This is a genomic window from Paracholeplasma vituli (assembly GCF_025446935.1).
Taxonomy (GTDB): Bacteria; Bacillota_I; Bacilli_A; order Acholeplasmatales; family UBA5453; genus Paracholeplasma; species Paracholeplasma vituli.
In genome coordinates this window covers 1-172,793 of record NZ_JAOEGN010000003.1, presented here as the reverse complement: position 1 = coordinate 172,793, position 172,793 = coordinate 1, and the positions used below count along the sequence as shown (strand labels likewise).

169 protein-coding genes, 7 tRNA genes, 1 pseudogene, 1 riboswitch and 1 other annotated feature are annotated in these 172,793 nt (G+C 35.8%); of the genes and pseudogenes, 27 read left to right on the top strand and 150 right to left on the bottom strand.

The genetic code is table 11. The annotated features are described in order from the left end of the window. From N7603_RS09065 to rimP, 17 genes are all read right to left on the bottom strand, one after another. A partial coding sequence (locus tag N7603_RS09065; protein WP_373425341.1) for a helix-turn-helix domain-containing protein occupies positions 1 to 178 on the bottom strand: 178 nt, incomplete at its 3' end. 142 nt (positions 179 to 320) lie between these two features. Beyond that, positions 321 to 881: a LemA family protein gene (locus tag N7603_RS02790; protein WP_262095810.1), complete on the bottom strand. Its 561-nt coding sequence runs from the start codon at positions 879 to 881 to the stop codon at positions 321 to 323. Between the two features lie 12 nt (positions 882 to 893). Then, positions 894 to 1,730, bottom strand: coding sequence for a DUF3137 domain-containing protein (locus N7603_RS02785; RefSeq protein WP_262095809.1), 837 nt, complete (start codon positions 1,728 to 1,730; stop codon positions 894 to 896). An 18-nt stretch (positions 1,731 to 1,748) separates the two neighbouring features. Beyond that, on the bottom strand, positions 1,749 to 2,900 hold the full coding sequence (metK, locus tag N7603_RS02780; RefSeq protein WP_262095808.1) for a methionine adenosyltransferase: 1,152 nt from the start codon (positions 2,898 to 2,900) through the stop codon (positions 1,749 to 1,751). A gap of 53 nt (positions 2,901 to 2,953) precedes the next feature. Then, a riboswitch (SAM riboswitch) is annotated at positions 2,954 to 3,050 on the bottom strand. Positions 3,051 to 3,113: 63 nt separating this feature from the next. Next, on the bottom strand, positions 3,114 to 4,391 hold the full coding sequence (locus N7603_RS02775; protein ID WP_262095807.1) for an HD-GYP domain-containing protein: 1,278 nt from the start codon (positions 4,389 to 4,391) through the stop codon (positions 3,114 to 3,116). Between the two features lie 18 nt (positions 4,392 to 4,409). Then, the gene (locus tag N7603_RS02770; protein ID WP_262095806.1) at positions 4,410 to 4,961 is read right to left on the bottom strand and encodes a phosphatidylglycerophosphatase A family protein; all 552 of its coding nucleotides are present in this window, start codon (positions 4,959 to 4,961) and stop codon (positions 4,410 to 4,412) included. Continuing rightward, a complete protein-coding gene (gene fmt, locus N7603_RS02765) occupies positions 4,939 to 5,874 on the bottom strand; it encodes a methionyl-tRNA formyltransferase (RefSeq protein ID WP_262095805.1) in 936 nt (311 codons plus the stop codon). The genes N7603_RS02770 and fmt overlap by 23 nt, the downstream gene beginning before the upstream one ends. Positions 5,875 to 5,883: 9 nt before the next feature. After that, positions 5,884 to 8,157 carry a replication restart helicase PriA gene (priA, locus tag N7603_RS02760; RefSeq protein ID WP_262095804.1) on the bottom strand — a complete coding sequence of 758 codons (2,274 nt, stop codon included), beginning with the start codon at positions 8,155 to 8,157 and terminating at the stop codon, positions 5,884 to 5,886. Positions 8,158 to 8,237: 80 nt separating this feature from the next. Beyond that, positions 8,238 to 9,179: an SPFH domain-containing protein gene (locus N7603_RS02755; RefSeq protein ID WP_262095803.1), complete on the bottom strand. Its 942-nt coding sequence runs from the start codon at positions 9,177 to 9,179 to the stop codon at positions 8,238 to 8,240. A gap of 24 nt (positions 9,180 to 9,203) precedes the next feature. After that, the gene (locus N7603_RS02750) at positions 9,204 to 9,659 is read right to left on the bottom strand and encodes an NfeD family protein (protein ID WP_262095802.1); all 456 of its coding nucleotides are present in this window, start codon (positions 9,657 to 9,659) and stop codon (positions 9,204 to 9,206) included. After that, positions 9,659 to 10,042: a hypothetical protein gene (locus N7603_RS02745; protein ID WP_262095801.1), complete on the bottom strand. Its 384-nt coding sequence runs from the start codon at positions 10,040 to 10,042 to the stop codon at positions 9,659 to 9,661. Before N7603_RS02745 ends, N7603_RS02750 begins: the two co-directional genes overlap by 1 nt. Positions 10,043 to 10,160: 118 nt before the next feature. After that, positions 10,161 to 10,505 (bottom strand): 30S ribosome-binding factor RbfA, encoded by a 345-nt coding sequence (rbfA, locus tag N7603_RS02740; RefSeq protein ID WP_262095800.1) that lies wholly within the window; start codon positions 10,503 to 10,505, stop codon positions 10,161 to 10,163. Between the two features lie 2 nt (positions 10,506 to 10,507). Continuing rightward, the gene (gene infB, locus N7603_RS02735; RefSeq protein WP_262095799.1) at positions 10,508 to 12,334 is read right to left on the bottom strand and encodes a translation initiation factor IF-2; all 1,827 of its coding nucleotides are present in this window, start codon (positions 12,332 to 12,334) and stop codon (positions 10,508 to 10,510) included. Between the two features lie 14 nt (positions 12,335 to 12,348). Then, a complete protein-coding gene (locus tag N7603_RS02730; RefSeq protein ID WP_262095798.1) occupies positions 12,349 to 12,627 on the bottom strand; it encodes a L7Ae/L30e/S12e/Gadd45 family ribosomal protein in 279 nt (92 codons plus the stop codon). Beyond that, the gene (rnpM, locus tag N7603_RS02725) at positions 12,620 to 12,889 is read right to left on the bottom strand and encodes an RNase P modulator RnpM (protein ID WP_305071962.1); all 270 of its coding nucleotides are present in this window, start codon (positions 12,887 to 12,889) and stop codon (positions 12,620 to 12,622) included. Before rnpM ends, N7603_RS02730 begins: the two co-directional genes overlap by 8 nt. An 11-nt stretch (positions 12,890 to 12,900) precedes the next feature. Beyond that, complete coding sequence (nusA, locus tag N7603_RS02720) at positions 12,901 to 13,977, bottom strand: transcription termination factor NusA (RefSeq protein ID WP_262095797.1); 1,077 nt, start codon at positions 13,975 to 13,977, stop codon at positions 12,901 to 12,903. 16 nt (positions 13,978 to 13,993) lie between these two features. After that, positions 13,994 to 14,434: a ribosome maturation factor RimP gene (gene rimP, locus N7603_RS02715; RefSeq protein ID WP_262095796.1), complete on the bottom strand. Its 441-nt coding sequence runs from the start codon at positions 14,432 to 14,434 to the stop codon at positions 13,994 to 13,996. Between the two features lie 193 nt (positions 14,435 to 14,627). Here rimP and N7603_RS02710 point away from each other — a divergent pair, with 193 nt between their 5' ends. Genes N7603_RS02710 through N7603_RS02695 form a run of 4 tightly spaced genes read left to right on the top strand, consistent with a single transcriptional unit; the run spans position 14,628 to position 17,390 of the window. Beyond that, entirely contained in the window at positions 14,628 to 15,551 is a 924-nt protein-coding gene (locus N7603_RS02710; protein ID WP_262095795.1) for a metal ABC transporter substrate-binding protein, read from the top strand. A gap of 1 nt (position 15,552) precedes the next feature. Continuing rightward, positions 15,553 to 16,212 (top strand): metal ABC transporter ATP-binding protein, encoded by a 660-nt coding sequence (locus N7603_RS02705; protein WP_262095794.1) that lies wholly within the window; start codon positions 15,553 to 15,555, stop codon positions 16,210 to 16,212. Then, positions 16,205 to 17,014: a metal ABC transporter permease gene (locus N7603_RS02700; protein WP_262095793.1), complete on the top strand. Its 810-nt coding sequence runs from the start codon at positions 16,205 to 16,207 to the stop codon at positions 17,012 to 17,014. The genes N7603_RS02705 and N7603_RS02700 overlap by 8 nt, the downstream gene beginning before the upstream one ends. 10 nt (positions 17,015 to 17,024) lie before the next feature. After that, on the top strand, positions 17,025 to 17,390 hold the full coding sequence (locus tag N7603_RS02695; RefSeq protein ID WP_262095792.1) for a Fur family transcriptional regulator: 366 nt from the start codon (positions 17,025 to 17,027) through the stop codon (positions 17,388 to 17,390). A 559-nt stretch (positions 17,391 to 17,949) separates the two neighbouring features. Here N7603_RS02695 and N7603_RS09030 read toward each other — a convergent pair. The 15 genes and pseudogenes from N7603_RS09030 to N7603_RS02620 form a co-directional block, all read right to left on the bottom strand. Then, positions 17,950 to 18,312, bottom strand: a complete 363-nt coding sequence (locus tag N7603_RS09030; protein WP_262095791.1) for an RHS repeat domain-containing protein — start codon at positions 18,310 to 18,312, stop codon at positions 17,950 to 17,952. 57 nt (positions 18,313 to 18,369) lie between these two features. Continuing rightward, positions 18,370 to 19,260: pseudogene (locus N7603_RS02685) on the bottom strand (IS3 family transposase); the annotation flags it as partial. A 123-nt stretch (positions 19,261 to 19,383) separates the two neighbouring features. Then, positions 19,384 to 19,533, bottom strand: a complete 150-nt coding sequence (locus N7603_RS02680) for a hypothetical protein (protein WP_262095790.1) — start codon at positions 19,531 to 19,533, stop codon at positions 19,384 to 19,386. A gap of 397 nt (positions 19,534 to 19,930) precedes the next feature. Beyond that, positions 19,931 to 20,533, bottom strand: coding sequence for an ankyrin repeat domain-containing protein (locus N7603_RS02675; RefSeq protein WP_262095789.1), 603 nt, complete (start codon positions 20,531 to 20,533; stop codon positions 19,931 to 19,933). 12 nt (positions 20,534 to 20,545) lie between these two features. After that, the gene (locus N7603_RS02670) at positions 20,546 to 20,770 is read right to left on the bottom strand and encodes a hypothetical protein (protein ID WP_262095788.1); all 225 of its coding nucleotides are present in this window, start codon (positions 20,768 to 20,770) and stop codon (positions 20,546 to 20,548) included. Positions 20,771 to 20,867: 97 nt separating this feature from the next. Further along, complete coding sequence (locus N7603_RS02665) at positions 20,868 to 21,314, bottom strand: RDD family protein (protein WP_262095787.1); 447 nt, start codon at positions 21,312 to 21,314, stop codon at positions 20,868 to 20,870. A 2-nt stretch (positions 21,315 to 21,316) separates the two neighbouring features. Beyond that, complete coding sequence (locus N7603_RS02660; RefSeq protein ID WP_262095786.1) at positions 21,317 to 21,853, bottom strand: RHS repeat-associated core domain-containing protein; 537 nt, start codon at positions 21,851 to 21,853, stop codon at positions 21,317 to 21,319. Positions 21,854 to 21,923: 70 nt separating this feature from the next. Continuing rightward, complete coding sequence (locus N7603_RS02655) at positions 21,924 to 22,514, bottom strand: hypothetical protein (protein WP_262095785.1); 591 nt, start codon at positions 22,512 to 22,514, stop codon at positions 21,924 to 21,926. Between the two features lies 1 nt (position 22,515). After that, positions 22,516 to 23,337, bottom strand: coding sequence for an RHS repeat-associated core domain-containing protein (locus tag N7603_RS02650; RefSeq protein ID WP_262095784.1), 822 nt, complete (start codon positions 23,335 to 23,337; stop codon positions 22,516 to 22,518). Between the two features lie 81 nt (positions 23,338 to 23,418). After that, complete coding sequence (locus N7603_RS02645) at positions 23,419 to 24,063, bottom strand: hypothetical protein (protein WP_262095783.1); 645 nt, start codon at positions 24,061 to 24,063, stop codon at positions 23,419 to 23,421. A gap of 16 nt (positions 24,064 to 24,079) precedes the next feature. After that, the gene (locus tag N7603_RS02640) at positions 24,080 to 30,358 is read right to left on the bottom strand and encodes an RHS repeat-associated core domain-containing protein (protein ID WP_262095782.1); all 6,279 of its coding nucleotides are present in this window, start codon (positions 30,356 to 30,358) and stop codon (positions 24,080 to 24,082) included. A 392-nt stretch (positions 30,359 to 30,750) separates the two neighbouring features. Beyond that, positions 30,751 to 31,179, bottom strand: a complete 429-nt coding sequence (locus N7603_RS02635; RefSeq protein WP_262095781.1) for a MarR family winged helix-turn-helix transcriptional regulator — start codon at positions 31,177 to 31,179, stop codon at positions 30,751 to 30,753. Beyond that, positions 31,166 to 33,031 carry an ABC transporter ATP-binding protein gene (locus tag N7603_RS02630; protein ID WP_262095780.1) on the bottom strand — a complete coding sequence of 622 codons (1,866 nt, stop codon included), beginning with the start codon at positions 33,029 to 33,031 and terminating at the stop codon, positions 31,166 to 31,168. The genes N7603_RS02635 and N7603_RS02630 overlap by 14 nt, the downstream gene beginning before the upstream one ends. Next, entirely contained in the window at positions 33,018 to 34,796 is a 1,779-nt protein-coding gene (locus N7603_RS02625) for an ABC transporter ATP-binding protein (RefSeq protein ID WP_262095779.1), read from the bottom strand. The genes N7603_RS02630 and N7603_RS02625 overlap by 14 nt, the downstream gene beginning before the upstream one ends. Positions 34,797 to 34,905: 109 nt before the next feature. Beyond that, on the bottom strand, positions 34,906 to 35,304 hold the full coding sequence (locus tag N7603_RS02620) for a hypothetical protein (protein WP_262095778.1): 399 nt from the start codon (positions 35,302 to 35,304) through the stop codon (positions 34,906 to 34,908). A gap of 92 nt (positions 35,305 to 35,396) precedes the next feature. Here N7603_RS02620 and coaD point away from each other — a divergent pair, with 92 nt between their 5' ends. Further along, positions 35,397 to 35,885 (top strand): pantetheine-phosphate adenylyltransferase, encoded by a 489-nt coding sequence (gene coaD / locus N7603_RS02615; RefSeq protein WP_262095777.1) that lies wholly within the window; start codon positions 35,397 to 35,399, stop codon positions 35,883 to 35,885. Here coaD and N7603_RS02610 read toward each other — a convergent pair. Then, positions 35,877 to 36,656: an HAD-IIB family hydrolase gene (locus tag N7603_RS02610; RefSeq protein ID WP_262095776.1), complete on the bottom strand. Its 780-nt coding sequence runs from the start codon at positions 36,654 to 36,656 to the stop codon at positions 35,877 to 35,879. The two genes, coaD and N7603_RS02610, sit on opposite strands and share 9 nt — an antisense overlap. Before the next feature lie 111 nt (positions 36,657 to 36,767). Between N7603_RS02610 and N7603_RS02605 the strand changes: the two genes are divergently transcribed. Then, positions 36,768 to 38,471 (top strand): ribonuclease J, encoded by a 1,704-nt coding sequence (locus N7603_RS02605; RefSeq protein ID WP_262095775.1) that lies wholly within the window; start codon positions 36,768 to 36,770, stop codon positions 38,469 to 38,471. Positions 38,472 to 38,491: 20 nt separating this feature from the next. Here N7603_RS02605 and N7603_RS02600 read toward each other — a convergent pair whose 3' ends face one another. From N7603_RS02600 to gmk, 5 genes are read right to left on the bottom strand one after another with little or no spacing between them, the layout of a single operon-like run. Beyond that, positions 38,492 to 39,196, bottom strand: coding sequence for a class I SAM-dependent methyltransferase (locus N7603_RS02600; RefSeq protein WP_262095774.1), 705 nt, complete (start codon positions 39,194 to 39,196; stop codon positions 38,492 to 38,494). A 2-nt stretch (positions 39,197 to 39,198) separates the two neighbouring features. Next, the gene (locus N7603_RS02595) at positions 39,199 to 40,038 is read right to left on the bottom strand and encodes a 3'-5' exonuclease family protein (protein ID WP_262095773.1); all 840 of its coding nucleotides are present in this window, start codon (positions 40,036 to 40,038) and stop codon (positions 39,199 to 39,201) included. Next, positions 40,035 to 41,810 carry an excinuclease ABC subunit UvrC gene (gene uvrC / locus N7603_RS02590; RefSeq protein WP_262095772.1) on the bottom strand — a complete coding sequence of 592 codons (1,776 nt, stop codon included), beginning with the start codon at positions 41,808 to 41,810 and terminating at the stop codon, positions 40,035 to 40,037. The genes N7603_RS02595 and uvrC overlap by 4 nt, the downstream gene beginning before the upstream one ends. A gap of 47 nt (positions 41,811 to 41,857) precedes the next feature. Next, a complete protein-coding gene (rpoZ, locus tag N7603_RS02585) occupies positions 41,858 to 42,091 on the bottom strand; it encodes a DNA-directed RNA polymerase subunit omega (RefSeq protein ID WP_262095771.1) in 234 nt (77 codons plus the stop codon). A gap of 3 nt (positions 42,092 to 42,094) precedes the next feature. Beyond that, complete coding sequence (gene gmk / locus N7603_RS02580; RefSeq protein ID WP_262095770.1) at positions 42,095 to 42,715, bottom strand: guanylate kinase; 621 nt, start codon at positions 42,713 to 42,715, stop codon at positions 42,095 to 42,097. 154 nt (positions 42,716 to 42,869) lie between these two features. Here gmk and N7603_RS02575 point away from each other — a divergent pair, with 154 nt between their 5' ends. After that, positions 42,870 to 44,411: an Rqc2 family fibronectin-binding protein gene (locus tag N7603_RS02575; RefSeq protein ID WP_262095769.1), complete on the top strand. Its 1,542-nt coding sequence runs from the start codon at positions 42,870 to 42,872 to the stop codon at positions 44,409 to 44,411. Here the strand turns inward: N7603_RS02575 and N7603_RS02570 are convergent. Continuing rightward, complete coding sequence (locus N7603_RS02570) at positions 44,408 to 45,691, bottom strand: potassium transporter TrkG (protein WP_262095768.1); 1,284 nt, start codon at positions 45,689 to 45,691, stop codon at positions 44,408 to 44,410. The two genes, N7603_RS02575 and N7603_RS02570, sit on opposite strands and share 4 nt — an antisense overlap. A 240-nt stretch (positions 45,692 to 45,931) precedes the next feature. Between N7603_RS02570 and N7603_RS02565 the strand changes: the two genes are divergently transcribed. Continuing rightward, complete coding sequence (locus N7603_RS02565) at positions 45,932 to 46,531, top strand: superoxide dismutase (protein ID WP_262095766.1); 600 nt, start codon at positions 45,932 to 45,934, stop codon at positions 46,529 to 46,531. Between the two features lie 85 nt (positions 46,532 to 46,616). Further along, a complete protein-coding gene (locus tag N7603_RS02560; RefSeq protein WP_262095764.1) occupies positions 46,617 to 47,273 on the top strand; it encodes a DUF975 family protein in 657 nt (218 codons plus the stop codon). A gap of 43 nt (positions 47,274 to 47,316) precedes the next feature. Here N7603_RS02560 and hpf read toward each other — a convergent pair whose 3' ends face one another. The 3 genes from hpf to fusA all read right to left on the bottom strand — a co-directional run bounded on the left by hpf (position 47,317) and on the right by fusA (position 50,404). Beyond that, positions 47,317 to 47,862: a ribosome hibernation-promoting factor, HPF/YfiA family gene (gene hpf, locus N7603_RS02555; protein WP_262095763.1), complete on the bottom strand. Its 546-nt coding sequence runs from the start codon at positions 47,860 to 47,862 to the stop codon at positions 47,317 to 47,319. Positions 47,863 to 47,887: 25 nt separating this feature from the next. Further along, positions 47,888 to 48,259: a hypothetical protein gene (locus N7603_RS02550; protein WP_262095762.1), complete on the bottom strand. Its 372-nt coding sequence runs from the start codon at positions 48,257 to 48,259 to the stop codon at positions 47,888 to 47,890. 84 nt (positions 48,260 to 48,343) lie between these two features. Then, positions 48,344 to 50,404: an elongation factor G gene (fusA, locus tag N7603_RS02545; protein ID WP_262095760.1), complete on the bottom strand. Its 2,061-nt coding sequence runs from the start codon at positions 50,402 to 50,404 to the stop codon at positions 48,344 to 48,346. Between the two features lie 118 nt (positions 50,405 to 50,522). Between fusA and yidD the strand changes: the two genes are divergently transcribed. From yidD to N7603_RS02525, 4 genes are all read left to right on the top strand, one after another. Further along, positions 50,523 to 50,771, top strand: coding sequence for a membrane protein insertion efficiency factor YidD (yidD, locus tag N7603_RS02540; RefSeq protein ID WP_262095759.1), 249 nt, complete (start codon positions 50,523 to 50,525; stop codon positions 50,769 to 50,771). Positions 50,772 to 50,853: 82 nt separating this feature from the next. Continuing rightward, positions 50,854 to 51,105 carry a FeoA family protein gene (locus tag N7603_RS02535; RefSeq protein WP_262095758.1) on the top strand — a complete coding sequence of 84 codons (252 nt, stop codon included), beginning with the start codon at positions 50,854 to 50,856 and terminating at the stop codon, positions 51,103 to 51,105. Further along, complete coding sequence (gene feoB / locus N7603_RS02530; protein WP_262095757.1) at positions 51,102 to 53,081, top strand: ferrous iron transport protein B; 1,980 nt, start codon at positions 51,102 to 51,104, stop codon at positions 53,079 to 53,081. Before N7603_RS02535 ends, feoB begins: the two co-directional genes overlap by 4 nt. Then, on the top strand, positions 53,078 to 53,257 hold the full coding sequence (locus N7603_RS02525; protein WP_262095756.1) for a hypothetical protein: 180 nt from the start codon (positions 53,078 to 53,080) through the stop codon (positions 53,255 to 53,257). The genes feoB and N7603_RS02525 overlap by 4 nt, the downstream gene beginning before the upstream one ends. Before the next feature lie 78 nt (positions 53,258 to 53,335). Here the strand turns inward: N7603_RS02525 and N7603_RS02520 are convergent, their stop codons facing one another. The 15 genes from N7603_RS02520 to N7603_RS02450 form a co-directional block, all read right to left on the bottom strand. Beyond that, entirely contained in the window at positions 53,336 to 55,999 is a 2,664-nt protein-coding gene (locus N7603_RS02520) for a calcium-translocating P-type ATPase, PMCA-type (protein WP_262095755.1), read from the bottom strand. Positions 56,000 to 56,208: 209 nt separating this feature from the next. Further along, on the bottom strand, positions 56,209 to 57,486 hold the full coding sequence (locus N7603_RS02515) for a cation:proton antiporter (RefSeq protein ID WP_262095754.1): 1,278 nt from the start codon (positions 57,484 to 57,486) through the stop codon (positions 56,209 to 56,211). A 26-nt stretch (positions 57,487 to 57,512) separates the two neighbouring features. Beyond that, positions 57,513 to 58,937: a proline--tRNA ligase gene (gene proS, locus N7603_RS02510; RefSeq protein WP_262095813.1), complete on the bottom strand. Its 1,425-nt coding sequence runs from the start codon at positions 58,935 to 58,937 to the stop codon at positions 57,513 to 57,515. After that, on the bottom strand, positions 58,937 to 59,782 hold the full coding sequence (locus N7603_RS02505) for a S1-like domain-containing RNA-binding protein (protein ID WP_262095753.1): 846 nt from the start codon (positions 59,780 to 59,782) through the stop codon (positions 58,937 to 58,939). Before N7603_RS02505 ends, proS begins: the two co-directional genes overlap by 1 nt. 30 nt (positions 59,783 to 59,812) lie before the next feature. Beyond that, positions 59,813 to 60,949, bottom strand: a complete 1,137-nt coding sequence (locus N7603_RS02500) for an MFS transporter (protein ID WP_262095752.1) — start codon at positions 60,947 to 60,949, stop codon at positions 59,813 to 59,815. Positions 60,950 to 61,023: 74 nt separating this feature from the next. Further along, the gene (locus tag N7603_RS02495) at positions 61,024 to 61,752 is read right to left on the bottom strand and encodes a Fic family protein (RefSeq protein WP_262095751.1); all 729 of its coding nucleotides are present in this window, start codon (positions 61,750 to 61,752) and stop codon (positions 61,024 to 61,026) included. A 110-nt stretch (positions 61,753 to 61,862) separates the two neighbouring features. Next, positions 61,863 to 62,603, bottom strand: a complete 741-nt coding sequence (locus tag N7603_RS02490) for an amino acid ABC transporter ATP-binding protein (protein WP_305071958.1) — start codon at positions 62,601 to 62,603, stop codon at positions 61,863 to 61,865. Then, positions 62,600 to 62,914, bottom strand: coding sequence for an ABC transporter permease subunit (locus N7603_RS02485; RefSeq protein WP_262095750.1), 315 nt, complete (start codon positions 62,912 to 62,914; stop codon positions 62,600 to 62,602). The genes N7603_RS02490 and N7603_RS02485 overlap by 4 nt, the downstream gene beginning before the upstream one ends. Then, positions 62,893 to 63,354 carry an ABC transporter permease subunit gene (locus N7603_RS02480; RefSeq protein WP_262095749.1) on the bottom strand — a complete coding sequence of 154 codons (462 nt, stop codon included), beginning with the start codon at positions 63,352 to 63,354 and terminating at the stop codon, positions 62,893 to 62,895. Before N7603_RS02480 ends, N7603_RS02485 begins: the two co-directional genes overlap by 22 nt. Further along, positions 63,354 to 64,178 (bottom strand): transporter substrate-binding domain-containing protein, encoded by an 825-nt coding sequence (locus N7603_RS02475; RefSeq protein ID WP_262095748.1) that lies wholly within the window; start codon positions 64,176 to 64,178, stop codon positions 63,354 to 63,356. Before N7603_RS02475 ends, N7603_RS02480 begins: the two co-directional genes overlap by 1 nt. 378 nt (positions 64,179 to 64,556) lie before the next feature. Beyond that, a complete protein-coding gene (locus N7603_RS02470; RefSeq protein WP_262095747.1) occupies positions 64,557 to 64,754 on the bottom strand; it encodes a cold shock domain-containing protein in 198 nt (65 codons plus the stop codon). A gap of 95 nt (positions 64,755 to 64,849) precedes the next feature. Further along, positions 64,850 to 66,238 carry a glycoside-pentoside-hexuronide (GPH):cation symporter gene (locus N7603_RS02465; protein ID WP_262095745.1) on the bottom strand — a complete coding sequence of 463 codons (1,389 nt, stop codon included), beginning with the start codon at positions 66,236 to 66,238 and terminating at the stop codon, positions 64,850 to 64,852. Continuing rightward, positions 66,231 to 67,841, bottom strand: coding sequence for an alpha-glucosidase (locus N7603_RS02460; protein ID WP_262095744.1), 1,611 nt, complete (start codon positions 67,839 to 67,841; stop codon positions 66,231 to 66,233). Before N7603_RS02460 ends, N7603_RS02465 begins: the two co-directional genes overlap by 8 nt. A gap of 93 nt (positions 67,842 to 67,934) precedes the next feature. After that, complete coding sequence (locus tag N7603_RS02455; protein WP_262095743.1) at positions 67,935 to 69,716, bottom strand: ABC transporter ATP-binding protein; 1,782 nt, start codon at positions 69,714 to 69,716, stop codon at positions 67,935 to 67,937. Then, the gene (locus N7603_RS02450; protein ID WP_262095742.1) at positions 69,713 to 71,440 is read right to left on the bottom strand and encodes an ABC transporter ATP-binding protein; all 1,728 of its coding nucleotides are present in this window, start codon (positions 71,438 to 71,440) and stop codon (positions 69,713 to 69,715) included. The genes N7603_RS02455 and N7603_RS02450 overlap by 4 nt, the downstream gene beginning before the upstream one ends. A gap of 84 nt (positions 71,441 to 71,524) precedes the next feature. Between N7603_RS02450 and N7603_RS02445 the strand changes: the two genes are divergently transcribed. After that, positions 71,525 to 71,598 (top strand) — tRNA-Thr (locus tag N7603_RS02445). Between the two features lie 95 nt (positions 71,599 to 71,693). Here the strand turns inward: N7603_RS02445 and N7603_RS02440 are convergent. The 4 genes from N7603_RS02440 to N7603_RS02425 all read right to left on the bottom strand — a co-directional run bounded on the left by N7603_RS02440 (position 71,694) and on the right by N7603_RS02425 (position 74,926). Then, complete coding sequence (locus N7603_RS02440) at positions 71,694 to 72,053, bottom strand: hypothetical protein (protein ID WP_262095741.1); 360 nt, start codon at positions 72,051 to 72,053, stop codon at positions 71,694 to 71,696. Positions 72,054 to 72,208: 155 nt separating this feature from the next. Further along, complete coding sequence (speB, locus tag N7603_RS02435) at positions 72,209 to 73,069, bottom strand: agmatinase (protein ID WP_262095740.1); 861 nt, start codon at positions 73,067 to 73,069, stop codon at positions 72,209 to 72,211. Beyond that, positions 73,059 to 74,552, bottom strand: a complete 1,494-nt coding sequence (locus N7603_RS02430; RefSeq protein ID WP_262095739.1) for an aminotransferase class I/II-fold pyridoxal phosphate-dependent enzyme — start codon at positions 74,550 to 74,552, stop codon at positions 73,059 to 73,061. The genes speB and N7603_RS02430 overlap by 11 nt, the downstream gene beginning before the upstream one ends. 65 nt (positions 74,553 to 74,617) lie before the next feature. Beyond that, complete coding sequence (locus N7603_RS02425) at positions 74,618 to 74,926, bottom strand: hypothetical protein (protein ID WP_262095738.1); 309 nt, start codon at positions 74,924 to 74,926, stop codon at positions 74,618 to 74,620. Between the two features lie 84 nt (positions 74,927 to 75,010). Here N7603_RS02425 and N7603_RS02420 point away from each other — a divergent pair, with 84 nt between their 5' ends. The 5 genes from N7603_RS02420 to N7603_RS02400 all read left to right on the top strand — a co-directional run bounded on the left by N7603_RS02420 (position 75,011) and on the right by N7603_RS02400 (position 76,599). Continuing rightward, positions 75,011 to 76,183 carry a hypothetical protein gene (locus tag N7603_RS02420; protein WP_262095737.1) on the top strand — a complete coding sequence of 391 codons (1,173 nt, stop codon included), beginning with the start codon at positions 75,011 to 75,013 and terminating at the stop codon, positions 76,181 to 76,183. 16 nt (positions 76,184 to 76,199) lie between these two features. Then, a tRNA-Asp gene (locus tag N7603_RS02415) sits at positions 76,200 to 76,275 on the top strand. Positions 76,276 to 76,297: 22 nt separating this feature from the next. Then, a tRNA-Arg gene (locus N7603_RS02410) sits at positions 76,298 to 76,374 on the top strand. Between the two features lie 11 nt (positions 76,375 to 76,385). Then, positions 76,386 to 76,462 (top strand) — tRNA-Pro (locus N7603_RS02405). A 62-nt stretch (positions 76,463 to 76,524) separates the two neighbouring features. Then, positions 76,525 to 76,599 (top strand) — tRNA-Gly (locus N7603_RS02400). A gap of 91 nt (positions 76,600 to 76,690) precedes the next feature. Here N7603_RS02400 and N7603_RS02395 read toward each other — a convergent pair. From N7603_RS02395 to fakA, 5 genes are all read right to left on the bottom strand, one after another. Next, a complete protein-coding gene (locus N7603_RS02395; protein WP_262095736.1) occupies positions 76,691 to 77,380 on the bottom strand; it encodes a hypothetical protein in 690 nt (229 codons plus the stop codon). Between the two features lie 52 nt (positions 77,381 to 77,432). After that, positions 77,433 to 78,359 carry an aromatic acid exporter family protein gene (locus N7603_RS02390; RefSeq protein WP_262095735.1) on the bottom strand — a complete coding sequence of 309 codons (927 nt, stop codon included), beginning with the start codon at positions 78,357 to 78,359 and terminating at the stop codon, positions 77,433 to 77,435. 77 nt (positions 78,360 to 78,436) lie between these two features. Continuing rightward, complete coding sequence (locus tag N7603_RS02385; RefSeq protein WP_262095734.1) at positions 78,437 to 78,976, bottom strand: DUF402 domain-containing protein; 540 nt, start codon at positions 78,974 to 78,976, stop codon at positions 78,437 to 78,439. Between the two features lie 325 nt (positions 78,977 to 79,301). Further along, positions 79,302 to 79,387, bottom strand: a tRNA-Leu gene (locus tag N7603_RS02380). Positions 79,388 to 79,426: 39 nt separating this feature from the next. Continuing rightward, on the bottom strand, positions 79,427 to 81,115 hold the full coding sequence (gene fakA / locus N7603_RS02375) for a DAK2 domain-containing protein (protein WP_262095733.1): 1,689 nt from the start codon (positions 81,113 to 81,115) through the stop codon (positions 79,427 to 79,429). A gap of 344 nt (positions 81,116 to 81,459) precedes the next feature. Here fakA and rpmB point away from each other — a divergent pair, with 344 nt between their 5' ends. Then, entirely contained in the window at positions 81,460 to 81,648 is a 189-nt protein-coding gene (gene rpmB, locus N7603_RS02370; RefSeq protein ID WP_262095732.1) for a 50S ribosomal protein L28, read from the top strand. A gap of 34 nt (positions 81,649 to 81,682) precedes the next feature. Here rpmB and N7603_RS02365 read toward each other — a convergent pair whose 3' ends face one another. The 10 genes from N7603_RS02365 to N7603_RS02320 form a co-directional block, all read right to left on the bottom strand. After that, entirely contained in the window at positions 81,683 to 82,285 is a 603-nt protein-coding gene (locus N7603_RS02365) for a thiamine diphosphokinase (RefSeq protein ID WP_262095731.1), read from the bottom strand. Beyond that, positions 82,282 to 82,911: a ribulose-phosphate 3-epimerase gene (rpe, locus tag N7603_RS02360; protein WP_262095730.1), complete on the bottom strand. Its 630-nt coding sequence runs from the start codon at positions 82,909 to 82,911 to the stop codon at positions 82,282 to 82,284. The genes N7603_RS02365 and rpe overlap by 4 nt, the downstream gene beginning before the upstream one ends. Beyond that, a complete protein-coding gene (gene rsgA / locus N7603_RS02355) occupies positions 82,912 to 83,859 on the bottom strand; it encodes a ribosome small subunit-dependent GTPase A (RefSeq protein ID WP_262095729.1) in 948 nt (315 codons plus the stop codon). A gap of 12 nt (positions 83,860 to 83,871) precedes the next feature. Beyond that, on the bottom strand, positions 83,872 to 84,891 hold the full coding sequence (rlmN, locus tag N7603_RS02350) for a dual-specificity RNA methyltransferase RlmN (protein WP_262095728.1): 1,020 nt from the start codon (positions 84,889 to 84,891) through the stop codon (positions 83,872 to 83,874). A gap of 105 nt (positions 84,892 to 84,996) precedes the next feature. Further along, positions 84,997 to 85,857 carry a hypothetical protein gene (locus N7603_RS02345; RefSeq protein ID WP_262095727.1) on the bottom strand — a complete coding sequence of 287 codons (861 nt, stop codon included), beginning with the start codon at positions 85,855 to 85,857 and terminating at the stop codon, positions 84,997 to 84,999. A gap of 106 nt (positions 85,858 to 85,963) precedes the next feature. Further along, complete coding sequence (gene pheT / locus N7603_RS02340) at positions 85,964 to 88,309, bottom strand: phenylalanine--tRNA ligase subunit beta (RefSeq protein WP_262095726.1); 2,346 nt, start codon at positions 88,307 to 88,309, stop codon at positions 85,964 to 85,966. 1 nt (position 88,310) lies between these two features. Next, positions 88,311 to 89,306: a phenylalanine--tRNA ligase subunit alpha gene (pheS, locus tag N7603_RS02335; RefSeq protein ID WP_262095725.1), complete on the bottom strand. Its 996-nt coding sequence runs from the start codon at positions 89,304 to 89,306 to the stop codon at positions 88,311 to 88,313. 41 nt (positions 89,307 to 89,347) lie between these two features. After that, positions 89,348 to 89,535, bottom strand: a binding site (T-box leader). 4 nt (positions 89,536 to 89,539) lie between these two features. After that, entirely contained in the window at positions 89,540 to 90,304 is a 765-nt protein-coding gene (locus N7603_RS02330) for a Bax inhibitor-1/YccA family protein (RefSeq protein WP_262095724.1), read from the bottom strand. A 40-nt stretch (positions 90,305 to 90,344) separates the two neighbouring features. After that, a complete protein-coding gene (locus N7603_RS02325) occupies positions 90,345 to 94,793 on the bottom strand; it encodes a PolC-type DNA polymerase III (protein WP_262095723.1) in 4,449 nt (1,482 codons plus the stop codon). 8 nt (positions 94,794 to 94,801) lie between these two features. Beyond that, the gene (locus N7603_RS02320) at positions 94,802 to 95,587 is read right to left on the bottom strand and encodes a DUF1189 family protein (protein WP_262095722.1); all 786 of its coding nucleotides are present in this window, start codon (positions 95,585 to 95,587) and stop codon (positions 94,802 to 94,804) included. 66 nt (positions 95,588 to 95,653) lie between these two features. Here N7603_RS02320 and mnmL point away from each other — a divergent pair, with 66 nt between their 5' ends. Then, the gene (gene mnmL / locus N7603_RS02315) at positions 95,654 to 96,589 is read left to right on the top strand and encodes a tRNA modification radical SAM protein MnmL/YtqA (protein ID WP_262095721.1); all 936 of its coding nucleotides are present in this window, start codon (positions 95,654 to 95,656) and stop codon (positions 96,587 to 96,589) included. Further along, positions 96,579 to 97,121, top strand: coding sequence for a tRNA 5-(aminomethyl)-2-thiouridylate-methyltransferase MnmM (gene mnmM / locus N7603_RS02310; protein ID WP_262095720.1), 543 nt, complete (start codon positions 96,579 to 96,581; stop codon positions 97,119 to 97,121). The genes mnmL and mnmM overlap by 11 nt, the downstream gene beginning before the upstream one ends. A 74-nt stretch (positions 97,122 to 97,195) precedes the next feature. Here the strand turns inward: mnmM and leuS are convergent, their stop codons facing one another. From leuS to N7603_RS02270, 8 genes are all read right to left on the bottom strand, one after another. Then, positions 97,196 to 99,607 (bottom strand): leucine--tRNA ligase, encoded by a 2,412-nt coding sequence (leuS, locus tag N7603_RS02305; protein WP_262095719.1) that lies wholly within the window; start codon positions 99,605 to 99,607, stop codon positions 97,196 to 97,198. An 88-nt stretch (positions 99,608 to 99,695) separates the two neighbouring features. Beyond that, on the bottom strand, positions 99,696 to 100,913 hold the full coding sequence (locus tag N7603_RS02300; protein WP_262095718.1) for a cation:proton antiporter: 1,218 nt from the start codon (positions 100,911 to 100,913) through the stop codon (positions 99,696 to 99,698). Between the two features lie 14 nt (positions 100,914 to 100,927). Continuing rightward, on the bottom strand, positions 100,928 to 101,272 hold the full coding sequence (locus N7603_RS02295) for a P-II family nitrogen regulator (RefSeq protein ID WP_262095717.1): 345 nt from the start codon (positions 101,270 to 101,272) through the stop codon (positions 100,928 to 100,930). Between the two features lie 77 nt (positions 101,273 to 101,349). Further along, positions 101,350 to 101,580: an acyl carrier protein gene (gene acpP / locus N7603_RS02290; protein WP_305071957.1), complete on the bottom strand. Its 231-nt coding sequence runs from the start codon at positions 101,578 to 101,580 to the stop codon at positions 101,350 to 101,352. A gap of 577 nt (positions 101,581 to 102,157) precedes the next feature. Further along, entirely contained in the window at positions 102,158 to 102,385 is a 228-nt protein-coding gene (locus N7603_RS02285) for a heavy-metal-associated domain-containing protein (RefSeq protein WP_262095716.1), read from the bottom strand. Next, positions 102,382 to 103,071: a dienelactone hydrolase family protein gene (locus N7603_RS02280; protein WP_262095715.1), complete on the bottom strand. Its 690-nt coding sequence runs from the start codon at positions 103,069 to 103,071 to the stop codon at positions 102,382 to 102,384. Before N7603_RS02280 ends, N7603_RS02285 begins: the two co-directional genes overlap by 4 nt. Then, a complete protein-coding gene (locus N7603_RS02275; protein ID WP_262095714.1) occupies positions 103,068 to 105,410 on the bottom strand; it encodes a beta-glucosidase in 2,343 nt (780 codons plus the stop codon). Before N7603_RS02275 ends, N7603_RS02280 begins: the two co-directional genes overlap by 4 nt. Positions 105,411 to 105,412: 2 nt before the next feature. After that, entirely contained in the window at positions 105,413 to 106,012 is a 600-nt protein-coding gene (locus N7603_RS02270; protein ID WP_262095713.1) for a TetR/AcrR family transcriptional regulator, read from the bottom strand. A gap of 128 nt (positions 106,013 to 106,140) precedes the next feature. Here N7603_RS02270 and N7603_RS02265 point away from each other — a divergent pair, with 128 nt between their 5' ends. Beyond that, positions 106,141 to 108,180: an efflux RND transporter permease subunit gene (locus N7603_RS02265; protein ID WP_262095712.1), complete on the top strand. Its 2,040-nt coding sequence runs from the start codon at positions 106,141 to 106,143 to the stop codon at positions 108,178 to 108,180. 188 nt (positions 108,181 to 108,368) lie between these two features. Here the strand turns inward: N7603_RS02265 and atpC are convergent, their stop codons facing one another. The 11 genes from atpC to N7603_RS02210 form a co-directional block, all read right to left on the bottom strand. Beyond that, positions 108,369 to 108,761, bottom strand: a complete 393-nt coding sequence (atpC, locus tag N7603_RS02260) for an ATP synthase F1 subunit epsilon (RefSeq protein WP_262095711.1) — start codon at positions 108,759 to 108,761, stop codon at positions 108,369 to 108,371. A gap of 8 nt (positions 108,762 to 108,769) precedes the next feature. After that, entirely contained in the window at positions 108,770 to 110,176 is a 1,407-nt protein-coding gene (gene atpD / locus N7603_RS02255; RefSeq protein ID WP_262095710.1) for a F0F1 ATP synthase subunit beta, read from the bottom strand. Between the two features lie 12 nt (positions 110,177 to 110,188). Continuing rightward, a complete protein-coding gene (gene atpG / locus N7603_RS02250; RefSeq protein ID WP_262095709.1) occupies positions 110,189 to 111,049 on the bottom strand; it encodes an ATP synthase F1 subunit gamma in 861 nt (286 codons plus the stop codon). Positions 111,050 to 111,058: 9 nt separating this feature from the next. Further along, positions 111,059 to 112,567 (bottom strand): F0F1 ATP synthase subunit alpha, encoded by a 1,509-nt coding sequence (atpA, locus tag N7603_RS02245; RefSeq protein ID WP_262095708.1) that lies wholly within the window; start codon positions 112,565 to 112,567, stop codon positions 111,059 to 111,061. A 13-nt stretch (positions 112,568 to 112,580) separates the two neighbouring features. After that, on the bottom strand, positions 112,581 to 113,096 hold the full coding sequence (gene atpH, locus N7603_RS02240; RefSeq protein ID WP_262095707.1) for an ATP synthase F1 subunit delta: 516 nt from the start codon (positions 113,094 to 113,096) through the stop codon (positions 112,581 to 112,583). Next, entirely contained in the window at positions 113,093 to 113,626 is a 534-nt protein-coding gene (gene atpF / locus N7603_RS02235; protein WP_262095706.1) for a F0F1 ATP synthase subunit B, read from the bottom strand. The genes atpH and atpF overlap by 4 nt, the downstream gene beginning before the upstream one ends. Positions 113,627 to 113,651: 25 nt before the next feature. Continuing rightward, positions 113,652 to 113,894 (bottom strand): ATP synthase F0 subunit C, encoded by a 243-nt coding sequence (atpE, locus tag N7603_RS02230; protein WP_262095705.1) that lies wholly within the window; start codon positions 113,892 to 113,894, stop codon positions 113,652 to 113,654. Positions 113,895 to 113,917: 23 nt separating this feature from the next. Continuing rightward, a complete protein-coding gene (locus N7603_RS02225) occupies positions 113,918 to 114,592 on the bottom strand; it encodes a F0F1 ATP synthase subunit A (RefSeq protein WP_262095704.1) in 675 nt (224 codons plus the stop codon). Beyond that, positions 114,585 to 114,959: an ATP synthase subunit I gene (locus N7603_RS02220; RefSeq protein WP_262095703.1), complete on the bottom strand. Its 375-nt coding sequence runs from the start codon at positions 114,957 to 114,959 to the stop codon at positions 114,585 to 114,587. Before N7603_RS02220 ends, N7603_RS02225 begins: the two co-directional genes overlap by 8 nt. A gap of 3 nt (positions 114,960 to 114,962) precedes the next feature. Then, positions 114,963 to 115,196 (bottom strand): AtpZ/AtpI family protein, encoded by a 234-nt coding sequence (locus tag N7603_RS02215; RefSeq protein ID WP_262095702.1) that lies wholly within the window; start codon positions 115,194 to 115,196, stop codon positions 114,963 to 114,965. A gap of 101 nt (positions 115,197 to 115,297) precedes the next feature. Then, the gene (locus N7603_RS02210) at positions 115,298 to 117,628 is read right to left on the bottom strand and encodes a U32 family peptidase (protein WP_262095701.1); all 2,331 of its coding nucleotides are present in this window, start codon (positions 117,626 to 117,628) and stop codon (positions 115,298 to 115,300) included. Between the two features lie 162 nt (positions 117,629 to 117,790). Between N7603_RS02210 and N7603_RS02205 the strand changes: the two genes are divergently transcribed. Next, a complete protein-coding gene (locus tag N7603_RS02205) occupies positions 117,791 to 118,522 on the top strand; it encodes a glycerophosphodiester phosphodiesterase family protein (protein ID WP_262095700.1) in 732 nt (243 codons plus the stop codon). Beyond that, complete coding sequence (locus N7603_RS02200; RefSeq protein WP_262095699.1) at positions 118,519 to 119,055, top strand: hypothetical protein; 537 nt, start codon at positions 118,519 to 118,521, stop codon at positions 119,053 to 119,055. The genes N7603_RS02205 and N7603_RS02200 overlap by 4 nt, the downstream gene beginning before the upstream one ends. Before the next feature lie 28 nt (positions 119,056 to 119,083). Here N7603_RS02200 and N7603_RS02195 read toward each other — a convergent pair whose 3' ends face one another. Further along, complete coding sequence (locus N7603_RS02195; RefSeq protein WP_262095698.1) at positions 119,084 to 120,628, bottom strand: MFS transporter; 1,545 nt, start codon at positions 120,626 to 120,628, stop codon at positions 119,084 to 119,086. Positions 120,629 to 120,731: 103 nt separating this feature from the next. On the opposite strand from N7603_RS02195, the gene N7603_RS02190 reads away from it, so the two are divergent. Then, complete coding sequence (locus tag N7603_RS02190; protein WP_262095697.1) at positions 120,732 to 121,910, top strand: class I SAM-dependent rRNA methyltransferase; 1,179 nt, start codon at positions 120,732 to 120,734, stop codon at positions 121,908 to 121,910. Between the two features lie 46 nt (positions 121,911 to 121,956). Here N7603_RS02190 and N7603_RS02185 read toward each other — a convergent pair. After that, positions 121,957 to 122,031 (bottom strand) — tRNA-Gln (locus N7603_RS02185). 77 nt (positions 122,032 to 122,108) lie between these two features. After that, positions 122,109 to 123,920: a beta-propeller domain-containing protein gene (locus N7603_RS02180; RefSeq protein WP_262095696.1), complete on the bottom strand. Its 1,812-nt coding sequence runs from the start codon at positions 123,918 to 123,920 to the stop codon at positions 122,109 to 122,111. Positions 123,921 to 124,090: 170 nt separating this feature from the next. Between N7603_RS02180 and N7603_RS02175 the strand changes: the two genes are divergently transcribed. Beyond that, positions 124,091 to 125,170: a patatin-like phospholipase family protein gene (locus tag N7603_RS02175; RefSeq protein ID WP_262095695.1), complete on the top strand. Its 1,080-nt coding sequence runs from the start codon at positions 124,091 to 124,093 to the stop codon at positions 125,168 to 125,170. On the opposite strand, the gene N7603_RS02170 is transcribed toward N7603_RS02175, so the two are convergent. The 52 genes from N7603_RS02170 to dcm all read right to left on the bottom strand — a co-directional run. Continuing rightward, complete coding sequence (locus N7603_RS02170) at positions 125,167 to 125,628, bottom strand: flavodoxin family protein (RefSeq protein WP_262095694.1); 462 nt, start codon at positions 125,626 to 125,628, stop codon at positions 125,167 to 125,169. The two genes, N7603_RS02175 and N7603_RS02170, sit on opposite strands and share 4 nt — an antisense overlap. A 109-nt stretch (positions 125,629 to 125,737) precedes the next feature. Then, positions 125,738 to 126,613 carry a DUF1295 domain-containing protein gene (locus tag N7603_RS02165; protein WP_262095693.1) on the bottom strand — a complete coding sequence of 292 codons (876 nt, stop codon included), beginning with the start codon at positions 126,611 to 126,613 and terminating at the stop codon, positions 125,738 to 125,740. Between the two features lie 86 nt (positions 126,614 to 126,699). Then, on the bottom strand, positions 126,700 to 126,861 hold the full coding sequence (locus N7603_RS02160) for a hypothetical protein (RefSeq protein ID WP_262095692.1): 162 nt from the start codon (positions 126,859 to 126,861) through the stop codon (positions 126,700 to 126,702). Positions 126,862 to 127,806: 945 nt separating this feature from the next. Beyond that, complete coding sequence (locus tag N7603_RS02155; RefSeq protein ID WP_262095691.1) at positions 127,807 to 128,094, bottom strand: hypothetical protein; 288 nt, start codon at positions 128,092 to 128,094, stop codon at positions 127,807 to 127,809. Between the two features lie 129 nt (positions 128,095 to 128,223). Beyond that, complete coding sequence (locus N7603_RS02150) at positions 128,224 to 128,775, bottom strand: TMEM43 family protein (RefSeq protein ID WP_262095690.1); 552 nt, start codon at positions 128,773 to 128,775, stop codon at positions 128,224 to 128,226. A gap of 579 nt (positions 128,776 to 129,354) precedes the next feature. Next, positions 129,355 to 129,528 (bottom strand): hypothetical protein, encoded by a 174-nt coding sequence (locus N7603_RS02145; protein ID WP_262095689.1) that lies wholly within the window; start codon positions 129,526 to 129,528, stop codon positions 129,355 to 129,357. A 21-nt stretch (positions 129,529 to 129,549) separates the two neighbouring features. Next, the gene (locus N7603_RS02140) at positions 129,550 to 129,933 is read right to left on the bottom strand and encodes a hypothetical protein (RefSeq protein WP_262095688.1); all 384 of its coding nucleotides are present in this window, start codon (positions 129,931 to 129,933) and stop codon (positions 129,550 to 129,552) included. A 168-nt stretch (positions 129,934 to 130,101) separates the two neighbouring features. After that, entirely contained in the window at positions 130,102 to 130,572 is a 471-nt protein-coding gene (locus tag N7603_RS02135; protein WP_262095687.1) for a hypothetical protein, read from the bottom strand. A 4-nt stretch (positions 130,573 to 130,576) separates the two neighbouring features. Further along, the gene (locus N7603_RS02130) at positions 130,577 to 131,614 is read right to left on the bottom strand and encodes an HlyD family secretion protein (protein WP_262095686.1); all 1,038 of its coding nucleotides are present in this window, start codon (positions 131,612 to 131,614) and stop codon (positions 130,577 to 130,579) included. Continuing rightward, positions 131,604 to 133,784, bottom strand: coding sequence for a peptidase domain-containing ABC transporter (locus N7603_RS02125; protein ID WP_262095685.1), 2,181 nt, complete (start codon positions 133,782 to 133,784; stop codon positions 131,604 to 131,606). Before N7603_RS02125 ends, N7603_RS02130 begins: the two co-directional genes overlap by 11 nt. Positions 133,785 to 133,945: 161 nt before the next feature. Then, the gene (locus tag N7603_RS02120) at positions 133,946 to 134,323 is read right to left on the bottom strand and encodes a hypothetical protein (RefSeq protein ID WP_262095684.1); all 378 of its coding nucleotides are present in this window, start codon (positions 134,321 to 134,323) and stop codon (positions 133,946 to 133,948) included. Next, positions 134,316 to 134,633, bottom strand: a complete 318-nt coding sequence (locus tag N7603_RS02115; RefSeq protein WP_262095683.1) for a hypothetical protein — start codon at positions 134,631 to 134,633, stop codon at positions 134,316 to 134,318. The genes N7603_RS02120 and N7603_RS02115 overlap by 8 nt, the downstream gene beginning before the upstream one ends. Then, a complete protein-coding gene (locus N7603_RS02110) occupies positions 134,620 to 135,225 on the bottom strand; it encodes a nucleotidyltransferase domain-containing protein (RefSeq protein WP_262095682.1) in 606 nt (201 codons plus the stop codon). The genes N7603_RS02115 and N7603_RS02110 overlap by 14 nt, the downstream gene beginning before the upstream one ends. Continuing rightward, a complete protein-coding gene (locus N7603_RS02105) occupies positions 135,226 to 136,020 on the bottom strand; it encodes a hypothetical protein (RefSeq protein ID WP_262095681.1) in 795 nt (264 codons plus the stop codon). Position 136,021: 1 nt separating this feature from the next. Beyond that, positions 136,022 to 137,551, bottom strand: coding sequence for a hypothetical protein (locus N7603_RS02100; RefSeq protein WP_262095680.1), 1,530 nt, complete (start codon positions 137,549 to 137,551; stop codon positions 136,022 to 136,024). Further along, positions 137,538 to 138,338: a phage distal tail protein domain-containing protein gene (locus tag N7603_RS02095; RefSeq protein WP_262095679.1), complete on the bottom strand. Its 801-nt coding sequence runs from the start codon at positions 138,336 to 138,338 to the stop codon at positions 137,538 to 137,540. Before N7603_RS02095 ends, N7603_RS02100 begins: the two co-directional genes overlap by 14 nt. After that, positions 138,338 to 140,728 (bottom strand): hypothetical protein, encoded by a 2,391-nt coding sequence (locus N7603_RS02090; RefSeq protein ID WP_262095678.1) that lies wholly within the window; start codon positions 140,726 to 140,728, stop codon positions 138,338 to 138,340. The genes N7603_RS02095 and N7603_RS02090 overlap by 1 nt, the downstream gene beginning before the upstream one ends. Positions 140,729 to 140,931: 203 nt before the next feature. Beyond that, positions 140,932 to 141,279 carry a hypothetical protein gene (locus N7603_RS02085; protein ID WP_262095677.1) on the bottom strand — a complete coding sequence of 116 codons (348 nt, stop codon included), beginning with the start codon at positions 141,277 to 141,279 and terminating at the stop codon, positions 140,932 to 140,934. Position 141,280: 1 nt separating this feature from the next. Then, positions 141,281 to 141,850, bottom strand: a complete 570-nt coding sequence (locus N7603_RS02080) for a major tail protein (RefSeq protein ID WP_262095675.1) — start codon at positions 141,848 to 141,850, stop codon at positions 141,281 to 141,283. Between the two features lie 2 nt (positions 141,851 to 141,852). Then, positions 141,853 to 142,203, bottom strand: coding sequence for a hypothetical protein (locus N7603_RS02075; RefSeq protein ID WP_262095674.1), 351 nt, complete (start codon positions 142,201 to 142,203; stop codon positions 141,853 to 141,855). Next, positions 142,187 to 142,534, bottom strand: a complete 348-nt coding sequence (locus tag N7603_RS02070; RefSeq protein ID WP_262095673.1) for an HK97 gp10 family phage protein — start codon at positions 142,532 to 142,534, stop codon at positions 142,187 to 142,189. Before N7603_RS02070 ends, N7603_RS02075 begins: the two co-directional genes overlap by 17 nt. Before the next feature lie 13 nt (positions 142,535 to 142,547). Beyond that, complete coding sequence (locus tag N7603_RS02065; protein WP_262095672.1) at positions 142,548 to 142,853, bottom strand: hypothetical protein; 306 nt, start codon at positions 142,851 to 142,853, stop codon at positions 142,548 to 142,550. A gap of 1 nt (position 142,854) precedes the next feature. After that, positions 142,855 to 143,136 (bottom strand): phage head-tail connector protein, encoded by a 282-nt coding sequence (locus N7603_RS02060; protein WP_262095671.1) that lies wholly within the window; start codon positions 143,134 to 143,136, stop codon positions 142,855 to 142,857. 5 nt (positions 143,137 to 143,141) lie between these two features. Next, complete coding sequence (locus N7603_RS02055) at positions 143,142 to 144,287, bottom strand: phage major capsid protein (protein WP_262095670.1); 1,146 nt, start codon at positions 144,285 to 144,287, stop codon at positions 143,142 to 143,144. Position 144,288: 1 nt separating this feature from the next. Beyond that, positions 144,289 to 144,891, bottom strand: coding sequence for an HK97 family phage prohead protease (locus tag N7603_RS02050; RefSeq protein WP_262095669.1), 603 nt, complete (start codon positions 144,889 to 144,891; stop codon positions 144,289 to 144,291). Then, positions 144,872 to 146,086: a phage portal protein gene (locus N7603_RS02045; RefSeq protein WP_262095668.1), complete on the bottom strand. Its 1,215-nt coding sequence runs from the start codon at positions 146,084 to 146,086 to the stop codon at positions 144,872 to 144,874. Before N7603_RS02045 ends, N7603_RS02050 begins: the two co-directional genes overlap by 20 nt. Next, the gene (locus N7603_RS02040; RefSeq protein ID WP_262095667.1) at positions 146,083 to 147,732 is read right to left on the bottom strand and encodes a terminase large subunit; all 1,650 of its coding nucleotides are present in this window, start codon (positions 147,730 to 147,732) and stop codon (positions 146,083 to 146,085) included. Before N7603_RS02040 ends, N7603_RS02045 begins: the two co-directional genes overlap by 4 nt. Continuing rightward, entirely contained in the window at positions 147,729 to 148,067 is a 339-nt protein-coding gene (locus tag N7603_RS02035; RefSeq protein WP_262095666.1) for a hypothetical protein, read from the bottom strand. Before N7603_RS02035 ends, N7603_RS02040 begins: the two co-directional genes overlap by 4 nt. Next, positions 148,060 to 148,371, bottom strand: coding sequence for a DUF3846 domain-containing protein (locus N7603_RS02030; protein ID WP_262095665.1), 312 nt, complete (start codon positions 148,369 to 148,371; stop codon positions 148,060 to 148,062). Before N7603_RS02030 ends, N7603_RS02035 begins: the two co-directional genes overlap by 8 nt. A gap of 119 nt (positions 148,372 to 148,490) precedes the next feature. Beyond that, a complete protein-coding gene (locus N7603_RS02025) occupies positions 148,491 to 148,742 on the bottom strand; it encodes a hypothetical protein (protein WP_262095664.1) in 252 nt (83 codons plus the stop codon). Between the two features lie 448 nt (positions 148,743 to 149,190). Further along, positions 149,191 to 150,291 (bottom strand): hypothetical protein, encoded by a 1,101-nt coding sequence (locus tag N7603_RS02020; protein ID WP_262095663.1) that lies wholly within the window; start codon positions 150,289 to 150,291, stop codon positions 149,191 to 149,193. Further along, on the bottom strand, positions 150,288 to 151,724 hold the full coding sequence (locus N7603_RS02015) for a DUF5677 domain-containing protein (RefSeq protein ID WP_262095662.1): 1,437 nt from the start codon (positions 151,722 to 151,724) through the stop codon (positions 150,288 to 150,290). The genes N7603_RS02020 and N7603_RS02015 overlap by 4 nt, the downstream gene beginning before the upstream one ends. A 43-nt stretch (positions 151,725 to 151,767) precedes the next feature. Continuing rightward, on the bottom strand, positions 151,768 to 152,040 hold the full coding sequence (locus tag N7603_RS02010; protein ID WP_262095661.1) for an HNH endonuclease signature motif containing protein: 273 nt from the start codon (positions 152,038 to 152,040) through the stop codon (positions 151,768 to 151,770). Continuing rightward, the gene (gene metK / locus N7603_RS02005; RefSeq protein WP_262095660.1) at positions 152,030 to 153,145 is read right to left on the bottom strand and encodes a methionine adenosyltransferase; all 1,116 of its coding nucleotides are present in this window, start codon (positions 153,143 to 153,145) and stop codon (positions 152,030 to 152,032) included. Before metK (N7603_RS02005) ends, N7603_RS02010 begins: the two co-directional genes overlap by 11 nt. 3 nt (positions 153,146 to 153,148) lie before the next feature. Then, positions 153,149 to 154,477: a DNA modification methylase gene (locus tag N7603_RS02000; protein WP_262095659.1), complete on the bottom strand. Its 1,329-nt coding sequence runs from the start codon at positions 154,475 to 154,477 to the stop codon at positions 153,149 to 153,151. Then, on the bottom strand, positions 154,449 to 154,955 hold the full coding sequence (locus N7603_RS01995; RefSeq protein ID WP_262095658.1) for a hypothetical protein: 507 nt from the start codon (positions 154,953 to 154,955) through the stop codon (positions 154,449 to 154,451). The genes N7603_RS02000 and N7603_RS01995 overlap by 29 nt, the downstream gene beginning before the upstream one ends. Positions 154,956 to 155,187: 232 nt before the next feature. After that, on the bottom strand, positions 155,188 to 155,676 hold the full coding sequence (locus tag N7603_RS01990) for a hypothetical protein (protein ID WP_262095657.1): 489 nt from the start codon (positions 155,674 to 155,676) through the stop codon (positions 155,188 to 155,190). Between the two features lie 185 nt (positions 155,677 to 155,861). Further along, on the bottom strand, positions 155,862 to 156,857 hold the full coding sequence (locus N7603_RS01985) for a DUF4365 domain-containing protein (protein ID WP_262095656.1): 996 nt from the start codon (positions 156,855 to 156,857) through the stop codon (positions 155,862 to 155,864). A gap of 33 nt (positions 156,858 to 156,890) precedes the next feature. Continuing rightward, complete coding sequence (locus N7603_RS01980; RefSeq protein ID WP_262095655.1) at positions 156,891 to 158,579, bottom strand: hypothetical protein; 1,689 nt, start codon at positions 158,577 to 158,579, stop codon at positions 156,891 to 156,893. Between the two features lie 23 nt (positions 158,580 to 158,602). Beyond that, positions 158,603 to 159,358: an Abi family protein gene (locus N7603_RS01975; protein ID WP_262095654.1), complete on the bottom strand. Its 756-nt coding sequence runs from the start codon at positions 159,356 to 159,358 to the stop codon at positions 158,603 to 158,605. Positions 159,359 to 159,362: 4 nt separating this feature from the next. After that, entirely contained in the window at positions 159,363 to 159,992 is a 630-nt protein-coding gene (locus tag N7603_RS01970) for a hypothetical protein (protein WP_262095652.1), read from the bottom strand. Between the two features lie 135 nt (positions 159,993 to 160,127). Then, positions 160,128 to 160,991 carry a competence protein CoiA family protein gene (locus N7603_RS01965; protein ID WP_262095651.1) on the bottom strand — a complete coding sequence of 288 codons (864 nt, stop codon included), beginning with the start codon at positions 160,989 to 160,991 and terminating at the stop codon, positions 160,128 to 160,130. A 223-nt stretch (positions 160,992 to 161,214) separates the two neighbouring features. Beyond that, positions 161,215 to 162,624, bottom strand: coding sequence for a hypothetical protein (locus tag N7603_RS01960; protein ID WP_262095649.1), 1,410 nt, complete (start codon positions 162,622 to 162,624; stop codon positions 161,215 to 161,217). Positions 162,625 to 162,643: 19 nt separating this feature from the next. Then, complete coding sequence (locus N7603_RS01955; RefSeq protein WP_262095648.1) at positions 162,644 to 164,416, bottom strand: DUF2326 domain-containing protein; 1,773 nt, start codon at positions 164,414 to 164,416, stop codon at positions 162,644 to 162,646. Then, entirely contained in the window at positions 164,401 to 164,622 is a 222-nt protein-coding gene (locus tag N7603_RS01950; protein WP_262095646.1) for a hypothetical protein, read from the bottom strand. Before N7603_RS01950 ends, N7603_RS01955 begins: the two co-directional genes overlap by 16 nt. Beyond that, positions 164,612 to 165,568, bottom strand: coding sequence for an SMEK domain-containing protein (locus tag N7603_RS01945; RefSeq protein WP_262095644.1), 957 nt, complete (start codon positions 165,566 to 165,568; stop codon positions 164,612 to 164,614). The genes N7603_RS01950 and N7603_RS01945 overlap by 11 nt, the downstream gene beginning before the upstream one ends. A 129-nt stretch (positions 165,569 to 165,697) precedes the next feature. Next, positions 165,698 to 166,105, bottom strand: coding sequence for a hypothetical protein (locus tag N7603_RS01940; protein ID WP_262095643.1), 408 nt, complete (start codon positions 166,103 to 166,105; stop codon positions 165,698 to 165,700). A 15-nt stretch (positions 166,106 to 166,120) separates the two neighbouring features. After that, positions 166,121 to 167,323 (bottom strand): hypothetical protein, encoded by a 1,203-nt coding sequence (locus N7603_RS01935; RefSeq protein WP_262095642.1) that lies wholly within the window; start codon positions 167,321 to 167,323, stop codon positions 166,121 to 166,123. A gap of 3 nt (positions 167,324 to 167,326) precedes the next feature. Further along, positions 167,327 to 169,855, bottom strand: coding sequence for a DNA cytosine methyltransferase (locus tag N7603_RS01930; protein WP_262095641.1), 2,529 nt, complete (start codon positions 169,853 to 169,855; stop codon positions 167,327 to 167,329). A gap of 275 nt (positions 169,856 to 170,130) precedes the next feature. Continuing rightward, entirely contained in the window at positions 170,131 to 170,631 is a 501-nt protein-coding gene (locus tag N7603_RS01925) for a hypothetical protein (RefSeq protein ID WP_262095640.1), read from the bottom strand. Positions 170,632 to 170,790: 159 nt separating this feature from the next. Continuing rightward, a complete protein-coding gene (locus N7603_RS01920) occupies positions 170,791 to 171,867 on the bottom strand; it encodes a phage replisome organizer N-terminal domain-containing protein (protein ID WP_262095639.1) in 1,077 nt (358 codons plus the stop codon). A 35-nt stretch (positions 171,868 to 171,902) separates the two neighbouring features. Next, a partial coding sequence (gene dcm / locus N7603_RS01915; protein WP_262095638.1) for a DNA (cytosine-5-)-methyltransferase occupies positions 171,903 to 172,793 on the bottom strand: 891 nt, incomplete at its 5' end.

Below are 172,793 nucleotides of genomic sequence, written 5' to 3'. Positions count from 1 at the left end.
GATAAGTATCTTTATATTGAGCTGGACGGTTATATAAGTGGGTTTTATTCAATTCATAGTGTTTCTGTTTGTCTTCTAACATCTTATTCCATAGAAATCTATTATGTCCAAGGGTCATATGAATCAAAGTCTTTTGAGATTCAGTGGGATAGATCCTAAACTTAAAGGCTTTATTCATTCGGTTCACCTTGGCTTTCAGTAGAGTGCAGAAACGGGTATGAATACACCTTTATTATAACATTATTTATAATGATTTGTAAATATAAGAAAATCAATTCATCCCACTACCTATGGAGGTAGGGGACTTCTTGATTGTGTTGTTAAAACTTGAATTCAACGTCTTGACGTTTCGAAGCTTCAGCTTCAAAGAAGTCGCGTTTTGTGAAACCTTTCCAGTTCGCAATCATCGAACTAGGGAATACTACAATTTTTTGGTTATAATACGAAACGTTCGCGTTATAAACACGTCTTGCTGCTTGAAGATTTTCTTCAACTTCAGCACTTGCGTTTTGCAGTTTAGCAAAGTTTTCACTAGCTCTAAGTTGTGGATATTGTTCTACTACCACATTTAAACGCGCCATGGTTTCGGATAATTGGTTAGCGAAAGCTTGTTTTTCACCGATTGGGGCACCGTGTGCAGGTTGACGCATTGCGATAACTGCCTCAAGGGTTTTGCGTTCATGGTCAGCGTAACCTTTGGTTGCGGAAACCATTTTGGTAAGTAAATCAAAACGTTTTGTTAAAGCGACATCGATGCCGGATTCAGCTTCGTCAACTTTAACAATCAATCTGTTGAATGTGTTGATCGTACCAATGACCCACAAAGCAACAATAAGCAATAAACCCAATACTACAAATAAAACGATAAGTCCTGTGTCCATATTTGAATCCTCCTATTGTTTTTTAAATTTATCGCTATCCATTTTGAATTCATTGATGATAATTGCCGGCATATCAATGTCGTTTAATATATGACCAATGTTATCAGTGGTTAGCGGTGTTTTCAATTTTAATTCGAATGAATCCGATGAATCATAGATGGCGACATCTAAATGATTACCATAATACATCATTTGGAAGTGCCCACGGTGAATCGATTCCATCTCTAGAATCTTTTCAATCAATACCGGTGTAAGTTGATAATATACATATTGTTGATCCGATGCGAAGACTTTGAATTTCTTGTTGAATTGTACCGATTCGGTTTCGTACTTCTTCAATCCTCTAGCAGCAGCACCGACAAAACGGCCTTCTTTGACTTGAAGAATTTGATCAAAATCACGCTCATAATCAAAGGTATACCAACGCCCTTTGAAAATAGTTTGATACGAATACGTTACATTCCCCTTGGAGTCTCTGTGCTCAACACGTTCTTCCATATGAATATCAGAACAAGCAAATTTAACACCTTTATAGGTCCCTTTCATCAAGTCTTCCCCATGAAAACGGTCAGGTTTTTGATAAAAGTTTAAACTATTAATGTGTGCTAATGAAATGGAGTCTTTTGGATTATAATAGCCATCTTCGTATTGTGCTTGTATTAAACTTTTAATAATTTTCTCTTTGGTGATTTTTCGGTACGAACTTGCGATTTGTGCCGCTTTAGCAAAGAAATAGAACCCAACAAGAATAATGAGAAACAAAAATCCCTTTTTTAAATTAGATTTGTACTCATTGTACATTTCTAAACGTTGTTGCTCATAACTCGCTAAAATATCTTTATATTCCATATAATCACCTACTTTATTTTATAATAATTGCTTAAAGAAATCAACCTTATCTAAGCGTTCCCAAGGCAATTCAATATCGGAACGCCCCATATGGCCGTAGTTAGCAGTTTGCTGGTAAATTGGACGCTTTAAATCTAAGGTTTTAATGATGCCTTTTGGGGTTACATCAAAATGTTTACGAATGACCTCAACAATTAATTCATCAGCAACTTTTGCAGTATTAAATGTGTCAATTCTAATCGAGACTGGTTTCGCTACCCCAATCGCATAAGCAAGTTGAACTTCACATTTGGAAGCAACACCACTTGCAACAACATTCTTCGCAATATAACGGGCCATGTAAGAAGCACTTCTATCTACTTTTGATGGGTCTTTACCTGAGAATGCCCCACCCCCATGACGAGCATAGCCACCATAGGTATCAACAATAATCTTACGTCCAGTTAATCCCGAGTCACCTTTTGGTCCGCCTACAACAAACTTACCTGTAGGGTTAATTAAGAATTTGGTATTTTCATCAATCAAATCCTTTGGCAATACCGCATCGATGACTTCTTTACGGATACCTTGACGTACGATTTCAATATCGATATCGGCATGTTGTGAAGATACGACTACGGTATCGATGCGTGAAGGTCTATCGTATTCATCGTATTCAATGGTGACTTGAGACTTACCATCAGGTCTTAAGAAATCTAAAATATTTTCATGTCTAACGGTATCTAAACGTCTGACTAATCTATGTGCAAGTTCAATCGGTAAAGGCATATAATTTTCGGTTTCATCACAAGCAAATCCAAACATTAAACCTTGATCGCCTGCGCCTTGTTCGTGGCCTTCATACTCATCTACACCCATCGCAATGTCAGGTGATTGACTATTAATAGATACTAAAACTGCAAGGTTTTCAGCGTCAAATCCGTACTTTCCTCGGTCATATCCGATATCTGTAACGGTGTTTCTAACGATACTTTGAATATCAACATAGGTTTTTGTTGTAATTTCTCCCATAACTAGGACTAACCCAGTCGTTACGGCAGTTTCACAGGCAACACGCGCATTTGGGTCGTCTGTTAAGATAGCATCTAAGATCGCATCGGATAAACGGTCACAGATTTTATCTGGATGACCACTGGTTACTGATTCAGATGTAAAAAGTTTTCGTTCCATTTCATTTCCTCCTAAAAAATAAAAAACCCTTTCCCAACGAAAAGAGTTTCAATCTCTCATTGTTGGGTTATCCCCCTCGTCATTAGCACCTTGCTTTAGCAGGTTGCTGCTACATCGCAGGCGACTAGCCTCCGTAGCTCTTAATAAGAAGTATTCAGTTTAATAAGCATACTTATTATATCATGTGCTGTTTTTTTTGCAACAAAAATAGTATCAATATTCGTTATAAATTTTCTCAAAATCCGTTTTGAATTTCAAGAACCTTTCCACAAGAGCCCCTTCAAAATAAACGTAGAAATTTTTTTCAAATAATTGAATGACTGCTGAATTTGGATATGGTCTCTTATAAGACTTCAAACTGCGCATCGTCACATATAAATCAGCCAATAAAATCACCTGTGATTCGACTTGGGGTTGAATCAATAACATCTCTTTGACAAACTTTTCATTTGCAACCCCTTCAATATGGGCTCTAGCGATGTCCTCAGCTTTTTGAGCAAGCTGAATGCGTTTAGCAATCAAAGTCCCTAATGAGGTTTTTTTCTTGAGGTCTTCATAGTCTTCAGATTCAATACCATGTTGGACCAAATCCTCAATTTCATGAGCCCGCATGTGTATGATTGCGTAAGCTTCGATGTGCTCGATTTGTTTAGTAGATAAGCCATAATAAGCCCCTAATCGACTGCTCATTTTAGAGACTAAATCGATGTGTTGACGATCCATGAAAGCACGTTTCGATGATAAAACCACGGCGTACAAATCGGTAACGATTGTCGTGAAATCTGTTTGAACTTCACGGCGTTTGATCAACTCTTTTTTACGTTCTTCTTGCATATAAGAACCCATCGATACAATTGCGTAGATAACTACCATGAAGACCGTGAACAATACGATTCTTAAGTAAAAATCTTGAGCTTCTTCAGTGGGTATAAATTGCTTCAAGAACTCACCTACCGACAACCCTTGATACAGTTCAGTTAACTGATAAGTCCAAACAAAGTGAATGAACGTAATCCCTGCAATCATCCCTTGGAATGTCCACATAATAAGGCGTTTACTTTGGTATAAAGAGATCACAACAACCGAATAGTAAATGAGGATATAAGCGGCGGTTTCAAAGTTACCATATAAACGTGCATAGATTAAGATGGCGGAGATGAACATATAAATTGCTTCGACATACATCGCGACTTCTTGTTTGGTCTTGTCGTGTCGCTCACCAAATATTAAACGGTTAATGACATTATTTAAAAAGAACGTAAAAGGGAAGGATAACGCAGAAAAGAGCCAGTCAGATGGCTCGTTGTTGACCGCTGCAATAAAGAATAAAATCATCGAGTATATAATGTTAGATAAAAAGATAATGTTCTTAATGACGATATTACGACGGTGTAAAACCATCACATCATCGGTGATATCGATGTTTTCTTCAAAGCCAAACAAGCGGCTAAAAAAGTGTTTGGTAAGATACTTAAATTTATCCTTTTTCACGCTTGTCCCCCTAATAAATTAATCAAATAATGAGATTTGTTTGTGTGGTTCTTCGTGAGCTAAATCTTCGTTGATTACTTGAGCAACACGTGTGGATGCAGCTGCAGCAATCGCACCGACGATGTCATCTAAGAATGTATGAACAATACCTTCTTTTTTGCCATCTTCATTAAGTTTGCGAACAATCCCGTGTTTGTTGACGTCGATGTCACCAAAGTTGGTCATTCCAATGACGCCATATAGTCTAGCCACATCAAGGCCTAAAACTTCATCGACACCAAATAAACCTAGGTCAGATTCGATAATATCTTGGATCGGGGAAGAAAGCATCTTCTTTTCAGCTAATTTATCGATTTCAACCGATAGTAACACATGATGGAAAATGTCTCTTAAAGACAATACTTTTAACACCGATTCTCGGCAAGTTTCAAATTTGATATTATCGGTATATTTACCTTGTTGTTTAAATGCTATCATCGCAATATCATCGACTTCTACACCACGGCTCTTGAGGGCTTCAACACATAAACGTGTCATTTCCTCACGACTAAATAAAACTTTTTTCTTCATTATTGACAATGTCTCCTTTAACGAATAGTTTTTGTCCATTCAGAAAATCTCTGGCTTCCATGATTTTCTTGTTCTCAGGTTGAATCTTGATGAGTTCGACAACACTGTCTAACGCTTGGATATAAAAGCGCTTCTTATCACTCAAAATTTCACCAGGGACTCCAGTACTAATTATATCACTTTTTGCGATTTCATACACCTTTATCCGTGTATTATGTATGAAAATTGAACCGCCTGGTTGTGATAGTAGAGACCTTAAGTGACTATCAATTTGTTCAAAGGTTTGATTGAAATTCAAGACTTCATCTTCTGGCTTTAAATTATATGCAAATGTGACTTGCGTTTCATCCTGTGGAATTGACGGGCAATTACCAGCCACGATATCTTGAATGTGTGTGTCTAATAACTCTTTCGCAACCACAGAAAGCTTCGCCATTAAGGTATCTGTAGTATCTGTTTTTTCTATCGGAATAGCCTTAGTAGCGATGATATTACCGGAGTCCATCTTAGGGGCCATATACATCAACGTTACCCCTGTTTCAGACTCTCCATTTCGAATGGCATATTGAACGGGAGCTCCACCACGATATTTAGGCAGTATTGACCCATGTAGGTTTACAGAAATACCCGCATCTAAAACTGCCTTTGGAATCATTTGTCCATAGGCTGCTGTTACGATTAAATCGGGTTTGATGTCTATAATCGGCTGATAGTCTAATTTCATCTTAATCGGTTGAAATAGCGTTAATCCATTTTCAATTGCGTACTGTTTAACAGGCGAGAATTCAACTTTACCAGCTCGTCCTACTTTCTTATCGGGTTGTGTCACCACTAGGCTAACACCATATTTTTGATGTAACATTTTGAGGGTTTCTACTGCATATGCAGGGGTCCCCATAAATACAATTTTCATATTATACTCCTATACAATATCGTCATATCGATAAAATCTAACCGATAGATTTTCTTTATCGTAATACTGTTTTATAGATTGAATCCAATGCTTTAAATCTTGACGCTTTCCTGTCTTAATCATCAATTTAAACGTTTTGATATCAGATTCGGATGGCCCTACTACCTCGTATTGTGAATACCTTGAAATGATTTGTTGTTTCAGTTTGGTTGCAGCTCTTTCTGCTTGATCTAAAGAGTTGCCTTTAAATACAATACTTAATAACTGATAATACGGTGGATAGTGTGCTATTTGGCGACGGTTCAATTCTTGTTCATAAAAGCCAATTTCATCTTCTAAACTCTTTAAGACAAAATGATCTGTTTGATAGGTTTGGACAATCGAAACCCCTGCTTGTTTACGACCAGCACGCCCCATGGTTTGTTTAATTAACTGGTAACAACGTTCATTTGCTAAATAAGACGGTGCTTTTAACATTGAATCTATCAATAAAATTCCAACAACTGGTATATCAAAATCATGGCCTTTAGAAATCATTTGTGTGCCAATCAAAATGTCAATTTTTTTAGCCTTAAATGCATTAATCGTAGCTTGATAGACACCTTTTTTCGATGTAGTTTCTGAATCTAGCCGGGCAATTTTAGCTAGAGGAAAGGTTCTTTTCATTTGAACTTCGACTTGTTCAATCCCCATACCTACTGGTCTAACTTTATCGCTACCACAAGCCATACATTTAGGTTCATACTTCATTTGATACCCACAATGCGGACATTTTAAACGGCGCTTATTTTCAAAGTAGGTTAAGGTTGTATCACAGCGTTCACACGTTGGGACATGCCCGCAACTTCGACATAAAACGTACGGTGCAAACCCATTTCGATTGGCTAAAATGAGAGCTTGTTTATTATCTTTTAAAGAACGGTTAATCGCATCATATAGAGGTTTAGACAACATTGATAAATTCCCGTTTTCAAGTTCTTTTTTCATATCGACGATTTGGAGTTGATCTTTTGTTTGATAGACTTTTTCATTCAGTTCAATGAGTCTTAGTTTACCTAGTGTTGCGTCATAATAAAGTTGAACTGGTGGGGTTGCTGAGGCATAAACGAGTGGGATATTGTTATAACGAGCCCGTTCTTGTAACATATCTAAACCGTGAATGGTTTTTGCATAATCGATATAACTCGGATCTTGTGCCTCGTCAGCAATGATAATACCTAAAGATTTAAATGGTGTAAAAATACCCGACGGGGTTGTAATCAAGACATCGACATAACCTGTTTGTGCTGCACGGTAACTATCCAGACGAGACTGGAGTGTGTCTTCTGGGTCAATCACTGCGACGCTTAAAAAAGGATTTAAATACAATCTCAATTGCTCAATTAAAGCGGTATCAAGCGTAATAATCATAGCTTGTTTTCGCTTCTTGGATAGTTCCATACAGAGTTGTAAAAAGACTTCTGTTTTACCTGAAGCAGATACGCCTTTTAATAAGAATCGTTCATATTTGAGAAGGGACTCTTTTATAGCGAGAACAGCTTCTTTTTGTTCACGAGTTAGGGCTTTTGAGTCCTCTGCGTAAGTTGGTTTAAAAACAACCATTTTCTCTTGTTTTTGAATTGAAATACTGCCCATTTTAACCAATGTCTGAACCATTTGTTTTGAGTACCCTGAATCGAGGATATCTTCGATGCGTTTAGGCTCATTCAAGTAAAGCCATAGCGCTTGTTGTTTTTGGGTTTGAGGTACTTTTGTGGTTTTTAAATAATAATTTTCAGTTTGAATACTTCGTTTTTGATCAATGGCTTCATCGATTTCTATACTGCCTGAAGAGACTGCTTTCTGAAAAGCGCTTGAATACTTACGCCAAGTCTTTTTAAACACCACTACGTCATCTATCAGTAATGATTTAAGCGGTTCTTTCAAACCATCGCGTTTCATCACGCGAATCACTTTTTGATATTCAACCGAAAGTGCATCGGGGATAACCTTATGGTATGCAAGGACAGAGGGTATCATCGCTTCTTCTTCTAAATAATTAATCAAATGAAAGAGTTCTTTATCGACTATAGGTTCCATATCAAAAGGTTCGATGATGGCTTTGGTTGCTGCTAAAGATTCAGATTTAATTTTCGTAATTAGCCCGACACGGGTCATGTTGCCAAATGGCACAACCACGCGCATCCCCAATTTTAAAAAACCTTCCAAATCGGATGGGATTATATAATCGTATGAGGATTGAATCTCTTTTGTTTTTAAATCGACCATAACTTCTGCAAACATGGCATTCACCTAATCCAAATTATACCACATATCTAGCAATAGACAGAAAAAAAACGGGAGGTTTGGTCCCGTTTCTACTGTTATTTTGTCGACTTGTTGTCGTCTTTGAAGAACTCTTTCGCTGTAACTGCTAAACCTGCTAGGCCTTGAAGTTCAGAAGGAATAATCAACTTAGTTGCTTGTCCTTTAGATACTTCTACCAATGCATCATAAGCTTTTAAGGTTAGTACGGATTGGTCTGCGCCAGCCTTCTTAATCATTTCGATCCCTTTAGCGGTTGCTTCTTGGACTTTTAAGATAGCATTAGCTTCACCTTCTGCTCGTAGGATAGCAGATTCTTTTTGTGCTTGAGCTTCAAGAATTTGTGATTCTTTGAACCCTTCAGCTTTTAAGATAGCAGATTGTCTTTCACCCTCAGCAATTAAGATGGATTGACGTTTTTCACGTTCTGCACGCATTTGTTTTTCCATCGCTTCGCGGATGTCTTTTGGTGGGATGATGTTCTTTAATTCGACACGAATTACTTTAATACCCCACGGGTCTGTTGCTTCATCTAAAATGATACGCATTTTACTATTAATGAGTTCACGGCTAGTCAAAGCTTCATCAAGATCAAGTGCCCCAATGATGTTACGAAGTGTGGTCGCAGTTAAGGTTTCAAGTGCACGATTAGGATTATCTACCCCATAAGTAAATGCTTTTGGATCTGTAATTTGGTAGTAAACAACAGTGTCAATTTGCATTGTAACGTTATCTTTGGTAATAACCGGTTGCGGTGCATAATCATTCACGATTTCCTTTAATACTACAACTTTAGAGACACGGTCGATAAACGGTACTAACCAGTGTAAACCGGTATTCCATGTCGTATAATAGCGACCCAATCTTTCGATGACCAATGCTTGTGTTTGTCTTACGATACGAATACTCGATAAAGCGATAATCAAAGCGAATACTAATAGTAAAAGCAAAATAACTAAAGCGATAGTGCCTGGTTGTAATGCAGCTAATACAATAAACATTTATAAATCACCCTTTCTTATAAATTATAAATCTTCTTTTAGGACATCGACTAATAACTTGTTACCAACGATATCCAAAATCACTACGCGTGTACCCACGGAGATTGGGTCCTTTTTAGTGGTAAAGGCAGTCCACAATTGTGAGTCTACTTTGATTTCACCTTTACCATCAAATGGAATTTCTGTGACCACAACGCCATGCATTCCTATCATACGGTCGGCATTGGTTTTTACTACTTCTTTGTCCATAAAACGCTTAGTTAATGGTCTAGTTAAAATGAGTAGTACCAAGGATACTACGATAAAGATGGCTACTTGTCCAACAATCGGTACATTGAGTGCAGCTGCAATCAAGGCTGCGATTGCACCAAATGTAAACCAAATGGTAACCAAATCGGAGGTTTCAAACTCGACTAAAATTGTACCAATTAAGACGACTGCCCAAATGATAATCATTAAATAATCATTGATAAATACCATTAGCCTTTGACCTCCTCATCTAAATCGATAACCAATAATTTCTCTGTGGAATTCCACTTCGCACGATATTTGTAGTTTGTATCCTTAGTGAATGTAAAATGTGTCACAGTTGAGATATCACTAACTACTTTTTTACTACTAATTCGACCATAGCTCTTTTTAATTGCGACATCAAGTAAATGGTTCTTATTGACATCACCACGCATGGCTTCTTCTTTACTTAAATTTTTAATCACGACACGATGTTTTTCACGATCGATGCCAACGATGACTTTATATGCGTCTACGAAATAAGACGCAGCCACTTTATTGAGTGTAATGTTTGAATCATAAAAGGTGACAGTGCCTAAAGTGTCTTTTGGCATAATCCATTCTATTGCCATATAATTTCCTCCACACCCTTATTATACACCATAAAATGAATTTTCAATACAGTTTTTGAATTTTTTTGAATTTTATTATATTGACAGAAATTTGAAAAAAAAGACCCTATTTCAGGGTCTATTCAATCGATTTAAGAATTTTATCAATCTTATTACCGTAGGCTAAAGCTTCATCGTATTTGAAGATTAATTCTGGCATTTTTCGTAGATTATTGACTTTAGAAGCCAAATCTTTACGTACTTGCTTGTTAATCTTTTCTAGATTAGCTTGAGCGACTTTGATGATTTCAGGATCATCATTTAAAATTGTATAGAATACGGTGGCGTAAGAAAGATCTCTGGTAATTCTCACCTCAGTTAAATTGTAATAACTGATGGCTTCAGACTTATTTTCACGATTAATGATGACAGCCAATTCACGTAAAAATAAGGAATTTAATCGTTCGATGGAAATGCTTGACACAATTAACCACGCTCCACTTCTTTTTCAATTGAGGCTTCAATGATGTCGCCTTCTTTTAAGTCGTTATAGTTTTCAATCGAAATACCACATTCATAACCGGTTTTAACTTCTTTAACATCGTCTTTAAAACGCTTTAAGGAAGCCATTTTACCTTCGTAAATGACGATACCATCACGAATGATACGAACCAATGAGTTACGTTCGATGACACCATCGGTAACATAGCATCCGGCAACCGCACCAATCTTCGAAATCTTAAAGACGCTTCTGACTTCGGCTTGTCCTGTAACGACTTCTTCGTATTCAGGTGCGAGCATACCCGTAAGGGCTGCTTCAATATCTTCGATGGCTTTATAAATGATGTTATATAGTCTAACTTCAACGCCTTGATTCTTCGCAAATTCTCTGACAACCGTCGTTGGTCTTACGTTAAAACCAATGATGATGGCGTTCGATGCACTTGCAAGCGATACGTCACTTTCGGTGATGGCACCGACAGATGAACGAATCACGTTGACGTGTAGACCTTCGATGTCAAGTTTCTCTAAGGAACCCTTAAGAGCTTCAATGGAACCTTGAGTATCGCCTTTGATGATCAAGACCAATTCTTTTTGTTCAGCTTCAGCTTGTTCCATCATAGACTTTAAGGAAGCTTTCTTTTGTTTTTGTAAATCGCCTTCACGTTGTCTTGCAAGACGTTCTTCAGCAATTTGTCTAGCTTGTCTTTCATCGCTTAAAGCAACGAAGATGTCACCAGCTTCAGGCATATCGAATAGTCCAGTGATTTCTACTGGTTGTCCAGGAATGGCTTCATCAAAACGACGTTTAGTGTCGTCATTCATGGTTCTAATCTTACCGTATGTGTTCCCTGCAACGACGTTGTCGCCAACTTTTAGGGTACCATTGGTAACGATCACTGTTGTAACAATACCTCTACCTTTATCGAGTCTAGCTTCAATAACAGTACCACTTGCAAGGCGGTTTGGATTGGCTTTTAAATCTTCTAATTCAGATACCAATTGAATGACATCTAATAACGTATCGATACCTTTAGCTTTTAATGCTGAGACTTCGACGTAAGGGGTATTGCCACCCCATGCTTCTGGAATGAGTCCTAAATTGGATAATTCGGTCATGACTAATTCTGGATTTGCTTGTGGTTTATCCATTTTATTGACCGCAACAATAATCGGTACTTGTGCTGCTTTAGCATGCTCTAAGGCTTCAACAGTTTGTGGCATCACACCATCGTCTGCAGCAACCACTAAAATACAAATATCGGTTACCTTCGCTCCGCGAGCACGCATTTCAGTAAAAGCGGCGTGTCCTGGGGTATCGATAAAGGTGATTTTTTCACCATTTCGTTCGACTTGATAAGCCCCGATGTGTTGAGTAATCCCACCGGCTTCACCCGCTACCACACGTGAGTGTCTAATGGTATCGAGTAAGGTAGTTTTACCATGGTCAACGTGACCCATAATGGTCACAATCGGTGCACGTTTAATTAAATCTTCAGGTGCATCTTCAAATTTCATTTCATCAAAACGGGTAATGTCAGTTATGACTTCGTCTTGGATTTTAAAACCCATATCTTCAGAGATGAGCTCAATAGTATCGCGGTCAATTGACTGATTCACAGAGGTCATAACACCAAGCATCATGAGTTTTTTTATGATTTCGGCATTTGAAATACCTAATCCTTCAGCCACTTCTGATACTTTCATGTTTGGCTTGTAAATAATCGTTTTACCACGAATGACGTTAGCGTCTCTTCTTGGTATGTTGGACGTTCTAGATTCATTTTTCTTCGAATTAGGACGTTTGTTCATATCATCACTTCCTTCTATTTTTTAAACATATTGGCAAATCCTTGATCGGTGAGTGCTAAAGCTTTGATATTGGTTCTACCAACAGCTCTTGACAGTGTCTCCGTATCAAATAATTCAAGTACTTGTACTTCGTAAAATGAGGCTTTATCCAATACCCTTTTCTTGGTATTAGCTGATGCATCACTGGCGAGAAACACTAGTTTAGCCTCTTTATTACGAATCGCTTCGACTGTAAAATCCGTACCCGCTTTGATTTTACCTGCGGCCTTGGCCAAACCTAAACGACTAGGCATGGTCACCTACAAGCGATAACAATGTATCGTAAATCGCATCTGGTACAGTCACTTCTAATTTTTTATCTAAAGCTTTAGACTTACGGGCTTTTTCAATCACTTCTTTGGAAAGAATTAAATAAGCACCACGTCCATTGGCTTTGCCTTTAAGATCTACGGAGACTTCCCCTTCTTGGGTCGCTACTACGCGAATCAGGTCTTTTTTAGGTCTAACTTCTTTAGTCACTACACAAGTGCGCATGGGCACTTTTTTTTCTTTCATGAGAAACCTCCTTAGAAAATGATACCTTCAGCTTCAGCCATGGAAGCACTCTTAATATCGATTTTCCAGTTAATCGCTTGTACAGCTAATTTAACGTTTTGACCACCTTTACCGATGGCTAGAGATAATTTATCATCTTTAACAATCGCTAGGGTTGTACGCTTAATTGGGTTGATTTGAGTAACCGCTAAAACTTCAGCAGGTTGTAAAGAGTTCGCAATTAAGTCTCTTTCATTGGTGCTCCATAAGAATAAGTCAACTTTTTCGCCAGATAGCGCTCTGACGATTTCACGAATACGTGAGGATTCCTCCCCTATGCATGCACCGATAGCATCCACGTTCTTATCGTTAGACATAACCCCTACTTTAGTACGATCACCTGGGTCTCTCGCGATACCCATGATTTCAACTACACCAGACTTAACTTCAGGAATCAAGTTTTCAAATAATCTTGTAACTAAGCTCTTGTCAAGTCTTGTTACAAGTACTTTTGGACCCTTTGTCTTCATTTCAACACTTGCGATATAGACTTTAATGGATTCCCCAACATCGAATTTATCAGTAGGTAGGGCTTCTCTTTTTGGTAACAACGTTGTCAGTTCTTTACCTAAGTCTAAACGGTAGTACTCTTCATCTTCGCCGATGACTTTCGCAATTACCATTTCTTTTTCTTTTAACTTGAAAAATTGATAGACATTTTCTTTTTCAATGTTCTTCAAGTTTTGGTTTAAGACATTCTTTAAATTCACAACCGCAGTTTGTGAGAATTCTTTCGGGTTGATGAATTCTTCTAAGATGTCTCCGACTTTAATTCTTGCTTTGTGTTGACGTGCTTCACTTAACTTCATTTGTTTAAGTGTTGGGTCCGCTTCTAAATCATACCCTTCATCCGGTACGACTAAGTGTTGTTCAAACACCAAAATTTCATTCTTTTCCGGATTCACTTCAACTCGACAAGACGTGTGGCCTTTGCTCTTTTTGAACGCCACAATCATCCCTTTGATGAATGCATCCGTAATTAAGTCTACAGAGATCCCGCGTTCATCTGCTATGACTTCTAGTAATCTAAAAAACTCTTTGCTTACCATGTTCGTTTCATTCCTCCTAAAACTTAATCGCTAAACGAATTGATTTAACCGATTGATACGGAATCTCAATCTTTTTCAAGCGGCCTTTTAAATTGATTTGAAATAATAAGATTCCTTCTTTGAATTCGAGTAAGTAGCCATCACTATTGATTTCATTTGATTCGATGTGGACATACTTGCCAACCGCGGATAAAACCTCTGTTTCATTACGGAGTGGACGTTCTGCACCTGGTGAGGAAACTTCTAAATAATAGTTTGGATCGAATCCGACTGCATCTAGTGCTAAAGAGAGTTTTTGATTCACAACCCCTAAATGATCACTCGATAAATCATTTCCATCCACAATTACCTCTAAGATTTTTTCACCAAATTCATGTTTAACTTTTAGACTATACAAGACTAAGCTCTGTTGTTCTAATAGTTTTACAATGACTTCTTCCATCTGTTTTAAATCCATATTTGCTCACCTACTTTTGACTAATAAAATGAGTGGAACCTAATCCACTCACCTTTACGGCTCATATTATATCATAATATAGGGTCTCATATCAAACAAAACTTATCATTTATGTGAAAAATGCAAATGCAAACTATTTGCAACTAAAAAACTTTGTGCTATAATCGATTGTGTTGAAAAGGAGTTTTAAGAGATGAAAAAAGTTTTAATCGTTTTCCCCCTCTTGTTGACAACCCTCATTTTATCGGCTTGTCAAACAAAGACATATGACATTGTTGTGACCCTCTACCCACAATATGACATGGTAAGAACTATCGTAGGTGATCAAGATTTAACCTACACCATGATTTTACCACCAGGCGTGGAAGCTCACGATTTTGAACCGACCTCTCGTCAAGTCATTCAAATCAATCAAGCAAAATTATTCATATTCACATCACCCAAACTAGAAACATGGGCTTTAGATGTGGTTGATAGCGACGTTATAGTTGTGGATTTAGAAGCTGAAACAGAAGCTAAACACGACGCGGCTCATCCAGGTGAACACTTAGATGACCATGAACACGGACATGATGTTCATTATTGGGTTTCCCCCCACACACAAATTCACATGGTTGACGCGATTTTAGATCACATTATTGAAATTGATCCAGAGCATGCAACTTACTATACCGAGAATGCGAATACACTCAAAGAAGCACTTGGTGAATTACACATAGAAATAAACTCAATTGAAAATGCTTCTAGCAAACCGATTTTCTTTTTAGGCCACAACGTATTCTCTTCACTAAATGAAGAATACAGTTTAAATATTGTAAGTTTGACGGATTCCTTTAGCCCTGATGCTGACCCAACATCCGCTCAAATCGCACTAATGATTTCTGAAATCAAAACCAATCAAGCGAAGTATGTATATTTTGATCCATTCGAATCTGAAAGTATTGCAAAAACCATTCAATCAGACTTAAAATCTGCTTACAATTACGAAGTCACATTAGTCCCTCTTCATAGTATGCACAATATTTCAAAAGACCAATATAAATCCAATACGACTTTGTTGCAACTTTGGGAAGAGAACTTAACAAACATCAAACTGACTTTCGAAATGGGGCTTTAATATGATTATCCAAGCCGAACATGTATTTGTTGAATATGGCACATCGGTGGTTCTAAAAGATATCCAGTTTCAAGTAAATAAAGGCGATTATCTAAATATCATCGGTCCTAATGGATCTGGTAAAACCACCCTCATTAAAATTTTAACGAACTTACAAAAACCAACACAGGGCAAAATGACGATTGCCCCTGTGGTTTTTGGCTATTTACCACAACATCTCAACCAAAGTGCAAAACTCCCCGCTACTGTCTATGAAGTCTTAAAATTATCCAATGCAAAACGCCCTTCGAATGAAGCCATCGATACCCTTTTGAAAGAGATGGAAATGTTCGATTTAAAGTACCATCCGATGCAACGTCTTTCGGGTGGTGAACAACAGCGTGTGTACATCATCAGAGCTTTGTTGTCCAATCCAGATGTCCTTATTTTAGATGAACCTACTTCTGCTTTAGACCCAAATTTTAGACAATTTTTCTATAGCTATATTGAAAAATTGAACGATCAAGGTATGACCATAATCCACGTTACCCACGACCTAAGCGATGGTCTCCGTCATGGATCCAAAATCCTTGAACTCGACCAAGAGGTTAAGTTCTTTGGTACCTTTGAACAGTACCAATTATTAGGTCATAAAAAAGGAGGTCACCATCACCATGTTTGATTTTCTATTTTGGCCATTTATGATTCGTGCCCTCATCATTGGTTTGATATTGGCACTTTCAACAGGCTTTATATCCAGTTTCTTAGTTTCAAATAACCAATCCCTAATCGGGGATGGTTTAGCCCACATCAGTTTTACCGGTATCATCATCGGTGTATTATTGTCCGCTAACCCGATTTGGATTGCGATACCTGTAGTTATCCTGGCCGCGATTTTAATCAAATGGTTAATGCGTAACCATCTGGTTGAAGGCGATACTGCGATTGGTTTGGTCTCCTCCTTCTCGTTCGCGATTGGACTCATTTTAATTTCGACATCCAATGGGTTTAATCGTTCCGTGGAATCGATGTTGGTCGGGTCTATTTTCTCGACAACCTGGGTTGACATATGGATTGCATTAACTGTGTTGGTTATTACTGCAATATTCATTATTAGAGGTTATGCGAAATTGTTTTCTATCACGTTTGATGATAACTATGCGAAATTCTCAGGTATCCAAATCGCTTTCTACGATTATGCTTTAGCGATACTTACTGCTATCATCATCGTGATTGGTGTAAAGACCATTGGAACATTACTTATATCTGCATTCATCATCTTCCCTGCGGTATCTTCACAACTCATATCCAAGAGTTTCAAACAAATGGTGGTTCAAGGTTTAATCATCAATGCGTTAGTATCGCTTGTTGGAATCTTAATCGCGCACTTCATAGGAATTCCAGCTGGGTCCACGATCATCGTAGTTCATGGTATACTATTCCTATCGATATTTACTTATTCTAAATTGAAAGGTCGTGATTGATATGCTGAAAATGACAAAACAAAGGGAACAACTACTCGCTTTCTTAAAAAAACAAAAGACCCCATTATCGGCTGAAATGATTTATGCCAAACTTCCGATGGGTTCGATGAATCTATCGACGGTTTACCGTACACTAGATACCTTCCTACAGTATCATTTAGTTGAAAAGACGTTTTTAGATAATACCACTTACTATAAGATTTCATCTCCTGAACACAAACATTACATGGTTTGTTTAAAATGCCACAAAATGATTGAGATGGATTGTCACGTTCACGGGATTGCGGACGAAGACGCCTTAAAAAACCATTTTACAATTACCGGTCACGATCTCACAGTTTATGGTTATTGTCAAGCTTGTCAAGCCTCTTTATAAATCAAACCCCCTTTTTCGAGAATAAATTGGCCTAGATTAATCTATAAAATCTCATTTTATAGCTATTAAAGCTCTTATTACTTTGAAAATACAAAAAAGGACTTCATCCACGTTTTATTAAGAGATGAAAGTCCTTTTTATATTTAGTCTGACATAGATTGAAATTATGATGTGAATTATCCACAGTATAAAAGAGGTGGGGGCCTATCCGAACCCGTGTACCGACCAGTGAATTAATTGGCCCGTGGTTCCTACGGTTCTAAATCCTTCTATACCTAAAACATTAACTTGTACTTAATGAATTACATGAATCTTGTCCATCCAAAACTTGTTTCTTTTTTGGCGTAATTGGGACATCCTGGAGACAACTTAATGAGATTCAACTGTTCTACACTCAGTGAACTACCCACCACTTAATAGAAGTGGGGGCTTCCTATCCAAACCAGTGTACCCACCAGTGACTCAATAGGCATTGGTTTGACCAATTGATAATGGATTCCCACACACTATGGTCAAAATTAAACAGAAACCCATACTGAAGTGATTTTCGTTTTTTTGTCTAATACAAATAATTGAAATCTTTTTTGACTGTCGTGCTGCCTACACTGTATAGTGTATAGTCGTATTCACCAGTTGAATGATTGTAACTATAAGTAACCGCTCTAGACACCCCAGATATGTTGTAATAATAATGAGCAACATGACCACTCTGATCATATTGGTAAGTAATTCTGTTGCCATCTTTGTCCGTTATTTTTTCTAATCTACCAGCCAAATCATAGGCATAAAAATAGATGTTATTATTATGGATATCTTTGAAAATGGATAGATTACCAGATGTGTCATATTTATACTCATACCTGATTACCCCGTTAAAACTGATTGACTCCAGTAATCTTTCTTTAGTATATACAAAACCCACTGGTACTAAGTCAACAAAGTGGACAACTTAAATGTATTGTATTAGAAAAAGGGTACATTAATTTGATTGCTTGATGCTTTCATAATTCTTTTCATATTGATTTGGAGACATGTAATTTAATGAACCATGAATTCTAACTGTGTTGTAGAATGTCTCTATGTATTCAAAAACTAGACTATAGGGTTGGCTATAAGTTTTGATTTTAAATCGTTTTAACCACTCACGTTTAATGAGTGCGTGAAAGGATTCAATACACGCATTATCCCAGGGATCGCCTTTCTTTGAATAGCTACGTCTCATGTCCTCATCGACTAATTGTCGATACGCTTCTGAAACAAAATGAGACCCACGATCACTATGGATGATTAATGCCTTATCCAGTTCTCGTCTCGATTTAGCTTTCTTTACACAATCGATTACACAAGATACATTTAGATGGACTGTAAGTTCCCAAGCGATGATTTCCCTTGAAAACAAACCCATGATACTGGTTAAATACACAAAGCCTTCATAAGTCCAAATATAGGTGATATCCGTTACCCATAGGGTGTTTGGTTTGTCAGCCTTAAAATCTCGTTTAAGGATATTCTCTAGTTCGCTACTAAAGTCACTGTCAATGGTTGTTTTAACCCATTTACTCCGATAGATAGCCATGATGCCCATTTCACGCATATAGTTTCCTACGGTTTTAATGGCGATTGTAATTCCCCGTTCATTCAGCTTTTCAGTGATTTTAGGTGCACCATAGATTTGTTTAGCCTCATCATACTCTTTTTGAATCTCTTGTTTGACTTGGTGTTTCTCTGCTGCTTTAATGGAAGGCGTTCTTTTAATCCACTTATAATAACCTGACATAGATACGTGTAATAACTTCAGCACTCTGTTAACCGAAATACCAGGTTCTTGACTAACGAGTTCGTATATTATTTGGGTTCTTCGCCCAGAATTCTGATTGCTTTTTTTAGGATTCTTAACGCGTCTTCTTTAGCAGCTAGTTCTTTTTTAAGTCGAGCGTTTTCTTTTTCTAAGTTACTAGAGAAGTTACCACTGCCTCTGTGATGGATATCGCTATTATTTTCGTTGTACTTTTTTAAACCATTTGCAAAACGTTACCTCAGCGATATCGAGGTTTCTACAAACTGCTGTGTTGCCTAACTCTGGATGATCATTTCGGTACTTAATGGCGTCCATTTTAAACTGTTTTGTATACTGTTTTTTCATAGAAAGTTCGCTCCTTGTTATTGTTTTTTTCTATCATGAACCCTCTACTTTTAACTTGTCTACTTTCTATACTAGCATCACTTGTCGTGTTCGAATGCCTTGATCATTATATTTAAAGGCGATTGTCTTTGAGGAAGTAATATAATTTACTAATTGTCTGCCGTCCCACTCATAGTTCTTATTTGCATAAGATGTTCTTGAATCTATTAAAAATCAAATACTCAAACTCTTCTCCAAAGTTCAATATCGCTATCTCCATAATCACGTTCATTGAAATGCAGATTATTCTGTGTATATGGTTTTTTCTCGTTATTCACCTCGTAATAATATCTCTTATTAACAGGTAATATAATACATACTTCTAGATTTCTTGTTGGAGTGACATTTCCGTCTATGATTATTCAAATCTTAACAGTTCAATCAATTTTGGATTACCTGTTTCTAATGCGTAATCATATGCTGTCATACCATCTTCATTGACTAACGTTTTATCAGCATCGTACTCTAACAGGATATTTACCATCTCAATATTGAGTTCATCAATCGTAAATCTAGCTAAAAACATAAGTGCTGAGAAACCTGCTTTATTAACGACATTGACATCAAATAGATCATTTTCTAGCAAATAAACCATGACCAATTTATGCTTTTCAAAAGCTGATTTCAATAAAATATTCCCAGGACTCACGTAAATATAAGGATTACCATCAAGACTAATCATCCTTTGAAAAAAATCATAGCTTTCTTTCATCGAAACACCATAGTAAAAAATGGATTCAGCCAAAGCATTACCGATACCATGTTTTGTTATTGAATGGTGTACATCTGCACCCTGATCAACTAGGTAATTAGCAATTAAAAATCGATTCACTTCATAAGATTCCAATGCATCAATCAACGGTGTTCTTTTTGTTATAGAATTAATAAAAATGACATTCGCACCAGCTTCAACTAAGGCAACTACTGCGTTATAATTACCTACTGCTGCAGCTTCCTGCAAAGGATTTCGATTCTAATCATCTAAAATAAATATCGCTAACTTTTTAGGCGTAGAATCCATGTTTTTGGGGTTATCAATTAATTTATTCAAAGCTTCATCATCAAACCTTCTAATTGCTCTAATTAGGGCCCTTGGGTCCCCTTGATTATAATCATACTGTCTATATCCGGCGAAACCGAGATAAATAGAAAATGATATTATCACTACACATACAATTTTTTTAATTATTTTAGTCATATTGTCATACTCCTATAAATTCGCCCAGAGTTAATCTCAATATCAATCTAAGAAACACTTGTCTATTTAAGACATGAGATCAACTTTTTTCTTATTTTCATTGTGTCTTGTGTTGTTTATTAACAGCACTCTTTGTTTTAACATCATCCACTATTTTGGTTTCAGTCATCGCTTCAATCATGCTAACTATCGCAGCAAAGTCCTTATTAAGTAAAGGATGATAAGTAGCTTCATAGAATCGCCGCATAACCAGTGCTTTTAAAAGTTTCTTTTTTGTTTCTATATTGGTAACAATCTTAAGTTTATATATTCTTTTACCAATACTTTTATGAAATATAAAATCCTGGAGAAAATATTCAATCAGTGTAACAAACATAATTGGTATCATAATTATTTCCGTTTGCCATCTATTAATCTCAAAAATGATGCCTAATGAAATAAAAAGCACCAAAAGAAGAATAAAGGTCATTAGTGAATCAACATCTATACTTTTCTTATAACGTAACATAATATCCGAATTCTCAACTTTATCATCTTTCATCATGATTATTCACCTTTTTTCACTGCATTTCGTAAATCTCGAAGTAACCCGATAATGTCTATGTCAATTGATCCAGATGTTCCTCCACCATAGGTTCCACTCGTAAAACCGAAGGAAACTCCGCCCCCCCACGAATCGAAATCTAAAAAGTCGAAGTTGTTTAATGACAAGTAAAAAATTCCAAATGATAAAGATGATGAATCGCTACCGTCATAGTATTCTGTGTAACTAATTCCTATTTTTATAACTTGAAAGCCGACTTGATGGTAACCTTGACAAAAACCTAAGGCATTGCATGACCTACCATCTAACCCCAAATTAGCTAACACACCTATACCAAAGATTTCAATACCAAATACAGATGAAATTGGTGACGATCCACCCGATACAGTTACATTATCTTCCGAATGTTCATCTGCTGGTGCGACTGAAATTAGTCCTGCTGTGAGCATTGTTGCTGTTATCACGATTATTGCTAGCAAAAATGAATCTCCATTTGAATCTACATTCATAACCGGATTATTACCAGCATAAGCATACATATTGTGGGTTAGTAGATTGCCTGTTTCACCTAAAAGTAATACTAAACTTTGAATTGTTGTTATGATTATTTTAAAGTGTTTTTCTTTTAATCTTTAATTGTTTTACAACCACTGTAAATAATAATACTTTATTTCCACTAAACAAAAATGGATTTAGGTTAATCGTAATATCTTTACCGTTTTTCAAATAAATGTTTATGTATTCATTATATCCAAAAATATTCCTTTTAGGTAAAACATTATTAGACTTTCTTAAAACAAAGATATACTCACTTTTCTCAGTATCAATATCACTAAACTCAATATATTTCTTTGAAAACATATTGTAAATTACAAATGATGAAGCATTAACAGCTATTCTTTTTTTAGTTATAAAGAAAACAGCAAACGTTATAAATAGATTCAATATATTCATTACAATGAGTAAAACAAGGTTAGCAATACCTAAATTATGCCATGAATTAGCAATTACATCTGACATAAAGAATGTGGTATTAAATAGTAAGGAAATAAAAAGTGCTGTACCAAAAGTCCACCCTGAATAATATAATCCTATATCATTCATTTTTTTATGCATTATTACTTTTTTAATCGTTAATAAAAACACTGTTATTATATTTAAAATATATGTTACACGCAAAGTATACATAAATATTTCCATGCTAATACCATCCTAATTCATCAAATAGATAATTTATGCTCGATGTTCCTATTGTAGATACAATGTATCCAACAGATCCTTTTTTAATAGTACTTTTCACAAGTGTTCTTTTAGCTTCATACATAGCTATCTTTTTAGCAGACTGAGCTGTTGCTAATTTGGATGAAGAAGTTTTCCAAACTCCACTTAAATTTTTTGCATTAAATCCCGATGATGGAATAAATCTACCAGAAAATCCTAAACCAATAGAAAGCCACGCTTCAGCAGAACTAATTGATCGCCCTGTTATAGCACTTTCTACTAAAAGTTGTATACCATTTAGTAACCCACCACTAATTGCCGATCCGAACATCCCTAATCCGCTAACGGCGAGTGCTCCGCTAATACCACCAAATATTGCATCATTCATAACCAATCCGTAATCTATTGAGTTCCAATCCCAGTTATTAGCAGCTGCTTGTGTAATTATACTTGCCCCTGCACCTATAAACATCCCAGCTACAACACCTATAACTAATGCTGTAATCGCAAAATCACCGTTAGGATCTACATTCATAACCGGATTATTACCAGCATAAGCATACATATTGTGTGTTAATAGATTGCCTGTTTCACCTAAGAGACCATCACTACTAATAAATCTACCGATTACAGGATCATAATATCTAGATTGTAAGTAATAATACCCTGTTTCTACATCATATCGATAGCCTCGATATCGATATGGGTTCATATCTGCTATTGTTCCACCTGTTTGATCAATTATGTTACCCCAGGCATCATATCGATAGGTTGCGACAGTATTACCATTGATATCAACCAATATTAACTCGATGTATGAGTCTTTTTGCCTTACAAACTAATTGAAATTATTCATGATCTCCAAGTATTCTACTTTAATCTACTAATCTCCATTATTATCATATGTTAAATATATTTTTTCGTTTATTGAGACTCTATTTTTTTTAGCTGAAAAAAGACTGCGATTAGTATTAAACATATAACGTGACCTAGACCTAGTAATTTCCCTGCTTATAAAACCATAAATTGAGACACCATCTCGAACTACATAGCTTGAATCATCACATAATTGAAGTTTAATGTCCATATTATTAAACTTGTCAATGCGAAATTTGTTTGCGTATAATTGATATATTGGAGCTTTTTTGTCTATGGTTTTATACCGTAAATTTCTTATCACGTACGCTCTAATGAATGATTTAGGGAAAATAAAACCCTTTAAATCTAAGACGACTTTCTCACCATTTTCTTCACAAATCCATACTCCTTCTTTTACAATAAAACTAATACTCCAAAAATCAATAGAATCAACTACTAGTTTGTAAATATTTTTACTTATGAAATCTTTTTTATCATTTAAAGGATACTTTCTAACGTAACTATAAAATATTTTCCTAATTACAATTACTAATCCAAGAGCCACTATCACTGGAATGATAGCGTATTCAATATTTGTTAACAATAAAAAACCTATCATAAACATGCAAATAATTAGTATAAATATACATAAACCTAGAATAATAATCATTTCAATTCCTCACTTCTTAGGATATTAATCCAAATGTAAAATCAATTCCATAAGCAATATTTTGTTGCATACTATCATAACCAAGTCGTATATATAATTCTCGAGTAACATATCTAAATCCGTCTCTACCAATTTTTAAATCCCCAAAATTAGCTTTTCTAAGATTAGAATTGATTCTTATATTTTTGTTTGATGTTCCCAAAATACTGGAAATTTTTTTTGATGCTAAGCTACTTGTGATACATTTACTTAACCCATATGATAGTCCACTAGTAACCATTCCCATGCCGAAATGGAGTGAAGCTGATGACAAAGAGTTGATTTCTCCACTAAATAGTCCTGAAACTACGCTACCTAATCCTCCTGCAAGCATTGTTGTTCCCATACCTGCGCCAAGTCCACCAAGTGCACCACCTAAAGTCGCACCTAAATATTTCCAGCCATTTTCCTCAAAAGTATTTAAGTCTGACCACTCAAACCCGTCTTTAAGTTCGTACATTACATCTTGAATATACACAGCTGCGAACCCCAAAATTGCACCAATGATAAGAGCACTTATTGCAAAATCCCCATTTGGATCTACATTCATAACCGGATTATTGTTTGCATAAGCATACATATTGTGTGTTAATAGATTGCCTGTTTCACCTAAGAGACCATCACTACTAATAAATCTACCGATTACAGGATCATAATATCTAGATTGTAAGTAATAATACCCTGTTTCTACATCATATCGATAGCCTCGATATCGATATGGGTTCATATCTGCTATTGTTCCACCTGTTTGATCAATTATGTTACCCCAGGCATCATATCGATAGGTTGAAACAGTATTGCCATTGATATCAACCAATTCGATGACATCACCTTGCATATTCGTGATATAGAAGTATTCATTCCCATTATACTGCATACTGAGCAGTGTACCATCCACATCATAGGTATACGATAAGGTAATCCCATCACTTCTGCTTTCGACTAAAACTTTGTCACCATCTAAGCTGTAATCAATCGTAATCGTACCACTCGATGTTACTTGAACTTGTCGAGTTCGAATGCCTTGGTCATTATACTTAAAGGCGATTGTCTTTGAGGCAGTAATATAATTTACTAATTGTCTGCCGTCCCACTCATAGTTCTTATACGCAGTGGCTGTTCTAGAATCTATTAGACTTGTTACATTTCCACTGGCGTCATAACTGAATGTTTGATAGTAACTAAGTGAACCACTTACATAGTACTCAATCTTTGTTAATTGATCTTTCCAGGTGTTTTGATAGTACATCTTTTTTTCTGTTTGTGGTGTACCTGTTACATTGAGATAACTAAATGTCTTAATCGATGTTAGATTATTTTGTAAATCGTAGTTGTACACTACTGTTTTGGATACTCGACCGATGAGATAAATGTCTTCTCTAACTAACTGATTAAATCCATCGTAATAATACTGATAGTGTTCAATTGTCATTCCCGAAGCTTTCACGGAAATGGCTGTTATATTATGGTTCTTATCATACGTATATTGATGAACCTGTCGTGTTGTGCCATTTTTTTGATAAGTGATTTGATAAATCCGTGTGGTTGCGTTACCCATGGTTGGATCGACTTTAGAGTCATCGTATCCGATTATTTTTTTGAAGGTATTTGTTCCAATAATTAAATCTATACTGTTTAATCTTCTTAAAGAATCTGTATCATAATTGAAATCTTTTTTGACTGCCGTGTTGCCTACACTGTATAGTGTATAGTCGTATTCACCAGTTGAATGATTGTAACTATAAGTAACCGCTCTAGACACCCCAGATATGTTGTAATAATAATGTGCAACATGACCACTCTGATCATATTGGTAAGTAATTCTGTTGCCATCTTTGTCAGTTATTTTTTTTAATCTACCAGCCAAATCATAGGCATAAAAATAGATGTTGTTATTATGGATATCTTTGAAAATGGATAGATTACCAGATGTGTCATATTTGTACTCATACCTGATTACCCCGTTAAAACTGATTGACTCCAGTAATCTTTCTTTAGTATATACAAAACCCACAGTGTCTGAGTTTCCATAGATTTGTGTCTTTAATAAGCCTGTATGATATACACCTGTATCATCTAACCAATATTCATACGACATCACCGTGACATTTGCTATTTTGACACTTGTGATTTGGTTCAAAGCATCATATACGAACTCATATATATAGCCATTCCTACTAATTTTCCATATTCTGCCATAATCGTCATATTCATAGCTTCCAGTAAGTACCTCTGAGGAAGTACTGCTATCAATGGTTGTATTGACTAGATTGCCATATTCATCATACGTAAATCTTTGAATGTTACCTATTGCATCCTTCAGTTCTTTGATTTTGCCTATGGTTATATCTGTTCCAATATTTATCGTATTACCAAACTCATCCGTTTGCGAACTAATGTACTGTCCATCGCTTGTATAACCTGTGGATGTTTGAAACCATTTATCTTGTGAATAAAGTTGTATGCCTCTACCCACATATGTGTATTTTAATTGATTTGTTATAGTGTCATATTCAAAGGTAGTTTTAACATTATTCTTCGTGATTTGCTCGATTTGATAAGTATCTGTACTTTTAATTTCAACTACTTGTTCATTTTGAGTGATCTTTTCAACATTGTGCTCGTCATCATAATCGATTTTTATGTTTGTACCGTCAGGTTTTGCAATAGTTGTAAGGTCTCCTGTACTTACATCATACCCATATTTAGTACTTAAATCATCATGATAAAGTTGTATATTGTCAAAATAAGCTGTACCCTCTCCATTGTATCTAGCATAAATCTTGATGTTAACTGCGAACTGTGGCACAAAAAACGAATGCATCTGATATTGCCAATCGTCTATAGCTGGATTAAATGGCATAAAAATGTATGAAGTATACGGCTGACCTGGATCACCAAACTGTGACGGGACACAGTAGATTTCTACTACAAACCCAAAAAATCTACCATCAAATTGATCTACTCCATTATTATAGCCTTTATTAGGGACTGCTTGAGCTTTCGCCCATCCACCAACATTGTAGTTTTCACCTCTTGTATAAAGTCCATCGATAGTTTGATAGGCTTGATGAGTTGTCCCACCATCACCATCCATCTTGAGTGCTTTGCTTCCCAAAATATCATTCAATATTCCAGTTTCATTTATATTAACAACTGATGCGTTAGTCAATGTCCAATTTGATGAGCCTGATTCAAATGAATTATTCGAAATAGGATTATATCTCGTATCAACAAAGCCTTTGTTAATCTGAATATTATCAAAAAATGCATCTGAATAGTTGCTGTCATTTACTAATTTGATATTAACAGTTCTTGAGGTATTGATGGTAAAAATCAGTTCATATTGAACCCATTCATCCTTTTGGAATACTTTATTCAATATGCCTTTCGTTGTGACATTTTCAACATCGATATATGCACCTGGTACAGCGCCATTATTCTTAATCCAACCTTGAACTTTATATTCACCTTGAGTCAAATAAACTTGTTGATTGGCATAAACACTCGAGGCTAATCTAGAAATCTTTAAGGATTTATCTCCAAGTACGGACTCATTATAGGCGAAAACTATATTACCTGTCCCTTTATTTAATGTCCAACCATAATTACTCTCTTCAAAGCCATGATTTAGTAACGGATTTTGATGTTGTTTAATCAAATCCGAGCTTTCAATTAATTTATGATTGTTGACATAGTTTGGAACTAGATTAATCATATCATATCCATTGATTGGATTCCATAAGTTATCTATTTTTGTAAAGAGACCACTGTATCTGTAATATGTGCTATTCCCAAAATCATCCATTACATTGACTGTATGGCCATACTGATCAAATGAATAATAAATGCTATTCGCTTCGTGATCTGTATAAGTTGTCTTTGATGAATCATATACAATGCTTGTAAGACCTAAATTTAAGTCATCATCGGTTGTAGAAATTGAATTTACACGATTTTTTAAATCGTAACTGTATTGAACTTTAAAATTATCTTTTTCATTGAAAGCCTGTACCAATCGCTTATTATTATCGAATAAATAGTGGAGTCGGTTATTTGTATCTGTTGTCCATTCGGTGTTTGATCCATTTCCATATCTGTAATCATAATCGATATAGCATAGATTATTATAAGTATCGTAATTATAATTACGTTTCTCAACTTCTCGATAGCCATTCTCCTCTTTTTTTAGCTCAAGTTTTGTTTCACTAAGTAAAGTGCCTTCATACGTAAAATCAATCCTATTGTCAGCTTCATCTTTAATATAGTCAATTTTTAATGAACTTGAATCCATAAATGCAATTGTTAATGTGTGACTTGTTTTGGTATTTCTTAATGAGGATAGTCTACCTGAATTGTTGAAATTGTACTCGATGTCGGAAATGGTTTTTACTTTAATACTTTGATTCTGATCAAAATTTGTGATTCGTTCCAAAACCATTCTGGATCCATCTTCTGCTATCGCTTTGCAGCTTTTTACTTCTGAATAAATGATCGTACACACATTGTTCATGAAATATATCTTGTTACCATCTGGTTTGTGCAAATAATAGAGATTCAATGAAGCATCGTATTGGATTTCAACTGTAAAATTTGTTCGCCAACCATTACCATATCCAATATCAACATTTCTGTTATAATTATTATAAAAAAATGATAGTGTTAAGGGCATATATTCATTTTTGAGTTCGTACTCTTTTCTAACCCATGTTAAATTGCCAGTATAATCACTTATGTAGCCAGTACCGATCATGCCAGCATTTTGTGATGAATATGTCCAATAATCTTTTAAGCCCGATGGCTCTTCATAGCCTATTTTTACTAAAGGGCGATACGATGAATTAGTTGTTTCATTTTGATAGACGACATTCAGTGATCCATATTCATCGTCATGAGCTATTGTGAACCCATCAATCATTGATATACCTTCTGCTTGCCATTCCTTAACAGGTTTGGTGATATCAAATATGAATGGACTTCCATTTTTTACTGTGTGGTAATCGATAACTCGATCTTCATAACTTTGTTCAGAATGCCAACTATCCCAAGTCACATTGGTTGTATTAAAACTCTTTATGTTCTTGTATATATTTAGTTGTGCATTGGTTGTCGTTACATATGGCATAAATGATAAATGGGCATATGTAATTGTTTGATTCATGATTGATGCCGGTAGTGTAAAACTGATTAGCCCTTTATATTGATTCGTAAAATTTGTATTACTCAAATACATGTAAGGAGAACTGCTATAATTTGTTGTTGGATTTACTTGTGAAATATAAGTATCACGAATAGTCATACTTGTAGTCGTACTAACTAATGTTGGGTCGATTTTAACTGGATACACTGCACTACTCAACCAGTCTAAATTAGGCAAGATCGTGACTAGATAGTTACCTTTATTTGTTTCGATGATTTCTATTTCTACATCATTAGATACTTCATTGTTAGAATCAAACATAAACAAGTCTTCAAATTCAAAGACTCTTTCACCATTTAAATCCACAAAAAATATCCCATCTTCAAGTTCTATAAGATTTAAGTTCTTTAGTGAATACTCAAATGAAATACTGAAATTATCGATAAAATCATTGAGTATTATGTACTCTTTAATATCTGATCCTTTTAGTATATATTCTAAATCGACATAGGGTCTAATGTTAGAGTAATAAACGGATTGTTCAACATAATTTAGTTCATGCTTTGTGGTTTGTTTTTGACTATTCGTAGAATACGCTGCGCTTGTCTTATCTATATCAATAACACGCCAATCAATCGAATAGTTTTTAGTTTTCACTTGGATCGATTTATTTTCATTTATTGTCTTTGGAAAATTAACTCTAAACGCGTTTTGTTTGTTTTCAAGTTTTGTTCCATCATCGACAAAACTGTTATCTATATCATACCATGAGCCTTTATCATAGTAATGAACTTCATTTTCATATATTGCGACTTCATAGGTACCGTCTAATTTTCTAAAATGCTTTTCATTAGCTGTTCGTTTCGATTCGTCTTCTTCAACGATTGGAACTAAAGCCCTGTCAACATCACTGCTTTGGTAGTAATCTTTTTCGGAAATTTCAGATTTCGCAATGTCGCTAGTTATTACTTTATTAGTTGCATAAACATTTTTATTGGGAAATAAACTGAAAATCATACCGGTTAAAGCTAAAACAATAAAAAATCGTTGTGTCGTTTTGTAAAAACTGTAGATCGTCAAAATCTGCTTTTCACTTAGTTTCCTACGTAATCTCATAGTTTCCTCCTGTCATGAATTACATAATCCTACTTGTAAAACAACATGCATAATCTATTTTTAATATTATCATATCTAAAATTTTTAAACTAGATAATTTTTTGTAAATTTTAACTAGATTAATGTTTTATCCAGAAAGCCATTAAAAGTGACAATCTAAACTTGCATAAATAAAAAATGCTAAATTCAATAAAGGTTATAGTAAAGCTCAATGAAATCTATAAGAGAAATGTGTTACCTGTGATTCCCTATCAAAGACCTAAGGGTCCTAGAATCACAGTCGATGGTGAGGGTAAGAGATTCATTAAATGAAAAAATGACTCTTAGGGATGAAGGTTCATCTTCTAAAAGTCACTTTGTCTACAGTTTGGTCTTTCAAATCGAAGGTTTTATTATAAATTATCAGAAATCTTAGCTAAAATTTGTCTTAACATCAGTTTCTCATCCATAGATAGGACTGACAACATATGTCGCATTTCTTGTGCATTGTGCGCTTTCAAGTTCTTAGCTACTTCTTTACCACGTTCGGTTAATTTTAGCGGTGTTGACTTTTGGTCTTCCGCATCCTTAACCACGAATCCCCGTTCTAATAAGTCATTGATGGCGCGGGATGTATTGGCTTTGTCCACCGATAATTTCTCGGAAAGTTCTTTCGCTGATATCGATTTTTCACAGTCGTCCAAAGCCACTAAATAGTGGACATGGATGCGTGACAAATCGTATTTTTCTAATATAGGGTCTGCAAAACTATGCAGCTTTTTGAGAATTTTTCCCAGAATAACCGGCAGTTTAACGACTTCTTTATCACTATTCGGTTGCATACTGATTCATCCTGTCAAATTGTGATTGATACAACTTCGCGTAGAAACCATCTTTCGCTATTAGGGCATCGTGTGATCCACTTTCGATGATGTCACCTTCGTTCATAACAAGGATAATGTCCGCGTTCTTAATGGTCGAGAGACGGTGAGCGATGACAAAGGATGTTCTATTTTCCATTAAAGTATCCATAGCTTGTTGAATGAGCATTTCAGTACGAGTATCTACAGATGAAGTCGCTTCATCAAGAATCAACATTGGTGCGTTTGTTATCATCGCTCTAGCGATTGTTAACAATTGTTTTTGTCCAGATGAGATACCGGATTCTTCTGTCATAACGTAATCATAACCACCAGGTAGCGATTCAATAAAGTGGTCGATGTTTGCGAGTATGGCTGCTTGTTTTACTTCTTCTTTGGTTGCTTTTGGATTACCATAGCGTAAGTTATCGTAAATGGTTCCTGTAAATAACCAAGCATCTTGTAAAACCATACCGAATTGCTTGTGTACCGCTTCACGTTTTAAGTTGTGAATGGATTGTCCTTCAATGACGATATCCCCTGAGTTGATTTCATAAAATTTCATCAAAAGGTTCACTAAGGTTGTTTTGCCAGCACCTGTTGGCCCTACGATTGCTATCTTTTGTCCAGATTTAGCCGATAGGTTGAAATCTTTGATGATTAAACGGTCAGGGTTATAACCAAACTTAACATGTTTAAATTCAATATTTCCGGCCTTATTCACGACTTCATCCGCAAGATTAGCTTCATCCGCCATTTCTTTTTCTTCTAAGAACTCGAAAACGCGTTCAGCTGCAGCCGCTGCACTTTGAAGTTGGGTTAAGGATTGGGCAATTTGATCCATTGGATTGGTAAAACGACGGTTGTATTGAATCATAGATAGGATGTAACCAACTTCCAAACGTTTTGTCGCTGCGAGGAATCCTCCGAACACGGCAACAGAAATATAAGATAAATTCCCAATAAAACCCATGACAGGCATCATCAATCCCGATAAGAATTGTGACTTATAGGCACTAGATTCAAGGATTTCGTTATTTTCAATGAATTCCCCTTCTACATTTTGTTTCGCGTTGAAAACTTTAATGAGTTGGTGTCCTGAATACATTTCTTCGATATGGCCATTCAGCAATCCCAACGTTTTTTGTTGAGCTCTGAAATACTTACGAGCATTACCCATGATAATTTTGATGGCTAAAATGGATAGTGGTAATAACGCTAAGGTCACTAAAGTCAATTCCCAAGAAATGGTCAACATCATGATGAGAATCCCGACCATGGATGTGATTGATGTAATCATCGCAGTCACAGCTTGGTTGAGTGAGTTACTGATGGTATCGATATCGTTGGTAACTACCGATAAAACGTCCCCATAACTTCGGGTATCAAAATAAGCGAGTGGCATTCTATTGATTTTTTGTGAGACTTCATTTCGAAACGATTGATTGAGTCTTTGAGTGACTTTGGTGAGTAAAAATGATTGTGCAATATTGAAGACATAACTGGTCACATAAAGTCCAATGAGGATGAACCCTAAACGATTGATTAAATTAAAGTCAATATTGACATCAAATTGGTTGGGTCCAATGGCTGAGATGCCATCGCTCACGGCATTGATCATATCTCCAATGAGACGAGGTCCAAATATATTAAATATGGTGGATGCTGCTGCGAGGATCAAAGCAATCAAGATCGGTTTATGAAATGGTTTCAAATGGCGAATCAATTTCTTCATCGATTGTTTGAAGTTTTTCGGTTTTTGACCCATGAATCGGGACATATTACCCGGTCCATGCCCCATTTGATTGGTTTGTTTAGTCTTAGAGGCTTGCATTTTCGAGTTCCTCCTTTGAGAGTTGTGAATAGGCCATTTCTTGGTACACCTTGTTGTCTTTTAATAAGGCTTGGTGTGTGCCAATACCAACAGCTCTACCTTGGTCTAATACAATGATTTGATCGGCATTCATGATCGTACCGATGCGTTGTGCCACAATGAAATTAATTGAGTCTTTGGTTTGTTCTTTCAATGCAGTTCTCAATTTGCGATCAGTTTGATAATCGAGTGCTGAGAATGAATCATCAAAGATGTATATTTTCGGTTTCTTAATGATGGCTCTCGCGATACAAAGGCGTTGACGTTGACCCCCGGAGAAATTCTTACCCCCTTGAGCAACTTCAGCATTCAAGCCATTTTCTTTTTCCATTACAAAATCATACGCTTGGGCAATTTTGAGCGCTTCAATCATCTCTTCTTCGGTTGCGTCTGGTTTACCGATTCTTAAGTTCGATGTGATATCCCCTGAGAACAATAACCCTTTTTGAGGAATATAACCAATGTGGTCAAGTAAATCGGACTGTTTTACATCGCGAATATCGACACCATTGATTTCGATCGATCCATTGGAAACATCGTAGAATCTTGGAATTAGGTTAATGATCGTGGATTTACCACTACCGGTTGAACCGATGAACGCGACAGTTTGTCCAGCTTTTGCTGTGAAACTGATGTTCTCAAGAACGCATTCGTTAGCTCCAGGGTATTTGAAGCATACGTCATTGAATTTCAATTCGACGGCTTGTTGATCTGGAATTGATTTTGGATTAACTGGGTCTTTTACTTTTGGTGTTGTATTCAACACTTCATAAATACGGCGACCCGAAACTGCCCCTCTTGGGACCATGATGAATAACATAGTAAGTGTCATGAATGCGAATAGGATACGAATCCCATAGATGGAAAATTGTGATTGGATGGCAATCCCTTCTAGCGGGTTGCTACCTAAGGATTGGTTTTGGATTAAGACAGCTGCCATCCAAGTGACCGCTAACGATACCCCATTCATCACCAACATCATCCCAGGCATCAGCATTTGCATTAAGCGGTTCACAATTAAGTTGGTTCTGGTTAACTTATCGTTTACCTTTCTAAACTTACTGTGTTCATAACCTTCTGCATTGTGGGCACGCACTACACGTAAGCCTGTTAGATTCTCACGGGTGACTTGGTTTAAGTCATCGGTCATGGTTTGAACTTTAGAGAATAACGGTGTGACAAAGACAAAGATCGTTGAGATCATCAATACGATGACGAGGATTGCGATTGCAATCGGCATTGACAGTGTTAAATCAATATCGATGATTTTCATGATGGCTCTAACTGCCGTAATTGGCGCGGTAAATGCAAGTCGTAACAACATAATGACAACCATTTGAACTTGTGTGATGTCATTGGTTGAGCGGGTAATCAAAGAACTGGTTTGAAACTCATTGATTTCTTCTAATGAGAACCCTTGGATTTGGTCATATAGACGCTTTCTAAGGTGTTTTACAAAGTTCGCACCAATACGCGAAGATATGTAATACACTGAGATGGTTATTAAAATCGAAAGCAATGAAATGCCTAACATTTCAAGACCTTGTTCTAAAATAGCTGTGGTTTGTGATTGACCCGTGATATTGGCGAGTCCTACTAATGTGATGATTTCACGCATGTAATCAATCAAGGCTAAATCTACTTCGACTTGAATCAAAGTCAGTCCTAAAATGAGTAAGATGAGTGGATAATACCACCATTTAAAATATTTAAATAATTTGATCATACTAGTCTCCTTCTACTGAGTTGAGTCATCAACTGTGTTTATTATACGCCGTTTCAGTTGAGTGGTCAACTAAAATGTTTCAAAAAAAATCATGCCGTTTTTGGCATGATTATTTGTTTTGATTCATGATTTCAAATCCGATGTAAACCCCAAAGAGACCCGCTAAACTCGTGATTGCACTTGTGATGATTTCTGCGTACATTTGGAAATCTTCAATCGCCTGAATACCACTGAACACAATCGAGACAATGAGTGAAACTGCGATGGTATATAAAACAACTTTGATTTTATCCATCGATGATTTTTGAACCACATAAACAATTTCTTTAGGTGTCTTATAAAAAAAATATAAGAATACCCCTAAAATAATGAAGAACAGAGAAAGTTCAACAATGATAAACGGTAGGGTTCTTTCGATTAAAGTAACTAAGACACTGTCTAGTCCATAGAAAAAGAAAAATCCGAATACACCCAATTGAACAATAATACTTCTTTTATAAGCATGCATAGAAAACACCTCACGGCTATTTTATCACATCTACGCTTTTTTTAGAATCCAAAAATGAATTATGGTATACTAAAAGAAAAGAGAGTGATACCATGAGCAATGCAGTTTATGCCGGGTCGTTTGACCCCATTACCTTAGGGCATCTAGACATCATGTTGCGTGCCGCTAAACAATTTGAAACCCTATATGTTTTAGTTACCGTTAACTCTGAAAAAAATCCAATATTTACACCAGAAGAACGCGTTGAAATGATCAAGAAAGTGACGGCTCAAGTTCCTAATATTTACGTCACAAAGACCAACGATTTGGTCGTTCGCTTCGCAGAAAAAAATAAAGCAACCACACTGATACGTGGGTTGCGTAATGTTAAAGATTTTGAAAATGAAATGGCCTTGTACCATTTTAATCGTAACTTAAATCAAAATATTGAAACCGTGATTTTATTCCCTTCTTATAAACACACCTATGTATCGAGTTCGGCGATTAAAGAGCTTGTCGCTTATAACGCCGATATTTCAATGTATGTGCCTCAAGAAATATTACCTGAGATTATCGCAGGGATTAAACGGTCACTAAAGTAAATTCAGTTCTTTGCAGGCTTTGTATAACCCATCTTCATCAATTCGAGGTGCGATAAGAGTCGCGCCTTTTTTTAATGCTTCACTACGGGTATTACCCATCGCGACACCAATTGTGGCGGTTGAAATCATTTCAACGTCATTTTCGCCATCGCCAAACGCGATGACTTTTTCAATCCCAAGTAAAGGTTTAATATGGCTGATGGCGTCCCCTTTTGAAACCTCCGGGTGGACGATATCTGCGCCATCTTTATGCCAATTAAAAATACGTAAATGACTAAACTTACGTTTGAATTGATCAACTAATGTACGGTTATCTGAAAATAACCAAATTTGGTAAACAGGTTCTTCTAGATAGAATAACGGATTCACTTCAGGCATACTCATTGAGAAATCTCTTAAAGCTTCTCTAACAGTTTCGTTATCTATCGTAACTGCATGGCGGTCTTTACCAATAAAGCCAATTCCAGTTTTAAGGCTGTTAGCGTATTTTAATACCGCCTCACACGATTCTACTGATAGTGGTCTACCATAAACAAAATCCTGTTTTATATAGGAAACAGCGCCGTTTATAACAATCTTCACTTGGAACAAATCGCGAATCTCACGAATTGCTTCTAATTGTTCGAGGCTACGACCGGTTGCGAGGCCTAAAATATAGCGCTCATCTTGTGCGAGTGTTTCAATCAAATACTTAGTCGAGGGGTGGATACATTGACGTTCATTGTCAAATAGGGTTCCGTCGACATCAAAAAATAAAGCTATCTTCATCATAATCACCTCGATTATTTTACCACTATTTTGTGCATTAGACTATGAATTTAAGTTCATATCATGTAAAATAGATATAAACTACTGCGATATCCTGCAAAGGAGGATTTTAATATGAGTAAGAACACGCTGCTAAAAGACGGCGAAATTGGCATTTTTGCCTTAGGTGGCCTCGGAGAGGTCGGAAAAAACACCTATGTATATGAAATTGAAGACAAAATATTCATTGTGGATGCTGGGATTTTATTCCCTGACGATTCCTTATTAGGGATTGATTATGTCATTCCTGATTACCAATACTTGATTGACAATCAGGAACGCATTGTTGGTCTATTCATTACCCACGGACATGAAGACCACATTGGTGGTATTCCATATTTACTAAAACAAGTCAAGATACCCAAAGTTTATGCAGCAGGCATAGCAGTTGATTTTATTGAACATAAAATTTTGGAACATAAAGACGTTAAACCCCCAACAATCATTGAGTTTAAATCCCATCATACCTACACTTTTGGGAATGTTGAGATATCATTCATTCGATTAAACCACTCTATTCCGGATATGTTCGGATTTGTGTTTAGAACCAAGCAAGGTATTTTATTCCATACCGGAGACTTCAAGATAGACTATACTCCAGTCGGTCCTGCTGCTGAGTATGAAAAACTCGCAGCGATTGGTAACGAAGGCGTATTGTGTTTATTATCTGACTCAACCAACGCCGAAAGAGACGGGTTAACCCCTTCTGAGCGTACTGTTGGGAACGCCATCAATGAAATATTCTCTAAGCTCTCTGGTAGAATTATCATTGCTACTTTCGCATCTAACATGTACCGTATGCAACAAATCGTTGAAGCTTCCTATAAGAACAATCGTAAACTTGCTGTATTTGGTCGATCAATGGAACGTGCTATGGAAATTGGTCAACAAACTGGCTATATCAAAGCTCCTAAAGGTGTGATTGTTTCTGCTGAAGAAATCAATAATTTCAAAGCGAATGAAGTGACTATTTTGTGTACAGGTTCTCAAGGTGAGCCTCTTGCAGCGCTATCAAGAATAGCGAATGGTACCCACCGTCAAATTAAAACCCAACCTGGCGATACAGTTATCTTCTCAAGTTCTCCAATTCCGGGTAATCAAGAATCTGTAAATAAAACCATCGACCAACTCTACCGTCGTGAAGTATCGGTAATTATTAATGGACCGGTTGCGGATACCCACACCTCAGGGCATGGTAACCAACCCGATTTAAAATTGATGTTATCTTTAATTAGACCTAAATACTTCATACCGATGCACGGTGAACACCGTATGCTTAAACACCATAAAGAACTGGCTGTTCAATTAGGTGTTGAAGCCAATAATGTACTCATCATGGATAATGGGGATGTTGCAGCGCTTAATGCTGAAACGATTCGTCATGCTGGTAAAGTCCAAGCTGGTGATATTTATATCGATGGTACCGGGATTGGCGATATCGGCAGTGCTATCATTAAAGAACGTAAAGTCTTATCCGAAGATGGCTTACTATCGATTGTTCTCACCATTGATCCTGTAAACCGTAAACTATTGACAGAACCAACCGTCATTTCTCGTGGTTTCATTTATATGAAAGGCAACGAAGAAATTACTAACGGCATTGCCTTAAAGGCGAAAGAGGTTTTAACTGCTGAGTTCAATCGCAAACAGTTTACAGAAACCCTATTAAAACAAGCGCTTGTCGATCAAATTACCGATTATGTTAAAAACCTTACACAACGTAAACCGATGTTGATTCCAATCGTGATGTCATTAACACAAAAACCAGCAATTATCTAAAGAAAAAAGGGCTTAGCCCTTTATTTTTTTGCTGTAACGACATAAGTGATGTCTTGTTTCAAATCAAATGAATCATGTGAGAAACCACCCACTGTATGAATGTCTTTGTAGCCTGCTTCCGTTAAAAGGTCTAACAAGGTTTGATACTTCAACGGGAACAATAATGTTTCATCGATAAACACTCTAAGCCCATCGGTTAAACGTGTTTTGAAATGAATCTTACTGCCATCAAACTCATAATTACGATAGAATGAATATTCTTGATTGGTCACGGTGGATAACCCCGGTAACTTCTTTTCTAAAATGAGGTCGTAGTTGATGACTTGGATAATCACTGTGCCATGAGGTTTTAAGGCGTCATACATATTCTTTAATGCTTGTTTAATTTCAGTTTCATTATCTAAATGGACTAAAGAGTTTCCGATGCAAATGATCCCTTCATATGTAGATTGATCAGTTAAATCTAACATATTTTGGATACGGAAATTGACTTTAACATTTTCCTTTTCAGCTTTTTGCTTAGCATAGTGAATCATTTGTTCTGAAAGGTCAAATCCGGTGACTTGGTAGTTTAAATGGGCCAATGACACAGAGTATTCACCCGTTCCACACGCCACATCGAGGATGTGTCCTTGTTTAAAAGCGCGATCCATAAATTGAATCACTTTTGGATTGCGTGGGAAAATTTTATCGTAATACACAGCGAAATTGTTATAAAAATTCATGGTTAAGCCCCCTTCATTTCCTTCAGTAAAGCTTCATACACCAATAAGGTTACGTTCGCATCGTCTAAAGCATCGTGTGTTTGATGGTAAGTTTCCTTATAATAAATTTCATAGGCTTTGAATAAACCTAAATCATCCGATAAGTTATAGTAGGTTTTATGAATTTGTAAAAGATTGACAAATGCGCTCGGATGAATCAAGGGTTCAACCTCATTAATCACATAGGACGCTTTTAAAGCAAGCATGTCATTTTTACCCCAAACTATGATTTTAGGATCATACATTTCCATGATATCACGTAAGTGGTCATAAAAGATATGGTAATCGACAGCAAAATCGTAATAGGTTGGGTCCAGTTTCAAGAATTTTTCTGTACGTGGAGAAATCTTCTTGTACTTGGTTGGTTTGATGTACATCGATCCGGACTTGATGACTTCACCATGAGGGCTCCTGAGTAAATATCCTGCTTGAATGACCTCTGCTTCAAAAGGACCTTTATAATACGGTGGCATGGTCATTTCTAAATCTAAAAACAATAAATAACCAAATCCAGATAAGATATTTTTCATCTGTTGTCGGATGTTTGTTAAATCATATAACATTTTATTGACTCGATAACCCGGTCTTTCAATCGACGTGAAATACGCGACTTGCCAAGCATAGCGACGGTCAATAATCTTTCTTTTATTATAAAGTTCAAAATCAACGATGTAGCCTTGATCGAGGTAGTCAAAGAACTTTCTAGCTTGAGCTTTCGTCAAATAGTAAGCTTCTTCTTTATTGTCGATGATACAAGTAAAATAATGGTTTTCCTCGTTGATTTGATGAATAACTCGTTTCATTGAACATCCTTCTTTTCTAATTGTATTAAGTGAGAAATAATCCGTTCTCTCAATGTTTCATTGATACCGATGCGTTGATAGGTCTCAAGGTCGCCCTGTTTCATCGCGTCGATCGTCACAAACGTTTCTAAAAGTTTTGTTTTTCGCTTTTCACCAATTCCTATAATACCATCGAGTTGGCTACGAATCAATGCCTTGGCGCGTGTTTGTTTATGGAATGAGATGGCGAAACGGTGTACTTCATTACTTATTTTACCTAAATAGGTATACAGATAACTCGATTTATCTAAATTGTATACATTGTTTTGATAGACTACTGCTTCTAATTGGTGCCTGTCATTTTTCTTTAAACCAATCATGTCGATGGTTAATCCTAAATCATTGAGCACCGATTGAGCGGCGGAAACCTGGCCTTTCCCCCCATCGATGATGATGAGGTCTGGCAGTTTCGTATTCTCCATCAATGCTTTTTGATAACGGCGGTAAATGACTTCTCGAATCGCTCCATAATCGTCCATTTTCGCTGCTTGTTTAATATGGTATTTACGATAGTCTGTTTTCGAAGGTTTTCCATTTTTAAATACGACCATCGCAGAAACGCTAGAGTCTCCAAACAAATGGGCGTTATCGAAAATCTCAATATGTTCGATTGCAGATAAACCCAGTAAGGTTTTGAATGCATCCTCAGCTTCTTTGGTTTTCTCTGTTTCCAATCGATTTAAATAACGATAGTTTTCAAAATCGTATTTGGCATTTTTAAAAGCCATTTCAATCAGTTTTTTCTTATCGCCAATTTTAGGAATCGAGGCTTTCTTGCCAAACATCCACTCGAGGTCTTCTAAGGCGAATAAATCGGAAAATAAGAGCTCGTCCGGCCATTTAGATTTATCTTCATAAAGTTGTAGAATATACTCATTAACTGCATCCTGAATTTGACCTACATAACTGAAGATATCCGATTTTACGTCGATGATTTTTCCTGCGCGCATCTTCAATATTTGAACAGAAACGTCCTCATGGTCACCATGAAATGCAATAAAGTCACGGTCTTGAAAATCATTTAAACTAATCAGCTGTTTTTCAGTAGTGAACTCAATCGCATCGATCATTTCTTTGTATTCCAAAGCCCGCTCGAATTGAAGTTCATCAGAGGCTTTATACATTTCATTTTTAAGGTCATCGACAACTTTTTTGGTATCACCTTTTAAGAATGCGGTGATTTCCTGAATGATGGGTTTATAGTCAATCGGTTCTTTTTTGATACAAGGTGCGAGACATTGATTTAAGTGATAGTATAAACACGCTTTTTTAGGGAGCTTGTCACATTTTCTTAATGGGTATATCTTATTGAGTAGTTTAACCGTATCTCTCGCTTTATAGACGTTTGGGTAGGGGCCAAAACGTTTACCTAAATCTCTCGTTGATTCCCGTTCAACAATCAATCGAGGGTCCTTCTCATTGGTAATGGTGATAAATGGATAGGTCGCGTCATCAATCAATTTAATATTGTATTTTGGTAGATTTTCTTTGATGAGATGGAGTTCTAAGATTAGGGATTCACGTTCGGTATTGGTTTGAACATAATTAAAATCGACAATCTCGCTTACTAGCTTGGTTGTCTTGAGATTATGAGAACCGGTAAAATAGCTTCTGACGCGATTTTTCAGATTTTTGGCTTTACCGACATAGATGATTTCATTTTTTACATTAAGCATCATATAACACCCTGGTGAATCGGGTAGGGTTTTGAGCTTTTCTTTAATCAAATCCATGTTAAACACCTCTAGTTAATTTTAACATAAAAAAAGAAAAGTAGCCATTACTCGGCTACTTTGTCTACGAATTCAACTTGGATTTTGTCTTGTAGGATCTCTTCTAAAGCAATCCCAACCGGTTTTTTGCATAACGGTTTATCAATCGAAGAATGATCATTCGATTCTTGAATGGATTTCGCTCTTTTAGCTGAAATATAGGCTAATTTATACTTTGAATCCACCTTTTCTAGTAAAGCGTCGATGGATGGGTATCTCATCCCGTCTTTGTGTTCAATCATGTTTTAGTCCTCCCTGAGTAACTTCATGTATGTGTGGATGGTTCGTTCTGTTTTCGCATGTTCAGCACGAATGATGGCCATGATGCGATCAGCCGCGTTCTTAACATCGTCATTAACGACAATGTAATCGTATTTATGGGCAAGCGTAAATTCACGATCTGCTTTTTCCATACGTTTTTTAATCATTTCTGGGGTATCTGTTCCACGTTTGATTAAGCGGTCATAGAGCGCTTTTTTGCCTGGTGGAACGATGAAGATGAATACAGCATCTTTCGCCTTTTCACGGACTTGAAGTGCACCTTCAACTTCGATTTCTAGGACAACTTCCTTGCCTAAATCGAGTTGTTCTTCGACTTTATCCAGTGGTGTACCATAGTAGTTACCTACGAATTCGGCCCATTCTAGAAATTTGCCTTCACTGATTCGCTTTAAAAATTCTTCTTTCGTGACAAAGTAATAATCCACACCATCAACCTCACCAGGACGCGGTGCTCGCGTTGTCATCGAAACCGAATAAATCAGTTCATGATTTTTCATCTCAAATAGGGCTTTACGGACGGTACCTTTACCGACACCTGATGGACCGGAAATGACGATTAATAAACCACGATCGTTTAACTTCACAGTATCCCACCTTTCTAAATTAACCCTGACTTTTATAAATTATACCCCATTATTACATAATAGTAAAGCCATATAACGATAATTTGAAAGTATACGTTTACATTTTTAAAATGGAAAAAATGGAGAGTGTGATATACTAGATGAGGGTGATTGTATGCCATTAGATGGGTATTTTATTTACCATTTACAAAAAGAATTCGAAACAAACCTCAAAGGGGTTCGTATCAAAAAAATCCGTCAGACGTCGAAAGATACGTTTGTTTTTACATACTATAAACAAGGTGAAAAACACCTTGTATTTGAGTTAAACCCTAATAAGAGTCATGTCCGAATATCACAAACCCTACCTTATGGGGAAGTCACATCGAATTTACTCAATGCACTGAAAAGACACTTGGAAAATGCCGAAATTACGAACATAACCCAATATCAAATGGACCGTGTATTGATCTTTAATTTTCAAAAGTTTGACCAAATCTTTGGGTATGCTCACTATACTGTGATATACGAAACGATGGGTCGAACCACAAATTTGATAATACTTGAAAATAATATCGTAATCGAAGCTTATTATAAACAGTTTTCAGCAGATAAACGAAGCATTTTAAATAAAAGTGAATTTATCTTCTTTCCATCAGATAAAAAGGTATTTAGTGAAACAGATCTCACCGAACTTAGAACAATCGACGATCCTAAATACTTTATGAATACGTATATGGGGTTTGCTTTAGACACTGCGAAATTCTTTGTTGAAACCAAACTTAACCCTTTAACTCTCCCGATAGAACCTACACTTATACTAGGTGAGAAAAGACAATTTTTCTCCTTCAATCCAAATACAGGCCAGGAATCCAAAACCTATCCAACACTTTCTGCCTTACTTGAGGCATTTTATACATTTGAAACACCAAAGTATATGGATCTAGAAAAACTGATTGATAAAGAAATCAAAAGACTGGATTTGAAGCTCAATAACCTCTTTGGAGATTTGGAACAAAATCGTACTTTTGAAGCATCAAAACAGCTTGCTGACGACATCTATACTCACGCTACAGACCTACAAGCGAAGGTTAGTCACTTTAAAGAGATTCCATTAGACCCTCAAAAGACGCTTAATGAACATGCTCAAAGTCTTTATCAAAAGTATCAAAAAGCGAAAAAATCGATTCTACCAATAGAATCACAAATTACTCAAACGAAGGCTTATAAAACCTACTATCAAGATATCAAAGATCAACTGTCTATTTTAAGTTCAAACGATTTAGATGACATTAAAAAAGAACTGAGTGAAGTTGGATTAATTAAACTTAAAATCAATCCAAAAAAGAAACCGGCTAAACCTACACTTCTATTGGTTAAAGGTGAGGACTTTGAAATATATATCGGAAAGACTTCCGAACAAAACAACTACCTCACAAATACATTCGCTCAACCAAACGATTATTGGTTTCATGTTCAACAAGGACCTGGAGCTCACGTTGTTCTAAGAGGGGCTTTTCACGAACAATCTTTAAGATTATCTGCCATGTTAGCTGCCTACCATAGTCCACAAAGAAAATCCTCTTCAATTCCTGTCGACTATACAAAAGTCAGAAACCTAAAAAAAATTAAAGGCCTTCCGGGGTATAACGTTACGTATACCAACCAAAAGACCATATATATCGATATTGATGAGACCAAAATTCTATCGCTTTAGCCAACAAGCATATCCATTTCAACATAGGTGACAACATTGGTTGTCTCCTTTTTATTTTCGAGCATCGCAACTGCGGTTAAAATCCCAATACGACCGATAAACATATTTATGATGAGAATCATTTTTGAGAATGCACTAAAATGAGGAATCAATCCGAGTGATAACCCAACAGTTCCGAAAGCAGATGCAACCTCAAAACCTATTTCCATAATGGTCCATCGATTGGGTTCAATGATAGATATGAATAAGGTAGACATCATGACTAAGATTACAGCCAACGCAAAAACCATATAGGCTTTTCTTACGGCTTGTTCTTTCATGGCTTTACCTGCAAAGAATACTTGCTTACGGTGTCTACCAAATGATATCAGCCCAGCTGATAATAAGAAAAATGTTGTCATTCGGATACCACCACCAGATGAATTTGGTGCAGCTCCTATAAACATTAGCATTGAGAAGACTAAACGTGTCGCTTCTGTCCAATCGTTAATATTCGTATTGTAAAACCCAGCACTTCGTGCATTGTTGGTCATAAATAATACATTCATTAATATGGTTCCAACAGGTTGTCCTTTCATCGAGTTTTCATACTCCATCACAAAGTAAATTACGGCAGATAAAATCCAAAAAATGAAATGACTTATAATAAGCAGTTTAGAAATAAAAGACATCTTATACTGTTTACGATGAAGTTTGTTTTTTATAAATAAGACTAACTCAGCTAAAGGCCAAAACCCTACACCACCCAAAAAGATAATGATCATGGTCATAATTTGTGGTAAATAGTATCCTTCAAAAACCATAAAGCTTTGATTACCCGGTAAAAAATCAAACCCCGCATTCGCAAAACCAGCTGCGGCCAAGTAAACAGATTGAAATAATGATTCTAAAAATGACGCTTCAAAAGGTTGGACGACATAGATGTAAATTGTCATGACAGCAATATAGATAATTTGAATGATTCCTACTGCAATCATCGCATTCGTAATGAGTCGAATAATGCCTTTAACTGTAAATTGATTTTGTTCTGAAGCAATCAAATTTCGTTCTTTAAGTGATATCTTTTTTCCAATAATGACCCAATAAGATGCTACTAGCATCATGATGCCTACTGCACCTATTTCAAGAATAAAAATTGAAATGACACCGCCCAGCAAATTAAACGTATCACGTTGTGAAACTGGTGATAGTCCGGTTGAGGAAATCTGAGACACTGATATGAATATCGCATCTAAGAAAGATAACCGAACTCCAGGGTTTTGAGTGATTGGTAACCACAATAAAAATCCGCCTATAAGGATGGTTATAAGATATATAGTGAAAATTGATCTTGCGGGGGTCACGAAGAATACTTTTTTTATTTTTCTAGATAAATCCATATGACGCACCTTCTTAACAGTGCTAATTATAGCATATTGTCTATTTTTTTTAAACAAAGAGTGATTTCTAAATAAGCATTTGGTTTGTTTTAAATAAGTATATGGGGTACAATATAGGTGTTGAAGGAGGAATTTTACACTATGAAATTTGAATTACCTAAATTAGGCTATGCTTATGAAGCATTAGAGCCAGCAATTGATGCAAAAACAATGGAAATCCATTATTCTAAACACCACAATGCGTATGTTACAAACTTAAACGCAGCATTGGAAAAACACCCTGAATTTAATTTACCACTAGAGGCATTCTTAAAAGACCTTAACTTGGTACCAGAAGATATCCGTATGGCTGTTAGAAATAATGGTGGTGGACACTTTAACCATATGTTATTTTGGGAAATCTTAACGCCAGGTGGCGCTAAAGCACCTAAGGGCGCATTATTAGTAGCAATTAACGCAGCATTTGGTTCATTTGACGCGTTTAAAGAAGCTTTTGGTAACGCAGCTAAGACCCGTTTCGGTTCTGGTTGGGCTTGGTTGGTTAAAACCTCAAAAGGTTTAGTCGTTACTTCTACACCTAACCAAGATACACCACTTGCTGAAGGTACTCCAATCTTAGGCATTGACGTTTGGGAACATGCTTATTACCTAAACTATCAAAATCGCCGTCCTGATTATGTAGCGGCCTTCTTCTCAGTTATTAACTGGGATGTTGTAGAAGCAAAATTCAACAAAGCTTAATAGTTAACCTATTTAAAAAACACACTAAAATTTGGTGTGTTTTTTTTAGTTATGTATGTTACAATGATTTTAGGAGGATATCATCATGAACAGTAAAGTTTTAAGACGTCGTGCCTGGGACAAACTTTCAGGTAACTGGGGAACCCCAATCGCTGTCAGTTTGATTTATAGCATTATTATAGGTGCAATCAGCGCAATCGGACAAAGAGTACCCCTTGTATCATTAGCATCCATCGTCGTGGCTGGTCCACTCGCGGTTGGTCTAGCGGGCTATTATATCGATTTTGTAAGAAGCAAGAATCCAATGTTTGAAAGATTATTTGATGGCTTCAAGAATTCTTTCGCAAACAGTTTAGTACTTTCGTTACTACAAACATTATTCATTATTCTTTGGTCATTATTATTCATCATTCCAGGGATTATTAAGGCACTTGCTTATTCGATGTCAACCTATTTAATGGCTGAAAATCCACAAATGACCGCTACCGAAGCATTAGATGAGTCTCAACGTTTGATGAAAGGTTCTAAGATGGACTTATTCATTTTACACTTATCCTTTATCGGTTGGTATTTACTTGTAATTGTCACACTAGGTATTGCAGCAATCTGGGTTGGACCATATGTTCAAGCTGCTACTGCTGAGTTCTATATTAGCTTAGTTGGTAATAAAGAAGAAACTGTGGATGCAGAATTCACAGAAAAGAAAGACGAAGAAGACTCTTTCGATTCATTCTTAAAATAATCAAAAATAAAACAGTTCAATTTTGAACTGTTTTTTTATCGACTTATTTGGTTGCAATCACAGCGTAATCGCCATCTTCACGGATGTAAGCGACATTGACTTGATTAGTGGCTTCATTTAAGAATACGTAAAAATCATGACCGGACATTTCCATTTCAATTAATGCTTGGTCAACGGACATTGCAGCGAGTTTAACTTCCTTGTTTTTAACCAATTGGGAAGCCAAGATTTCTTTTTCGATGGATTCCGTTTCAAATTCTTCAGAGTAAACCTTCTTTAAGCCTTGTTTAATCAGATGATTTTTAAGTTTTTCTTTGTGTTTCTTGATTTGGGTGATGAGTTTATCGACAGACTTGTCGATAGCTGTGTACATATCCTGATCGGATACTTCAGCGCGAAGAATGATGCCTTTCGCTGGGATAGTGACTTCGACTTTATGGTGATCTTTATACACCTTCAGAACAACTCTTACTTCAAGAATCATGTCTGTGTCGAAAAAGGAGACGACTTTGCTTAACCTTTTTTGGCAATAATTTTTGATTGCCTCGGTAGGTTCAAAACCATTTTTTCCAATGATATCATATTTCATATATGAATCCTCCCTTACACCTATATTATACCATGAGTTTATGAGGGAATAAGGAAATGATAAAAATATCACATAAGTCCAATTGGTCTAGACATTCGTATAATGTCTTATCTAACGTTTCAATCCAAATCAAAATGTCACTTTGTTTTCGGTGATTTAAGTACAGCAATAACACCTTTAAACTTTCATCCAAGTAGGCTTCTTCTTTAATTGGCACTTCTTCTATAAACAATGTATATAAATATAGTTGATAATTTGAAATTGGAATGACTTCACGTTTTATGCGAACGGGATATCGCTTTTCACAACTTTTGCATCTTAATTGTAAGGGTTCTTCAAATAAAGTAGAAAGTGTTCTTCTTGGATAAAAGTGCTTACGACATTGATAGCATTTCATTTTCATCACCTATTTGATATCTACCAAATGAAATTAAGAAAAAAAGAAAAGAGGCATCATTTATTAAATGACACCTCTATACTATTAATGTTCTTTGTATTTTTGAATGATACCGTCAATTAAATGTTGTGGTACTTCTTCATAACGGATAAATTCACGTTGGAAGATACCAGAACCTTGAGTGATTGCCTTTAAGTCAATGATGTATTTTTGAACTTCGGACTCTGGTGCTTCTGCTTCAATGACTTGACCTTCATCAGATTGACTCATGCCCATGACACGGCCGCGACGCTTGTTCATATCGCCCATTACATCACCAACATATTGATCTTTAACCGTGATATACATCTTAAGAATCGGTTCAAGGATGGTCGGTTGAGCTGTCTTAACAGCTTCCTTAAAGGCAAGGTTCGCAGCAAGTTTGAATGAGATTTCATTTGAATCGACTGGATGGTAAGACCCATCAAAGAGTGTCGATTTCACAAAGATCACTGGGAATCCCGCAAGTGGACCATGTTCAAAGGTTTCAATTAGGCCTTTTTCAACTGCTGGGAAGTAGTTTTTAGGGACAGAACCCCCAAAGACTTCTTCGGTAAATTCAAATTCTTTATCGGATGGTTCAAAACGGATGAATACGTGTCCAAATTGACCTGCACCACCAGATTGTTTCTTATGTTTACCTTCACCCTCAACTTTACGCTTGATGGTTTCACGGTAGACAACCTTAGGTTCTTCGGTGGTGACTTCAACTTTAAATACGGTTCTCATTCTGTCGATAATAAAGTTGATATGGGTCATCCCTAAACCACCTAATAATTGTTGTGAGGTTTCTTTATTACGTACGATTTCAAAGGATGGGTCTTCAATATTTAAACGCGCTAGCGCGTAAGAAATCTTGTCTTCATCTGCTTTATTTTTAGGATTAATCGCGACATAAATGGTTGGTTTTAAGGTCTTAGTTGGTTCGTATACGATTGGGTTTTTTGGATCGGAAATGGTATAGCCTGTATGAATATTTTCAAGTTTAGATACCGCTACAATATCGCCCGCGTGAGCCAGTTCAATTGGGAATTGTTGTTTACCTTGAAGAGCAAACAACGCACCGATTTTTTCTTGTTTTCCGGTATTGCCAATTAGGATATCTTGACCGGTTTTTAGGGTACCTGAGTTAATTTTAATGATGTTGATTGCACCTACAAATGGGTCAATTGTGGTTTTAAAGACATAGCCTGAGAATGGTTCTTCATCTTTGGTGTGTCTGACTACTGCTTCTTCAGTTTTTGGATTAACACCTTCTAAAGCCCTAAGTTGATCCGGTTGTGGTAAAAATTTGGCTAGCATACCAAGCATTGTGCGTATACCGATGTTTTTCACTGCAGAACCAACGATAACTGGTGTTAATTCACCATGGTATATTCCATTCTTAAGACCTTCATTGATTTCTTCTTCAGTAAGTTCTTCACCACCAAAAAATTTTTCAAGAAGTTCATCACTGGTTTCAGCAACGGATTCCATAATCATGCTGCGTAATTGTTCGATTTTTGGTTTCTTTTCGTCCCAAATTGGTGCATCGTGTGAAGTCGTACCATCATAAATACGCGCTTTCATTTCGATGACGTTGACGAACCCTTCAAAGTTTTCGTTGCGTCCAATTGGCCAACAGAATGGTACAGCTTTTTTACCTAATTTAACACGGATACTTTCTAAAACATCTTCAAACTTGACGTTTTCTTTGTCCATTTTATTGACGAAAATAACCGCTGGAATATGCATGTTGCGGATTTCTTTCCATAGACGTTCAGTGCCTACTTCAACACCTTTAGATGCATCAACTACAAGGACAGCACCCTTAACTACAGAAAGCGATTGTTTGATTTCATTGTCTAATTCATCGTTACCCGGGACATCTAAGAAATTAAGTTTGATGCCATTGTACTCAATAGGGATGATACTTGTCGATAAACTGCCTTGTTTCACTTTTTCTTCATCCATAAAATCGGATACGGTGTTCTTAGCTTCTACGCTGCCACGTGAACTAATTGCGCCGCTTGAAAATAATAATGCTTCAGTAATGCTGGTCTTTCCTGATCCTAGATGGCCTAGGATGGCAATGTTCCTGATTTGGTTTGTATCATAAACCTTCATATCATTTTCCTCCTTGAAATCGGTTTCACTACTTGATTAAATTATAACATAATGCCTTAGATTTGCGCATCTCTTTTTTATTGTCGGAAATGTGATATAATTTCAGTGGGTGAAACCTATGGAAAAACGTTCTGTCAAACTCATCAAATGGTATCAAAAATCTGTCTCCCCTAATAAGCACTTTGTGTGTAGACATAAACCGTCTTGTTCAAATTATGCATTAGGGTGTTTTGAGCGTTTCAGTTTCCCAAAAGCCATGTTCTTAACCACTAAGCGTGTACTGACATGTAACCCACTATTTAAGCCTAAATACGACCCTGTTCCAGAGAAAAAAGTAAAAATCAAGAAAGATGCTTCTAATTTATAATTCTATTTAAAAATATTATAATTTCATTTGAATACACCCTCCATTTTGTTTATCATTATGAATGAAAATGAGGTGTTTTTTTATGCCTAAATGCGATGAACAAAAATTACGTTTAGATCAACTCAAACCAGGTCAAAAAGGTCGAGTACTGACGATTGATTCAGCTACTAAAGAAATTAAAAGACGACTGCTTGATATGGGTGTAACACCAGGGGTTATCGTCGAGATAAAAAGGATTGCGCCTTTAGGGGATCCATTTGACATTAAAATTCGCGATTACGATTTATGTATCCGTAAAGCTGACCTCGCTTTTATTGAGGTGCACCCTTTATGAGAATTGCGTTAATTGGTAATCAAAACAGTGGTAAAACCACACTCTTTAATGCTTTGACTGGAGCTAATCAAAAGATTGGCAACTGGCCTGGGGTGACGATTGAACAAAAAGTAGGTGTGATTGCTGAAGGGAAGCATGAACTCATCGATTTACCCGGGATATATTCATTGTCTCCTTACACCTTAGAAGAAGCCCTTTCTAGAGCATTTTTGATTCAAGAAAGACCTGACTTAATCATTAATATTATCGATGCGACCTCTATTGAGCGCAGTTTATATCTCACTACCCAATTAATGGAACTCGATATCGATTGTATTATTGTTTTAAATATGGCCGATATGTTAGAGAAAAAGGGCATTTCGATTCATGTGGAAGCCTTATCGAATTTACTGAACACAACGGTTGTTCAGATCTCAGCTTTGAAAAAATCAGGTTTAAAAGAATTGATTCATGTCATTCAATCAGGCGATTATATCAAACACGAAACTAAACCGATATTTAAACCGAACGTTGAGAAAATCATATCCCATTTAGAACATCAAATTCATCAACCACATGCGCGTTTTATCGCTATTAAGTTACTTGAACAGGATCCAATCATCGAATCTCAAGGACTTGATATTACAAAATGGATTAAGCCGTTAGAACAAAGTTATCAGCATGACATTGAAACAATTATTGCGATGGGAAGATATGATTTCATCGAAAATGTTAAAAAACAGAGTTTTGTTCGACTCCACCATGGGGACCCCATGACTGAACGATTAGACAAAATATTCTTAAATAAATATCTCGCTTTACCAATCTTTGCTCTGATCATGTTTGTAATCTATTATTTATCTGTGGGTGTTGTTGGCAGTTTAACCGTCGATTTTATTGATGGTAACATCTCCCTATTTAGCGGATTCATATTCGATTGGTTAACCTCTATTGGTGCATCGAATTGGTCAGCGTCGCTCGTTTCAGATGGGATGATTGCTGGGGTTGGAGCAGTCCTAAACTTTGTGCCTCAACTGATCCTTCTTTTCATTCTAATCAGTCTTTTAGAATCCACTGGATATATGACCAGAATTGCTTTCTTCCTAGACCGTTTGTTTAAGAAATTCGGATTATCTGGTAAATCCTTGATTCCATTCATTTTAGGATCGGGTTGTAGTATTCCCGGAATTATGGCTACACGCACAATAGAAGGTCAAGATGAAAGACGGATGTCCATCATGTTGACACCTTTCATTCCTTGTAGTGCAAAACTTCCGATAATTGCATTATTCGCTGGTTTTTTCTTCCCCGAACATTCTGGATTCATATCCTTCAGTTTATATATGCTATCGATTATGATCATATTGTTGTCAGCAATTATTATGAAAACCTTCTTCTTCAAAGGGACCCCATCTGCATTCATCTCGGAATTACCAAATTATAAGTTACCCGATTTAAGATATACAATAAGAGATGTTTATGACAAAGTATTTGAGTTCATTGAAAAAGCCGGTACCATCATTCTAATGTCCTCGATTATCATATGGTTTTTAACTTCCTTTTCATTTAGATTAGAATACGGTATTGATGTCAATCAATCGATTCTCTCTTATCTCGGTAGAGGATTCAGTTATCTATTCTATCCGATGTTAGGTGATTTATCTTGGGCGACATCTGTATCAGCGATTCAAGGGTTAGTAGCGAAGGAACAAGTCGTTTCTTCAATGGCTATAATCGGTGGATTATCCGCAGATATTACCGAAGGCAACATCATTTTGAACGCACCTATCTATGCATTCTTTACACCTGCATCAGCTTACGCTTTTATGGTATTTAATCTATTCTCTGCGCCTTGTTTTGGAGCGATTGGAGCCATGAAGAAGGAACTAGGTTCCACTAAAAAGATGTTCCAAGCGATACTCTTCCAAACAGGACTCGCTTATGTGCTAGCTATTCTTATTTACCAATCATTAACGTTTTTAGGAGGTTTAAGATGAATCTTATTGATACTCTAATTTTAATATTTGTTCTCGGTATCTTCCTTGGTATTGCCTATTATCGCTTTGTACAAAAGAAAACGGGTTTAGGCTGTAACTGTAGTTCTAAGAAAACCTGTACATTAAAAGTAGATTCGATTAAAGCGATCTTTGAAGACATTAACACAAAAGAATAAGGCTAAGCTTTTGCTTGGTCTTTTTTTACGAAAAAAGGGCAGTTCATTTCATTATGAACGCCCTTTTATACGATTGGATTATACTGTTTTGTTTCGTTTTGAAGCCACCCATTTAATCAATTCATTCACGATGAATGGGATTAGAGATAGGATGATGACAATATCCCAGTCAGCGAAGTTAAGTGGTGCGACTTGGAATGCATCGTTGAAGAATGGAATGTTGATGATCGCAATTTGAAGGATTACACCAATAACCAACGAACCTATTAAAGTTTTATTCTTGAATACACCCACTTGAAGCAATGTTTTGTGTGAACTTCTGAGTGAGAACGCATAGAATAGTTGTGAGAAGGCGAGTACAACAAAGGCCATTGTGGACGCGTGGATGAAAGCTGGTTCGCCGTGTGCAACTTGACCAATTTCTGTGAATGATATGCCTTTTTCGAATAAGCCAATGATGAATGCAAAAAGGGTTGCTAAACCAATTAAAATCCCACCAATTATCGCACGTTGACCAGCTCTTTCAGCAAAAAACGATTCTTTCTTATCACGTGGTTTTTGTTTCATAACATCTTCAATGGATTCATCTAGACCTAAACTAATCGCAGGTAGTGTGTCGGTGATGAGGTTAATCCAAAGGATTTGGGTCGCAAGTAATGGTACTGGCCAACCAAGTAAAACAGAGATGAAAATCGCAACGATTTCACCAAAGTTACAGCTTAATAAGAAGATAACTGCTTTTTTAATATTGTTATAAATGATACGCCCTTCTTCAATCGCATGAACGATGGTGGTAAAGTTATCATCGGTTAAAATCATGTCTGCAGCATTCTTCGATACATCTGTACCTGTAATACCCATCGCAACACCAATATCAGCGCTCTTTAAGGAAGGGGCATCGTTAACACCATCACCCGTCATCGATACAATGTAACCGAGTTTTTTAAGGGTTTTAACGATTTTAACTTTATGTTCAGGTGAAACGCGTGCAAAGACTTTATAGTTACGAATATTCTTTTCTAATTCTTCGTCACTCATTTGGTCTATTTCACTACCCGATACGGTTTGATCCATGGTTTGTGCAATGTTTAAAGTTTGAGCAATCGCGAGTGCTGTGTTGCGGTGGTCACCCGTAATCATGAGCACGTCGATGTGCGCTTGATGTGCTTGATTGATAGAGTCTTTAACTTCAAGACGTGGTGGGTCAATCATACCAATTAAACCAATAATCACTAAATCATTTTCCATCGTTTTAGCGGATAATGCTTCTTTGGTTGGTCTAAATGCTGCTGCTAAGACACGAAGAGCCTGTAGCGACATATCGTTAGCAGCGTTTTGTAGTTCAACAATATCTTGATTGGTAATCGGTCGAATTTGACCTTGATCATAAATGTGCGTAGTCACTTTTAGCAATGAATCTAAAGCACCTTTGGTATAGACTTCATAACCATCATCAACTTGGTTAAGCGTTGACATACGCTTACGATCTGAGTCGAATGGTTTTTCATCCACACGTGGGAATTGTCGGTCTAAATCGGATTTTTCGATATTATTTAGTTGCGCAAGTTGAACCAACGCAATTTCGGTTGGGTCGCCTGTTGTTAAGGTCGCATCATTACACAAGTTAAATGCTTCAATGAGTTTTTGTTCTTCTTCATGAATTACTAAGGACTCTACTGGTTGTAACCCGTTTTTAGTATATACATGAGTAACTGTCATCTTATTTTGAGTCAATGTCCCAGTTTTATCCGAACAGATGATATTCACAGAACCTAGCGTTTCAACTGCGGTTAGTTTCTTAACAATCGCATTTTTCTTAGACATTCTTGTGGTGCCTAGTGCAAGCACTATCGCAACAATCGCAGCTAATCCTTCAGGAATCGCTGCAACTGCTAGGGATATGGAGGTAACGAACATTTCAATCAGTTCTTTACCTTGTAAAATGCCTAAACCGAATATGATCGCACAGATGACTAAAGCGATAATCCCAAGCATTTTACCAAGTTCTTCTAAACGTTTTTGAAGAGGGGTCATTTCAGTGTCTTCTTCTTCTAGGATTTTCGCAATCTTACCCATTTCTGTGTGCATCCCAGTGGACACAACAACCGCTTCACCACGTCCGTAAGTAACCAGTGTGGATAAGAAAGCCATGTTGTGTTGATCTCCAATTGGAACTTGGGCTTCAGGTAATTGATCCTTCGCATTTTTCTCGGAAGGGACCGATTCCCCAGTTAAAGCGGATTCTTCAATTTGTAGATTTGAACTTTCAATCAATCTTAGGTCGGCAGGAATGAATCTACCTGCATCTAATAAAACAATATCGCCCGGTACTAATGTTTTTGAATCAACTTCAACAATCTCACCATCCCGTCTAACCAGTGTTTTTGGCGAGGTCATTTTTTGAAGAGCTTCAACGGCCTTCTCTGCTTTATATTCTTGGAATACACCAATGAACGCATTGATAAAGACAACAAGCATAATGATGATTGCATCCGTAAATTCGGTATGCCCTTCCCAGTAGCTTGCAACGATGGTTAAGATTGCTGCTGCAATCAACACATATATTAAAACGTCATTCAGTTGTTTGAAAAAGAGTTTAATCAAACTTTTTTTCTTCTTAGGGGTAAGTTGATTTAGCCCATGTTGTGTGAGTCTTTGTTCGACTTCATGGGTACTTAATCCCGTTTTAGGGTTGACACCTAAAGTCTCTACTACACTACTAATTGATTTTGAATACCACATATTTTTTATCCTTTCTATAAATAAAAGACCATACTTCTTCCGAAATATGGTCTTGCAATTCAAGATCGAAACCATGCCCGGGATTAACTCCGTATTGACGAACATGATGATAATTTACATTATTTGCTACTCCCCATGAGTATGATTCAATTATAAATACGTATTTATTGTAATACAAACATACGATTAAATCAATGAATTCTTTTATATTAATGTTGTGAAGGGTGATCGCTTGGAATTGCAACCGGTTCTCTCTTACCATGGAATTCACGCAATTCACCGGCAAAATTTAGACTTCTACGCATTAAAAGTGGAGCGAAGAATTCAAATATTAAGACGGCTGTTAGGATGACACTCTTGATTTTTGGATCATCTAAAGCAATGACCGCGATGGTCGCTAGACCAATTTCAATGCCCCCTTGAGTAAGTATGGAGGTTGGTAAATAGCGTTTTACAATGGTTTGAGATTTGGTTATTCGAGTTCCTATGAAACCTGCTAATAGTTTACCACCCGCATGGCCAACCGCATAAAGTACTGCAAAAGCGCCGTATTGAACTAACATTGAGATTGATAATTCAGCGCCTGCAATTACGAAGAATGCGATGAATAGTGGCGGAATGAACTCATCCACTGTAAGGGTTTGAAACTTGTAAGTTTCTTTATCAATACTGTTGGTGAAAATGAAGCCTAAAACAAAGGTTGTAATGACATAAGGTGCACCGAGTAGGATCGACCCAACCGTCGCGGATAGAACAAAGCTCACTGTAAACACTAAGTACATTTCGTGTTTCGCATGTCGTTGGAACTTCGTAAATAAATGGTGTTGTGCATAAATCATCACTAAGGATAACATCACACCAAGTAACATCGCGATACCGATATTTTTAAGCGGTTCTAAGATTTCGTTAAATGTAATGGCACTGTTATCTTTTAAATTAACCGCAATCACCAATGTAAATAGGAAAATGATGACACCGACGACATTATCAAACCCAACAACAGAATACAATGTATCTGTGACTGCACCTTTAGAACGATGCTTCTTCGTGATTTCAATCACAGGTGCTGCAGCGGTTGCGACTGAAATCGCAGCGATGATCAATGCGCGCCAAATGGGTTGATTGAAAAGCATGAACAGTCCAAATGTGAAACCCATAACAAATAGGATTTCAAGACCCAAGACAATTAAAACTTCTTTCAATCGAGCTTTAACTTTAGGCCACCAGAGCAGTGTCCCTAATTGGAAGGTAATAAAGCCTAGTGCGATATTTGTGACAACATCTAACTTTAACACTTGTTCGTGTGTGATTAGGCCCACACCAGACAATAACATCCCTGCCACAATATAACCTGTGACTTCAGGTAGGTTTAAGCGCTCTGCAATTTTACCAAACAAAAGTCCAGTAATGATCATCAGTGCTAAATAAAATAAAGTGATATAAGCCCCGTCTAAATTGAGTGTGACGTTGGCCAGTACATTTAACATGAATACGTTCCTCGAGATCTATATTATTAGTAGGCACGTGCAAACAAAATGGTTTGCGTTGCCTTTTTGCCAGTAACTGGGCAAATTTCAGTGATAAGTGGTTCGTTAAGTATAACACGTGCAGTTGCTTGAACATCGGCCTTGATGATGAGTTCGGCTTCTTCGCCTGCAACGCTCATCTTGATATAGCCGCCTTTTTCGATTTGAACTTTAAAATCATCATAGGATGTAGCAGTGAATGTATTGGCATTCACATGTGCCAAGGCTTTTTCATAAAGCTCATCGTGCATCGATTGTAAAACAGTTGGCATGGATTCAACAACGGATTCTAAAGCCACAGTTTGTTTACTGCGGTTGTGTCTAGTCGTTATTGTAATTTGTCCATTTGCTAAATCGCGTGGTCCAATTTCAATACGAACAGGGACACCTTTCATTTCATATTCAGCAAACTTCCAACCAGGTGTACGGTTTGAATCATCTAACTTAACACGGTAGCCGTTGGCTTTTAAGGCTGCGTATAAGTCGTTGGCAGCGGCCATAACTTCTGGCTTTTGGCTTTGAATTGGGATAATCACAATTTGTGTTGGTGCAACAAATGGTGGTAATACCAGTCCTTCATCGTCCCCGTGAACCATAATCACAGCGCCAATCAAACGGGTGGATACACCCCATGAAGTTTGGAATACATTCTTCACTTGATTATCGTTGTCTTGGTATTTAATATCAAAGGCTTTCGCGAAACCATCTCCAAAGTAATGGGAGGTTCCAGATTGTAAGGCTTTACCATCGTGCATCAACGCTTCGATGGCGTAGGTTTCAACAGCCCCAGCGAATTTTTCTTTTTCAGTTTTACGGCCGGTTACGAACGGGATTGCTAATAAATCCTTACCAAGTTTGTTATAAATATCAAGCATATCTAAGGTTTCTGCTCTTGCTTCTGTTTCGGTTCTATGAATGGTATGTCCTTCTTGCCAGAGGAATTCTTTTCCTCTTAAGAATGGGCGCGTGGTTTTTTCCCATCTAACAACCGAACACCATTGGTTATACTTCTTAGGTAAGTCACGGTAAGAAGATACAATCTTTGCATAATGTTGACAAAATAATACTTCTGAGGTTGGACGAATGATGAGTTTTTCCCCTTCATCACCACTTGATGTGGTCATGAATGCTGTTTCTGGGGCGAACCCTTGAACGTGGTCTTTTTCTTTTTGGAATAAAGATTCTGAGATGACCATTGGCATGTAGACATTTTCATGTCCAGTATCTTTAAATTTTTGGTCTAAATACTTTTGAATGTTTTCCCAAATTGCATAGCCATAAGGGCGATAGATAATGAAGCCTTTAGCATCACTGTAATCCATCAATTCTGCTTTTATACATAAATCGGTATACCACTGTGCGAAATCTTTGTCTCGCGCTGTGATGGTTTCAACTAATTTTTTATCCATGATTATTCACCTTTTACGAGTATCGTTTGGTCATCTTGAATGATGACCTTTCTTTCACTATAGAGTCTGCCTAGAGCTCGTTTGAACGCTTTTTTAGATAGCTTAAACGTCTCATAGATGGCATCTTTATCAGAATCCGATGTGAACGGCATTTTACCGCCATTTGCGACTAAATATTCATAGAGCATGTTCGCATCTTGATCCATCATTTTTTCTTTCACTTCAATGAGTGATCCGCTGTATCCACCTTCATGGATACGTGCAATTCTCACATTTGCCATTTCACCTAAACGGTAAACACGACGCATTTGTGTATGGTGAACAAAGACGAGATGTCCTTCTCTGGTCATCATATTTAAACCTTCTTTGCCTACATAGATGACATACGCATCAACATGTTGGTGTAAGTCTAATTTGGTTTCAGGAACTAACGAAATTTCTACTTTATTTAAAGGTTTGGCAACCAAACGATTTTTAAGCTTCAACATACAATATAGGGTGTCACCCTTTTCGGGCCACAGGTTGAAATCGTATGGTAGATAATCTTTTGATACAAGCATGTCCTTAGAAGTGTTGTTTGAGACAAACACCCCAAGTTCATGGTTTACTTCTTTGACGCTCACAAAATCCGCATGACTTACGGTAATTATAGGCGTTGATAATGTCGCTGCTAAGCGCGCTTTCGCATCATAATAAAGGAAAGCCTTGACGCTTTGGTTATCGACTAGGTTTTCGTGATTCGACTCATTAAAGTGTAAAAAGACGTCGTCCGTCCCATCGGTTAACATATACCCAATGTCCGTCTTACGCTTGACCTTTAATGTATTCACTTCTCCAATTTTAATCATGTTATCACATCCTTGTTTATTATATCATACTCAGGCTTCGTTTGGCTTCCGATAATCGATGAAGAACATTGCTGAAAGCGCAATCAGACCACAAAGAATATAGAAGGGGCGATAACCGAACCCATCCGTCATATAACCACCAAAGAGAGTTGTCATCGCTGTGAATAGACTTCTAAAACTTGAGAACACCAAAAGCCCTAATGTGATGTTTCTTGGAGCGACAATTTCTTCAATATACCGAATCGTAATGTAAAGCATTGTTCCCATCGTTAAACTACGAATCAAACTGATGGTTATGTATACAAACAACGGTAAATCAATCCCATAAATGATGAATCTTAAAGCATTCGTCAACACAATAATGACCAGTAACGTTCTGGTTTTGAATCGATAACCATTCGCTGATAGTAGCCATAAAACAAGCATTTCAAATATGATAAAGACGAACATGATGAGACCATATTCATCTGGGGAAACCCCTAACGATTTAAAGTAAATAATTAGGTAGTTGTCACCACCAAATAAAATGCCTAATGTAATAATATAGAAAATGGCAAATAGAATGAACTTCTTGTTTTTCATTAATAACCGTGGTTCACTTTTCACATTGAGTTCGGTATCTGCTGAGATATCTAATGGTAAAATCCATGAGAGCACAACCGCGAATAAAGCAAAGAATACGGCCGCAGTTATGAATGTTTCTTCATACCCCAACTGTGCAATCATCACACCACCAATAATGGTAGATATACCATAGGAGAATGAACCAAATAAACGGATGTTTCCATAGGGGTAATTCGCTTTCTTCCCAAACACCGATGTGTAACTATCTAATAGAACATAAACGGGTTGACCCACAATCGCTAATATAACCACAGCGAGTGCGATAAATTCCGTTTGTTTCATCTGAATTAAGATGATTACAGTGATTGCTTCAATAATCGTGAGAATTCGCATGATGTTGCGATTATCGTTAATATTTCGAGATAGACTACTCCAAATGGGATTCGCAAATAATGCCACTAACGGTAGAATCATTAAAATCCAACCTACTTGATCGTTTGATATCCCCATCGAGTTCAAATAAAGTGCAAAAAAGGGATAGAATAATGCATCCCCGATAAAGCGTACAAAATAGGTTAATTGATACTTGCGAACTTCTTTCACGATATCACCATACCCATTATATCAAAAGGAAAAAAAAAGTGAAAGTTCTTTTCACTTTTTTCTATAGAAAATGCTTACTTATTGAGTATTTGATTGACATCATTATAACGTTTCATCAAACGTTCAGTGACCAAATCAATCATTGGGGTCATGTCTTTTTGTTCTTTGAATACATCAAGTGCTTTAAAATAGGCTTGAATGTGTTCACGGCTAATCGAAATCGGTAAGTAGTCGTTTTTCATGAGTATAAAATTCATCATAAGGCGCGCTAAACGGCCGTTGCCATCCACGAATGGATGAATTTTAGAAATGGATAGGTGTACATAACAAGCCAGTTCAATCGCATCACCTTTAAATTCTTCTAAGTTCATGAAGAATTTTTTCATACGATCATACACTTTAACATGATCTGGTGGCTGGTGAGTCGAACCGATCAGTTGAATGTTGACTTGACGATACAAACCGCCAACCATAATATCTTCTAGGATGATTTGGTGCACATCTTTCAAGAACTCTTCTGTGAGTTCTTTCTTCTCATTAACTGCTTGTTTAATAAAATCAAACGCTCTAACATGGTTTAAAACTTCTTTTTGTTCACGTTCACTACGATCTAATAGACGTCTCGTCTTGATGAGTCTTTCAACTTCTTCATGCGTGATGTGATTATTCCCTTCAAAACCAATCGCTGCACAGGCATTTTCTAATTCGAATGCGGCTTCGATTTGTTGAAGTTCCTCTTTACTCGCTTCTTTAAGTGCAAGCAAGAGGTGTTTCTTCTCTGCTTCTAAAAGGCCTCTTTCCATATTATTTCACTCCCGTTTCTTATACTGTTATTATAACAATAAAAACGCTATCATTCAATGTAAAAAAACAAAAAGACACCAGATCAAAAAAGGATTGGTGTCTTCATTAACTAGATGTGCTGAATCACACGGTTTAAAAACTGTTTTGTACGTTCTTCTTTTGGATGGTTGAAGAAATCTTCTGGATTATTCTCTTCAAGTACAATCCCCTGATCCATAAATAGGATGCGGTCAGATACTTCCTTCGCAAACCCCATTTCATGCGTTACGATTACCATGGTCATCCCTTCGTCACGAAGTGTCTTAATGACAGAAAGGACCTCTCCGACCATTTCTGGATCGAGTGCGGATGTAGGTTCGTCGAATAACATCACTTTAGGTTCCATACAAAGTGCACGTGCAATCGCAACCCTTTGTTTTTGTCCCCCAGATAGTCTTCTGACGTCTTGTTTCATAAAGTCTTTTAATCCGACTTTGGTTAAATATTTGGTTGCTCTTTGTGTGGCTACTTCTTTAGTTAATCCAAGACGTAGCATCGGCGCCATAATGCAATTATCCAAAACATTCTTATTATTGAATAAGTTAAACTGTTGGAAGACCATCCCCATGTGTTCACGGTGTTTATTAATGTCTGTTTTTGGATCCATTAAATCGTTTCCTTCAAAATAAATGTGCCCACTGTCAGGTTCATTTAATAGGTTTAAACAACGAAGTAGGGTGGTCTTCCCAGAACCTGAAGACCCCACTAACGTGATCACTTCTCTCGAATGAACAGTGAGATTGATTTCATTTAGAATGACGCGATCATCAAAACGCTTGGTTAAATTTTCAACTTGAATGATAGGATTCATGCTTTCACCTCTGCGGTTTGGTCTAGTCTTTTGGCCAAGTAATCCACTAACTTAGATGAGATAAAGGTCAAAATGAGGTACAATACCGCTGCAATCATGAAGGATTCATAATAACGGTAGGTAGCCGAAGCGCCTTGTCTTACAGAATAGAATAAATCGACAACTGAGATGACCGAAAGCACAGCTGTGTCTTTTAGGTTAACAACGAATTCATTCCCTACACCCGGTAGAGCGTTCTTAATGGCTTGTGGCCAAATGACTTTACGCATGGCTTGACGATGGCTTAGACCTAACGTTCTAGCGGCCTCCATTTGTCCTGGGTCGACCGCTGTAATCCCCCTCTTAATACTTCTGAAATATAAGCCGTCGTATTGATGGTGACAATGATTAACCCTGCAGGAAGCGGACCCCACCAAGGAAATACCCCAGTGGTTGCTACACCATAGTAAATAATCATCGCTTGGACAATCATCGGTGTTCCTCTAAATACTGTTACATACATAATCGATAGTTGTTTAAAGATGACTTTAAATACTTTGATGTAGACTGGGTCACGTTTTTTATCAACTACAACTACTCTCGCTTGCGTCACGCCCATAGCGAGGATAAATCCGCCGAGGGTTCCCACGACGGATAGTAAAATCGTTACACCTAGACCATACAAAATAATCTTGTAATACGATTGAATGATGTAAATAATCGTACCAAAGAAATCACTTTGTGGTGGTAATGAAGCAAGTAAATCAAACATTATTCAGATTGTCTGCTTAGGGCCGCAAGCATCCACGCATCGCGTGTTTCGGTGGATAAACTTTCTAAAACGCCGTTAATTGCATCTAATAATGCTGCATCTCGTTTGCGTAATGCAACCGCTGTGGTGACATCTTCTTCAGATAATGTAAAACCGTTAGTACCTGAGAAATTCACATATGATAAATTCGAATTGGATTGAACGATTGACATCGCAACCGGTAATTCCGCGATGAATGCATCTGCAACACCACTCAATACCGAATTCGTCAAAGCATTGTAGGAATCGAGTGGGGTTTGATGCAAGGCACCTGTGATTTGTTCGATTAAATCATCTTGAAGTGTACCCAATTGAGCAACAACCTTCGCACCACTAAAATCAGATAATTGTGTCGCGTCCGCATAAGTTGAATTGCTTCTAACGACCATAACTTGTTGAGCACGGTAGTATTCAGTTGAGAAATTCACTGTTTGTTTACGTTCGGAAGTTGGGCTCATACCTGCAATGATTACATCAATTTGACCCGCTTGTAAGGCTGGAATTAAACCATCCCATTCGATCGCTTTGATTTCAAGCACCAAGCCTAGTTCATCTGCGATGTAGGATGCGATTACGACATCATAACCATCGACATAAGCGCCAGGTTGACCTGAAAGTGGCACGGTATAATCGTTGGCTGTTTGTGTAGTCCAGTTATAAGGTGCATAGGCAGCTTCTAATCCCACAACCAGTGTATTGCCTTCTTTAACTTCATAACTTGCATTGCTACAAGCTGTGAGTACGAGGCTGAAAATCAGAGTTAAAACTAAAAACATTCGCTTCATTGTTGAAGACCTCCTAGAATTTTTAACAAAAAAAGCGTCCCATAGGACGCCTTCAACACGAAATAAAAGTTAATTTTACATCGTTAGCGCCTCTACAGTGTATGCTGTAGGAGTGTTATAAGTGTTCCCTATAACCCCATGATCGACCTATGCCTAAGTCCTCATTCGGCGATGGTTACCTTTCGAGTGTGTCTTAGCATGCCTGCTCTACACTGTACTATGATACATCGCTACCTCTAAACTTTTTTTGTTTGAATATAGAATACTCGTAATACTATACAATGTCAACCGAAGAGATGAATAAAAACGTTTTCAAACCCTCTTTAAAAAGAAAAAGGACTGAAATTCAGTCCTTCTGCTTACCTTGTTATTTTAAAATTATAATTTAACAACCTTAGCAGCTTGTGGGCCGCGGTCGCCTTCTTTAACTTCAAATTCAACTTGGTCGCCTTCTGCTAATGCTTTGTAACCATCAGCTTGGATAGCGCTGAAGTGTACAAACACATCTTTGCCTTCTGATGTTGAAATAAAGCCGTAACCTTTTTCAGCATCGAACCATTTAACTTTGCCTGTCATGAAAACTTAACTCCTTACTTGAAAAATTCTGGGTGGTTATTCAACTCACCTAAAGACATTATACACTATGCAATAGTTTAATACAAGGGGTTCGTCTAACTAATTTCAATATCTTTATTTGAGGTTCTAATTTCTTCTTCGCGTAACTTTAAAGTATGAATAATCTCATCGTAAAAGTTTTTATCAATTTTAAACTTTTTATGATATACGATGTAACTCGCAGTGATGAGCAGAATTGGTAGGATAAGCATTGATAACTTTAGATACCAAACCTCAGTCAAACTCACATCTTCTGGTGAAGTTACCTCGGTGATACCGATTAAGACCAATGTTACTCCAATTACCAGCGAAGCCAGAGCTCCCGATAATTTATTCACAAACGGTTGAATTGCGAAACTCACAGATTCATTGCGTTTACCAAACTTGTATTGACCATAATCTACTGTATCCGCTAAAAGGACGAGAATAATCAGTTGTAACATCCCTTGGCCAAAAAACATCAGTATTCCAGCTGCCCCAATCCATAAAATCTGCATTGGTGAAACAAAGAATAGAATATAACCTAATAGAACAAGGACGATAGACGCTGTAAATAACTGTTTACGGGAATACCGTTTTGAAAACCACCGAAATACCACTAACGCAACCATTTGTGATGCGCCAAGAACGATACCAAATACACCATACATGCTTTCGTCTTTATAAGCATACTTGAAAAAGTGAAGCCCAAAATTTGTCGTGATCATATAGCCTGTCATGAATAATGACATTGCGACAGCGGCCCACATCAATTGATCATTTTTAAGGATAATGTTAAACATGTCTCTGATTTTGGTTTGCTCAACTGCGGTATAATGAACCTCAATCTTAGTCCATTTTAACGTAATTAACTGTCCTAAAACCATGATGATGGCACTCAGGATTGCGAATACTGTGAACGCACTTGAGTCCGATAATGCCCATGTATGCTTGAAAAACGATGTGATGGGTACCAAGCCACCGACAACGATAAATACACCCAAATTCGCGAACACTCTTGCCCATGAACCTATTTCTTCACGCTCTTTTTGATTTTGCGTGAGAGCTGGCAACATTGACCAATAGGCAATATCGTTCATCGTGAAAAAGAGTTCCCAGAGTAAATAGGAAAACGTAAAGACCAAAATAAACCCAAAATCACTTAGATTAAAATTGGTAAACATCAAAACTGACGTTAAGGCAGAGCCAATCATACCAATTAAAATCCAGGGTTTAAATTTACCAAAACGACTGCGTGTATTGTCGATAATGACGCCCATAAATGGGTCATTGAAGGCGTCAAAGACACGAATCGATACAATGATTACGGTCAGGATCAATACCATTTTCGCATTTAAATCTAACACATCCGTCAAATAAAACATCAAATACATCGAAATGAGCGTGTAACTCATGTCGCGGCCAATCGTACCCACACCAAAAGATAACCTATTGACTTTAGTCATGTGGAACCTCGATGATGAGGGCTTCATACGGTCTCAACCGTTTCATCTCTATGGGTGGATAATTCCTTAAAAGAATTTCACCATCTAAATTGTAACTATATTTCTTATATTTTGACGTCATATTGAGAATTATCAATACTTTCATATTCTGAGTTTCACGGGTATATACAAACAATCCTCGTCTTTGATAAACAGGTTTAAAGACACCTTCTACGAAAACATCATATTGGTTTCTAATTTTGATGAGTCGTTTATAATAACTCAAAATGGAGTTTCCATCCTCTGTTTGGGTTTCAACATTAATCTTCTTTTGATTATGATTGATTCTTAGCCATGGGGTTCCTGTTGAGAAACCGCCTTTAGCATCCCATTGCATCGGGCTTCTTGCGTTATCACGAGAGACATTTTTAATCATACGCCAGCGATAAAACCTCGGGAATAAAAGCTTTTTACTGAGCGCCCAAATATTTTTCGTTTCAACATCTTTATAATCATCGATAGATTTATAATCGACATTCATCATCCCAATTTCTTGACCTTGATAGATGAATGGAGACCCTTTAAGGGTGAGTAACAATGTCGAAAGCATCTTCGCACTTTCTTTGTGGTAGTGATTTGACCCATAGCGTGAAACGCTTCTTGGCTGATCGTGATTTTCTAAATAGATCGCATTCCATGGGATGGATTGTTGCCACTTCGTAAGGATTTTGCTAAATTTATTGGGTTTAAAACTGCGTTTAAACCATTTAACTAAAAACTGATCGGCATCCATATGTTCAAAACTAAAGAGCATATCAAGTTCTTTAGAATCGCCCTCGCCCAATAAATCATTTGCTAATTTGGTATCAACCATGACGGTTTCACCTACTAAAAAAGCCCCATAAGGTTCGATGATTTCTTTGCGGATGCGTCTTAAAATTTCATGGTTTTTTGGTGTAGAGTGGTAGTGTTCTAACCCTTTTAGAATCAATCTTGGTCTACCATCAACTAAGGTTTTTTTAGACATTACATTGACCACATCACATCTGAATCCTTTAATACCTTTGTCTAACCAAAATCGAATAATCTTTTTGAACTCTTCATACATATTCGGGTGATCCCAATTTAAGTCCGGTTGATTGGGTGCGAATAGATGTAAATAATAGGTGCCATCTGGATTTTGGCTCCATGCCTTACCACCAAAGAAACTCGTCCAGTTATTTGGTAATTTTTTGCCTCTACCTGGACGATGATAATAGTAATCACGATATGGGCTATCCGGATCTAACGAAGCTTTAAACCACGCATGTTCACTCGAGGTGTGATTCATCACCAAATCCATGATGAAATAAATACCGCGTTTTTTACCTTCTTTAATCAGTTTTTCCATATCTGCCATGGTTCCGTATTCGGGATTAATCGATAAATAATCGCTGATATCGTACCCATAATCGACATTTGGTGAAGCATACACAGGTGATAACCAAACGTAATTAACCCCTAGTGAGGCCAAATAGTCGAGTTTCTGAATAATACCAGGAATATCCCCAATCCCATCACCATTGGAATCGTTGAAACTTCGTGGATAAATTTGATAGAAAACACCTTTTTGGAATGCTTGCATAATATCCCACCTTTTCTTTCCATTATACATGAAAAAAAGATGATAGTAACTTTTTAGTGTCTACTAACATCTTAACATTTCAATTGGGTAACTTTATTCAAATTGTGAAATATATAATTTTTGATAAAAGCCTTGTTTTTGAATTAAATCATCGTGTTTACCTTGTTCAACAATATTACCATCTTTGATGACTAATATTAAATCAGCATTTTGAATAGTCGATAATCGATGCGCGATGACAAATGTGGTTTTGTTTTCCATGAGGTGTAACATCGCTTGTTGAATGTGGATTTCGGTTTGGGTATCCACGTTTGAGGTTGCTTCATCCAAAATCAACATCTTGGTCTTTGAAAGCATCGCTCTCGCAATGACCAAGAGTTGCTTTTGACCCTTAGAAATATTGAGACCTTCATCGGTCAGTTCAGTATCGTAACCATTGGGTAAGGCTTCTATAAAATGATGAATCTTCGCCCGTTTCGCTGCTTCAATGATTTCGTCGCGGGTTACATCGCCATTACCATACGCAATGTTATCGGCGATTGATCCGGTGAATAACCACGTATCTTGAAGAACCATCGAGAACGCTTTTCTGAGTGAGGTTCTTGTATACGTTTGAATGTTCTTACCATCCGCCAGGATTTCTCCCGAATCGACATCGTAAAAACGCATCAATAAATTAACAAGTGTAGTTTTACCAGCACCAGTTGGGCCAACAATCGCGACGACTTGCCCATGTTGTGCTTTGAAGCTTAAATTTTGAATGATTGGGTTTTTTTTATCGTATGAGAAATTCACTTGATTAAATACGATTTCACCCGATACATCCTCGTAGGCTTCTGCATCCTTTAAATCAGCAACCTCTTCTTTTAAATCAATCAATCCAAAGACACGTTCAGCCGCAGCTAGTGCACTTTGAATATCCGCTAGAATGCTACTCATTTGATTGATTGGACCAGAAAAACGACGGGAGTAAAGTGTGAAACTGGTAAGTTTACCTAAATCGATTTGCCCTCTAAAATAGAGTAACCCCCCAAATACCCCGACCAAGGTAACCGATAAGTTTGAGATAAAGTTGACAGTAGGACCTACCATTGTAGAATAGTAACCTGCTTTATAGGAAGCATCCGATGCTTCATCGTTAATCGCATCAAATCGGTTTAATACAGCTGATTCAGACACATAAGACTGAACAGTTTTTTGACCTGTAATCATTTCTTCTGCATAGCCATTGAGTTCGCCTAACTTCGCATTTCTCAAACGGTATTTCTTTTTGACAATACCGGATAAGGTTTTAGTAAATAGAAACGATAACGGAATGGTAATTAGGAATACTAAAGATAGGATAGGTGACATAATCAACATCATGATAAACGATATCACAACGGTAATTATCGATGTAAAAATCGATATTACATCGGTTGCTAATGAGGTATTGATCGTATCGATATCATAAGAAATCTTCGAAATAATATCCCCGGTTTGGTTATTATCGAAGAATGATACAGGGACTTTATTGAGTTTATCAAAGACATCGTTTCTCATTTTATAGACGACACTTTGACTGATTCGAACCATCGCGATGGAAAGTGTATAGTTCAAAATCGAACTTATTAAATAGAATACAACCATCAACGACGCATACAAGAATACTTGATCAAAATCAACGCCATTTTCCATCGCTGAGATGGTTCTACCAGTTAAAAATGGACCAATCAAGGATAACAAGTTCGCAACAATTGTGAGGAATATGGCCAATATGAGTCGCCATTTATAGAATGTTAAATAATCCCATAAACGCTTAATGACGTATTTTCGGTTCTTGGCTTTTTGTGACCCATCGTTTTTACCACGAGGTTGTTTGCCTGCATACATCATAAAGTTGCACCTCCCATTTGGTGTTTCGCCAGTAATTGGTAGGTATCTGAGGTTTTTAAGAGTTCTTCGTGTGTGCCTTTAGCAATAATTCTCCCCTCATCCATGACTAAGATGAGATCGGCTTCTTTTAGACTCGATATGCGTTGGGCAATTATTATTTTGGTTGTATGAGCCATGGTTTCATTGAGTTTCTTACGTAATTTCATATCAGTTTGATAATCGAGTGCTGACGAGGCATCGTCTGGTATCAGAATGTCTGGTTTGCCTGCAATTGCTCTTGCGATTAGGATGCGCTGTTTTTGACCACCCGATAAGTTCATCCCACGGGTTGCCATCATCGCTTCATAAGCGTCTTCACGTTCATATATGAATTCTGCTTGAGCAATTTTCGTCGCCATTTCAACGTCATACTTTTCAATTTGATTACGATTAAACTGAATATTTTGGTAGATAGATTCCGAAAAAATCAAGTCTTGTTGTAGAACAAGTCCAATTTTACTTCTTAAATCTTTGACTTTGAGGTCTTGAATCGGTGTACCATAATAACGGATTTGTCCTTCGGTCGTATCGTAAAAACGCATCAGTAAATTCACAAGTGTGGTTTTACCTGACCCAGTTGAGCCGATGATGCCAAGGGTTTGACCTTCATAAATTTCAAAACTGATGTCTTCGATGTTATACTTTTGTTTATTATAAGAAAACGACACGTGGTCAAAAGCAATATGCGGTTTCTCAGTATCTTTAACGATTTCTAAAGTCCCATCTTTAATATCGGTAGGTGCATTTAAAATCTCATCAATACGTGCACCGGAAGCTTGAGCTCTGGATAACATTACGAAAACACGTGTGATGGACATCATTGCGTTAAGAATAATTGTAAAATACGTAACAAACGCGGTGATATCACCTTTTTGAACATGGCCTTCATTGAGACGGAACGCGCCAAATACCAACACCAAAACCAACCCTAAGTTAACGATGGTATTCATCAGTGGATTGATGGTAGCCATCGTGATGTGTGCTTTAAGTTCGCCTTTAATAGCGTTTTTGTTATCTTCGTCAAAACGTGCTTTTTCGTGTTCGCTCATCGATAGTGCTTTAATGACACGAGCACCTGTGATGAACTCACGTACCGTTCTAACCAAACGGTCTACACGTGTTTGAATTTCTTTATATAATGGAATCCCTTTTTTAGAGATTGTATAAACGACTAATCCTATAAATGGTAGTGTCGCAATCATCACTAAAGTTAAAACAGGGTCAACTAAAAACGACATAAAAATCCCACCAATTAAAAGTACTGGAGCTCTTACGCCTAAGCGTTGGACCCCACCGGTGGAGTTATATAGATTATACGTATCGGTCGTCATTCTTGAAATCAAGGATGGTCTGGTAAACTGATCGATTTGAGCGGAGGACAAACTTTCGATTTTTTCAAAGACTTGGTGTCTTAAACCTCGGATTGCTTCAGCGGAGATTCTTTCAGCGGTTCTATTCGCATACACGTTCATTAACCACCCTGCAAGCGCGATTAACAACATGTAAATTCCCACTTCATAGATGGGCCAAACGTTGCCAATTAACGTGTTTGGGATGACGTCATCGATCATATACGCGATTAAAAATGGTAAAAAAAGGTCTGTCATGGACCCGAGCATTTTTAAGGTTAATGATACCGTCAGTGTGCGCCAAAACGGCTTTAGTAGTTCAATGATTTTTTTCATAAAAACACTTCCTGTAATTATATTATCACATTTGGGTTGTTTTTTTATTTTTAATTTTGTATAATAACTTTGCTGCTATGAATAGCCCTCATAGTTAAATGGTATAACGCAGCCATGGTAAGGCTGTATTGCAAGTTCGATTCTCGCTGAGGGCACCATTATGAACACATAAACTCCATCTAATGGAGTTTTTTTTCGTCAAAAAAGTCACTACTTGTTTTAAAAGTAGTGACAAGGAGAGCTGTCCCAATCATTATGACCCTGAAGCACAGCTAGATAAACCTAGTAGAAGAATCGCTGTCGTGAGGATAATGTAACTGATGGGACTGAATAGAATGCCAAAGATGGTCTTTAAAACATTGAGTTTGAAAATATATTTCTTCTTTTGGATAGCATAAAAGATGAGTAATGCTATACCTATTATTACGTGCGCGTAATGGTATTGTAAATAGATTACAGCCAGTGAAACGAGTGCTTCGGGTGCTGGGGTCGCCGTACGGGTGAATAAAATGCCTAATAAGAACAGTAATATGCTCAGTCCAATCATACCTAAGGATGTGTAAAAATAAATATTTTGTAGACGGGTAGTTTGTGTTTGAGGTTCACGAGTCATACGAATGCCCCCTTTATAGCACATTATATATTACTTTGAACTTCAATATACTTATTAAGCCTAAGAAAAAAGACAGATTTTAAAAATCTGGCTTTTTGCTAAATAATCAGATGATTTTTTAACAAAATTCGATATAATCTGTCTTTTTATTCGATTTATTTATGTAGGATTAAGACCATTTCTCGGAGTGTCTTCACAGCGACCGCTGTGGAAGCACCGGATGGGTCTAGGTAAGGGTTGAGTTCTACGAAGTCAGCACCAACGATGTTGTTAAGGCCTTCAAATAGGTCAAACGCTTTAAGTAAATCTTTGTATTGCATCCCACCTGGTTCTGGGGTACCTGTTCCAGGGAACACACCTGGGTCAAGAACATCTAAGTCAATCGTGATATAAACGGGTTTATCTTTTAATTTTTGAATGGTTTCAGCTAATCCTTCAAAATCAAACTTTCTTAGAAAAGTATTCCCACTGGCTGCCCAATCGAATTCGTGTTTATCTCCGGAACGAATACCAAATTGATAAATTCTACCAGGGCCAAGAACATCAAAACAACGTCTGAGTACGGTTGCGTGTGAGAGTTTTCTACCGAAGAACTCATCACGCAGGTCCGTGTGCGCGTCTAAATGAATCATATGTAAATCTGGATACTTTTCAGCAACCGCCTTTACCACTGGAAGGGTCACTAAATGTTCGCCGCCAACCATCATAGGTTTCTTGTTGTCCTTAAGGATTTGTTTTGTGGTGTCGTAAATGACCTCTAATGCATCTTCAACCGCACCAATTGGTAAGTCTAGATCACCAATATCACAGGTTGGGTAATCTTTTAAACTCATTTCGCGATACGGTGAATACCATTCAATCCCAAATGAATCTACGCGAATGGCGTTCCCCGCAAAACGTGTCCCTGGACGATAGGATGTTGTCGCATCCATTGGACATGAATAGATAACAACACTCGCGTCATCGTATTCGGATTTACAACTTTGAAATGATAAATCTACTTTCTTAAAGCTCATCTGAGTCCTCCCATTTATGCCAATTCTCTTTATCGATTACTTTTACATAACCGTTATTTAATTCACTAAATATGACTGAACCACTTTGTTGATAAAAATCCAAATCTTCTAAGAATTGAGTATTGATTACTTCACCTGGAATTAAGAGTGGAATGCCAGGTGGGTAAATCATAATGGATTCTGCTGATATCTCATTTTCAGAGTCAGCGAGTGGGACAATTTTGTGTGGTGCATGATACGCTTCACGTGGTCTAACATAGGTCTCAGGAAAATTGTAATGAAACTTAATCTTTGGTAAGGTTTGGTTCTGTTCATAGTTTTCATCTGAGATGGTTTTTAAAGCTTGATAGAGTCGATCTAAATCCGATTTGGTGGTTGCGATGGTGATAATGGCTAATACCAGATAAGTTTCAGCAAGTTCTAATTGAATATTGAAACGGTCTTTAAGCGTTCTATAAATATCAAATCCAGATATCCCCATTTCAGCTACTTTGATGACCAACTTGGTCGAATCAAAACCAAAGTCAAACCCACGTTTTAAAGCATAGGTTTCATCGATGATTTCAACACCTGGAATACTATTTAACTTAGGAACCATCTTTTCACGCATCTTAAGTACTTTCTTGATACCTGCTTCGCCTTCAAAATACATTTGCTTGCGTGCGACATCTAAGCTTGCAAGCAATACTGCAGAAGGTGAGGTGGATTGAATCATATTAAGAGTGGATTGAATCTTTGCGTTATCGATTCGATTTCCTTTGGTGAGTAATATCGAACTTTGTGTCAAGGATACCCCTGTTTTGTGCATCGAGGTTGCTGCAACATCCGCACCAGCTGCCATCGCACTTTGTGGCAACAAGTTTGAAAAATAAAACTGTGCACCGTGGGCTTCATCGCACATGACAATCATATCTTTAGTATGGGCATAGTCGACAATGTTTTTTAAATCGGAAACGACCCCAAAATAGGTCGGATTGATGACAAACACGGCTTTCGCATCCGGATTGTCATCGATGGCTTTTTTCATATTGGCTAAACTAACACCATTTGCGATACCAAGGTTATTATCGATATCTGGTCTAACAAACACAGGGATCGCTCCACTGAATATCAAGGCATTAATAACGCTCTTATGAACATTTCTAGGTAAAATGATTTTTTCCTTCGCAGAAACGGTTGCCATAATCATCGCGATGATTCCAGCGGTAGTTCCTGAAGTTAAGAAATAAGCTTTATCTGCAGAAAAGGCTTCGGCCGCTAAGGCTTGAGCTTCTTTAATGACACCTGTGGGTTTACTTAAAGTATCGAGTCCTCTTGGCGCATTCGCGTCGAGTTGATATAAACCTTTACCTGTAAAAGCGGATAGATCATTGGGAAGTCTGCCTAATTTATGTCCTGGAACATCAAAAGGCACGACATCCGATTCACCATAGTCTTTTAACTTGGTAAAGAAGGGTGTTTTTTCTTGATTCAAATTCTTCAATACATTCACATCCTTTCAGTTTATATAATAGCATAATGAATGCTTATTGGAGAAAAAAAAGCCTACTATGGCTTTAAAAAATATTCATACAACCAAAGAAAACTAAGTACAACCATCCCAAAACCAAGTAATGAGAGCGACCATTTTTCAAAAGTATCGATTTTTTTGTGTTTTGTATAGGTAATGACTGCAAAAACGAGTGCAGAAACCATCATCCCCACGATGATTATTACACCGATACCTGAGGCTGTACCCAACGAACGATTTAGTATTTCACGACATAAAACCGTTGATAATAGTAAAACCACAGATAATAATAAAGCCATGACTGAAAGGTTCAAATGGACCTTTTTTAACATTAAATTTGTTTTCATATCTTTCCCCTGCACTATGATAATAGCACATTTCCATGCTGATTCAATCTGTTTTTAGTGTTATAATAAAAGAAGGTGATGTTGATGAAGAAAAGGTACCGCTTCTTAATCCTATTTATATTTTTAATAGGTTTATTTTTTTTAATGGAATGGATTTTCCCAAATTACCTCACAAATTGGCTCAAGGGATTTATTCAAATTCCATTTTATGGACATGTGATTCTCTTTTTCGGAACGTTTTTCGGTGTTGTTCTACTTCATGAACTCGCCCATGCACTTGCCTTTGTTATACGTAGTGTTTCATTAAAGGTCATCATGGTATTGTGCTTTATTTTCTATAAATCAGACCGTTGGCATGTCGCTATAGATTTCAAACTACTCGCTTTGGGTGGTGGGATCGTAATGCCACACTTTAGTGAAATCAAGGTTCAATCAGATTTAGTTCAATATCAAAACTCAACCGCTTATAGTCTCATATTCGCACCTACATTTACGATTGTATTTTCATTGGTTCTATTTATTATAAATATAGTTTTCTTCCACCAAACAGCCTGGTTAACAGTTATGAACCTATATGTTTTGTTATTCAGTCTCATCTTCACCTATACTTCTACGCTTCAAGCGTCGGGTATGTACGGAGATTTCGTCGCCTATAAGAAAGTAAAAACGGATCCTGTGTTTGGGTTATCGGTGATTTCTCAATTTGTCGATGAAGTTTCAGATTATCATATTGGATTATTACAAGAAGCATTAAAAGGCCGTCCTTTATACGATTTTAACCTCGATGTACTTAATTTTTATGGGCTACTATTAGAAAAAGGGATTTACGATGATGAGGCACCGGATGTATTTTTATTAGAAAAAACAAAAGTGCTTGCCAGACAGCACCATACGATTAGACGCATTCTTAGAAATCATCAACTTTATGTATTAATTGAGCTTGTTATTGGCTATTTGTATCGTTGTAATGAGGATGATTTGGTAGAGCAAGTACTTGTATTATTTGAATTTGAATTAAATGACAGCAAACTCAAAACATCGACCAAAGATCACTATTCTAAACAGATACGTCACTTAATTGGTTTATCCGATGAAAGTGATTTTTTGAATACAGAGCACGATTTTAGTACAGGACTCATTGATGACATCTTATCCCATCTACCTGAGTATAGTTTGGAAGAAAAGAACCGTAACAAACCTATTGTACGTTTTGAAAAAAAGGAAACAATTCATCTTGATAACAAAGAACCGTTGTGATATAATTCTTCTTGCCGGTCCGGTGGTGTAGTGGTTAACATGCCAGTCTGTCACACTGGAGATCGCGGGTTCAATTCCCGTCCGGACCGCCACTATCCAACTATAAGGTTTTTTGCGTCGTTAGCTCAACTGGATAGAGCATCTGACTTCGGATCAGAGGGTTGAGGGTTCAAATCCTTTACGACGCGCCATTTAATTATATCGGGAAGTAGCTTAGCTTGGTAGAGCGCCTGGTTTGGGACCAGGAGGTCGCAGGTTCAAATCCTGTCTTCCCGACCATCATAAAAAATACTAAAAAAATAGTTGACAAGAACTATCAATCTTGTTATTATAGTAATGCTGTGGGCGTAATATAATGGTTAATATACGTGCTTGCCAAGCATGAGATGGGGGTTCGATTCCCCTCGCCCGCTCCAAAAAAAATAAATTTAGAACTCATTAGAGTTCTTTTTTTTCGCTTTGTATCGACCTTTATCAAAAAAAACCACTTTGAAGTGGTTTCGATCGTTAGTCAATTTTTCGATATGAGGACAAGTTCAGAAGATAGATAATCATCACAACTAAAACAATGATTTCAGAGATGGTACGGAAATGATATGAAAATGACATCGGTTTGTCTTCTACTATTGATACCATATAATTAATCGGTGTAACGATGTATTTCGTAATCAATAACATTGCTGTAATCTTACGAGACCCTAACAATAAGGCAAGGATTGCTAGGAATAAACTGTTCATCGCAGCAATCATGTTGTTGAACATCAAGACTTGGATTAGCGCAACACTTAGGAATAGCACATCGATGTTACGCAATTTAGGTTTGATGGTGTATCCATTTAATGTGAGTGAAATCAGCATCAGTAGGATGAAAAGTCCAATTAAGAAATGGATGATGGTTCTAACACTAAAAGCATTGGTTCCGTTTAAGAACTGTAGAATCATCTCAAACATATTTGCAATACTGTTGGGATAGAAAATCATCAAGAGTATCATCAAGGAGATAATACTGTATCCTTTAAATTGTGCATAGATTGCGATAATACCAAATAAGAACAGCGGTGAATACTCAATAAAAAAATCAATAACGCCTTGTTGTGTATCAAATGCGCTCACGAGCCCAGCTAAGATTAGTATAGTAACTATTACCACACCAACACTTTCGGTCATGATCGATTTTAAGTTTTTAATAAACTGCATAAAATCACCTCGTTAGATTTATTTTAAGGGATACCGTAAAAGATGTAAAGATTTATTGAATTAATTCAACTTCATGGAATCTAACTTTCGCTAATAAGAATGCTTCTAAATCAAATAAAATATGGAACAAAATAGCACGTTCTTCAAACTCTTGTCGATTGAGTGGCAAGGGTTTTTCTTTAAAGGTATCTCTGAGTTGATTTAATTGAATCATTAAAAGAGAGGCCATATTTGCTTTACCAATTCTTGGAGCGAAGGTTTGAATAAAATTCAGGATGTCTTGTTTATATTCGGTAACTGAAACGCGTTTAAGGTCTGTTTCAATCATTTGTAAGTAACTAACCTGTTCTTTACGCATCGTTACATAAGAGATGTTTAAATTGCGTTTAGGAAGTAGTTTGTTCATCGATTCATTACGGATTGTATGGGTCGCTTCATCAATCAATTTCAGGATGGGTCCAAAGTTTACTGAACCCCTAGATCCAATTTCGACAATCAAATCCCTTAATGCTTCATCAATTGCATGTATTTCGGCTTCGATGGCTGCGCTTTTATTGGGCATAAACAAGTTGAGGAGAATGGCGATAACAACACCTATCCATAATATGTATAATGCATTTATTCCTAACATCCAATCCGATTGTGCCAAAATATGTGACATCAATACGGAGGATACGACGATACCATCTTCGATTTTAAAGATAAACGCAAGTGGAATAAATATCAATAAAGACAGGATGAACACTGGTAATGTATACCCAAGTAATAACATCAGCCCTATCGTGATTGCTAGTCCTAGTGTGGAAGCGATGATACGCTTGACCCCAATACGAATCGATTGTTGCTTGGTTGGCTGAATCGAAAGAATCACAATGATCCCTGAAGTTACACTGTACGTAAGGTTCAATAAATCTGCAATCAAGATAGCTAAAAGAGCCCCTATTACCATTTTCGCAGCTTGGAAAATCCACGGTTTCATAAGAATCAACTCCTAACATCATTATATCTTATATTTATATAAATAAGCGGTTAGATACTAAAAGAAAGAATCCAGCATCATTTGCCGGATTCACGAAGTTCTTTGAATGTTTCGAATGAAGATTCAATAAATGCATCATCAAAAGGTTTAATGCGATTTTTGACCATGTGGATTAATACATCCATTTCTCTAGCTAAAATTTCTTTGATTTCATTCGGATATCGGAATTTCAACTGATGTTTTTGATACTCGTCTTCATCCAAAATTTTGAATGTACCGTCACGAGATACTCGTATATCCAAATCGTAGTCAATGTATTTTACGGCCTCACCATCGTAAAGATAAGGACTGGATAAATTGCAGTAATAATAAATCCCATCTGGTTTAATCATACCAATGACATTGAACCATTGATTTCTGAAAAAGTAACAAATGGCAGGTTCTTTAGTCATCCAATTTCTGCCATCAGACTCTATCGCACGTGTTTTAAAGTTTCCTAATACAAGACAGTCGTCTGTTTGATTAATCACGGTAGCACTACGCCAAATTCGATGTAAAGCTTTGTTATGCTTATAGCTGTGAATTTGGACAGTGTCACCAACCTTGAGTGGTTTCATAGAAACACCTCCCTAATTGCGAATATTATATCACGAGTTTTTAAATCATAGACAACTTTTATAAAGATAACCCCAAATATGCCCTTATGTATAAAGCTATGCTTACTTTTTGATAAATACTACTCAAATGATAAGACCCGAAAAACGTTAAGAAAACCTATAGTTTAAGGTCAAGTTATGTGACGATCAACCGTTTCCACACCATATTAGTTATTAGATTTAGGCTATATTTTTATGTATATTGTATAGTTTATAGTATCGCTTTAAATGCATTATATTAATTTTTATACAAAAAAACGGCTTTATTAAGCCGTTAATTAGTTAATGGTGCGGACAATGAGATTTGAACTCACACAGCCTTTAAGCCACATGCCCCTCAAACATGCGCGTCTACCGTTCCGCCATATCCGCAAATTAAAGGGTATAAGTAAATTATACCCATTTTAAACTTTATTCAACTGCAACGATATAAGCGTAGATATCTTGTTTACCGTTGATGACTTCGATTTCTAGATCTTCATTCAAGGATTGAATGTACTTCTTGATTTCTTTAACTTCATCTTCGTTGACATCTTTACCATAGAATAGAGTTACAATTTCTGAGGTTTCTTTAATGATTTGATCTAGTAAGCCTTGAAGTGCAGAAACACGGTCTGGAAGGGATACAACAATCTTGCCTTTAGTAATACCGATGAAATCACCTTTCGCAATCTTGACACCGTTCATTTCGGTATCTCTGACTGAATAAGTTAATTCCCCTGTAGTCATATTGCCTACAATTTCGGACATTGCTTCGACGTTATCATCGAGTTCTTGAGTGTTATCGAATACCATCAATGAAGCATACCCTTGACCAATACTCTTTGTTTTCAAAACACGGATGTTTTGATCTTCACAGAGTGCAAGTGTTTGTTCAGCTGATAGGATTACGTTAGAGTTATTAGGTAAAATGATAATATTTTCTGCATTTACAGCTTTAACTGCATTGATAAACTCCTCTGTAGGTGGGTTCATCGTTTGACCACCGTCGATGATATAATCAACGCCAAGTTCTTTAAATGCTTGTTTAATGCCCTCACCGAAACAAACTGCAATGATGCCATATTTTGATCTTTGTTCTTTTACAGGTTGGAAACTATTTTCTTGTTTATTTTCATGGTTATGGTCATGGTCATGTTCGTGAATACTTTCAACAACAGCACCATGTTGAAGTCTCATATTTTCGACTTTCATGGTTTGCAAATCACCATATTTTTGACCTAAAGTGATGGCTACACCTGGTTGATTGGTATGAACGTGAACTTTAACAAGTTCTTCATCTTGAACCAATACTAAGGAATCCCCCATTTGTAATAAAGTATTTCTTAGTACATCTTGATCAAAATCATTTTGATTATGCAGTTTGACAATAAATTCTGTGCAATAGCCGAATTCGATATTGAAATCTTCGATATTTTGACCTTTGAAGCCTTCTTCATGATGAACTTCGTTAGCCACTTCTTGTTGTAAGGTAAGTGTACGGCCTTGAGCAGCTAATAACATACCTTCAATAATCTTGATAAAACCAGCGCCTCCTGAATCGACAACGCCTGCTTGTTTCAATACAGGTAATAATTCTGGTGTACGATCTAAAGACGCTTTAGCGGACGTTAAATAACAGTTTAATACATCTTCAACAGACTTCAACGTCTTACGTTCTCTTAATACGTGTTCTGCAGCTTCTCTGACGACAGTTAAAATTGTACCTTCAACTGGGGTCATAACTGCGCGGTAAGCCATTTGGTAACCACCAACTAACGCTGTGATGAATTCATCAACAGTAGCTGATCCGTTCTTGATTTTAGCGATTTCAGAATAAACGCCACGGAAAAATTGGGACAAGATAACACCTGAGTTACCTCTCGCGCCCATTAGTAAACCGCGTGATAAAATTTTTGACACGTCTACGATAGATTTGGAATCTAGGTTCGAAACCTCTTTGATCCCTGCCATCATAGTCATTTGCATGTTCGTGCCTGTATCGCCATCCGGAACCGGAAATACGTTTAAGTGATTAATTTCTTGGTGATTGTTCTTTAGGTTAATTGCACCGTTGGTTACCATCTTTTTAAATAGTGAACCACTGATAGTGTTTGCCATTATAATCCTCCTGATAATTAAATGACTGGTTATTTAATTGTTCGATATATATATGGTCTCGTGTGAGATAGAGTCAATTTAATGTGTTATTTTTAGGCTTTTTCAGTATATCATGTTTACTTTGAATATGCAAGTATACAAGATACAACGCTATTATAACACATCTCACCAAAAAATAAACCCCCATCTTGTTTGACTAAATTCTTACTTTTCACTGGACAAAATAAAATAATCCTTTATAATAATATAAGTAGTCACAAATACGCACGAAAAAGGCTAAAACCAGTTGCTTTTTATTTTTGAGTATGGTATAGTTTTAATGCGCGAAGTAAAGGAGTGAAACTATGGCAAAATGTTATGTAACAGGTAAGGGTACGACTTTTGGTAATGCAAGAAGCCACGCCTTAAATGCGACTAGACGTACATGGAAAGTTAACCTACAAACCGTTCGAATCATTGATGAAGATGGAAATGTTAAAAAGGTTAAAGTTTCTGCACGTGCACTTAAAAAAGGTACACTTACAAGAGCTTAAAAAAATAAGGCCGAACGCCTTTTTTTTTATGTTTTTATGACTTGTCTTTAGATTGTATTAAAAGGATTAGTCCTTGATGAACTTCTAAGGATGCAATCCTGATAATTTCATTCGATAATCCCAGTGGATTAAAGCGATTTAAGGCATAATTGAATAGTGGATATTTAACATTTTTGAGTGTGATTAGACTGTCTTCAATTGGAAAAACAGACAAGTAATCATACTCTTTTTTTTCGATTGAATACAATCCAGGTTTCTTAATTGAAATGTGATTAAACCCATCTAAAATCGCTAAAGATGGGTATCTAAGTAACATCATCAGATTCGCGATAAAATGGTCCTTGCGAGCCCCTTCAGTACCCCCAATAAGAATCACTTCATTGGATTTATTAAAGGCGATTTCAAGGGCTTTGGCAGTATCAGAATCATCCTTAATCGGATTAAGCTTAATAACTTCACCTTTAAGTAATTCGGTGTTTTCCAAAGAGTCAAAGTCCCCAACTGCGAGCTGGTAATCAATCCCTTGTTTGGATAGAGCATCTACGGCACCATCCACAGCAATAATATAGTAATCTTCAACTGTTATGATTTTTCTAATATCTTCCGGTACTGTCGGACTGATTATCGCGATTTTCATCTTAAAGCCTCTATAGTTGCATTTCTGTCTTTAGAGTTAAATACATAAGAACCGACTACAGCGATATCAACCCCTGCTTCTTTAGCTAACTTGGCCGTTTGTCCATTGATTCCACCATCGATTTCAATGAGGTAATGATATTTATATGCTCTTCTAATTTCTACTAGTTTTCTTACCTTATCGAGTTGGTCTTCCATAAATTTTTGACCCCCGAATCCAGGTTCTACAGACATCACCAATACCAAATCTACTTGATCCAAAAATGGAAAAATTTCATCTAGTTTTGTTTTTGGCTTTAAGGTAATTCCAGCTTTAACACCAGAAGCTTTAATTCGATTAATCGATTCTTGAACTTTATTCGCTTCTACGTGAACCGTAATTATGGATGAGCCGATTTCAACAAATTGATCAATGAAGTCCAGTGGATTTTGAATCATCAAGTGGGTATCTAACGGAATTTTTGTAAGGTGTTTTATACCGCTTAGAACATGCGGACCAAAGGAGATATTTGGAACTAAATGACCATCCATCACATCTAAGTGTAGATAGTCTGATTTTGAGATGGTTTCAATTTCCGAACCTAGTTGATTGAAGTTCGCTGTTAAGATGGATGGGGCTATGAACATTTAGTATACCTCTTTCTTATTTTTGATTTCTTCATAATATTTAGTATAGTTTTCATACCTAGACTTTAGAATGTTTGGATTGTCTTTTACCGCACAACCAGGTTCATGAATGTGAACACACTTATTACCAAACTTGCAGTTTTGACTATAGGATTCAAATTCAATAAAGTAATTCTTCAGTAATGTCGCATCAAATAAATCCAGTTCTAGTTTTGAAAACCCTGGCGTATCTGCAATCATACCACCTGCATACGCATAAAGTTCTGTATGTCTTGTAGTGTGTTTACCACGGCCTAAAGCTTTCGATATCTCTTGGGTTTTTATTCCTAAATCTGGCATTAAAGCATTCAAAAACGTCGATTTTCCTGCTCCGGTTTGTCCAGCTAAAACAGATATCTTATCCTTAAAAATGTCTTCTAAGGTGTCAAATCCGATTTTCTGTTTTGAATTCACATAGTGGACTTTATAACCAATTTGACTGTAGTAAGCCAAGTCCTTTTGAATGGCTTTAAAACTATCAGGGTCAATCAAGTCAATCTTTGAAACAATAATAATCGGTTTAATATTGGCTTTTTCGATTAGGATTAGAAATTGATCTAATAAGTTAAAACTGAAGGTTGGATTGATGGCTGCATTTAGAATCAATACTTGATCCACATTCGCAACATCCGGTCGAGTGAGTTCATTTTTTCTCGGTTCAATTTTCCGTATTAAGTGGTTTACATCGGTATCGTCGTATAACACGATATCGCCAACCTTCGGACTCACTTGAATGGTTTTTACTTCAAGTTTCGTCTTTTTAGTGATGGATTTATTGAATGAGGACGATTCATCTAGCTTTTGATAACGCAAAATACCACTCGGCTTTGCTTGAATGGTTGTTTTGGTTTCAAGGTCTATAATCTCGTAGAGACCTCCGATTAGTTTAATGATTTGACCCTTTTTCAACGGTAACCTCCATTAGAGATTTTGACTTCTCAATTGGCCACAAGCCGCGTTGATGTCGTGACCTTGTTCTTTTCTAAGTGTTGCGTTCATGCCGCCTTTTTTCAAGACGTCATAAAAGGCTTCTTGATTCTCACGTTTTGAACGTTTGAATGGGGCTTCTGTAACTTCATTATATGGGATTAAGTTAACATACACATTAAGCCCTTTAAGGAGTTTAAGGAGTTCATAAGCATGTTCTTTCTTATCGTTTAGTTCGTCGATTAAAATGTATTCAATCGTGATTCTACGGTTGGTTTTCGTCATGTAGTAACGAATCGCATCAATTACCTGTTCAATTGGATAAGCCTTATTGATTGGCATCAATTGGTTTCTGACATCGTTGTTTGGTGCGTGTAAGGAAATTGCGAGGTTGATTTGAAGTTGCTCATCTGCGTATTCTTTAATCTTTGGAACAATCCCACAGGTAGATACCGTCATGTGACGTGCAACGATTTCTAACCCTTTAGGCGAGTTCGCGTTGGTAAGGAAGGTCATCAAGTGTTCATAGTTATCAAATGGTTCACCGATACCCATCACGACCACATAGCTAATACGTTTACCATAAGCGCGTTCAGATTCAATGATTTGGCTCATGATTTCACCGGCAGTAAGGTTACGTTTCTTCTTCAAAATGCCTGAGGCACAGAAACGGCAGCCCATGTTACATCCTACTTGTGAAGTCACACAAATCGAGTACCCATAATCATGGTTCATGACCACGGTTTCAATGAGGTTCCCATCTTGTAAACCATATAGATATTTCACTGTGCCATCGACACTTTTTGATTCGATGACTTTTTCCAGTGTCTTAATTTCAAAATTAGCTTCCAAAAGTTCAATAACATCTTGGCTAAGGTTGGTCATTTCTTTGAAAGTGACCACTTTTTTCTTATAAATCCAGTCGAATACTTGAGAAGCACGGAACTTTTTCTGTCCATTACTCTCCATAAACGACTCTAAGGCTTCGAGTCTTAAATCATAAATATTTGTCATTATATCACCAAAGATATTATACACTAAAAGGACCCATTTGATAAGTGAATGCGTTTTAAGAAAAAAAGGCTTTCGCCTTCTCTTATTATTCTATAAATGAATGATTTATATTTTAGAAGATAAATTAGTGATTTTTGGTCCATCCGTAATTAAAAAGTTTGAAGAGTGAATCGCGTAGGTGTTGGTGTTATCTCCTTCAATTTGCTCAGGGTTTGAGAAATAAAGTTCGCTATTCCCTTCAACTTTAACGCCGAGTAAACTTGTAATATTAATAAATATTTTGATTTTTGTGAATCGGTTTACTTCAGCCGGACGGTAGCAGTTGCTGGATTTGTGCATCACTAGATTCATAATGACATTGTTACGTTTGGTTCGTTCGTTGTATAAAATGAATGCACGGGCCTCTTTGGTTCTGTCTTCTCCGTAAAACTCGTATTTATCACCATCACGTTCAAAACGTAACTTATCAAATGTAATCGCTGAAACGATTTTACCTTCAACCACTCGAAATGGAATTCTTACAGTGATGAATTGGTAATTGTCTTTATTTTGGTAGACATCCTCGATTGAGATACCTTCTTCTAGCATATGAAACATTGAGCTTTTTTGTGTAATCATTTTATCAATATAACGTTCGGATTCTGGGTAGATAAGCATCCGATCAACAAAATCGATGATTGTATAGTTTGAGGATGCGAACTGTAGTTCTCGGAAAAGTTCTGCACGTTTATTCGTATCATCATTTATTTTAACGACGGTTTTATTGTGTATTAGGATTAATAAACTGAAGAGCATGCTGGATAAAAACGAGGCGAACGCCAAAAACAAGGCGACAACACGAATCCCAATGACATTGAACATTCGGTCCAATTCGTCCCCTAAAAACAACATGGTCAAACTGATTATAAATACCACTGTCCCTGTTATGACAATGATGGGTAAAATCCATTTATTCTCTTTCTTCATGATCGATGTATCCCTCTTTATAGCCTATGTAAACTCATTATATCATTAGAAAAATAAATTACAACAAAAAGCAAAAAAGATAAAAGAAAAGAAGGCCGTTGCCTTCTTAACCTCTAAGTTCTGCTTTAAATTCAAATTGGAGACGGTTGACAATACTCTTCATCAACTTATCAACATCCTGTGCTTCAAGTGTTTTTTCCTTGCTATTAAAGGTTAAACTGAACGCTAAGGACTGTTTGTTTTCACCGAGTTTATCATCACGATACACGTCGAATAGTTTTAAATCGACTAAGAATTTACGTGCTGTTTGTTCAATCAGTTTTGTGATCTTACCAACTTCTAGATTACGGTCTACAACAAATGCTAAATCTCTCGTGATATTTGGATATTTAGAAATGGTTTCAAATTTTGGTTGAGGTTCAATCTTCGCTAAGATGCGTTCTAAGTTTAGTTCAAACGTATAAGCATCCACTTCAAGGCTTGGATGAAGTTTACCGATATAGCCAATAGGCTCATTCTGAATCATTACTTTCGCACAAACCCCTGGGTGGAAACCTTCAATATCGGAGGCTTTTTCATACGTTGCAACCAGATCAAAATGCGCTAAAATTGCGTCCAATTGACCTTTTAAAACGAAGAATGAACTTTGAATGCCTTCTTTGGACCAGCCAATTTGTTGATAAGTACCCATTAATAACGCGGATAAATGAAGGGGTTCTTCATGAGAAAAGTAGACTTTACCCACTTCGAATACTTTCAAGTCATTGATTTGTCTGGAAGCGTGGTATCTTGCGTTTTCTAACAAGCCATTGATTAAAGAGTGTCTTAAGGATTTCTTATCTTCAGAAAGTGGGTGTAAAATGCTGATAACATCTTCACTTGGTTGGGTAAATAAATTGACTTCCTGAGTCTTTAGTAACGAGTAATTTATGACTTCATTGTAACCTAAATTTCTTAGGATACGACGGAACTTAAGTACTTGATTCTGACGTTTGGAATAGGCACCAAGTTGATTGGTCTTTGGTAACGTCATTGGGATATTGTTTAAGCCATAAATACGTGCAACTTCTTCAATTAAATCCGCTGGAATACGTATGTCATTACGATAGCTTGGAATTAAATACATATGTTCTGCTACAGGGATGATATTCAAGCGTTTGAGGATATCCCTTAAAGCTGCTTCATCGAGCTTGATACCTAAAGTTTTATTCACTTTTTCAACTTGAAGTTCGACTTTTACAGGTTTTGGATAAGGTAGACCAGTCATCGCGATTTCTTTCGTAACTTCAGCATGAGCGAGTTCAGTTAGCATCGAGGCTGCTTTATTAATTGCCATACGAACACGCGTTTCATCGATACCGCGTTCAAAGCGTAGTGAGGAATCACTTCTTAAATCGAGGCGTTTTGAGGTTTCACTAATTCGTTTTGGATCAAAGGATGCAGCTTCTAAAATAATCGATGTGGTTTGTTCATCGACCATGGTGTTTTCTAAGCCCATTACACCTGCTAACGCAACTGGATATAAACCGTTGGTGATGACGATATCTTTCGCCTTTAATTGACGTTTAACACCGTCTAAAGTTACAACTTCTTCGCCGTCTTTAGCGTTTCTAATGACGACTTTATCGGTTTCGAATTTTTGTCTATCAAATGCGTGTAGTGGTACACCGAGTTGTAACACCACATAGTTTGTGACGTCGACAACGTTGTTGATTGGGCGGATACCGGAAGCAATCAAATCACTTCTTAACCATTCAGGTGAGGATTTCACTTGAATGTGGTTTAAGGTTCTCGCGAAATAGCGGTTGCACCCTTCTGTATCATTTTGAACAACTACTGGATTAAGTGTATCGGATTCCAATGGGGTTTCTTCATGATAGGTTAATTTCTTATTGAGGACTGCCGATAAATCGTAAGCAAATCCAAGTACCGATAGTAAATCGCTACGGTTTGGTGTAAGTGATAATTCCATGGAATCTTGGTTAAGATTTAAAAGTTCAAGTGGATTAGCACCGACAGGCACAGCTTCTTTGAAGAAGAAAATGCCTTCTTTATAGGTGTCTTCAACATATTTATCTTCAATCCCAAGTTCGCGTAATGAACAGATCATCCCGTTTGATTCAACCCCACGAATTTTGCTGTGTTTGATTTCGAAATTGCCTGGTAATACTGCCCCTGGTGTCGCAACAATGACGTATTGTCCGGCTGCAACATTTGGTGCACCACAAACGATTTGTTCGACCAAGCCATTACCTAAATCCACAGTTGTAATGTGTAAGTGATCCGAGTTTGGATGGTCAATACAAGTTAAAACATGACCAGTCACTAAACCTGTCGCAACTACTAAGGGTTCATAGGACTCGATTTCAGTGATGTAGCCATTGGTTAATTCTTTTAAGTTAGATGGTACCTCATGGATGAGGGTTTTAAGCATATGCGTCGAGATTTTCATCTTAGCGGCCCCCTTTGAATTGTTTTAAGAAACGGATATCGTTGGTATAAAACTGTCTGATATCGTCGATTTTGTATTTAAGAATGCCTAAGCGTTCGACCCCAATACCGAAGGCGAATCCTTGGACTTTGTCAGGGTCATATCCACCCATTTTTAATACATTAGGATGAACCATACCTGCCCCTAGAACCTCAATCCAACGGCCATCCTCATGGTGGACATCGACTTCAACGGATGGTTCGGTGAATGGGAAATAAGATGGGCGTAAACGAATTTCACGGTCTTGTCCGAAGAATTTACGAATCACAGATAATAAAGTGCCTTTTAAGTCGGACATCGAAATATCTTCACCAATGACTAAGCCTTCAATTTGCATGAATTGGTGACTATGAGTTTGGTCATCATCATCACGACGGTACACTTTTCCTGGGCAAATAATCTTAATCGGTTCTCCTGCACTTTCAAGCATCGTACGCGCCTGTACGGGTGATGTGTGCGTTCTTAATAAACGATTAGGGTCAATGTAGAAGGAATCCTGCATCGCTCTAGCAGGGTGGTCTTTCGGTAAGTTGAGCATTTCAAAGTTATAGTGGTCACTTTCAACTTCAGGTCCTTCTTTTACTTCATAACCTAAACCGATAAAGAACGCTTCTAGTTCTTCAACAATTTGTTGTAATAGGTGAGAGGTTCCGATTTCTGTTTGTAGTCCTGGTAGGGTAACATCAATCGATTCAGCCGATAATTTCAATTGGATTTCCAATTGTTCGATTACGGAACGTTTTTCTTCAAACATCGCCTCTAACTGTTGTTTGATCTCATTAATTTGCTTACCTACTTTTGGTTTTTCATCGTTTGGTAAGTCTTTTAGGGTCATCATTAAACTGGCGATATCCCCTTTTTTACCCAAATATTGTGCCTTGAGATTGTTTAAGTCATTGTTGTTCTCAATGGTTTCTAATTGGGTTTTTGCTTGTAAAATCAAGTGTTGTAAGTCCATGATATTCCTCCTATAAAAAATAAAAGACGTCTTTAGATTGCTCTAAGGACGTCATAAACGCGGTACCACCTTAGTTCTAGAATGGATTCTAGCACTTAATATCTTTAACGCAGACCTACGGGTGTGATTAGCACCACAAGAAAGTTGAATTCGTGATTCACCCTGGAACATTTTCACCAACCATGTTCTCTCTAAACAGTTTAGAATCCTTACTGGTTCTTCCTATTGTTATTTTAATCTCTTCTTGATGCTATTATAGCAAGTAATCTTAAAACTTGGTAGTAGATATATACAATCGATACCATTAGTCCTAATGATACCATCCATTCGTATCGTTTATCAAGACCTTGATCGACGATATTCGTAGCGTTATCAAAATGTAAGGTAAGCATGAATGCGCCATACATGATGAATACAAGTGTTAAGAATAATACCAGTGGGCTATTGACATCGCCAAATAACATATAAGCCATTTGACCACCATCAAAGATGGATGCGATCGAAACAAACAAGACAACAGCTAACATGGAGAATCCAAAGGATAACATAAATCTTCTGAAGCCTCTAGTAACAGTAATTAGCTTGGTTGCATAAAGTGTCAACATACCAAAGAAGATTGCACCAGTGATTACAACCGCTAATAAGACGATATTAAAGTCTGCCGAACCAAACTGATCGGCATAAATAACACTCATCAAGACTAAACCTAAACCTTCAGATAATGCATAAATGATACTAAAGACTGGTGCGAGTCTCACAGATCTTGTCGCAACGATTACCGAAATGAATCCAGTGAATAAAGAAGTAATGAGTAACCCCATGTAAAGACCTGGGTTAGTATTCGCAAAACTGAGTCCGAATACCCCAAATCCGATGGCGATACCAAATAATAATATGGTTTTTAGGATGATACCACGTAGGCTCGCAGACTCACGTTCGATTGCGAGAGCATCCGGGTTTTTTCTTAAACTTGAAAATACAGGATTGTTTTGTTGCATAATAATTCCTCCATTCAATCGTATTATAAAACTTTCTATTCTAAAGTGCAAATAAACCTTGTTCAATCACATCATTTTCCTCATTTAAGTCGTCAAATGCGCCATAAGCTTCCATCTTTTCAAAGACAGTTTTATTGATCTTTGTGCGGCCTTTAACATCTTCTCGTGTGGTAAATGGTTTTTGATTTCGGTTTTCAACGATGTCATAGGCGACTTGAGTGCCTAATCCATCCACAGAAACAAATGGCATTCTTAAATGATTGTCTTCAATTTTGAATTCAACAGCTTCCGATTTAAAGATATCCACTTTCAGGAATTTCATGCCTCTTAAGGTCATTTCCAAAGCGATTTGTAATACAGTTAAGACCGATTCATCTTTGGCAGTGGTATTGAATAGCCCTTCAATTTCTTTAATTCGATTGCGGATGGCATTCGGACCTAAGACCATGGTTTCATAGTCGAACTGATCAGCCCTTTTTGAGAAATAGGCACTGTAGAATAAAATCGGCTTATAAACTTTAAACCATGCAATGCGCATCGCCATTAAAACATAAGCAGTTGCGTGGGCTTTCGGGAACATATATTTGATTTGAGAACAGCTCCAGATATACCATTTTGGTACCCCATTACGTCCCATCAATTCTTCGTAGACTTTCCATTTTTCTTTATCTTTAGAAGGTTTACCTTTACGTACGAACTCCATAATTTCAAAGGATTTCAAAGGGTCCATACCAAAGTTGATTAAGTCAACCATGATATCGTCACGACAACCAATGATTTGATCAAAGGTAATGCCTTGAAATTCTTCTTTTTTGTTTAGAATTAAGTCTTGGGCATTTTTAAGCCAAACGTCGGTTCCGTGAGAAAGACCTGAGATTTTCACCATACCAGCGAAGTTCGTTGGCTTGGTATCGGTCAACATTTGACGTACGAAGTTGGTACCTAGTTCAGGAATCCCAAAAGATGCGACTTCACTTTGAATGTCTTTAGGATCTAATCCGATGCAGCTGGTATTGTTAAAGAGTGCATAGACTTTAGGGTCATCAACTGGAATTTCATAGGCTTCTTTGAATGGGAACTCGGTCGGATTCGCCTTCACATAATCCATTAAGAAACGGATCATCGTAGGGTCATCGTGACCAAGAATATCTAGTTTTAAGAGGTTATCCTCAAAGGAGTGGTAATCGAAATGGGTGGTTTTCCAACCCGCTTGAATATCATCAGCGGGGTACTGAATTGGGGTGACATCAAATATTTCTTTTTCGGATGGCACAACAACAATCCCACCTGGGTGTTGTCCTGAAGAGCGTTTCACGCCTTCAATGTTTTTCGCTAAACGTTCGACTTGAGCGTTACGAATACCCGTAATTTGCTTGTCTTCAAGATACCCTTTTACATACCCAAAGGCGTTTCGTTCCGCGACAGTTTGGATGGTGCCGGCTCTAAACGTATGGGATTCTCCTAAAAGTTCACGGACATACTCATGTGCTTTCGATTGGTATTCCCCTGAGAAGTTTAAGTCGATATCTGGGACTTTATCACCATTAAACCCTAAGAAGGTTTCAAATGGGATATCGTGTCCGTCTTTGTGTAAAACATGTCCACAATGTGGGCAGTTTTGATTGGATAAGTCATACCCTGAAGCGACATTTTCTAAATGGACTTGGAAAGATTTCTCAAGGTCTGTTAGACCAAATTGTGCAATATCCTCCTCACTCATTTTAAACACGGTGAAGTCACCATTTGGACAGCGGTAATGGGGTTTTAGTGGATTAACTTCAGTGATGCCCATTAGGGTTGCAACCAATGAAGATCCTACCGATCCACGAGACCCAACAAGGTATCCGGCTTCATTAGAATTTTTAGTTAACAAGTAAGAAATATAGTAAATCGGTCCGAATTCGTTTTCAATGATATTCTTGAGTTCTCTTTCGATACGCTTTTCAACCATAGGATGAATCTTTTCACCGTAGAGTTCGTGAGCCTTATTGTAGACCAGACGGTAAATTTCTTCTTTGATTGAGGCGATACCAAGTTTATCGTTAAAGGCGTTATCTCTTAAAGAATATAAGCTCTTTGGAAAGGCTTGAATAGAATCAATTTTGTTGTTTAACTTATTGGTATTGGTTACAACGATTTCATAGGCAAGTTCATTACCTAAGAACTTGAAAGCCTCTAACATTTCATCGGTACTCATCAAATACTGTAACGGTGCGGTTTCATAACGCGCAAGGTCGTGTGTGCCACCACCTACCAGTTTCGTACGAATATAAATATCACGATAGATTGCACCAGTTTCATTTAGATAATGGACATCCCCAGTCGCGATGATGAGTTTATTCATCTCTTTCGCGATTCGGATGATTTTCTTAATGAGTGACTCAATGATAAAATCTGCATCCGCACCTAAATCTTCTCTTAAGTGACGGTAAGAAACGGGTGGTTGTACTTCAATGTAATCATAAAATGATACTGCCCTTCTGAGGTCCTCATCACTACGATTAAGCGCCATTTCAAAGACTTCACCATGACTACAACCAGACCCAACCAAAATCCCTTCACGGTGTTTTTCCAAGACCGATTTCAATAGTCTCGGACCTTCAAAGAAGTGATCTGTAAGGGTATCTGAGACAATCTTAAAGAGGTTTTTATAACCGACTTGGGTTTGTACTAGTAAGTTTAGGTGTGTTGTAAAACCACATTGCCATGCATTTGCGAGTTCAATATCTTTATTGATATCCGAGTGTTTTTGAATGCCTCGTTTATAAAAATCCGCTAGCATTAGTATAAAGATATTTGCGGTTGCAAGAGCGTCATCGACCGCACGGTGATGGGTTTCAAGTTTCACTTTAAAGAGTTTAGCAACTGCTTTTAAGTTGTAACGTTTGAGTTCATTTCGGTAGTAATAACGCGCAATGTTTAATGTATCGATGACTGGAAACTCTTCTTCAGGAATCGATAGTCTGGCCATATTCGCGTAAATATGCCCAATATCAAAAGATGCATTATGTGCAACCAAAATCGCACCTTTTATAAACTCTAAGAACTTCGGTAAGGCTTCATCAATTTTGGGTGCACCAACTAGATCCTCATCTGTGATGGTGGTTAAACTGGTTGTAAAGTAGGATAGTTTTTGTTCTGGATTGACGAAGGTTGAGAACTGTTCTGTGACCTGATGGTTTTGGACTTTCACTGCAGAAATTTCAATAATCTTATCTCGTTGGGAAGAAAGTCCTGTGGTTTCAAGGTCAAAGACAACGTAGGTTGCGGTTTTTAGATCGATATCTTGGTCACCCATCGCCATCTTAAACGCAGTTTCATCGATATAGTTTAATTCAACCCCATAAATTGGTTTGATGGGTTTACCTTTGGTTGCTTTCGCGATATCGGGGTAAGCATATAAACCATCATGGTCTGTAAACGCGATGGCTTTATGTCCCCATTTAATCGCTTGATCCACGTATTCAGAAACATCGGTAATACCGTCCATGTTTGACATTTTGGTGTGTAAATGGAATTCAATACGCTTTTCCTTCGCCGTATCTTTGCGTTCTTTTTTACTGGTCTTTTCTAAGAATTCAATCACATTCGCGATTAAAACAACGTCTTTCGCGAAGGTATCAAATGAGGCTCTACCGGATACTCTCACGATGTCGTGTTCCTTATACGATTCCGCGGTTGTGATGTCTTCTGGTTTGTTCAAAAACTGTTTAACAATGATGGCGTCATCTTGGTCAGCAATCGTCATTTGGAGTAAAGAGATATTTTTAAGTTGTCGGACTTCTGTTTTCAGTACAGAACCTTCCACTGAAAAGGCTGGTACACCTTGTGTATTTTGATAGGTATCCAAATCCAAATTGGTTTTTGGAATATCAGTAATTGGACTAATTTTGTCCGCTTTATAGACTTTTTTAAAATTCTTTAAGGCCTTTTTAGGTTCAACCTTTTCTTTTGGTGTTGAATCCTTTAATTTCTCAATCGCTTTTTGTTCGTCAAGTTTGATTTCTTCAATCACATTCGGTAGCGTTTTGGTAACTTCTAAACGTATCGTTGTATGAAAACCATACCGTTCAAACGCCTCTTCAAATAGTGGTAAATAACGGTTTAAATGGTTGCTATGGTCATCGACAAACACAACAAAACCATCGGCATAAACCACTTCAAAGTTTTTAAATACACTTAAAGAACCGCGTTCTTCAGATAGTGTTTGTAAGACCCACTGAAAATAGGACACAGCGTCATTTTGCCAGGTTTGTAATTCATAGTGTAATTTATAAGCGACTTTATGAACTTGATTTGGAATGGTGAAATAAAGTTGTAACTGACTTGTAAAGGTTTCTAATGATTTTGCATCCGGGGTTTCTTTAAAAGAGATGAAAAAACTCCATTTTTTCTCTTTAGGGTCGACCACTACATTATTCAGTTGTGCTTCTAATAATTTGGGGTCTTTAAACCCGGATTGTTTCAAAAATAAATCAAATTTGTTCATAATTAAGCCTACTCTTCATCATCTTTTTTACGAATGACCACTTTGGACATTCGTATTAATCCATTAAACGCCATCGCCATCATAACAAATGGTAAGATCATCCCGACTAGCATCAAGATACCTAAACCATACAATTCTGCGATTAAAGCGATTATAAAATAAACCGTACTGGCATAAGCTGCCATTATGAAACGGTAACGGTAGTTCAGTTTTTGTAGACGTACACCATAGGATAAAGCCATTATCCCTGCGATAGCGAGGTATAAGACAAAATTTGAAATGAATATACCTAATGAGAACCCTGTGGCGTAGAAACTACGGTAATTCGCATCTAACTTAACCAGTGCGGTTTTAAAAGTCTCGATATCCTTTGTTTCGGTTAGGTCAAAATCAAAGTTTTCCATACCGAGTTCTAGATAGGTAAGTGATTCAATTTGTGTACGATTCGCGTAAAATCCTAATCCAGTTTTTTCAAATACCAATTGGGTTTCAAAGGTATCGTAAGGCTCATTAAAGTGAATACGCATATCTTTATACGTAAAACCATCTGTAGTGACACAGGTCATCTCCCCATTAGTAATCGCACAATCCGGGGCTTTTTGAATAAAAAGACCAATCAATTCTTGTTCAACTTCTGGCGTAAAAGGGGATAAAACATACGACTTAATGATAATCGGTAAGGAGGCTATAAATGCCAAAAGAGCCATGTATAGAAATACATAACCCATTTTATCTTTTAGGAAAAATGCAATTTTACTCGGTTGAAATACCGATATTTGAATTCGTTTTAACATGGCATAACCTCTTCTTTTTATTATAACATAATAAGACACCTGTGTTAAAATACATTTGGTGATGACATGAATCTATTGACTGACGAAAAACATTATAACACACTCAACAACTATTACAGACACCAATATCCAAACAAGGTTTTTAAGATTGCACTGAATGGACACTTCACTTGCCCAAACATTGATGGTACAGTCGCACGGGGTGGTTGTACGTTTTGTACACCTTTAGGTTCTGGCGATTTTGCCGGTTCTAAGTATGATCCACTCCGTACTCAATTTGATAACATCAAAGAAATGATGCATCTTAAATGGCCAGATAAAGCCAATTATATCGTCTATTTTCAGGCGAATACCAATACCCATGGACCCATCGAAAAGTTAAGTGCACTCTTCGAGGAAGCGATTACGCTAGACCCTAATATCGTGATGATTTCGATTGCGACAAGACCCGATTCACTACCGCTTGAAGTGCTTGATTATTTAGCGGATTTAAATACTAGGATGCCTTTACAAGTCGAACTTGGACTTCAAACCATCCATGAAACAACTTCGAATTTAATCAACCGTGCGCACGACTTAAAGTGTTTCGATGATGCTGTTAGAGCTTTACGGGCACGTAACATCGAAGTGGTTGCACACATCATCAATGGATTACCCTATGAAACTAAAACAATGATGTTAGAAACTGTAAAACACCTGAATACACTAGACATACAAGGCATTAAAATCCATATGCTTCACGTGATGGAAAAAACCAAAATGGGCTTTGATTATAAGAAGAATCCATTTCCAATTTTAAGTCTTGAAGAGTATGTCAATATCACTGTTGATCAACTCCGAATGCTTAAACCTTCGATTATTGTTCACAGAGTGACCGGGGATGCTCCATTAAAACTATTGATTGAACCCAAATGGACCATTAAGAAATTCGTTGTTCAAAATGAGATTGATAAACGGATGCGTGCTTTAAATGCTTGGCAAGGTGATTTATATGAAGGATAATCATATCCAACAATTTGTGATCGATTACTTAAAGACACACGTAACAAAAAGTGATGTCGTCGTCGATGCGACTGTAGGTAATGGTCATGATACCTTGCTGCTTGCGTCACTAGCCAAACACGTCATCGGGTTTGACATCCAAGCCATTGCAATCGAAAGAACCCTCCAAAAAATAAAGAATTCCAGTATAGAAAACGTCACTTTATTTAATGATTCTTTCGAGAATATTTCTAAAATTGAAGCTTACAAGGGTGTAGTATTCAACCTTGGTTATTTACCAAATGGAGATAAATCGATTACAACTCAAGCGCTTGTTACACTTGATACTCTAAAAAGTATTACCCAACAAATGCAGAATGATGACTTCATATTGATTACGGCTTATCCAGGACATCCTGAGGGTACATTAGAAGCTGATTTAATTCTAAAATACGTTCAGACACTCCCAAGGTCATTCTTAAGTCTTATCTATCAAATTCAAAACCGAAAGAACGCACCATTCATAATCCTCATTGAAAAACAAAACGATTAAGCTCATTACCGCACTGGTAACGAGCTTTTTTAATGAAAAAATGTACAGCCATTTATAGACTGTACATTCATTATTTATTCTTTAATGACAACATTGACCAATTTACCTGGAACATAAATCACTTTAACGATTTGCTTACCTTCAGTAAATCTTACAACGTTCTCAGCTTTTAAAGCTAGTTTTTTGACAACTTCACCATCTTCGTCTGGTGACACCATGACACGATCGCGAAGTTTGCCATTCACTTGAACCACGACTTCAATTTCATTCAATACCAGTTTTGCCTCATCGTATGATGGCCATTCTTGATAGGTAATAATATCTTTTTTATTGAACACAGTTTGGAAGAGTTCCTCTGTGATGTGTGGTGCAATCGGATTCAATAGTTTTAAGAAGCCAATCGCTTGTTCTTTCGACAAGCGTTTTTGTTTGTAGACTTCATTCACAAAAATCATCATTTGAGAAATCGCGGTATTGAAAGCTTGTTTGTCATAATCTTCTGTGACTTTTTTCACAGTTTGATGGTAAATATAGTCCAGTTCAGATACGCTATCCTCAATTGGAAGATAATACATTCTCCAAACGCGGTCTAAGAATCGTTTAGACCCATCGATGGCTTCGGTATTCCATGGTTTATCCGCTTCAAGTGGGCCCATGAACATTTCATACAATCTTAAGGTATCGGCACCATAGGATTCGATTACTTCATCTGGATTAACGACATTACCTCTAGATTTACTCATCTTTTGGTTATCTGAACCTAAAATCATACCTTGGTTTAATAGTTTCATAAACGGTTCTTTAGATGAAACGAGTCCTAGGTCAAATAAGAATTTATGCCAAAATCTTGAATATAGTAAGTGACCAACAGCGTGTTCTGCCCCACCAATATAAATATCAACAGGTAACCACTTATCGAGTTCTTTTTTAGCTTCTTCGGTATTAAGTGGAATAAAGCCTACCAGTGTTTTTAGAACATAGCCAATATAATACCAACTAGACCCAGCAAGCTGAGGCATCGTATTTGTTTCACGTTTGTAGAGCTTTCCGTCTTTTTGAATATGAATCCATTCGTATAAGTTCGCAAGTGGCGATTCACCCGTTCCACTGGGTTTAATATTTAGCATTTTTGGAAGTTCAAGTGGTAATTCGGATTCATCTAGTGCAATAACATTGCCTTCTTCATCAAACAACACAGGGAATGGTTCACCCCAATAGCGTTGACGTGAGAATACCCAGTCTCTTAAGCGGTAGGTGACTTCTTTTTGTCCTAATCCTAAGGATTCAAGATAAGCAATGATGGCTTCTTTTGCAGATTCGTTGTTTAAGCCATTGATAATGCCTGAATTAATATGGACACCATCGCCTGTGAAACAGCCTTCTTCATCCGATTCAATGACTTTAACGATATCTAAACCATGTTTTAACGCGAAAGCATAGTCTCTTTCATCATGAGCAGGAACAGCCATAACCGCACCAGTGCCGTAGGAAGCAAGTACATAGTCAGCAATCCAAATTGGCACTTTTTGATTGTTGATTGGATTGATGGCGTAAGCGCCTGTGAAGACACCCGTCTTATCTTTATTTAAATCTCCTCTATCAAGGTCTGTTTTTTGTTTGGTTTGTTCAATATATGCTTTAACTGTAGAAAGTTCATCCTGAGTTGCGATTTCAAGTACAAGTGGGTTTTCTGGCGCTAATACGCAGTAAGTCGCTCCGTATAAGGTATCCGGACGTGTCGTGAAAACATCAAATGAAATGTCACTTTGGACGACTTTAAATGTAATCTTCGCACCAACAGATTTACCAATCCAGTTTCTTTGCATCTCTTTAATGTGTTCTGGCCAATCGAGTAGGTCTAAATCTTCAAGCAAGCGGTCAGCATACTTAGTGATCTTTAATACCCATTGTTTCATGGCTTTCTTGGTTACAGGATAATGACCACGTTCTGAAACCATGACACCATCTTTGATCTCAATCTCATCATTGGCAAGTACTGTACCTAAACCTTCACACCAGTTGACTTCGACGTCTCTTCTTTCAGCAAGCCCATGTTTAAACAGCTGGATGAAAATCCATTGTGTCCATTTATAGTAATCACTATCGGCGGTTGCGAATTCTCTATCCCAGTCGATACCAATGCCCGCTTCTAAAATTTGGCGTTTAAAGTTTTGGATATTTTTGTAAGTAAAATCTTTAGGATCATTACCTGTTTGTAGTGCATATTGTTCTGCTGGTAATCCAAACGCATCCCAACCCATTGGGTGTAAGACATTAAAGCCTTGCATGCGTTTAAAACGACTCATGATATCGGTCGCTGTATACGATTCAATGTGGCCCACATGAAGCCCATGTGCAGATGGGTAAGGAAACATGTTCATCACATAATAAGTCGGTTTAAGTTGGTCGTTTTCGGTTTTAAAGGTTTTATGATTAAACCAATAGTCTTGCCACTTTTTTTCAATGGCTCTAAAATTATATTCCATAACATCACTCTTTCATAGTTTCCATTATAAAACAAAACCTTGTTTTTTAAAACAAATACTAGAAAAAAAGCACGTGGTTTCGTGCTTTTTAATGGGACATTTTTTGATTTGCAAGTTCAGGTGAAATTTCGCCTGCTTTAGTGAGCGCTGTTTTGGTAATGAGTGGTCCAACAAGTTCATAAATAAAGGTTGCTGATAAAATTACAGCCGAGATTTTCGCAGAGTATTCTGGAACAATATTTGCAGCTACGATGGTCAAACCAATCGCTACCCCAGCTTGAGGTACTAAGCCCCATCCCAGATATTTTCGAACATTAGGTGAACCATTAGCGACTTTAGCGCCTAAGGAAGCTCCAAAGAGTTTACCAATGACACGTCCAACGATGTAGATAACCCCAATCCCACCAACAGTAAGTAATACATCAAACTTGAGTTCAGCACCAGATATAACGAAGAACATAATGAATATGGGTGGTGTGACACGATCTACTAAGAACATGATGGTGTCTAACACATCTTCTTTTGCAAGATTAGTAAACACAGCCCCCATCATCATACAAGCCAACAAAGTGGAAACTTCAAAATCGGGTAAGGCTAACTTGATGAGTTCCGGTGTGGCAGCCACTAAGAAAATGAATGCGATTAATAAGGATAAACGGTTCCCACGACCAGTGTACCATCTAAATCCGTAAGAGATGATAAGTCCCGCTAAGGCTCCAATCCCTAAACTTAGGATAATTTCTACAAACGGTTTGATAATCATCCAAGAGATATTAACATCCCCGGAAACATTACCTACTGCTTTTGCAATCGCAACAAATATCCCGAAGAATACAATCGCGGTTGCGTCATCAATGGCGACAACGCTAAGTAGATTTTCAGTGACTTCACCTTTAGCTTTGTATTGTTTAATAACCATAATGGTAGCGGCTGGTGCGGTCGCTGCGGCGATGGCTGATAGTACTAGCGAGAAACGCAGATCGTTACCAAATGCGATAAGTGTCAAGAATACGACTATAATCGCGAAAAACGATTCAAGTGTCGCGATGACAATCGGTAGTTTACCGACACGTTTGAAATAGGATAACTGAAACTCAGTACCAATTGTGAATGCGATAAATCCTAATGCGATTTGACTGATGGTGTGTAATTCCTCATAAGCTGTATCTGGAATGATATGCACAGAAGCCAATCCCAATACGGGTCCGATGATGAGACCCCCTAAAAGATACCCAGTGACATTGGGTAGTTTAAAGTATTTCGCCAATTTTCCAAATAACAAACCTGTTATGAGGATCACGGCCATGTAAAAGAGAATCATTATTGTTTATAACCTCTGATAAAATCGATTGGAACTGTAAATAAAAGCCCGGTGTTAGGTTCTTTGATATCCCCAACTACTTCCTGAATGATTCTTTCAATAATTCCAATACTTTCTTCTTTAACAACCATCATAACGGTTTTGTTATCTACTTGGTTATCTTTAAGTAGATGTCTCAACGATCCAAAAATCGTTGATAGTGTTTCATCGTTGGTCTTGCTTAACTGTGAGGCCATGCCAGATGAATTAAATACGGTAGCACCTGTGATATGTGCTTTGGCCAATTCTTTTAATAATCGGTCGAGTTTTTCAGTTTTATTTAAAATGAAAATGAGTAACTTCATATGTCTACTCCCCCTTACTTTTTTTATTATACGCCTATCTATTTAGAATGTGCAAAAAAAAATAAGGAACATTGTCCTTATTTGCCTTGCGACTCGATATATTTTACTAAGTCGCCAACAGTCTTTAAGTTTTGAGCTACTTCGTCTGAAATTGAGACATCAAATTCATCTTCCATATTCATAATTAACTCAACTGCGTCTAATGAATCCGCACCAAGATCTTCTTGTAAGCGAGCTTCTAGTGTAATTTTTGACTCTTCAACTTTTAATTCATTTAATATCATTTTTTTAACGCGTTCGAAAACCATAATGATATCCTCCTTTAGTGTAGTCACATGTTATTGTAATCCATCATCGTCCATTTGTCAATGATTGTGGACGTTTTTTATTTGAATATCAAATTAATTATTTCGGTAATGAAATAGAAAGCAAATAAAGTCATTATGCCATAAAGGCTTGATAATGCTATTATTTTGTCTTTCATAAAATATATCGCATATATTATTATGGTAAATACATTTAATATTGCACCTAATACAAACCATTAAGCATAGTCAGCTATACTCTTATCTTCAATGGGTTCTGCTATAAATCCACACCCTCGACAATAAGTATCGCCTTCTACATGCACATGTCCACAGTGTTTGCATCACATTAGAGGATACCAATTAGAAACGCATACGAAATAATAATCATAAAGCCAAAGAATATGAAACATAAGAATCTATGAGCCCATTTAAAGCTTGTTTAGCTGCTCGTTTATTATATGCTTTAAACATAAAATAAGCTATAAACCCCACATAAGGGAAAATAATGAAATGAAGAACTATTCGAAGTATTTCTTGTCATGGCTGACATGACATTCATTACCGCAGTTTGAATACATTAGAGTTCACACTCATCATAGGATGCGAGCTTTTCTGCTCGATATCCATACTGCTCGATGGTATCAATGACAGTTTCTTCATCAATGGATTCATAATAGATTTTTCCAATCATAGTAGATAGTTCTATATCTACTTTTATCGCGCCGAGTTCCTTAGAGATACGTTCGATTGTATTCAAACAGGACCCACAATGAAGCCCTGCTAATCTGACGACTAATACTTTCATACTTTCATCCTCACATATTGGATTATATCCTCAATCATTTCCTGAGTTAAGTCATGTCCACAAGGATATGACTTATAGATATATTGTTCTTTACGAAAAGATTCTATGAATGCTTTAGAGGGTTCTTTGCTCACAGTATCATCATAATCGCCTTGTAGAGCGAATGCAAAACGAGGCGTAAACTCTTCTTTTTTAAGTGTAAGACGATTCACTTGTTCTTCGATCAGAGTATACCTTTCTTTTAGGATTTTCTTCTTTTTCGTCTCATAATGTAATCCTAGATTGGGTGTACCTATGATGGGTATACAGAATTCTATAGGTAAATAGCGATTCAAAAGATAGGCTATATGTCCACCCATTGAAGTTCCAACAATTGAAACCTTATCTGTCCTATTTTGATAATTGGTTTTATATAAGTATACGATATCACTTAAAGTATGTTCAATTACAGTTAACATTTCAATCGTGGTTAATACAGGATCGTTCTCAAAATAGGGTACAGCTTTACGATCACCATGTTTATACGCATCCACCGAAACTACATCGTATCCTAAATCAAATATTTTATCTGCGAGTCCTAAGAAATTTGAAAATGTTTTATTACCAAAATGGCCGTGCATGATGAAAAACAGGCCTTTAGGTTGGTCATGAAGTTTTTCTACATAAGGGATTTTTAAGTCAGTCATATCATTTTTACCAAGCCTCTAAATGGGTGCTTATTCATCATATCGATTAATCCTAAGACACGTCTATGGGTGATTTTATCTCCTGAAAAAAGAGGGATTGCACGAAGAGGAAGTTCTTCAAATTGTTCCTTCATCATTTTCTTAGTCGCTTCATCGGTTTTGGTTTTTTGGATTTCTTTTAATCCAATCTTATAGATGAGTCCGCCTACGCGACTTTCTTTAACTTCACCGATGGTTGAGTTTAAATGGATCTTGTGATGCTCTGTATCCTCCTTTGGTGGGAGTTCACCATAAAGTTGTTCAAAGTCATGAATACTGATGTAGCGATCAAGCGTATGGTATACCGATTCTAAAGTCGGTTCAATCGTATCGCCTTCAATATGAATGGTTTCGATTTGATAGAATGTTCTGGAAGAATCCCCAACTTTGATTTCATAAGCACCTTGTTTGACTCTATATTCATCCACTTCAACATCAAAAAACTCAAAGTGTGAATAGGGTATTTCAATGGTAACCTGTTTGGTTTCATGTGCTTTAACGGATACTTTTTTGAAAGCAATCAATTCCTGAGAAGGTTTATGTACTTCAGTTCCTAAATCCGAACCGTATATTTGAATGGTTTCTTTACCATCTATATTGGATTTATTTGTAATGTTTAGACTGACTTTTAACATTTCATGTCGTTTAAGTGATTGAGTGGATAGTTTAACTTCTTTAACCTCAAAATCACTATAACTGAGTCCATAACCAAATGGGTAGGCGACCATAAGTCCTTTTTTATCAAAGTAACGATACCCAACATAAATTGACTCTGCATAGTAAACGGATTTCGTCCCACCTGGAAAGAATGGATAACTAGAAGTATCATCCAATCTTAACGGGTATGTTTCAGCGAGTTTACCACTTGGATTGACTTTACCATATAAAATATCATAAATGGCTGAAGCAGCTGCTTCACCACCTAAATATGCATTTAGGATAGCTTTGACAACCTCTTTATAAGGCATTAAGGTCACCGAACCGCCTTGTAAGACGACAACTACGTTAGAGTGAACTTCACTGACCGCCTCAATGAGTTTAAGCTGTTGCAGAGGTATATTTAGATGCGTTCGGTCGTAGCCTTCTGATTCATATAGTTCTGTAAGTCCTACTGATAGAATGACGACATCCTTATCTTTACATACATTCAAGGCTTCTTGTATATGGTTCAGGTTTTCTTTGGTATCTAAGGTATATCCATCTGCATATTCAAAGGGAATATTTTGTGATTGAAATATGTCATATAAAGTATCGACTTTGATCGGATTAACCTTAGATGAACCACTGCCTTGGATGCGTGGTTCTTTAGCAAATCGTCCGATTAATGCAATACTTTGAGTGGATTTTAATGGTAAAACCCCTTCATTTTTCATAAGTACCATGGACTCAGCTGCGATTTTACGTGCAAGTTCGTGGTGGTCTATGGTTTCTGATTTTACTTTTTGTTGTGAACCTTTTTCAAGCATCCATAGTACAGGTTTTACAGCAAAATCAATTTCAGATTCCGTGATTAAACCCTTTTTGTATGCTTGATATATGATATTGTTTTTCGACCCCGGCATCTCTAAACTGAGCCCAGCTTTGATGGAGGCAATTCGATTGTTCATCGCACCCCAGTCGGTGATAAAAGCACCTTTAAACCCAAATCGATTACGAGCAATCGCAGACATATACCATTTAGATTCAGCCACATAACTTCCATTTACTTTATTATAGGCGGTCATGATTGACCATGGTTTCGCTTGGATGGCAATTCCAAAGGCTTTCAAGTAAATCTCATACATGGCTCTCTTATCGATAATCGCGTCAATGGTCATTCGATGTTTTTCTTGATTATTCCCATAATAGTGTTTAAGACATGTTCCTATGTTTAGACTTTGAACCCCTTCAATATAGGCTTTACCTAGAGTACCTGCTAATAGTGGGTCTTCACTAAAATACTCAAAATTTCGTCCACACAGTGGGCTCCGCTTAATGTTGATACCAGGACCTAAAATCATGGAAACATCCTGTTGTATCGCTTCGTTTGCGAGAGCTTGACCCATTTCATATATGAGCTTTGGATCGAATGAACACGCTAAAAGTGATGCTGTTGGAAAACACGTTGCTTTAAAGCTCGCAGCAATGCCCATCGCGTCATTCGAAGCCTGTTTACGAAGCCCATGCGGACCGTCGGTCATCATGAACCGCTTTAACCCAAGTTTTTCATAATGTTTAATGTACCAAAGGCCATCTCCAGATAAGAGATTAATCTTTTCCTTGATGGTCAATTGGTTTAAATTTTTGTCTAAGTTTTCCATGGTTACACCTCAATTATTCTGAGTAATTCACGAATAAAATACTGTCTAAAAATTTCATTTTTAAACGTCTCCACTTGAATATTCATCGGTGAGCTATTCGAGGCGATGGAGATGAATAAAGGCATCGCGAAACTTGAGAATAAAATGACGTATTTCGCATAAATGACCATTGGATCGATTGTTTTCATTTCGACGTTTAATTTTTCATAAATCATTTGGGTAAATGGATTATTTGAGAAAAACGTTTCAATCAGTTTATTACCCGCACGGTCAGAGGAGTCTTGATTCAAAAACAAATACGAAATTAATCCAATATTCTCAAGCGAAAAGTTATACGTATAGGTAATCATCGATTCGAGGAGTTCGCTTTTGGATTTGTGTTCATTTTCGAATAACAAATTGCTAATCTCTTTTTTAAGTTCGAGGATAACCTCATCGAGAACTTGATCAATTAATTGTTCTTTCGATCCAAAGTAATAGTTGACCGAAGCAATGTTCATAAAACACTTATCGGCGATATCTTTAATCGTAACCGTTCGTTTTTCTGAGATTAAAACCCGCGTTTCTGTAATGATTTTTCGCTTAATTTCTTGATTTCGCATAGAGCCTCCAAATACGATTTGAAATGGTTTTTAAAACGTGATTTCATATCTCATTTATATCATATTAGCACTATAATTAAAATGTAAATTTAAAATGAATATTTGATTTTATTCAGAAAGGGGTTCATATGCGTTACATTTCATCTAAAAAGGGCCGTTTATTGACCCTGATTCTTTCGCTCGTTTTGACCATCATCTTTGGGATTCTGTCTTTTTCTGTGAAAACGAACTATGATATGAGTACGTATTTACCAGAGGATTCGAATACAAAACAAGGCTTAGAAATCCTAGAAACCACTTTTGGCAATCACGCATCAGTCGATATTGTTGTCAATGGGTTAAGCACTTCTGAGGTTATCGTATTTAAAAATGAAATTAAAGCCTTACCTTATATCTATTCGGTTATTTGGTTAGACGATTATGTTGATTTATCAATCACCCCAATCGATTTTGTCCCTGATAAAGTGCGATTACCATTTTATAACGATGGAAAATCCAAAATCACAGTTGAGTTCACACTTTCTAGTTACGATACACGCTTGAAAGGTGTGATTGAGGATATTAAAGACCTGGCTGAAACCAAACTCTATATGCGAGGTGAAATCTTAAATAATCTTGAAGCACATGAAGTCGCAGCTTCACAGTTATGGCTCATTATGGCAATCATCGTACCAATTTGTATCCTCATATTGGTATTTGTCTCAAGATCCTATATTGAATCCTTATTGATTTTAGTAACCCTTGGTATCGCGATTGTATTAAACTTAGGTACTAATGGTATTTTAGGAAAAGTCTCCTTCATCACCATGACGATGGGAATGGCATTACAACTCGCTATGTCCTTAGACTATAGTTTATTCTTAATTCATCGATACCATGAATATTCGAATTTACCTGTAATTGAACGTGTCACCATGGCACTTAAGAAGAGTTTCACCTCAATTACAGCTTCAAGTTTAACCACCATCTTCGGTTTCATTGCGCTTTGTTTTATGTCTTACCGTATTGGGATAGATATTGGATTGGTATTAGCCAAAGGGATTTTTTTATCTTACTTATCTACAATCATTTTACTACCAGTCCTTTTAGTTATTTCGAATAAATGTATTGATAAAACGACACACAAGAGTTTACTTCCTTCATTCAAAGGTATTTCACACGTTATTTATAAGTATCGAAAGGGATTATTGGTCTTATTCCTCATTATCAGTGGCCTCGGATTTTATTATCAAGGCAAAGCAGATTATTTATACCAAAACGCACCACAGTCTTCGAGTGAATTGAAGTCGGATCAAGATTTTATTGAAGCCAACTTTGGACCATTCAACCCGATTGTCGTGATTGTTAAAGGTGAAGATGTGGCTAAAGAAGTTGCACTCGTACAATCCTTAATGGCTGAGGATAACGTTCTTAGTGTCTCTGCTCTAGTCACCGCAGTCGATCCAAGTATCCCAAGAGACTTCATTCCTGTTGAAACAAAAGCGAACTTTATTCGAAGTGGTTACTCAAGGTTTATTATCAACACCGCTATAAGTTCTGAATCGGATGCTTTCTATGCACTGAACAAAGCGATTATAGAAAAGACTGAATTCCATTTTGATGAAGCCTATTTTATTGGAGTTATCCCTGCTACTTCCGATATTAAGTCGTTAATCTTGAGTGATACTGCCTTAGTTTTATGGATATCCATTGCGTTGGTTGCATTAGTCATTGGTGTAGCCTTTAAATCCATTCTAATTCCTTTGCTATTAGTTCTTGTCATCGAATCCTCAATTTGGGTTAATATGGCAATTAATGCTCTCAGTGGAACTGAGATCATCTATATTGGTTACTTAGTCATTCTATCGATTCAACTGGGAGCTACCATCGATTACGCTGTTTTATTGACTTCTAGGTACTTAGAAGAACGCAAAGTTAATTCACACAAAGAAGCCTATATTAATGCGCTTGAAAAGTCGATTCCATCCATCCTTATTTCTGCATTCATATTATCGGTTGCTGGGTTTATTGAGGCGATTGTTTCAGATATGGAAGCCATACAGGATATCGGAATCATGCTCGGTCGTGGTACAATAATTTCATTTCTATTCAGTATACTATTCGTATTAATACTTATCGATATCGAATATTATGTGGTATCCTTACTCAAAAAACGAAGTAAAAATTAAGTGCAAAAAAGACTCAATAAAATCTAGATTGTGATTGGCATTTTCTACCTATCAACTTTAGGTTGTGAAATCATATCTATCACTTTTAAGTTGCTTCGCAACCTTGATTTGATTGCTATACAAATCACAACCTAGATTTTATATAACTGCAAAAAAAGTCACTTCCATTGAAAGTGACTTTTCTATGATTATACTTTACTGGCTTTGGCTTTTTGAATATTTTCAGCCAATTCCTTCTCAGCTTTACCAAAATCGACCATCCGACGTTTATTTTCTTCCAAACGTTCCTTACGAACCGAAAGTAAATGTTCCATCGCAGAATCTTCGGTAAATCCAACATGTGCTTCTTGTGCGATGACATTGACGATATTATTCGAGAATTCAATTACACCGTTTAGGATTACAGTTACAAGAGTTTGATCTTCTTTGACCATTTTGACATAACCACTATCAATCGATGATATCAGTGGGGTATGGTTTTTCATAAGTGCAAACTGCCCGGTATTTTTTGAAGAGACGACAACATAATCTACCACTTCATCGTAGAGTTTTCCAGCTGGTGTAACGACAACGATTTGCATGAAATCACCTACAATCTTTTGGCTTTTTCAATGACGTCTTCGATGCCACCTACTAAACGGAAGGCTTCTTCTGGGAGATGGTCATATTTACCTTCAAGGATTTCTTTGAATCCTCTAACGGTATCTGAAACTTTGATATACGTACCTGCTTGTCCAGTAAACTGTTCAGCAACGTGTAAGTTTTGACTTAAAAATAAGCGTATTCTTCTTGCTCTATGTACTACTAATTTATCATCATCGGATAATTCATCCATACCAAGAATTGCGATGATATCTAAAAGTTCATTATAGCGTTGGATGGTTCTTTGAACTTCACGTGCAACGCGATAGTGTTCTTCACCAACAATTTCAACCGATAGCGCTCTTGAAGTAGACGCTAGTGGATCAACGGCCGGGTAAATACCTTCTTCTGCAATCTTTCTAGAAAGGTTTGTAGTTGCATCCAAGTGTGTAAACGTGGTCGCTGGTGCTGGGTCTGTATAGTCATCGGCTGGGACATAAACCGCTTGAATTGAGGTAATGGACCCTTCTTTTGTAGAGGTAATACGTTCCTGTAATTTACCCATTTCGGTTGCAAGCGTTGGTTGGTAACCGACCGCTGAAGGCATACGGCCTAAGAGCGCAGATACTTCCGAACCTGCTTGGGTAAAGCGGAAAATATTGTCAATGAATAACAAGACGTCCTGTTTTTCATGATCTCTAAAATATTCTGCCATGGTAAGACCGGTTAAACCGACTCTCATACGTGCACCAGGTGGCTCATTCATTTGACCAAAGACCATGGCTGTTTTTTGAATAACGCCACTTTCGGTCATTTCTCCGTAAAGGTCATTCCCTTCACGGGTACGTTCACCAACACCGGCGAACACAGAGATACCACCGTGTTCTTGAGCGATATTGTGAATCAATTCTTGAATTAATACGGTTTTTCCGACACCGGCACCACCGAATAGTCCAATTTTACCACCTTTGATGTAAGGTGCTAAAAGGTCTACTACTTTAATGCCTGTTTCGAGAATTTCTACTTTAGAAGAGAGTTCATCCAATTTTGGAGCCTGTCTATGAATTGGCAATTTAGGTGTATCCACAGGGACTTCCCCTTTATTGTCAATGGGTTCCCCTAATACGTTGAATATACGTCCAAGGGTCATTTTACCGACAGGTACAGTTATGGGTTGTTTTGTGTCTATCGCGACCATACCACGGACGACACCGTCTGTGGAGTCCATCGCAATGGTACGAACAACATTGTTGCCCAAATGTAAGGAAACTTCTAAGGTTAGATTGATTTCGACACCATGGTTTTGGTGCGCATCTTGTTTAATGACTAATGCATGGTTAATTTCCGGTAAGACGTTTTCAAATTCAACGTCGACTACTGGACCCATGACTTGAACAACTTTGCCTTGGTTCACCTTATGCCTCCTTTACTTAACCGCATTGGCGCCGCCAATGATATCGGTTAGTTCAATGGTAATTGCGGCTTGACGTGCACGGTTATAGTGTAACTCTAACTTTTTAATGACGTCTTTCGCATTATCGGTAGCTGATCGCATGGCGGTCATGCGCGACGCATGCTCACCAGCTTTTGCTTCAAGTATAAAACCATAAAGGGTATTTTCGACAACCATCGGTAACAGATGGTTAATGATTTCAACCTTATTCGGTTCATATTCGTAGCGGGTTTTCTGAGGTTCATCGGTTTCTTCTAATCGAACTGGTAAAAGGGTCTTTGATTCGGCATTTTGGTATAAAGTATTGATGAAATGGCTGTAGAATACAACAATTTCATCTACTTGTTTCGATAAGAATAAGTCGATAAATTTTTGTGTGATCTCTTTAAAATCGACGAATTGAATATCGTCTCTAACGTGTATTGGCTTATCATTGACCAGTTGGTATTGATTGCGTTTTGCGAATGAAAAAGCCTTTTGGCCAATCGCCGCAACCATTACGGTTGATGGGTCGACATTCGATTCTTTAAGATGGGATTGAAACTTACGGAAAAGGTTTGCGTTATAAGGTCCAGCTAATCCTCGGTCAGAACTGATTAAAATGTAACACACTTTTTTCACAGGTCGTTTTTCTAAAAACACATGTGATATATCATCGTCGGTTAATAAGCCTTGAATGATGTGGTTCAATCGTTTTACCATCGGACGATAAGAAACCATCGCACGTTCTGCTTTTTTGAGTTTAGATGCTGAAACCATATACATCGCATTTGTGATTTGAGCCGTTTTCTTAGTCGCAATGATACGCGACTTTATGTCTCTCATCGATGCCATATAAATGACCTATACGAATGTTAATTTAAAACGGTTTATTGCTTCTTTGAGTTTATTTATCTCAGGCAAAACAGCCGTTTCTTTAAGTTCGTGTAACAAATGATTCGCTTCTTTATCCGTATTAAAGAAACTATGTAAAGCTTTTTCAAAACGTCTCACATCAGATAACTTAATGCTATCTAAGTAGCCGTGTGTCAGTGCGAAGATGGATAACACTTGATACTCAACTGCCATTGTATCGTGTAAACCTTGTTTCAAGATTTCAACCGTGCGTTTACCTCGTTCGAGTCTTGCTTTAGTGGCATCATCGAGGTCGCTACCAAACTGTGTAAAGGCTTCAAGTTCTCTAAATGATGCTAAATCGAGACGTAATGTACCGGATACTTTTTTAATAGCTTTCGTTTGAGCAGCACCACCAACACGTGAGACGGATAAACCGGCATTGATCGCTGGTCTAACCCCGCTATGGAATAAGTCAGATTGTAAGAAAATTTGACCGTCGGTGATACTGATGACGTTGGTTGGAATATAAGCAGAGATATCGCCTGCTTGCGTTTCGATAATCGGTAAGGCAGTAATTGATCCGCCCCCTAATTCATCGTTTAGTTTCGCAGCTCTTTCCAATAAGCGTGAGTGTAGATAGAAGACGTCCCCAGGGAATGCTTCACGTCCTGGTGGTCTTCTTAATAATAGGGATAGTTCACGGTAAGCTGTCGCGTGTTTGGTTAAATCATCATACACAATAAGGACATCCTTACCCGCAAACATAAATTCTTCCGCCATAGTAACCCCTGCATATGGTGCTAAATATAGTAGTGGGGAAGGTTCGGATGCGGAAGCTGAAACGATGATAGAATAGTCCATCGCTCCGAATGATTTTAAGGTTTCGTAAACACCTGCAACGGTGGACTCTTTTTGACCAATTGCAACGTAAATACAAATTACATTTTTCCCTTTTTGATTTAGAATCGTGTCGATCGCTAGTGTTGTTTTACCTGTTTGACGGTCACCAATAATGAGTTCTCTTTGACCTCTTCCAATTGGTACTAAAGCGTCAAGTACTTTTATCCCTGTTTGTAGAGGTTGATGAACACCTTTACGAGCCATAACGCCGGTTGCTTTTCGTTCAATGGTTCTAAATTTGTCTGTTTGAATCTTTCCCATGCCATCGATGGGTTTTCCAAGTGGATTGACGACACGTCCAATGAGGGCTTCACCAACAGGTACTTCAAGAATGCGCCCAGTAGTAGATACTGTATCACCTTCTTTGATGCTGGTAGACTCATCTAGCAAGATGACACCCACATAGTCTTTTTCAAGGTTTAAAACTTGACCGAAAACACCATTTGGAAAAGCCAATAATTCCCCACTCATCGCGTGTTCGAGACCGTGGACTAATGCAATCCCATCCCCAACACTGATGACGGTTCCGACATGGTCGGTTTTAATTTCATTTTGATATTTTTTAATTTGCTCTATAATCAAAGAACTAATTTCGACTGGATTGATTTTACTCATATATTCACCTTCTCTATGCCTTTAAGGTTTCGCTTAAAGAAGCAATAAAATGATTGATGGTGTGATCTACAATATTACCTTCGTAGGCAATTTTGATACCACCAACAATGTTTGAATCGATGACATTTTCTAAAAGAGTCTGCCTGTTTAATTTGGTTTGCAAAGCGACTTTGATCCCTTCGAGCTCAGTTTTAGATAATGGTTTATTCGAATAGACTTTGGCCCGTAATATTTGATTTTGGCGGTCCAATAAATCTTGATACGCTGCTTGTATATTTGTAACCTCATCTAGGCGATGATTGTCAATTAATACAAACAAAAAGTTTGTCATTAAGGTATCTAATTTTAATCCTTGAATGACACGCTTTTTATCTTGGATGGCTACTTTAGGATGCGTTAGTAGTAATTTAACTTCCTCTTTGTAAAGTCCAATAAAACGTTCAAGTTCTAGTTTCATCGCAATTTGTTTTTGGGATTCTACCGACAGTGCGTAGAGTGCTTCTGCATATTGGTAGCCTAAACTCGTCATGATTGTTTAACCTCTTTAGTCGCTTCTTCAACCAGACTTGCATACTTTTTCTCATCCAATTCTTTTTGGATAATCTTTTCTGCCAAAACAGTTGCGACTGTAACGATTTCCTTTTTCATTTGATCTTGAGCTTTTAAAACCTCAAGTTCAATTTCTTTTTCTGCTTCTAATTTAAGTCTTTGCGCTTCGGCTTTAGCATGTGATAAAATCACAGTTTCTTCTTTTTGAGCTCTTAACTTAGCATCTTCAATGGTTTTCGTTACAGAGTTTCTTAGCGTTTTATACGCTTCCTCTGTATTCGCTTTTATTTCTGCTGCTTCAAGTTTCATTGCTTCCGCTTTAAATAGTTCTTCATCCATGTAAACCCTACGTTTCTCTAGAAAATCAGTAACATTCTTCCAGAAAAATTTACGAATCACCAAAAAAAGCAAGACGGTTCCGCCGAGCTGAATTAAGATATCCTCTAGTCCTGTTCCGAAAAGCAGCCCTAAAGACTCTTCAACAAATGCTTTTAGTGTATCAGCAAGCATGAACGCTTACCCCCTTTAATAAATGTTACGCAACGAAAATCAAGATGATTGCGATAACTAGACCATAAATACCTGTGGTTTCTGCTAGAGCGTCCCCAAGTAATAAAGTCGAACGAATTTCGTTAACAGCTTCTGGTTGTCTACCGACCGCTTCAACTGCTTTAGCTGCTGCATAGCCTTGACCAATCGCGGTCGCAAAACCGGTGAATACCGCTAAGCCTGCACCTAAATAAGCCATACCTGTTGCGAAAAATTGATTGAAATCCATCTGTTCTTCCTCCTTATAGATGATTAATCTTCCACTGCAATGCTTAAGAAAATGGAAAATAGGTTTAAAAATACATATGCCTGAATGGCACCAAAGAATATATCAAAGATGGGATGCACGATAAATGCTCCCGCCACGATACCAAAATAAGACGTGTAATGATAAATTAAGATTGCTAAAATCGATCCACTCATTAAGTTCCCAAATAGACGCATACCCATTGAGAATGGAGTTGAAAACTCTCCGATTAAATTGAGTGGGAAAAACAAAGGGTTTGGTGAAAATAAAGCTGCTACTCTAGCCTTCGGTTTTTTGACTACCAATACCGAGATTTGGATGGTGAAAAATACAATAATACTCATTGATAATGCGATATTTAGATTAGATAGGGGTGCCGTTAAACCAAATAAGCTACTGAAGTTTGCAAATAAAACATACATGAACATGGTTAGCATGATGGGTTGATAGAATTTATGATATTTTGGAAATACGTCCTTAACAAAACCATTAATCATATCTACTAACATTACCGCGAGGAACAAAAATCCTTTGGGTGTTGAACGGTAATCTTGTTTTTTGATTCGTAAACCTAATATTGTTGAGACAATGCCAATTACTACCATAACAATAATAGACGCTTTAATTGCACTAGAAAGACCCATATAAAAATCATAAAATGCTTTGAAGAACTCATTCATGTTTCTTCCCTCCAAAAGACAATCTGTAAATAGATTGGGTATAGAAGCAAATTTTAAATGTCATTAAGCCATAAAATGTGCCGTAAAGGTTTAAAGATTCGGAGTAATGAGACATCACTAAGACAATTCCATACAATAAAAACCGAATGATATACCCAGAGCTTCGGGTTTTTTTAATCCCATCCGCCTGAATCAGTTTTCGGTTTTGTTTAGCCAGATGGCTCATACCCCAAAGTGTTGTTGCACCACCTAGAACGATACTAATGGCTACCTCTCTACCAAAAATAAAGAACGCAACAACAGAACTTAGGCCGATTAATCCAATTGTATATTTAAAATTTTGATTGAAATCATGATTCAGTGACATGCGCTACCTCTTATTTTTCATGCGTTTATACAAAGTAGAAATACTTGAATAAATTCCGAATAATGTAAATAGGATCGTGAATAAGACTTTTGTATTGAGATAATTATCGAGGACTACCCCTAAAACAATCAATCCAAGGAGCACAAATACCAATTCATAGAAGAAAGAAATCACAATATTATACTCTTTTATAAACCCAGCAAGTGATTTTCTTTGTCTTTCTTTTTTAGGTTCCATTTGTACCACCTTAATACCTTATAAAATACTACCATTAACAGTATAACAAATTGATTTGCTTTAAACAAATCATTTCCGGACATATCACATAGATAACTATGTTAAGACCAAAAGTTTCCCATTCTAAATCGGGATAACTCGATGCGATAAGGTTTCTTTTCTAAAGCTAATTTAAAGGCGTATATGATGGACTTCATCTCTTTTTCAGTTTCGGTTGTGAAATCGAGTCTGAAGGTATGAATTCTTGCTTGTTTTAACGCATCCAATTGGTCAATTAATAATAGTGGTGTGGGGTCCATGACGCGCATGTTACAATGCCCATCATTCAGTAATGCATATTTCCCAATATGGTCTTGAAGGTAATACTGATCTTTAAAACACAAACGACAGTTTGGTTTATATCCAAATGTTTTCGCAACCGGACAATATTTTGAAATCATCAAATCCTTATGACCATAAACAACCATTTCTAGATTTGGATAACTGCCAAAGGTTTTAAAGTAACGGTCTGAAAAACCTAATACGTGTTTCGCATCCAGTTCAGAAGATAAACTGATGCGTTTGACGTTGTAGTTGGATATTAGTGCTGCAGTGTAGATATTGGTGATATTTATGAATTCATCCGTAATGATTTCAAATCGGTTTTGGTTTTGATAAATCCCACCAAGTTCTGAAACTAACGTTGGACCAATAATATCGAAGCCTTTGATGTCTTCAACAATGCGTTTGGTTACTGGACAAACTAACGCATTCGGATAAGCATTTGGATCGACTTTAACGATATCTTCATAATAGATTTCTTCTACCCCTAATCGATACGCTGTGTCTAATTGTGCGAGCGTATGAACTCTTACGGTTAAGCGCTGTTTATTGTCGTATTTAAAGCCATTTTGTAGACTATTCGGTACAATTAGGGCTTCTTTTGTTTCTAGGCGTTTTTGATTCAAAGCGATGACCGCTTCACGTCTAAGTTCGTTCATCTCTTTGATCGGGATGAAACATACATTATCGGTATAGACTGTTAAAGCTTCAAAATAATACGGTGTCCCACCAAGTTTCTTAAAAGCTTCTGCGATTTTATCCTCAGTTACAGGCTGATTCATAGCGTATTCAAGGTCTTTATCTAAGCTTAATGTGACTGTATGTTTGCCATCACTTAGACTGAATTGGAGGGGTTTACCCACAAAGGCTGATACCATTCCCGATAGAGGTACAATCTTAAATTCTTTCGATTGATACATCACGAGGTCTTTTTCTAGATCCGAGTCTAACGTTTTAAATAACAACGATTCTGGGTACACTTTTTCTTTCACTTCGAGGTAAATGGTTTCCCCTTTAAAGGCTTCTTTGATGACGGTGTTATTCTTTCGTTTCATGTAAGTGACTAGATTACCATAGTCATGTTCGCCGACAATTCTAAAACCGTCCCCATTTTTTAAGTCCTCGGTAAGTTGAACCAAAGCGAGTGGGGCTTGGTAAGCGATGACTTTTCCGATTTGTACCCCCATATGGTTCGGTCTAAAGTCGTTATTGAGATCTTTAGGGATTTCATTAAGCATATAGCCTTTGGTGTAATCACGGTTAAATACGCGTTTTAGTTTATCGATTTCAGTAGAATAATCGATGGGTTTATTTTCAAAATAGGCATCGATCGCTTTTCTATAAGCCATCGTGGTTTGCGTGACATATTCTTTCTTACGCATTCTACCTTCAATTTTAAACGAATCAATCCCCGCTTCGATGAGCTCATCGATGTGTTCTAAGGTCATTAAATCCTTTGCACTCATCAAATAGGATTCTTCACCAATAACGGTTTTATCTTTTACAAGTTTATACGGTAATCGGCAGTTATAAGCACATTCCCCGCGGTTCCCACTACGTTTATTTAAAATGGATGAAATGAGGCAGTTTCCACTAAAGGATACACAAAGCGCACCATGGATGAACACTTCAAGTTCGATATCGACTGTTTGTTTGATTTGACGAATGACATCAATACTGGTTTCTCTCGCCAAAATGACCCGTTTAACACCAAGGTCTTTTAAGAATTTAACGTGGTGAATATTGTGGGCATTCACTTGGGTTGAGGCGTGGATGGCTGTATTTGGGTAACGTTTCGCGAAAATCGAAATCATCCCAATATCTTGAACAATCAGTGCGTCTACATGCGCCTTCACAAGCTCATCGGTATATTTCAATAAATCTTCAACTTCATCATCAAAGGTTAAGGTATTCACAACGATAAAAACGGCGACATCACGCAAGTGTGCGTATTCAATCGCCTCAATTAAATCTTGTTGATTAAAGTTCTCGGCGAACGCTCTCGCACCAAAGCGGTGTCCTGCCATAAAAATCGCGTTCGCTCCAGCATTGATCGCCCCGATAAAGGCTTCTTTTGTTCCAGCTGGCGCTAATAATTCTGGTTTCTTCATACTAACCCTTCTATTCTACTAACAAGCCGTATTATATCACGTAGTGATGATTTATTCTATAGTGCTAGAATATTTTGTATTTATTCCATTTTTCACAGGTTCTAAGAGATTTTTTATGGACCATCACTTTGATTTTTGTTACAATCAATGTAGGTGATTTTTATGAAAAATATGACTTGGCTTAAAGAGACTTACATTACCCATCGAGGGTTACACGGGGTCTATCAATTGGTTGAAAACACAAAAGCCTCATTCCTAGCAGCGATATCACGTGGTTATGGGATTGAACTCGATACAAATATCTTAAAAGATGGTACGGTTGTTGTGTTCCATGATAAAAATTTAAAACGTTTATGCGGTGTAGATTTGGCTTTAAAAGACCTCACTATTGATGAGATTAAGTCTTACAAGATAATGGGTACAGACGAACAGATAACAACGCTTGAAGAGATTCTTAAACTTGTGAACGGAAAAGTGCCTCTTTTAATTGAAATTAAACCCTTTGGCAATAAAAAACGACACGCGAAAACGGTATCCGAGCTCTTAAAAAACTACCCCTATGAAGTAGCAATCCAATCCTATGACCCCAGCATCGTAAGATGGTTTAAGAAAAATGATCCACAACAAATTCGGGGTCAAATCAGCGAATATTTTAGAGATTCAACCATGAATAAACCAACCATTTGGGCTTTGAAGAAAATGATTTTTAATCGGTTTACACAACCTGATTTCATCAACTACCGTTTAGAAGACTTACCAAATCCGTATGTTCAAAAAGCGAAAAACAGGGGCGTATTGATTTTAGCTTACGCGGCGAGAAATCAAAAAGCATTAGATTATGCGAGAAAAGCTTTTGATAATGCAGTTTTTGAAAATTTTATCCCGAAAAAGTGATTATTTCAAAAATTGAAACGATTTTTAAATATAAAGCGGACAAAATCGTCCGTTTTTTCGTTTTATTAGGTGTAGTCATCCATTTGAGGTTATTTATGTCTTTAAAATATCGATACCTATTACTCTATTTGTGGGTTACTTTATTGGGGTATGTCTTAGTGCTCAACTTAATCTTATACTTATTTGACCAACAAAGTGCCTTTTTAGCTATTTATGAACGGTATGGTGATATCGAGTATTATCAAAAACACGTGTTTTTAAAGCAGAGTATGTATCTTGTGATCCTTTTACCTGTGTTTGTAATATCTCCACTGTTTGGTAAAATTGTACTTTCGTTTAAAAACGTGAACAAAACGATTAAAACGTTCTCGATTTATACGTTAACTAAATCCTTAGGCATCGTTCTATTCGCAAGTCTTTATGTACAATCCATTTTCTTTCCTGCTTTAGAACCCTCTAAAGTCATAACCTTAGTCATTTGTCCATTCTTCTTCATATTCATCCTATATCAGTTTTTAAAGGAAACAAAATAGCACTGGCCAGTTGACCAGTGCTATATTTTTAGTCCATATCGACATCAAAATTTTCTAAGATTGAGCGTTTTTCTGCTTTCGCATCCCCATGTTTAACAAAAAACATGGTAATAAAAGATAATAATACGAATGCAGCTGAGTAAGGGAATAAGACCTTACGTCCGAGTTCAGGCATATCCATTAAGAATCCGGATAGGATTGGTGTTAAAATTTGTGCAGCCATACTGAAGGTATAATAATATCCAGTGTATTTACCGACATCAGAACCCTTAGATAATTCTACAACCATAGGATATGAGTTGACGTTAATCGATGCCCAGGCGACCCCTGTTAATCCTAAGACCACATAGAGTAAGACCCCTGTGGATTCCGTAATAAAATAAACGGAGGTAAAGCATAGGGTTAAAAGTGCGACCCCGAATAGAATGGTTCTTCTTCTGCCCCATTTTGAAGACACAATACCGATTGGAATAAAACCAACTATCGCAGTTGCTTGTGCAATCAATAATGGTGTTGAATAACCCATATTTAAGACTTTAGGTGCGTAATCCGATAGTTTTGTAGTCACTGCGTTATAGCCCATAAACCAAAGGAATACGGAAGATAGAATTAAAATGAGAGACACAAGCTTTTCTTTCGATAAATGATTATGATTCTCAGTTTCTTCTTCATCAACGATGTTATTTTTCTTTTCAAAATCGATACGTTCTTGAACCAATTTGGGTTCATTGACTTTCCATAAGAAGATTGCTAGAACAACCACCATGATGATGGATACCGAAACAAACGCCATCGTGTAGTTTACAAACGAGTGTTTATCTAGTCCAAATACGGTGAGTAAAATAATCGCGGTGATCCCACCGAACGCACCCATTAAGTTGATCAGTGCGTTACCTTTACTACGGAGTTGCTTGGTAGTAACATCCGGCATCAGCGCGACGGCTGGTGAACGGAATGTAGACATCGCGACCAGTGTTAGAAATAACATCACAATAAAGACGATGAATACCGCTGGTGAGGTGCTCGTGACTTCCCAAGCTTGATTGGATAGATAACGGAAATAAGCGTCTTTCACATCGTTGTAGTCCCCTTGATTTAAGGTTTCTCCAAGTGTGTAATCGTTTAAAATGTTTGTAATACGAGTACCTTCTGAATCGGTACCCATGGAAAGCGCTAGAATGCGCCACTCTCCGACAGTTGAATCCTCTGTGTAGGTTTCGACGTTTTCATATTCTGCTTTGAGGTTGGTTTCGGTTTCTAACTTCTTGAGTTGCATCGCATCGAAGAACGAAAGTCCAACGAATAAGAACGCTGCGAGTAGTGTCCCTACAACCACATAAGGGGTTCTTTTGCCTTTCTTATGATTGGTCTTATCCGATAAACTGCCAAAGAATGGTAATAAGAATAGGGCGAGTACGTTATCCATCGCCATGACCATGCCACTCCAAGTTTGATTTAAACCAAACTTATCGATCAAGATTTTGGTGATGATTGCGTCATAGGTTTGCCAAAACAGCGAAATAATTAAAAATGCCAATCCGACGTATATCGTCTTTTTATAATCTAATTTCATAGACACCTCTTCATGTTTTATTTATATTTTAGCACGAATGACAGATTTTGTGTTTTACATTCATAATCGTGATATAATCTCCATGTAAAAAAGAGGTAAAACCATGAACGCATGTAAATTATATTTAAAAAAGGGTGAAGAACAACGACTACTTGAGGGTCATCCTTGGGTCTTCTCGAATGAGATTGACCACATAGTGGGTTTCATCAAATCCGGAGAAATCGCGTATGTGTACGCTATCGATGGTACTTTCATAGGAAAGGGCTATTTGAACACAAATTCAAAGATTTTTGTACGCATTCTCACCAAAGAAGATGTCGAAATCGATGAAGCTTTCTTTTACAATAAAATCCTAAAAGCCAAACAATCTAGAGAAGATATCGGTTATCAAAACAGTTACCGGGCTTTCTTTGGTGAATCTGACGGTATCCCAGGTTTAATTGTCGATAAATATGGTGACTATTTATCGATTCAAATTCTATCCTTAGGGATTGACCAACGTAAACCGATTTTCATTAAAATTCTTAAAGACATCTTTAATCCAAAAGGCATTTTAGAACGTTCAGACGTCTCCGTAAGAACCAAAGAAGGTCTTGAACTCTTTAAAGGTGTGATTGATGGCATAGTCCCAGAAAAGATTTTAATCAAAGAAAACGAACTCACGATGGCTGTTGATTTACTCAATGGTCAAAAAACAGGCTTCTTCTTAGATCAACAAGATAACCATAACGCCGTGAAACCCTATGTTAAAAATAAAACTGTATTAGACTGTTTTTCCAACATCGGTGGATTCGGTTTACACGCTGCGTATCATGGCGCGAAAGATGTCACATGTGTGGATATTTCGGCTTTATCTGTTAAAGACATCTTATACAATGCGAGCTTAAATGGATTATCTCAGGTGAAAGCTATTGAAAAGGATGTATTCGAACAACTTAGAGCCTACCAAAAAGATGGAGTTAAGTTCGATACCATCATTTTAGACCCACCTGCATTCGCGAAAAATAAAGAAGCGATTAAACGCGCTTATCAAGGCTATAAAGATATCAACCTACAAGCAATGAAGATCATTGAAGATGGTGGTTATTTATATACGTGTAGCTGTAGTCACTATATGACGATTGATTTGTTCTTACAGATGTTACAAGACGCTGCGAGGGATGCGAAAAAGAAAGTCCAAATGGTTGAGATGCGCATTCAATCTAAAGACCATCCAGCACTTTTGGGTTCTGATGAATCCTTATACTTAAAGTGTGTCGTATTAAGAGTACTTAACGCCTAAATGAAAACCTGCAGTCCGTTATGGATTGCAGGTTTATTATTTTATATGGCAGGGCTAGAAAGATTCGAACTTCCGAATGTCTGGGTCAGAGCCAGATGCCTTACCGCTTGGCGATAGCCCTATGCAAGATAGATTATACGCCTTTTTGACGAAAAAAAAAGATTGAGGCGATATTTTTTTATCGCCTCAAACCCTTACTTAAAATTGAATATCTGCAACTTGAACAAAATCGTTGTTAATGTCGTGTTTCGTAATCGCACCACTCGATATGACATAGAGATAATCCCCAACGTATACGGCTCTTTCAATCGAATACGGTGTATACCAATAATAATCGTTTGGATCCGCTTGATAGAAGGCTTGATGGGTAATAGTTTTCTCGATACTAACTGGGGTATCGCTCGTTAAATCGATACTGAAAATCATGTATTCATTGAGATTGTAATAACGATACTCATCGAAGTAAATTCGGAATACTGAGAACCCAAAGTAATCTCTTTCGAGATCAAACAAGATTGCCTTGTGGTTGTATAAGGCTTCTCCGTATTGCCAACCATTTTCGCTATTCATTAAAACCAGTGGCGTGCCCATTTCTGTTAGCGTTTCAGGGTTCGAAACATTGTATAGTGATAACTTAATACCGACCGTTCTCGCATCTACTGTTTCATAGCCAATACCCAAAACAGTGGTTGGGTTAATACGGTGTTGATAGAGTGAGAACCCTGGAATTTCAAGGGCTGCCTGTATCGTTGGTTTTGTTGGATTGGATAAATCGATTAGATAGAACGGGTCTATTTGTTCAAACGTAACGATGGTCGCTTCATCCTCAAAGAATCTTACTGAGAATACACGTTCTCTTGGTTTACCAATACCCTCATCTAAGAATCCAACACGGGTCAATACCGGTTTGTCTTCAACGATTTCTTTTTTAAAGACATAGAGTCGATTTTTTACAGTATCCCCCCAGCCTTGAGTTGTCACCATTCGCACATAACCATCGTATTCATCGATTGCGAATTGATTGATGACATAGCCTTCAAATGAACCCATACCACCAAACACAACGCCTTCGTCACTGAAATTGAACACGATTAATTTGCCTTCTTCTTGGTAACCCTCTTTTTCATCATAAGTATATTCAACATTACTGAAATAAATGCTTTGTTGTGAAACATAAATCGTCCCCCACGAATAAGAACCTAAGAAAATATCGTAGGTTAATTCAGGCGTTTCTTTAAGATCAATGGTCGTAATGTTATTAAAGACTTGAGCAGTTAAGTCTGAATGGTAATAAATTTCATCGTAACTTGGAATAACTTTTTCACCATCAATTTCGTAGACAGGTCTTGGGTCTAAGTCCTCGTTATTCAAGTTGATATAATTGTAAGTAATCAAATAGAGCTTATCTTCGATGAGTCTAGTTGAAAGTTGATAGCCTGGTACGATGTAATGGTTTTGTACGGTTAAGGTTTCAAGTTCGTAAACCCAAACTGAGGTCGCACCATTATAATACCAAGGATAAAATCCCATATCGTAGGCCACTTCACGGCCTTCGATATCAAATGAATAATATTGGTATGTAAAGCCAATGACCACTAAATACGAATCTGTAATGTAGATTTCATTATAGTAAGTATAACGACCTTTTTCATCGCTTAATGTCTCATCAAGTAGGGTGGTCATTTCACCTGAAATAGAGGTCACAACCAAGCGATTTCCAAAGATTTGATAGATTCGGTTTTCATCGACTTTAACTGTATCCCCTTCATCGACACCTTCGACTTGAACGTTGGTTTTAGAGGTTTTCGTCTGTGCGCCAGATTCAGGTGCACCTGAGACTGCATCTTCTACTGGACCATAAAAAACATTATTGTTGCCAGACTTCGCGAGACTTTTCAAATCCTCCAAGCTACCAACCGCATTTAATCCCATATTCTTTTCAACAGATTGGCAACCTATCATAACAAACGCAACCAAAAATAGAAGCGTTAAAAGTGTGATCTTTTTCATATTTGAGATACCCCCTAACCTCACCTTCACTATATCATATTTTATAAATATGTGGGGCTCTATCTGAAAGATTTTTACACAACTATGTTTTTTTTAGAGATTTCATCTCAATACTTGCATAAAAACGGTTTTATTAATACAATATCACTGTACGACTAAAGGATTATTCAATGAAAATAGGATTATGTTTGTCAGGGGCGCTCTCTAAGGGTGCTTACCAAGCTGGCTTTATGGAAGCTTTCATGGAGAAAATGGGTAGAGAATCAATTACTTGTTTATCCGGGGCTTCGATGGGTGCGTGTAATGCGTATGGCATCGCAGCGAATCAATTTAATCGCGTAAAATCCATTTGGCATGCCTTCGATTACCCAAATCTTTTTTCAATATGGAAAGGCATCGTGTTTAAAAACCATATTGATAAAACCTTTAATAAGCTGTTTGATGATAACGACCAAATTGATATTCCTATGTATGTATCATCTGTTTCAACATTTCCTAAACTCGATTTCCACTATGTGAAAATTGAAGGCCCATTTAAACAAGAAATCAGACAGCTCATGAAAGGTGCTGTTGGGTTTCCATTCTTAACCGGTCCTCAAACCATTTATAAAAAAAGACTCCACACCGATGGTGGAATCATTGATAATATTCCTGTTTACCCTTTAACGACACACGATGTTGATTTAATCATCGTGCTTCACTTTGATCCAAAATTTACCTTAGAAAAACGACTACAGCTTTCGGATAAGACCATTTTGGAAATTGACTTATCGGTTTGTAACGCCTACATGAAAAAGAGTTTTGACTTTAGACAACAAACCCTCTCAAAGATGTATGACAGTGGGTATGACTATGGGTTACAGCTTTCTGATATTTTACTAAACTGTACAACTCAAGAAAGCTTGAGAAAAACCGTTAATCAAATCATGACAGCCGAACAAGCGGAACGTTCAAAATATAAAGCGTTAGATACGATTCCATCAAAATTCAACCGCTTATTAACCAAATACAGACACAAATCTTCTGTAATCACAACCTTAGAAGACCAATATAAAGAAAATCCAAAACCGGTTTATCAAGGATACTGTCATGAATGTGATAAAAAAATGACCCCTAAGAAACACTTTAGGTGGATATTCTTCTTCTCCACGTGGTGGTTTGGTTTAGGGATCTTATATGCCATTTACTTTTGGTTATTTCAAAAACCTGGTTGTCCTTATTGTAAGAAAAAACATTTTGACTATATTTAATCTAAATCTGAGAATTGATACACGAGACACTGGATAGCCTTGTCTCGTTTTTTACTTGTCCAATTGACAATACCAGTTTTATCAACTTCAAGCTTGTCTTTAGACAGTTTCATAAATGTCTTTACGGATTGGGTCCCCCCCATCCAAGCGAATGGAAAATAGTGAGTAACATAAAAGGACGCACTTTGATGGCCTTTTTTGAGTGTTGTTAAAAAGAGCTGCATCACAATCGATAAATCCATCCCACGGGTAGGCGCTCCAAAAATCACATGATCAAACCCATCCATCTTCGGTATGGATTCCAGTTCAACGCCTTTAATTTGCTTGGGATTCTCATTTTTAGCTTTTAGTGAAAATAAGGCAACCTCATGGCCTTTTTTGACTAAAGCAGCTCCAATTTTATCGGCGACACTCATCGTATGACCTGTATAGGAATGGATGACTAAAGCGACTTTCATGTAATCACCACCAGTTACTTTCAGTATAATCCTATGAATCTAAATAAACAAGGTCTAGAAGCCATTTTGAGGTGAAAAAAGTCACAGGTTGTCCTGTAACTATAAGAGATTACTTTTTTGTAAAAGGGAAAATCATAGGGACACGTTTAGTATAAGCTTCCCAACCCGGATATTTCGCCATATGATTTTCTAATAATGGGGTCGAAATCTTGATTAATACCGTACTCATCACGAGTGGCGAAACGATTAGAGTTAAATAGTAAACCGGTTGAATCGAGTTTGTGAATAACAACGAGATCCCTGCAATATACAAGCCAATCCAAATCGCGATTTCACCAAAATAGTTTGGATGTCTTGTAATTGACCATAACCCTTTGTCCATGAGTGTTTTGGTTTTCTTCGCGATGTGTCTTCTAAGCTGTTCATCACCAACGACTTCAAAGAATAGCCCCACTAAAGCGATGAATAATCCTAGGTATACGAAGATAGATGCTAAATCAGAAAAGCTAAATGCGTTATATTTGATGATCGCAAAGTTCACAGACCCAACCATAAAGTTGATGACGCCTTGAACTAGGAAAACTCTAAAGAATGCGATTATAACTGCCTTATCACCCCATTCTTTACGCCACTGTACATAGCGAAAATCTTCAGGTTTACCAAAGTTTCGTTTTAACAGTCTTAGGGTTAATCTAAGTCCCCAAACTGTAATGAATCCAACGATCACATAGCTTAATAGAGTAGGATTACTTGTCGATAATAAGGTAGCCCAAGCCCCAATCACAAATCCAAAGCCCCAGCCGATATCGACAATGGAGTTATCTTTAATGATTTGTGCAACTACATAAAACACTGTGAAATAACCAAAGACGAAATATAGGGGTATGAGTAGTCCATCTTGGTTAAATCGTTGAAAACCGAATGTCGCAAGAGCGACCGCTATTAATACTAAAATAGGGTAAATTACAATGCGTTTGATGTCCATAGCTTCACCTCAATAATAGTATATCATTATTTCTAATTCGAATAATCAAATTGCTCTTATTTTTATGTCTGTAACACAATCTTACTTTATTTAACCTTAATGAACGTTAATCCAGCGTAATGAATTGACATGAGATGATCTTGATTTGTGACTTCTACGATTTCTTTTTTTCCTCTACCAAACCCATGAATGCGTGCTTTATGTGCATCGAGGATTTGGAGCATAAAGGATTGTTTTTCAGAAATCATAAATATTTTAAGGAAATAGTGGTTGTTTTTATATACCAAGTGTATTCGTATATTCTTCAGATTAGATTTCTCCAAAGCATATTCCCCTAAATAAGGTTTCCATGAATCCGGATTCGAGTCTTGTTCCTAGCGGTAACGCCTGTGTTTGATTTTTTTTGTTTGTTCTAGAATCAATCAATTATTAACAGAATATAATTTAGAAATTAAAATGAACTCATTAAAGAAAACGTTAAAAGATTTAAAGGAGCTAAACGGCAATTATGAAAGTTTTGATTATAAACGTTTATTCTCACAAGTAATAATTAATTCCAGAGAATCAATAACCTTTGTATTAAACCTAAGACCAAACATAAAAGTGAATAAATCATCAAAAACCATCTTAAAATGTCAAACAGCTCATTTAATAAGAAAAACAGAAATAAAAACAAACCATTCATTATTAGTATAGACTTAACGTGATAACAAAGCCAATTTAAAAAAGTTCAAATCCGGTCAAGAACAAATCTGTATTTTTACATAAAAAAACAAGCAATTTAAGTATTTTTACTTAGATTGCTTGTATTCTCTTAAAATCAAAAAGTTTATCTTGCAGTTCAACTATACTTCAACACCATTGAAACACAGTTCAAACAATGACAAACTTTGTACTGACAAAATGGAGTCTCTGTTAACCTTAAAGGGTTGTGTTTTTAGGGGCTCTTTAACCTTAACTGGTAAGAAATTGCCAATTCGAGAAAAATCAAGTAAGTAGTGGTATCTATGGGTAAATCATGGAAAATAGTTGACCTACTACAACTGGTAAGAAAATGACCTAAAGTGGAAAATACTGGAAAATTCGAGAAAGTAAATACCTGATTATTCCACTTAATTTAGAATTGAAAATGAAATGTTTTATTTAATTCCGGTTCACTAATGTAATCGAAATCGTCTAGTTTCTACAAAAAACTACTTATCTTCATAATGTTCTGATATTACTTCATCCTCATCATACTCATGTTTTTTGCTAGACTCATCATCAGATTTAGCAAACCATGTTTTGTCTTCAGTCCCATCTGAATTATGATCATGCAAACAAACATCTCTATCGTTAGATTCATTGTTGTGCTGTGATTTGTAGTAATCTGAGCCTTTTTCTATGTCATTTGTGCTACCATCAGATGTTGTATATGAACTAAGTTCAACAGGTCCTTCAGTAGTTTCAATCACCTTGCTCCAAGATTTTTTATCAAGCATTGTTTATCTCCTTTCATTTAATTTATCATCTCTCTATATATTCGTGAAAAATTAATGTTACCTTCATCTTTATAACTCCATTATTTAATATATGTTCATCATTAATGAAAGTATAGAAATATTGCTAACTCAAAAATCATTTGATCCAATCCTCTCTTTGTATTCTAAGATAAATTTATCCCACAAAGACTTTGCTTCTTTCTTATATATAATCCAATATGGGATAATAAAAACCACAAGTAAGGCGAATATATAAGTATTTGAAGAGCTAAGAACAAAGTTATGAAAAATATAGAGTGAGAAAGGAACAATAGCTGTTAGAATTACAGATACGCCTATTTTTAAGCCTATTTTTTTATTAGTTATAAAATCCTTATAAAAAATCCTTAGAATATAAAAACTAAGCAATATACTTATGAATATTAGTACAATTCCAAAGATTCTCATAACAGTACTATTAACAAATATGATTGACATAATTAATAATACATATGAAAAACCCAAACAAAAAGTATTAAAATGTAATTTTGAAATCATTGTTTTTGAAGCACTAAATAATTCGCTAAGATTTTCATCATCAGCAATATTAGCTAAATTATTCATAGTCATGTCTGGAATTTTATAATTATTTAAAAAAACTTCTTTAAACTTCTTGTTGTGAAATATGTAATTATCAATCATATGCGACACAAAAATCAGGCAAATCAACACACTAAATAATAGAACTTGTACAGTAGACATTAAAATATATTTTCCAGCAATATAACCTAATAATACAAGCAATACTTTGACGAGGAATGTTAAAGCATAATATTTTCTGATATCTGGTTGGAAAATTTTAAAATAGTTAGCAAAGATAAAGATAAAAAGATATGGTGAGACCAAAAAAAATCCATTAGTACTCTCTAGCCAAAATTAGATATAACAATAGACAAAATAACTATATCTAAATAAAAAAACATATTAATAATAAAATAAATTTTGCTTTTAGCCATATTGTGCTCCTCCAAAGGTATACCACACCAAACATATGTTTGGTGTGGATCCTACTTAATTATTGGACAGAAAATGAGAATGTTCCTGTTGGTATTCCCCAAAAGGTATTTGCTTGAATCATTATACCTTTTCGTGACCCTGCAGCATCAATTAAAGCATACCAACTTCATTTTAATAAATCAAAATAGGGGCTTTGTACTACTATTGGTGTAAAAGTCCCTTTTTTTCTCTTTCTGTGTTTGTTACACTAGCTACTCCGAAAAATCATATTTTCTTATTTTGAACATACGAGCTGATAACAACTGTCAAAACAGCAACAAATGCCATAACGAATACCAGCAAAATAACACTTATATTATCAAAAATGTTTTCAAGTAGTATACCAGTCAAAAGTGTAGTCAAAAATGTTGCAAGTGCAGTTTTCCAAATTGTTTTCATACAATTATCAATTATCCTTTCTTAAAGCGTTATGGGTATTGTCCAATTCGGTACCAAAAACCCGGATGCTAAAGTATACCTAACGGTCGCAGTGTTTTGTCCATTTCTAACAGCATCTTCAATTGCGTTTGCTATAGCAGCTCCAATTAATGTTAATGTAACTCCCGATATAGCCATGATAAGAATCGCACCTGGACCAGTTGTCGATGCAATTAGTCCCAATTTGACTGCTAGTACTCCAACTAAATATCCAACATAAACACCAATCCCTGCGCCGACAGCAGCACCTATTGTTTCTGCAGATATTCTGATTGATAAAGCGATTGTTCCTCCACCATTCACATCATACATCTCATCTTCTGTCATGAGTTCCCAAGAATTATCTAAAGTCATTGCGTATGTCATATATTTCACCTCCTATTCTATCACAGATTTTCTTCATTATTAACCTTTTTCTCCTATAGATATTTACCATTTAGATTGATTGTTGATGATCAGTCAACTGATAGGATACTTTAGATCCATAATCCCTCTACCGCCATAAACGTGTGATTTCGTTTCCCTTATAGTGTTTTAATTGACTTTGATATAGACTTCTAAGTCAACTTCGTTTTTCTTTTGTTCTTTCTTTTTAGTCTTCTTATCAATCTTCATTAATTGATGAACTGGACTGATAGGTTCTAGTTCATGCTTTTTAATGTAGTCATTCACTTCTTTGGTTGCTATAGAAGCGTTTTGTGGATGACCTTTATATTTAGAGACGACACAATTGGTTAATTCATAAACTGGTAGATATGAAAACTTGTTACTACCTATGGTTGGTTGATTCATCTCTATATAAAAATCCATCACTAACCTTTGTTTGCCTGTTTCAAAGTTTAGTCCCTTCGTAATCGTTAAGATCCGTATTGCTTTACCTTTTTTACTTTCAATATAGTGAATCATCTCACCAATGATGTCATCCATCTCATGGTTATAAATTACACCTTGATATTTTAAGATATGGGTAAGCCTAAGTTCTACACCTGTTTCAATAAATTTCATAAGGTTACCTAAAGATCCATAATTCTAGTTTTTCGATAGCCCAGAATAAGTACCTTTGTTCATCAGTAATCATTCTGCCTTGTACTTGCATACCGATTTTAATAGATTCATCTAATAATTGATTAGAAGTTAGTCTTGCTGTTACTAAATAGAAGGATTGTCCACTTTGTGAATCAAATCTGCTATCTGATTCTATATGAACCACTTCCGCTTCTGCATAACCATAAGTTCTAACCGATAATGCTGGTATTTCTACTCTGACCTTTTGTCCGATACTCATTTGCGTAATATCTTTGTTTAAGACATAAAACTGTACCGTTAATAATTCATCATTATCTATTTGGTGAACCCTTAATAACTCTTGACCACCTACTATACTACTGCCTACCATAACAGGGTAAACATAATGTAAGATACCGTCAAAGCTTGCATATACCTTATAGGCTTCTAATTGCTGACGAATTTTCTCTATTTCATTTTCATATTGTGAAATGGTTTGATTTTGTTGGCTGATGTTAGATGTGATGGATGCGCGTTTAGTTAGTTTATCCTGGACTTTCGTTTCTGATACGTCCAACACTTCTAAATAACTTTTCACTTCATAATATTTAGACACGTGCTTTAAGTTGTTTAAATCAAAGAGGTTTGTATCCGCTTCAACGGATTCTAAATAAAGTACTTCTAAGTTCAAGTTTTCTCTTAGTGTCACTAATGCATTTTCATAATTGACGATATCTCTTTCTAAGGCTCTACCATCAAACTCTATGATTAAATCACCTTCAACAACCATATCTCCTTCTTGAAAATGAACCGCTAAAATGGTTGTATTCATCAGTGGAATGACACTTTGTGTTTGGTTCGTTTTAACCGTACCACTTGCTTGAACCACGATTTCTTTGGTTCCTAGATAACTCCAAATGAGTGTAAGTGTTAATGTTACTAAGACAAAATAGAAAAACCACAACATAAACTTAGGTACTTTATGTTCAACAACTTCTCTTGCATCTGATAGTTCTTTAAACTCATATGTTTTACTTCGCATGTTTTTCTACCTCACTTTCCCCCACTTGAGAAACCCAAAGCTCATAGTATAATCCTTTTTGTTTAATGAGTTCTTGATGGCTACCAAATTCTTTTATTTCTCCTTGATCCATGAGTGCGATTTTATCTGCTTTCCTAATCGTTGATAACCGGTGTGCGATAATAATCTTTGTCATCTCTTTATATTGATTAAATAACACTTCAGTAATCGCTTCTTCTGTTTTAGCATCTAAATTCGATGTTGCTTCATCAAGGATTAACACAGATGGCTTTTTAAGGAGTGCTCTAGCTATAGAGAGTCTTTGCCTTTGACCACCACTTAAATTATGTCCACCTTCTATCAGTGCTGATTGATATTTCTTAGGGAGTGCTTGAATAAACTCATCAATCTTTAATAGTTCACAGACTTTCTTCATTTCACTAAAATTAATGTGGTCTTGTCCTAAAAATAAGTTTTCCTCAATTGAACCACTAAACAAAAAGACTTCTTGTGAGACGTAGCCCATATGATTTCTTAAGTTTTCTTTATGAATCATTTCTATATCCATCTCATCTAACTTAATTTCACCTTTTTCAATCTTGTATAAGTTAAGTAAGAGTTTAGCGAGTGTTGTTTTACCACTACCCGATTCACCAACAATCGCGATGGTCTCACCTGGTTTAATCGTCATGTTTAAATGGTTTAAAACAAGTCTTCTAGAACCATATCTAAAATCTACATCTTTTAAGCTGATATCCCCTTTTAAACTACTTGGTTTATATTTCTTTTCTTCATCCTGATCGTATTCTAATTCTAAATCGATGATTTCTGATAAACGTTCACTCGCTACAACGGCACTTTGGATTTGTTGTTGCAGACCAATTAAGTTTTTAAGTGGACTTAAGAAATAAGCTAAAAGTGCATTAAATGTTAAGAGTTGTCCCAAGCTGATTTCGTTTCGAATCACCATCAGTGCCCCAAACCATAAAATAAATAGTCCACCTAATGCTTCCACTACACCAATCATTGATCCTTGAACATTGCCTAAGATGCCACCTTTTTTACCAATCAGTACACCTTTAATATATCTACTTTCTGTTTCTAAGCTCGCACTATCTTCTGCGTTAAACGCTTTAATCGTTTCTACACCATGAATGCTTTCGATCAGTTGAGAACTAATCTTCGCGCCTTGTTCCATAGAAGCTCTTTGAATTTTCTTAAATGGCTTAATAAATGCATAAACTAATACGCCATAAAGTGCTGCGATAATGACCGTCATTAAAAACATCGTTGGATTAATGGAATATAAAATAATCCCTCCAAAGATGACCATCGTTGTATCCAGTAATATGGTGAGGGTTGCTCCACTCACTACATCTTTAATAACGCCCGCATCTTGAAACCTTGAAGTGATCTCACCAATTTGTCTTGTTGAAAAGAATCCTAAAGGTAGCTTAGTGACATGTTTGTAGTATCCCATCATAAGTGGTATATCAAGTCTGATTGATAAATACATCAATAAATGACTTCTAAATGCACTTAAGATAATATTGAGTAAATAAAGTCCCACAAAGGCTATTGAGACCACATGCAGTGTTTTCTCTAAGCCAAACGGTATGATTTCATCCATTAAAAATTTAAAGTAAAAAGATCCTAAAATACCAAAGATTGTTAAAACAATACTCATTAAGATCACATTAATCATTAAATGCTTTTGAGGGATGAGCATCTTGAAAAACCTTGTAAATGTGCCTTCTGTTTCATTTCTCTTCTCAAAGGATTGACTCGGTTTTAAGATAACTAGATATCCTGTCCACATCCCTGCAAACTCATTGAATGTGAGTTTTCTAATACCTTTAGCTGGATCTGCTATTATTACTTTCTTTTCATTAATCTTATGTATGACAACATAATGTTGGATGTTATCCTCTGTTAAGACATTTGCGATAGCTGGCAAAGGAAATGGAGTTAATAAATTTTCTCTTGTTCCTTTGATTGCTTTCGCGCTAAAACCTAATTGTTCTGCCGCTCTAACTAAACCAAAAACACTGGTTCCATAGGAATCAGTGCCAGCAATTTCTCTAATCTTGGATATTTGTAGTTTTAAATCATATGTTTTGCTGATGGTTGATAAACACGCAGCACCACAATCTTTGATATCGTGTTGTTTGACACAAATGTATTTATTCATAATGTTCCCCCATACCGAATGATACACTCTTCATTATGTTCATTTTATATGAGATTAGTCAATATAAACAGGGCGTATATGTCCTATTCGTGAGAAAATGTGAGAAAATTCTTAGTTTTTTAGAGTTATTTGACCTGATACTTTGTGATGATTAGCAAAGTTTACTTTTTTAAATTATAGATTGTAGATTCAATCTGTTTAGTAATCCATCCATTAATATCTCCATAATGTTCAAAGATGTGTTCTTTGGCAATATCTCCTAAATCATTTAGGATTTTCTCTTGTGCGTACCTCAACGCATAACTTTGTGCTTTGTCATCAAACTTATCTTTCTTCTTCAGATTTTCAACATATGTTTGAAAGACAAAAGACACATTAGTAGATACAATCTGATTTATTTCTTCAACAACCTTTTTGGTTTCGTCGTCTTTGATTCTTCCATTAATCCACTGATTCAGTTTTGCACCTAATAATGTAACTAAAGGTATTACAACGCTTGTGACAACTACTGCTATGACATTAACAACTATTTCATTCAACTTTCTTTCCTCCTGGTCTTTTTATGATTTGCTCATCAATACGTTTGTGAGCTGATGATACACTTTCTTCGACTCGTGCTAATCTTGTGAATACACCATCAAACTTTGACTCTGAGATATCGAGTCTTTTTTCTATTCTCTCAATACTTGATTTGATATATCCGAGATCAGATATCACTGTACCGCTTTCTCTGCCTATCTGTTTTGTTTCTGAATTTACGTTTCTTCTAAATGCAAGATACCCAAATGAAATGGAACTGATTGTTCCTAGTACAGATATGATTGTTAATGCTATTTCAGTCGGTAACATGTTTTCTAACCTCCTTGAGATACTTCAAAATATCTCTAAGTTCTTTCATATAATCCATTGAGTTTGATTGATAGTTTTCTTTAAATACCATCATTTTTTCTTTGACGCTCTCATCTTTAGTTATTTGAAACTGTCCAGTGTCAATGAATGTTTTAACTTGTTTTTCAATACGATACAAATGATACATATTTTTTTTAAGAGCATTCTCAGAAAGAAAGTGTTGATAGTATTCAATGACTGTATCAGTATAATCTGCTATCAAGTTGTTGAAATCCCTTGATCGATAATTCTCATAATCCGTGACAAAAGATTCATCTAAAACGATTGGTTGTTCTACTGATAATATGTCATCATTAAATAGTTTTAAATATGCTGATACCTCATGGTTAAACGTCATTTTTCGTGCATAATCTTCTTTACCAAAGACAAAGTACTCAATGCCTAGTTCTTCATTGGAAATATGCATTGATCCATTTAAGTCATCCAAAACAACAACAATATCAATATCTGAAGTTTCAGTTCTTGTGCCATATGCAGACGACCCTGCATAATAAGCTAATAGTATTTTATTATTTCGAAATTCATTTAACATCTACCTAAATACCTCCACTGAAGAGATTCTATGACTTGTGTTATTCGAATAGAGATACATTTGTGAACTGGTATATTCAATAGTTAAATAGTAATCTACACCTATATATCGATATGCCAAACTCTGAATTGATGCATTGATAAGATGTCTTCCAGAAAAAGTGAATGTAGCAATCTTGCCTAATCTCACGTGAATTAAACAATCAGTTGCTTGTCCAGGAAAGTCGGTTAAGTTATATTTCATAACCGTTGCCCACAAGTCAACTGGAGGAATAATCTTATTCGAAAACTTACCCAATGCCCAATCATAAACTTCTTGATTCTTCTCATTGACTAAATCAGACAAAGTCTTTATCATGGGTCTTGTTGCTGCAAAAGATGCATCAAGAGATAAACTTGTTGGGGTCTTAGAGTATTTTGCAATTGCAAACTGGTATCTACCGATTGAGTTTGATAAGTTGTTTTGAATGAGTGTCGGCCAACCGCTTGATATTTCTATCCGTGTCAGTTCAAGTGTGTTTTGGGCTAGATTAATATCTACTGCAATATAACCATTCCTGGTTGCGTCTAGTGTAATGCTTATCTGCGTATTAGGTTCCATGAAGATTCTTCTTCCATAAATCTGCAGATATCCTGAACCAAACGTTATGGTGTTATTACCAGCACTTACTGGAATCTCATTACCTAATCCTTTAATGATGCCAGCTGGTATTAAATCAAATAAATGATAGTTGATATCTGCATCATCTTTACTGGATACTGTTGCACCATCAAATGTAATTTTTCTAAGTGCCATACTATTTACCCTCCAATATTAATCTTAGTTTTTCTGTAAGTTTTATGCGTTGTTCACCAAGTGTAATCATGTAATCTTTTACTGTTCCCATCATTTCAATGCGAGATAATATCGTAGTCCAACACTTGTCACCGTGGATGAATAACACCTTGTCACCTAAATGCACATTCTGGAATGGCACAAAAACAGAATTATCCTGTGCAATACTAAATGCTATGTGATGCATGTATTCTTCCTTTAACATCTCTTGGCTAGCTATATCTAACAGAGTCATCTTGTCACTATCGATTGCTTGATAGGATATCTCTATCTTTGAAATGTACATTGCCCCAGATGTTGCTCTTAAACTGATTTCGATGTTCCCACTTGACTCATTGATTTTTCCAGTTGTATAGGTAGCATTTGACAATGAAGAGATGATTTTAAAGTTTGTGGAAAACTGACCCACTTGGATTTTATATTCATTCTGTATGGATGCAGTCGCTAGTGTAATTTTTACTTCTGTTACTTTAATACCTGTACCCAAACTTGATAATGCCATCTGTAGATAAAATGCCTGGGTATTTGGATTTGATGATGAACCAATCTGTACACCTCTTGCACTAACCGTACTATCGAATCCGATATGTGTTGCAGATGATTGGATCCAACTAACACCAGAAAGCAAAATTGTTCCTGAAGCAGTTTTTACTTGCCCGGAAGAGAACAAATGCGAGTACAATTCTCCACCGAGTTCATCATCTTTATATAGCCTTTTTTGTTCTATGACATCATATAGACGTCCTGGTGCGTTTCTTTCTGTTGTAATTGAACCATCATCAAGAAGATAGAACGATTGAACTGATGTATGACTTATATTTTCTATACTTGGCAAAAAAGTCATTTTATTGAGTCTTGGTGTAAGATTATCATTAATGATTAGCCCTCTTATCATAGGAAAATTTGATGACAAAACATGTTCCTTTTTAGCGTCTACTGTGACAATCTTAATATGCGTAATCATTCCGTTGACTATACCTAGTCTTACATGTAATCTAATTTTATACTGCTTGTAGATGTCTTTGTATATATTGCTAAACTTCACTAGATCATCACTTGATGTTTGAATGTTCCCTTCAATCAACACTTGATTTTCGAACTTCAAAAACGGTTTATTTTGATAAGAATCAATATTGTCACTATACTCAGCTCTAAGATATCTAATGAGCTCATATCCAATGTTTCCTGTGAATTTAGTTGCTCTTAGATCAAAATCAATTGAGGATAGATAATCCATTGAATTAATCTTAATTTGCCCTATATCTGTAGTTTCAATACTTGAGACTGAACCAATATAGAAAAATGACCTTTCATGGAGGATGACAATATCTCCAACGATTGCATTCGTACGGTTATTGTTTGTTACAAAATAACTATTTTGATTGATAACTACATCAAGAATTATTTGATAGTCGCTTGAGATATTAAGTTCTTCCTTAAATTCAAAGTGAAGTTTGTCAAATATCATTATCTTCATACTAGTTCGCCTCATACTCTTCGAATATGGTTAAGTAGCATTTAGTTTCTGATGTTACTCCACTCTCAAAATATATTTCAGATTCACCGATAGGTAGTTTTAAAAAGTTCGTACATGTAAAATCTTGTTGATCATAAATATTAACACCATTTCTTTTGATGTATGCATCATTGGAGACAGATGATATTTCGAATATACCATCGCTACTTAAAAGCAATCTCATCGTTTGTAGAATGACTCCGTATTGCTTGATTGTCATCACAGGATTACTAACATGTCCAACGATTTTGATGATCATTTCTGCTGGATTGTGACCATAGTTGAAATAACGAATCTTACCATTGCTTGATGCATCATAAGTATGGATATAAGAGTATGGATACACTTTTGCACCACTTGACTCATTGACATCAATCTCAATTTCTCGTTTCTTTAACCAACTCGAAAGTTTATCTAATCGGAGTATTGATTTTAAAACACCAAACTCAAGTTGTCCTTTTGTAAGTTCGACAATCTCAACGTAACAATACTTTTCATCAACAGCTCTGTAGTAAAGGTATAAGACTTTGCTTTTTTTAATGTATTCAACAAAACTCAAGTATCCTTGATATCCTTCAAAGAAGATTAAATCTAATGTCACTTGACTAATAGGTGATTGAGTTGTAAACATTTCTGATTTTGATCCATATTGAAAATATGTATTTTCTTTAATGATGCCTAATCCTTCGATGGATGAAATAATGACGTTTTTATTCAATTTAAAATCAATACCAATCTCATTTTTGAAATATAATTCTCTCATTAATAAGCACCTCCTAGTGCTTTGTTAATCGAGTTGATATCAAACGATGACGAAGTTGTGTTGACAGTCACATGGTTTGTTGTTGAATTATTAGTTGTGTTGCCATTATTCTTTTGAAATAGTTTTCCTGTAAATAAATCTCCAAAGAAACCACCAACACTTTTTAATGCACCACCGATACCATCAAATATTTTCATCACATTGTCTGCTATCCATGTAAAGGCATCAATAATCATCTCTAATACCCATAGGATTGGTTCTAACAATATGAAGATAACTTCAAGGATTGGTGCTAATATATTTGATAAAATGTTACCTACTAATGTAATTAGTGGTGCGAGTGCTTCAAAAATATAAGCGATGAAGTCAAGTTGGTTAATGAGTGGTGCGAGTAGCGTTTCAATCAGTGGTGCAAGTAAAACCATAATTGATGCAATAATATCAATGAAGACCATCAGAATTGAAAGTATAGGTTCAAGTACTGCAAAGATAATCTTTAAAACTGGTTCTAGAACTGCTACTAATACGTTGATTACGACTTCTAAGATAGCTACAACCGCTCCAATCACTGAAGCTAATACATTTAAAATTGCATTGAGTGGTGTCAATATGGAATTGATTAGACTAATAATGACACCAATTATTGCTCCAATTAATTGAATAACGATATTTAATATCTTCATGACTGGTTCTAAAACTGATTGGATGAGTTTTAACACTTGACCGATTAGTAAACCTATCAAATCTATGGCAATCTGTAGAATTGGTTTTAGTGCATCAAATATCTTAAGAACTTCTTTTATGAGACTAATTACGATTGGTAATATTTCTTCTATTAGACTCAACATATTTCCAATAAGCTTACTTAATATATCTACAAGAACTTCAAATACCACTTCAATGACTGGCATGATGCCTTCTATCAACTTTACCAATACATCAATCATTTGATGAATCGCACCAATCAACACGTCAATAACTGGTTGCAGTTTAGTAATGAGGGTCGAAACAAGAGCTCCGATGGGCTCTAGCAATTTTCCTAATGTTTCCATTAGTGATTTAAGCAATTCTCTAAACTTCTCGTTTTGTAACAAGATTATTGCTAATGTAGCAATGAGACCAATTAGAGCAATATTACCTATTGCGAAGCCTTGGAAGAACTTGAGTATTACACCACCAGACATTACACCTTGTAGTGTTTTAATCATAGGTATTAACTTAAGTACAATCGTTATTACAGGTCCAATCGCTGCTAATACTCCTAGAAGTATTCCAACCGTAGTTTTCATACCATTTGATAAGTTTGACCACCAGTTAACTAGGTTTCTTATTGCTGGTACCACTTTGCTTTGAATCAAATCCATCATCTTCTGCAGAACAGGAACAACTTCCATGGCGATACTAACACCAAGACTTGAAAAACTTTGTTTGAGATTATCAATTGAGTCAGTAAACTTACCAGCAACGTCTGCTTGTTCAGTTGTAACGATACCAAGTTCTCGTGCTTGATTTCTTAGAGTATTTATTTCTGAAGAGGTTGATTGAAGTATCTGAGCTAGTTCAGTTCCAAGTTTCTCACCAAATATTTCGTTTGCAAGTGCTGTACGTTCTGCTTGATCCTCAACTTTAGATAATGAGTCTCTAATGAGTTCAAATGCTTCATCCGTTGATTTGCCAATCAAATTATCTGAACTTAACCCCATCTTCATCAGTGTTGATGCATATTTGTCTCCGCCCTGGGATACTTCACCAAGAATAGAGTTTGTTCTCACTAATGCTTTTTGAAGATTATTAGAATCAACTGCTAGTATCTTAGCAACATAACCCCACTCTTGATATGCTTCTACAGATAGATAAACTTTTGATGCATTATCTGCTATCTCATCTGCTGTTTGCATAGATTTGACGGATAAAGCAGCCAGAGCAGTCGTTGCTGCAACAATTGGCAAAGTCAAATGCTTGGTAAATGATGAGCCAACTTTCTTTAAGTTCTCAGTATTCATTCCACCGATTTTTTTGATTTGCATTTCAGTTTCTCTTAACTCTTTATTGAGTTTATTGACATCTGATTCTGCATACTCGACGGATCGTTTAACTTGGTTAAACTGTTCTTGTGATATAGCACCGACTTGAAGTGCTTTTTTCGCTTCTTCTAGACGTGCGTTTTGAACTTCCAAACGCTTTTTAGTGTTTTCAAGAATACTATTAAGTTTGTCTTGTTTTTCTTTCCATTTTTCTAGATTGGTACTATCAAATTTTAAAGAGTTATTGATTGCTTTTAGATCTTTTTGTTCTTCCTTTAACTCTCCATTAATGTCCTTTAATTTTTGGTCAAGATCTGATGTATCTAAACCGAGTTTTATGTTTAATCCTTTAATGGTTTCTGCCATCGTCTTGACCACCTTTCATTAAAGTAGGAACTTGTTTATGTCAGTTTGTGTTGCTCGTCTATGACCGGATTCTCCATCCATAGCCTTAATGCGTAATTCAATCACTTCAAAGTAAGTTTCAATACTGAAAAACTCACTGTCACGAATTGGAATACCCAACTCGCCTAGATTTAAGATAATAGATGCAGTAATGGGAGAAGTATCTAGCGTTTCTCGATACTTCCCCCCACTACGTTTTTTGTTGTACTAAATACCTCAGCGATTACCTGGCTAAGTTTTGTAAGTTCTTCTTGGTTGGATAATATATCAAAGTCAAACTCATTTAAGAAGTCGTCATAACTTTTGCTCGTAAATGGTTTATGCAAGATATAGAATATTCTAAAAATAGTATCAATGACTTTCGATACATCATCATTTCCATTACCTAATTTATCAATACCTGAGATATCACTAAATAGTTCAGAACCAAATGTATTCTTATATGAAATAATCGAATATAAGGATGATTTTAAACGGTATTCTCTTCCTGAAATACTAACTTGTTTTTCCATTTTATGACCCCACAATCACTGGTAATTCAGGCTTACTCGTTAAAAAGGCTGGATAGTTCTCATCACTTTTGTGTGCAACAACATGTGTAATCAGATAATTGCCTACTTGAACTGGTTCAGCAACAATAGATAATGAAATACTATTTGCTTCTGCAGATTCACCTTTAGTTTTGGTTGCCTCGTTAATTGGTGTCACTGAACACTTAAAAAACCAAACACGACGTGCTTCTTGGTCTCCTTGAAACTCAAAACCAAGTGCGAATTTTTCCGTCTTTGCATTGTTGATTTCTACAAGATTTCCGTTTGCTAACTTGATATATCCTAAGATATTGGTTTTAAAATCGTTATCCAGTTCTGTCAACTTTAAAGTGATATTTCTACCAGCATTTTGAGTTAGCGTTGCAATTACAGAATCATCTGCATAAATGCGTTCACTACCACCAATGACCTCAGATGAGAACTCTTGAGCTCCGTATAATCTCACTGGATTTCCGTATGTTTCTACCTCGTTAGCAGATGTAATCTTAGAATAATAGACATTTGTAAGTCCAAAAGATACTTTGTTTCCCATGTTTAATAACCTCCCTTTGTTATAATTTGTACTTCATATACTCTATTTAAAGAGTAGTCATCGTTTTGATAACTGCTGATCATGCGATGGGGCAATTCTTTTTCATTTAATCTTGATTCAAGTCGATGCATTAAGGCTTCACTTCTTTTCTTGGTGACCAAAATAATGTGATATGTCACTTGATAGATAAGTACCTTATTATCAGCATTTACTGGTTTCTTACTAACGATATGCCAGACAATAAATGGCATTTTTTGATTTAAATCGTCGTTATCATGTAAATTGTCTAAGTAAAAGACATTTTGAGTCACTGGTTTTAAAGCTCGATAAATCGGATCATTTCGCAACGCCATTTTGGATTATCTCCTTTAAGTCTTCTAGCATCTTTGGAGTGAATTTATCATATCCTGGTATGAGAAAAGGTCTTGCTTTAACAAATTTGCCACTTGTATGCTTAAATCCAAGTTCAATTAAATGAACCAGTTTCCCTTTTGTCTTTGAAGATATATAGGTTGTATCTCCAATCTTGGTTTTGATAAATGAATCAGCAAGATGATTTGAACCAGAATCACTCCTTGGGCAATTAGCTTTTATGTACTCAAGTATTTGATCTGCGGTTTTATCTATGCGTGTATCCATCTCTCTCACAACGTCTTCACCATATTGCTTAATAAGTTTATTCACACTATCAAGCATTTTATCCACTAATGAAATCCTCAGCTGTTAACGTAGTATTTGATAAATAAAGTTCTATATATTGACCTAAATCATATGTTCTTTCAACTTTATAGAATGTAGCACCTACTTTTACAAACTTTTCTCCTCCATAGAGGAATGACACAACAAGAACTTTTCTGATAATGTTTAGTTTTGTCTGGACACTTGTTTCAAACTCATTTGTTGTTAAACTGCGTTCAACTCCAATGACTTCTTTAGATGACAAGACTATGTACTTCTCTTTTTTCTTATCAACTTTGATTAGACTAATAAGTATGTTAGACATTTCATTCACCCTTTGATATAGCCAACTGATTCAATATCGTATAAAAACTAGAGGGTAGTTCACGCACACTACCATCAGATTTAAACCCAAAGAATGTTTTGCAGTAAATTAAAATCAACGTTACTACTATCTCTGAGTTGTTTATGGTATCTTGACTAACTCCTGTTGAGGAGATGAGTTCTTTACATGAAAGTATATGAACTTCAATCTCCCCATCAGCGAATGTTTCTGATTCAGGAATTAGAAGACTCCTTTTCACTTTGTTCAGTAAAAAGTTGTCCATAAAAATTATTCTTCAGGGGTTGCTGTACTTGACCCTTTGACAACACGAACAAAACCTTGATACCCAACGACGTTACCACCAACGAACACAGATGCTTTGTAGCAAATAATCCCTTGCTTAAACTTATAATCGTTTGATTTGGAAATTTCGATTGGTGAGAAGACAGCGACTTCGTAGTTTTTTAGCGATCCGTATGCCATTGCATATGCACCTTCTGGTGTTTGACTGTTAGAAAGTGAACTACAGTTTGAATTGATGATATAAGGAATTCCATCAATCGTGTGATTCACATAATCAATCGAATGCACTTTTCTGCCTTCTTTTGTTCTCAATCCAGCAAATGCACGTAAATCATGCTTGTTGAGAATCAATACTGCACCACCCTCAACATCTTCATTTCCACCATAGGCAAATACAATATCATCAAGGGTATTTTCATTGATTTCTCCAATTGATAGATCTTCTGTATCACTAAGAGCAATTGCTTTATCGGAGAATAATCCAGTAAAGTTATTTGCTGTACCAGCACCTCTTAATATTTCCAATGAAAGCTTCTTCTTTAAACTGGTTTTAATATTTTTGATGACTTCTGCTTGGTAGTTAACGCTTGGAAGTTTTTCAAGTTCTTCAGTAATTTCTGTATATGCTGTTAGCTTACACTTTGTAATAGTCACATAACCGAAATCAGGTTCAGTTTCATGATAATCTTCGCTTTCATTAGTATATCCTGCTGTACCGGATTCTTTAACAAATGTTTTCTTGTAAGTCTCGCCACCATTTAAGTTGATAAGATTGATGTTATCTACTAGTGAACTAACCTCACTAAATGGATAAGCTGTTATTTTGTTATCAACATGCTGTGGTAATAGAATTTCATCTTGTGACACTTGGACGATGCGTTTTTCTCTTAAATCAACACCGCGTTTTTCAAGCACCTCTAGATTTAATTCGTTTTTCTTTTCAACAAGAACATTTGTTGGAACAAACTTTGCTGCTAAAAGCAATTTCTTGTCGATGACATTTCTTTCTGAGACAAGTTTATCGAGTTCTTGTTCAAGTGTTTCTAATACTGGAAGTTCAGCCGTTTCAGACTCTGCTTTAATTGCTGCAATACGAACTTCTATTTCCTTTTTTCTAGCGTTTAAATTCATGTTAATGAATATCTCCTTTGATTTTGATTTTTTTTCTTATGATCTCTTTTTGGTATTCATGCTTTAAGTTTTCCAACTCCCTAGTATTGTTATCCAACAACTCTAAGCTTCTCGCATAAACGCTCGTTCCCTCATAAGCAGGAACGTCTACAATAGACACATCATACAATCGATCAATCTTTTGAATGGTTCTTACTGGAACCATACCAGCTCTATCCCAGGACTGGTTCTTTACCGTAAATGCAAAGCTCATCTTATCCAAAAGTCCGCTTTTAACCATTTTATAGATATCTTGATTGGATTGTGTATCTAGTAGTTCAGCTCTAATTTTTAACCCCACTTCATCAACTTCAAGTTCAAGTGATTTGTTTCTAGTTCTTGCAATTACTAAGAAGTTGTCTTGATGATTGTACTTTAAGGGTACATCTTTCATATTTGTTTCAGTAAGTGCATCACTAGCTATGATTTCTTTAAATCCATGTGCTTCAGTTCCAATAAGTGTTTGCTCATTAAACTTGATAGCGTAACCTTCAATAATCATTTTTTCTTCACTGACTGCTTGGATTTCTGATATACGAGTTTCTTTATTTATCATCTTTGTCATCCTTTCCGACTTGGTATTGATCCGCATATTTTGCATTTACAAAGTTAAGACTTTGAATCCGTTTGTTACCTTCTTCAATAGGTGGGTATCCTAACACTCCGCGAGATTCATTTATTGAAAATATGCCTAATCCCATAAGTTTTTCAATTGCAGTAATCTTACTTGACCATGAAGCATAGTTTAACCGTTCACCATAAAACATGACTTGCTCACCCTCTGTAAGACTTTTATCTGTTAGTAGAGCTTTGCTGAATGCATTAGATAAAAATATGGAAATAGGTTCAAGAGTATTTTCATAGAATGCATTGTATTCATTCTCATCATATTTTGAGTTTAGAATTGACTCACTTACTCCAAAGTAGTTTAGTATCTTATTTTGTACAAACGTGAGTGTTTCTTTGTCAATAATCTTTGGATCAATTGAAAGCGGGATATAATCTGCTTTCATATCAACAGGGATTATGCTTGAGCCGTTCTTATCTCGATTCGTCTTAAGTGCTTCATCGAAGATATCTTTTTGCTTCTGCTTATCTTTTTCTGATAGCATTGCATTCATCTTTAGTAACCCTTTTACTTGAAAACTTGAACGTAATGCATTCTCTAATCCGGTTAACAGGTTTTCATTCATGTTGATACTTTTTAGTAACTGCTTATGATTTGATATTGCACCGTCACCACCGAAGAGTTCATGATTCTTGTATAGTCTTTTCAAATGAATGAGTGACTCATAGGGCAGTGTATATGTTTTTCCATCACCAAAGTCCATATCAAGAAATAGTGTTTCTCCTAAATCTTGCTTTATTTCTACTTTGACAGGGTTGAGTGGATATAGTCCTGTTAACTGGTTTTTCTGATTAAATGAAAGATATATGAAACAGTTGTTATTGGTTAACAAGAGACTAACAACTTTATAAATAAATTCTGATGTTGTCATGAGTTCATTAGGATAGTGCGAGAGTCGAAAATTGATTTCATCCTCTATGACTTCAACAGAACCTTCTTTACCGTGTTTAATATGTTTAGGTTTCAATTTACTAATATGGGAAGCGATTCGATCGATACATATCTCTGCAATGTCACTATCTTCGATACGTTTTGAATTTGACATCATATAGTTGAGATTGGCCGAGAAAATATTGAACTCGTTTGATGAATCTATCGTTTTTTTCTTCTTAAATACATCAAAAATACTCATCTTATCATTCCCTCATATTCTGATTTGTATCGATTAAGAACTGCATATGCAATAATCAACGCAACTGCACCATCAATTCGTTTAAACTTAGATCCTAGTTTGGATGGTTGAATGTTTCCGTTAATGTCTACCTTAGCCTGTGTATTCGCTAGGTTCCATTTCATCATAGGATTGTTATTGTAGTTAACCACTTTATTTTTAAGGTCAGCTTCTAATTGTTTCATCGGCTCTGATAATGAATATATGCCTTGTCTAACTTTTTCTAAAATAAATCCAGCTTCTTCCATTTCCTTTACCCAATAAAGTGAGTTCCACGGATCATAACCAATCCATAGCGGTCTAATACCGTTCTCTCTTATCATCTTAATAAACCAGTTTGTAACTAGAGAGAAATCATTTTGACTTCCTGGACTTAAGGTAATTAATCCTTGGGAAAGCCATATATCATATGGTGCATTATCTTCTTCTTTACGTTTTTCTAAAACTTCTGATGGCATAAAGTATTGTGCATGAACATACTTTTTTCCACCTTTGACTATCAACAATAACGCCACAGTCAAATCAGTTGTATTTGATAAATCAACACCGCCTATTGCATAACTATCACTAATTGATTTCATCGTATAGGTTTCAGTGTTATTTACATCTTTAAACTCTAACCATGCGCCTTGATCTGTTTGCTTGATATTGAAATCTTTGCAAAGCATCGTAACTTTCATGGAATGGTCATTTCTTGATTTATTCATGATGTCTTCAAGGTAACTTGGTAGTTTTACTGTTCCTAGACTTGGATTAGATTTTTGCCATGTTTTTTTATCTTGATAGATTTCATCTACACTGTCTTGTGTATATAGCCATGGCAAAATATGTTCATCTTCAATCTCTTTTTTAATAAGTTTTCTGCAGTAAGTTAGTTTTGAATCCAGAAATCCTTGAGTGACTACGCCTTCTGTTGTAATGATAAATATAAGTGGTTCAATCTTTGTTGACTGAGATTGCTTAATTGCATCATAAACTTTAGAATCAGTCATCTCATGAACTTCATCAATACATCCTACTTCAATATTGAAACCGTCTTTATTTCTACTTTGAGCAGATAGTTTCTTTATCTTGTTTTTACTCTTAGGTGAGTATATATAAAAAATGTTTTTCTTAGAATACTTCTCATTTCTTAAGGTCTTTGAACCCTCTCGCATGTTATTTATTTCTTCAAACAAAATAGATGCTTGATCATTAGTATTAGATGCACATACGATATCTGTTCCACCACTTGAAAGAAAGAATTCTGCCAAGTCAATTCCAGCAATAAATGTTGTCTTTCCATTTTTTCTTGCCACCAGGAGCACTACTTCGTTAAACCTCCTAAGACCTGTCTCATTGTACTTGAATCCATAAGCCGTTTGAAGTAATGCTTTTTCCCATAACTCAAGTAAGAATGGATGTCCATTGAATGGCGATTTGGTGTGTTTACAAAAGGTTTCAATAAATCTAATTCTTGCTAAACCAGGTAAGGGATCAAAAACAAATTTCGGATTGCTTAATTCTGATATCAAGAAGTCAAGTTGGTCTTTTAGTTCTTTCCCAACAATGATATTGCCATTTTCAATTTCTTGATAATATTGGATTAAGTAATTTTCTTGTATCATGACAATCCCTTTAAGAATTTTTCCAACTCATCATCTCCATCATCACTAGACTTTCCAATGATTGTATGTATGTTTTTCATGAGTGATGAAAAAGTCGATAATGTACGGTTGTAGTGTTTACTTGCTTCTGTTTGTTTTTGTCTACCATTTTTGTTGATTTGAATTGCACCATAGGTACTAATCTGTTCTTTCAAAATGTCCAATTCAACTAACAAAAAAGAAGCTTGTTTAACAAGTTCTTCAACTAAACACTTTTTACTTGGTTCTAGTTTATCAATACCTAGTGATTGGGCTAATCTATTGTATTCATCAAACACGCATTTGTAATTACTCATCATAACGCTCCTGGGGTTCCTCAAATATTGCTTCTGGACATAACAAAATGTCTCCGACTAGTGTGATTCCAGTATATTGTTTGAATAGATTGTTAATAGGTAATCCTAGGATTAATCCTTCTTCATTGCAAACGATTAAATGATTATTGTATCTGATTGGATAAAGTTCAATTAATCCCCCTACAAGGCTTTGAAGTTCTTTGAGTGTGAAGTACTCGTCCTTGGGGCTAATGCGCCTTAAAGTGCCATCTGTTTTGAATAGCATTGCATATTTGGTTTCATCCTGGTTCTCAAATATTCTCATTGGCAAAACCACTTGATTGTTACATTGATCACAGCAACTTTTCCCTTTGAAAGGAATTGGGTTATTTCCATATTCGGTGAATCGTTTTTTGCATATTGAACATGTTTTAATCTCACTCATTAGATTTCACCATCCTTTTTCATCTTTTCAAATTCTTCTTTTACAATTTGCTTGGTTCTCAATCTTTCAGCTTCTCTGTATTCTACAGTCTCTTCAACATATGATAAAGTTACATCTGCTCTTGTGCCTTTTGTTAGACCTTCATATGCTTGATTCAGGACTTTTTGTAGTTGATTATGAGATTGCACTTCTCCGCTTAAATATTTGGTGTCGCCATTTTGCTTTACTGTTATTTGATATTTGATTGCCATTGTTAATATCTCCTTGTCGATATATAGGGTTTATCCCTTAAACAAACAATACCGCATAAAGAAATAAAGTCTATTAGATAAAAGTATTTCATTTATGAAAACCAATTCTGCGAGGGAACCTACATGAAAAGCATTTGGAGTGCGAGTCAGAGGTAGGAATGAGCCTATTTAGATGTCTGTTTACCACTTGGGTTTCTGTTTCTTTGACTTCAATTATCCATCGTTATGGTGATTATACCGCTTGCTTACATTTGTCATAGGTTGGCTCAGAGCATACAAAGTTTACTCAAGTTTTTATTGTTGCGGTATAGGGGGTGCAGTTATGATTTTTAGCATGAAAAAAGACCAGCAATAATCGCTAGTCTAAAAGTTTTGATTGAAACTGAAATTCGATTTTCCAAAAAAATTGCCCCACGTATTTTGGAGGTGGGGCGTTCGGTGTGGATTATTAATCGATTCTTTTTGGAATGGGGGGAGTCAATTCATCTTTCAATGTGTTTAGAATCTCATTTAACTCGGTATGGTATTTTTTTAGAGATCCTTGTTGATTTATATCAATCATTAAGGTGTCAATTTTTTGTCTTATACCTAGTTTTTCAATTGTATCACTGAATAAGAATAAATCAAAATTCATGAAATCATCATTTTCAAAAAAATATGAGACCAAATGATACTTAGTAATTTTGTTTTCCAAATCTGAAAATTCTTTGTCTGTTTTAGAAAAGTTGCCAATTATTGACATTATTGTGTAATACGAAGGATCATATCTTATATACGGTATTAGTCTTGAAGCAACCGATGTGTAGATTATGTCAATCGCTTGTCCTATTAAGCCCCCTAGTGTGATAAAAAACATAACAGCATCATTAGGAGCACCAAGTTTTTGTACACTTTTTTCTTGCTTTACTAGATTAATTTTTTCACTTAATGTCATGCTATTATTTTCCCTAGAAGTTAGGTGAATAGCATTAACGAAACTAGTTTTGAAGTATTTCTCAATATCTTCAATAGATTCACATTTTGAAAAATATTCGCTAATATCGCCTATTCCATCGAACATTGAAACAAATATGTTTTCCATATTTTCTTTCAACTGTTGTTGATTAATTTGAGAGTAGAGCAATCTTATTGGTATGACCCACAATATTGCAGAATACTTTTCAATTATTTCAATGTTATCGTTAATTGACAATATTGCCTTTTCATATATGAAATCACTGTATTTATCAAGTTTTTGATTTGCTGTTTCTAGATGAGAAAATAGTGGATCATCAAAAATGTGATACTCTCCGCATAATAGAAATGGGTATTGGTCCCCATCTGATAAGTCTAAAACAGTTGCGGTAGTCAAGTAAGTTATGTTACTTTTATCCAGTATGCTCTCAATTATGAACTCAATTTTATTTTCTCTTTTTATCCAGAAGTGTTTTAACTCATCCATCAATAAATAAATGTTGTCTTTCGTTATAATCTCACGGATATTCTTTAATACTGTTAAATATTCTAATTGAACTTCAACGATTAAACTTACTATATATTTGTTTTTCATATAAATTTTTCTGGTAATGGGTAAATAGAATTCAGGTAGATAATAGTTTTATCCATTACTTTTTTGCAATCATTCCAAACTGATGACAAATTTTGCTTGTTTTCATAATCAATTGTGTGATGATATTGATGAGTTGCTGTGTTACATGAAACAGATATGCTTTCTCTAATTGCGCCCCAAAGCCCATGTTCATATTGAGAGTCATAATCATAATAGAAATCAAATAAATCTTTTTCATCAACACTAATTGCTTTCTCTCTAATGTTCTTTTTGTCAAAATATCTAGTATCAAGATTTAAAAATTTTTCATCTGTTTCTGAGTCTAAAATTGATTCTATATAGTCAACATTAAAATGAGAGTCTACAGGAATGTTTCTACTTTTATCTTTATATTTTAAAAGTATAAGTTTTAGTTGTCCTAGACCATATGAGACAAATTCTTTCCATATATTCGGGTGATTAGTTTCCTCAAGCACAAGATATTTAATCATAATATAGTTTTCGATAATATTTCTCACTATGCTTCTTCCAGAGATTTGATTGAATAAATTATGCTCTACAAGTTCTAACATTCTTTTATAGGAATACCCATATATTGATATTAATACTTCCATTTTCGAATCTAACGGATGAAAATTTTGAAACAAACCATTATAATATTCAGCTATTTTTTTGCATTTATCGACATATAATTTTTCTTCGTCAAAATTTTCTTTTTCCTCATAATGAAATACAAATAGTTCACATTGAGTCATTTCGCTCATCTCCTTCCAAAAAAACATGTTAAAGTCACTGTCATATCTTATAATGTCCTGCAAACCAAGTTCAGTTGCTCTTACGGATGGTCTCCATAATCTCATGTTATCATCTGAATGTGGTGTGTAAGGATAATTCGTTAACGCTTCAGTTATAGATAAACCTCTCATAAACTTGACTTTATTTGCAACTACTGCACTCCAAATAATCAAGAATCTTAAATCGGAAGATAGTTCACTTTGATTGTCATACGTATCTTTTATAAGTTCCATTAAAACCTTTTTCCTATCAATGTTTAAATCATCATCATAGAAATGTTTCGCAAAAAAAGGATATTTTGAATATGAAAATATCAATGTGAGTGGATAAAGGACTTTAGGTTCTACTAGCGTAGTTACATACACAAAAATATCTACTTGTTGAGTTTCATCTAGTTTTAATATTTCTGAAAATAGTGGAAACTCTAATTTGTGAGTATCATGAATGTATTTAATTATCTTTCCACATATTTCCAATCCATCAGAATGGTCATACTCTTTTAAAATTAGTGCAAACCAAAAAAAAGATGGTAGTCTTTGATATGTCCAGTTTCCAAGGCGTAGTCCTGGTAGTTCACTAAATGGAGCAACTAATACTCCTTTTTTCATTTTATAATTTTCAAGTTTTAATTTTTCCATTATTACCCACCCACTTATAATATAATTATAACAAAAAAAGACCCTATTTTTCTATAAGATCTCCCTTTTCGTTAAACATATAATCATCTTTAGTTTTGTGTGTTTCCTGGTTGTGACACTTTCTACATAGACATTCGAGATTATCAAGTCTCATTGATACTTCATAATCATGAACATTTGCTTCTGTAAGTGTTGTCTTGTGATGAACATCAATTGCAACTCCACCACATCTTTTACATTTATAATTTTCTACCATCATCTTATACTTTCGTTGTTTCTGCCAAGCCGATGATGAGTAAAATTCTTTAATAGTCATTTGCTAATTCTTTAAGGATATCGACTTTATCGAGTCTTTCCCAAGGCAGAGTATCTATTAGAACTCCGACGTGTCCATATGATGCAAGCTCAAAGAAATCAAATACTCCGATTTCTCTTGTGATTGATGAAGGTCTAAAATCAAACACATTATGAATCAGTCTTAATAAAGTTTCTTCATCATATACAGATGAGCCAAATGTATTTATTGAAACACTCACAGGTTTATCTATACCAATAGCATATGCAATACCTATTTCACATTTTTCTGCTAGATTAGCTGCAACTATATTTTTTGCGATATACCTTGCATAGTAACTTGCACTTCTATCTACTTTTGAAAGATCTTTTCCACTCCAAGCACCGCCACCGTGTAATGCTAGACCCCCATAACTATCACATTGAAGTTTACGGCCGGTAAGTCCTGAATCTGCATATGATCCACCTTTTACAAACTCTCCAGTAGGATTGATAAGGACTCTGGTGTCATTTGTGATTAGTCTTTTTGGAATGACTTCATATACACAAGAGAGCACTAAAGGTTCATATATTCTTCTTGGGATTCCTGGTTTCGTTTGGATTGAAACCACGACTATGGTTACCTTTTTTGGAACTTCTTTATCATAATCTACAGAGACTTGACATTTACCATCAATTCCAAAGAATGTGGATAAAATTGTGGAAAACTCTTTTGTAAGATTATCTAGTTTTCTAGCTAGTTTTCTTGATAATACAATCGGTAAGGGCATTAATTCTTCAGTTCCTTTTTCTGCATAACCATACATAATCCCTTGGTCTCCAGCACCGCCTTTATCAACACCAAGAGCAATATCGCTTGATTGAACACTAATCTTCTCCAGGATGTGAAACTCATTACTATTTAGTCCGATGAGATCTAGACAGTCCTTTGCAGTCTTCGTGTAATCAATGATTGCTTGAGTACTTACCTCTCCTGCAATTACAAATAGGTCATCCTTAATCAAGCATTCAATACCAGCTCGAGTGTGTTTGTCTTGGTTCAATAACTTCGTAAGAATATAATCTGCTACTTGATCACAGATTTTATCTGGATGTCCTTTAAATACGGACTCGCTTGTCTTTATCATAGACTAATCAATCTCCTTTGTATGTTTAAATACTTCAATATCCGATAGTGGCTCTTTGATGCCATTTCTTATGAGATAACAGTTTTCAGTACTACCTTTTAATTTGATATATCTTTTTACGATCACATCTACATAATTTTCATCTAGTTCATTGAGAAATGCATTTCGCTTTAACTCTTCACATGCAATTAAAGTCGAACCACTACCACCAAATGGATCCATGACATTTTCACCAACTTTTGAACTGTATTTTAACAAGTCAGCCAGTAATGAGATAGGTTTCATTGTTGGGTGTAAATCATTTTTTGTCGGTTTGTCGTGGTTCAAAACACTATTTTTAAGTGAGTAGACATCCTCTAATCTTTGTATGAGTTCTTCTTTTTTCATGGATTTGAAATCTAAGCTTGGTGCATCAATAACGGTTGTGATTGTACGATCATCAATGAAATAATGTGCTTTACCCTCTTTCCATCCATAATAGATACACTCATGTCTCCATTGGAAGTCTTGTCTTCCTAGAACAAGTGAATTCTTATTCCAAATAAGTTGCTGTCTTGGTTTTAAGTTGTTGAGTTGGAGTGCTCTATCAAACTCGACCAATGTACTTGAACCATGGCAGACATAATATGAACCGCCTTCTTTTAGGACTTCTCTCATGTTCTTAAAAACTTTTACTAAGAATGCTAAGAAATCATCCGATGGCATATTATCATTTTTAATTCTTCTGTTATCGAATTGTTCATTACCATCTCCTTTAGCCCCAACATCAACATTGTATGGAGGATCTGTTAGTACTAAATCAATTTGCTTTCCATCAACAAGTCGTTTGATATCTTCTTCCTTTGCTGAGTCTCCACAGGTTAATCGATGATTACCTAAAATATAGATATCTCCAATTTGTGAGAGAGGTGTTTCCGGTATATGTTCATTTGGGTCAAAATCATCTTCAAAAACCTCATCAGGTTCAACATCAACTTCAAATCCAAAAAGAGACATATCTAGTCCATCGATGTTTTCTAATTCTAGTTTCAATTTATCTAAATCCCAAGATGCAATTTCACCAACTTTATTGTCGGCCAAACGAAATGCTTTGACCTGTTCTGGTGTTAAGTCATTGGCAACAATACAAGGAACCTCTTCAAGTCCTAATGAGATTGCTGCTTTAAACCTTGTATGTCCAGCGATGATAACATTGTTTCCATCGACAATGATAGGAACTTTGAATCCAAACTCTTTGATGGAGTTTGCTACTGCATCAACAGCTGCAGTATTATCCCTGGGATTATTCTCGTATTCCTTTAAATCACTTATCTTCTTGTTTATTAGTTGCATTGATATCTCCTATTTCCATTGGTTTCCAATCATTTTCTTTTTGTCGTTCTAGAACCTTTTGTTCTGACAGCTCTAGTTCATACTTCTTTTCACTATATTCCTTACCAAAATTGATGATCAGTAAATATCGTGCAACTCCCATATCACCAAGAATCGTTCTTGTTTGTTTAATCACTTTCTTTTTTGTCCCAGTTGGTGTTTGTTCAATGATTTGGTCTTCATTCACAATAGTGAATCCCATCGCACGTTCAAACATCTTCTCAAGAAGTGATTTTTTTAACATGTTTCTTCCGTCTTCGTAAGATTTCTCAACATCCTTATATTTCTTCCTAAGAGAATACAATGTGTTTTCTGAAACTCCTAATTCAGTTGCAATGACACCCATACCACATGATCTACTCGCTAGTTCTTTGATGAGTTTTAGTTTTGATTGTAAGACACCATCATTTTTCCATGTTTGATAATTATCCTTTCTCATCATCAGTCCTCACTTCTTCATCTGATTCTTGAGGAACTACGACTATTTCTCGCACTGCTTGTGCAGTAGGTGTATAACCAGCTCACGTGCATTTTACCGCATCAATGATAATCTGCTAGGTTGGCTCAGAGCATAAAAAAACCAATCATCTCTGATCAGTTTTGTGCTTACTATTTGAATTGTCACTAATTATATGACTTACAAATGTGCAAGATTCTATATAACTACTATTTTATCTAAGTTTGTCGTAAGCTTCTGTTTTCATCCATTTGGAGTACTCATATGCTTCTAAAACGGCAATTGTCGTAAATAGCAATAGCGATAAAATGATAAAAAAAGTATATGTTTGCCTAAGTGAACTTGTAGAATCTGCTAATCTCAAGTATGTTTGAGTCGCATCTTTAACTTCTAAAAGTGTTCTTGTTCCAACATAAGAGATAGATAACTCTTGGCCGTTTTCAACATTTTCTAAAAAATCATCATAATCAAATGCATGCTGGTAATGGGTCTCAATCTCATACGTTTTGCCATCAGAATCCTTCAGAAGGTAGTATGATGAATCATCATTAATAAACCTAATGGAGTCAAATATGATCGAAATAGACTTTGAATTATTCAGTTGATGAATGCCATTTAGTGAACCAATGAGCATACCAATCGGTAATAACAAAATAGCGATATAGATTACGATTCGTATTGCGATAGCTTTGTTCCTTGTCATATTTAAACCTCACCTTAAACACTTTAATAAGTCCAATTTGTTATGGTTTTTGCTTTTTTGTGAATTACTTGATTTTACCACTAAATGGCTATTCAGTAACCACAGTGTTATATGTTTTTCCTATTTGAGACTTCATAAACTGGTGTTATTGAATGAATTATTAAAAAATTGCTAACATCAATTCTTTATTTCATTTCAGAAATTCTAACTAGTTTACCTAAATCTACAATAGTAGTGATGCTTCCGAAAAATTCATTGAAACTAATTATTAGATTGTGTGGCCATATTGAATCCATTCTATACCCATATTTATAATACCAATAATTCTTTTCAGTAGAGAACACCTTTACTAATAATTCAAGTGCTAAATGCATGTTTGCTAGTTCCTGATATATCAATCCTTCTCTTAAATCTAAACCATCCTTTTTTGACTGGCATCTATAAAAATTACTAGCAGTCTCTTTTAACAAAATCAGGATTAATTCTGCATTTGAATTTACTTTTCCATATGTGACACCCAAATCATTGTTATTTCTTAACGAATCTCTTAAAAAAGATAAATGAGAGTTAAATGTTGATAAAAAAATCATAACATCCATCTCAAATTCATATCTATCTAACTCTTCACTAAACTCCATCAATAGACTGGCATTACATAGGAGATAATCTAAATCTAAATCTCTACTTGATGTTCCAGAGTTTTTCAAATATCTATTTTCGATTACCTTAAGTAGATGCTCTCTATCTTCACCTTCAGTACGTTTGTTTAGTTTTAACGAAAAAGGATTATTACCGATAAATAAATCCCAATTATTTCGGACTTGCTTTCGTATATTAGCAAAGGAATATGTTTTTGATTTAACATCAACTTTCACTAGAAAAGTTGGGATATTATTATAAAATAGGTAATTAAGCGTTGAGTTTTTAAGTCTCAAACTATTCGATTTCCTGGTAGTACTCTTCAATTGAACTGCTATGATTTGACCTGGCAGTTTTTGAGTATACATTCCCTTAACATCACTAATATCTACAATGTCAATCAACTCGTCAATTCCATAGTCATTCTTTTCGATGCTTCTTGTAACCATATGCTTTGAGATTGCATAATGAAAAATTGCGGTTCCTATATCATTGATTTCGTGTTGTTTACTTCTAATTGGTACAGTTCTTGTATTAGTCATTAAATTATCTCCTAAAGAAATGATTTTATATAGTTATTCATCATCAAATTTGATGATTGTCGTCTCCAATTGATGAATGATTGTCAATAACAAATGAAAGAGATGAGTCACAAGACCCATATGTATTTCATTAACATAATCAATATCGTTATTGTGCATTAGTTTATTGCGCAGGTTCATTCCAATAATCTTGCGAACTCCATTTTCATTTTCTTCAATGAAATGTAGTTCATACCTTATTATTGATGTGAGTCTTTTGCCAAAAATGTTAATTATGGGCTCTGAATCAAGTAGTTTCCCTAGTGTAACTTGAGATTCAGGAATGTATAAAACCTCTTTATCATACTTCTCCATAAAAACTTTACGAAGTATTTTTTCTATATAAGAGCAAATATTTTGAGACAATCCAAAACAGAAAGTTCTATAATATGGATAATTATCATCAATTGAAAATAAATAAACAATCGAATCAATTATGCCATTTAACTCATTGTTCAAATCCAAATAGTCTAAGCTATATTCTTTGCAAATCATTTCCAAGACTTTTGAAGTAACATTGTATAGTACATTGGATAAATCCTTATCATTAATAATAACACCAAGTATATGATCATGAAAACCAAACATCCATCGTATTTGATTTTGTACTGACGGAGTGAATATGGAATTAGATTCTAATCCAATATGCCGTATGCTATCCATAATGATAGATTTCGGTAAATCAAAAACTGTATTAATCGAAGCCTCATATCCGAAAGCCTTTTTTAATCTTGTATGAGTCAGTCCTAATATAGTGATATTACTTGCAACTCTCTGAGAATTTAACTCATCACGTAATTTGTCAATTACTTCTTTAATAGGAATTTTTTGTTCGAAAACTTTCCCATGTTTTTTCATGTAAGCACTATAATTTTTATCGATTATTGGTTTCAATCTATCAAAATCACTTAACCTTTTTCTTAAATCGTATTGTTTGGCAAGTTTTATTATATCTTCACTATAAGCATAAACATTTATATAATTATCCTCGTTCATGCTTTTTAGCAGACTTAATGCTTTATCACAAAGAATATTGACATATTTCTTAAATACTTCCTGGAAAAAATGAATTTTATAATTAGAAAACAACTCAATTAGATTGGAGTAAGGATGTTTTTCTTCTTCAAAGAAAATCTTTTGTAATAAATTATCAAGTTCATTAGTATGCTGCTTATAATAGCTGAGACAATTATTGAAATTGTTGATGATATATCCCCAATGCTCATTTTCTATAAAAAGGAATACATCTCTTTTTACTCGATCATGCTGTTTATAGATATAATCCAAAACAATATCATAAAACTCATGTCGATTAAAATCATCATTGTCTTTTATTAGTAGTGAATGATAACTCTTATTGATCAAATCATAGATTTGGTTAAGCGGTTGTTCGTATTTATTCAATGTTTCTTTAGACAAATCAATTATTTCTTTCAGTCTTGGTTTGTCAGAATCATTCTTTAATTGGGAAACAATCTCATGATATTCGCATATAGTTGATAATGTTAAATAATCACGTAAGTTGTCTTCTGACTCAATTTGGTAATCGGAGAGAGTTAAATATTCTTTAAACATATTTTCATTATCTAACAGTGTAGTTATATGCCATCCGGTCGCAATATCATTAGTACCATAGTACTTTAGTGAAAACTTGCTTTTGAAAACCAACTCTAGCATTCCCATGGTCATTCTCCTCCCAATTCATATTAAATCATACTAACTATATCCCTAGTATCTAACTTCATTAGCTGTCTTGTTTCTTTTTTATTGACATTAGTTTTCTCATACTTACAAGCTTCAATCTCTGCCGTAATTCCACCACTACCCTTTTTCCCATATCTATATTCTCTAGGTAGTAGTTGTCTTAAATTCTTGATATTATGCTCCAGAGAACTATTTCTAATGCCCTCAACAATACATGTGTTAAATTTATAAACCATTAGAAAGGCATGATGACTAACTGCATTTCTTAACTCTCTTACAGCATCAAGATTTGAATGAATATCGATTGTACAATCAAACATCTCATTTATGTCTTCTGCAGGAATGTTTTTAATTTGATTTAACAAGTCACCAAAATCTATTGATTGAAGTACTTCTGAAACACTTTTCCCATCAATAATTCTTGTTTTAACTTTCGAACGAGGTGATCTTCCATCTTTCCAAAAAGGTTGAATAGGATTATCTTCGTATTTGTTACTTAAATAGGCTCGTATATATTCTTCGAGTGTAGCTATATAAATGTAGATTTTATTTCTCAACTTTTTATCATAACGTAGTAATGCTGTTACCTTTGACCATTCAATTATTGATTTGTCATCATTAAAATCAACACCAAGATGATTCATAATCTTCTGATGAAAAGCAACTCCTTTAACTCTCAGATAAAATTCCGCATCATTATATTCTTCATCACTATTTGGATCGAAATATAGTTTTTTCATTAATTCGTCTTTTGTCATAAGTTTACTCCACACGATTATTAACTTCTTCATAGAAGATATGAACTGAGGAGATTCTATCTGATTCGTGTTTATCTTTTTCTGCAATTACTCTTGGGATAATACATTCTTCAAGTAGGAGTCTTTGATCATCTGCTGATAATCCTTTGAATTTTTCATATATATAGGAGTTTTTACTAGGGAGTTGAACCCAGGTATAAACATTAGGAGCATTTCGTCTTATTCTCTTTGATTCATCAATACTGATTATTACAAAATCAAAAGAGAACTTTTCTTTGCTCGCATCGAAAGTTCCCTGGTTTTTAGACGTTCTCACAGTAATAACTGTAGTTGAGTTTTCAACTTTCTCGTTTTGATTTTTACAGTCCGAAAAAGCTTGAAGAAAGTCAGCTTTAATTTGAGTAGGTTTAGAATCACCTTGTTTTGAATTCTTTGTTAAAATGATTTGATAATCCAAATCATATTTCCCATTAGAATCTTTTACAATACATCTTCTTTTCCCAGAGCCAATTAATCTATGATTAAACTTATAGTGTCCTTTAATCTTAGAGTGTTTTCTTACCTCTTCTATTAATTTGGTAGCTCTTTGTCTCGCTTCTTTACTTTCATTGTGACTAACTAATTTTGCCCCCATTTTTCCTCCCCTGAGTCAACTTGTGATTTGCTCGATATTTCCTAATATCGACCGTAAGTTACTCATTAAAGTATAACTTTTTCTCATTTGAGACATCACAAACAGTGATTATTGAATTAGTTCACTTATTCTTGATTATTCACAAAAGTCATTCTCGCCTGGATGACACCAATGAGGTGTTTCGCTCTTTAAATCGACTGGAATCTCTTTTTTTGAAATCATCATTTTATCTACTACTCCATCGCCATACCATGTATCAATTATGGCTTCAAAAACGAACCAATCTCCAAAGATACTATCACACTTTGAACACCCAAAGGATAAATATGTGTTTCCAACCGTATTACTATATCTTTCTTTTATCGTTGCCATATTCAGTTTGTTGTTTACTTTAGCGTGGTCTAGAACTTTTTCTACAATTTCAGGTGTAAACATTAATTTTTCTGAAATCCACATCTCAATGTCACCAAAGAATATCTTTGCATTACATGGTGTAATCAAATCCCCAATGTAGTATATGTGATTTTCGTGTCTGCATTTCCAACAATCCATTTTAATAAATCTAACTTCTAACTCTAAAGGATTAAGTGAACTACAAAACTTTATATTTCCATGCAAAAAATCTTTGATAAAGACTTCTAATGAAATTTCTTTTCTATCTTTAATAGATACGGTTACATTATCATTATTATTATTTAATCGAAATAGTGGAAGATTTTCTAATTCATTTTTTTGCTTTGGTTCTTTCTCAAACAACCAGCATCCAATAACACCATCTCTAATATATTTAGCTTGTCTCTCTAAAGTCTTTCTTACAGACTGAATACTTGATTGAATTTCAAAAGCATATTTTATGCCATTTGCCAACACAAAAACATCAGCACGCCAATCTTTACCCTTGAATTCCTCTCTTGTTGCATAGCCTAATTTTCGACATATCTGTGCTACCATATTTTTAATATTGTCATGAAAACTACTTTCAGTCCATAAATTATCCACTTATTTACGTTATCCTTTCTGCAACAACTCAATCAACTCAGTTTAACCAATCGTTTTTTTTTAATAAAGAATGTGACATTAAGAAAATGTTATTCACAAATCTCCATTATTCAGAATGTAACAAACTGATTTCACTTTCAATTCTTCATTTACCTAGATTTTTTCTCTATGATATACATCTGTATAACTTGACATAATCAAAACAGTGTGTTTAGAAATACACTTATTTAATGTACACACGCATTAGGTCTATTTGTTTTTTTACTTTATCATCAGTAGAAGCAGTTGCCAAATCCATTTTAAGTAATTTATCAATAAAATCTTTGAACATTGGGGCTGTTATTTTTGGTAATACAAGTTCAATTAGTCTAATAAATTGCATCCGACATAGTTTTCTATTTTTTAACTTTAATGCAACGTCATCCCTAATGAGAGATACAATAGCTTTCATACTTGCTCTAGAATCAAAACCAGATATTAATGTTTCATAATAAGGGTCTGCTGCTGAAGCAATACCATATCCATTCGATAAAAACACATAAACAATCGTATTTACATATCTATCTATAATCTGACTTGGGAGTTTATCACCAACTATATTTACAAGTTGCTTTGCAAACATTCCTTCATTATAAAAATTATCAAAGCTTTCATGTACTCTTCTTAAAGCGGCAAGTTGTTCATTTATCTCTGAGTCTCTTATTGTGTTAGGAATATACTGTAATCCATTACATACTTCAAGAAACTGACGAGATAGTTTCTGTTTATCCTTATCACCATTTGCTCCGAATTGTGCAAATCTAATTCCAAACTGAACTTTTACATCATCACTAATCAAAGGCCATAATTTAGGAGCAAGGTATAAAACATTATCAATGCAGTGTTGTGGGGCATCTCCTCTTGTGAATATCCCAAAGAAACCATTTGCTAATGCTCCTGTTTTTTCAGATGTTAGTTCTGCAAAAAAAACTACAATATTGTCCAACTCTTTGCTACTAAGAGCGCTGTTCTTAATATTTTCTAAAAGAGTATTAATTCTAACTGTTATGTTCTCAAGGGGTAAACAGATAACTTCTCTAATGCAAGTCTCAAGCCATGTTATTAGTTGCAACCCCGTAAGATCTGAGTTATTAGGATGTGCGGCACTTGCCCAATTTCTCATGAACTTGATGTCTTCTAAAAGTTTATACCCAATACTACTAATTAGTCCTATTTCTTTAGAACCTATCAACAACTCTGAATCATCTACTTTGATCAAATCCTCAATTGATTTTAGCTTTGATCTTTTTTCTGTCTTCACTGCACAGTCGAAAAAGTATTCTATATCATACTGAGAAACACGATTTCTTAACTGCAAAATAGTTTCATCCCATAAATAATTCAATGCTGCATCAAATAAACCGGCCGATACAGCTGCAAAAAATTTTGATATATATCTGGAATCCTTTTTAATATTTGAATCTAAAAGGACGAGAACATCTTCAATATTCTTGAATACTGTAATTCTCTGCTTTACATCAGAAAATATTTCTGTTTTTGGTAAGCCAAGATATTCTAAAGCAGAAATAATACTAGTTTCCATTAATGTAATGCTCCCGTTTATACTAACAATCGCATTTTGATTTTTGTCCATATAATCATCCCCCTAGATTCTATTTTTCTTTGCTAATCTCTTTGTAAGATTTTTTTAAGAACTTATTCTCTTTTGTGTAAGTAGCTATCACATAGTCTTCATAATTAAATAGTAATTTAGCATCAACACCATTATCAGAAAACAGATAGTCCTTATTTAAGGTCACGATATATTGAAAATCATCTGCATGCTCAACTGTCTTTTCATAAATATAGTTTAAACTCATTATTCTAGTGTTCTGATCAGTTTCGAATAAATTGTCATGAAGTAAAAACAATGGATGTCTTGTTCTGGTCAACTCGTTAAATAGTAGACTTATATCGTATATAAATACTTTAATTCTATCTATACCATGACTTCCGTCGTCATGAATTCTCAAATTAACGCTAACAGGATTTGTACGAGATTTCGTATTTGTGTCAATTCCAAATGAACATTCTCGATTACCCATTATATACTCATGAATTGATAGTATTGTATTTTGAAATGATTCTATACTTTTGACATTTTTATTAAAAAGTTCATCTAATTCGTTCGAATGTCTTATTTTGTCTTCATCAAGTTTTTTCTTATCTGAAACATGTTTTTCATAATTTTGTAGTAAAACTTGTGTTTTCAGCATTGTGTTTTTCTTTTCTTGATAAAGTCCTAAAGTGGTTTTTAAATTTTGAAACACACCTTTAGTATCAAGTAGTCTCATTCTTTGAGAATATTGGATATCAATTTGATTCTTTTCATTTTTTAAAATTTCAATCTGCTTTTGAATATCTACTCGTTTTTCTTCAAGTAAAGATCTTTGAAATACTTCAATTTTTGATTTGAACTGTGTAACCTCATCTAAGTTTTTTACAATTAATGTTCCTAAGTTTTTTATGAAAGAATTATACAGAATTTCAATTTCATCCGAGGGGATTTGTTCAATTTTCGGCATAGAATTTATTTTTTTAATTTCATAATACAAAACTTTCAATTCTGAACTTAATCTCTTTATCTCTATTTCAAGCTCTGAGACCTCTTTTTCTATAATCTCGTAACTATCTGCTGTTTTATACTCATCAAGTGCTTTTCCAATGATATCAACATCTTTATTTATCTCATTCAATTCAGCTTTCACAAATGATATATCTTTTTGATTATTATTAGTTAATTCTTTTTTCTCATTGTTAATAACCTCAATTAAAGATTTAATTCTTTTGAGATTCTCCACAGCATCTTTATACTGAATCAGTGAAATGTTCATCAAATATAGATGTGGTGCATAGTCTTCAGGTATTCTTAATCTAAGATCGAACGGTTTAGCTATATCTTTGAACTCTGAGTTTTCATCCCTTATCAATATTGAAAGCAGTGACCTTAAAGATGGAGAAATATCAAGGTTTGATTCTTCAAAAACGATGTTCGATATATACTGTAATGATTGTTTAAAATTGGGAAATATAAGGTTTTGATTATTAATAGTTATAACTGGGGTTTTTTCATTTTTTCTATTTCTAGATATCGTATATATTGCCGATCCAATCATAAGATCCAAGTTAATGTTCTCATCAACTGGGAGAATATCTTTTGGTATTTTACTTACTCTCGAGCTTGAATATTCTGCAAATAAGCAAAAATCAATGAACTGTGCTAAGATGGTTTTACCAACTCCGTTAGTTTTACTACCTGAAGTTGTTTTAGTATCCGACTTCTCACCCAATATTATGTTTAGTCCATTTTTAAAGTCAACTGGCTCAAATATATTATTATCGGAGTATAATTTTAATAATTTAACTCTTTTCATTTGATTAACCATAATTTCGCCTCCGAAAATTCTAATAAGCCTAAAGAAAATAAAAAAATCATTCCTGCCATTAACTGTCTACTAGAAAGATTAATACTCTTATTTAAAGAATCATATAAATCATAAATCGTGCATTCACGCCTTTTATTCAAAACCTTTAGAATCAAATACCCTACATAGGATGATGATTGTTCAGCAATTTGCTTGTCAATTTGCATATTTTACCTCATTTGGAAATACATTACATTTTATTATTTGATCCACCAGATAAAATCTAATAGCACTTTTATCATAATTTCTTCCATTTGATGAAATAACATTATTTAATTCTATAACCAAGTTATCTAATGCCATTTTTGGATTGTTTTGACATATTTCTAACGCTTTCACACTTAGTGTTTTTAAATACCTGTTATGAATTGCTCTCTTTATTTCATCGTTGATTAAGCTTCCATACACAGTACTCAATGATATTCCATATGCAACATACAAGTCTTTATATTCATCCTTAATATATTCGGCATAACTTGAAAATCTTCTATTAATTTTATCATGTGGATCAATAATAGAATCTATTTCATCTGATAACGTTTGCGTGTTAGATAAATAATCTATAATTTGAATAATTGTTTCATCTTCACTACATATCGTCTTCTCTTTTTCATTTATTGCATCAAGATTATGCTCTAAGTATTCCTTGATAATTAATACTTTAGCATTATCTTTGGTACTTATTATATGCAAAAGTTTCGACATATCTATTATGTCATTGTCTTTACAAAATGTAATTTTTTTAGTAACAAAATCTGTTGTAAATCTAGGTTTACTTGTCAGTAAAAAGATAATAAGTCTGGAGTCTTTATCGCTACTAACTAGACTCTCAACTCCATCAATTGACTCCTTAATCTTTCCAGATGTCTTTTCTGATGTAACTTGACAATAAATATTATTCATTTGATCATACAAATCTGCATAAGGATTATTCATATTTTGCTGATTAAGATTAGAAAAGTTTAGATCCATGACCAAATTAAGGAGATCCGCAAAAAAGGTTTCAGAGGAAATGTTAATGTCAAGATAATGTAATTTGTTAAACAATTGAACTTTAGCTTGAATCCATGCTAAAAGTTCAGCGATTCTTTTTAAGTTTTTCTCTCTTTTCATATGCATGATTCCTCTTTTCTAGTTTTTGCTATAACTTTGTATCGTTAATTTCAATAAAAGTGAATATATAAATTAAGATGATGATTAAGCAAATCAACAAGATTTACTTCGTAATACTCATTATGAAGATTATTTATTATAACCTCTTGTGAAGTCTGCTTGATAAGCACTAGGTACAAAAGATAAACCTTCAATATACGATGGAGGATTAACATTTGCTGTTTTCCCGGTTGACGTGATTGGAACTATGGTAAAGCCATGATTCGAAATCATATCTAAAACGAATGCATTGCTATTTACTCTGTACAATATTCTCCCATTACCTGCACTATATCGATCTGAAATAGGTTTCGGAAATTTATGTGGACTACTATAAATAATAATCCTCCCCTCTTTCCCCCATGCTCCAGATAATTGATTCTGTTCAATTTTCAACATGGTGTACTTCCCAGATGTTAGTATTCCAATGGTTTCATATACTTCAGATAAACTATTAAATACAATTGATTTTCTAGTCGTATAAATGAGTTTTGCCATATCAATTTCACTCCCTTATATTAAATTGATCTTGCTGATAACATTATCGTAGTCAAATGTAGCAATTTTAGAAAATATATCTGTACTATAACCAGTATCAGCAACAAACAAGAAGTTATTAAAATCATAATCTCCCCAATTATTCTCAATTGATTTTCTAATGGTTCCTAATTTCGCAATTAAGCATATCTTTTGAAATTCTCTGTCAATTACAGAATAGTTTCCATTTGGATGTGCATGGTTTCGATGTTGATTCGGTGTTAAATTAATTAAATTTTCTAAAAAATAAGCAATTTGTGGAAAATCAGATCGAGGAAAAATGTGGTGAGCTTCAGTTGCAAGCTCATCATCTCCAGCAACTTCACTGAGACCAAAATTGTAAAAGCGATTTATAAGTTTGACATTCTTCATTGCTTTATCGGTTAAGTACTGTATATATTTTGCTCTCGGTAAAGATGGGGTTACGTGTGACCCACGAGTGATACCTTTGGGTTTTCGTTGATATATGTCTCTAAAGTTATCTCGATTATACATTAACATATCATAAGTTATTAAATCTTTAGATAGCATACCTCTTTCAGTACCTGCAGAGTTTTTGCTATATGCTAGTGGATTAATAACTTTGATGAAAATTCTCCAAACCTCTGTATCGCCATTTATAGGTGTAAACGCTTGTGTAAAAGATGTAAATCCCCGTTTTAAATTATTATATGCATCCTTGTTTTGAAGTCTGAAAAACTCTTCAAAAAGGTAGTATATATCTGAGTCACATAAGACTTTTGTGATGTATTTGATTAGGAATTTTAACGCATTACGTTCACTTAATGATATTTCCTCTAATAAAGCTTTTTCGCTAAGTTTATAAAAATTTCTATTTCCTTTTTTGTGTTTTTCTAAAACTCCTGCATATGAAAACATCCCCATTGGTTGTTGGAAAAATTTATCATACTCATTTCTAGCACTTTTCTCCTTGGGACTCGGTTTCTTAAAAATATCCAATACATTTTGCACTGTATAATCATTATGCCAAATGTCCATAGAAGTAAAAATCGTATCATCTTCTTTATCTGATAAAAACTCTAAAATACAATCTGCAATTATAGTTACGACATCAGGGGTACATTTTTGATCAATCCAACGAGCATTATGACTTTTTCTAATATCAAAATCTCTTTCACCCAATAAAGTATCTAAGTGTTCTCCATCGATTAGTCTCATTATTTACCCCTTTCTGATTCCGTAAAAATATATGCTATTATTATCAACATTTAATGTTCTTGTCTGATAATTTCTCGCTATCTGCATATACTCTCTATACTCATTTGATGAGAAAAATTTCATATCCTCATTCGTAAGTTTTTTATCGAATTTTGGTATTAAAATTGCGACAGATCCATTAACGACAGTATTCTTTGGTTTCTTCATTAGACGGGTTTTATACGTCATATTTGGAGTTAAATATACATTATCATCATCCAAATACTTTGCAACTGAAAAAGTATTTAAGGCAGTTCTATCAATGTATGCATCATAATTGTCAATATCAATAATTTGACCATCATCTGTGATATTTCTTGATTTAATAACCCGAATTTTATCACTTCCTAAAGATTTCATATTTGAATTAGTCAATTGTCTATCTCTAAATACTTCAAACACATTCAGCTCAAGATTATTTATAAAGTTGTCGAAATAATCATTTCTATAAATTATCCAATATGGGTACTTATTAGATGTTACATATGATTGATTCTGTGTTTTAGATATATCCAATGGTAAAGACGTAACAATAGTTTTACTTGGTTTAAGTGTTGTGTTAATTGACAAACATATTGTTTCTACAAGAACACCCTTAAATCCGTATTCTCCAAAATCAACAATATTGTTAATGTTATACTGTGAAATGAACTTTCTTGTTTCATCAAATTCTGATGTATTTAATATGTTTTTTGGCATAATCATTACTACATTATCAGAGTATTTTAAACTTTTTTCAATAAAATACGATGCTAGGTTTTTTGATTTCAAATTGTGATAGTCTTTTGTTATATCACTTTTGCTTGTTGTTAACTTGCCAAAAGGGGGATTGCCTATAACCAAATCATATTTTTCAATAATTTTATGTTTTAAATAGTCTTTGGCTATCAGATTTATTTTTACATTTTCGCCTAGATTATACAGTGGTATGAGAAACTCTAGAACTTCCATGGACTCAACACTTATATCCACACAATCAACAATAATTTCTTCAATATGTGAGTATTTTTTAGCAACTAATGGTAAGAAAGATCCAACTCCAACAGATGGCTCTAACACACGCATTATAGACTTTCCTTCAAACACTGGTAGTATCGAGTAGATATTGTGTAGCAACATTTTATCAGTATAATATGCAGAATTTTTTTCTCGAGCTGCGTTAGCATACTCAGCAATCGTAGCCAATGTCTTTACATTGTATTTTTGCTGGTTCTTTACTAAGAAATCCATTAAATTACGGTGTTCAAATAATTTCCAATCTTTTATTAATTCTGTGATTTCTTTCGAAGTTAAAGAATTGCCTGTCAATACTTTTTTAATATTTATCGCAATACTTGAAAACACACCTGTTGGCACAGCTTCACCTAATGACTGTCTTATATTAATTTCTTGTGTCTTTAATAACTTTGACTTTTCATCCTGAGTAAGCGAGTTTAATGTTTTCAAATCCTGTTCAAACCATTTGAATTCTTTGGGTATAGCCATTATATTCATTAATTCTCTTATGCTAAATACCCTATCATCAGTAGGGTGAATTGTGTTTTGACTTGCCAACTGATCATTACGTGTATGAATACATGGTGCAACCTTATCCCAACATTGACGAGTATATTTATCACCATTTTTATTTTTGTTTGGCACAATTATTCCTTCTAAAACCTGATGAGGACGTTTATGTGGATCAACATTATCAAAAGCTGATTGACCTTCCTTTAAATCCGTAATCCATGGTCTCATTCTTTCATCATATATTCTGAAAGAATGAAGAAAATCATCTTTTGCAAATTCACCCATCTTTGTAAGTTTTGGCAGATGCCCGATTACTGTTTTAAGATTTTTTTCTTTTTGGTATGCTGGAAACAACTCTTCAGGAGAAAACTCATTTACATATTTCTTTAACACTCCTATTACAAGTGTTCTAGTTCTACTTGAGTTTGATCCGTAGTTTTTAAAGTTGATGACTTTAGATTGAATCGTATAATCATCAGAAAGGTTCTTATCAATTGCATCAGATATCGACATGACTGTTTCATCTTCAATACAAGCAGTTTTTAAGAACGCTGCTACGTTTTCAAATATAAAAACTTTAGGTTTAAGATCCTTTACAACGTGAATTGATTCGATTACTAATGAATTTCTTTCAATTTCATTTTTTGACTTTTTATGGTTGGCGACAGACATCCCTTGACATGGTGGCGTTGCAATAACAACATCTGGCTCACTTATTTCATGGTTTTTCTTCCAAAAATTAACTTCATTAAAGATTCGATTCTTGGTTTCTACAGAAGTGATATCTCCCTGGATATATCCAGTTTTATAAATACATTTATCATTAATTTTTTGAATATTTAATCTTCTTTCAATCAGTTCATTAGTAGCAATACACTCAAAACCATTTTGTTTGAACCCAAAACATCCAACACCAGCACTGCTAAATAGACTGATATATGTTAGTGGCTTATCACTCAGTTTTTTTATTTTAATAGATTTCATCCAAATCACTCCATTTCAAAGCACTTTATTTTACTAATGATTCTGTAAGTTCGCTATTTAATTCAAAGTAGATTTTTTCATGCTTTTTCCACTTTTTTTCCACTCTTTCAACTAGTTGAAAAGGGTGTCAATTTTCCTATTTAAGACATCATAAACATGCATTATTGATTAGATAAATTGTATCACAAAAGCCCTTGTAATTCTACCTTTAATTAAAATTAAAGCACCTTAAAGTTTATGATCACTCATCATCATCAGAGACATCAATATTCAACTTATTCAATATTCGGATACATTTCATAGTATCTATCAACAAAAACTTCAATGTTTTTGAATTCGTTAATAAACTTTTCATAGAGTTCTTGTGCGAACCCTTCTGCTTGTTGTTCAACTAGGTGTGTACCCCATTCGTCACTTGAATCATCGTAGTTTTCCGCTTTAAATTCATGAATCATTTGCGTCATTTCATCATCTGAAAATAGGTTATTTTTAACTCCCATACCATATCCAATCACAGCTGAGTATTGAACTGAATGAAATGTTTCATGGAATGCACATTTGATAATTCTATCAGTTTGTGCAGTCCTAAGCCAATCACGATTGTACCGGATTACAAACATTTCCTTTTCGAAAAGACCAGAATGATTGATTGACTTAAACATATCCCCATCGTTGATGAACACCCATAGTGCATCATCTACTTTCAATAATCTTCTTGCAAAGTTGGTTGCTGATATAACGAGTTTTTCATTTAAACTCCCATTACAATTATTCATGTAATCACTCCTCCAATTACAGACGATTATACTATATGTTCTACTGAAATCAATTAAAACTCATACGTTTTTATTCTCCAAAAATAATGTTGATAAAAATCACTCTTAATATCGGTTTTATCATAGATAAGTCATCACATCTGATAAAATATTCACTACTCATCTGACAGAACACTTCTTATCAAATGTTTGTCTTAACTGCTTCATTTCTTCGTTGTAACGTACTAGGTAGTGTTCTTTACAATAGAGTTGTTGTTTCACTTCATCAACCGGAAACATCGCAATTGATTCTTTCTTTAGTTTTGCCTGGATTGTCTCGTTTAATTTTAAGAGTTCTTTTAACTCAGATGAGTTACTCCATTCAATACTTCGTTGATTCTTTTTGATCGCATTTGTTAAATACCCTAGTTTGTTATTAATCTTTGATTTATCTGTTTGGGATAGTTTCCTAAACTGGAATAGAAAGTACTGAACATGCTTCTTCAGTTCATCAAACTCATAAGTTGTTTTTAAATAATTATCAAAGAAAGCATTCGTAGCTAATAGATTATCCATATCTCCTTCTTCAAGGTATTTTGAGTATACTAAGTATTTTGTTAATACATGTGACTTTGAAAACTCTTCATGCCACTGATTGATTTTCAAATTTTCTAGAAAATCATTGATAATTGATTCACTTGAAAAAGTGACTTTATCATATTTATCATATTTATCATTTCTATCATTCTGATCGATTGATTTGATATCTATTTTTTTATCTCTATACTCTATACTCTTATCTCTTAACTCTGGGGGGAAATTACCGTGGACAATAGCGTGGACTTTTTCCACGCCATCTTCCATCAATTGTTTTTCCTTTTGCTTCCGTTTAACTTCTGCCCAACCAGTTTCTGAACCGACTAGTTTATCAAATCCTGTTATGCAAATAATGTTTGATGCATCTTCATAAAGCAAACCTATTTTCATCAACATATCTATCGCAACTCTAATGGTATCAATCTTAAAGAACATGAGTTCCTGGGTAATGGTTGTGAGATCATAAATTAGTTCCATCTCATTTACTTTTTGGATGAGTCTTCCATTGGAGTTGATTGACAACATGATAAGGTAGACATATATGCTAAAATACCAACCACCATCTGGTTGGCGCATTAGCAGCTTCATTTCCTTTGATTGCATCAGGTCCTGGCGGAGTTTAATCCAATAATATATTTCATTTCTTTTATCATTTCTCATAGATACCACCTTGAACCAAATTGATTAATACACGATTAAATACCATGTTTGAATAATTCCTTGAATATTTCACAAAGTACATCGATGACGATACCATTACCAGCAAATGTGTATAGCCTAGCATCTGAGAATTTATCGATTATTAAATCGATTCTATCATCTGTCCATCCCATCAACCTTAGTGATTCTCTAGGGGTAATTCGACGTATCATAAGCGCTTTATCTCTTTCGACAATAACACCTAAATCACTGACTGTCCTTTTTATGGTTTGAATCTTTCCTTTTTGGACACACCCACGTTTTTGATGTGGACGATTGATATAGATGCCATCGCCTAAATAAGCTTCTTTATAGCCCTTTAGCGTTGCTTCTGGAACGATAACATAGTTATCTGTTGGTGTTGACCCTTTTCTTGTTGTAATGGTAAATGCGTATCTACTCTTAGTAGTGTCATGTGGTTTAAACCTATTGCCTCTAATGAACCCATTTCTATCTGTTGGATCCGTGCAATATAGCAAGAATGCTTCGCTTATGAAATACTTCTCATCTACTACTGGCTCAAGATAATCGATAAGATGTTTCTCAAGTGGAAATGCTTTTGGAAATTCGAACTCGTATTTGGGATCTATAATTGACACTAAGAATACCCTATTTCTAGTTTGTGGAACGCCATAATCTTTAGCATTCAATTGTTGCCAATAGTTTTTATAACCCAATGACTCAAGGAATAATAACCACTCATTAAAACTATGAATGAATTTCTTAGATACCAGCATAGGTACATTTTCCATAAGTAAATATTTAGGCAATTCTTCTGATTCCTTAGATGTGATTAACAATCTTTCAACTTCCCATAAAAGTGATGATGCTGTGTTTGAATTACGATCCATTCCTTTCATTGAGCCTGCTAACGAAATATCTGTGCA

Bases quoted from the DNA above. Each gene is read 5' to 3' on its own strand.
- N7603_RS02790 (WP_262095810.1), bottom strand. From the start codon at position 881: ATGGACACAGGACTTATCGTTTTATTTGTAGTATTGGGTTTATTGCTT.
- N7603_RS02785 (WP_262095809.1), bottom strand. From the start codon at position 1,730: ATGGAATATAAAGATATTTTAGCGAGTTATGAGCAACAACGTTTAGAA.
- metK (WP_262095808.1), bottom strand. From the start codon at position 2,900: ATGGAACGAAAACTTTTTACATCTGAATCAGTAACCAGTGGTCATCCA.
- N7603_RS02770 (WP_262095806.1), bottom strand. From the start codon at position 4,961: ATGAAGAAAAAAGTTTTATTTAGTCGTGAGGAAATGACACGTTTATGT.
- fmt (WP_262095805.1), bottom strand. From the start codon at position 5,874: ATGAAAATTGTATTTATGGGGACCCCTGCATATGCAGTAGAAACCCTC.
- priA (WP_262095804.1), bottom strand. From the start codon at position 8,157: ATGTTTGCAGAAGTTATGGTCGATTTAAAAACAAAAGAGATTCAATCC.
- N7603_RS02755 (WP_262095803.1), bottom strand. From the start codon at position 9,179: ATGTTTATTGTATTAGCTGCATTACAACCAGGCACTATCGCTTTAGTT.
- N7603_RS02750 (WP_262095802.1), bottom strand. From the start codon at position 9,659: ATGGTATTTATCAATGATTATTTAATGATTATCATTTGGGCAGTCGTC.
- N7603_RS02745 (WP_262095801.1), bottom strand. From the start codon at position 10,042: ATGGCAATAGAATGGATTATGCCAAAAGACACTTTAGGCACTGTCACC.
- infB (WP_262095799.1), bottom strand. From the start codon at position 12,334: ATGAACAAACGTCCTAATTCGAAGAAAAATGAATCTAGAACGTCCAAC.
- N7603_RS02730 (WP_262095798.1), bottom strand. From the start codon at position 12,627: ATGCCTAGTCGTTTAGGTTTGGCCAAGGCCGCAGGTAAAATCAAAGCG.
- rnpM (WP_305071962.1), bottom strand. From the start codon at position 12,889: ATGAAAGAAAAAAAAGTGCCCATGCGCACTTGTGTAGTGACTAAAGAA.
- nusA (WP_262095797.1), bottom strand. From the start codon at position 13,977: ATGGTAAGCAAAGAGTTTTTTAGATTACTAGAAGTCATAGCAGATGAA.
- rimP (WP_262095796.1), bottom strand. From the start codon at position 14,434: ATGGATTTAAAACAGATGGAAGAAGTCATTGTAAAACTATTAGAACAA.
- N7603_RS02710 (WP_262095795.1), top strand. From the start codon at position 14,628: ATGAAAAAAGTTTTAATCGTTTTCCCCCTCTTGTTGACAACCCTCATT.
- N7603_RS02705 (WP_262095794.1), top strand. From the start codon at position 15,553: ATGATTATCCAAGCCGAACATGTATTTGTTGAATATGGCACATCGGTG.
- N7603_RS02700 (WP_262095793.1), top strand. From the start codon at position 16,205: ATGTTTGATTTTCTATTTTGGCCATTTATGATTCGTGCCCTCATCATT.
- N7603_RS02695 (WP_262095792.1), top strand. From the start codon at position 17,025: ATGACAAAACAAAGGGAACAACTACTCGCTTTCTTAAAAAAACAAAAG.
- N7603_RS02680 (WP_262095790.1), bottom strand. From the start codon at position 19,533: ATGAAAAAACAGTATACAAAACAGTTTAAAATGGACGCCATTAAGTAC.
- N7603_RS02670 (WP_262095788.1), bottom strand. From the start codon at position 20,770: ATGACTAAAATAATTAAAAAAATTGTATGTGTAGTGATAATATCATTT.
- N7603_RS02665 (WP_262095787.1), bottom strand. From the start codon at position 21,314: ATGATGAAAGATGATAAAGTTGAGAATTCGGATATTATGTTACGTTAT.
- N7603_RS02660 (WP_262095786.1), bottom strand. From the start codon at position 21,853: ATGTATGCTTATGCTGGTAATAATCCGGTTATGAATGTAGATTCAAAT.
- N7603_RS02655 (WP_262095785.1), bottom strand. From the start codon at position 22,514: ATGGAAATATTTATGTATACTTTGCGTGTAACATATATTTTAAATATA.
- N7603_RS02645 (WP_262095783.1), bottom strand. From the start codon at position 24,063: ATGATTATTATTCTAGGTTTATGTATATTTATACTAATTATTTGCATG.
- N7603_RS02640 (WP_262095782.1), bottom strand. From the start codon at position 30,358: ATGAGATTACGTAGGAAACTAAGTGAAAAGCAGATTTTGACGATCTAC.
- N7603_RS02635 (WP_262095781.1), bottom strand. From the start codon at position 31,179: ATGCAACCGAATAGTGATAAAGAAGTCGTTAAACTGCCGGTTATTCTG.
- N7603_RS02630 (WP_262095780.1), bottom strand. From the start codon at position 33,031: ATGCAAGCCTCTAAGACTAAACAAACCAATCAAATGGGGCATGGACCG.
- N7603_RS02625 (WP_262095779.1), bottom strand. From the start codon at position 34,796: ATGATCAAATTATTTAAATATTTTAAATGGTGGTATTATCCACTCATC.
- N7603_RS02620 (WP_262095778.1), bottom strand. From the start codon at position 35,304: ATGCATGCTTATAAAAGAAGTATTATTGTTCAATTGGGTGTATTCGGA.
- coaD (WP_262095777.1), top strand. From the start codon at position 35,397: ATGAGCAATGCAGTTTATGCCGGGTCGTTTGACCCCATTACCTTAGGG.
- N7603_RS02610 (WP_262095776.1), bottom strand. From the start codon at position 36,656: ATGATGAAGATAGCTTTATTTTTTGATGTCGACGGAACCCTATTTGAC.
- N7603_RS02605 (WP_262095775.1), top strand. From the start codon at position 36,768: ATGAGTAAGAACACGCTGCTAAAAGACGGCGAAATTGGCATTTTTGCC.
- N7603_RS02600 (WP_262095774.1), bottom strand. From the start codon at position 39,196: ATGAATTTTTATAACAATTTCGCTGTGTATTACGATAAAATTTTCCCA.
- N7603_RS02595 (WP_262095773.1), bottom strand. From the start codon at position 40,038: ATGAAACGAGTTATTCATCAAATCAACGAGGAAAACCATTATTTTACT.
- uvrC (WP_262095772.1), bottom strand. From the start codon at position 41,810: ATGGATTTGATTAAAGAAAAGCTCAAAACCCTACCCGATTCACCAGGG.
- rpoZ (WP_262095771.1), bottom strand. From the start codon at position 42,091: ATGATTGAACACAAAGACGGGATGAGATACCCATCCATCGACGCTTTA.
- N7603_RS02575 (WP_262095769.1), top strand. From the start codon at position 42,870: ATGCCATTAGATGGGTATTTTATTTACCATTTACAAAAAGAATTCGAA.
- N7603_RS02565 (WP_262095766.1), top strand. From the start codon at position 45,932: ATGAAATTTGAATTACCTAAATTAGGCTATGCTTATGAAGCATTAGAG.
- N7603_RS02560 (WP_262095764.1), top strand. From the start codon at position 46,617: ATGAACAGTAAAGTTTTAAGACGTCGTGCCTGGGACAAACTTTCAGGT.
- hpf (WP_262095763.1), bottom strand. From the start codon at position 47,862: ATGAAATATGATATCATTGGAAAAAATGGTTTTGAACCTACCGAGGCA.
- N7603_RS02550 (WP_262095762.1), bottom strand. From the start codon at position 48,259: ATGAAATGCTATCAATGTCGTAAGCACTTTTATCCAAGAAGAACACTT.
- fusA (WP_262095760.1), bottom strand. From the start codon at position 50,404: ATGAAGGTTTATGATACAAACCAAATCAGGAACATTGCCATCCTAGGC.
- yidD (WP_262095759.1), top strand. From the start codon at position 50,523: ATGGAAAAACGTTCTGTCAAACTCATCAAATGGTATCAAAAATCTGTC.
- N7603_RS02535 (WP_262095758.1), top strand. From the start codon at position 50,854: ATGCCTAAATGCGATGAACAAAAATTACGTTTAGATCAACTCAAACCA.
- feoB (WP_262095757.1), top strand. From the start codon at position 51,102: ATGAGAATTGCGTTAATTGGTAATCAAAACAGTGGTAAAACCACACTC.
- N7603_RS02525 (WP_262095756.1), top strand. From the start codon at position 53,078: ATGAATCTTATTGATACTCTAATTTTAATATTTGTTCTCGGTATCTTC.
- N7603_RS02520 (WP_262095755.1), bottom strand. From the start codon at position 55,999: ATGTGGTATTCAAAATCAATTAGTAGTGTAGTAGAGACTTTAGGTGTC.
- N7603_RS02515 (WP_262095754.1), bottom strand. From the start codon at position 57,486: ATGTTAAATGTACTGGCCAACGTCACACTCAATTTAGACGGGGCTTAT.
- N7603_RS02505 (WP_262095753.1), bottom strand. From the start codon at position 59,782: ATGATTAAAATTGGAGAAGTGAATACATTAAAGGTCAAGCGTAAGACG.
- N7603_RS02495 (WP_262095751.1), bottom strand. From the start codon at position 61,752: ATGGAAAGAGGCCTTTTAGAAGCAGAGAAGAAACACCTCTTGCTTGCA.
- N7603_RS02490 (WP_305071958.1), bottom strand. From the start codon at position 62,603: ATGAATCCTATCATTCAAGTTGAAAATTTAACCAAGCGTTTTGATGAT.
- N7603_RS02485 (WP_262095750.1), bottom strand. From the start codon at position 62,914: ATGGAGGCCGCTAGAACGTTAGGTCTAAGCCATCGTCAAGCCATGCGT.
- N7603_RS02480 (WP_262095749.1), bottom strand. From the start codon at position 63,354: ATGTTTGATTTACTTGCTTCATTACCACCACAAAGTGATTTCTTTGGT.
- N7603_RS02475 (WP_262095748.1), bottom strand. From the start codon at position 64,178: ATGAAGCGAATGTTTTTAGTTTTAACTCTGATTTTCAGCCTCGTACTC.
- N7603_RS02470 (WP_262095747.1), bottom strand. From the start codon at position 64,754: ATGACAGGCAAAGTTAAATGGTTCGATGCTGAAAAAGGTTACGGCTTT.
- N7603_RS02465 (WP_262095745.1), bottom strand. From the start codon at position 66,238: ATGACTAAAGTCAATAGGTTATCTTTTGGTGTGGGTACGATTGGCCGC.
- N7603_RS02460 (WP_262095744.1), bottom strand. From the start codon at position 67,841: ATGCAAGCATTCCAAAAAGGTGTTTTCTATCAAATTTATCCACGAAGT.
- N7603_RS02455 (WP_262095743.1), bottom strand. From the start codon at position 69,716: ATGATGTATGCAGGCAAACAACCTCGTGGTAAAAACGATGGGTCACAA.
- N7603_RS02450 (WP_262095742.1), bottom strand. From the start codon at position 71,440: ATGAAAAAAATCATTGAACTACTAAAGCCGTTTTGGCGCACACTGACG.
- N7603_RS02440 (WP_262095741.1), bottom strand. From the start codon at position 72,053: ATGACTCGTGAACCTCAAACACAAACTACCCGTCTACAAAATATTTAT.
- speB (WP_262095740.1), bottom strand. From the start codon at position 73,069: ATGAGCTTTAAGAAAGTAGATTTATCATTTCAAAGTTGTAAATCCGAA.
- N7603_RS02425 (WP_262095738.1), bottom strand. From the start codon at position 74,926: ATGAAAACAAATTTAATGTTAAAAAAGGTCCATTTGAACCTTTCAGTC.
- N7603_RS02420 (WP_262095737.1), top strand. From the start codon at position 75,011: ATGAAGAAAAGGTACCGCTTCTTAATCCTATTTATATTTTTAATAGGT.
- N7603_RS02395 (WP_262095736.1), bottom strand. From the start codon at position 77,380: ATGCAGTTTATTAAAAACTTAAAATCGATCATGACCGAAAGTGTTGGT.
- N7603_RS02390 (WP_262095735.1), bottom strand. From the start codon at position 78,359: ATGAAACCGTGGATTTTCCAAGCTGCGAAAATGGTAATAGGGGCTCTT.
- N7603_RS02385 (WP_262095734.1), bottom strand. From the start codon at position 78,976: ATGAAACCACTCAAGGTTGGTGACACTGTCCAAATTCACAGCTATAAG.
- fakA (WP_262095733.1), bottom strand. From the start codon at position 81,115: ATGGCAAACACTATCAGTGGTTCACTATTTAAAAAGATGGTAACCAAC.
- rpmB (WP_262095732.1), top strand. From the start codon at position 81,460: ATGGCAAAATGTTATGTAACAGGTAAGGGTACGACTTTTGGTAATGCA.
- N7603_RS02365 (WP_262095731.1), bottom strand. From the start codon at position 82,285: ATGAAAATCGCGATAATCAGTCCGACAGTACCGGAAGATATTAGAAAA.
- rpe (WP_262095730.1), bottom strand. From the start codon at position 82,911: ATGTTCATAGCCCCATCCATCTTAACAGCGAACTTCAATCAACTAGGT.
- rlmN (WP_262095728.1), bottom strand. From the start codon at position 84,891: ATGACAAATATTTATGATTTAAGACTCGAAGCCTTAGAGTCGTTTATG.
- N7603_RS02345 (WP_262095727.1), bottom strand. From the start codon at position 85,857: ATGAAGAAAGAGAATAAATGGATTTTACCCATCATTGTCATAACAGGG.
- pheT (WP_262095726.1), bottom strand. From the start codon at position 88,309: ATGAAAATCTCGACGCATATGCTTAAAACCCTCATCCATGAGGTACCA.
- pheS (WP_262095725.1), bottom strand. From the start codon at position 89,306: ATGGACTTACAACACTTGATTTTACAAGCAAAAACCCAATTAGAAACC.
- N7603_RS02330 (WP_262095724.1), bottom strand. From the start codon at position 90,304: ATGCAACAAAACAATCCTGTATTTTCAAGTTTAAGAAAAAACCCGGAT.
- N7603_RS02325 (WP_262095723.1), bottom strand. From the start codon at position 94,793: ATGAACAAATTTGATTTATTTTTGAAACAATCCGGGTTTAAAGACCCC.
- N7603_RS02320 (WP_262095722.1), bottom strand. From the start codon at position 95,587: ATGTTAAAACGAATTCAAATATCGGTATTTCAACCGAGTAAAATTGCA.
- mnmL (WP_262095721.1), top strand. From the start codon at position 95,654: ATGAATCTATTGACTGACGAAAAACATTATAACACACTCAACAACTAT.
- mnmM (WP_262095720.1), top strand. From the start codon at position 96,579: ATGAAGGATAATCATATCCAACAATTTGTGATCGATTACTTAAAGACA.
- leuS (WP_262095719.1), bottom strand. From the start codon at position 99,607: ATGGAATATAATTTTAGAGCCATTGAAAAAAAGTGGCAAGACTATTGG.
- N7603_RS02300 (WP_262095718.1), bottom strand. From the start codon at position 100,913: ATGGCCGTGATCCTCATAACAGGTTTGTTATTTGGAAAATTGGCGAAA.
- N7603_RS02295 (WP_262095717.1), bottom strand. From the start codon at position 101,272: ATGAAGTTACTCATTTTCATTTTAAATAAAACTGAAAAACTCGACCGA.
- acpP (WP_305071957.1), bottom strand. From the start codon at position 101,580: ATGGTTTTCGAACGCGTTAAAAAAATGATATTAAATGAATTAAAAGTT.
- N7603_RS02285 (WP_262095716.1), bottom strand. From the start codon at position 102,385: ATGAAAGTATTAGTCGTCAGATTAGCAGGGCTTCATTGTGGGTCCTGT.
- N7603_RS02280 (WP_262095715.1), bottom strand. From the start codon at position 103,071: ATGACTGACTTAAAAATCCCTTATGTAGAAAAACTTCATGACCAACCT.
- N7603_RS02275 (WP_262095714.1), bottom strand. From the start codon at position 105,410: ATGGAAAACTTAGACAAAAATTTAAACCAATTGACCATCAAGGAAAAG.
- N7603_RS02270 (WP_262095713.1), bottom strand. From the start codon at position 106,012: ATGCGAAATCAAGAAATTAAGCGAAAAATCATTACAGAAACGCGGGTT.
- N7603_RS02265 (WP_262095712.1), top strand. From the start codon at position 106,141: ATGCGTTACATTTCATCTAAAAAGGGCCGTTTATTGACCCTGATTCTT.
- atpC (WP_262095711.1), bottom strand. From the start codon at position 108,761: ATGCAAATCGTTGTCGTTACACCAGCTGGAAAACTCTACGATGAAGTG.
- atpG (WP_262095709.1), bottom strand. From the start codon at position 111,049: ATGGCATCGATGAGAGACATAAAGTCGCGTATCATTGCGACTAAGAAA.
- atpA (WP_262095708.1), bottom strand. From the start codon at position 112,567: ATGAGTAAAATCAATCCAGTCGAAATTAGTTCTTTGATTATAGAGCAA.
- atpH (WP_262095707.1), bottom strand. From the start codon at position 113,096: ATGACGAGTTTAGGCTACCAATATGCAGAAGCACTCTACGCACTGTCG.
- atpF (WP_262095706.1), bottom strand. From the start codon at position 113,626: ATGCTTGCTGATACACTAAAAGCATTTGTTGAAGAGTCTTTAGGGCTG.
- atpE (WP_262095705.1), bottom strand. From the start codon at position 113,894: ATGGATTTCAATCAATTTTTCGCAACAGGTATGGCTTATTTAGGTGCA.
- N7603_RS02225 (WP_262095704.1), bottom strand. From the start codon at position 114,592: ATGAATGAGTTCTTCAAAGCATTTTATGATTTTTATATGGGTCTTTCT.
- N7603_RS02220 (WP_262095703.1), bottom strand. From the start codon at position 114,959: ATGTCACTGAATCATGATTTCAATCAAAATTTTAAATATACAATTGGA.
- N7603_RS02215 (WP_262095702.1), bottom strand. From the start codon at position 115,196: ATGGAACCTAAAAAAGAAAGACAAAGAAAATCACTTGCTGGGTTTATA.
- N7603_RS02210 (WP_262095701.1), bottom strand. From the start codon at position 117,628: ATGAAGAAACCAGAATTATTAGCGCCAGCTGGAACAAAAGAAGCCTTT.
- N7603_RS02205 (WP_262095700.1), top strand. From the start codon at position 117,791: ATGAAAAATATGACTTGGCTTAAAGAGACTTACATTACCCATCGAGGG.
- N7603_RS02195 (WP_262095698.1), bottom strand. From the start codon at position 120,628: ATGAAATTAGATTATAAAAAGACGATATACGTCGGATTGGCATTTTTA.
- N7603_RS02190 (WP_262095697.1), top strand. From the start codon at position 120,732: ATGAACGCATGTAAATTATATTTAAAAAAGGGTGAAGAACAACGACTA.
- N7603_RS02180 (WP_262095696.1), bottom strand. From the start codon at position 123,920: ATGAAAAAGATCACACTTTTAACGCTTCTATTTTTGGTTGCGTTTGTT.
- N7603_RS02175 (WP_262095695.1), top strand. From the start codon at position 124,091: ATGAAAATAGGATTATGTTTGTCAGGGGCGCTCTCTAAGGGTGCTTAC.
- N7603_RS02170 (WP_262095694.1), bottom strand. From the start codon at position 125,628: ATGAAAGTCGCTTTAGTCATCCATTCCTATACAGGTCATACGATGAGT.
- N7603_RS02165 (WP_262095693.1), bottom strand. From the start codon at position 126,613: ATGGACATCAAACGCATTGTAATTTACCCTATTTTAGTATTAATAGCG.
- N7603_RS02160 (WP_262095692.1), bottom strand. From the start codon at position 126,861: ATGATTTCTGAAAAACAATCCTTTATGCTCCAAATCCTCGATGCACAT.
- N7603_RS02155 (WP_262095691.1), bottom strand. From the start codon at position 128,094: ATGCTTGATAAAAAATCTTGGAGCAAGGTGATTGAAACTACTGAAGGA.
- N7603_RS02150 (WP_262095690.1), bottom strand. From the start codon at position 128,775: ATGATTGATAATTACATATTTCACAACAAGAAGTTTAAAGAAGTTTTT.
- N7603_RS02145 (WP_262095689.1), bottom strand. From the start codon at position 129,528: ATGAAAACAATTTGGAAAACTGCACTTGCAACATTTTTGACTACACTT.
- N7603_RS02140 (WP_262095688.1), bottom strand. From the start codon at position 129,933: ATGACATACGCAATGACTTTAGATAATTCTTGGGAACTCATGACAGAA.
- N7603_RS02135 (WP_262095687.1), bottom strand. From the start codon at position 130,572: ATGAAATTTATTGAAACAGGTGTAGAACTTAGGCTTACCCATATCTTA.
- N7603_RS02130 (WP_262095686.1), bottom strand. From the start codon at position 131,614: ATGCGAAGTAAAACATATGAGTTTAAAGAACTATCAGATGCAAGAGAA.
- N7603_RS02125 (WP_262095685.1), bottom strand. From the start codon at position 133,784: ATGAATAAATACATTTGTGTCAAACAACACGATATCAAAGATTGTGGT.
- N7603_RS02115 (WP_262095683.1), bottom strand. From the start codon at position 134,633: ATGTTACCGACTGAAATAGCATTAACAATCATATCTGTACTAGGAACA.
- N7603_RS02110 (WP_262095682.1), bottom strand. From the start codon at position 135,225: ATGTTAAATGAATTTCGAAATAATAAAATACTATTAGCTTATTATGCA.
- N7603_RS02105 (WP_262095681.1), bottom strand. From the start codon at position 136,020: ATGGCACTTAGAAAAATTACATTTGATGGTGCAACAGTATCCAGTAAA.
- N7603_RS02100 (WP_262095680.1), bottom strand. From the start codon at position 137,551: ATGAGGCGAACTAGTATGAAGATAATGATATTTGACAAACTTCACTTT.
- N7603_RS02095 (WP_262095679.1), bottom strand. From the start codon at position 138,338: ATGAGAGAATTATATTTCAAAAATGAGATTGGTATTGATTTTAAATTG.
- N7603_RS02090 (WP_262095678.1), bottom strand. From the start codon at position 140,728: ATGGCAGAAACCATTAAAGGATTAAACATAAAACTCGGTTTAGATACA.
- N7603_RS02085 (WP_262095677.1), bottom strand. From the start codon at position 141,279: ATGGAAAAACAAGTTAGTATTTCAGGAAGAGAATACCGTTTAAAATCA.
- N7603_RS02080 (WP_262095675.1), bottom strand. From the start codon at position 141,850: ATGGGAAACAAAGTATCTTTTGGACTTACAAATGTCTATTATTCTAAG.
- N7603_RS02075 (WP_262095674.1), bottom strand. From the start codon at position 142,203: ATGGCGTTGCGAAATGATCCGATTTATCGAGCTTTAAAACCAGTGACT.
- N7603_RS02065 (WP_262095672.1), bottom strand. From the start codon at position 142,853: ATGTCTAACATACTTATTAGTCTAATCAAAGTTGATAAGAAAAAAGAG.
- N7603_RS02060 (WP_262095671.1), bottom strand. From the start codon at position 143,136: ATGGACAACTTTTTACTGAACAAAGTGAAAAGGAGTCTTCTAATTCCT.
- N7603_RS02055 (WP_262095670.1), bottom strand. From the start codon at position 144,287: ATGAATTTAAACGCTAGAAAAAAGGAAATAGAAGTTCGTATTGCAGCA.
- N7603_RS02050 (WP_262095669.1), bottom strand. From the start codon at position 144,891: ATGACAAAGATGATAAATAAAGAAACTCGTATATCAGAAATCCAAGCA.
- N7603_RS02045 (WP_262095668.1), bottom strand. From the start codon at position 146,086: ATGAGTATTTTTGATGTATTTAAGAAGAAAAAAACGATAGATTCATCA.
- N7603_RS02040 (WP_262095667.1), bottom strand. From the start codon at position 147,732: ATGATACAAGAAAATTACTTAATCCAATATTATCAAGAAATTGAAAAT.
- N7603_RS02035 (WP_262095666.1), bottom strand. From the start codon at position 148,067: ATGAGTAATTACAAATGCGTGTTTGATGAATACAATAGATTAGCCCAA.
- N7603_RS02030 (WP_262095665.1), bottom strand. From the start codon at position 148,371: ATGAGAATATTTGAGAACCAGGATGAAACCAAATATGCAATGCTATTC.
- N7603_RS02025 (WP_262095664.1), bottom strand. From the start codon at position 148,742: ATGGCAATCAAATATCAAATAACAGTAAAGCAAAATGGCGACACCAAA.
- N7603_RS02020 (WP_262095663.1), bottom strand. From the start codon at position 150,291: ATGAAAAACAAATATATAGTAAGTTTAATCGTTGAAGTTCAATTAGAA.
- N7603_RS02015 (WP_262095662.1), bottom strand. From the start codon at position 151,724: ATGGAAAAATTAAAACTTGAAAATTATAAAATGAAAAAAGGAGTATTA.
- N7603_RS02010 (WP_262095661.1), bottom strand. From the start codon at position 152,040: ATGACTATTAAAGAATTTTACTCATCATCGGCTTGGCAGAAACAACGA.
- metK (WP_262095660.1), bottom strand. From the start codon at position 153,145: ATGATAAAGACAAGCGAGTCCGTATTTAAAGGACATCCAGATAAAATC.
- N7603_RS02000 (WP_262095659.1), bottom strand. From the start codon at position 154,477: ATGCAACTAATAAACAAGAAGATAAGTGATTTAAAGGAATACGAGAAT.
- N7603_RS01995 (WP_262095658.1), bottom strand. From the start codon at position 154,955: ATGAGAAAGGATAATTATCAAACATGGAAAAATGATGGTGTCTTACAA.
- N7603_RS01990 (WP_262095657.1), bottom strand. From the start codon at position 155,676: ATGACAAGGAACAAAGCTATCGCAATACGAATCGTAATCTATATCGCT.
- N7603_RS01985 (WP_262095656.1), bottom strand. From the start codon at position 156,857: ATGACTAATACAAGAACTGTACCAATTAGAAGTAAACAACACGAAATC.
- N7603_RS01980 (WP_262095655.1), bottom strand. From the start codon at position 158,579: ATGGGAATGCTAGAGTTGGTTTTCAAAAGCAAGTTTTCACTAAAGTAC.
- N7603_RS01975 (WP_262095654.1), bottom strand. From the start codon at position 159,358: ATGACAAAAGACGAATTAATGAAAAAACTATATTTCGATCCAAATAGT.
- N7603_RS01970 (WP_262095652.1), bottom strand. From the start codon at position 159,992: ATGGGGGCAAAATTAGTTAGTCACAATGAAAGTAAAGAAGCGAGACAA.
- N7603_RS01960 (WP_262095649.1), bottom strand. From the start codon at position 162,624: ATGGACAAAAATCAAAATGCGATTGTTAGTATAAACGGGAGCATTACA.
- N7603_RS01955 (WP_262095648.1), bottom strand. From the start codon at position 164,416: ATGGTTAATCAAATGAAAAGAGTTAAATTATTAAAATTATACTCCGAT.
- N7603_RS01950 (WP_262095646.1), bottom strand. From the start codon at position 164,622: ATGCAAATTGACAAGCAAATTGCTGAACAATCATCATCCTATGTAGGG.
- N7603_RS01945 (WP_262095644.1), bottom strand. From the start codon at position 165,568: ATGAAAAGAGAGAAAAACTTAAAAAGAATCGCTGAACTTTTAGCATGG.
- N7603_RS01940 (WP_262095643.1), bottom strand. From the start codon at position 166,105: ATGGCAAAACTCATTTATACGACTAGAAAATCAATTGTATTTAATAGT.
- N7603_RS01935 (WP_262095642.1), bottom strand. From the start codon at position 167,323: ATGAGACTAATCGATGGAGAACACTTAGATACTTTATTGGGTGAAAGA.
- N7603_RS01930 (WP_262095641.1), bottom strand. From the start codon at position 169,855: ATGAAATCTATTAAAATAAAAAAACTGAGTGATAAGCCACTAACATAT.
- N7603_RS01925 (WP_262095640.1), bottom strand. From the start codon at position 170,631: ATGAATAATTGTAATGGGAGTTTAAATGAAAAACTCGTTATATCAGCA.
- N7603_RS01920 (WP_262095639.1), bottom strand. From the start codon at position 171,867: ATGAGAAATGATAAAAGAAATGAAATATATTATTGGATTAAACTCCGC.